The sequence below is a fragment of the Halorubrum sp. DM2 genome (assembly GCF_901686465.1).
Taxonomy (GTDB): Archaea; Halobacteriota; Halobacteria; order Halobacteriales; family Haloferacaceae; genus Halorubrum.
The window spans coordinates 705,415-929,145 of record NZ_LR594487.1 but is presented as its reverse complement, the minus strand read 5'-3'; the positions used below and the strand labels follow the sequence as shown (position 1 = coordinate 929,145).

General features: G+C 67.3%; 215 protein-coding genes, 7 tRNA genes, 3 rRNA genes and 3 pseudogenes (2 of these 228 cut by a window edge). 111 read left to right on the top strand and 117 right to left on the bottom strand.

Translation table 11 applies throughout. The annotated features are described in order from the left end of the window. Positions 1 to 4,163, bottom strand: partial view of a DUF7997 domain-containing protein gene (locus tag QOL69_RS04800; protein WP_283402229.1) — the 5' portion only. The gene continues 592 nt to the left of window position 1, outside the view; 4,163 of the gene's 4,755 nt are visible here — the first part of the coding sequence; it begins with the start codon at positions 4,161 to 4,163; its stop codon lies off the left edge, out of view. A gap of 161 nt (positions 4,164 to 4,324) precedes the next feature. On the opposite strand from QOL69_RS04800, the gene malA reads away from it, so the two are divergent. The 3 genes from malA to QOL69_RS04785 all read left to right on the top strand — a co-directional run bounded on the left by malA (position 4,325) and on the right by QOL69_RS04785 (position 9,028). Then, entirely contained in the window at positions 4,325 to 6,421 is a 2,097-nt protein-coding gene (malA, locus tag QOL69_RS04795) for an alpha-amylase MalA (RefSeq protein WP_283402228.1), read from the top strand. 84 nt (positions 6,422 to 6,505) lie between these two features. Then, positions 6,506 to 7,996, top strand: a complete 1,491-nt coding sequence (malQ, locus tag QOL69_RS04790) for a 4-alpha-glucanotransferase (RefSeq protein WP_283402227.1) — start codon at positions 6,506 to 6,508, stop codon at positions 7,994 to 7,996. Between the two features lie 3 nt (positions 7,997 to 7,999). Beyond that, a complete protein-coding gene (locus QOL69_RS04785) occupies positions 8,000 to 9,028 on the top strand; it encodes a sodium:calcium antiporter (protein WP_048076195.1) in 1,029 nt (342 codons plus the stop codon). Positions 9,029 to 9,050: 22 nt separating this feature from the next. Here the strand turns inward: QOL69_RS04785 and QOL69_RS04780 are convergent, their stop codons facing one another. Continuing rightward, positions 9,051 to 9,263 (bottom strand): PLDc N-terminal domain-containing protein, encoded by a 213-nt coding sequence (locus QOL69_RS04780; RefSeq protein WP_048076196.1) that lies wholly within the window; start codon positions 9,261 to 9,263, stop codon positions 9,051 to 9,053. A gap of 96 nt (positions 9,264 to 9,359) precedes the next feature. Here QOL69_RS04780 and QOL69_RS04775 point away from each other — a divergent pair, with 96 nt between their 5' ends. The 9 genes from QOL69_RS04775 to QOL69_RS04735 all read left to right on the top strand — a co-directional run bounded on the left by QOL69_RS04775 (position 9,360) and on the right by QOL69_RS04735 (position 16,345). Continuing rightward, entirely contained in the window at positions 9,360 to 9,692 is a 333-nt protein-coding gene (locus QOL69_RS04775; protein WP_283402226.1) for a hypothetical protein, read from the top strand. Between the two features lie 99 nt (positions 9,693 to 9,791). Next, positions 9,792 to 11,060, top strand: a complete 1,269-nt coding sequence (locus QOL69_RS04770; RefSeq protein WP_283402225.1) for a Zn-dependent hydrolase — start codon at positions 9,792 to 9,794, stop codon at positions 11,058 to 11,060. Positions 11,061 to 11,172: 112 nt separating this feature from the next. Then, entirely contained in the window at positions 11,173 to 12,129 is a 957-nt protein-coding gene (locus tag QOL69_RS04765) for a mechanosensitive ion channel family protein (protein ID WP_283402224.1), read from the top strand. 130 nt (positions 12,130 to 12,259) lie between these two features. Further along, positions 12,260 to 13,048 (top strand): SDR family oxidoreductase, encoded by a 789-nt coding sequence (locus tag QOL69_RS04760; RefSeq protein WP_283402223.1) that lies wholly within the window; start codon positions 12,260 to 12,262, stop codon positions 13,046 to 13,048. Continuing rightward, positions 13,045 to 13,395, top strand: a complete 351-nt coding sequence (locus QOL69_RS04755) for a cupin domain-containing protein (RefSeq protein WP_283402222.1) — start codon at positions 13,045 to 13,047, stop codon at positions 13,393 to 13,395. Before QOL69_RS04760 ends, QOL69_RS04755 begins: the two co-directional genes overlap by 4 nt. Before the next feature lie 27 nt (positions 13,396 to 13,422). Continuing rightward, positions 13,423 to 14,253: a fumarylacetoacetate hydrolase family protein gene (locus tag QOL69_RS04750; RefSeq protein ID WP_283402221.1), complete on the top strand. Its 831-nt coding sequence runs from the start codon at positions 13,423 to 13,425 to the stop codon at positions 14,251 to 14,253. Between the two features lie 281 nt (positions 14,254 to 14,534). Continuing rightward, on the top strand, positions 14,535 to 15,617 hold the full coding sequence (locus QOL69_RS04745) for a transcription initiation factor IIB (protein WP_048076201.1): 1,083 nt from the start codon (positions 14,535 to 14,537) through the stop codon (positions 15,615 to 15,617). A gap of 58 nt (positions 15,618 to 15,675) precedes the next feature. After that, on the top strand, positions 15,676 to 15,855 hold the full coding sequence (locus QOL69_RS04740) for a DUF7836 family putative zinc-binding protein (RefSeq protein WP_048076202.1): 180 nt from the start codon (positions 15,676 to 15,678) through the stop codon (positions 15,853 to 15,855). A 256-nt stretch (positions 15,856 to 16,111) separates the two neighbouring features. Next, positions 16,112 to 16,345 (top strand): UPF0058 family protein, encoded by a 234-nt coding sequence (locus tag QOL69_RS04735; protein ID WP_004598519.1) that lies wholly within the window; start codon positions 16,112 to 16,114, stop codon positions 16,343 to 16,345. A 93-nt stretch (positions 16,346 to 16,438) separates the two neighbouring features. Here QOL69_RS04735 and QOL69_RS04730 read toward each other — a convergent pair whose 3' ends face one another. Continuing rightward, complete coding sequence (locus tag QOL69_RS04730) at positions 16,439 to 16,819, bottom strand: DUF555 domain-containing protein (protein ID WP_048076203.1); 381 nt, start codon at positions 16,817 to 16,819, stop codon at positions 16,439 to 16,441. Positions 16,820 to 16,885: 66 nt separating this feature from the next. Then, a complete protein-coding gene (locus tag QOL69_RS04725) occupies positions 16,886 to 17,812 on the bottom strand; it encodes a DNA-3-methyladenine glycosylase family protein (protein WP_283402220.1) in 927 nt (308 codons plus the stop codon). Between the two features lie 92 nt (positions 17,813 to 17,904). On the opposite strand from QOL69_RS04725, the gene QOL69_RS04720 reads away from it, so the two are divergent. Beyond that, a complete protein-coding gene (locus QOL69_RS04720; RefSeq protein WP_283402219.1) occupies positions 17,905 to 18,405 on the top strand; it encodes an SRPBCC family protein in 501 nt (166 codons plus the stop codon). A 35-nt stretch (positions 18,406 to 18,440) separates the two neighbouring features. Here the strand turns inward: QOL69_RS04720 and QOL69_RS04715 are convergent, their stop codons facing one another. Both QOL69_RS04715 and QOL69_RS04710 read right to left on the bottom strand, forming a co-directional pair. Beyond that, positions 18,441 to 20,012 carry a sensor histidine kinase gene (locus QOL69_RS04715; protein ID WP_283402218.1) on the bottom strand — a complete coding sequence of 524 codons (1,572 nt, stop codon included), beginning with the start codon at positions 20,010 to 20,012 and terminating at the stop codon, positions 18,441 to 18,443. A gap of 60 nt (positions 20,013 to 20,072) precedes the next feature. Beyond that, complete coding sequence (locus tag QOL69_RS04710; RefSeq protein ID WP_283402217.1) at positions 20,073 to 20,960, bottom strand: DMT family transporter; 888 nt, start codon at positions 20,958 to 20,960, stop codon at positions 20,073 to 20,075. Between the two features lie 133 nt (positions 20,961 to 21,093). Here QOL69_RS04710 and QOL69_RS04705 point away from each other — a divergent pair, with 133 nt between their 5' ends. Next, positions 21,094 to 21,378: a DUF8124 family protein gene (locus tag QOL69_RS04705; RefSeq protein WP_048076208.1), complete on the top strand. Its 285-nt coding sequence runs from the start codon at positions 21,094 to 21,096 to the stop codon at positions 21,376 to 21,378. 44 nt (positions 21,379 to 21,422) lie between these two features. On the opposite strand, the gene QOL69_RS04700 is transcribed toward QOL69_RS04705, so the two are convergent. The 5 genes from QOL69_RS04700 to QOL69_RS04680 form a co-directional block, all read right to left on the bottom strand. Next, the gene (locus QOL69_RS04700) at positions 21,423 to 22,274 is read right to left on the bottom strand and encodes a hypothetical protein (RefSeq protein WP_283402216.1); all 852 of its coding nucleotides are present in this window, start codon (positions 22,272 to 22,274) and stop codon (positions 21,423 to 21,425) included. Positions 22,275 to 22,582: 308 nt separating this feature from the next. Next, positions 22,583 to 22,704: ribosomal RNA gene (gene rrf, locus QOL69_RS04695) — 5S ribosomal RNA — on the bottom strand. Positions 22,705 to 22,851: 147 nt separating this feature from the next. Beyond that, positions 22,852 to 25,770 (bottom strand): 23S ribosomal RNA (locus QOL69_RS04690). A gap of 276 nt (positions 25,771 to 26,046) precedes the next feature. After that, positions 26,047 to 26,118: transfer RNA gene (locus QOL69_RS04685), tRNA-Ala, on the bottom strand. Between the two features lie 167 nt (positions 26,119 to 26,285). Next, positions 26,286 to 27,755: ribosomal RNA gene (locus tag QOL69_RS04680) — 16S ribosomal RNA — on the bottom strand. Together the 16S, 23S and 5S rRNA genes with 1 tRNA gene alongside form the textbook arrangement of a ribosomal RNA operon. Before the next feature lie 672 nt (positions 27,756 to 28,427). Here QOL69_RS04680 and QOL69_RS04675 point away from each other — a divergent pair. Next, positions 28,428 to 28,988, top strand: a complete 561-nt coding sequence (locus QOL69_RS04675) for a TATA-box-binding protein (RefSeq protein WP_004046033.1) — start codon at positions 28,428 to 28,430, stop codon at positions 28,986 to 28,988. 92 nt (positions 28,989 to 29,080) lie between these two features. Here the strand turns inward: QOL69_RS04675 and QOL69_RS04670 are convergent, their stop codons facing one another. The 4 genes from QOL69_RS04670 to QOL69_RS04655 all read right to left on the bottom strand — a co-directional run bounded on the left by QOL69_RS04670 (position 29,081) and on the right by QOL69_RS04655 (position 35,407). Next, entirely contained in the window at positions 29,081 to 30,283 is a 1,203-nt protein-coding gene (locus tag QOL69_RS04670) for a Cdc6/Cdc18 family protein (protein ID WP_048076209.1), read from the bottom strand. A gap of 605 nt (positions 30,284 to 30,888) precedes the next feature. Further along, positions 30,889 to 31,701 carry a DUF7839 domain-containing protein gene (locus QOL69_RS04665; RefSeq protein WP_048076210.1) on the bottom strand — a complete coding sequence of 271 codons (813 nt, stop codon included), beginning with the start codon at positions 31,699 to 31,701 and terminating at the stop codon, positions 30,889 to 30,891. Positions 31,702 to 31,935: 234 nt separating this feature from the next. After that, on the bottom strand, positions 31,936 to 34,188 hold the full coding sequence (locus QOL69_RS04660; RefSeq protein WP_048076211.1) for an NADP-dependent malic enzyme: 2,253 nt from the start codon (positions 34,186 to 34,188) through the stop codon (positions 31,936 to 31,938). A 97-nt stretch (positions 34,189 to 34,285) separates the two neighbouring features. After that, positions 34,286 to 35,407: a DUF7544 domain-containing protein gene (locus QOL69_RS04655; protein ID WP_283402215.1), complete on the bottom strand. Its 1,122-nt coding sequence runs from the start codon at positions 35,405 to 35,407 to the stop codon at positions 34,286 to 34,288. A 103-nt stretch (positions 35,408 to 35,510) separates the two neighbouring features. Here QOL69_RS04655 and QOL69_RS04650 point away from each other — a divergent pair, with 103 nt between their 5' ends. Then, positions 35,511 to 36,440, top strand: a complete 930-nt coding sequence (locus tag QOL69_RS04650; RefSeq protein ID WP_283402214.1) for a DUF7117 family protein — start codon at positions 35,511 to 35,513, stop codon at positions 36,438 to 36,440. Positions 36,441 to 36,482: 42 nt separating this feature from the next. Here QOL69_RS04650 and QOL69_RS04645 read toward each other — a convergent pair whose 3' ends face one another. From QOL69_RS04645 to QOL69_RS04600, 10 genes are all read right to left on the bottom strand, one after another. After that, entirely contained in the window at positions 36,483 to 37,208 is a 726-nt protein-coding gene (locus QOL69_RS04645) for a fumarylacetoacetate hydrolase family protein (RefSeq protein WP_283402213.1), read from the bottom strand. A gap of 109 nt (positions 37,209 to 37,317) precedes the next feature. Beyond that, complete coding sequence (locus QOL69_RS04640; protein ID WP_283402212.1) at positions 37,318 to 37,743, bottom strand: DUF8048 family protein; 426 nt, start codon at positions 37,741 to 37,743, stop codon at positions 37,318 to 37,320. Then, positions 37,743 to 38,099: a MoaD-like domain-containing protein gene (locus tag QOL69_RS04635; RefSeq protein ID WP_048076215.1), complete on the bottom strand. Its 357-nt coding sequence runs from the start codon at positions 38,097 to 38,099 to the stop codon at positions 37,743 to 37,745. The genes QOL69_RS04640 and QOL69_RS04635 overlap by 1 nt, the downstream gene beginning before the upstream one ends. Next, a complete protein-coding gene (locus QOL69_RS04630) occupies positions 38,096 to 38,377 on the bottom strand; it encodes a ubiquitin-like small modifier protein 1 (protein ID WP_048076216.1) in 282 nt (93 codons plus the stop codon). Before QOL69_RS04630 ends, QOL69_RS04635 begins: the two co-directional genes overlap by 4 nt. A 114-nt stretch (positions 38,378 to 38,491) precedes the next feature. After that, positions 38,492 to 38,875 carry a DUF7971 family protein gene (locus QOL69_RS04625; protein ID WP_048076217.1) on the bottom strand — a complete coding sequence of 128 codons (384 nt, stop codon included), beginning with the start codon at positions 38,873 to 38,875 and terminating at the stop codon, positions 38,492 to 38,494. 67 nt (positions 38,876 to 38,942) lie between these two features. Then, positions 38,943 to 39,941, bottom strand: a complete 999-nt coding sequence (locus tag QOL69_RS04620) for a phosphate uptake regulator PhoU (protein WP_283402211.1) — start codon at positions 39,939 to 39,941, stop codon at positions 38,943 to 38,945. A 253-nt stretch (positions 39,942 to 40,194) separates the two neighbouring features. Beyond that, positions 40,195 to 41,142 (bottom strand): D-2-hydroxyacid dehydrogenase, encoded by a 948-nt coding sequence (locus tag QOL69_RS04615; protein ID WP_283402210.1) that lies wholly within the window; start codon positions 41,140 to 41,142, stop codon positions 40,195 to 40,197. Between the two features lie 106 nt (positions 41,143 to 41,248). Further along, positions 41,249 to 42,442: a cystathionine gamma-synthase gene (locus QOL69_RS04610; protein WP_283402209.1), complete on the bottom strand. Its 1,194-nt coding sequence runs from the start codon at positions 42,440 to 42,442 to the stop codon at positions 41,249 to 41,251. Positions 42,443 to 42,591: 149 nt separating this feature from the next. Then, positions 42,592 to 42,700: transfer RNA gene (locus tag QOL69_RS04605), tRNA-Glu, on the bottom strand. Positions 42,701 to 42,816: 116 nt separating this feature from the next. Further along, on the bottom strand, positions 42,817 to 43,383 hold the full coding sequence (locus QOL69_RS04600; protein WP_283402208.1) for a peptidylprolyl isomerase: 567 nt from the start codon (positions 43,381 to 43,383) through the stop codon (positions 42,817 to 42,819). Positions 43,384 to 43,501: 118 nt separating this feature from the next. Between QOL69_RS04600 and QOL69_RS04595 the strand changes: the two genes are divergently transcribed. From QOL69_RS04595 to truA, 3 genes and pseudogenes are all read left to right on the top strand, one after another. After that, the gene (locus QOL69_RS04595; protein ID WP_283402207.1) at positions 43,502 to 43,702 is read left to right on the top strand and encodes a XapX domain-containing protein; all 201 of its coding nucleotides are present in this window, start codon (positions 43,502 to 43,504) and stop codon (positions 43,700 to 43,702) included. A 102-nt stretch (positions 43,703 to 43,804) separates the two neighbouring features. Beyond that, on the top strand, positions 43,805 to 44,296 hold the full coding sequence (locus QOL69_RS04590) for a universal stress protein (protein WP_283402206.1): 492 nt from the start codon (positions 43,805 to 43,807) through the stop codon (positions 44,294 to 44,296). Beyond that, positions 44,293 to 45,222, top strand: a pseudogene (gene truA / locus QOL69_RS04585) (tRNA pseudouridine(38-40) synthase TruA); the annotation flags it as partial. The gene QOL69_RS04590 and the pseudogene truA, both read left to right, overlap by 4 nt. Positions 45,223 to 45,246: 24 nt before the next feature. On the opposite strand, the gene QOL69_RS04580 reads toward truA, so the two are convergent. After that, a complete protein-coding gene (locus QOL69_RS04580; protein WP_283404209.1) occupies positions 45,247 to 45,780 on the bottom strand; it encodes an Rrf2 family transcriptional regulator in 534 nt (177 codons plus the stop codon). Positions 45,781 to 46,167: 387 nt separating this feature from the next. Here QOL69_RS04580 and nadE point away from each other — a divergent pair, with 387 nt between their 5' ends. After that, positions 46,168 to 47,136: an NAD(+) synthase gene (nadE, locus tag QOL69_RS04575; protein WP_283402205.1), complete on the top strand. Its 969-nt coding sequence runs from the start codon at positions 46,168 to 46,170 to the stop codon at positions 47,134 to 47,136. A gap of 45 nt (positions 47,137 to 47,181) precedes the next feature. Here the strand turns inward: nadE and QOL69_RS04570 are convergent, their stop codons facing one another. After that, positions 47,182 to 48,645, bottom strand: a complete 1,464-nt coding sequence (locus QOL69_RS04570) for a M28 family metallopeptidase (RefSeq protein WP_283402204.1) — start codon at positions 48,643 to 48,645, stop codon at positions 47,182 to 47,184. A gap of 119 nt (positions 48,646 to 48,764) precedes the next feature. On the opposite strand from QOL69_RS04570, the gene QOL69_RS04565 reads away from it, so the two are divergent. Then, positions 48,765 to 48,835, top strand: a tRNA-Gly gene (locus tag QOL69_RS04565). A 303-nt stretch (positions 48,836 to 49,138) separates the two neighbouring features. On the opposite strand, the gene QOL69_RS04560 is transcribed toward QOL69_RS04565, so the two are convergent. After that, the gene (locus QOL69_RS04560; protein ID WP_048076219.1) at positions 49,139 to 50,173 is read right to left on the bottom strand and encodes a sensor histidine kinase; all 1,035 of its coding nucleotides are present in this window, start codon (positions 50,171 to 50,173) and stop codon (positions 49,139 to 49,141) included. A gap of 138 nt (positions 50,174 to 50,311) precedes the next feature. Between QOL69_RS04560 and QOL69_RS04555 the strand changes: the two genes are divergently transcribed. Continuing rightward, on the top strand, positions 50,312 to 50,614 hold the full coding sequence (locus QOL69_RS04555) for a hypothetical protein (protein WP_048076220.1): 303 nt from the start codon (positions 50,312 to 50,314) through the stop codon (positions 50,612 to 50,614). 307 nt (positions 50,615 to 50,921) lie between these two features. Here QOL69_RS04555 and QOL69_RS17270 read toward each other — a convergent pair whose 3' ends face one another. Together QOL69_RS17270 and QOL69_RS04545 are read right to left on the bottom strand one after the other, a co-directional pair. Beyond that, positions 50,922 to 52,922: a P-loop NTPase fold protein gene (locus QOL69_RS17270; protein ID WP_321169510.1), complete on the bottom strand. Its 2,001-nt coding sequence runs from the start codon at positions 52,920 to 52,922 to the stop codon at positions 50,922 to 50,924. Positions 52,923 to 53,008: 86 nt separating this feature from the next. Further along, positions 53,009 to 54,547 carry a KaiC domain-containing protein gene (locus QOL69_RS04545; protein ID WP_283402203.1) on the bottom strand — a complete coding sequence of 513 codons (1,539 nt, stop codon included), beginning with the start codon at positions 54,545 to 54,547 and terminating at the stop codon, positions 53,009 to 53,011. A gap of 169 nt (positions 54,548 to 54,716) precedes the next feature. Here QOL69_RS04545 and QOL69_RS04540 point away from each other — a divergent pair, with 169 nt between their 5' ends. From QOL69_RS04540 to QOL69_RS04530, 3 genes are read left to right on the top strand one after another with little or no spacing between them, the layout of a single operon-like run. Next, complete coding sequence (locus QOL69_RS04540) at positions 54,717 to 55,544, top strand: NAD(+)/NADH kinase (protein ID WP_283402202.1); 828 nt, start codon at positions 54,717 to 54,719, stop codon at positions 55,542 to 55,544. 46 nt (positions 55,545 to 55,590) lie between these two features. Continuing rightward, the gene (locus tag QOL69_RS04535; RefSeq protein ID WP_283402201.1) at positions 55,591 to 56,118 is read left to right on the top strand and encodes a hypothetical protein; all 528 of its coding nucleotides are present in this window, start codon (positions 55,591 to 55,593) and stop codon (positions 56,116 to 56,118) included. 49 nt (positions 56,119 to 56,167) lie between these two features. Beyond that, the gene (locus tag QOL69_RS04530) at positions 56,168 to 56,863 is read left to right on the top strand and encodes a VTT domain-containing protein (RefSeq protein ID WP_283402200.1); all 696 of its coding nucleotides are present in this window, start codon (positions 56,168 to 56,170) and stop codon (positions 56,861 to 56,863) included. A gap of 297 nt (positions 56,864 to 57,160) precedes the next feature. On the opposite strand, the gene QOL69_RS04525 is transcribed toward QOL69_RS04530, so the two are convergent. The 3 genes from QOL69_RS04525 to aspS form a co-directional block, all read right to left on the bottom strand. Continuing rightward, positions 57,161 to 57,913, bottom strand: a complete 753-nt coding sequence (locus tag QOL69_RS04525; protein WP_283402199.1) for a DUF4382 domain-containing protein — start codon at positions 57,911 to 57,913, stop codon at positions 57,161 to 57,163. 1 nt (position 57,914) lies between these two features. After that, a complete protein-coding gene (locus QOL69_RS04520) occupies positions 57,915 to 58,217 on the bottom strand; it encodes a hypothetical protein (protein WP_283402198.1) in 303 nt (100 codons plus the stop codon). Between the two features lie 275 nt (positions 58,218 to 58,492). Next, positions 58,493 to 59,797, bottom strand: coding sequence for an aspartate--tRNA(Asn) ligase (gene aspS / locus QOL69_RS04515; RefSeq protein ID WP_283402197.1), 1,305 nt, complete (start codon positions 59,795 to 59,797; stop codon positions 58,493 to 58,495). A 580-nt stretch (positions 59,798 to 60,377) separates the two neighbouring features. Here aspS and QOL69_RS04510 point away from each other — a divergent pair. Beyond that, the gene (locus QOL69_RS04510; RefSeq protein ID WP_283402196.1) at positions 60,378 to 60,731 is read left to right on the top strand and encodes a hypothetical protein; all 354 of its coding nucleotides are present in this window, start codon (positions 60,378 to 60,380) and stop codon (positions 60,729 to 60,731) included. A gap of 82 nt (positions 60,732 to 60,813) precedes the next feature. On the opposite strand, the gene larC is transcribed toward QOL69_RS04510, so the two are convergent. Next, entirely contained in the window at positions 60,814 to 62,184 is a 1,371-nt protein-coding gene (gene larC / locus QOL69_RS04505) for a nickel pincer cofactor biosynthesis protein LarC (protein ID WP_283402195.1), read from the bottom strand. 157 nt (positions 62,185 to 62,341) lie between these two features. Between larC and QOL69_RS04500 the strand changes: the two genes are divergently transcribed. The 4 genes from QOL69_RS04500 to QOL69_RS04485 all read left to right on the top strand — a co-directional run bounded on the left by QOL69_RS04500 (position 62,342) and on the right by QOL69_RS04485 (position 66,388). Further along, on the top strand, positions 62,342 to 63,025 hold the full coding sequence (locus QOL69_RS04500; protein WP_283402194.1) for a histidine kinase N-terminal 7TM domain-containing protein: 684 nt from the start codon (positions 62,342 to 62,344) through the stop codon (positions 63,023 to 63,025). Between the two features lie 188 nt (positions 63,026 to 63,213). Next, entirely contained in the window at positions 63,214 to 65,436 is a 2,223-nt protein-coding gene (locus QOL69_RS04495) for a CDC48 family AAA ATPase (RefSeq protein ID WP_283402193.1), read from the top strand. A gap of 86 nt (positions 65,437 to 65,522) precedes the next feature. Beyond that, on the top strand, positions 65,523 to 65,768 hold the full coding sequence (locus QOL69_RS04490; protein ID WP_283402192.1) for a hypothetical protein: 246 nt from the start codon (positions 65,523 to 65,525) through the stop codon (positions 65,766 to 65,768). Positions 65,769 to 65,854: 86 nt separating this feature from the next. Continuing rightward, complete coding sequence (locus QOL69_RS04485) at positions 65,855 to 66,388, top strand: DUF5815 family protein (protein ID WP_048076225.1); 534 nt, start codon at positions 65,855 to 65,857, stop codon at positions 66,386 to 66,388. A gap of 76 nt (positions 66,389 to 66,464) precedes the next feature. Here the strand turns inward: QOL69_RS04485 and QOL69_RS04480 are convergent, their stop codons facing one another. Continuing rightward, positions 66,465 to 67,367 carry a mechanosensitive ion channel family protein gene (locus QOL69_RS04480; protein WP_283402191.1) on the bottom strand — a complete coding sequence of 301 codons (903 nt, stop codon included), beginning with the start codon at positions 67,365 to 67,367 and terminating at the stop codon, positions 66,465 to 66,467. 444 nt (positions 67,368 to 67,811) lie between these two features. Between QOL69_RS04480 and QOL69_RS04475 the strand changes: the two genes are divergently transcribed. Beyond that, positions 67,812 to 68,036, top strand: coding sequence for a hypothetical protein (locus QOL69_RS04475; RefSeq protein ID WP_048076226.1), 225 nt, complete (start codon positions 67,812 to 67,814; stop codon positions 68,034 to 68,036). A gap of 16 nt (positions 68,037 to 68,052) precedes the next feature. Here QOL69_RS04475 and QOL69_RS04470 read toward each other — a convergent pair whose 3' ends face one another. Then, positions 68,053 to 69,063 (bottom strand): hypothetical protein, encoded by a 1,011-nt coding sequence (locus QOL69_RS04470; protein ID WP_283402190.1) that lies wholly within the window; start codon positions 69,061 to 69,063, stop codon positions 68,053 to 68,055. Positions 69,064 to 69,305: 242 nt separating this feature from the next. On the opposite strand from QOL69_RS04470, the gene carB reads away from it, so the two are divergent. Beyond that, positions 69,306 to 72,536, top strand: a complete 3,231-nt coding sequence (carB, locus tag QOL69_RS04465) for a carbamoyl-phosphate synthase large subunit (protein ID WP_283402189.1) — start codon at positions 69,306 to 69,308, stop codon at positions 72,534 to 72,536. Between the two features lie 66 nt (positions 72,537 to 72,602). Continuing rightward, positions 72,603 to 73,229 (top strand): DJ-1/PfpI family protein, encoded by a 627-nt coding sequence (locus QOL69_RS04460; protein ID WP_283402188.1) that lies wholly within the window; start codon positions 72,603 to 72,605, stop codon positions 73,227 to 73,229. Between the two features lie 32 nt (positions 73,230 to 73,261). Here the strand turns inward: QOL69_RS04460 and QOL69_RS04455 are convergent, their stop codons facing one another. The 3 genes from QOL69_RS04455 to QOL69_RS04445 form a co-directional block, all read right to left on the bottom strand. Then, positions 73,262 to 73,735, bottom strand: a complete 474-nt coding sequence (locus QOL69_RS04455; RefSeq protein ID WP_048076232.1) for a universal stress protein — start codon at positions 73,733 to 73,735, stop codon at positions 73,262 to 73,264. Positions 73,736 to 73,830: 95 nt separating this feature from the next. After that, positions 73,831 to 74,883, bottom strand: a complete 1,053-nt coding sequence (locus tag QOL69_RS04450) for an HTH-type sugar sensing transcriptional regulator TrmB (protein WP_048076233.1) — start codon at positions 74,881 to 74,883, stop codon at positions 73,831 to 73,833. A 96-nt stretch (positions 74,884 to 74,979) separates the two neighbouring features. After that, a complete protein-coding gene (locus QOL69_RS04445; RefSeq protein ID WP_283402187.1) occupies positions 74,980 to 75,729 on the bottom strand; it encodes a proteasome assembly chaperone family protein in 750 nt (249 codons plus the stop codon). Between the two features lie 158 nt (positions 75,730 to 75,887). Here QOL69_RS04445 and QOL69_RS04440 point away from each other — a divergent pair, with 158 nt between their 5' ends. The 3 genes from QOL69_RS04440 to QOL69_RS04430 all read left to right on the top strand — a co-directional run bounded on the left by QOL69_RS04440 (position 75,888) and on the right by QOL69_RS04430 (position 79,342). Then, a complete protein-coding gene (locus QOL69_RS04440; RefSeq protein WP_283402186.1) occupies positions 75,888 to 76,967 on the top strand; it encodes a mechanosensitive ion channel family protein in 1,080 nt (359 codons plus the stop codon). A 44-nt stretch (positions 76,968 to 77,011) separates the two neighbouring features. After that, positions 77,012 to 78,658, top strand: coding sequence for an MATE family efflux transporter (locus QOL69_RS04435; RefSeq protein ID WP_283402185.1), 1,647 nt, complete (start codon positions 77,012 to 77,014; stop codon positions 78,656 to 78,658). Positions 78,659 to 78,808: 150 nt separating this feature from the next. Further along, positions 78,809 to 79,342: a hypothetical protein gene (locus tag QOL69_RS04430; RefSeq protein ID WP_048076235.1), complete on the top strand. Its 534-nt coding sequence runs from the start codon at positions 78,809 to 78,811 to the stop codon at positions 79,340 to 79,342. Positions 79,343 to 79,620: 278 nt separating this feature from the next. Here QOL69_RS04430 and QOL69_RS04425 read toward each other — a convergent pair whose 3' ends face one another. The 6 genes from QOL69_RS04425 to QOL69_RS04400 form a co-directional block, all read right to left on the bottom strand. Then, entirely contained in the window at positions 79,621 to 79,848 is a 228-nt protein-coding gene (locus QOL69_RS04425; RefSeq protein ID WP_048076236.1) for a DUF7385 family protein, read from the bottom strand. A gap of 95 nt (positions 79,849 to 79,943) precedes the next feature. Then, positions 79,944 to 81,164: a DUF418 domain-containing protein gene (locus tag QOL69_RS04420; RefSeq protein WP_283402184.1), complete on the bottom strand. Its 1,221-nt coding sequence runs from the start codon at positions 81,162 to 81,164 to the stop codon at positions 79,944 to 79,946. Between the two features lie 108 nt (positions 81,165 to 81,272). After that, on the bottom strand, positions 81,273 to 82,571 hold the full coding sequence (locus QOL69_RS04415) for a BamB-related PQQ repeat family beta-propellar protein (RefSeq protein ID WP_283402183.1): 1,299 nt from the start codon (positions 82,569 to 82,571) through the stop codon (positions 81,273 to 81,275). Positions 82,572 to 82,624: 53 nt separating this feature from the next. Further along, positions 82,625 to 83,689 (bottom strand): Gfo/Idh/MocA family protein, encoded by a 1,065-nt coding sequence (locus QOL69_RS04410; protein WP_283402182.1) that lies wholly within the window; start codon positions 83,687 to 83,689, stop codon positions 82,625 to 82,627. A 94-nt stretch (positions 83,690 to 83,783) separates the two neighbouring features. Further along, a complete protein-coding gene (locus tag QOL69_RS04405) occupies positions 83,784 to 84,278 on the bottom strand; it encodes a hypothetical protein (protein WP_283402181.1) in 495 nt (164 codons plus the stop codon). A gap of 86 nt (positions 84,279 to 84,364) precedes the next feature. Further along, complete coding sequence (locus QOL69_RS04400; RefSeq protein WP_283402180.1) at positions 84,365 to 86,119, bottom strand: thiamine pyrophosphate-binding protein; 1,755 nt, start codon at positions 86,117 to 86,119, stop codon at positions 84,365 to 84,367. A gap of 75 nt (positions 86,120 to 86,194) precedes the next feature. Between QOL69_RS04400 and QOL69_RS04395 the strand changes: the two genes are divergently transcribed. Continuing rightward, on the top strand, positions 86,195 to 86,479 hold the full coding sequence (locus QOL69_RS04395) for a DUF5789 family protein (RefSeq protein WP_048076240.1): 285 nt from the start codon (positions 86,195 to 86,197) through the stop codon (positions 86,477 to 86,479). After that, positions 86,479 to 87,033, top strand: coding sequence for an adenylate kinase (locus QOL69_RS04390; protein WP_048076241.1), 555 nt, complete (start codon positions 86,479 to 86,481; stop codon positions 87,031 to 87,033). Before QOL69_RS04395 ends, QOL69_RS04390 begins: the two co-directional genes overlap by 1 nt. A 58-nt stretch (positions 87,034 to 87,091) precedes the next feature. On the opposite strand, the gene QOL69_RS04385 is transcribed toward QOL69_RS04390, so the two are convergent. Continuing rightward, complete coding sequence (locus tag QOL69_RS04385) at positions 87,092 to 89,026, bottom strand: DEAD/DEAH box helicase family protein (protein ID WP_283402179.1); 1,935 nt, start codon at positions 89,024 to 89,026, stop codon at positions 87,092 to 87,094. Between the two features lie 1,121 nt (positions 89,027 to 90,147). Then, positions 90,148 to 90,894 (bottom strand): hypothetical protein, encoded by a 747-nt coding sequence (locus tag QOL69_RS04380; RefSeq protein WP_283402178.1) that lies wholly within the window; start codon positions 90,892 to 90,894, stop codon positions 90,148 to 90,150. Between the two features lie 707 nt (positions 90,895 to 91,601). On the opposite strand from QOL69_RS04380, the gene QOL69_RS04375 reads away from it, so the two are divergent. Beyond that, the gene (locus QOL69_RS04375) at positions 91,602 to 92,168 is read left to right on the top strand and encodes a MarR family transcriptional regulator (RefSeq protein WP_283402177.1); all 567 of its coding nucleotides are present in this window, start codon (positions 91,602 to 91,604) and stop codon (positions 92,166 to 92,168) included. A gap of 5 nt (positions 92,169 to 92,173) precedes the next feature. Here QOL69_RS04375 and QOL69_RS04370 read toward each other — a convergent pair whose 3' ends face one another. Both QOL69_RS04370 and QOL69_RS04365 read right to left on the bottom strand, forming a co-directional pair. Continuing rightward, positions 92,174 to 92,437 carry a hypothetical protein gene (locus QOL69_RS04370; RefSeq protein WP_283402176.1) on the bottom strand — a complete coding sequence of 88 codons (264 nt, stop codon included), beginning with the start codon at positions 92,435 to 92,437 and terminating at the stop codon, positions 92,174 to 92,176. A 349-nt stretch (positions 92,438 to 92,786) separates the two neighbouring features. Further along, positions 92,787 to 92,860: transfer RNA gene (locus tag QOL69_RS04365), tRNA-Tyr, on the bottom strand. 161 nt (positions 92,861 to 93,021) lie between these two features. Here QOL69_RS04365 and QOL69_RS04360 point away from each other — a divergent pair. Then, entirely contained in the window at positions 93,022 to 93,903 is an 882-nt protein-coding gene (locus QOL69_RS04360; RefSeq protein ID WP_283402175.1) for a hypothetical protein, read from the top strand. On the opposite strand, the gene QOL69_RS04355 is transcribed toward QOL69_RS04360, so the two are convergent. After that, positions 93,884 to 95,569 carry a S8 family serine peptidase gene (locus QOL69_RS04355; RefSeq protein WP_283402174.1) on the bottom strand — a complete coding sequence of 562 codons (1,686 nt, stop codon included), beginning with the start codon at positions 95,567 to 95,569 and terminating at the stop codon, positions 93,884 to 93,886. The two genes, QOL69_RS04360 and QOL69_RS04355, sit on opposite strands and share 20 nt — an antisense overlap. A gap of 154 nt (positions 95,570 to 95,723) precedes the next feature. On the opposite strand from QOL69_RS04355, the gene QOL69_RS04350 reads away from it, so the two are divergent. Next, positions 95,724 to 96,314 carry an NAD(P)/FAD-dependent oxidoreductase gene (locus QOL69_RS04350; RefSeq protein WP_283402173.1) on the top strand — a complete coding sequence of 197 codons (591 nt, stop codon included), beginning with the start codon at positions 95,724 to 95,726 and terminating at the stop codon, positions 96,312 to 96,314. Between the two features lie 55 nt (positions 96,315 to 96,369). Here QOL69_RS04350 and QOL69_RS04345 read toward each other — a convergent pair whose 3' ends face one another. Both QOL69_RS04345 and QOL69_RS04340 read right to left on the bottom strand, forming a co-directional pair. Next, a complete protein-coding gene (locus tag QOL69_RS04345; RefSeq protein ID WP_283402172.1) occupies positions 96,370 to 98,031 on the bottom strand; it encodes a succinic semialdehyde dehydrogenase in 1,662 nt (553 codons plus the stop codon). 77 nt (positions 98,032 to 98,108) lie between these two features. Beyond that, complete coding sequence (locus tag QOL69_RS04340) at positions 98,109 to 99,128, bottom strand: AI-2E family transporter (protein ID WP_283402171.1); 1,020 nt, start codon at positions 99,126 to 99,128, stop codon at positions 98,109 to 98,111. Between the two features lie 138 nt (positions 99,129 to 99,266). On the opposite strand from QOL69_RS04340, the gene QOL69_RS04335 reads away from it, so the two are divergent. The 4 genes from QOL69_RS04335 to QOL69_RS04320 all read left to right on the top strand — a co-directional run bounded on the left by QOL69_RS04335 (position 99,267) and on the right by QOL69_RS04320 (position 102,021). Continuing rightward, on the top strand, positions 99,267 to 100,418 hold the full coding sequence (locus QOL69_RS04335; RefSeq protein WP_283402170.1) for an aminotransferase class I/II-fold pyridoxal phosphate-dependent enzyme: 1,152 nt from the start codon (positions 99,267 to 99,269) through the stop codon (positions 100,416 to 100,418). After that, on the top strand, positions 100,418 to 100,702 hold the full coding sequence (locus tag QOL69_RS04330) for a hypothetical protein (RefSeq protein WP_048076246.1): 285 nt from the start codon (positions 100,418 to 100,420) through the stop codon (positions 100,700 to 100,702). Before QOL69_RS04335 ends, QOL69_RS04330 begins: the two co-directional genes overlap by 1 nt. An 80-nt stretch (positions 100,703 to 100,782) precedes the next feature. After that, positions 100,783 to 101,160: a translation initiation factor IF-5A gene (locus tag QOL69_RS04325; RefSeq protein WP_048076247.1), complete on the top strand. Its 378-nt coding sequence runs from the start codon at positions 100,783 to 100,785 to the stop codon at positions 101,158 to 101,160. 6 nt (positions 101,161 to 101,166) lie between these two features. Next, positions 101,167 to 102,021: an arginase family protein gene (locus QOL69_RS04320; RefSeq protein ID WP_283402169.1), complete on the top strand. Its 855-nt coding sequence runs from the start codon at positions 101,167 to 101,169 to the stop codon at positions 102,019 to 102,021. A gap of 44 nt (positions 102,022 to 102,065) precedes the next feature. Here the strand turns inward: QOL69_RS04320 and QOL69_RS04315 are convergent, their stop codons facing one another. Together QOL69_RS04315 and QOL69_RS04310 are read right to left on the bottom strand one after the other, a co-directional pair. Then, positions 102,066 to 102,422, bottom strand: coding sequence for an ArsR/SmtB family transcription factor (locus tag QOL69_RS04315; protein ID WP_048076248.1), 357 nt, complete (start codon positions 102,420 to 102,422; stop codon positions 102,066 to 102,068). A gap of 19 nt (positions 102,423 to 102,441) precedes the next feature. Further along, a complete protein-coding gene (locus QOL69_RS04310) occupies positions 102,442 to 103,269 on the bottom strand; it encodes a CPBP family intramembrane glutamic endopeptidase (RefSeq protein ID WP_283402168.1) in 828 nt (275 codons plus the stop codon). A gap of 231 nt (positions 103,270 to 103,500) precedes the next feature. Between QOL69_RS04310 and QOL69_RS04305 the strand changes: the two genes are divergently transcribed. Further along, complete coding sequence (locus QOL69_RS04305; protein WP_048076250.1) at positions 103,501 to 103,842, top strand: winged helix-turn-helix domain-containing protein; 342 nt, start codon at positions 103,501 to 103,503, stop codon at positions 103,840 to 103,842. Positions 103,843 to 104,163: 321 nt separating this feature from the next. After that, on the top strand, positions 104,164 to 104,460 hold the full coding sequence (locus QOL69_RS04300) for a DUF7521 family protein (protein ID WP_052334905.1): 297 nt from the start codon (positions 104,164 to 104,166) through the stop codon (positions 104,458 to 104,460). A 466-nt stretch (positions 104,461 to 104,926) separates the two neighbouring features. On the opposite strand, the gene QOL69_RS04295 is transcribed toward QOL69_RS04300, so the two are convergent. Further along, positions 104,927 to 106,246, bottom strand: coding sequence for a methyl-accepting chemotaxis protein (locus QOL69_RS04295; RefSeq protein WP_048076252.1), 1,320 nt, complete (start codon positions 106,244 to 106,246; stop codon positions 104,927 to 104,929). A gap of 587 nt (positions 106,247 to 106,833) precedes the next feature. On the opposite strand from QOL69_RS04295, the gene QOL69_RS04290 reads away from it, so the two are divergent. Beyond that, positions 106,834 to 107,466 (top strand): LysE/ArgO family amino acid transporter, encoded by a 633-nt coding sequence (locus tag QOL69_RS04290; RefSeq protein WP_048076253.1) that lies wholly within the window; start codon positions 106,834 to 106,836, stop codon positions 107,464 to 107,466. Between the two features lie 243 nt (positions 107,467 to 107,709). Here the strand turns inward: QOL69_RS04290 and QOL69_RS04285 are convergent. After that, positions 107,710 to 107,868 (bottom strand): annotated as a pseudogene (locus tag QOL69_RS04285) (ornithine cyclodeaminase family protein); the annotation flags it as partial. Positions 107,869 to 108,047: 179 nt separating this feature from the next. On the opposite strand from QOL69_RS04285, the gene QOL69_RS04280 reads away from it, so the two are divergent. After that, entirely contained in the window at positions 108,048 to 108,959 is a 912-nt protein-coding gene (locus QOL69_RS04280) for an EamA family transporter (protein ID WP_283402167.1), read from the top strand. Between the two features lie 98 nt (positions 108,960 to 109,057). Here the strand turns inward: QOL69_RS04280 and QOL69_RS04275 are convergent, their stop codons facing one another. The 3 genes from QOL69_RS04275 to QOL69_RS04265 are packed head-to-tail and all read right to left on the bottom strand — an operon-like array spanning position 109,058 to position 111,929. Further along, positions 109,058 to 109,924, bottom strand: coding sequence for an ABC transporter permease (locus QOL69_RS04275; protein ID WP_048076255.1), 867 nt, complete (start codon positions 109,922 to 109,924; stop codon positions 109,058 to 109,060). 3 nt (positions 109,925 to 109,927) lie between these two features. Next, complete coding sequence (locus QOL69_RS04270) at positions 109,928 to 110,833, bottom strand: ABC transporter permease (protein ID WP_048076256.1); 906 nt, start codon at positions 110,831 to 110,833, stop codon at positions 109,928 to 109,930. A gap of 7 nt (positions 110,834 to 110,840) precedes the next feature. Continuing rightward, a complete protein-coding gene (locus QOL69_RS04265) occupies positions 110,841 to 111,929 on the bottom strand; it encodes an ABC transporter substrate-binding protein (protein ID WP_283402166.1) in 1,089 nt (362 codons plus the stop codon). A gap of 299 nt (positions 111,930 to 112,228) precedes the next feature. Here QOL69_RS04265 and QOL69_RS04260 point away from each other — a divergent pair, with 299 nt between their 5' ends. Together QOL69_RS04260 and QOL69_RS04255 are read left to right on the top strand one after the other, a co-directional pair. Further along, on the top strand, positions 112,229 to 113,296 hold the full coding sequence (locus QOL69_RS04260; protein ID WP_345782491.1) for an ABC transporter ATP-binding protein: 1,068 nt from the start codon (positions 112,229 to 112,231) through the stop codon (positions 113,294 to 113,296). A 149-nt stretch (positions 113,297 to 113,445) separates the two neighbouring features. Then, the gene (locus QOL69_RS04255; protein WP_283402164.1) at positions 113,446 to 114,447 is read left to right on the top strand and encodes a D-2-hydroxyacid dehydrogenase; all 1,002 of its coding nucleotides are present in this window, start codon (positions 113,446 to 113,448) and stop codon (positions 114,445 to 114,447) included. Positions 114,448 to 114,592: 145 nt separating this feature from the next. Here QOL69_RS04255 and QOL69_RS04250 read toward each other — a convergent pair whose 3' ends face one another. Then, positions 114,593 to 115,828 carry an aminotransferase-like domain-containing protein gene (locus tag QOL69_RS04250; protein ID WP_283402163.1) on the bottom strand — a complete coding sequence of 412 codons (1,236 nt, stop codon included), beginning with the start codon at positions 115,826 to 115,828 and terminating at the stop codon, positions 114,593 to 114,595. 208 nt (positions 115,829 to 116,036) lie between these two features. On the opposite strand from QOL69_RS04250, the gene QOL69_RS04245 reads away from it, so the two are divergent. Next, entirely contained in the window at positions 116,037 to 116,507 is a 471-nt protein-coding gene (locus tag QOL69_RS04245; RefSeq protein ID WP_283402162.1) for an FKBP-type peptidyl-prolyl cis-trans isomerase, read from the top strand. A gap of 241 nt (positions 116,508 to 116,748) precedes the next feature. Here QOL69_RS04245 and QOL69_RS04240 read toward each other — a convergent pair whose 3' ends face one another. Then, on the bottom strand, positions 116,749 to 117,006 hold the full coding sequence (locus QOL69_RS04240) for a hypothetical protein (protein WP_048076261.1): 258 nt from the start codon (positions 117,004 to 117,006) through the stop codon (positions 116,749 to 116,751). A gap of 106 nt (positions 117,007 to 117,112) precedes the next feature. Between QOL69_RS04240 and QOL69_RS04235 the strand changes: the two genes are divergently transcribed. The 3 genes from QOL69_RS04235 (at position 117,113) to QOL69_RS04225 (ending at position 119,470) form a co-directional block, all read left to right on the top strand. Beyond that, entirely contained in the window at positions 117,113 to 118,054 is a 942-nt protein-coding gene (locus tag QOL69_RS04235) for a carbohydrate kinase family protein (protein ID WP_283402161.1), read from the top strand. A gap of 236 nt (positions 118,055 to 118,290) precedes the next feature. Then, complete coding sequence (locus QOL69_RS04230; RefSeq protein WP_283402160.1) at positions 118,291 to 118,947, top strand: PH domain-containing protein; 657 nt, start codon at positions 118,291 to 118,293, stop codon at positions 118,945 to 118,947. Beyond that, positions 118,940 to 119,470, top strand: a complete 531-nt coding sequence (locus QOL69_RS04225; protein ID WP_048076264.1) for a PH domain-containing protein — start codon at positions 118,940 to 118,942, stop codon at positions 119,468 to 119,470. Before QOL69_RS04230 ends, QOL69_RS04225 begins: the two co-directional genes overlap by 8 nt. Before the next feature lie 274 nt (positions 119,471 to 119,744). Here the strand turns inward: QOL69_RS04225 and QOL69_RS04220 are convergent, their stop codons facing one another. Beyond that, positions 119,745 to 120,638, bottom strand: a complete 894-nt coding sequence (locus tag QOL69_RS04220) for a DMT family transporter (RefSeq protein WP_283402159.1) — start codon at positions 120,636 to 120,638, stop codon at positions 119,745 to 119,747. A gap of 115 nt (positions 120,639 to 120,753) precedes the next feature. Between QOL69_RS04220 and QOL69_RS04215 the strand changes: the two genes are divergently transcribed. Further along, positions 120,754 to 121,953: a threonine synthase gene (locus QOL69_RS04215; RefSeq protein WP_283402158.1), complete on the top strand. Its 1,200-nt coding sequence runs from the start codon at positions 120,754 to 120,756 to the stop codon at positions 121,951 to 121,953. Between the two features lie 156 nt (positions 121,954 to 122,109). Here the strand turns inward: QOL69_RS04215 and QOL69_RS04210 are convergent, their stop codons facing one another. From QOL69_RS04210 to QOL69_RS04200, 3 genes are all read right to left on the bottom strand, one after another. Beyond that, positions 122,110 to 122,523 carry a GlcG/HbpS family heme-binding protein gene (locus tag QOL69_RS04210; protein WP_048076267.1) on the bottom strand — a complete coding sequence of 138 codons (414 nt, stop codon included), beginning with the start codon at positions 122,521 to 122,523 and terminating at the stop codon, positions 122,110 to 122,112. Positions 122,524 to 122,850: 327 nt separating this feature from the next. Next, on the bottom strand, positions 122,851 to 123,474 hold the full coding sequence (locus QOL69_RS04205; protein ID WP_283404208.1) for a peptide-methionine (S)-S-oxide reductase MsrA: 624 nt from the start codon (positions 123,472 to 123,474) through the stop codon (positions 122,851 to 122,853). Positions 123,475 to 123,946: 472 nt separating this feature from the next. Further along, positions 123,947 to 124,021: transfer RNA gene (locus tag QOL69_RS04200), tRNA-Val, on the bottom strand. 100 nt (positions 124,022 to 124,121) lie between these two features. Here QOL69_RS04200 and QOL69_RS04195 point away from each other — a divergent pair. Then, positions 124,122 to 124,661: a hypothetical protein gene (locus tag QOL69_RS04195; RefSeq protein ID WP_283402157.1), complete on the top strand. Its 540-nt coding sequence runs from the start codon at positions 124,122 to 124,124 to the stop codon at positions 124,659 to 124,661. A gap of 8 nt (positions 124,662 to 124,669) precedes the next feature. On the opposite strand, the gene QOL69_RS04190 is transcribed toward QOL69_RS04195, so the two are convergent. Both QOL69_RS04190 and QOL69_RS04185 read right to left on the bottom strand, forming a co-directional pair. After that, positions 124,670 to 124,951 carry a DUF7553 family protein gene (locus tag QOL69_RS04190; RefSeq protein WP_283402156.1) on the bottom strand — a complete coding sequence of 94 codons (282 nt, stop codon included), beginning with the start codon at positions 124,949 to 124,951 and terminating at the stop codon, positions 124,670 to 124,672. A 143-nt stretch (positions 124,952 to 125,094) separates the two neighbouring features. Beyond that, positions 125,095 to 126,051: an alpha/beta fold hydrolase gene (locus tag QOL69_RS04185; protein WP_283402155.1), complete on the bottom strand. Its 957-nt coding sequence runs from the start codon at positions 126,049 to 126,051 to the stop codon at positions 125,095 to 125,097. 159 nt (positions 126,052 to 126,210) lie between these two features. On the opposite strand from QOL69_RS04185, the gene QOL69_RS04180 reads away from it, so the two are divergent. Further along, positions 126,211 to 127,773: a sulfatase gene (locus QOL69_RS04180; RefSeq protein WP_283402154.1), complete on the top strand. Its 1,563-nt coding sequence runs from the start codon at positions 126,211 to 126,213 to the stop codon at positions 127,771 to 127,773. Continuing rightward, complete coding sequence (locus tag QOL69_RS04175; RefSeq protein WP_048076274.1) at positions 127,773 to 128,195, top strand: GtrA family protein; 423 nt, start codon at positions 127,773 to 127,775, stop codon at positions 128,193 to 128,195. Before QOL69_RS04180 ends, QOL69_RS04175 begins: the two co-directional genes overlap by 1 nt. A 48-nt stretch (positions 128,196 to 128,243) precedes the next feature. Here QOL69_RS04175 and QOL69_RS04170 read toward each other — a convergent pair whose 3' ends face one another. The 5 genes from QOL69_RS04170 to trmY form a co-directional block, all read right to left on the bottom strand. After that, on the bottom strand, positions 128,244 to 128,945 hold the full coding sequence (locus QOL69_RS04170) for a TVP38/TMEM64 family protein (protein ID WP_048076275.1): 702 nt from the start codon (positions 128,943 to 128,945) through the stop codon (positions 128,244 to 128,246). A 46-nt stretch (positions 128,946 to 128,991) separates the two neighbouring features. After that, positions 128,992 to 129,786, bottom strand: coding sequence for a DUF429 domain-containing protein (locus QOL69_RS04165; protein ID WP_283402153.1), 795 nt, complete (start codon positions 129,784 to 129,786; stop codon positions 128,992 to 128,994). 92 nt (positions 129,787 to 129,878) lie between these two features. After that, positions 129,879 to 129,951: transfer RNA gene (locus tag QOL69_RS04160), tRNA-Pro, on the bottom strand. 585 nt (positions 129,952 to 130,536) lie between these two features. After that, positions 130,537 to 130,971, bottom strand: coding sequence for a CHY zinc finger protein (locus QOL69_RS04155; RefSeq protein WP_283402152.1), 435 nt, complete (start codon positions 130,969 to 130,971; stop codon positions 130,537 to 130,539). Continuing rightward, entirely contained in the window at positions 130,952 to 131,581 is a 630-nt protein-coding gene (trmY, locus tag QOL69_RS04150) for a tRNA (pseudouridine(54)-N(1))-methyltransferase TrmY (RefSeq protein WP_283402151.1), read from the bottom strand. The genes QOL69_RS04155 and trmY overlap by 20 nt, the downstream gene beginning before the upstream one ends. 50 nt (positions 131,582 to 131,631) lie before the next feature. On the opposite strand from trmY, the gene QOL69_RS04145 reads away from it, so the two are divergent. Continuing rightward, positions 131,632 to 131,772: a hypothetical protein gene (locus tag QOL69_RS04145; protein WP_283402150.1), complete on the top strand. Its 141-nt coding sequence runs from the start codon at positions 131,632 to 131,634 to the stop codon at positions 131,770 to 131,772. A 50-nt stretch (positions 131,773 to 131,822) separates the two neighbouring features. On the opposite strand, the gene pyrF is transcribed toward QOL69_RS04145, so the two are convergent. Further along, complete coding sequence (pyrF, locus tag QOL69_RS04140) at positions 131,823 to 132,653, bottom strand: orotidine-5'-phosphate decarboxylase (protein WP_283402149.1); 831 nt, start codon at positions 132,651 to 132,653, stop codon at positions 131,823 to 131,825. Between the two features lie 62 nt (positions 132,654 to 132,715). Then, positions 132,716 to 134,044 carry a carboxylate--amine ligase gene (locus QOL69_RS04135; protein ID WP_283402148.1) on the bottom strand — a complete coding sequence of 443 codons (1,329 nt, stop codon included), beginning with the start codon at positions 134,042 to 134,044 and terminating at the stop codon, positions 132,716 to 132,718. 135 nt (positions 134,045 to 134,179) lie between these two features. Between QOL69_RS04135 and QOL69_RS04130 the strand changes: the two genes are divergently transcribed. Together QOL69_RS04130 and QOL69_RS04125 are read left to right on the top strand one after the other, a co-directional pair. Continuing rightward, positions 134,180 to 134,710: a DUF5813 family protein gene (locus QOL69_RS04130; RefSeq protein ID WP_283402147.1), complete on the top strand. Its 531-nt coding sequence runs from the start codon at positions 134,180 to 134,182 to the stop codon at positions 134,708 to 134,710. 58 nt (positions 134,711 to 134,768) lie between these two features. Beyond that, on the top strand, positions 134,769 to 135,092 hold the full coding sequence (locus QOL69_RS04125; RefSeq protein WP_048076278.1) for a DUF7991 family protein: 324 nt from the start codon (positions 134,769 to 134,771) through the stop codon (positions 135,090 to 135,092). A gap of 19 nt (positions 135,093 to 135,111) precedes the next feature. Here QOL69_RS04125 and tmk read toward each other — a convergent pair whose 3' ends face one another. Then, positions 135,112 to 135,705 (bottom strand): dTMP kinase, encoded by a 594-nt coding sequence (gene tmk / locus QOL69_RS04120; protein WP_048076279.1) that lies wholly within the window; start codon positions 135,703 to 135,705, stop codon positions 135,112 to 135,114. Positions 135,706 to 135,873: 168 nt separating this feature from the next. Between tmk and QOL69_RS04115 the strand changes: the two genes are divergently transcribed. The 8 genes from QOL69_RS04115 to QOL69_RS04080 all read left to right on the top strand — a co-directional run bounded on the left by QOL69_RS04115 (position 135,874) and on the right by QOL69_RS04080 (position 143,848). Then, positions 135,874 to 137,244, top strand: a complete 1,371-nt coding sequence (locus tag QOL69_RS04115) for a hemolysin family protein (protein WP_283402146.1) — start codon at positions 135,874 to 135,876, stop codon at positions 137,242 to 137,244. A gap of 104 nt (positions 137,245 to 137,348) precedes the next feature. Beyond that, the gene (locus QOL69_RS04110) at positions 137,349 to 138,218 is read left to right on the top strand and encodes a universal stress protein (RefSeq protein WP_283402145.1); all 870 of its coding nucleotides are present in this window, start codon (positions 137,349 to 137,351) and stop codon (positions 138,216 to 138,218) included. 70 nt (positions 138,219 to 138,288) lie between these two features. Further along, positions 138,289 to 139,185: a complex I NDUFA9 subunit family protein gene (locus tag QOL69_RS04105; RefSeq protein WP_283402144.1), complete on the top strand. Its 897-nt coding sequence runs from the start codon at positions 138,289 to 138,291 to the stop codon at positions 139,183 to 139,185. Positions 139,186 to 139,312: 127 nt separating this feature from the next. Next, positions 139,313 to 140,491 carry a tubulin/FtsZ family protein gene (locus QOL69_RS04100; RefSeq protein ID WP_172863972.1) on the top strand — a complete coding sequence of 393 codons (1,179 nt, stop codon included), beginning with the start codon at positions 139,313 to 139,315 and terminating at the stop codon, positions 140,489 to 140,491. Positions 140,492 to 140,508: 17 nt separating this feature from the next. After that, positions 140,509 to 141,156, top strand: coding sequence for a 2-phospho-L-lactate guanylyltransferase (cofC, locus tag QOL69_RS04095; RefSeq protein ID WP_283402143.1), 648 nt, complete (start codon positions 140,509 to 140,511; stop codon positions 141,154 to 141,156). A 68-nt stretch (positions 141,157 to 141,224) separates the two neighbouring features. After that, complete coding sequence (gene cofG / locus QOL69_RS04090) at positions 141,225 to 142,388, top strand: 7,8-didemethyl-8-hydroxy-5-deazariboflavin synthase subunit CofG (protein ID WP_283402142.1); 1,164 nt, start codon at positions 141,225 to 141,227, stop codon at positions 142,386 to 142,388. 140 nt (positions 142,389 to 142,528) lie between these two features. Continuing rightward, positions 142,529 to 143,389, top strand: coding sequence for a mechanosensitive ion channel family protein (locus tag QOL69_RS04085; protein WP_283402141.1), 861 nt, complete (start codon positions 142,529 to 142,531; stop codon positions 143,387 to 143,389). Positions 143,390 to 143,563: 174 nt separating this feature from the next. Continuing rightward, complete coding sequence (locus tag QOL69_RS04080) at positions 143,564 to 143,848, top strand: hypothetical protein (protein ID WP_283402140.1); 285 nt, start codon at positions 143,564 to 143,566, stop codon at positions 143,846 to 143,848. A 104-nt stretch (positions 143,849 to 143,952) separates the two neighbouring features. Here the strand turns inward: QOL69_RS04080 and QOL69_RS04075 are convergent, their stop codons facing one another. Then, the gene (locus QOL69_RS04075; RefSeq protein WP_283402139.1) at positions 143,953 to 145,401 is read right to left on the bottom strand and encodes an MATE family efflux transporter; all 1,449 of its coding nucleotides are present in this window, start codon (positions 145,399 to 145,401) and stop codon (positions 143,953 to 143,955) included. Between the two features lie 100 nt (positions 145,402 to 145,501). Here QOL69_RS04075 and thiE point away from each other — a divergent pair, with 100 nt between their 5' ends. Then, positions 145,502 to 146,137, top strand: coding sequence for a thiamine phosphate synthase (gene thiE / locus QOL69_RS04070; RefSeq protein ID WP_283402138.1), 636 nt, complete (start codon positions 145,502 to 145,504; stop codon positions 146,135 to 146,137). Continuing rightward, entirely contained in the window at positions 146,130 to 146,993 is an 864-nt protein-coding gene (gene thiM / locus QOL69_RS04065; protein ID WP_283402137.1) for a hydroxyethylthiazole kinase, read from the top strand. Before thiE ends, thiM begins: the two co-directional genes overlap by 8 nt. A gap of 36 nt (positions 146,994 to 147,029) precedes the next feature. On the opposite strand, the gene QOL69_RS04060 is transcribed toward thiM, so the two are convergent. Then, on the bottom strand, positions 147,030 to 147,815 hold the full coding sequence (locus tag QOL69_RS04060) for an SDR family oxidoreductase (RefSeq protein WP_283402136.1): 786 nt from the start codon (positions 147,813 to 147,815) through the stop codon (positions 147,030 to 147,032). Between the two features lie 200 nt (positions 147,816 to 148,015). Here QOL69_RS04060 and crtI point away from each other — a divergent pair, with 200 nt between their 5' ends. The 7 genes from crtI (at position 148,016) to moaA (ending at position 154,524) form a co-directional block, all read left to right on the top strand. Further along, the gene (gene crtI / locus QOL69_RS04055; protein WP_283402135.1) at positions 148,016 to 149,518 is read left to right on the top strand and encodes a bifunctional phytoene desaturase/3,4-desaturase; all 1,503 of its coding nucleotides are present in this window, start codon (positions 148,016 to 148,018) and stop codon (positions 149,516 to 149,518) included. Then, on the top strand, positions 149,515 to 150,432 hold the full coding sequence (locus QOL69_RS04050; RefSeq protein WP_283402134.1) for a prenyltransferase: 918 nt from the start codon (positions 149,515 to 149,517) through the stop codon (positions 150,430 to 150,432). The genes crtI and QOL69_RS04050 overlap by 4 nt, the downstream gene beginning before the upstream one ends. After that, positions 150,429 to 151,331 (top strand): bisanhydrobacterioruberin hydratase, encoded by a 903-nt coding sequence (cruF, locus tag QOL69_RS04045; protein WP_283402133.1) that lies wholly within the window; start codon positions 150,429 to 150,431, stop codon positions 151,329 to 151,331. The genes QOL69_RS04050 and cruF overlap by 4 nt, the downstream gene beginning before the upstream one ends. A 108-nt stretch (positions 151,332 to 151,439) precedes the next feature. Continuing rightward, a complete protein-coding gene (locus QOL69_RS04040) occupies positions 151,440 to 151,997 on the top strand; it encodes a diadenylate cyclase (RefSeq protein WP_048076282.1) in 558 nt (185 codons plus the stop codon). Between the two features lie 92 nt (positions 151,998 to 152,089). Then, positions 152,090 to 152,515, top strand: coding sequence for a universal stress protein (locus tag QOL69_RS04035; RefSeq protein WP_283402132.1), 426 nt, complete (start codon positions 152,090 to 152,092; stop codon positions 152,513 to 152,515). A gap of 78 nt (positions 152,516 to 152,593) precedes the next feature. Continuing rightward, positions 152,594 to 153,361, top strand: a complete 768-nt coding sequence (locus QOL69_RS04030; protein ID WP_283402131.1) for an MBL fold metallo-hydrolase — start codon at positions 152,594 to 152,596, stop codon at positions 153,359 to 153,361. Between the two features lie 158 nt (positions 153,362 to 153,519). Next, positions 153,520 to 154,524 carry a GTP 3',8-cyclase MoaA gene (moaA, locus tag QOL69_RS04025; protein ID WP_283402130.1) on the top strand — a complete coding sequence of 335 codons (1,005 nt, stop codon included), beginning with the start codon at positions 153,520 to 153,522 and terminating at the stop codon, positions 154,522 to 154,524. A 106-nt stretch (positions 154,525 to 154,630) separates the two neighbouring features. Here moaA and QOL69_RS04020 read toward each other — a convergent pair whose 3' ends face one another. Together QOL69_RS04020 and QOL69_RS04015 are read right to left on the bottom strand one after the other, a co-directional pair. Further along, a complete protein-coding gene (locus QOL69_RS04020) occupies positions 154,631 to 155,023 on the bottom strand; it encodes a DUF1648 domain-containing protein (protein WP_283402129.1) in 393 nt (130 codons plus the stop codon). 244 nt (positions 155,024 to 155,267) lie between these two features. Continuing rightward, positions 155,268 to 155,516: a hypothetical protein gene (locus QOL69_RS04015; protein ID WP_283402128.1), complete on the bottom strand. Its 249-nt coding sequence runs from the start codon at positions 155,514 to 155,516 to the stop codon at positions 155,268 to 155,270. A 336-nt stretch (positions 155,517 to 155,852) separates the two neighbouring features. On the opposite strand from QOL69_RS04015, the gene QOL69_RS04010 reads away from it, so the two are divergent. Then, the gene (locus QOL69_RS04010; RefSeq protein ID WP_283402127.1) at positions 155,853 to 156,428 is read left to right on the top strand and encodes a hypothetical protein; all 576 of its coding nucleotides are present in this window, start codon (positions 155,853 to 155,855) and stop codon (positions 156,426 to 156,428) included. Here the strand turns inward: QOL69_RS04010 and QOL69_RS04005 are convergent. Beyond that, a complete protein-coding gene (locus QOL69_RS04005) occupies positions 156,408 to 157,109 on the bottom strand; it encodes a hypothetical protein (RefSeq protein ID WP_283402126.1) in 702 nt (233 codons plus the stop codon). The two genes, QOL69_RS04010 and QOL69_RS04005, sit on opposite strands and share 21 nt — an antisense overlap. Beyond that, positions 157,106 to 158,146: a DUF8098 family protein gene (locus QOL69_RS04000; protein WP_283402125.1), complete on the bottom strand. Its 1,041-nt coding sequence runs from the start codon at positions 158,144 to 158,146 to the stop codon at positions 157,106 to 157,108. Before QOL69_RS04000 ends, QOL69_RS04005 begins: the two co-directional genes overlap by 4 nt. Before the next feature lie 259 nt (positions 158,147 to 158,405). Here QOL69_RS04000 and QOL69_RS03995 point away from each other — a divergent pair, with 259 nt between their 5' ends. Further along, entirely contained in the window at positions 158,406 to 158,687 is a 282-nt protein-coding gene (locus QOL69_RS03995) for a hypothetical protein (protein WP_283402124.1), read from the top strand. Between the two features lie 183 nt (positions 158,688 to 158,870). On the opposite strand, the gene QOL69_RS03990 is transcribed toward QOL69_RS03995, so the two are convergent. Beyond that, positions 158,871 to 158,945 (bottom strand) — tRNA-Arg (locus tag QOL69_RS03990). A 108-nt stretch (positions 158,946 to 159,053) separates the two neighbouring features. Between QOL69_RS03990 and QOL69_RS03985 the strand changes: the two genes are divergently transcribed. Beyond that, positions 159,054 to 159,656, top strand: a complete 603-nt coding sequence (locus QOL69_RS03985) for an AAA family ATPase (RefSeq protein WP_283402123.1) — start codon at positions 159,054 to 159,056, stop codon at positions 159,654 to 159,656. After that, complete coding sequence (locus tag QOL69_RS03980; RefSeq protein ID WP_283402122.1) at positions 159,653 to 160,105, top strand: RNA-binding domain-containing protein; 453 nt, start codon at positions 159,653 to 159,655, stop codon at positions 160,103 to 160,105. Before QOL69_RS03985 ends, QOL69_RS03980 begins: the two co-directional genes overlap by 4 nt. A 37-nt stretch (positions 160,106 to 160,142) precedes the next feature. On the opposite strand, the gene QOL69_RS03975 is transcribed toward QOL69_RS03980, so the two are convergent. The 7 genes from QOL69_RS03975 to QOL69_RS03945 all read right to left on the bottom strand — a co-directional run bounded on the left by QOL69_RS03975 (position 160,143) and on the right by QOL69_RS03945 (position 166,041). Next, on the bottom strand, positions 160,143 to 160,745 hold the full coding sequence (locus tag QOL69_RS03975; RefSeq protein WP_283402121.1) for a DUF7978 family protein: 603 nt from the start codon (positions 160,743 to 160,745) through the stop codon (positions 160,143 to 160,145). A 109-nt stretch (positions 160,746 to 160,854) separates the two neighbouring features. After that, on the bottom strand, positions 160,855 to 161,448 hold the full coding sequence (locus tag QOL69_RS03970; RefSeq protein ID WP_283402120.1) for a GNAT family N-acetyltransferase: 594 nt from the start codon (positions 161,446 to 161,448) through the stop codon (positions 160,855 to 160,857). A gap of 119 nt (positions 161,449 to 161,567) precedes the next feature. Next, complete coding sequence (locus tag QOL69_RS03965) at positions 161,568 to 162,260, bottom strand: hypothetical protein (RefSeq protein ID WP_283402119.1); 693 nt, start codon at positions 162,258 to 162,260, stop codon at positions 161,568 to 161,570. Between the two features lie 121 nt (positions 162,261 to 162,381). Next, complete coding sequence (locus QOL69_RS03960) at positions 162,382 to 163,338, bottom strand: LipP1 family hormone-sensitive lipase (RefSeq protein ID WP_283402118.1); 957 nt, start codon at positions 163,336 to 163,338, stop codon at positions 162,382 to 162,384. An 81-nt stretch (positions 163,339 to 163,419) separates the two neighbouring features. After that, on the bottom strand, positions 163,420 to 164,340 hold the full coding sequence (locus QOL69_RS03955; protein ID WP_283402117.1) for a DMT family transporter: 921 nt from the start codon (positions 164,338 to 164,340) through the stop codon (positions 163,420 to 163,422). A 128-nt stretch (positions 164,341 to 164,468) separates the two neighbouring features. Further along, the gene (locus QOL69_RS03950) at positions 164,469 to 165,128 is read right to left on the bottom strand and encodes an ArsR/SmtB family transcription factor (protein WP_283402116.1); all 660 of its coding nucleotides are present in this window, start codon (positions 165,126 to 165,128) and stop codon (positions 164,469 to 164,471) included. A gap of 112 nt (positions 165,129 to 165,240) precedes the next feature. Then, on the bottom strand, positions 165,241 to 166,041 hold the full coding sequence (locus QOL69_RS03945) for an HpcH/HpaI aldolase family protein (protein ID WP_283402115.1): 801 nt from the start codon (positions 166,039 to 166,041) through the stop codon (positions 165,241 to 165,243). 165 nt (positions 166,042 to 166,206) lie between these two features. Between QOL69_RS03945 and gpmI the strand changes: the two genes are divergently transcribed. Beyond that, positions 166,207 to 167,778: a 2,3-bisphosphoglycerate-independent phosphoglycerate mutase gene (gene gpmI, locus QOL69_RS03940; RefSeq protein ID WP_283402114.1), complete on the top strand. Its 1,572-nt coding sequence runs from the start codon at positions 166,207 to 166,209 to the stop codon at positions 167,776 to 167,778. Positions 167,779 to 167,859: 81 nt separating this feature from the next. Beyond that, on the top strand, positions 167,860 to 169,002 hold the full coding sequence (locus QOL69_RS03935; protein ID WP_283402113.1) for a thiolase family protein: 1,143 nt from the start codon (positions 167,860 to 167,862) through the stop codon (positions 169,000 to 169,002). A gap of 367 nt (positions 169,003 to 169,369) precedes the next feature. On the opposite strand, the gene thiL is transcribed toward QOL69_RS03935, so the two are convergent. Then, positions 169,370 to 170,296 (bottom strand): thiamine-phosphate kinase, encoded by a 927-nt coding sequence (gene thiL / locus QOL69_RS03930; protein ID WP_283402112.1) that lies wholly within the window; start codon positions 170,294 to 170,296, stop codon positions 169,370 to 169,372. Positions 170,297 to 170,572: 276 nt separating this feature from the next. On the opposite strand from thiL, the gene QOL69_RS03925 reads away from it, so the two are divergent. Then, the gene (locus QOL69_RS03925; RefSeq protein WP_283402111.1) at positions 170,573 to 170,929 is read left to right on the top strand and encodes a hypothetical protein; all 357 of its coding nucleotides are present in this window, start codon (positions 170,573 to 170,575) and stop codon (positions 170,927 to 170,929) included. Positions 170,930 to 171,182: 253 nt separating this feature from the next. Beyond that, positions 171,183 to 172,226: an isocitrate lyase gene (aceA, locus tag QOL69_RS03920; RefSeq protein WP_283402110.1), complete on the top strand. Its 1,044-nt coding sequence runs from the start codon at positions 171,183 to 171,185 to the stop codon at positions 172,224 to 172,226. A 1,241-nt stretch (positions 172,227 to 173,467) separates the two neighbouring features. Here aceA and QOL69_RS03915 read toward each other — a convergent pair. From QOL69_RS03915 to QOL69_RS03895, 5 genes are all read right to left on the bottom strand, one after another. After that, on the bottom strand, positions 173,468 to 174,730 hold the full coding sequence (locus QOL69_RS03915; RefSeq protein ID WP_283402109.1) for a CaiB/BaiF CoA transferase family protein: 1,263 nt from the start codon (positions 174,728 to 174,730) through the stop codon (positions 173,468 to 173,470). A 98-nt stretch (positions 174,731 to 174,828) separates the two neighbouring features. Then, a complete protein-coding gene (locus tag QOL69_RS03910; protein WP_283404207.1) occupies positions 174,829 to 174,990 on the bottom strand; it encodes a PLDc N-terminal domain-containing protein in 162 nt (53 codons plus the stop codon). A 118-nt stretch (positions 174,991 to 175,108) separates the two neighbouring features. Next, positions 175,109 to 175,396, bottom strand: coding sequence for a non-histone chromosomal MC1 family protein (locus QOL69_RS03905; RefSeq protein WP_283402108.1), 288 nt, complete (start codon positions 175,394 to 175,396; stop codon positions 175,109 to 175,111). Between the two features lie 477 nt (positions 175,397 to 175,873). Beyond that, positions 175,874 to 176,038, bottom strand: a complete 165-nt coding sequence (locus tag QOL69_RS03900; protein WP_195155690.1) for a DUF7838 family putative zinc beta-ribbon protein — start codon at positions 176,036 to 176,038, stop codon at positions 175,874 to 175,876. A gap of 81 nt (positions 176,039 to 176,119) precedes the next feature. Continuing rightward, positions 176,120 to 177,103: a nucleoside recognition protein gene (locus tag QOL69_RS03895; protein ID WP_283402107.1), complete on the bottom strand. Its 984-nt coding sequence runs from the start codon at positions 177,101 to 177,103 to the stop codon at positions 176,120 to 176,122. 257 nt (positions 177,104 to 177,360) lie between these two features. On the opposite strand from QOL69_RS03895, the gene QOL69_RS03890 reads away from it, so the two are divergent. Continuing rightward, the gene (locus tag QOL69_RS03890) at positions 177,361 to 178,365 is read left to right on the top strand and encodes a M23 family metallopeptidase (protein ID WP_283402106.1); all 1,005 of its coding nucleotides are present in this window, start codon (positions 177,361 to 177,363) and stop codon (positions 178,363 to 178,365) included. A gap of 143 nt (positions 178,366 to 178,508) precedes the next feature. Beyond that, positions 178,509 to 179,390 (top strand): HVO_0234 family beta-propeller protein, encoded by an 882-nt coding sequence (locus QOL69_RS03885; protein ID WP_283402105.1) that lies wholly within the window; start codon positions 178,509 to 178,511, stop codon positions 179,388 to 179,390. Between the two features lie 508 nt (positions 179,391 to 179,898). On the opposite strand, the gene QOL69_RS03880 is transcribed toward QOL69_RS03885, so the two are convergent. After that, a complete protein-coding gene (locus tag QOL69_RS03880; RefSeq protein WP_283402104.1) occupies positions 179,899 to 180,849 on the bottom strand; it encodes an aminopeptidase in 951 nt (316 codons plus the stop codon). A 184-nt stretch (positions 180,850 to 181,033) separates the two neighbouring features. On the opposite strand from QOL69_RS03880, the gene QOL69_RS03875 reads away from it, so the two are divergent. Continuing rightward, entirely contained in the window at positions 181,034 to 182,101 is a 1,068-nt protein-coding gene (locus QOL69_RS03875; RefSeq protein WP_283402103.1) for a type II glyceraldehyde-3-phosphate dehydrogenase, read from the top strand. A 76-nt stretch (positions 182,102 to 182,177) separates the two neighbouring features. Here the strand turns inward: QOL69_RS03875 and QOL69_RS03870 are convergent, their stop codons facing one another. The 6 genes from QOL69_RS03870 to QOL69_RS03845 all read right to left on the bottom strand — a co-directional run bounded on the left by QOL69_RS03870 (position 182,178) and on the right by QOL69_RS03845 (position 188,041). Continuing rightward, positions 182,178 to 182,354 (bottom strand): hypothetical protein, encoded by a 177-nt coding sequence (locus QOL69_RS03870; RefSeq protein WP_283402102.1) that lies wholly within the window; start codon positions 182,352 to 182,354, stop codon positions 182,178 to 182,180. A 123-nt stretch (positions 182,355 to 182,477) separates the two neighbouring features. Further along, positions 182,478 to 182,777 carry a WNWW family protein gene (locus QOL69_RS03865; protein ID WP_048076293.1) on the bottom strand — a complete coding sequence of 100 codons (300 nt, stop codon included), beginning with the start codon at positions 182,775 to 182,777 and terminating at the stop codon, positions 182,478 to 182,480. Positions 182,778 to 182,846: 69 nt separating this feature from the next. Further along, complete coding sequence (locus QOL69_RS03860) at positions 182,847 to 183,869, bottom strand: hypothetical protein (RefSeq protein WP_283402101.1); 1,023 nt, start codon at positions 183,867 to 183,869, stop codon at positions 182,847 to 182,849. Between the two features lie 64 nt (positions 183,870 to 183,933). Beyond that, positions 183,934 to 186,366, bottom strand: a complete 2,433-nt coding sequence (locus QOL69_RS03855; RefSeq protein WP_283402100.1) for a heavy metal translocating P-type ATPase — start codon at positions 186,364 to 186,366, stop codon at positions 183,934 to 183,936. A gap of 605 nt (positions 186,367 to 186,971) precedes the next feature. Next, on the bottom strand, positions 186,972 to 187,445 hold the full coding sequence (locus tag QOL69_RS03850; protein ID WP_048076296.1) for a redoxin domain-containing protein: 474 nt from the start codon (positions 187,443 to 187,445) through the stop codon (positions 186,972 to 186,974). 92 nt (positions 187,446 to 187,537) lie between these two features. After that, on the bottom strand, positions 187,538 to 188,041 hold the full coding sequence (locus QOL69_RS03845; protein WP_048076297.1) for a DUF367 family protein: 504 nt from the start codon (positions 188,039 to 188,041) through the stop codon (positions 187,538 to 187,540). A 453-nt stretch (positions 188,042 to 188,494) separates the two neighbouring features. Here QOL69_RS03845 and QOL69_RS03840 point away from each other — a divergent pair, with 453 nt between their 5' ends. The 3 genes from QOL69_RS03840 (at position 188,495) to QOL69_RS03830 (ending at position 192,081) form a co-directional block, all read left to right on the top strand. Then, on the top strand, positions 188,495 to 189,250 hold the full coding sequence (locus tag QOL69_RS03840; RefSeq protein ID WP_283402099.1) for a coenzyme F420-0:L-glutamate ligase: 756 nt from the start codon (positions 188,495 to 188,497) through the stop codon (positions 189,248 to 189,250). 2 nt (positions 189,251 to 189,252) lie between these two features. Further along, complete coding sequence (locus tag QOL69_RS03835) at positions 189,253 to 190,236, top strand: 5,10-methylenetetrahydromethanopterin reductase (protein WP_283402098.1); 984 nt, start codon at positions 189,253 to 189,255, stop codon at positions 190,234 to 190,236. Between the two features lie 171 nt (positions 190,237 to 190,407). Further along, positions 190,408 to 192,081 carry a methyl-accepting chemotaxis protein gene (locus tag QOL69_RS03830; protein ID WP_283404206.1) on the top strand — a complete coding sequence of 558 codons (1,674 nt, stop codon included), beginning with the start codon at positions 190,408 to 190,410 and terminating at the stop codon, positions 192,079 to 192,081. A gap of 12 nt (positions 192,082 to 192,093) precedes the next feature. On the opposite strand, the gene QOL69_RS03825 is transcribed toward QOL69_RS03830, so the two are convergent. Next, on the bottom strand, positions 192,094 to 192,333 hold the full coding sequence (locus QOL69_RS03825; protein WP_283402097.1) for a DUF8024 family protein: 240 nt from the start codon (positions 192,331 to 192,333) through the stop codon (positions 192,094 to 192,096). Between the two features lie 63 nt (positions 192,334 to 192,396). Continuing rightward, positions 192,397 to 192,888, bottom strand: coding sequence for a DoxX family protein (locus QOL69_RS03820; RefSeq protein ID WP_283402096.1), 492 nt, complete (start codon positions 192,886 to 192,888; stop codon positions 192,397 to 192,399). Between the two features lie 113 nt (positions 192,889 to 193,001). Between QOL69_RS03820 and QOL69_RS03815 the strand changes: the two genes are divergently transcribed. The 6 genes from QOL69_RS03815 (at position 193,002) to QOL69_RS03790 (ending at position 199,469) form a co-directional block, all read left to right on the top strand. Beyond that, positions 193,002 to 194,903, top strand: a complete 1,902-nt coding sequence (locus QOL69_RS03815) for a site-2 protease family protein (RefSeq protein ID WP_283402095.1) — start codon at positions 193,002 to 193,004, stop codon at positions 194,901 to 194,903. A gap of 108 nt (positions 194,904 to 195,011) precedes the next feature. Further along, positions 195,012 to 196,337, top strand: a complete 1,326-nt coding sequence (locus QOL69_RS03810) for an ornithine cyclodeaminase, nickel-pincer nucleotide-dependent (RefSeq protein ID WP_283402094.1) — start codon at positions 195,012 to 195,014, stop codon at positions 196,335 to 196,337. Continuing rightward, a complete protein-coding gene (locus tag QOL69_RS03805) occupies positions 196,334 to 196,843 on the top strand; it encodes a GNAT family N-acetyltransferase (protein WP_283402093.1) in 510 nt (169 codons plus the stop codon). The genes QOL69_RS03810 and QOL69_RS03805 overlap by 4 nt, the downstream gene beginning before the upstream one ends. 67 nt (positions 196,844 to 196,910) lie before the next feature. Further along, entirely contained in the window at positions 196,911 to 197,903 is a 993-nt protein-coding gene (locus QOL69_RS03800; protein WP_283402092.1) for a Gfo/Idh/MocA family protein, read from the top strand. Positions 197,904 to 198,031: 128 nt separating this feature from the next. Beyond that, positions 198,032 to 198,457 carry a universal stress protein gene (locus QOL69_RS03795; RefSeq protein WP_048076302.1) on the top strand — a complete coding sequence of 142 codons (426 nt, stop codon included), beginning with the start codon at positions 198,032 to 198,034 and terminating at the stop codon, positions 198,455 to 198,457. 139 nt (positions 198,458 to 198,596) lie between these two features. Next, positions 198,597 to 199,469: a sulfurtransferase gene (locus QOL69_RS03790; protein WP_283402091.1), complete on the top strand. Its 873-nt coding sequence runs from the start codon at positions 198,597 to 198,599 to the stop codon at positions 199,467 to 199,469. A 117-nt stretch (positions 199,470 to 199,586) separates the two neighbouring features. On the opposite strand, the gene QOL69_RS03785 is transcribed toward QOL69_RS03790, so the two are convergent. Continuing rightward, positions 199,587 to 202,442 (bottom strand): GAF domain-containing protein, encoded by a 2,856-nt coding sequence (locus tag QOL69_RS03785; protein WP_283402090.1) that lies wholly within the window; start codon positions 202,440 to 202,442, stop codon positions 199,587 to 199,589. 182 nt (positions 202,443 to 202,624) lie between these two features. Here QOL69_RS03785 and QOL69_RS03780 point away from each other — a divergent pair, with 182 nt between their 5' ends. Continuing rightward, positions 202,625 to 202,837, top strand: a complete 213-nt coding sequence (locus QOL69_RS03780; protein WP_048076304.1) for a DUF6199 family natural product biosynthesis protein — start codon at positions 202,625 to 202,627, stop codon at positions 202,835 to 202,837. Positions 202,838 to 202,856: 19 nt separating this feature from the next. On the opposite strand, the pseudogene QOL69_RS03775 reads toward QOL69_RS03780, so the two are convergent. The 3 genes and pseudogenes from QOL69_RS03775 to QOL69_RS03765 all read right to left on the bottom strand — a co-directional run. Beyond that, positions 202,857 to 203,066 (bottom strand): annotated as a pseudogene (locus QOL69_RS03775) (S9 family peptidase); the annotation flags it as partial. Between the two features lie 150 nt (positions 203,067 to 203,216). Continuing rightward, positions 203,217 to 203,789, bottom strand: a complete 573-nt coding sequence (locus tag QOL69_RS03770) for a DsrE/DsrF/DrsH-like family protein (RefSeq protein ID WP_283402089.1) — start codon at positions 203,787 to 203,789, stop codon at positions 203,217 to 203,219. Positions 203,790 to 203,791: 2 nt separating this feature from the next. Continuing rightward, positions 203,792 to 204,037: a sulfurtransferase TusA family protein gene (locus QOL69_RS03765; protein ID WP_283402088.1), complete on the bottom strand. Its 246-nt coding sequence runs from the start codon at positions 204,035 to 204,037 to the stop codon at positions 203,792 to 203,794. Positions 204,038 to 204,281: 244 nt separating this feature from the next. Here QOL69_RS03765 and QOL69_RS03760 point away from each other — a divergent pair, with 244 nt between their 5' ends. The 4 genes from QOL69_RS03760 (at position 204,282) to QOL69_RS03745 (ending at position 207,824) form a co-directional block, all read left to right on the top strand. Then, positions 204,282 to 205,475 (top strand): MBL fold metallo-hydrolase, encoded by a 1,194-nt coding sequence (locus QOL69_RS03760; protein ID WP_283402087.1) that lies wholly within the window; start codon positions 204,282 to 204,284, stop codon positions 205,473 to 205,475. Between the two features lie 8 nt (positions 205,476 to 205,483). After that, positions 205,484 to 206,041, top strand: coding sequence for a YeeE/YedE family protein (locus QOL69_RS03755; protein ID WP_048076309.1), 558 nt, complete (start codon positions 205,484 to 205,486; stop codon positions 206,039 to 206,041). A gap of 130 nt (positions 206,042 to 206,171) precedes the next feature. After that, positions 206,172 to 206,633 carry a YeeE/YedE family protein gene (locus QOL69_RS03750; protein WP_048076469.1) on the top strand — a complete coding sequence of 154 codons (462 nt, stop codon included), beginning with the start codon at positions 206,172 to 206,174 and terminating at the stop codon, positions 206,631 to 206,633. 15 nt (positions 206,634 to 206,648) lie between these two features. After that, positions 206,649 to 207,824: an inorganic phosphate transporter gene (locus QOL69_RS03745; RefSeq protein WP_048076310.1), complete on the top strand. Its 1,176-nt coding sequence runs from the start codon at positions 206,649 to 206,651 to the stop codon at positions 207,822 to 207,824. A gap of 13 nt (positions 207,825 to 207,837) precedes the next feature. Here the strand turns inward: QOL69_RS03745 and QOL69_RS03740 are convergent, their stop codons facing one another. Further along, positions 207,838 to 208,680, bottom strand: coding sequence for a universal stress protein (locus QOL69_RS03740; RefSeq protein ID WP_283404205.1), 843 nt, complete (start codon positions 208,678 to 208,680; stop codon positions 207,838 to 207,840). Positions 208,681 to 208,942: 262 nt separating this feature from the next. On the opposite strand from QOL69_RS03740, the gene QOL69_RS03735 reads away from it, so the two are divergent. The 7 genes from QOL69_RS03735 to QOL69_RS03705 all read left to right on the top strand — a co-directional run bounded on the left by QOL69_RS03735 (position 208,943) and on the right by QOL69_RS03705 (position 214,842). After that, positions 208,943 to 209,107, top strand: a complete 165-nt coding sequence (locus QOL69_RS03735; protein ID WP_195155692.1) for a DUF7512 family protein — start codon at positions 208,943 to 208,945, stop codon at positions 209,105 to 209,107. Then, a complete protein-coding gene (locus QOL69_RS03730; protein WP_283402086.1) occupies positions 209,097 to 210,155 on the top strand; it encodes a sulfite exporter TauE/SafE family protein in 1,059 nt (352 codons plus the stop codon). Before QOL69_RS03735 ends, QOL69_RS03730 begins: the two co-directional genes overlap by 11 nt. Positions 210,156 to 210,326: 171 nt before the next feature. Next, the gene (locus tag QOL69_RS03725) at positions 210,327 to 210,731 is read left to right on the top strand and encodes a helix-turn-helix domain-containing protein (protein ID WP_048076311.1); all 405 of its coding nucleotides are present in this window, start codon (positions 210,327 to 210,329) and stop codon (positions 210,729 to 210,731) included. A 244-nt stretch (positions 210,732 to 210,975) separates the two neighbouring features. Beyond that, complete coding sequence (locus QOL69_RS03720; RefSeq protein ID WP_283402085.1) at positions 210,976 to 212,583, top strand: FAD-binding domain-containing protein; 1,608 nt, start codon at positions 210,976 to 210,978, stop codon at positions 212,581 to 212,583. A gap of 77 nt (positions 212,584 to 212,660) precedes the next feature. After that, a complete protein-coding gene (locus QOL69_RS03715; protein WP_048076313.1) occupies positions 212,661 to 212,894 on the top strand; it encodes a YgaP family membrane protein in 234 nt (77 codons plus the stop codon). A 178-nt stretch (positions 212,895 to 213,072) separates the two neighbouring features. Beyond that, a complete protein-coding gene (locus QOL69_RS03710; RefSeq protein ID WP_283402084.1) occupies positions 213,073 to 214,305 on the top strand; it encodes an FAD-dependent oxidoreductase in 1,233 nt (410 codons plus the stop codon). Between the two features lie 126 nt (positions 214,306 to 214,431). Beyond that, a complete protein-coding gene (locus tag QOL69_RS03705) occupies positions 214,432 to 214,842 on the top strand; it encodes a MaoC family dehydratase (RefSeq protein ID WP_283402083.1) in 411 nt (136 codons plus the stop codon). 421 nt (positions 214,843 to 215,263) lie between these two features. Here the strand turns inward: QOL69_RS03705 and QOL69_RS03700 are convergent, their stop codons facing one another. From QOL69_RS03700 to QOL69_RS03665, 8 genes are all read right to left on the bottom strand, one after another. Continuing rightward, entirely contained in the window at positions 215,264 to 216,334 is a 1,071-nt protein-coding gene (locus tag QOL69_RS03700) for a 3-oxoacyl-[acyl-carrier-protein] synthase III C-terminal domain-containing protein (RefSeq protein ID WP_283402082.1), read from the bottom strand. Between the two features lie 111 nt (positions 216,335 to 216,445). After that, entirely contained in the window at positions 216,446 to 217,804 is a 1,359-nt protein-coding gene (locus QOL69_RS03695; RefSeq protein WP_345782490.1) for a branched-chain amino acid ABC transporter permease, read from the bottom strand. Next, positions 217,800 to 218,828 (bottom strand): branched-chain amino acid ABC transporter permease, encoded by a 1,029-nt coding sequence (locus QOL69_RS03690; protein WP_283402080.1) that lies wholly within the window; start codon positions 218,826 to 218,828, stop codon positions 217,800 to 217,802. The genes QOL69_RS03695 and QOL69_RS03690 overlap by 5 nt, the downstream gene beginning before the upstream one ends. Next, complete coding sequence (locus QOL69_RS03685) at positions 218,825 to 219,523, bottom strand: ABC transporter ATP-binding protein (RefSeq protein WP_283402079.1); 699 nt, start codon at positions 219,521 to 219,523, stop codon at positions 218,825 to 218,827. The genes QOL69_RS03690 and QOL69_RS03685 overlap by 4 nt, the downstream gene beginning before the upstream one ends. Next, positions 219,520 to 220,395, bottom strand: a complete 876-nt coding sequence (locus QOL69_RS03680) for an ABC transporter ATP-binding protein (protein WP_283402078.1) — start codon at positions 220,393 to 220,395, stop codon at positions 219,520 to 219,522. Before QOL69_RS03680 ends, QOL69_RS03685 begins: the two co-directional genes overlap by 4 nt. Beyond that, positions 220,395 to 221,819 carry an ABC transporter substrate-binding protein gene (locus QOL69_RS03675; protein WP_283402077.1) on the bottom strand — a complete coding sequence of 475 codons (1,425 nt, stop codon included), beginning with the start codon at positions 221,817 to 221,819 and terminating at the stop codon, positions 220,395 to 220,397. The genes QOL69_RS03680 and QOL69_RS03675 overlap by 1 nt, the downstream gene beginning before the upstream one ends. 140 nt (positions 221,820 to 221,959) lie before the next feature. Beyond that, positions 221,960 to 222,661, bottom strand: a complete 702-nt coding sequence (locus tag QOL69_RS03670; protein ID WP_048076319.1) for a helix-turn-helix domain-containing protein — start codon at positions 222,659 to 222,661, stop codon at positions 221,960 to 221,962. A 121-nt stretch (positions 222,662 to 222,782) separates the two neighbouring features. Then, positions 222,783 to 223,731, bottom strand: the 3' portion of a protein-coding gene (locus QOL69_RS03665; RefSeq protein WP_283402076.1) for a class I adenylate-forming enzyme family protein. It continues 656 nt past the right edge of the window; 949 of the gene's 1,605 nt are visible here — the last part of the coding sequence; its start codon lies beyond the right edge, outside the window; the stop codon is at positions 222,783 to 222,785.

Here is a 223,731-nt window from a genome sequence, read left to right as displayed (position 1 = left end):
CCGCGGCCGTCGCCGGTCCCGGCCCACGGCGCGCCGGGGTCGCCGACCGCGATCTCTCCGTACGCGTCGCCGACGTATCGGTACCAGGCCGCGCCGTGCGGCGTGTCGACCCGGATCGAGTCGTCGACCACGGAGACGGAGTTTCGGATCGCCTCGTCGTCGGCGGGCTTGATCCCGAGCCGGACGAGTTCGAGGAACCCGCCGTCGACGATCTCCCGCTCGTCGTACGTCGGCCCGTCGTTGGCGATGGTTCGGGGACGCCCCGCCTCGGGGTCGCCGTCGGCCGTGATCCGGAGGTAGTACGGCGTCTCCTGGTGGCGGTCGGTCCCGGTCGCGGTCGCGCACCAGTCCTCGACGCGCGCGGTCCAGTCGTCGGCGAGCGCCAGCCACGCGAGCGCGTCGGCGCGGAGCGAGTCGGGCGACTTCGCGGTCCCCGACGCGTCCTCGTCGCCCGGGCCCGTCTCGCCGCGCCGGTCGGCCTCCGCGAGCGCGAGCGCCGCGCCGGATACCAGCCCGGCTATCTCCGCGGCGATGCTCGACGGCGAGTAGCCCGCCTCCTCTTCCCAGCGTTCCTGCGCCGTCTCGGGACCGTTCTCGGCGATGTAATCGAGCGAGCGGCCGACCTGGTCGTAGGTGTAGCCCGCCTCGTCGAGGGTCACGCCGCGCTCGTACAGCTGCCACGCCATCACCGAGGGGAACCCGATGTTGTCCATCTGCTCGCCGCCCCACCGGGTCCGCCCGTCGATGTAGGTGTTCTGCGGGAGGAAGCCGTCGTCGTCCTGCTGGGTGTTGTACAGGTACGCCAGGGCGTCGGCACCCCGTTCGAGCTCGTCCATCTCGATCAGCGCCGTGAACACCTGATAGAGGTCCCGCGACCAGACGAAGTTGTAGCCGTAGCCGCGGTTCTCCGCGGCGTACTCGGTCTCGCCCCACGGGACCGAGGGGCTGGCGATCCCCGCGCCGTCGTGGGCCTTGTCCTCGACGGCCGCCAGCGTCATCAGCGCGAAGCGGTACTGCGCCGCGAGGTCAGGGTCGTCCGCGACCGAGTCGGGGAGCTCCCGACCGTCGAGCCACGCGCGCCACGTCTCGGCGTACGCGTCCGCGGCGTCGTCGAAGCCGCGCGCGAGCGCCCCCTCGGCCTCGCCGAGGGCCGCCGCGGTGTCCGAGTCCTCGGCGAACCCGAGCGCGACCGTGTCCGCGATCGCCTCGCCGCTGCCGACCAGCCCGGCGAGGACGACGTTGCCGACCGCCTCGCTCGACTCCTCGGCGCGCTCGCCGTCGCCGAACAGCGCGTGGGCCGCCTCGCCGCCGGCCGCGAGCGCGCTCGCCCAGTCGAAGCCGTCGCCGCTCGCCAAGGCGAGCGCGGGGTCGAACGGCTCGCCCGCGTCGTCGACGAGCTTGCCCGCGTCGCGGTCGGGGTCGTCCTTCCGCGCGAGCAGGTGCGTCCCTCCCTCGCCCGCGACGCGCTCGGCGCGGTCGTCGGTGCCGACGTTGGCGATGGTCGCGTCGACGAGCGCGTACACGTCGTACTCGCGGCTCCCCTCGAAGCGGACGTCGGCGAGGATCGCGGTCCCGTCGGTGTCGACCGCGTACTCGACCGAGAGGCTCCACGTGTGCCCGTGGCCGTCGCCGGTCTCGCGGACCGTCTGGACGTACGCGAGCGCGTCGTCGGCCGCCGGCTCCGTCGTCCGCTCGACCGTCTCCGTCGCCGTGACGTGCCCCGTCTCGTTGAAGCTGCGGACCGCGTACTCGGAGTCGGGGTCCGCGACGAGGAAGTCGAACGTCCGGACGTTCATCACGTCGATCCGCGGGAACCGCGCCTCGGTGAGCGCCCCCTCGGTGAGCGTGAACCACACCGGGACGGGCTCGTCGGCGTCGTAGTCGGCCGGCGTGCCGACGCCGAACTTCCGGCCGGTCGTCCAGTGGGGGGCCGCCTCGGGACCGGTCTCGCGGTCGTGGGGGACCGGGAGTTCGCCGTGGCTCGCGAGCGTCACCGTCGCGTCGATCCGGAGCGCGTGCGACCACGCGATGGGGGTGGCGCTGTCGAGGTCCCCGTCGTCGAACGCCTGCTCCGCGAACAGCCCCGCCTCGTTGACGAAGCCGCCGTCGGGCTCGCAGAGCGCGTACAGCTCGCGCGCGTCGGCGAACAGCGGGCCGGCGGCACCGCCCCGATCTTTGACGACGCCCGCCAGCGTCGCCGCCGCCGTCGCGCCCCACAGCGTCGCGATCGACCACACCTTCGCCGCGCCCTGCTCGGCCGTGCGCCAGTCGTCGCCGGTGAACCGAACCAGCCCCTCGACGGCGGCGGTCTCGCGTCGGAGCGCGTCGATCGACCGCCGGACGTGCGTGTTGACGCGGTCGAGGAAGCGGTCGAACTCGCTCGCCTCGACCGACTCGACCGAGCCGGCACCGTCGGTGGCCGCGGAGTCGTCGGCCGCGTCCCCGCCGGACACGGAGTCGGCGTCGGAGTCGGCCGGAGATTGGTCGTCGATCAGCGCGGCGTACTCGGCGGCCGCGGTCGCGAGCGCGAAGGTGCTGGCGTCGGCGCGGGCGTCGCTCCCCTCGTCGCTCGCGCGCTGGAGGAACCGCTCCGCCTCGGGGTTCCAGCGGGCGTCGAGACCGGACAGCGCCGCGTCCGCCGCGTCCGCCGCGTCGGCGCGGAGCCCCTCGTCGACCGGCGCACGCGCCACCGCGGCGAACGCCCGCAGGTACTCGGCACCGGTGTGGGTGAACCGCCCCAAAGCGTTCTCCCAGCAGTTCTGACAGCGGCGGGGGAGCCCGTCGTCCTCGGTCGTTTCGAGGAGGAACTCGACGGCGTCGGCGATCGTCTCGTCGATCCGGTCGCGCCACTCGGCCGGGAGGTCCGCCTCGCGCCGGAGCGTCGCGAGGAAGGCGACGACCGTGGCGGGCTGGTCGAGCTGGTCGTTGGGGCCGGGCGTCCCGTTTGCGCCCTCGATCCGGGCGTTCGCCCAGCCGGGGGCGACCTTCCCGGAGTCGGCCCACACCCGGTGGGGCCACGAGCCGTCGGCGTCCTGCGTCCGGCAGAAGAAGCTCGCGGTCGCGAGCAGCTCCTCGTCGGCGTCGAGACCGAGCTCCTCGCTCGCGTCGAGCAGCGCGGTCGACACCGTCGCCTCGTCGCGGAACCACGTGTAGCCGTAGCCGCCGGAGGTGGAGTAGAACGGGTCGAACTCGGGCGCGGCGATCCGCGCGCCGGACTCGGCGGTGAGCAGGTCGAGCGCGCGGAGGTCGCTCGCGACGACCGACCGGCGCGGGGCGTCTTCGGGGACGCTCGGGCCGCGCCCGTCCGCGGCCTCGCGGAGGTCGTCGGCGTCGGGGTAGGCGGTGGCGATGTTCGAGACGGCCTCGATGCGGCGCTGGCGGTCGATCCCGTCGGTGAGCGCGTCTTTCGCGTCGTCGCCGGTGTCGCGGGCGTCGCCGCGGTCGACGACGGCGCGGCCCGCGAGCGTGACGCGCTCGGTGCGCCCGTCGCGTTCGAACGGCGCGCGGACGACGACGTCCGGGGTCAGCCGGGAGTCCTCGCGGCGGTCGATCTCGCCGCGGTGCGGGAAGCCGTCGTCGGCCTCGCCGAGGAGTTCCGGAATCGTCCGCAGCCGCTGACCGTGGGCGTTCGAGAGGCCGGTGGAGGCGGTGAGGAAGTCGTGTTCCGTGCGGTGGTACACCTCGACGACGCCGCCGTCGGCGGGACCGGCGGCCTCGTGGACCATGTTGCCGACGCGGCCCTCGACCATGTCGGGCGAGAACGCGTAGGCGGCGACGAGTTCGGCGTCAGCCGGGGGCGAGCCGCGGAGTTCGACGTGGGTGAGGTGCGTGTCGCTCACGACGAGGTCGAACTGGTGGATCGTGTAGCGGCCGGCGTCGTACTCGGTCTCGACTAAGGGCGTGTCGCCGTCGTAGTGCTGGCGCGTCGTCTCCAAGTCGTCGAACCACCGGACGCCTCGCCCGGCGGTGATCCCCATTCGGAGGCGGTCGGCACCGCCGACCCCCGACAGGGAGTACGAACAGTCGTGGACGGTCCCGTCCGGCCCGACGTGGACCAGTCGGCCGTCGTCGCCGGTGAACGCGCCGGCGGTCATCGAGTGCTCCGCCGGGTAGCGCTCCCCGCGCCGACGTTCGTGTTCCGTGAGGGCGGTACGCAGTCGCATACGCGCCCTGCGCCTGCCGGAGTAAAAGCCTTGACGACCGCGGCGGGAACCGGCGCGGGGCGGAGAGCGCTCGGCGGAACGCGACAGCGGTGCGGCGTCGACACGCCCTCGACACCGAACCAAGAGCAACACCGAAGGCCCCGGGCGTCGATGGCCGTCACATGCACCACCCCGGACCCCCGCGCTTCCTCGCGACCGGCGAGCGGATGGAGTTGGCACCGAGAGACCCGGACCCGGACGGCCGGTACGCGTGGCGCGTCGCCGACGCACCCCCGGGCAGCGAGGCGACCGTCGGCGACGCCCCCGTGACCGAGTTCACCCCGGACCTCCCGGGCCGCTACCTGCTCGGACTCGACGCCCCCGACGGCGACCACCGCCTCACGGTCCGGGCGTTCGCCGCGAGCTACGAGGGGGTCGACGTCGCCGGCGGGAGCGGCACCGCGATACGCGACCGCGACGCGGGCGACGCGCCGGTCGAGTACGCCGCTCGGGAGCGCCACGAGGGGGTCGGTCGACCGCGCGTTCGGGTGGACGCGCACGTCGAGTTCGACGGCGACGGCGCGGCCGGGGAGCGCGCCGGCGAGGCGGTGTTTACCGCGACTCCGACGCCGAATCCGGACTCGACGCTCGACGCCGCCGATCTGGCGGTGACGTTCGTCGTCGACGACCGCGACGTCGAGAGCGCGGTCACGGCGGGACGCACGAACCCCCGAGACGCGCTCGTCGGGAGCGGAGACGGGCGCGAACTCCGGGTGCCGCTCGATTCGGTGCCGGACCGACTTCGCGTCCACGCCGTCGCGGTCGCAAGGGACGCGGGCGCGGACCCGCGGGTCAGCGTCGCCGACGCGGCCGCGGTCGAGCGCGCCGGCGACCAGTCGACGGTCAGTGGCACCGGCGGCGAGGCGGGGTTGACGCCGGACGCGCCCGACTTCGAGACGCGGCGGCTCAACGATCCGCCCGAGTGGACCCGGGACGCCTCCGTCTACGAGGTGTTCGTCCGCACCTTCGCGGACGCCGACGAGGGGGAGACGTTCGACGCCATCGCCGACCGGATCCCGCAGATTGCGGACCTGGGCGTCGACACGCTGTGGCTCACGCCGGTCCTCGGCCACGACGGGAAGCCGCACGGGTACAACATCGTCGACTTCTTCGACACCGCCGACGACCTCGGGGACCGCGATGACTTCGAGGCGCTCGTCGAGACCGCCCACGACCACGGGCTGCGCGTCCTCTTCGACTTCGTTGCCAACCACACCGCGCGCGAGCACGAGTGGTTCCGCGACGCCTACCGGAACCCCGACTCGCCGTACCGCGACCGCTACGAGTGGCAGGAGTCGGGCGAGCCGGGGACCTACTTCGACTGGGAGCTGATCGCGAACCTGAACCACGCGAACCTCGAGGTGCGGCGGTTCCTGCTGGACGTGGTCGACGAGTGGGGGCCGCTGGTCGACGGGTTCCGCTGCGACATGGCGTGGGCGGTCCCCGACTCGTTCTGGCGCGAGCTGCGCGACCGCGTGAAGGACATCGACCGGGAGTTCCTCCTGATGGACGAGACCATCCCGTACATTCCGGGGTTCCACGAGGGGATGTTCGACGTACACTTCGACGCGACGCTGTATTTCCAGCTCCGGCAGGTGGGCCGGGGGGCGGAGCCGGCGGCCAGCGTCCTCGACGCGGTCGACCAGCGCGCCGAGATCGGGTTCCCCGACCACGCCGGGTTCCTCCAGTACATCGAGAACCACGACGAGACGCGCTACCGCGTCGAGTGCGGCGACGCCGCCGCCGCGGCCGCGGGCGCGGCGATCATGACCCTGCCGGGCGTGCCGATGGTGTACGCCGGACAGGAGATCGGCCAGCGTGGCCGTCGGGACGCGATCGCGTGGGACCACGCGCGCGAGGACGTGCGCGACCGCTACGAGCGCCTGCTCGCGACGCGACGGGAGTACCCGGCGCTCGGGCCGGACGGCGACCTCGCACGCGTCGACTACCACGTCGCCAGCGGCGACCTCTCGGAGCGGCCGATCGTCGCTAGCGGCGACGTCCACCCCGACGACGTGGTCGCGTTCCGCCGGCGCGACGGCGACGAGGACCTCGTCGTCGTCCTCAACTTCGCGCCCGCCGACGCGAGCGTCGCGGTCGAACTCGATCACGGCGAGCGCGACCTCGTCACGGGAGCCGAGTGCGTCGTCGCGGACGGCGACGGGACCGAGCGGATCCGCGTCGACGACGTGGCCGTGGTGGCCGTCGAGTCCGAGTGACTCTCCCGCGGGAGCGCATCCGCGCGGCCGTCGCCGGCGTGGTCGGACACAACGCTTGAGTCGGTGGGGATCGCAGGGGAGCGTATGCGATTCGACCGCTCCGACGGCGTCTTCTGTCACGTCACCTCGCTGCCGGGGGCGTACGGGATCGGCGACCTCGGCGAGGGCGCGCGCGAGTTCCTCTCGTTCCTCGGCGACGCCGGCGTCGATTACTGGCAGATCTGTCCGATCGGCCCGACGCTCTCCGTGGCCGGGGAGTCGCCGTACCAGTCGCCGTCGGCGTTCGCCGGCAACCCGCTGTTCGTCGATCCCGACGGCCTCGTCGAGGACAGCTGGCTCGACGAGGACGACCTGCGGCCGGTTCCCGAGTTCCCGACCGACCGCGTCGACTACGACGCGGTCCGGGAGTACAAGCTCCCGCTGTTGCGGACCGCCTTCGACCGGTTCGAGGAGCGGGCGACCGAGGCGGACCGCGCGGCGTTGGACGCGTTCGTCGACGACGAGCCGTGGCTCGCCGACTACGCGCTGTTCCGGGCGCTGTCGGACGCGCGCCCGGAGGACGTCTGGACCGAGTGGCCCGCGCCGCTGCGGACGCGCGACCCCGAGGCGCTCGCGGCGGTGCGCGAGGAACACGCGCGGGAGGTCCGGTTCCGCGAGTTCGTCCAGTGGACGTTCGACCGCCAGTGGCGCGACCTGCGCGCGGTCGCCGCCGAGGAGGGGGTGTCGGTCGTCGGCGACGTGCCCATCTACGTCGCGCTCGACTCCGCCGACGTGTGGGCCAGCCCGGAGGCGTTCCGCCTCGACGGCGGGAACCGCCCGACCGCGGTCGCGGGCGTGCCGCCGAACGCCGGCGATAACGGCCAGCGCTGGGGGAACCCGCTGTACGACTGGGACCGGCTCGCCGAGTCGGGGTACGACTGGTGGCTCGACCGGTTCCGCCGGCTGTTCGAGCTCGCTGACGTGGCGCGGCTCGACCACTTCCTCGGCTTCGTGAAGTACTGGGCGATACCCGCCGACAGCGACGACCCCGCGGACGGCGAGTGGCGCGACGGCCCGGGTCGGGACCTGTTCGAGACGGTCGAGCGCGAGTTGGGCGAGGCCCCGTTCATCGCCGAGGACCTCGGGTTCGAGGAGCCGGCGATGGACGAGCTGATGGCCGAGTTCGGCTTCCCGGGGATGCGCGTCCCGCAGTACGCCGACTGGTGCGCGGAGGGGAACGAGTACCAGCCGATGCACTACCCCGAGGGCGTCGTCGGCTACACGTCGACGCACGACACGGACACGTGGGTCGGCTACTTCGAGGACCTCCCCGAGCGCCAGCGCGACTGCTTCCGGTACAACGTCGGCTCCGACGCCGAGGAGCCGGCCGAGTGGGCGATCATCGACGAACTGTGGGCCTCGGAGGCGATCCTCGCCGTGACGACGGTTCAGGACCTGCTCGGGCTGGGCAGCGACGCGCGGTTCAACGAGCCGGGCACGCTGGCGGGCAACTGGGAGTGGCGCGTGACGCGCGGCGCGCTCGACGACGAGATCGCGGACCGGCTGTGGGAGCTGGCGGGCGACCACGTGCGGTGAACCGTGACGGGACTCCTCCCCGACGCGCCGGTCGTCCACGTCCTCGTGATCGTCGCCGCGACCGGATTCATCTGGCTCGGAAGCGGGTGGTTAGAGGAGGCCGCCGAGACCCTCTCCGGGTACTACGGGCTGCCCGCGGTGGTTCAGGGGTCCGTCGTCGTCGCGGTCGGGTCAAGCTTCCCAGAGCTTGTGAGCGTGCTCGTCACCGCCCTCACCGGGGTCTTCGACATGGGCGTGGGCGCGCTCGTCGGCTCGGCCATCTTCAACGTCCTCGTGATCCCCGCGGTCGCGGGCATCGGCGGCGAGGGCGAACTGGAGGCGAACCGGACGATCGTGTACAAAGAGGCGCAGTTCTACATGCTCGCGGTGTCGGCGCTGGTCGTGACGTTCGCGCTCGCGGTCATCTACTTCCCGGTCTCGTCGGACCCGATCGTCGGGACGATGCCCCGGTCGCTCGCGGTGATCCCGCTAGCGCTGTACGCGCTGTACCTCTTCATCCAGTATCAGGACGTCGGCGACGCCGCGATCGACAACGTCCGCGACGGCGTCGACGTTCGCCGCGAATGGGCGAAGCTGGCTGCCGGTCTCGGGCTCATCGTCGTCACGGTCGAGCGGCTCGTCGCGTCGGTGGAGTCGCTCGGCGTCACCTTCGGGATCCCCGAGTTCCTCGCCGGCGTCACGATCGTCGCGGCCGCGACGAGCCTCCCGGACACGCTCGTGAGCCTCCGGACCGCGCGCGAGAACCGCGGGGCGACGAGCCTCGGGAACGTCCTCGGGTCGAACACCTTCGACCTCCTCGTCGCGATCCCGCTCGGCGTGCTGATCGTCGGCGAGGTCGCCGTCAACTTCTCGACGGCGGTGCCGATGCTCGGCGTCTTAACCGTCGCGACGGTCCTGCTGTTCGTGACGCTCCGGACGGAGCTCGCGCTGGAACGGCGCGAGTCGTACGCGCTGCTCGCGGCCTACGGCCTGTTCGTCGCGTGGGTCGTCGCCGAGACGGTCGGGGCGACGAACGCGCTCAGGGGTGTGTGAGTTTCCGACGGGCCGGGACTCCTCAGTAGGAGTTCCGTCCGATGATGAAGTACAGCAGGATACCGAGCAGCGGCGCGAAGAACACGACGAGCGCCCAGAGGACGGGCGGGTGGTCGCTACGGTTCTGTGCGTCGGAGTACGTCCACGCGATCAGCACGAAGTGAGCGACTATGAAGGCGATCCCGATCAGGAGGACGATAGCGCCTTCCGCACCTTGGAGGAGCAACGGGGACATGTCGATTCAGACGAGAACGGCCGCCGACAAGTGTTTTTGGGATCGGCCGGAGCCGCTCGGCGAAACGGATAACTGTATTTAATGCGAACAGTTCACATGGTCAACGCGGTGCGCGCGGTCGGCGTCGGGGTTGAGTGTCTCGGGGCGGCGGGGCTTCTCGCGCTGTCCCGGGTCGCCGACGGCGAGGTGCGCGCCGCCCCGCTGGCGCTCGGGTTCGCGGCCGGCTACTGCTATCGACACGCGCGGACGGCCGCGGGCTGTCGGCGGTTCCGGGGCGGTCCCGGGCGGAGCCTCGGCGTGGCGATGGCGTGGGCGGCGCTCGGCGTCGCGGTCGGCCGCTCCGTCGACGAGCCGGCGGCGACCCGCTCGTTCGGAGCCGGACTCGGGCTGGGGTCGGCCGCCTACTGGCTCGCGCGACGCGGGGAGTGACCGGGCCGACGCAAGCAGCCCGAGTCCGGACCGGGGTCGCCTCCCGGACGCCCCCGCCGCAGACCGAACCGTTTTGATCCCGCGGTGCCCGGCTTCGGTATGAACCTTCCAGTCGACGCGGACCGCCTCCGCGCGGACATCGAGGCGAACGCGGCGTTCGGTCGGGTCGAGACCGACGACCCGGCGGCGCACGCGCGAACGAACCGAACCGGTACCGAGACGAACGGAGCAGCCAGAGACCGACTGGTCGAACGCCTGCGCGACGCCGGACTCGACGTCGCCGTCGACGCAGTCGGTAACATCCTCGGGACGTGGACCCCGGCGAGCGCCGACCCGGACGCGGCTCCGGTCGTCTCCGGGAGCCACCTCGACAGCGTCCCCGAGGGCGGGATCTTCGACGGGCCGCTCGGCGTGTACGCCGCGCTGGAGGCGGTGCGCGCGATGCGCGACGCCGGGTTCGAGCCGGCCCGCCCGGTCGGCGTCGTCAGCTTCACCGAGGAGGAGGGCGGCACCTTCGGGAACGGACTGCTCGGCTCGGCGGTCGCGACGGGCGAGACGGCCCTCGACGAGGCGCTCGCGCTGACGAACGACGACGGCGAGACGCTCGGGGAGGCGCTCGACCGGATCGGCTACCGCGGGAGCGAGGAGACGCTCGACCCCTCCTCGTGGGACGCCTTCTACGAGCTTCACGTCGAGCAGGACACGAAGCTGGAGGAGGCGGGCGCGGCCGCCGGCGTCGTGACAACGATCACCGGGATCACCCACTGCGAGGCGACGATCGACGGGGAGGCGAACCACGCAGGCGCGACCGCGATGGGCGACCGCACCGACGCGCTCGCGGCCGCGAGCGAGTTCGTCTTGGACGTCGAGGCGGCCGCGAACGAGGTCGTCGAGACCGCGTCGCCGTCGGCGGTCGGGACCGTCGGCTCGCTGTCGGTGGAGCCGAACGCGACGAACGTCGTCCCCGGACGCGTCGCGGCCGGCGTGGACATTCGTGACGTCGAGAGCGAGTCGATGGAGGCGATCGTCGACGCCGCGCGCGACTCCCTCGCCCGGCTGGAGCGCGAACGCGGGGTCGAGACCGAGTTCGGGCGACCCTTCGACGTGGCACCGACGCCGATGAGCGACCGCCTGCGCGAGGCCACCCACGAGGCGGCCGTCGCCGCCGACCGGAAGGCGATCGACCTCCACTCGGGGGCGGCCCACGACGCGATGCGGGTCGCGCACGTCACGGACGCGTCGCTGCTCTTCGCCCCCTCGCGCGACGGTATCTCGCACAACCCTCGGGAGTGGACCGACTGGGACGACTGCGCCGCCGCGACCGAGGTGCTCGCGGGGGCGATGGCGCGCGTCGCGGTCGACGAGTGACGGGCGAGAGTCGGAGCCGACGGCGACATCGACGGCGGCGCGGGATCGACGAGCGCGGTGCGACGCCGAGCGACGGCACAACCGTTTTGCCGGTCGGCCGCGAGCGACGAGCGTGAGACGTCCACTCGGACTCGCGTCGCTCGCGGTCGGGCTGCTGGCCGGAATCTCCGGGACCGTCGCCGGGACGACCGACGCGCTCGCCGACTGGCCGCCGATCGGCGGGTACCCTGCGGCGGCAGTCGTCGGTCGGTCGCTGCTCGTCGTCGCCGTCGCGGGCGTGGTGTACGGGAGCTACCTGCTCGCGGTCCGCGTGCTGACGCGGTCGGCGAGCAAGCGCCGGGCGCACAACGTCCGGAACCTGCTCCGGTTGGCGTTCGGGATCGTCGGGACGGTGGCGACGCTCGCGGTGGCGACGGAGAACTGGCTCGGATTGCTCTTCTCGCTCGGCGTGATCGGGTTCGCGATCACCTTCGCGCTCCAACAGCCGCTCCTGTCGCTGATCGCGTGGGTGTACATCGCGGTCAAGCAGCCGTTCGGCGTCGGCGACCGAGTCAAGATCGACGACGCGAAAGGCGACGTGATCGGGGTCGACTTCCTCGTGACGACGCTGTGGGAGATCAACGGCGAACTGGTGACGACGAACCAGCCCTCCGGGCGGGTGGTGACCGTCCCGAACAGCGTCGTCCTCTCGTCGAACGTCGTCAACTTCGGCGGTGGCGGGTCGCCGTACGTCTGGAACGAGGTGCCGGTTCAGGTCGCCTACGAGACCGATCTGGAGTTCGCACGCGAGGTGATGATAGAGGAGACGACGGAGCTGCTCGGTCGGGACATGGCCGACGGCATCGCCGCCTACCGCGAGGCGCTCGCGGAGACCCCAGTCGAGTTGGAGGTCCACGACGGGCCGACGGTCAACGTCCGCCAACAGGAGTCGTGGGTCGAACTCAGGGTTCGGTATCTCACCCATCCGCGGCGCGGCCAGCGCGTGAAGAATCGGCTGTACGAGCGGATATTAGAGCGGTTCAACGACAACCCGGACCGCGTCGCGTTCCCGGTGAGCCGGAGCCGGTGAGCCGCGATCGGAGGTGCGGCCGCGGCGGGACCGGCCCGGATCTCGCCGGCTGCGGAGCGTCTCCGAACCCCCCCGGCGGCGGATTGCCTCCGGGGAAACGCTTTCCACGGTAACCGCGCACTGCGATCGTATGGACCTTGAGATAGCGGGGAACGCGGCGCTCGTCACGGCGTCGTCGAGCGGACTCGGGAAGGCGTCGGCGACCGCGCTCGCGCGCGAGGGCGTCGACGTCGTGATCAACGGCCGCGACGAGGACCGGCTGGCCGAGGCGAAGGCGGAGATCGAGTCGGTCGCCGAGGGCGAGGTCGTCGCCCAGCCCGGCGATCTCACCGACCCGGACGACGTGACCGCGCTCGTGGAGGCGACCGTCGACAAGTTCGGCGGGCTCGACCACCTCGTCACGAGCGCGGGCGGTCCCCCCTCCGGGGCGTTCTTGGAGACCGACGACGAGGACTGGGAGGAGGCGTACGAGCTGCTCGTGATGAGCGTCGTCCGGCTCGCGCGCGAGGCCGAGCCGCACCTCCGCGAGGGCGACGGCGGCACCATCGTGAACGTCACCTCCCGGAGCGTGAAGGAGGCGCTCGACAGCCTCGTGTTGTCCAACTCGGTCCGCATGGGCGTCATCGGGTTAGAGAAGACCCTCTCGAAGGAGTTCGCGCCGGCGATCCGGGCCAACGCCGTGTTGCCCGGCCCACACGAGACGTCGCGGATCCGCGAGCTGGTGAACGACGCCGTCGATCGCGGCGAGTACGACTCCTACGAGGAGGGCCTCGCCGAGTGGGCCGGCAACCCCCTCGAACGCATCGGCGACCCGATGGAGCTAGGGAACACCGTCGCGTTCCTCTCGTCGCCGAAGTCCGGGTTCATCAACGGCACCGCGCTCCCGATCGACGGCGGCGCGACCGGCGCGAACCTATGAGAGCGGTCCGCTTCGACGAGGCCGAGACGTACGAGCCGGAGGCGGGGTGGCGTCGCGTGGCGATGGCGGGCAGCGACCGCTTCTCGTTCGAGTGGTTCGAGAAGCCGCCGGGCCACTCCTCGCCGCTCCACGACCACGAGAACGAACAGGTGTGTCTGTGCCTGGAGGGCGAACTGACGGTCGTGACCGACGACGGCGACGAGGCGACGCTCGGATCCAACGACTCCGTCCACCTCGAAGCGAACGAGCCGCACCGCGTGGAGAACACCGGCGACGAGCGGGCGGTCGGGCTCGACGTGTTCGCGCCCGGGCGCTCGTTCGACTTCTGGACCGACCGCGAGGAGTGATCCGACCGTGAACGGAGGAGTCATCGCGTGAAATACCTCGCGCGCACCGCGGCGGGGCGACCGCTGCTCGGCGACGACGAGGGGTACGTGCCGCTCGCGGCGGCGGAGCCGGCCGTCGAGACCGTTCGCGACGCGCTCCCGCTGGCCGCCGCGGGCGACCTCGCGAGCGTCGACGACGCGCCCGCCGACCGCGTTCCCGCCGCCGACCTCACGTTCGGACCGCCGCTGGAGCGGTTCGGCAAGCTCTGGGGGATCGGTCTCAACTACGCCGACCACGCCGGCGACCTCGACGAAGACCGCCCGGAGGAGCCGGCGAGCTTCACCAAACCGTCGACCGCGCTGACTGGACCGGGCGGTCCGATCCGGCTGCCGCCGAGCGAGCAGAGCGAGCGCGTGACCGCGGAGGCGGAGCTGGCGGTGGTGACCGGCCGAGAGTGTCGGTCCGTCGCGACCGCGGACGCGGCCGACGTCGTCGCCGGCTACCTCCCGGTAATCGACGTGACCGCCGAGGACGTGCTACGGCGGAACCCCCGCTTCCTCACGCGCGCGAAGAGCTACGACACGTTCCTCGTCGTCGGGCCGGCGATCGCGGTCCCCGACGGCGACATCGACCTTTCCGACGTGACAGTGACGACGCGCGTCAACGGCGAGATCGCGGCCGAAAACGAGGTCCGGAACATGCTGTTTCCGCCCGCCGAGATCGTCTCGTTCCACTCCGAGGTGATGACGCTGCGCCCCGGAGACCTGTTCAGCACCGGAACCCCGGGCGCGGAGCCGATCGAACCCGGCGACGAGGTGCGCGCGACCGTCGAGTCGATCGGCTCCGTGTCGGCGTCGGTGACCGGACACCGGTCGTGATCGGGTGCGCGCCCGGCGAGGGCTCGATCGCCTCGCGTCGTTGCAGTTCTGAGGGAGAAGTATATACGTCGTCGCGTTCCCGAACTCGCGTGGCTCCGTCGTTGCGAAGGGAGCCGGAGAGAGCTAATCACCGACGCAGACGGAGAATAAGGCCCTTTTCCTCGAATGTCTGCCCTTCGTTTACCGGCAGATTTATATATTTTCGTGACTAACTATACGTTAACAGACTGGCGATTCGCGGACCTCGCTGTATTTTCGTCGGGGGATCGTCGGAGCAACCCATGACAGAGACAGACACCTACAGCGGCGGCGGTACGGAGCGAGAACGACTCACGAACGCGAACGACGCCACGGACACGAACGGCGGGGACGAGAGCGGGGAGCGCACGCGAACCCGGGCGACGGAGTCGGCAACCGAGCGGTCGGAGAGCGCCGAGGAGACCACGAGCGAACGGGAGGGCGAGCGGACGACGACCTGCCCCGAGTGCGGCGGACGGCTCGCGAGCGACACGGAACACGGCGAGACGGTCTGCAGCGACTGCGGACTGGTCGTCGAGGAGGACTCGGTCGACCGCGGGCCGGAGTGGCGCGCGTTCAACTCCGGCGAGCGGGACAGCAAGTCACGCGTCGGTGCCCCGACGACGAACATGATGCACGACAAGGGGCTGTCGACGAACATCGGCTGGCAGGACAAAGACGCCTACGGCAAGTCGCTGTCCGGGCGACAGCGACGGCGGATGCAGCGGCTCCGCACGTGGAACGAGCGGTTCCGCACCCGCGACTCGAAAGAGCGCAACCTCAAGCAGGCGCTCGGCGAGATCGACCGCATGGCCAGCGCCCTCGGCCTCCCGGACAACGTCCGCGAGACCGCCTCGGTCATCTACCGCCGCGCGCTGAGCGAGAACCTCCTGCCCGGCCGCTCCATCGAGGGCGTCGCGACCGCAGCGCTGTACGCCGCCGCGAGGCAGGTGGGCAACCCCCGGAGCCTCGACGAGTTCACGGCTGTCTCGCGGGTGGAGAAGATGGAACTCACGCGGACGTACCGCTACGTCGTCCGCGAACTGGGGCTCCGCGTCCAGCCCGCGGACCCGACGAGCTACGTCCCGCGGTTCGTCTCGCGGCTCGACCTGTCGGACGAGACCGAACGTCGGGCCCGCGAACTGCTCGACGACGCCGCGAACGCGGGGATCACGAGCGGAAAGTCACCGGTCGGGCTCGCGGCCGCGGCCGTCTACGCCGCCGCGCTGCTGTCGAACGAGAAAGTGACGCAGAGTCAGGTCTCCGACGTGGCCGACGTCAGCGAGGTCACTATCCGGAACCGGTACAAGGAGCTGCTCGAGGCGAGCGGCGACGTGGCCGCCTGACGCGGCTCCCCCAGTTCCGCCACCCACGTTTTTACTGCGGCCCGCTGTAGGCGGGGACATGGTCGACGCGTTCGTCAGACTCGTCTGTCCGGAGTGTGGCAAGGAGTGGCAGGACAACCCCGCCGATCTTCAGGATCTCCGGTCCAACTTCAGCTGTTCGGCGTGTCACGCGACGCGACGGCTGACCGAGTTCATGCGGACGGAACGCGACCTCGAGGCCGTCCAGCAGTTCCAGTGACCGGTCGGGGCCGCGTCCCGACGGGTCCGGCAGTTCGATCCGGCGGTTCCCGTTCGGTAGTCCCGCATGTGGGACCGGCGGACCGCCCTCAACCGCAGGCAACAGATTACGACGGAGCCGTGGATATCTACAAACGATCCTGAACGATTTGACGAGAACCCACTTCTCCGCCCCGCTACTCACAAAATACGTGAAGACCATGGTAACGTGGCTCAAGATAATAATATATACCTCCAGTAGCAAAGAACTGGTACTCATGAAGAAGCAGGAACTCATCCATCTTCACGGTCTCCTCGCGGAGGTACGAAAACAGTGCGAGTTCTGGGACGACGACGTTGACCTCGAAGCGTATGAGGAACTGGGCGTCAAACCGACATCGATTCACAAATCGAAGACCGACCACAAGGCCGCCGTTTTCAAGCTGACTGAGGGAATCACCGAGCCGATGGAGTCGTCCGAATCGGAGCCGCTGGCCCCGACGGCCGACTGAGACTTACTGCGTGCTGCTCCTCGCCGACCGTTCCGCTCACCGCCCAGCGTCGCGGCCGCGTTCCGCGCGCCGATACTCCTTGTGTGTCGGCACTCAGTCGCCGGCGCTTTCGTCGTCCGCGGCGCGGTCGCTCTCCTCAGGGTCGATTTCGGTGACTGACAGCACCTTCAGCGGGATGTTTCGGAGGCGCTTTCCGATCTCCTTGCGCGCCACGCGGCTGGCGTGTTCGTCGCGATCGACGTTGAACACGTCCATCTGAAGCTCCAAGGCGACCAGCGCCTCGTCCGCCGCGACGAAGGCCGGGTCGAGCTGCTCGCCGCTCGGCGACGTCCGCGTCCCGGCGTCGATCTCGACGTAGTTGAGGTCCGGGTTGAGCATCTCGCCGGTCTTCGAGATAGCGATCCGGACCGCCTCGTCGACGGTCTCCACGTCGTACACCGGAACCGCGGCCTCGACGACGACTCGACAGTCCATCACGGGGAGATATACCACGCGAACGAGTATCAAACTTCGGCCGCGGCCGGGTTTCGGACGCCTCCCTCACTCGCCGCCGGCGCGGAGGTAGTAGAACACGTACGTCTGCGCGTAACCGGCGAACTCGTCGCCGAACCGCTCGCGGAGCGCCCGCGACGTCGCCGCGTAGCTCCCGCGGTCGCAGTCGGGGTAGTACTCCTCGATGGTGGTTCGGATCCAAGTGTCCAACGGCACCGCTTCGAGGAAGCCGAGCGAGAACAGCAGCACGCAGTCGGCGACCTTGTCCCCGACGCCGACGAACCGCGTGAGCGACTCGCGGGCCTCCTCATACGGCAGGTCGGCCGCCTCCCGGGGGTCCGCCTCGCCGCTCGCGACCATCTCGGCGGTGCGCTGGACGTACGGCGCGCGGTAGCCTAAGGAGAGGTCGCGGAGTTCGTCCTCCGTGCGCGCCGCTAACTGCTCGGGCGTCGGGAAGGCGCGATACGTCTCGTCGCCGAGCGCGACCGCGTCGCCGTAGGTCTCGCGGAGTCGACGTTGCATTCCGTGGATGCGGGCGACGCGCATCTGCGCCGAGCAGATGAACGAGATCAGGCAGGGAAAGACCGGGTCGCGGGTCAGCCGCATCCCCTCGTAGGCGTCGTACGCGCGCTCCAGAAGGGAGAGATCCGGCGTGGCGTCTAAGATCGCGTCGAGGTCGTCGTCGAGCCGGAGCAGGTGGGCCAAGAGGGGCTCGGCGTCGGTCGACGCCTCCCAGCGGAGCGTCCCGTCGTGGACGCCGCCCTCCTGTCGGACCCGGACCGCGACGCGCTCGTCGGTCACACCGGGGATCGGGTCGACGACAGTCTCGTACCACGCGTCGCCGCCGTGCGCGTGAAGCTCTCCGTAGGTGTCGCCGTCCGCGCGGTTCCAGAGGTAGCTCTGTCCGCTTTCGAGCGTCGCCTGAAGGTCGAACGGTCCGGCCAAGTCGCCAACGTCGATCGCCCCGCGTTCCATCGCGTTCGGGAAGGGGACGGGCGGACATGCGGGTTTCGGTCCCGGACCGCCGCCGAGGACGGCTTTTTGTTCGCCGGACCCGTACCGCGGGTATGCCGACGTACAGGCGGACGACTCGGGTGCCGGCTCCGATCGAAGACGTGTGGGCGTTTCACTCCACGGTCGACGGACTGCGAGAACTCACTCCCGACTGGATGCGCCTCCGGATCGGCGACGTCGAGGGGCCGGACGGCTCGCCGGACCCCGAAGTCCTCGTCGCCGGGTCGACGATCGAGATGTCGCTCAGGCCGTTCGGGATCGGGCCGCGACAGCGGTGGACCTCGCGGATCACTGAGCGTGATCCCGAGGGGACGACTCCGCCCGAGCGCTCCGCCCGGTTCGTCGACGAGATGGAGGGCGGCCCGTTCCGGCGCTGGGAACACACGCACGCGTTCTACGCCGACGGCGACGAGACCCTCCTCGTCGACGCGGTCGCGTATCGGCTGCCGCTCGGACCGCTCGGGGACGCCGCCGGGCCGCCGGCGAAGATCGGCTTCGAGGGGATGTTCCGCGACCGGCACCGCCGGACGATCGAGCGGTTCTCGGAGTACTGAACGCCGTCGCAGACCGGAACTGCGGACCGAACCGCCTACAGCGACGCGGCCCGCGTCGCGTCCGCACCGAAGGTGAGTTCGAAGACGGCACCGTCGTCGTTCCGCGCCTCGATGTCCCACTCGTGCGCCTCGACGATGCGGTCGACGATCGCTAAGCCGATCCCGGAGCTGTCGGCCGACGAGACGCCCGAATCGAAGACCGTGTCGACCAGTTCGATCGGGATCCCGGGACCGTCGTCCGCGACGTACAGTCCCCTGTCGCCGCCCGCAGCGAGCGGTCCGATCTCTATCGTGACATCCCGACCGCCGTGGTCGATCGCGTTCCGGAAGAGGTTCTCGAATGCCTGCCGGAGCCGGCTCGGATCGGCCTCGACGCGGCCGATCTCGTCGGCGATCGTGAGGGTCGCGTCGGGCGCACGCACCGACTGCCACGCCTCCTCCGCGATGGCCTCGATCGGAACCGGCTCCGTGTCACCGATCGCCTCGCCGCGCCGGGCGAGCATGAGAAGGTCGTCGATCAGCGTCTCCATGCGGTCGACCGCACCGTTCATGGCCTCGTAGCGCGTCGGTGAGAGCTCCTCCTCTGAGAGGGAGAGGTATCCCGAAATCACGTTGAGCGGGTTCCTGAGGTCGTGTGACACGACGGCGCTGAACTGTTCGAGCTGTTCGGCCTGCCGTCGGAGCGCAACCCGGCGATCGTTGCGTGCGATCGTGTGCGCGACCAAATCACCGAGCGTGCGGTACAGGTCGACCTCGTCGTCCGTCCAGACGCGACAGTCGTCGGACTCGAACGCGACGATCCCGCTCAGTTCCCAGTCGACGACGAGCGGTACATGAACCGTCGCCGGCGGTCGTTCGCCCGTCTCAGCGCTCCCGTCGCCGGAAAACGCCGGTGCGGCAGACGAACGCGCGACGTTGGTGAACGTCGATAGCTGGTCTGGGTTGGGGAAGTCCTCGAACGCCCTCGGTTCCGGTTCGGATCCGTCAGGACACCAGCTGTACGCGGGCACGAATCGGCCGTCGTCCTCCCGATAGCAGACGATCCGATCGAGTTCGGCGTGTTCGCCGACGTTCTCCATCGTCCACTCGATCTTCGTGTCGACCTCGTCGGTCCGCGTACTCATCAGCGTCGTTCCGGCGTCGAGCAACACGTCCGCGAGCCGGGCGACGTCGTCGTCGCCGAGTTGAACGCGATCGGGATCCGCTCGGTTCGCAAAACACTCGACGAGCCGAGCGACATCATCGGGTCCGTCAGCGGTCGAGTCTCGCCCGCCCACCTCCACCACGTCGTCCACGTCGGCCGACAACAGGGCGCGGATCGTCGCCGTCGTCGCGTCCTCGACGAGCGCGATCACTGGTACGTTCGACGGAAGTCGCTTGAGGCGGTCCCGTACCGCCCCGTCGGTCGTGGCCGCGGCGGTGACGACTACCACACAGGTCGCGTTTAGCGGTCCCTCACCCTCGCGGTCCGCGTCGAGGTCGGCGGGGGCAAGCGCGCGAAACGTCGGGCCGTCGGTCCCCTCCCAAGCGGCGTCCACTGCGCGGGACACGCGTTCGCCAGCGCTCGCGTCGTCGCCCACGAACGCGACGACTGTTCGCCGGTCCATACCCCGTTCAATCGGTCTGCGGGCTTCAACGTTTATCCCAAAATATCGAGGGTGAAAACGCTACTCAGGATCGGCGGCCGCCGTGACGTAGATCCCGAAGAGGACGATACAGCCGCCGGAAACGGTGGCCGGCGTCGGGGCCTCTGACAGCAACGCGAACGCGAGCAGCGTCGCACCGACCGGTTCGCCGAGCAGCGAGACGGAGACGACGCTCGATTCGAGGTGTGCGAGCGCCCAGTTGAGGACGGTGTGACCGAGCAGTCCCGGTCCCACCGCCAGCCCGACGAACAGCAGCCACTCCCTGAGCGGGTAGCCGGTGAGCGGACGCCCGGCGGCGAGGACGAACGCGAGCAGCACGACCACGCAGACGCCGTACACGACCGTGACGTAGGGGATCAGCGAGATTCGCTGGCGCAGCGAACGCCCCGCCAGCACGTAGCCCGCGGCGGCGACCGCACCGGACAGCGCGAGCGCGTTCCCGTACAGGGGACGGGGACCGATCGCCACGCCGCCGAGGAGGTCGCCGAGGGACATCGACACCATCCCGACCACGGCGACCGCGATGCCCGCGGCCATGCGACGCGTGACGCGTTCGCGCAACAGCAGCCACGCGCCGAGCGCGACGAACACCGGTTGGGCCTGAACCAGCGTCACGCTCGCCGCGACGCTCGTCCACCGGAGGCTTTCGAACCACGCCGCGAAGTGGACGGCGAGCGCGACCCCGGACAGAGCCGCGAACGCGAGGTCCCGAGACCGGATCCGCGCGAACTCCCCGCGGTACCGCCACGCGGCGACAGAGGCCAGCGGCAGCGTCGTGAACAGCACCCGGTAGAACGCGGCGACGGAGCTCGGCGCGTCGCTCAGGCGCACGAGGGTCGCCCCCGCGCTCACGGCAGCGACCGCGACCGCCAGTCCCGCACTCGGTGACACCGCCGGCTTCGAGTCCATCGGGTCTCGCGGTCGTTCGAGCGGCGGGTGCTTACGGGTTTCGAGTGACAGTTGATTCGGTCGAAAGGGGCCGCCTCCGTCGTCCGACGGACGCAGCGACGGAGACTTGACTCCTCGGCTCGAACCGCGGGCCATGTGTGCGGACACGTTCGGAGTCGGCATTCGCGTCACCGAGACGGAGCTCCGGGTCGTCGTCGGCGTCCCCTCCGACATCGACTCCGGGTGGACCGACCCCGAAACGTTCCAGTCGCTCGTGGCGGAGACGGTGTGGGAGCGCCTCGATCAACGCCGGACGTTGGAGGCCGTCGCCGCGCGATACGAGACCGGCGAGACGGCACCCCTCGGAAGCGTGACCATCGAGCCGGACGGGACGGTCATGGAGACAGACCTCGAACGCGTCGGTGCGGCGGACGACTGAAGCGATTACCGAGGCGGTGGAGCGACCGTGACGCGAGCTGCGGTTCAGTCGTCGGACGCGCCCGTCTCAACCGCGGCACCAATGGCCCACGCTCGATCCGGACGGTACGCGGTGAGATCGTATCGGGTCGGTCCCACGGTCTCGCTCCACGTGTCCAGCGCGCCGAGCGTCACCAGCCCTGATAGCGTCGCTCCGAGCGTTCGCGGCGTCGTCTCGGGATCCGTCAGCGCGGCGTGGACCTGTTTCGACTGCGGGTAGTTACGGTCGCACGCTTCAATCCCCCGTTTGGCCTCCGCCCAATGCCGGCGGACGTACCCGAAGGTCGTCGGATCCTCGCGGGAGAGCCGTTCGACCGCGGCCGTCTCCGCGTCGGTACCGACGAGCGAATCGACGCGGTTACCCATCCGAGACACAACCTCCGCGGGGCCCCCGCGGGCGTATCCGATCGCGATCCGGTTCGCCCGCTCCGCGAACCGTGCTACGAACCGGTCCGTGAACGCGACTGCGGAGTCGGGACCGTCGCGCGCGGCGACGGGCGCGAGGTCGTCGATTACCAGATCGACCGTCCCCGGAGGAGCGCCGTCGAGGTGGGACGCCAGGGCGTCGAGAACCCGTTCGTTCCCGGCTTCACGACCGAGTATCGTGTACGCGAGCCCCCCGTTCGCCATGACCTGCGTCGACGAGGCGGCCCCGCTTCGGGTGACATCACTCGCGTCTACCACCGCCTCCCGACTCGGCGGCCCCGCGGCCGTTCGCTGCCAACCGGTCCGCCACGCCTCGACATCGGTCCCGAACAATACCGACACCACCCGCTCTGCGGTGATTCCGTCGCGAACCGACGGACGATCCCCACAGGCCAGTCGCACCGTGGCGTCGGCGTCGTTCGGTCCGTCCATGATACGTTAGCTTCACCGACAAAACTCATAAACTTACGGATGATGCTATCAGTACTGATATGATTATCGGCGCGGCGACGGCCCGCCCGTTGCTCGCGGGCCGGTGACCGAGTACGCCGCCGCTACTCGCGGGAACGAGGCCAACACGCACTGAGTCCGGCCGCTCTCACCTGTACGTGCGACTATCGATCAGTCGTAGACGGTCGCGTGCGAGACCGCGAGTGCGCGGGCTCGCAACACATGAAAACAGCCCACGGGCAGTGTGCCCGTGGGCTGGTAGATGAGAGCAGAATGCTCTCGTATGAATAGGGAGGCGGCGACTCGTGGTTTCCAGAGGATCGCTCACTCCAGTACTTCACGATACGCTGGTGGGCTTAACTTCCGTGTTCGGAATGGGTACGGGTGTCTCCCCACCGCTTTGGCCGCCTTCATGCCGACTCTCGGATTCGAACCGAGACTCTCTCTGTCCGTCGAGACGTTAAGAGACGCCTGTGTCGGTCGTGGTTCGGTATCAACCGTGTATATCGTGCGATCCAGGTACCGCCTGAACTCATGCGAGTCGTGGCGCGTCAGCGCCAATGAATGTGGCTCGGTCTGTTAGTTCTCGTGGGCTTAACACCTCGTTGCCTCGGTGCGTACACCCCGAGTCTATCGAACTCGTCTTCTACGAGTGACCTCTGTGGTACCTCTTTTCCATGTGGGTTTCGAGCTTAGATGCGTTCAGCTCTTACCCCGTGTCGCGTGGCTACTCGGCAGCTGCCCTTCCGGACAACCGATACACCAGTGGCGACCAAACGTAGTTCCTCTCGTACTATACGTTCGTTCACGTCAGGTACCTCACACCCCCAATAGATAGCAGCCGACCTGTCTCACGACGGTCTAAACCCAGCTCACGACCTCCTTTAATAGGCGAACAACCTCACCCTTGCCCGCTTCTGCACGGGCAGGATGGAGGGAACCGACATCGAGGTAGCAAGCCACTCGGTCGATATGTGCTCTTGCGAGTGACGACTCTGTTATCCCTAAGGTAGCTTTTCTGTCATCTACGGGTCCCATTCCGGAACCTCGTAGGTTCGCTAGACCACGCTTTCGCGTCAGCGTTCCTCGTTGGGAAGAACACTGTCAGACCATCTTGTGCTCTTGCGCTCTTCGCCGGATTCCCGACCCGGCTGAGATGATCTTCGGGCGCGCTCGATATCTTTTCGAGCGCGTACCGCCCCAGTCAAACTGCCCGGCTACCGGTGTACTCCTCCCGGAGTGAGAGTCGCAGTCACCGACGGGTAGTATTTCAATGCTGTCTGGGTGGCGCGCTAGCGCGCGTACCTCTGTAACGACTCCTACCTATGCTGCACATCGGCGACCACGTCTCAGCGACAGCCTGCAGTAAAGCTCTATAGGGTCTTCGCTTCCCCTTGGGGGTCTCCAGACTCCGCACTGGAACGTACAGTTCACCGGGTCCAACGTTGGGACAGTGGCGCTCTCGTTTATCCATTCATGCAAGCCGCTACTGAAGCGGCAAGGTACTACGCTACCTTAAGAGGGTCATAGTTACCCCCGCCGTTGACGGGTCCTTCGTCCTCTTGTACGAGGTGTTCAGATACCCGCACTGGGCAGGATTCAGTGACCGTACGAGTCCTTACGGATTTGCGGTCACCTGTGTTGTTACTAGACAGTCGGAGCGCCCGAGTCACTGCGACCTGCCTCGTCGGAGGCAGGCATCCCTTCTTCCGAAGGTACGGGACTAACTTGCCGAATTCCCTAACGTCGGTTCTCCCGACAGGCCTTGCCTTGCGCTGGCAGAGCACCTGTGTCGGATCTCGGTACGGACACTATGCTTGCCTTTTCACGGGCCCTATGTACGGCTGACTTTCGCTGTTTCGCGTTTCGCTCGCTTCGTACCGTGACGGTGTCCACGAGTTTCCACGATTCGACCGGGCGAGTGCCCGGCTCAGCGTTCCACACGGCGTCGGCGTTTACTGCATAGCGGCGCTGGAATATTAACCAGCTTCCCGTCGGTGTAGTCAAGTTGTGGTACACCTTAGGACCGGCTAACCCTCGGCTGAACGGCAGTGCCGAGGAACCCTTGCTCTTCAGGCCGTCGAGGGTCTCACCCGACTATCGCTGCTACTGTGACCAGGATTGTCGTTACTGGACGGTCCACACGAGCTCTCGCCCGGGCTTCCGTCCGACCAGTACGCCAACCTACACGGTTGCCTTGTGACAGGCACGGCCAGGTCTCGGTGGTAGATTTGAGCCCCGATCATTTTGGGCGCCTCAAACCTCGGCCGGTAAGCTGTTACGCTTTTCTTAGCGGGTAGCTGCTTCTAAGCTCACCTCCCGGCTGTTTAGGGCTTGAGACCACCTTCGAATCGCACTTAATCTACACTTTGGGACCTTAACCCGGCTCTGGGTTGTTCCCCTCACGGTACACAGGCTTACCCCGCGCACCGGACTCCCTTCGTCTACAGCGCCTGCGGGTTTGGAGTTCGACAGGATGGCCGACTCCTCTCGGAGGCGGGTCATCCAATCGGTAGCTCTACCCCGCGGGCTACCTCGGATGAGGTCATGCTTCGACATGTTTCGGTTGGAACCAGCTGTTGCCAGGCTCGATGGGCCTTTCACCCCTACACACGAGTCACGAGAGGGTATTGTAGAACACCAACTCTAACAGGCCTCCACGTGGCTTTCGCCACGCTTCACCTTGCTCGCGCGTAGATCGCCTGGTTTCGGGTCGCACCCGATTGACTCCCCGCGCTTGAACACGGTGGCCCTCGCACGAATGTGCTGCGGCCGTATCGGTTTCCCTGCGCCTTCCCCGGTTCACGGGTTAGACTCGCCAATCAAGTGCACTCCCTGGGTCGTTTTTCAAAACGCACGACACGACGCCGGCTCGTCTCTCTTCCTACTAGAGAATCGCTTCTCGGTCGTTTTGAGAGACGCCTTGTACGCCCTGTCGCTCGATCGCCAGCTGATTTCAGGCCCTATTGCACCGCCCTTTTCGGGGTGCTTTTCAGCGTTCGCTCACGCTACTTGTTCGCTATCGGTCTCGAGGAGTGTTTAGCCTTCTCAGGGGATGCCTGAGGTGTTCACAGAGGATATCCGACCCCTGCTACTCTGGATTTGACGCCATCTGTACTGACTCATCTTACGGGGTTGTCACCCTGTTTCACGCTCCGTTCCAGGAGACTTCAGATGAGTTGTCGAGATTTGGTTGTCAACCCGAACACCACATTGGTCCGAAGACCTTCGGTTTGGGCTGTGTCGCGTTTACTCGCGGTTACTGACGACATCGCGTTTGCGTTCTTTTCCTGCCCTTACTGAGATGTTTCAATTCAGGGCGTTCCCTATTGCGCGTGGCAATTGTTGAACGGATTCCGATTGGGAGATCTCGTGTTCTTTCCCTCCATGCGGGTCCCACGAGCTTTTCGCAGCTTGGCACGTCCGTCGTCGGCTCTCGAGCCGAGCCATTCACCAGCTGGCACAGTAGCCAGTAGTGTGCCAGCCAACTCTCAGAAGAGAGTGCTGACGGTGTCAGAAATACTCGTCAGAGTATTCCGACTGTATATGGTTCACTGACGTTCCACGAACTCGGATGAGTTCAGTGGACGTCTGGATCGCACGTATACACGGTTGTCATTGAATCGCCCCGGGTGTGTGCGGGGCGTTCGTCGAACCCTTCCCATCCGCGGTTTCCCGGGATGGTGCATCGGTCGTCGTGTTCAGTCCGAATCGCGTCTCCCACTTAAGGGGACGGATTTGGACTGAACGGACATGGACTCACTGGGATTCGAACCCAGGGCATCCTCCTTGCAAGGGAGGCACTCTACCGCTGAGCTATGAGCCCACCTTCCCTGTGGGGAAGGTCTGTCTCGCGTGTTGTGTGGGCCGTGGTCGTTCTAGGGTGTCCAAGCCGGTGGGTGGACGGACGTACACAGACTAGTGCGAATGAGTAGTGACCGTTCTGGTGAACGGTCGTAAGGTGAGCCTCCCGTGTGGGAGGTCTCAGGTCGGTGGAGGTGATCCAGCCGCAGATTCCCCTACGGCTACCTTGTTACGACTTAAGCCCCCTTGCGAAGCCCAGATTCGACGTACGTGGTACGCCTCATCCGGACCTCACTCGGGTGCTTTGACGGGCGGTGTGTGCAAGGAGCAGGGACGTATTCACCGCGCGCTTGTGACACGCGATTACTACCGAATCCAGCTTCATGTGGGCGAGTTGCAGCCCACAATCCGAACTACGATCGAGTTTCTGAGATTACCGTCTCCTTTCGGAGTTGGAACCCTTTGTCTCGACCATTGTAGCCCGCGTGTTGCCCAGCACATTCGGGGCATACTGACCTACCGTTGCCCGTTCCTTCCTCCGTGTTAGCCACGGCGGTCTCCCTACTGTCCCCAGCTACCTCGCGGTACTGCTGGCAAGTAAGGATGCGGGTCTCGCTCGTTGCCTGACTTAACAGGACGCCTCACGGTACGAGCTGACGGCGGCCATGCACCTCCTCTCTGAAGCTCGGATAAGGTCATCAACCTGATCGTCATTACTACAGTCGATGCTGGTGAGATGTCCGGCGTTGAGTCCAATTAAACCGCAGGCTCCTCCGGTTGTAGTGCTCCCCCGCCAATTCCTTTAAGTTTCATCCTTGCGGACGTACTTCCCAGGCGGCCTGCTTAGCGGCTTCCCTACGGCACAGCACCCACTCGTAGTGGGAGCCACACCTAGCAGGCATTGTTTACGGCCAGGACTACCCGGGTATCTAATCCGGTTCGAGACCCTGGCTTTCGTCCCTCACTGTCGGATCCGTTCTCGCGACGTGCTTTCGCCATCGGCGGTCCGTCCAGGATTACGGGATTTCACTCCTACCCCGGACGTACCCGTCGCGCCTTCCGGTCCCAAGCCACGCAGTTTCTACCGGGCGTCCACCTGTTGGGCAGGTGGATTTCCCGATGGACTTGCGTGGCCAGCTACGGACGCTTTAGGCCCAATAAGATCGGCCATCACTTGGGCTGCCGGTATTACCGCGGCGGCTGGCACCGGTCTTGCCCAGCCCTTATTCTGGTACCGCCTTAGGGTACCGAAAAGCACAGGCGCTATGCCTGTGCACTTGGGATCCCCCTATCGCACTGTCGTGCAGTGTAAAGGTTTCGCGCCTGCTGCGCCCCGTAGGGCCCGGAATCTTGTCTCAGATTCCGTCTCTGGGTTCTCACTCTCATGACCCATACCGATTATTGGCACGGTGGGCCGTTACCCCACCGTCTACCTAATCGGCCGCAGCCACATCCTTCGGCGCCGGAGCGTTTGGCATACCACTCATTCCAGTGGTGGTATGGTATGTACTATTAGCCTCAGTTTCCCGAGGGTATTGTACTCCGAAGGGTAGTTTGGCCACGTGTTACTGAGCTATTCGCCACGAGTATGAACTCGTACGACTAGCATGGCTAAATCGGATCCCAATAGCAATGGCCTCCGGCAGGATCAACCGGAATGAGTATCCTTCGAGCCTGATTCCCGGCTCGAAGGGGGTGTTGGCGGGTGTCAATCTCGTTGGAGACGAGAGTCGACACACCATTGCATTGGTCTGTGTGGTGTCCGGTTCCAGCCAGCGGCTTGGATGGCACCGAACGACCACGGCTCACATCAGATCGCCGCTTACGCCGGAGCGCAGGGGGCGCGATCCTCATCGGGTGAGTCGGACAAGCCGACTCTGCGAAACCGGGCCGAATTGAACGGCCCGAGTCCGCGGTGCGTTCTTCGCGTATTGACCGAACGGGCTTATACACTTAAGCACGTCGGAACGCTTTCGGCCGGCCGCGTCTGCGGCCGACCGGTGCCCCCACGTCGGGGGCTCCTCGCATTTCTTCGAATGCCCGGGTTGTATTTAACCCCGTCGAACTATATGCGCCACGTCATGCGATTTCATGGAACGGTTCGCGGGAGACCGATCGGTCGAGACGCGATAGTATCGAGGTGAAACTATGTCAGTCGGGAGGTCACGTGAACGAGAGTCAGGGGTATATTTCTCTAAAATTTGTCATATATTCGAGACAGGATTTCTGGCTCGTCACGCGAGTCTGCGATCGAACATCGTATCCCAGTGATAGCCGGTCGTTTATACCACGGGCGTTTATAAGGGAGGGGGCCACATATAAAAGCGAACGATGACGAACCCTGCAGACTCGATCGAGATTCAAAACGTTGTTGCATCGACGGGTATCGGTCAGGAGCTCGATTTGGAGGCGCTCGCGGAGGACCTCCCGGGCGCGGATTTCAACCCCGACAACTTCCCCGGCCTCGTGTACCGGACCCAAGAGCCGAAGGCGGCCGCACTCATCTTCCGTTCGGGCAAGATCGTCTGCACGGGCGCGAAGAGCATCGACGACGTCCACGAGGCGCTCGGCATTATCTTCGAGAAGCTCCGGGGGCTCCAGATCCCCGTCGAAGACGATCCGGAGATCACCGTTCAGAACATCGTGTCGAGCGCGGATCTCGGGCACAACCTCAACCTCAACGCCCTCGCGATTGGTCTCGGTCTCGAGGACGTGGAGTACGAGCCGGAGCAGTTCCCCGGACTCGTCTACCGGATGGACGAGCCCGAGGTAGTCATTCTCCTCTTCGGGAGCGGAAAGATCGTCATCACGGGCGGCAAACGCACCGATGACGCGGAGGAGGCGGTCGAAGAGATCGTCGAACGTATCGAAGGACTCGGGCTGCTCGGCTGACGCGGTCCCGCATCGATCGGTCTGTTCGGAAGCCCTTGTTTCAATAAGGCCGACGGAGCGTTGGGGGGCTGAATCCGGGTTGTACGGCCCGATTACGCGTCCGCGTCTTCGGTGAGTACCTCTTTCACGACGCTCGGATCCTCCAGAAGCTGGTGTTTCGTGTAGCTGCCCTCGGCGCTGCCGCCGCTGTGTTTCGACTGTTCGATGATGTCTAGGAACGCGTGTTCCTTCAAGAGGTCGCGGACACGCCGGAGCGAGAGGCTGTCAGAACCCTCCTGTCGACAGATGTTCTCGTATATCTCGTACACCCGGCTCGTTCGGAACCCGTCCTGCCGGCCGTTCGAGAGCGACAACAGCGCAAGCGCCTGGAGGACGTACCGTGAGTGCGGCGTGGATCCGCGGATGAGCTCTCGGAACCGGTCGGTCTCCGCTCGCTCGCGCGCCTGCGTGACGAACTCCTCGCGGACCGTGGGTTCACCGTTCGCCTGAGCGATCTCGCCAGCGTACCGGAGGATGTCGATCGCCTTCCGGGCGTCGCCGTGTTCGCGTGCGGCGAGCGCAGCGGCACGGGGGATCGTCGACGGTTCGAGGACATCGTCGTGGAAGGCGTCCGCGCGCGCTTGCATGATTTCCCGGAGTTGATTCGCGTCGTACGGCGGGAAGACGAACTCGCGTTCACACAGGCTCGATTTGACCCGTTCGTCCATCCGGTCTTTGTACTGGATCTTGTTGCTGATCCCGACGACACCGAGCTTACAGTCGGTGATCTTTCCGGCCTCGCCGGCGCGGGACAGCTGCATCAGGATGGCGTCGTCGTCGAGTTTATCGATCTCGTCGAGGAGGATCAAGACCACGTCGTATCGCTGATCGAGGATTCGCCAGAGGCGCTTGTAGTACGTGGACGTCGAGAGCCCTTTGTCGGGAACGTTGATACCGGTTTCCTCGGGGTCGTTGACACCCTCGGCGATGGTCTGGACCGCCTGCGTCTCCGTAGTGTCTTGGGCGCAATCGACGTAGGCGAACGTCGCCGTGACGCCCTCCTCGCTGGCTGTCGAAACGAGCCGCTTCGAGACGTACTTCGCACACAGCGATTTGCCGGTGCCCGTCTTCCCGTAGATGAGCACGTTGCTCGGACTCTGCCCGAAGATGGCCGGGTTGACCGCCGTCGCCAGGTCGGCTATCTCGTCATCTCGACCGACGATACGCCCCTCGCCCGGGAGGTGGCTGATCTCGAGGAGTTCCTTGTTCGCGAAGATGGGGTCCTCTCTCGTGAAGAGGTCGTCCGCTGCGTCCATGAGGGAGACACCGCGTTTCCGGTGAAATGCGTTCCGTTTTCGTCACCGCGCGGAGAGAGTAGTCCAAGCGTTGATTGGTGTTTGAGACACACACCGTGTTTCCGGTGAAATGGAGGATAGGGGTGTGGGTCGGGGATAGGGGTGTGGGTCGGGATAGAAGCGTGGACGAGGAATCGTGAGGATCAGTTTCAACATAGATAAAAATCTACAGTCGCAATCGGAGAGTAGAGAAAACAGCGGTCAGAGGAGGGAAAAACAGCAATCAGAGAGCGAGATGAGCATCAATCGGAGGATCGAAACGGCAGTAGCGTGAGAGCGTCAACCCGTCGTATTTCACCGGAAATGAGGTGTACGACGAGGGCGTCCCGTTCCATCGGGGGGAGACCGCGTTTCCAGTGAAATACCGGACCGACTTCTAGTGAGCCGTTGACGACTCCACTTGACGAGCGCTACTCCGGATTAGGTAATAAATCCTGTTGTTCTGTATTAGACACAAAGGGATCTCAGCGTCATACCGACATCCTACTCACACCCATCTGACCCCCAATTTCACCGGAAACACGGTGTGTCTCTCCGAGCAAAAACGAGCTCGACCGTTGCGCAAACTACCGTTCGAGGGAGTCTCGGACCTCGTACCGCACGCCGTCTTCGCGGAGTCGCGTCGTATGTCGGGAGAGTTCGTCGGTCGATACGAGCAACAGCACGTTCAGCCCGCGGAGGGCGGCCTGCGAGACGCCCGTTGCCGACCCGAACCGGACATCCGGCCGGAGGCCGGTCCGGGTCGCGAGCGCGTACGCCTCCGTCCCGCCGACCGCAATCAAGTCCGCCGCCGCGGCGCGGTCCGTAATGACGTCGGAGGACGGGGGATCCCCTTCTGTCACCGCCGGGACCGGAACGACCGTCACCACGCCCGGGTCGTACTCCACGACGCCCTCGAACTCGGTGACGCCAACCGCCTCCCCCGCCTCGCCACCGGTGACGACGACGGCGGTCGCCGACCCGCCCTCGGGAACGGCGTGTAACACGCCGTCGCGCATCACGAGGCCGACCTCGTCGCCCTCCTCGACCGCGTCGGCCGCGACGGCAGCGTCGACGTCGACGCTTCCCAAGACGTCGTCAGACACCCGAGAGACGAACTCCGAGAGGGCATCGGTCCGCGTGATGATCCAGTCGACACCCTCCTTCGTCACCTCGTACCGACCCCGACCGCGCTTCTCCACGTACCCGCCGTCGACTAAGTCCCTGACGTAGTCGCTCACGGCCTGTGAGGTCACGCCGATGACGTCCGCGATCTCCTCTTGGCTCACGGCGGGTTGTCGCGCCGCGATCTCGACGAGAACTCGGTATCGAGTCGCATCGCGCCGGTTGTCGAGCACTCGCGGTGCGGTCGCCTCGCCCGGATCCTCGCTCGGTTCCATACCAATATTGTCGTAGTTGGAAACAAGTAAATTTGGTGTACGGCCACCCCGTGACGAAACGAGACCGCGAGTCTCGAACCTCCGTTCCGGTTGTGAGTGAAAACGAAGAAACTCGAAACGGAATCGGCCGCAGCCACTCACGTGTCCCGCAGACACATGCGATTCCGGTGCGGACGCGACGTGGCTACTCTCGCACGGACGCGATACCCCTACTCTCACACGGACGCGACGCCGCTACTCCTGTGCGTCCACGACGGCGACGCTGGCGAGGTTGACGATGTCTTTCACCTCGTCGCCGCGCTGGAGCACGTGGACCGGCTGGTCCATGCCGACGAGCATCGGTCCGATGGCCTCGGCACCGCCGAGGCGCTGAAGCAGTTTGTACCCGATGTTCCCGGCTTCGAGGTTCGGGAACACGAGGACGTTCGCCGCGTCGTCGAGTTCGGAAAACTCGTAGGTCCCGTTGAGGATGTCGTCGACGACCGCGGTGTCGGCCTGCATCTCGCCGTCGACGGGGAAGTTGACGCCATCATCCGACTGGAGGATGTTCACCGCGTCCCGCGGCTTCCGCGTCCCCTCGTTGTCGACGCTGCCGAAGTTGGAGTACGACAGCATCGCCGCGCGCGGTTCGACGTTGAACCGTCGCGCGAGGTCGGCGGTGTGGCGCGTCACCTCCGCCAGCGTCTCTGCGTCCGGGTCCTGGTTGACCGTCGTGTCGGCACAGAAGATGACCCGGTTCTTGAACGTCAACATGTAGACGCCGGCGACAGTATCCGTGTCCTCGGCCGATCCGACGATCTGAAGCGGTGGGCGAAGCGCCGACGGGTAGTGGTGCGTGAGTCCGGTGAGCATCGCGTCGACGTCGCCGGTCTCCACCATGACGCTGCCGAGGTAGTTGGTGTCCCGCTCGACCAGATCGTCCGCCTCGCGTTTCGTGATCCCCTTGCGCTTGCGGAGTTCGTACAGCCGCTCGCCGTACCCGGAGACGTCTCGGTTGTCGGGGTCGACGACCTCGGGCTGGAACGAGAGACCGAGCTCGGCCGCGGTCCGCGAGATGGTGTCGGCGTCGCCGAGCAACACCGGCTCCGCGATCCCCTGCTCGGAGAGCTGATAGGCCGCGCGGATCATCTTCTCGTCGGTGCCCTCGGCGAGCGCGATCCGCTTCGGATCGCTCTTCGCTTTGTTCAACACGACCCGCATCATTTCCCGAGACTTCCCTAAGCGGGCTTCGAGCCGCTCGCGGTACTGCTCCAGATCGATCTCGGTCCGTGCCGACCCGGACTCCATCGCGGCCTCCGCGACGCGCGGGGCCAACTCGAACAGCACCCGGGGGTCGAGCGGCTTCGGAATGACGTAGTCGGGACCGAACTGGAGCGGGTCGTCACCGTACGCCTTCACGACCGCGTCCGGGACGTCCTTGCGCGCGAGGTCGGCGAGCGCCTCCGCGGCGGCCGCCTTCATCTCCTCGTTGATCTCCGTCGCGCGCACGTCGAGCGCGCCGCGGAACAAGAAGGGGAACCCGAGGACGTTGTTCACCATGTTCGGGTAGTCCGAGCGCCCCGTCGCCATGATCACCGTGTCGTCGCGGGCGTCCTTCGCGTCCTCGTAGGTGATCTCCGGGTCGGGGTTCGCCATCGCGAAGATGATCGGGTCGGCGGCCATCGAGCGGACCATCTCCTGCGAGACGATTCCGCCGACGGAGAGACCGACGAACACGTCGGCACCCTCCATGGCGTCGGCGAGGTCGCCGCCCTCGACCGGACTGGCGAACTGGCTCTTGTACTCGTTGACGTCGCCCGCCTCGACGCGCTCCTCGGTGATGATGCCGGAGGAGTCACACATCGTGATGTTCTCCTCGCGCGCGCCGAGCGAGACGTAGAACCGGGCCGTCGCGATGGCGGACGCGCCGGCACCGGAGAAGACGATGTCGAGCTCGGAGAGCTCCTTGTCGGAGATATCGACCGCGTTCATCAGCGCCGCGCCGGAGATGATCGCGGTGCCGTGCTGGTCGTCGTGGAACACCGGCACGTCCATCTCCTCCCGGAGCCGCTCCTCGATTTTGAAGCACTCAGGGGCCTTGATGTCCTCTAAGTTGATCCCGCCGAACGTTGGCTCCATCGCCTTCACCGCCTCGCAGAACGGATCGACGGAGTCGATGTCGAGTTCGATGTCGAACACGTCGATGTCGGCGAAGCGCTTGAACAGCACGCCTTTCCCCTCCATGACGGGCTTCGACGCGGACGCGCCGATGTCCCCGAGCCCGAGGACGGCGGACCCGTTGGACACGACGGCGACGAGGTTCCCCTTCGCCGTGTACTCGAAGACCGACTCGGGGTCGGCCGCGATGTCGCGGCACGGGGCCGCGACTCCCGGCGAGTAGGCTAACGAGAGGTCTCGCTGCGTGTTCGTGGGTTTCGTCGTCTCGATCGCGATCTTTCCGGGCGGGTCCTGTCGGTGGTACTCCCGCGCGTCATCATCCAGTCCCATATCTCCCTCCATTCATGAACGGAGTAAAAAGGTATCCGATGGTGTCGAATATACGATTCGACGTTCGACGATACGATCAACCCCCAACGCCCGGCTCTCACTCCTCACTCGCCGCCGATTCCGGGGGCAGCGGTGCCGACCCCGGGTCAATGCCGGCGAGCGTCGAGACCTCGAAGGCGATCAGGTACGTCCGCGCCACCAGTCGGACCGGAAGCGCGAGGGCCACCGTGGCGGCGACCGCACAGACCAGCACCGCGACGAGGACGACCCCACCCGCGGTCGTCCCGACCAGTGCCCCGAGTCCACCGAGCGGAACCGCTGCGAACACCAGCGCGACGAGGGCGACCACGCCGACGACACCGCCCGCAAAGGCGATCGCGACGGCCTGAACGAATCCGACGCCGGCCGCGACGACCGCGTGGACCGCGAGGTAGGCGACAACGTCGAGCGGCGATCCGCGGACCGACGACCACACCCGACGCCACCCGGCGAGGACGCCCGTCTCGCGGGCGACCATCGTCGGCGAGACGAGTTCGAACGTGAGACGGCTCCCGAGGACGCAGACCGCCGCGAACACGACGCAGAACGCGCCGAGCGCCGCGGTCCCGACCGTCGACAGGCCGGAGAGACCGCCCGTCGAAACGCCGAACAGCCGGGTCGGCTCGGAGTCGGCGGCGACAGCGAACGCGACGGCGGGGACCGCGGCCGCGGTCGCGAGCGTCGCCGTGACGCCGAGGACCCCCAGCGCCTGCCGGAACCGAGCGCGGAACGGTCGACGGAGCGCGACCTCATTCGTCGCGAGCGCGTCGTAGAAGACGAGCCGAAGCGCGACCGAACACGCGGCGAGAGCGACCGCGACGATCAGCGCTCCGACGACGATCGCGACCACCAGCGCGTCGTCGAGGCCCGCGACGCGCTCGGCGGCCCGACCGAGGGTGCCCTCGACACCGATCGGTATCGACCCCGATCCCGCCGGTTCCGCCCCCGGCAGGATCGGAACCGAATCGGTCCCTGCGGGAGAGATCTCGGTCCACAGACCGATTCCGGCGGCCGAAACGCCGACGCCCGACGAGCCGACTCGCGACGCGCCGGCCGTCCCGCCGGCCATCACGAGAGCGAGGAACGCGAGTTTCGCCCACCGTACCGCCGCGAAGGGAAAGAGGAACCGCCGCGTCGCGTCGACGGCGCGGTCGAGCGCGTCGACGGCGTGCCAAGTCATACCGACCGTTCGACGAAGAGCGTCAAATAGGCTGGCACCTGCGCCGTTGAAGATCGCCTTCCGACCCGCAGCCGTTTAGGGGGGACACGACGAATCGACCTCCATGAAGGTCCGCGGCGAACGCGAGTGCCAGTCCTGCGGCACGCGGTGGTCGTACTACGAGACCGGCTCCGTCGCGTGTCCGAACTGCGGCGACTTGCGCAGCGTCGGCGTCGATGCCCGCACCGCGCACACCGACGCGACCGTCACGCTCGACCTCTCCGCGCACCGGGAGCGGTTCGGCGAGGCGTCCGAAACCCTCCCCCGCTCCGGGGTCGACGACCTCCAGACGGACCTCCGAGAGTACTGTCGACGGCGCGGGTTCATCGACGGCGGACGGCTCGCACCCCTCGACGACACCTACCTCGCGGCCCGCGAACTGCTGGAGGCCGTCGACTGTTTCCAACGGCTCCGGGACCCGACCGACGCCGACCGCGAGTACCTCCTCCGGCTGCTCGCCGGTGCCGACGACGGCGAGCGACCGCCGGCTGACGAGATCCCGGCCGCGCTCCGGGAGGCGAAGGGGATGGCGGCCGTGCGCGCGGTCGAGGCGTACCGGAGCGACGCCCTCGACTTCCTCGACGAGCTCGAAGCCGGCACCGAGCTGGATGGTGCCGACGACGGCGACGCCACCGACGATACCGACGGAACCGGGGCGGACGACACCGACGGAACCGGGGCGGACGACGCCGACGGAACCGGGGCGAACGACGCCGACGGCAGCGACGACGACGGTCCGACGGTCACCGTCGAGGGGGATCGACCCGAAGTCAGGATCGGCCCGGCCCGAGACGCCTTCGAGCGCCTCCGCGACCGCGTCGCGCGCGTCGACGCGCTCGGAGGCGACGTGCCGCCCGCGGCCGCGGACGCCCTCGTCGGGGCCGCCGACGCGATCGGGGAGTACGTGCGGACCGGTGATGAGAAAGCGCTGACGCGCGCCAACGATCGCATCGACGACGCGACCGGCGACGACCTCGATCCGACGGGGACGTGAGGAGAGGGGCGGTCCCGCGCCGTCCGTCCGCCCGCGAACGGCTCACTCCGCGCCGGGATCGACCACCGTGTTCGAGAGGGTTCCGACCCCCTCGTAAGTGATCTCGACGCGCTCGCCGGGTTCGACGAGACCGGGGTTTGCGGGGCTGCCGAAGGGGATACAGTCGCCCGGTTCGAAGGTGAATCGCTTCGAAAGGTACGAGACGATCTCGTGTGGTCCGAACAGCATCAGCTCCGTGTTGGCGTCCTGACGCGTCTCGCCGCCGACGGTGGTCTCGATGTCGAGGTCCGTCGGATCCACGTCGGTCTCGATCCACGGTCCGAGCGGTGCCGACCCGTCGAACGCCTTGCGCGCGGTCCGGCCCTGTTGGTCGAGCGCGTCGACGTCGTTCATGACCGTGTAGCCGCGCACGACCTCTGGAACCTCGTCGGGTTCGAGGTCGCGGCAGCGCTCGCCGATCACCGCCACCAGTTCGCCGGCGTAGGTCAGTTCGTCGGTCCACTCGGGATACCGGATCGCCTCCCCGTGCGCGAGCAGGCTCGTCGGCGGCTTGATGAAGAAGTCCGGCTCCTCGGGCCGCTCGTAGTCCATCTGGTCGAGCGTCTCCGCGTAGTTACGGCCGACGCAGTACAGCGCACTCGGGTCGCACGGGGGGAGCAGCCGCCCGTCGCGACCGACCTCGTAGCGGCCGTCGTCGGCGACGATCGTGCCGTCGACGTAGCGGCCGGCCACGGGACCGTCGGGCGTGAGCAGTCGAGCGAGTCGCATGCGGACACGTGCGTGCCGCGGCTTGAAAAGGACCGGTGACCGGCGGCGCGCGGTGACCACGTCAACCGCAGGGCTCTCGGCGATCCCGCGGCGACGACGGGGACCGGAATCAGCCGCCGCCGGTGTCGTCGGCGTCGTCGCCGTCGGAATCGACCCCGATCACGACGCCGGACCGGATCTCCAGTGCGGTGTCGAACTCATCTCGTCGACCGCTTCCGGAGCCGATCCGTTCGACGGCCGCCTCGTGGGCCCGGACCACGGCGTCGCGCTCGCGCTCGGAGAGTCCGAGCCGCTCGCCGACCGCCTCCCAGTGGTCGGGTTCGACGAGGAACGTCTCGCGGTCCGGCTCGGCCGCGATCCGCTCGTAGCGTCGTCGATACGAGTCGATTCTAGGGCCGAGGTCGGCCTGAACGCGCGCGAGCAGCTCCGGGACGCTGGCGGCCGGCACGCTCGCGAGCGCGGCCGTCTTCACCAGCGCGGTCCCCTCGATCGGGTACGGGCCGCGGTCCCGAGCCGACTCGTCGTCGTCGGACATCACCCGCCGGCGCGCATCGCTTTCTGCCGGTACTTCGGGAGGAGATCGGCGAGCGCGTCGGGATCGCCGGCGAACTCGGCGGTCACCTCCGTGATTTTGATGGCGGCCGCGGCGGTCACCTTCTCGGCGCTGAGGGCCACCCGCCACCCGTCGCCGTCCACGCGGGTCGCCTCCGCGGGGTCGTCGGTCCCCACCAGTTCGCCGCCGAGGTTCCTGAGGTAGTGGGCCGCGAGCCGGCGAGAGATGCCGCGGTACGCCACCGTCTCGCGTTCCCATCCCTCCTCGGCCGGGGGGAGACCGGGCGCGCTCGCGTCGCCGTCGGCCTCCTCGACCGACGCGGATCCGTCGTCGCTCATGCGCCCCCCGCGACCGGCGGGAAGACGGAGAGGCGGTCGCCGTCCGCCATCGGCGTGTCGAGGCCGTCGAGGTGGAGTACCTCGCGACCGTTCTTCAGGACGTTTATCTGCGGCGCGAGCTCGCCGTCGACGATCAGGCGGCCCGCCATCCCCTCGTACTCCGACTCCAGCTCTCGAAGAACGTCGCCGACGGTCGATCCGTCGGCGAACTCCGCGTCGACGGTCTTCCCGCCGGCGGCCTCGCGAAACGTTGCGAAGAACCGCAGTTCCAGTTCCATAGGCGTATGTCGTGTCGCGGCGGCTTAAAAGCGGCCGGCCGCGGAAGCGATCGCGGGTCGAAAGAGCCGACCGCGGAAGCGGCTACAGCTCGAAACAGTCAGGTGCGGAAGCGGCTACAGGTCGGAGAGCCGGATCCCGTCTTCGACCAGCCGGAAGTTGCGCTCGCGGTCGAGATCGTCGGCGAGCCACTCGTGGTCGTACAGCTGGCCGATGAGTTCGAGGTAGAGGTTCCGCCACGCGATCGCGTAGATGGGCGACTGCCCCCACGCGCGCAGTTCCGGGACGAACTCGTGGTAGGTACTTGCCTGCGACTCCATGCGTTCGACCGCGTCGGCGACGACTTCGGCCGCCTCGTCGGGGTCCGCCTCCGCGAGGGCGTCGTTCAGTCGCGACTGGATCCCCGCGATGGCGCGTCGCATGTCGCGTTCGGCGGTCCCTTCCTCCTCCGGGAGCGACTCGACGACGCCCTTCGGCACGCCGAGTTCGATCTCTGGCATGCGATCAGTTCGGGGGAGCGTGCTCAAAAAACCCGTCCACCCGGCTCCGATCACTTCTGCGATCGACTCACGGTGTCGGCGCGGCCTTCTGGAGCGCGGTCTCGGCGATGTTTCCGCCGTAGTCGGCCGACCGGAGGACGGAGTCGACGACCAGCCCGAGCAGTTGCGCGCGCGTCGGATCGAGTTCGCGGAGGAGTTCGTCGATGGCCCGGACGCGCTCGTCGATCGCCCTGACGCCGGTTCGGGCCTCGTTCGCCCGGCGCGTCGCCGCCTCGGTGTCGTCGTCGAACAGCGCGTCCATCGCCGCGTCGATCACGTCGACGGCGTCGCCGTGGAGGTCGCTCACCGCCTCGACGACCTCGTCCGGGAGCGGGTCGTCGATGTTCAGCGTCAGGTGCGCGATCTTCGTCGCGTGGTCGCCGATCCGCTCCAACTGGCGGGCGCTGGAGTGGTAGTCGAAACACTCCTCGCGCGGGAGACCGAGCTCCTCGGCGGCCTTCGGCGTTCGCAGCGTGGCGCGGAAGATCCGCGAGACGACGAGCCACAGCCGGTCGAGGTCGTCGTCGCGACCGATGACGTCGCGCGCGAGGTCGTGGTCGCGCTCCGCGAGCGCGGCGATCGCGTCTTCGAGCATCGACAGGGAGATCAGCCGCATCCGCGTGACCGCGTTGTGGATGGAGAGCTCCGAGGAGTCGAGTAAGTCCTGAACGACGACGCGGTCGCGCGTCTCCTCTAACACCTCCAGCCCGACGAGGCTCTGGACCGCGTCGCGGATCGTCGAACGCTGCTCGGTGCTGATCTCGGCCGCCTCCAGTTCGATGACGTCGAAGCCGCTGACGTACATCGTCGTCACCGCGCGGCGGAGCGCCTGCCCGGACAGGTCCGTGATGTCGAGCGTCCCCCGCGTCCGCTCCACCTCCGAGCGCGGCGTGAGAAACAGCGAGTCGCCGTCCGGGTGGAACTCGATCTCCGTCCCGGCCTCGACGTCGTTGGCCGTCGCCCACGTCTTCGGAATCGAAACGGTGTACGTCGATCCGCCGGTGACCTGGACCTTCCGCGTTTCCATACTCTACCCTCGGGAGCGAATCACCTTAATTTTGATCAAAATATATACCTCGGTGCTCCCCCGATACTCACGGTCGAATTTGGGAGTAAAAGACTCAGTGACTGGTGGATTCGAAGTTGGAGAATGAGAAATAGGCCGATTAGGTCAATATTATATAGAAATATATAGCCACGCGATTCCGCGGTCTCACAGAGGCACGAGGCGGAATCCCATGACTTCAGTCGTGGGAGGAAGCCGACAGAATGCTACACAGTCAAACCACGCGGTTACGCAGGTCCTCGCCGGCGTCGAGTCGCGCGACGTTGTCGGCGAGGATGTCAGCGACGCGCTCGTAGTACTCGGGGGTGTGGCCGGCGTTGTGCGGCGTGATCGTCGCGTTCGACAGCCCCCAGAGCGGGTGGTCCTCCGGGAGCGGCTCCGGGTCGGTGACGTCGAGCGCCGCGCCGCGGATGCGGTTGTTCCGCAGTTCCGTCACCAAGGCGTCGGTGTCGACGACCGGACCGCGGGCGATGTTGACCAAGACGGCGTCGGGCCGCATCGTTCGGAGCGCGTCGGCGTCGACCAACCCCCGCGTCGCCTCGGTGAGCGGACACGCCAGCACGACGTACTCCGCGTCGGCGACGGCCTCGTGGAACTCGTCGAAGCCGTATACCTCGTCGGTCGGACCGCCCTTCTCGGGGGAGTAGCGGACGCCGACCGTCTCGACGTCGAACGACTCCAGCCGGTCGACGACCGCCTGTCCGATGGCCCCGAGTCCGACCACCGCGACCGTCGAGCCGTACACCTCTGTCGTCTCGTAGGTGCGCCACTCGCGCCGGGACTGCTGGCGGTACGCGCGGTGGAACTGACGCGCGTGCGCGATCATCGACCCGACGACGTGTTCGGCGATGTTCGGCCCGTGGACGCCGGACGCGTTCGTCACGGCGACCCCGTGGTCGGCCAGCGCCTCCCGCGGGAGGTGGCCCGTGCCCGCGAACACGCAGGCGAACAGCTCCAGCTCCTCGGCGGCGGCGAGCAGTTCCTCGTCGATGTTGAGACCGACGGCGATCCGCGCGGTCCGAATGAGCTCGCGCTCCTCGGCCGGGGTCCGCGCCCGCGCCACCGTCGCGTCCGGGAGCCGCTCCCGCAGCGACGCCGTCAGCTCTTCGGGTCCGAGTCCGTGGATCGTCTGTCGAAGCACCAGAACGTCTGGATCGCTCATGGCGGAGAGACTCGGCGCGGCCGTGATAAAATATGGCCGTAGGGAAATGCGATCACTCCACGTGATCGGAAGCGACCAGCGAGCGCGAGGAGCGGATCCGTGTCCCCTACGATAGCGCCGCGTCGAACGCCGCCTGGAGGTCGGATTTCATGTCGTCGACGTGTTCGATTCCCACAGAGACCCGGATGAGACCGTCGGTGAGTCCGGCGGCGAGCCGTTCCTTGCGCGGGATGGCCGCGTGGGTCATCGCGGCCGGCTGCTCGATGAGGCTCTCGACGCCGCCGAGCGACTCCGCGAGGGTGAACACCTCGGTCTCGCTCACGACGGTGGAGGCCTCCTCCAAGGTGCCGTCGAGTTCGAAGGAGAGCATGCCGCCGAAGTCGTCCATCTGTTCGGCCGCCAGCTCGTGGTCCGGGTGCGACTCCAGTCCGGGGTAGTAGACGCGCTCGACCGCGTCGTGTCCCTCCAGCCACTCGGCGAGCGCCATCGCGTTCTCGCAGTGGCGGTCCATCCGAACGGGGAGCGTCTTCGTCCCCCGGAGGACGAGGAAGGCGTCGAACGGTCCCGGCGTCGCGCCGACGGAGTTCTGATAGAAGCCGAGCCGCTCGTCAAGCTCCGCGTCATCGACGATGAGGGCACCGCCGATGGTGTCCGAGTGGCCGCCGAGGTACTTCGTCAGCGACTGGGAGACGATGTCTGCGCCGTGTTCGAGCGGGCGCTGGAGGTACGGCGTCGCGAAGGTGTTGTCGACCGCACAGAGCGCGTCGGCCTCGTGGGCGATGTCGGCCAACGCGGCGATGTCGTTGACATTCATTAGGGGGTTCGTCGGCGTCTCGACCCACACGAGCTCCGTCTCCTCGCGCATGGCCTCCCGGACCGCGTCGTGGTCTCGGGTGTCGACGAACGTGGTCTCGATGTCGTACTCGTCGTACACCTGCGTCAAGATTCGGTGGGTCCCGCCGTACACGTCGTCGCCCGCGACGACGTGGTCGCCCGCGGACAGCAGGTTCAGGACCGTGTTGATCGCGCCCATCCCCGAGGAGAAACAGCGGGCGTGGCTGCCCGACTCCAGCGAGGCGAGGTTCGCTTCGAGGTCGGTGCGCGTCGGGTTCCCCGTCCGACTGTACTCGTAACCGCGGTGGTCGCCCGGCGCGTCCTGCTCGTACGTCGAGTTCGCGTGGATCGGGGTCATCAGTGCCCCCGTCTCCGGGTCCGGTTCCTGTCCGGCGTGGATCGCGCGAGTCTCGAAGCGGCGGTCGTCGGCGCTGTCGCCGTCGCCGTCGTCGGATCGGTCGCTCATGGGTGAGCCACGTCGCCGAGGGAGGTGATTCTTCCCCTTTGGATCGTCCACGGAGGGGCACGCGTCGCTCGCGGCACGGGAGATGCCGCTCGGAGAGCGAGAGCGGTCACCCGTAAACCGAGACGCGTCGCTCGCGGTGTGAGAGTGGATGCTCGGTCAGGGATTTGAACCCTGGTCGTCGGCTGACTTCCGAACCGGCGCTGACGCGCCGCGTCCGCCGAAAGGCCAACATGATTGGCCGGACTACACCAACCGAGCGTAAACCACGCTTACGTCGGGGACGATTTAACTCTTCTCAACTCCCCGCAGCGTGAGAGGGGAACGCACGCGACCGCGACGCGGTCGTCGTCGCGCGCGAACCGCGATTCGGGGCGTTACTCGTCGACGTCGACTTTCTCGATCTCGACGGCCTCGCGGGGGTCGTCGTTGCGGCCGGTCGGCACGCCGCCGATCTCCTCGACGACGTCCATCCCGTCGATGACCTGCCCGAAGACGGCGTGTTTGCCGTCGAGGTGCGGGGTGGCGTCGAGCGTGATGAAGAACTGCGAGCCGTTCGTGTTCGGGCCGGAGTTCGCCATCGAGAGAATGCCGGGACCGTCGTGGGTGAGGTCGTCGTGGAACTCGTCGTCGAACTGGTAGCCGGGGCCGCCGCGGCCGTTCTCCATCGGGTCGCCGCCCTGGATCATGAAGTCGTCGATGACGCGGTGGAAGACGATGCCCTCGTACAGCGAGTCGCCGCGGACCTCGCCCGTCTTGGGGTCTTCCCACGTGTTCGTGTCGCGCGCCGGCTCCGCGTCGGCGGCGGGGTCGTGGCGGGCCAGACCGAGGAAGTTCTCGACCGTCTTCGGCGCGCGGTCGGCGAACAGCTCGACGACGATGTCGCCGTGGTTGGTCTGGAGCGTCACCTGCGGGTTGTCGGGGTTGGAAACCTCTCGTGCCATGTTCTTGAGGAGGGACGCGCGCCGGAAAACCCTGCCCATCCGCGCAGTGCCAATCCGCGCGGGCGAGTCGCCGACCGCGAACACCGCGTTTATGAACGAACGCCGCCGACGCGACGGCATGAGTTCGACCCCAGTCTTGACCGTCGCCGCGCTCCTCGTCGGCGTGACGGTCGGCGCGCTGTTCGCGTTCCTCCGCGTCCCGATCCCCGCGCCGCCGGAGCTGCCTGGCGTGATGGCGATCGTCGGGATCTACCTCGGATTCAAGCTGGTCGGCTACGCCGGTGTCGGCTTCGACCTGCTCGACGCGATCGGACTGTGACGCTCGCCGATCCGGTGTCCCGATCTCGGCGCTGACCGCCCCGCTCGGCTGACCGCTCTGCCGGCCGATATCGTTTTCCGCCGGCCGTGAGCAGTATCGCGTATGTACGACGAGATTCTCCTGCCCGTCGCGCCCGTCGGCGAGGCGAACGACGCGATCACGCACGCGGTCGGCCTCGCCGAGCGCTACGACGCGACGGTCCACGTCGTCTCCGCCGCCGACACCGCGGTCGACACGCTCGCGGGGCCCCGAACGGGGGCGTTCTCCGAGCGGCTGGTCGACGCGGCCGAGGAGCGCGTGGAGGCGGTGACCGACGAACTGGAGGCCGCCGGGGTGGAAACCGTCGGGAGCGTCGCCCGCGGCGACCCGCTCGAAGTGATCGAGAACGCGATCGAGGACGGCGCTGACATCGTGGTCATGCCGAGCCACACCCGCCGGGGGATCCGCCGACTGCTCCTCGGGAGCGTGACCGAGAAGGTCATCCGCGTCGCGTCCGTGCCCGTGGTGACGGTTCCGATGGCCGAATCGGAGGCGGAGGGGGAGAGAAGCGACGCGGCTGTTGACGACGTGGGCGGCGCGTCGGGGAGTCGGTGACGAGCGACTCGTCCGCGCGGGAGACCGTCACCCGCGCGTTCCGCGTCGCGTACGACGGCCGGGAGTACGCCGGCTTCCAGCGCCAGCCGCACGCGCACACGGTCTCGGACGCGCTCCTCGACGCGCTCGCCGAACACGGAGTCGTCGAGCGCGGCGACGGACCGACCCACGCCACGCCGCCCGGCTACGCCGCCGCCGGTCGGACCGACGCGGGGGTCTCAGCGGTGGCACAGACCGTCGCGTTCGAAGCACCGACGTGGCTCACGCCGCGCGCGTTCAACGGACACCTGCCGGGGTCGGTCCGCGTGTGGGCCGCCGCCGACGTCGGGGAGGGCTTTCACGCGACCCACGACGCGGTCCGGCGGACGTACCGGTATCACCTCTACGCACCCGCCGCCGGCAACGGTGACGACGACAGCGACGCTGACGGAGACGGCTCCGACGCGACGCACGAGCGCCCGCGGGACCCCGAACACGCGGTCGACGACGACCGGTTCCGCGACGCGCTCGCGCGGTTCGACGGGGAACACGACTTCCACAACCTGACGACCGACGAGACGGGGACCGTGCGCGACCTCGACGCGCAAGCGACCCGAGACGGGGACGTGATCGTCGTCGAACTCGCAGCGGGCGGGTTCCCGCGGTCGCTTGTGCGCCGGGTCGTCGCCGCGGTCAGGGCGGTGAGCCGGGGGACGGCGGACCTCGCGTGGATCGACCGGCTGCTCGCCGACGAGCCGGTCGCCGGCGGACGGGGTGTCGGGCCGGCACCCGCCGAGCCGCTCGTGTTGTGGGACGTGACGTACCCGGAGGCGGAGTTCACGGTCGACCGCGAGGCGCTCGAAAGCGCGTGCGTCGCCTTTGGCGAGCGACACCGAGACGCGCGCCACGCCGCGGCCGCCACCGGCGCGGTCCGCGAGCGACTGGCTACGGTCGGCGAGAGAGAGAGTAGCTCAGGCCGCGGAGCCGCCCGTCGGCGTCTCCATCCCGTCGACGCGGACCAGGAGGGAGTTGCCGTCGACGTTCGTCGCGTCCACCACGCCCGAGAGCCGCAGCCCGGTCGCGGGCGTCGGCCCGACGGTGACGTGATCGCCCGCGTCGAAGGGACCGACCGGACCGCGGATCACGAGTTCGGCGCGGCACAGTTCGGGGTTCGCGACGCTCGACAGGTCGATCTCCGCGACCGTGACGTCCTCGACGGGGGCTCCCTCGCGCTCGACGGGGGTCGTCGCGGCGTCCTCCAGCCGCTCGATGCCGAGTACGTCGTACGCGCTGTCGGTCGGGACGTAGCCGCCGTCGGGACCGGCGACCCCCTCGACGAGACCGAGCGTTCGGAGGCTTCCCATCCGGTTGCGAACCGTCCCCGCGTTGCGGTCGATGGCGTCGGCTATCTCGCGTCCCTGTACCGGCGCGTCCCGCCCCTCGGAGAGGTTCACGAGCGCGGTGAGCACGCGATTCTGGCTGGAACTCAACTCAATGTTCGACATGGATATATCGACCGCAGTTTAGACAATAAATGTTTGTATATAACGACATTATATGCTTGATACTGGCGTATATCCGGCTCGAAGTTGAATATATAGATTCCTATGGTTCCGAAGTGAGTAATCGTGAGGGCAGCCACCCAAACGGGGATGAATTCCGTGAGTATAGAAGTTATATGGAGAATAATCCATGTACGTGTACAAATTTATGCTAATATCTACGGGTAGCGGGTGAAGAGTCTCAATTCCTTATATTATCTACACCGCAGGTATTTACCGGGGCGAACGGAAGCCGCGGACAACCGATGACGATTCGGATCGACGAACGGAGCGGAGTCGGCGGGCGGCTCGTTCGAGCCGGAGTACCGACGGGCCAGGAGGGAGAGATCGATGGCTGACCGCGAGTCCGCGTTCGGTCCCGACGGGTCCGCCTCGTCGGAGTCGAGCAGCAGCGTTGCGGCCGACGACGGGCCCGTCACTGACCGCGATCGGTCGCCCTACCGGTCGCTGCTCCCGGACCGCGATCCGACGGTCGAGCGCGACCGGATCCGGTCGTTCGTCGTGGAGCGGGTCGACGCCGCGGGTGCCGACGGGGCGGTCGTGAACATGAGCGGCGGCCTCGACTCGACGGTGACAGCCGCACTCGCCGTCGAGGCCCTCGGTGCCGACCGGGTGTACGGGCTGGTACTGCCGTGTAACAAGATCGGCGCGCCGCACGCCCGCGACGCAGAGGCGCTCGCGGAGGCGCTGGGGATCGAACACGACACCGTTCACCTCCAGCCGCTGTTCGCGCAGTTCGGCGCGGTCGTCCCCGACCGGTTCGACCTCCACGACGAGCCGGTCCGGTCCGGAAACGCGGTCGCGCGCCTCCGCATGGCCGTCGCGTACCTCGCCGCCAACGCGACGAACCGCCTGGTCTGTGGCACCGCCAACCGGAGCGAACTGCTCTCGGGCTACCTGACGAAACACGGCGACGGCGCGGCCGACCTGTTCCCGCTCGGCCACCTCTACAAGACACACGTCCGGTCGCTTGCGGCCGAACTCAACGTCCCGGAGTTCGTCGTCGAGAAGCCACCGTCCGCCGGGTTCCTGCCGGGGCAGCGCGACGCGGACGATCTGGGCGCTCCCTACGAGGTGATCGATCCCGTCCTCCACCTCGGCGTCGACCGCGGGCTGGACCCAGACGCGGTCGTCAAACGGATCGCGGCGGCGGTCGCTGACGCCAACGTGACTGGCGGCGAGCGCGCCGGCGAGTTCGCGCCCGTCGACCGCGAGCTCGTCACGGACCTCCTCGGTCGGCACTGCGCGACGGCACACAAGCGCCTGCCGCCGCCGACGCCGGACGCCGACGTCGAGTGACGGCGGCTCGTCCCGCCGGGCCGGCTCGCCCGTCCCGTGCGCGACTCAGTCCCAGTCGGCCGGCCAGAGGTCGGCGGCGCGCATCCCGGTCTCGAAGTCGGCCTCGCGGAACGCGGCGGCGAGTTCGTCACGGTCGAGCCGCGGGAGGCCGCGCTCGTCGGCCGCGAACTCGGCGACGATCAGGGCGATCAGCATCGCGTGTTCGCGGACGTTCCGGTCGTCGACCTTGTCCCGGGTGTCCGCGTGGGTGTGACCCCATCCCCGGCCGCGGTCGCCGGAGTCGCTGTGGAGCTGGAGCGCCGGCACGCCGCGGCGTACAAACGGCCACTGGTCGGAGAACGGGTGCGGCTCCGCGTCAACCTCGATCGGCTGGCGCGTCGCCGTCGAGACCGCCTCCGCGACCGACGCGGTCGCCGTGGATGCGTGCGCGAGCGCGACGAGGTCCCGGAACCGCCCCGCGCCGTCGACGTTGACCACCCCCTTCACCCGGTCGCGGTCGACGCGCTCGGCGAGGTGTTCCGCGCCGAGCAGCCCGACCTCCTCGGCACCGACCGCGACGACGTCGACGCCGAGCGGGAGGTCCGCGTCCGACAGGATCCCCGCCGCGGTCGCGACCGTCGCGATCCCGCAGCCGTTGTCGAGCGCGCCCTCCGCGATGTCGTGTGCGTCGTAGTGGGCGAGCAGGAGGACGCGCTCGTCGGTGTCCGGTCCGGCGCGCCCGATCACGTTGCGGCTCTCGCCCGGCGTCGTCGACGCCTCGACGGAGAGTTCGGCCCGCCCGACCGGCCCCGACCCGGCGGCCGCCCCGTCGTCAGCGCCGGCTCCGCCCGTTCTCCCGCTCCCGACCGCGTACTCGCGGAGCCACGCGCCGGTCTCCTTCGAGACGCCGACGGCGACCGCCTCGGCCTCCTTCCCGAACGTGAGCGACCCGGTGGGAGGGAGCTGGCCGTCGACGTGGTTGACGAACACGAACCCGACCGCGCCCGAATCGATCGCGTAGCCGAACTTTTCCATCCGGTGGACGAACCGGCCGCCCGAGGGCGTCGTCGTCGAGGCGACCGCGATCCGGCCCTCCACGTCGCGCTCGTCGATCTCCGCCGGGGTGCCGTAGCCGACGTCGACGAGTTCGCCGGCGATGTCTCCGGCGGGCGAGTACGGGAGCGCCAGCGTCTCGAACGAGCGCGTCGCCGGCTCGCCGTCCCGGCCCGGGACGGTCACGTCGAGCGACGCTGACCCGCGCTCCCACGCCGGGAGGTCGAACGGCTCCGTCCGTACGTCCGCGAGTCCCGCGCACTCGAAGGCGTCCGCGACGAGTCCGGCGGCCCGCCGCTCCCCCTCGCTGCCGGCCATGCGGCTCCCAATCGCGGTGAGATCGGTGAGGAAGGCCCACGGTTCGTCGTCGGTCCACGTCGCGCCGAGCGCGGGCGCGAGGTCCGTCGCTCGCTCGCGCACGCGCTCGACCGCGGCAGCCCCGTCCGACCGGGTCGCGTCCGCTGTGTCGTCGGTCATGGACACGAGACCGTCGGCCGCGGCTTAAGCGTGTGGCTCGCGGCATTCGGGGGCCGGCGTGTGGCCCGCGCCCACCGAAACGCTACGTTCAAGTGGGACGGTCGGGTACGTCAGTCCGCGCACCGTTGGTCCAGTGGTAGGACATTAGCTTCCCAAGCTAATAGCCCGGGTTCAATTCCCGGACGGTGCATACCTGCGGCGAGCAACTCGCGAGCCGCAGGTATCCCACGGAATTGAACCCTGGAAGCCGCAGCCCGGAACGGCCGAGCGAAGCGAGGCCGCATGCCCGGACCGTCTTCCTCCGGTTCAATTCCCGGACGGTGCACTTCACTTCGTTCGTGCCCCGTCCGTTGTCCCGTTCGCTTCACTCACGGGACTCCCGGACGGTGCATACCTGCGGCGAGCAACTCGCGAGCCGCAGGTATCCCACGGAATTGAGCCCTATTAATCGCGCGCAGCGAACGACTCCGAGCGAGTCGACTCGTGGCCCGAATCAGTCGTCGACCGTCCCGACGCCAGTGAACTCGAACCGCGCACCTCCGGTCTTGCTTTCGGTCACGGTCACGTCCCAGCCGTGCGCCTGTGACACCTGTGCGACGATGGAGAGACCGAGACCGACGCCGTCCGCGGACGTGGAGAACCCGTCTTCGAGGACTGCTCCGCGGAGTTCTTCGGGAATTCCGGCCCCGTCGTCTTCGACGAAGAACCCGTCGGGGAGATCGCCGACGGTGACGGTGACTCCGTCGCCGCCGTGCTGAACAGCGTTTCGGAACAGGTTTTCGAATATCTGTTTGATTCGGTTGCCGTCGGCGCGCACCGTACGGTTCGTGTCGACGGAGACCGACGCGTCCCGGGTCGCGACGAGATCCCAGCAGCCCTCGCTGACGGCCCCGAGATCGACCGGCTCGAACGACCGGATCTGATCGCCCGCCTTCGCCAGCGAGACGAGGTCGGTGATGAGTTCGTCCATGCGGTCGAGCGCCCTCCCGGCCGATCTGAGGTGTTCGCTGTCGCGCTCGTCCCGTGCCAGTTCGAGGCGTCCCTGAGCGACGTTCACGGGGTTCCGAAGGTCGTGGCTCGCCACGTCCACGAACTCGTCCATCTGGTCGTTCCTCGCCTTGAGCCGTCGGTTCGTCTCCCGGAGGCGCTCGTTCGCGTCGTGTAGCTGTGTCGCGTAGCTCCCGACGAGGGTTCCGAACGCGGACCCGATACTCAACGAGGCGACGATCGACAGCCGGATCGACGTGTCCGGGCGCGCGCTTATCAGGCCGAACCACGCGCCGACGACGAGGAACGCACCGAGACCGAGGGCGGTCCCCGTCAGGACTGTCCGGGGTTTCAGGTCGACCTCTCGGGTGCGGAGGAACGCGCCGTAGCCGACGAGACCGATCCCGACGGCGAGCGGGACGGACGACTGGAGGAGGACGGTTCGCGTCGACACGTCGGCGACTACGCCCGTGACCGCGGTCGCGACGACGATCGAGACACCGACGAGACCGACGGCGTTCGGGCGAGAGAGAGACGACATCACCTTCGGTCGACGTGTCGGCATGGAGGTACATATCGCCTTCCGTTCCAGCGCGTTTCGGTCGTTCTCTGACGGGAGGGATTCGTGACACAGCGATGTCCCGTCGGGCGAGCGCCAGATTCAGCTCCGAAGCCGGTGGTGCGAAGCGCGGTCACAGACAGCGCGGTAAAGCCCGCGACCCACGCCGCGACGACTAGCGCGATCACGAAGGTGCCGACGCCGATCAGCTTCTCGACCGTCCGTTCGAGGGTCGGAGCGAGGGCTCGGCGGTCGAACACCCAACTGACGAGCGGCCTGACGACGTACCGCCCGGGGAGGTACAGCGCGGCGGCGACGACGAGGAACTCGGCGATCTGTGCGGGGAGGCCGACGTACTTCGAAGCCAGTCCGGTGGTGACCTACGGCGCAGTCATACCCGACACACCGGTGGGCGAGAAATGAAGCTTGTCGTGTGTCGCGGGGGTTCCGTCGCCTTCGGCGTCGGCCCCGCCGGTCAGAAGATGTTCGCCTGATCGTACACGGAGATACCGGTGTCGGTGATGTCGTACGGCTTCGTCTCGCGGGAGTTATCTGTGTAGACGGCCATGATTTTTGACAAAATGACAAAATCGAATCGGACGGTCCACGTCATATTCAGCAAATGAAACTTGTCTCACTCTGCTTAATCTAGGTTATACATCCCCGACAAATCCAATTAACCCATTATATGAATGTTGTAAGACAGAGTTGAGAGTTAGTCAGCAGCAGATCACGAGTTTAAACGCTTCGCAAATCCCCTCTGTATTAGCGGAATTGCGTCCGGAACCGGAAGTGTCAGAACATCATTCCGTTCAACACGATACTCTTGCCCATCAATTCCGAATATTTTCTCTGGATAGTTCTCAATCATTTCGATAGTAACTCGTACTTGTTCATCCGCAGGACCTGAGGATATATTTGGTTTTGACTCCTCCAAATCCTCCACATTTACCGAGATGTCTGACGGTTGCTCTTGATCGAATTTGGGTATTTCTGCTGCACCACGCTCAACAAGCGGTATTGCGTTCGTAGCGGGTAGGGAGACCATCTGAGATTTTCGCAACTTGTACACCCGTTCATCTGTTCCAAATATTTCACCGACTGGTTCTAATATTCTGACCGTAACCCTTCGTTCGTCTGGAAGGGTGAGATCTGACTCGGGTGAGATCTGGAGCAGGAACTCAACATTTGCGTTCTCAAAACTATACGGATCTGGTGTCAAACCATCACATCCGATGTTCAGTAGAGAGATTAGTTCCTGATCGTGTTTCCAGTCTCTTGTCGAATCTGATAATTTTTCACCAAGATCTTGGTTATCAGAATCATCGAGTGCGTATTCCTGTAGGTAATTCAGATCTTTGGGTCTGTGAGATAGATCGGACACAAACTGTGGCTTCTGTAGACTCAATGCGACAAACTTCCCAAGTTGCTCGACAGTTATTCCAACACCGACTCCTCTATTCCGATCGATGATACCGCGTTCTTTGGCGAGAAGCGTTTGAAAACGATAGGTGTTCACAAATTTTTTGATATCTCTCGGGTTATAATCTAGTCTTTTTGATAATAAACTTGACATTTCAGTTAGTTTATCATGAAAATTATTGAGCGCCTCCGTATTTTTATGCCAGTCTACAGTTTCACTTTTGGTTTGGGAAGATTCTGTATGAACAAGGGACTCAACGAAATCTTCCACGTTCTGTTTTGAAGGACTGGGGACCTGAAACGAAATTTGTATAAACTTTTGTAAATATTTGTTCCCATACGTGATATCTGGATTTTGCTGATCTGTTTTATTGTCAACTATATTTCTTTCACTTTCTACTGGGTCCTGATGCTTTTTAGCTACACTAGCCGCAACTTTATCTCTATCCATTGCTACAATAAAGAAGATAGACGTTTCCACAGAGACCAGCGCATTTATACCTTCCATCAATTCAGCTGCTTTCTGATTCTCACAACGGTCTAAGTCATCTATAAATACGAAAACAGGTTTATCTCCAGAATAGGCATTAACGATGTTCTCGAAATCGTCATGAAAGCTCTCAACAAATGGGATTCGGTTTGAGTAATCGGGTGAATTAACGTGTTGTGAGATTCCTCTCCGTATCCCTGCGCCCAGTTCGTTCCTGATGCGGATCCAGATAGAAGTTATACCGGTTAAAAATAACAGAACACTTCCGGAGTATACAACCCCTTTAAATACATCTGCTAAGTTAGAATCTCTAATAATGTTCAGAGATTCTGATAGTTCTAACCCCAACACAACAACCAGTAGCGGGACAGCAATTGTTACAATGAAAGCAAGGAGACCGAGTAGAACATTTTGGATTATGGAGATCCAGCTGCTGTTCCAGTCTGTACGTCTAAGGTACAGTTTAATATGACCTTTCCAACGCTGTGTGGCAGATAGTTGTTGGGTTAGCTGATCAAAAAACTGAATGGCAAACACCGCCCACAGCTGCTCTTCTTTGTCGTGTTGCCATGGATTAAATTGTACCGTATGGTGGTCTTTCTCCCGGAGCGCATCTTCTAGTTGGAGCAGGAACGATGACTTCCCTGATCCCCAATCGCCTTCAACAGAGATAGTGAGGGGTGGTTCGGTGTCGTCATGAGTGAGAAATTTCATCACAGCATTCACATATGATCTGAATCCGAGGTCATCTTCGGTAGTAGGTAGATCCGGACTTCCATAGTACTCGTCGCGTCTACTTGTTCCCCCAGATTCGCTCATGCTTGTGGAGAGTACAAACAGATAACAAAAAATTCTATTCCCTGCGAACGGTGCGATTCTCGGACGGGTATATTGATCGTGCCGCGTCAGAAGATGTTCGCCTGGTCGTACACCGAGATGCCGGTGTCGGTGATGTCGTACGGCTTCGTCTCGCGGGAGTGGTTCGCGTCGCGGATCTTCTGGATCTCGACGGCCAGCCGCGTCTCGCGGAAGTCCGATCCGCGGATGTACTGGAGGACGAAGACGGCGTCCGTGAGGTACTCGACGATTCCGTGACGGGAGGCGTACGGGTTCTGTTCGCTCGCCTCGGAGGTGAGAAGCGTCGTCACGCCCGCCTCCTTCAGCGAGCGCGTGAACCCGAACACCTCGGAGCGGCGCTTCGCGGGGTGATCGTACATCATTTCGAGTAGGGAGACGGAGTCGAGTACCAGCCGGTCCGCGTCGAACTCGGCGATGAGCCGGACGAGGTCGTTGCGGATCGACGACAGCGAGTTGGCCATCTCGATGGGGTCGATGGCGACGACCGCGAGGCGGTCCTCGTCCGCGTGTTCGCGGAACGACCACCCCTTCTCGTCGGCCGTGTCGTATATCGACTCGCGGGTCTGTTCGAGGGTGATGTAGATCCCCTTGTCCCCCGTTTCGAGGGCGTGGTTCAGGAACTGGAGCGCGAACGTCGTCTTCCCGGTCCCGGCACCGCCGATGACCGACAACAGCGACCGGCTGGGGACCCCGCCGAGGATCATGTCGTCGAGCCCCTCGATCCCGATGTCGGTCCGGTCGATCCCCGACTCGAACTCGTCGGGATCGACGTCGAAGCCGGTCGCCTCCCCCGGTCCGGCGTCGCCCCCGCCGAAGTCGTCGAACCCGAACTCGTCGTTGCCCCGGGCCGCGGACCCGCGATAGCCGCCGAAGGGGTCGCTACCGGCGTCAGCGCCGCCACCGCCCGGCGACTCTCCGCCGCCTGCGCCGCCCGATCCGCTGTCGGACCTGCCGGCTCGGCTCCCGCCGAAGGGGTCGTCCTCGCCGAACGGGTCCGTGTCGACGCCCCCACCGCTTTCGCCGCCCGCACCGCTCTCCGCGTCGACACCGGCGTCACCGCCGCCGAAGGGATCGTCGCCACCGAATGAGTCGTCGCCGCCGAAGGAGTCGAACTGACCTTCGTCGGCGTCGGCGTCCACGTCGCCGAACGCCCCCGCGGGAACGCCGCCGTCCGCAGGGTCGTCAGCCGCGGGATCGAGCGGGGGCTCGGATCCCGCGTCGTCGCCGTCGGGGGGATCGCTTTCGAGTGACTCGTTGCCGCCGAAGATATCGGTCCCCTCCGCGTCGGAGCCACCGAACGGATCATCGTCGCTCGCATCGCCCTCACCGAACGGGTCGCCGTCGCCCTCGTCGTCGCTTCCGATCCCGATCTCTCTCGCCGGATCGTCGGGGACGCTCTCGGCGTCGGGTCCGTGTTCCGCGACGCCGTCGTCGGTCTCCGCGCTATCGGCACCATCTACTGGAGCGTCCGACTCCGGCTCCTCCTCGTCGCCGTCGTCGGTCTCCGGGCCACCCACCGGCCGCTCGTCGGACTCCTCGTCGGTCTCGCGCAGCGCGCGCTCGAACCAGTCGTCCTCCTCGCTCATCGTTTCCGCCGCCCGTGGGGAGTCGACATGCGCCGAGCAACGCGACCGAGCGGCTTGAAACTTTCCGGCGAGGTTTCACGTTTTGAGAACTCCGCGCGGCCGGCTGCCGCGCTCGGTTCGGCTCGCCGATGTCCGCACGCTTTTATCCGGGCGAGGGGATGGACTCCCCATGGAAGTGGGCATCGTGGCGCGAAAGGGCAGCGAGCGGGCGGCGTCGCTCGCGGCGACGCTCAGAGACGTCGTCGTCGACGCGGGCGAGGCAGTCTGGCTCGACGAGGAGACCGCCGCGGCGCTCGACGCCGGCGACGACGCCCGTCCGGTCGACGCGTTCGACGACTGCGACCTGGTCGTCGCCGTCGGCGGCGACGGGACGTTCCTGTTCGTCGCCCGGAACGCCGGCGATACGCCGATAGTCGGGGTGAACCTCGGGGAGGTCGGCTTCCTCAACGCCGTCTCGCCGACCGACGCCGCCGGAGCGCTCCGCGCCGAGATCCGGTCGTTCCGCGACGACGGGTTGGACGTCCGCGAGGCCCCGCGGCTCGCCGCCAGCGCGGGCGACTGGACCTCGACGCCGGCCGCGAACGAGGTGGTCGTCCAAGGAGACCGCCGCGGGCCCGGCGGCGGGATCGAGTACGAGGTGCGGGTCGACGGGTCGCGGTACGCCGGCGGGCACGCCGACGGCGTCCTCGTCGCCACGCCGACGGGATCGACCGCGTACAACCTCTCCGAGCGCGGACCGCTGATTCACCCCGAGGTGGACGGGATCGTCGTCAACGAGATGGCCGCCGAGGAGGGGATGCCCCCGCTCGTGGTGGACACGGAGGCGACCGTCACCGTCTCGGTCCCCGACGAGGCGGGCGCGACCGTCGTCAGCGACGGCCGCGACACCGCCTCGCTCGACGGCCCGGTCGAGGTGACCGTCGAGCGGACCGCGCCGCCGATACGGATCGCGGGCCCCCCCTCGGACTTCTTCGAGGCGCTCGGGAAACTGTCGTGACCCGGACGCGCAAGCTTCAATCCCCGGCCGGCCGGAGACCCCGTCGATGAACGTTCCGCTGGGGCTGGCACCGTTCGCCGGACAGTCGCGGACCGAACACGCGCTCGTCCTCGTCGGGGGCGCGCTCGCGTGCCTGGTCGGCTACGTCGGCGCGGCCGCGGCGTTCTTCGGACTGGCGGCGCTGGGCCACGGGGAGCCGGTCGGTCCCCAGCGGGTCGCCGGGGCGTTCGCCTCGCTGGCCTGCTGGGGCTTTTACGCGCTCGTGTTCGTCCGCGGGAAGGGCGGTCCGGTGACGGACGTCCTCGCGTATCCGCTCGCGACGGTGACGGTGGTCCCCTTCGCGTTCCGCTGGACCGCCTTCGGCCCGGCGTGGGACGCGCTCGCCGACCGGGTCGGCTTCTTTCTCCTCCGTCCGGCGCTGTTCGTCGACGCCGCCGTCCACGTCGTCCCCGGCGTCGTCCTGTGTGCCGGAGTCCTGACCGCGTGGGCGAGCCTGCTGGGCGAGGAGGCCGTCGCGGCGTGGCAGCGCGAACACCTCTCGGAGCCGTTCCGGGCGGCGTTCGTCGAGGAGTGACGCGACCGCACCCACAAAGCGTTTACCGGACGCCCGCCGACGCCGGAGCGTGAATCGCCGGTCGACGGTCGGGCGGTACGCGGTCGCGGGCGTCGTCGTCGCCGGGCTGGCGGCGGTCGCGCTCGCGGTCTCCCCCGAGACCGCGCTCTCGCGGCTCCGCTGGCTCGCGGACGACCCGGTCCGGTTCGGCGTGGCCGTCGTCGCGCTCGCGGCCGTCAGACCCCTTCTCGCGTGGCCGACGACCCTCCTCGCCGTCGCCGTCGGCTTCGGGTACGGATGGGTCGGGATTCCCTTCGCGCTCGCGGCCGTCGTCGCCACCTCGCTCCCGCCGTACGCGCTCGCCCGGGCGGGACGACTCCGGTTCCGTGATCCGTCGGACGGCCGCGAGGAGTCCGGACTCGCAGATCGGTTCTGTCGCGCGGGCGAGCGGTTCGCGGCGGAGTCGGGAAGCGTGCGCGCCGTGACCGGGACCCGGCTGCTGCCGCTCCCCTCCGACGCGGTGACTGTCGGGGCCGCGGCCGCCGGCGTCGAGGCCCGGCCGTTCCTGATCGGCACCGCGCTCGGCGAACTGCCGTGGATCCTCTGCGGGGTCGCGGTCGGCATTTCGCTCGACCGCCTCGCCGCGACCGGCGGGTCGCTCGTCGACCCGACTGCGATCCTCGGCATGGCCGCGGTCGGGGCGCTGGTGCTCGCCGGACCGCTCTACCGGACTTTCGTCGCACCCGACGCGGCGGCCTCGGCCTGACCAGCTTCGACGAGCGGTTCGATGGGTAGACGACGAGCGGCCGCGACGAGAAGCCACGACGAGAAACGAATCGGGAGAAAACGCATCGACACAGGCCGGAAGAACGGAGACCGCCCGTGCGCGTCGTCGCGCGGGCGATCGTGCGGGTCGTGTGCCTCTGACCCTCGACGCGGGGACCAACCGTGACGCAACGCACATTCCCCCGGTCCCCGAACCCCGGGAACCGAAACCCAGCCCTAACCCCGGAGCCGCGATCGCACCGCGGCTCCAACGGGGGACCGGGGGAACGCGCGGCCGTCAGGCGTCGGAGGTGTTGCCGCCGCTCGATTCGGCGTCGTCCGAGCTGTCGGAGTTGTCAGATTCGTCGGCGTCCTCGGCGTCGCCGTACGCGACTTCGATCCCGCTCGGTACCGGGCGGAGGAGGTATCGACCGTTCCCCCGCTCCACCGGCGCGAAGTCCGCGGTGAAAGTCGTCTGCGTGTTCTCGCGGATCTCGAACGGCGCGTTGAACTTCAGCGGCGCGTTACCCGGGAGGTCGACGGTGGCCTCGCTCCCGTCGGTGAGCGTCCCGTCGGCCGCGGACACGTCGAGTTGGAGGTACGGGTACTCGCCGGTCTCCAGATCGCGCTCGTCGATTAGCTGGGTCTCCCCGTTCTGGAGTTCGACGAGGTCGGCCTCCTGCGGCTCGTCGAACTCGTGATACTCGCGGCCGGGAACATCCCCCTCGTCGTCGGTATCGTTGTCGCCGTCAGTCTCGTTGCCGCTATCGGTCTCGTTGCCGTCGGCGTCGTCACTTCCGTCGTCCGTCTCGTTGCCGTCGTCGTCCGACTCCGTCCGGGCACCCTCCGGTCCGAGCCAGAACCCCTCGACGGTGACGACGAGCGACTCGAAGTCACCGATGTCGGCGGGCTGGTCCGTTACCTGCGTCGCGAGCGTGCCGGTCGCGCGACTGACGCAGCCGGCGAGTCCGACGGAGCCGAGCGCGGCGACGCCGGTCGCCCGCAGGTACGTCCGCCGGTCGATGCCGAGGTCGGGCGTTCGGTCCGTCACGTTACGCCCCCTCCTCGTCCGCGTCGTCCCCGCCGGACGCGTCGCCGTCGGCGGCACCGTTACCGGCGAGGTCGCTCACGGTCTCACCGAGGTCGTCGACGCCGCCGGAGAGGAACTCGTTCACGCTACTCAGCAGGTCGCCGACGAACTCCGGAACCTGATCCGGGAGGTCGCTCGGCGGTCCCGCGTCGCCGGGTGCGTCGCCCGGGCCGGGGGTCGCCGCGACGGCACCGGCGGCCGTGCCGGTCCCGATCAGTACCACCGCGGCGATGGCCGCGATCAGCGTGGTTCGAATGGCGTTCATTGCGATTTCCGCTCGGGTCCAGACACACTTGAATGCCGCAAGCCGTTCAGCCCATTTTTGCCCGATTTTACCCGGTTTAACCGAACGGAGACGGTTCAACGACCGCGATCGAGGGTCGGAACGCTGAGCGACGCGTTCGCTTATAAATGAACCGGCGAAACGACCGCGGTCGACGGCGAGCCGCGGACCGCGTCAGAAATGGAGTTTCGTCGCGCGTGCTGCGGTCGGCGGCTTGGTCCGATCGAAGACTCGACCCGACGGACGGGTCGCCGCGATCAGGGCTCCAGCCGGTTCGGGTCGCGCGGGAACATGATCGCCTCCTTGATGTTGTCGAGGTCGGCGACCTTCTGGACGAGGCGGTCGATCCCCAGCCCGTAGCCGCCGTGCGGGGGGGTGCCGAAGCTGAGCGCCTCGATGTAGAACTCGAAGTTGCTCGTCTCGACGCCCTCTTCCTCCATGACCTCGACCATGCGCTCGACGTCGTGTTCGCGCTGGCCGCCCGAGGAGAGCTCCTGACCCTTGTAGATCAGGTCGAACTTCCGGGAGGCGATGTCGTCGCCCTCGACCTCTTGCATGTAGTAGAACTTCTCGTCGGGGTAGCCGACGACGAAGAACGCGGGGTGACCCTGCTCCTCAAAGTGCTCGCCGAGCAGCTTCTCGCCTTTCGTATCGAGGTCGGTCGGGTCGTCCGGGAAGTGCCCGTACTCGGTCTCCAAGATGTCGAGCGCCTCGTCGAAGGTGATCCGCGGGAAGTCGTCTTCGGGCACGTCGAGGTCGACGTCGAGCAGGTCGAGTTCGCGCTCGGCGTTCTCGGCGACCCGACGGAGCGCGTATCGCAGCGACTCCTCTTGCACGTCCATCACGTCGTCGTGGTCGTCGATGTACGCCAGCTCCACGTCGAACATCGAAATCTCGGAGACGTGGCGGGAGGTCGCGAAGTCCTCGGCGCGGAACGCGGTCCCGGTCTCGTAGACCGCCTCGTAGCCGGAGGCCATCAGCATCTGCTTGTAGAGCTGCGGGCTCTGCGAGAGGAAGGCGTCCTGGTTGTAGTAGAGGATCGGGAACAGCTCTGCGCCGCCCTCCGCGCCGCCCTTCGAGATCAGGGGCGTCTTGATGTCGACGAACCCCTCGTCGTCGAACCACTCCTCCATCGCGGTGATCAGCTCGGAGCGCAGCGTGAACACCGCGAGCGTCTCCGGCTTCCGGAGGTCGAGCGCACGGTTGTCGAGGCGGGTCGACAGATCGACCTCGATGTCCTTCGAGATCTCTAAGGGAAGCGGGGAGTCCGCCTCGTCGATGACCTCGTACTCCGTGGGCGCGATCTCGACGCCCCCGGGGGCCTGGTCGCTCTCCAGCGGCTCGCCCACGACGCGGACGACGTCCTCGGCCCCGACGTCCTGAACGGCCTCGAACAGCTCCGGCTCGCGCTCCTCTTTGAAGACGATCTGGATGAGCCCCTCGCGGTCGCGCACGATGAGGAAGACCAGCCCACCGAGGTCGCGGATCTCGTGGACGTGGCCGGCGATGGCGACCTCGTCCGCGTCCGGTTCGACGTCCGACGTGTGAATTCGCTCGATCATGGAGACGGGTGTTACGGCAAACTGGTCGGGCGGCCGGCATAGGTTTGTCGTCTCGGCGTCGGCGGAACCCGACCGCTGTGGCCGTCTCGAACGCGTTCTCCGCCGAGACCGCGACCGCGACGGATTCCGGATCTGCTCGCGAGAACTCGTCGTGACATGTGGTAGCATAGCCAGCATAATTTTAATACGAAACCCGTCCACGGTGTCGTCAACGGCGCGGTACGCGCCGCCGGAGACCCAAATGACCCGTTCCACCCGCTCGACGCTCGTTCGATCCGCGAGCGTCGCGTTCCTCGGGTGGACGGGTATCGGCTACGGGACTCCGAACCCACGGTCCGTCCGCCCGACCGCGTGACGCGCGTCGGCTGGGGAGGTTTCCCCGCGGGACGGACCAGATCCCCGTTCTCTCCAGCCTGCGCTGTCGTCTCGCGCGTCGAGCCGCGACCGTGTCCCTCGCGGGCGTCAGCGGCGATCCACGTCGCCCGGGGCCCGGGGACGCGGACCCGCGGGTCCGATCGGTCTCGCCGACCGGTCGCCCCGCGACGCCGTCCGCGCCGCGTTCGACTCGCGGCGAGGGAGTATGGCAGCAGCCGACCACACGCCGTCCGTCGAGGCGACGGTCTCCGTCCGCGTCTCGGAGGCGGCGACCGGCGACCTCGTCGCCGGCGCGAGAGCACAGATCGAGCGAATCGACGGTATCAGCGTCGAAAAGCTGGAAATTGCCGGATTACAGCCCGGCCTGAACGACACCACGGTCGAGGCCGTCGCGACCCTCGCGGTCGACGAGGAGGCCCGCGCAACCGAGCCTCCCGGCCGCGACGCGAGCGATTCGGCGGGCACGGACCCACCAGCGCCGGCCGCGGTCGCCGACCGACTCGCCGACGGGTTCGGCGTCGACCCCGAGCGCGTCGAGCGGGTCGATCCGCCCGACTGACGGGGCGGTCGTCTCCCCTCCTCGCTCCCGCTCCGCTACTTCTCGCTCCTGTCCGCCACTTCTCCCTCTCGATTCCGCTCCGCTACTCGTCGCCCAGCCGCTCCCGAACGACGCTCTCGGCCCGCCGAAGCACTTCTCGGATGGGGAGGCCGGTCGCCTCCGCGACCGCGACCGCGTCGTCGTACTCCCCGCTGACGTCGTACACGTCGCCCTCAGTCGTCGAGGCGACCTTGACGGCCACCTCGTGGGCCGCGCCGTCGACGCGGAGCGTCGCCGTCTCGAACTCGCGCTCGGCGATCCAGCGGTGGCTCGCGCCGGACTGGCGCACCCCGAGCGTCCCGGTCTCGCGGGCGAGGCGCTCGGCGACCGCCGCCGCGTCGTCGGGCTTACAGATCACCTTCACGAGGTGCCCGGGCCGCGACTTCTTCATCGTCGTCGGAACGATCGTCACGTCTCGCGCGCCGGCGCGCGAGAGGGTCTCCTGAAGCCCGCCGAGGACCTCGGGTGCGGCGTCGTCGAGGTTCGTCTCCAGAACGGCGATGTCGTCGTGGACGAGTTTCCCCTCCGCGGAGTCCGCACGGTCCGCCTCGCTTCCGTCTCCCGCTCTGCCGCCGTCGCCGACGAGCGCGCGGAGGACGTTCGGATGGCGCTCGAAGTCGGCGTCGCCGGCCCCGTAGCCCGCGTGTTCGACCGAAATATCCGGCACCGCGTCGACGCCATCGGCGACCGCGCCGAGGATCGCCGCACCGGTCGGCGTCAGCAGTTCGCGGTCGATCGGACCGCCGACGATCCGGAAGCCGGCACGGGTCGCGATCTCCGTCGTCGCGGGTGCCGGGACGGGGTACGTCCCGTGGCTCATCTCGACCGTGCCGCCGCCGGCGGCGACCGGGGTCGTGACCACGCGCTCCGGGTCGAGGTCGGCGAGCAGCAGCGCCGCGCCGACCACGTCTGCGATCGCGTCGTCCGCGCCCACCTCGTGGAAGTGCGTCTCGTCGAGGTCGGTGCCGTGGACCGACGCCTCCGCGCGGCCGAGCAGTTCGAAGGCGTCGAGCGCGGTCGACTCGACCGCGGCGGGGAGGTCCATCGACTCGACGAGGTCGACCACCTCCAAGTAGCTCCGGCGGACGCCGGCCCCTTCGGCGTGTGTGTGATCGGCGTCGGCGTGGTCGTGGGAGTGGTCGTGGGGGTGACCGTCAGTGTCGCCGTGGGAGTGGTCGTCAGCGTGGTCGTGAGAGTACTCGCCAGTGTCGCCGTGGGAGTGGTCGTCGTCGACGAACACGTCGACGGTGGTCGCCCGGATCCCGTTTTTTGTCGTCTCTCCGACCTCGTACCGGACCGGGAGCCGATCGGTCACAGGGGCGAGGGCGTCGGGGTCGGCTCCGGCCGCGATCAGCGCGGCGCAGATCATGTCGCCGGCGGCACCGGTCCGACCGTCGAAGACGAGCGTTCGCATGGCCTATCGGAGGCCAGCTGGGGACAAATACTCCCTGATCGGCGGGTTCCGAGCCCGTCCCGACGGCGGGTCCGTCGAGCGGCGGTCAGTCGAAGCTGTCGGTCGAACTTGTCGGCCGTATGAAAAACCCTAATACGGCAGATTGACACCGGTCGGTATGTCTCCCTCCACGGTCGGGACGGTCTGGGCCGCCCTCGGGGCGGTCGCCTCGCTCGTCGCCGTCGGTCCCGGCCTCCGAACCGCGATCGCACACCGCGAGAGCGACAACGGCCTCTCGTTCGGCGTCCTCGCCATCGGGGTCGCCATCTGGGGCGGAACGGCGGCGTTCCGTCCGTTCTCCCCGGAACCGATGACGCAGGCGTACTTCTACCTCCTGTCGCTGGTCGGGGCGTCCGTGGCCGGTCTGGGGTGGTTCCTGTTCGCCAGCACGGCCCACAGCACGCCGGCGACGCTCAGCCACCCCGCGGTGTACGCGGGCGTCGCGCTCGTCGTCGGTGCGAACGTCGGACTGGTCGTCACGACGCCGATCCACGGGGTGTACTGGGACGGGATCGCCGAGACCGCGACCGCCTTCGGTACCAACGCCGTCGTCCCCACGACCGCCTACTGGGCGCACACGCTGCTCGTCGCGGGGCTGTTCGCGGCGGGCGTGTGGCTGTTCGCACGGTCGCGCGGCTCCCGCCGTGACCGTCGGTTCGCGCGGGCGTACGCCGGCTGCGCCGCCGCCGTGGCCCTCGGCGTCGTCGGGAGCAACGTCGCGGTGCCCGGGTCGGGGGCGGCGACGCCCGTCGTCGCGTCCGGCCTCCTCGTCGTCGGCGTCGTTCAGGCCCGGTCGTCGTGAGCGTCCCCAAGCGAAACGGCGAAAACACACAGTTACGACGGGGTTTTAAGAGCGGAATCCGTACCGTGCTATATGATCACACAGCCTTTCGCGGCCGCCGATCCCGCGGGTCGGATCGATGGCCCCCACACGGGCAACAGGCTTATTCCCGGACCGGATCCAGATACGACCATCCCCCGCGAGGAACCATGAACGAAGTCCAACTCGAAGTGGCGAAGGCGTACCCGAACGACTCGGGCCGCGGCATCGCCCGACTCGACCCCGACACGCTGTTGCACCTGAAGCTCTCGCCCGGCGACATCATCGAGATCGAGGGCGCGGAGACCACCGCCGCGAAGGTCTGGCGCGCGGACCGTCAGGACTGGAACACCGACACCGTGCGGGTGGACGGGTTCACCCGGCAGAACGCGGACGTCGGCATCGGCGAGCGCGTCACCATCCGGAAGGCGGAGGCCGAGAAGGCCGACAAGCTCGTCCTCGCCCCGCCGGAGGAGGCGTCCGTCCAGTTCGGCTCCGACGCCGCCGGGATGGTGAAACGCCAGATCCTCAAGCGGCCGGTCGTCGAGCGCGACATCGTCCCCGTGATGTCGTCGACGAACCACCCGTTCATGCGGTCGCCCGGGCAGGCGATCCCGCTGATCGCGGTCGAGACGGAGCCGGACGGCGTCTGTCTCATCACCGAGGACACGGAGGTCGAGCTGCGCGAGGAGCCGATCTCCGGGTTCGAGAAGACCGGCGGCGGGATCACCTACGAGGACATCGGCGGGCTCCAGTCGGAGATCCAGCGCGTCCGCGAGATGGTGGAGCTGCCGATGAAACACCCGCAGATCTTCTCGAAGCTCGGCATCGAGCCGCCGCAGGGCGTCCTGCTTCACGGCCCGCCGGGAACCGGGAAGACCCTCCTGGCGAAGGCGGTCGCCAACGAGACCTCGGCGTCGTTCTTCTCGATCGCCGGCCCGGAGATCATCTCGAAGTACTACGGCGAGTCCGAACAGCAGCTCAGAGAGATCTTCGAGGACGCCAAAGAGGAGAGCCCGAGCATCATCTTCATCGACGAGCTGGACTCGATCGCGCCGAAACGCGAGGACGTCACCGGCGAGGTCGAGCGCCGCGTCGTCGCCCAGCTGCTGACGATGATGGACGGGTTAGAGACGCGCGGGCAGGTGATCGTCATCGGCGCGACGAACCGCGTCGACAGCGTCGACCCCGCGCTCCGCCGCCCCGGGCGGTTCGACCGCGAGATCGAGATCGGCGTCCCCGACGAGGTGGGCCGCAAGGAGATCCTCCAGATCCACACCCGCGGGATGCCGCTCTCGGACGACGTGAGCTTAGACCACCTCGCCGACGAGACGCACGGGTTCGTCGGCGCGGACATCGAGAGCCTCACCAAGGAGGCCGCGATGAAGGCGCTGCGCCGGTACCTCCCGGAGATCGATCTCGACGAGGAGGAGGTTCCCCCCAGCCTCATCGACCGGATGATCGTCAAGCGCAACGACTTCTCGGGCGCGCTGAACGAGGTGGAGCCGTCGGCGATGCGCGAGGTGCTCGTCGAGCTACCGAAGATCTCGTGGGACGACGTGGGCGGCCTCAGCGAGGCCCAACAGCAGGTCCAGGAGTCGGTCGAGTGGCCGCTCACCTCGCCGGAGAAGTTCGACCGGATGGGCGTCAACGCCCCGAAGGGGGTGTTGCTGTACGGCCCGCCGGGCACCGGGAAGACGCTGATGGCGAAGGCGGTCGCCAACGAGACGAACGCGAACTTCATCTCGGTGCGAGGCCCGCAGCTGCTCTCGAAGTGGGTCGGCGAGTCGGAGAAGGCGATCAGACAGACCTTCCGGAAGGCCCGGCAGGTGAGCCCGACGATCATCTTCTTCGACGAGCTCGACAGCCTCGCGCCCGCACGCGGGCAGGAGGCCGGAAACAACGTCTCAGAGCGCGTCGTCAACCAGCTGCTCACCGAGCTGGACGGGTTAGAGGACATGGGCGACGTGATGGTCATCGGCGCGACCAACCGGCCGGACATGATCGACCCCGCGCTGCTGCGCTCGGGGCGGTTCGACCGGCTCGTGATGATCGGCCAGCCCGACCAGGAGGGCCGCGAGCAGATCCTCGACATCCACACGCAGAACACCCCGCTCGCGCCCGACGTGAGCCTCCGCGAGATCGCCGAGATCACCGACGGTTACGTCGGCTCCGACCTCGAAGGGATCGCCCGCGAGGCCGCCATCGAGGCGCTGCGCGACGACGACGACGCCCAGGAGGTAGAGATGAAACACTTCCGGCGGGCGATGGAGTCGGTGCGGCCGACGATAAACGAAGACATCCTCGCGTACTACGACGAGGTCGAAGAGCAGTTCAAGGGCGGCAAGGGAGAGGCGCTCCGCGACACCGGCGGTCGCGTCGGGTTCCAGTAAGCGGCGGAGCCGCCCGGACGGCCGGGACGTCCCGACCTCGCGCTGCCGACCGTTTTTGCGTACACGTCCCGTATCGAGAGCCGAGCATGTCAGATGATGTTACCGTCGACGTGGAAGTCGAAGTGGAGGTCGACCGCGACGAACTGGAGATCGAGCGCGACGACGCCGAACTGATCGAGGCGACCTACGAGGCGAACGGGATCGAGATCGAGGTCGAAGCCGAGGTCGAGACGTACGGGTCACCGGACGGCGGCAGCGATAGCGACACCGACGGCGGCAGCGATAGCGACACCGACGGCGACGACGAGGGGGGCTACGAGGACTTCGAGTAGCGCGACGGGCCGGGGACAGTCATGCCCCGCGGTGACGCAGCGACGCGTTCCGCGCCTTTTAACCCCGCGAACGGCCAAAGGCAGGTATGTCTCAGCCCCGCGTCCCCGGCGGCGACGAGAACGCGCTGGAGCTGCCCTGCGGGGAGGCGATCGGCGTCGACGAACTGGACCTCGGGATGCGCGAGTACGAGTGCGCCTGCGGTGAGACCCACGCGGTCGTGATGGACGTCCACCCCCCCGAGCGGTTCCTCCCGGACTTTTTGGTCGATGTCCTGCGCGAAGCGATCGAGACGACCAGCGAGGAGATGCCGGAGTTCGACACGCCGCACCTGCTCGGCGTCGTCTTAGAGGAGTTCCCGGAGGCCGTCGTCGCGCACGACGCCAGCGAGAACGCGGACGTCGGGTACGCGATGGCATGGGTGACGGAGTTCGACTCCCGGCGGCTCCACGAGGTCGTCGTCGAACTCGTCGTCGAACTGATGGAACACGCCGTGAGCCACGCCGAAGACGACGAGGCGCTGTCGGCGTTCGAACAGGAGATGGTCGAGTTCGACGTGAGCGAGTTCGTCGAACAGTACCGGGCGGAGCGCGACCTCGAAGCAGAGGACCCGTACGCCTGAGCGCGACGATCGGACGTTCCGAGCCGGACGAGACGGACCACCCGATGCGCTGGTGCCGTGCGGTGTCTCCGGTCGCTCATTCTCGTTCGGAGGGATCGCTAAGGCGAATCCGGCCGGAGAGTTCGCGTTCGGCCGGCGGGCTGACGTTGATCCCCTCGGCTTCGAGCCGGTCTTTGGCGGCCCGCGCGTACGCGGACCTGACCGCGAAGACATCGCGTCGAGTCGGGTCGGTGATCCAGTAGTGGACCCGGACCGAAACCGCGTCGTCACCGAGCTCGTCGACGTACGCGGCCGGAGGCGGGTCGGTGAGAATCCCCTCCGTCTCACCGGCCACCTCGATGAGCTGGCACAGTACGTCGTCGAGGTCGCTCTCGTAACCGACGCGGAGTTCCTGTACGATCCGATGATTCCCTCGGCCGTACGGCCGAGTGATCTCGTGTGCGGTCAGTATGGTGTTCGGGATGGTCACGAGCTCGCCGGCGGCGGTCTCGACGCGAGTGATTCGGAGGGCGATCGACTGTACGGTCCCCTCCCCGCCGTTCCACTTGATATGGTCGCCGACGTTGAACTCCGGGTCGAGAACCAGTGCGACCCCGCTGACGAGCGATCCGATCACCTCGCGTGCGGCGATCCCCACCGCCAGCGCGACCGCGCTGATGACGAGCGCGGAGTCACCGAGGAGTTCCCCGTAGCCGGCGAGCGCGACCCCGACCAGCGTCCCCACCAGCACCACGAGGAGGCGGAAGTACAGGACGACGGCGGCTTGGAGGGTCGGGTTGTTGCGGTTCCGTCGCCGGACGGCTCGTCTGAGAACCGGTTGTACGACCAGCCACCCGATCAGGACGACCGCCGAGAAGCCGGCGAGAAACCAGCCGAGTTGAACCAGAAGCGGCCAGAACACGGTCAGCTCTTCGGGCCCGGGATCCGGCTCAGAGGCCTGTCGGAGCACCGTCGCCGCCGTGATGATTCCCGTCGTCATCGATTCCCCGATCGGTCGCGTGAGTTCTTCGGAACGACCCCGTACGCGGGAGACCACCGAACGCTCCCCGGGAGGTTCCCGTTATCGGCCCGAGCTACCCGATCACCCGTCGGACTCTCCCGCTGGGCCTCGAACTCCATAGCCGGGGTACGCACTCGTACGAATTAAGTAAACACGACATATCGGGGCACAGTCACCGAATTCCCTTCCGTCGAGACTCCATACGGGCCGTTCGAACCGACGGAACGAGGTCGCGGACTCAGACCGAACCCCGAGTGGTATCTACCTGTTCGCTGAAACCGGATCGAGGTCCGCGATGATGAGTACCGCACCCCGATCGACGGGTCGGGTCCACGAGAACGGCCGCTACACCCCTTCTGTCAGACGGTTGTCCGACTCCTGTCTCACTGAACCCTATATGTTCGGAGACCGTACGTAAGACGTATGAGTGCCGGCGAATACGACCGGTACGAGCGGATCCGCGGCGTGCTCGCCGAGGCCGACGAGCCGCTGACGGCGCGGGAGATCCTCGCCCTCGTCGAGGAGTGCGACGATTGCGAGGAGATCGACAGCCCGCACCGCGTCGCCACGGTGCTCGGGCGGCGGGCCGAGCGCGGCGAGATAGAGGTTATCGCGGGTCAGCCGTACCAGTACCGGCTCGAAACCTGAGCGCCGCTCCGGTCGGCTACGGCGTCACGATCAGATCGAACCGATAGACACCGTCCCGGTAGTCGACGACGACGTTCCGGAAGTCGACCCGGTCGTCGTACTCCCCTATCGGTCGGAGGTCGGCGGCGATGCCGAGCGCGTCGAGGGCGTCGACGAGCGCGTCCGAGGGCGGATCTCCCTCCTCGTACCGACGCGGCTCCTCCGCGATTGCGTCGTCTAACACATCCTGAGCGGCGTCCGAGAGTCCGGCGTCGTCGAGGTCACGTCCGACGATCGCCTCGCGCGCGTGCTCCTCGAACCGGCTCCGCTCGTCCGCGATCTCGCTGACGGCGTACGTCCACTCGGGAACGACGACCGTCCGCCGCTCCGCGACCGGCCGGAAGTACTCGCCCTCGTACTCGACGAACGCGAACGGCGGCGAGGGGACGAGCGCGCTGGCCGCCGCGTCGAGTTCGTGATGGTACTCGACGGTCTGTAGCTCGTCGAACTCGGGGGTGCCGAGGAAGCCGTCGTTGCTCGCGTACACGGCCTCGAGCGCCGCGTCGAGGACGCGCTCGTCCTGCGCCGAGAGGTCGAACGGCGGCCGCGCGACCGTCGCGTCGTCGGGCGGCGTCTCGTCGACCCGTTCGACCGCGAAGTGCCACCGCTCCAGTTCGAGGATCCGCTCCTCGGAAATGCGGACCTCGTAGAAGGTCCCGTCTCGCCGGAGGAACGTCGGTCGCGGCCGCGTCTCGGTCCCCCACGCGTCGCGTCCGACGAGCGGCCACTGTCTGACGGTCACGCTGCCGGTCTCGGACAGTTCCGAGAGCCACGCCGCCTTCGTCTCGGTCGCGAAGTCGACGCGGGTCACGGCGTCAATTTCGGTCGGGTCCGGCCACAGGTACGGCCGACCGATCGACGAGAGGTCCTCCTCGTCGCCGAGGAGCGCGTACGAACTGAGACCGCCGGGGTTCAGACACCCAGCGGTCACAGCGGTCGCGGCGGTCGCGCCGAGCAGTTGGAGGGCACGGCGGCGGGAACATGTCATATCCGCCTCGGAATCGCCGAGTTCCCGATAAATTCCTTGTGGTAGACGGCTCACCCCGTCGATTCGTCGCGGACGGGTCGTTCGCGGGCCGGGAACGATCGGATTCTCGATGAGGGTGTCGCGTATCGTGGTGTATGGCACCTATCACCGTGGTACACTACCACTTGCGAAAATCGCAAACTCGTTGCGAGATTCGTACTCTACCGTCGACCTTATTACGATGAGCGTATTCCGTCCGCGTAATGAGCGAGGACCGGACGATTCTACTCATCGGCAGCGGACCGATACAGATCGGACAGGCGGCCGAGTTCGACTACTCCGGCGCGCAGGCGTGTCGCGCCCTCCAGGAGGAGGGCGCTCGCGTCGTCCTGGTGAACTCGAATCCGGCGACGATCATGACCGACCCGGAGACGGCCGACCGGGTGTACATCGAGCCGATCACGCCCGAGGCGATCGCGGAAGTCATCCGGATCGAGGAGCCGGACGGCGTCATCGCGGGGCTGGGCGGTCAGACCGGTCTCAACGTCACCGCGGAGCTCGCGGAGGAGGGGATCTTAGAGGAGCACGACGTCGAGGTGATGGGCACGCCGCTGGACACCATCTACGCGACGGAGGACCGCGACCTGTTCCGCCAGCGCATGGAGGGGCTCGGCCAGCCCGTCCCGAAGTCGACCACCATCTCCTTAGACGAGGACGAGTCCGTCACCGACTTCGACGAGGCGGCGTTCCGCGAGCGCGTCCAGTCGGCCGTCGACGACGTGGGCGGACTCCCCGTCATCGCGCGGACGACGTACACGCTCGGCGGCTCCGGCTCCGGCGTCGTCGACGAGTTCGAGGAGCTGGTCGAGCGGGTCCGCAAGGGGCTCCGGCTCTCGCGGAACAGCGAGGTGCTGATCACCGAGTCCATCGCCGGCTGGGTCGAGCTGGAGTACGAGGTGATGCGGGACGCCGACGACTCCTGTATCATCATCTGTAACATGGAGAACATCGACCCGATGGGGATCCACACCGGCGAGTCCACCGTCGTCACCCCCTCGCAGGTAATCCCCGACGACGGCCACCAGGAGATGCGTGACGCGGCGCTCGAAGTGATCCGCGACCTGGGCATTCAGGGCGGCTGTAACATCCAGTTCGCGTGGCACGACGACGGCACCCCGGGCGGCGAGTACCGCGTCGTCGAGGTGAACCCCCGTGTCTCCCGCTCCTCGGCGCTCGCCTCGAAGGCGACCGGCTACCCGATCGCCCGCGTCACCGCGAAGGTCGCCTTGGGCAAGCGGCTCCACGAGATCGACAACGAGATCACCGGCGAGACGACCGCCGCCTTCGAGCCGGCCATCGACTACGTGGTGACGAAGGTGCCGCGGTGGCCCATCGACAAGTTCGACGACGTCGACTTCGAGCTGGGCACGGCGATGAAATCGACCGGCGAGGCGATGTCGATCGGCCGGACGTTCGAGGAGAGCATGGTGAAGGCGCTCCGCTCCTCCGAGTACGACCCCGCCGTCGACTTCGAGGAAGTTTCGGACGCGGAGCTGGAGTCGGAGTACCTCGAACGCGCGAGCCCGGACCGCCCGTACGCGATGTTCGAGGCGTTCGACCGCGGCTACGCGGTCGACGACGTGATCGATCTCACCGGCATCCACCGCTGGTACGTCGAGCGCTTCGAGAAGATCGCCGACGGGACCGCCGCGGCCGCCGAGGGCGACTTCACCGGGGCGGCGATGGTCGGCCGCACCGACGCGGAGATCGCGGCGACCGCGACCGCCGGCGGGGTCGACGCCGACGTGGGACAGGTCGAGAGCGCGGTGCCGGACCGCACCTACAAGCAGGTCGACACCTGCGCGGGCGAGTTCGAGGCCTCGACGCCGTACTACTACTCCGCGCGCCTGCCGGAGTTCCTTCAGGGGGCCGACACCGCGGGCGCGGCGAACGAGGTCCGCGTCGACCCCGACGTCGAGAGCGTCGTGGTCGTCGGCGGCGGCCCGATCCGGATCGGTCAGGGCGTCGAGTTCGACTACTGCGCGGTCCACGCGGTGCGCGCGCTCCGCGAACTCGGCATCGACGCGCACGTGATCAACAACAACCCGGAGACGGTCTCGACCGACTACGACACCTCCGACGGGCTGTTCTTCGAGCCCATCTCGGCCGAGGAGGTCGCCGACGTGATCGAGACGACCGGCGCGGACGGGGTGATGGTCCAGTTCGGCGGGCAGACCTCGGTCAACGTGGGCGAACCGCTCCAAGCCGAGATCGAGCGCCGCGGACTCGACTGCGAGATTCTGGGCACGAGCGTCCAGGCGATGGATCTGGCGGAGGACCGCGACCGGTTCAACGTCCTGATGGACGAGCTGGGCGTCACCCAGCCCGACGGCGGCACCGCGACGAGCGAGGCCGAGGCGCTGGAACTCGCCCACGAGATCGGCTACCCCGTCTTAGTGCGCCCCTCGTACGTGCTGGGCGGCCGCGCGATGCGCGTCGTCAAGGACGACGCGGAGTTAGAGGAGTACATCGAGGAGGCGGTCCGGGTCTCGCCGGACAAGCCCATCCTCGTCGACCAGTTCCTCGACGACGCGGTCGAACTGGACGTCGACGCCGTCGCGGACGGCGAGGACGTGCTGTTAGGCGGCGTGATGGAACACGTCGAGAGCGCGGGCGTCCACTCGGGCGACTCGGCGTGTATGATCCCGCCGCGCTCGCTCGGTGACGAGACGCTCGGCCGGGTGCGCGAGGTCACCGAGGACATCGCCCGTGCGCTCGACACGGTCGGCCTGCTCAACGTCCAGCTCGCGGTGACCGGGGTCGACGACCCCGACGCGGAAAGCGAGGTGCACGTGTTGGAGGCGAACCCGCGCTCCTCGCGGACCGTCCCCTTCGTCTCGAAGGCGACGGGCGTCCCCATCGCGAAGCTCGCGGCGAAGGTGATGACCGACGACCTCACGCTCGCCGACCTCGACGTCGACGAGCAGATCCCGGAACACCGCTCCGTGAAGGAGGTCGTCCTGCCGTTCGACCGGCTGCCGGGCTCCGACCCGCGGCTCGGCCCGGAGATGAAGTCGACGGGCGAGGTGATGGGTACCGCGACCTCCTTCGGCAAGGCGTACGACAAGGCGCAGGACGCGACAGGCAAGCCGATTCCGGAGTCCGGCACCGCCGTCGTCGACCTCTCCGCCGAGGAGTTCCCGGACCCGGACACCGAGGCGGGCGAGGCGCTCGTCGCCGGGTACGCGGAGCACTTCGAACTCAGCGAGGCGACGGACCTGATCGAGGCCGCCAAGCGCGGCGAACTCGATCTCATCGTCTCGCGCCAGCGCGACCTCCTCGAGGTGGCGGTCGAAGAGGAGATCACCTACTTCTCGACGCACGCCTCCGCGACGGCGGCGCTGGAGGCGCTCGACCACGCGGGCGACGACCTCGACGTGATGGCGGTCTCCGACCGCCCGAAGCGCGTCGCGGACTGGGGCGCGGGCGAATAGAGGGCGGTGCGAGAGGGCGGCCCGCGGAGGGGAACGCACAAGCGGTCCGCCCCCCTCGGTTGGCGCATGAACGTCGATATTCTGCTGTACGACGGCTTCGACGAACTGGACGGGATCGGCCCGTACGAGGTGTTCGACTACGCGCTCGACTACGCCGCCGAGGACGACGAGCGCGCCGGCCGCGTCCGGTACGTCACGCTCGCCGACCGCGAGGAGGTGACCGCGAGCCACGGGACCCGGGTCGGGGTGGACGGGACGCTCCCCGGTCCGGAGACCGACGACGCCCCGGACCTGCTGGTCGTTCCGGGCGGCGGGTGGAGCGCGCGCGACGAGGCGGCGAGCGCGTGGGCGGAGGCGCAGAAGGGCGACGTGCCGCGCGCGCTCGCCGCGCACCACGCGGCGGGCACCCGGATCGCCTCGGTGTGTACCGGGTCGATGCTGCTCGCCGAGGCGGGCGTCACCGACGGCCGCCGCGCCGTCACGCACGCCTCCGCGGTCGAGGAACTGCGCGACTCCGGCGCGGAGGTCGTCGACGCGCGCGTCGTCGACGACGGCGACCTGCTCACCGCGGGCGGCGTCACCTCCGGGCTCGACCTAGCGCTCTACGTCGTCGAGCGGGAGTTCGGGGAGGCGGTCGCCGACCGCGTCGCGACCGTCATCGAGTACGAGCGGCGGTACGCGGTCGCGGAGTAGGTCGCCGGAGCCGGAGTGGGTCGCCGGGGCGGTCAGTCGTCGCCCGCGTCGTCCGGGAGCGGCGCGGCGTCGTCTGTACTCGTCTCGCTCGTCGTGGTCTCGCCGTCGGCGTCGACGGTGATCACGGTACAGTCCAGCTCGCCGCGGAGGAACGAGTCGATGTCGGGGTCCGAGAGGAGCTTCTGGACCATCCGCCGCCAGCGACCGGCCTGTTTCGAGCCGATGACGACGACGTCGGCCCCCTCGGCGACGACCTCCTCTAAGATCGTCTCCTCGACGAGGAAGCCGCGGCGGACGACGTAGCGCGCGCGGTCGAGCCGGCCGATCCGCTCTTCGACGGCGCGCTTGAGGTCGCTGCGCGAGACGCCGCCCGAGCGCTGGTACAGGTCCACGTGGAGGATCGTGAGGTCGGCGTCGCGCTCTTGGGCGACGCGAGCAGCCTCTCGGAGCGTCGCCGCCGAGTGCGACGACGGGGGGAACCGGACCGGAACCACGACGAGCGTCATGTCAGACAGGTGGGCTCCGGGACGTAAATACGCTGTCGATGCGGGCGTCGCGGGTGTCGCCTTCCGGCCTCACTGGCAGCGCGTCTCGGGCCGCCTCAAAGCGCCGGCGGCTCGCCGCGGCCGATCACGATCTCTTGTCCCTCGACATCTTCGAGGGCGGCGACGCGGCCGCCGATCTCGACGCGGCCGTTCTCGGTGTCGACGACCAGCGACGCGACCTCCTCGGTGTCGACGAACGCGACGTCGACGACCTTCCCGCGGACCGTCACCTCCTCGCCGGTCTCGATGTCGCGGCCCTCGACGGTCGCGTAGAACTCCTCGCCGTCGAACTCGCGGACGTCCTTGACGGCGCGCCGGATGGAGGCGTAGCGGCGCGGGAAGGGTCGTTCCTCCCCGTCGGCGGCGAGCGTCTCCGCGGTCGTCCACAGGACGGTCCCGAAGAAGCCGGAGACGAGGAAGCCGAGCGCGGAGCGGTTGAAGATGACCCCGTAGCGCTCGCGGTCGTCGCGCAGGGCGTCTTGGGTGGCGTACACGGAGTACTCGCCGTCGCCGACCGCGAGGACGGGCGTGGTGATCCCCCGGCGCGCGCGGGCGATGGTCGCGACCTCCAGGTAGTCGAACTCGGTCGGGTCGGGGGCGTTCGACGCGGGCGTGACGAGCAGCTCGACGCTGACCCCCGCGGCGACCTTTGCGGCGAGCTCGTCGCGGAACCGCCTGAGGAGGCCGGGCGTGAGCGACACCGCCAGCTCGTACTCCGCGTTCGCGATCACCTCTTCGAGGTACCGGAGGATCGTCGACCGCGACTTCACGAGCGACACCGCCTCCGTCTCGCGGGTCGGCGCAGTGTAACGCGCCTCCAGTTCGTCCACCATCTCCGCGAACGACGAACGCAGGTCGCCGAAGGCGTCCTCGGGGTCGACGGCGACGATCTTCATCGGCCGCGACTCGCGGAGTTCGACGAGCCCGCGGTCCGAGAGGCTCCGAACGGTGTCGTACACCCGCGGCTGCGGGATGTCGGTGCGGTCGGCGATGTCGCTGGCGGTGAGTTCGCCGTGTTCCAACACCGCGAGGTACGCGTCGATCTCGTACTCGCCGAGGTTGAACCGGTCCCCGACGCGGTCGAGGGTGTCCCGAAGGTCGTCCGTCATGTGACGAGAGACGGGGGCGGGGATTATAGCTTTTTACTATGAGCCGAGTTGTACGCGTTTTCGGAGCGGCCTCCCTACGTGCCCCGGTAGGGGTCGTTACATATACATCCGGTCGTAGCTCCCCTCCGGCTCCCGCTCCTCGATCCGCTCGGCGAGGTCCTCGTAGTGGCGGCGGATCTCCTCGGCGAACGCCTCCAGCGGGGCCGCGTCGACGCCGAGGTCGTACACCGCGTTCGCCGTGTCGACGAGCCGCACCGCGGCGTCGACGTCGGGGGCCTGCGCGTGGACCGGCGTGACGAACACGCCGACGCCGAGCGGGGAGTCGATCCCGCGTTCGAGCAGTCCGGCGTTCGCCCCGTCGAGGAAGCCGGACTCCATCGCGGGCACGTCGGTCCCCTCCCCGAGGCGCGCGGCGCGGTAGTCCTCGGTGGCGACGTGGAAGGTCCGGTGGGCGTCGGGACCGTGCGCCACCGGGACGCCCGCCAGCACCGCGATCTCGGAGACGCCGTTCGCCGCCGTCCAGTCGAGGAGCGCGTCGGCGAGCAGCCCGCCGGGCATGGGGGGAACGAACTGCTCGGCGACCAGCAGGGTGATGTCGAGGTCCGGGGCGGAGTACAGCCGGATCGGATGCCGGGGCGTCCCCTTGGTGAACGGCGTGATCGACGGGAGGCCGTCGATCCGGACGTGACCCGTCTCTTCGAGGTCGAGATTATCGACGAGATAGTCGACGGCGGTCAGGCCGGCGAGCCCGAACGACGAGAATCCGGCGATCAGCGTGCTTCCCGGCTGCGAGTCGTGTTCGACGCTGAACCTCGGTATCGTCGGATCCGCGGGCGGTCGCGACATACCGGCCCTTCGCTCAGCGACGTGTTAGTGGTTGCCCCCGGCGGTCGCGCCCGCCGGTTCCCGCTCGCGGTCTCGCACTCGCAGTCGTCTTACTCGCGCTCACCGCGCCGACGCCCGCGGGGAGAAACGCTTTTTCGGATGGCCGACGCGAATCCGCTATGGCCCTTCCCGAGCCGACGCCGGTCCCGGGACTCGTCTCGCGGCTCGACCGGCTCGGCACTCGGCTCGCGGACCTCCCGGGGGCCGACCTCCTGACGGTCGTCGCGGCCGTCGCGGTCGGCGTCGTCGTCGCCAACTTCGTCGTGCGGCTGATCGGCCGCCCCGTGGCGCGCCGCGTGTCGCGACAGAGCGTCGCGCAGACGATCGTCCGCGGCGTTCGGGTGGCGACGATCGGGGCCGCGCTGTTCGTCGGACTCGACGCCATCGACTTCCCGTTCGGGAACCTCCTCTTAGGGACCGCGGTGTTCACCGCCGCCATCGGTATCATTCTCGCGCCGCTGGTGGGGAACTTCATCAACGGCGTGTTCATCCTCGCGGACCAGCCGTTCGAGATCGGCGACATGATCGAGTTAGAGGACGGGACGACCGGGTTCGTCGAGGACATCACGATCCGATACACGAAGATATTCACCCTCGATAACACCTTCCTCGTCGTGCCGAACGGGACGATGCGCGAGCGCGACGTGACCAACTTCTCCGCGGAGGACGAGCGCACCCGGCGGGCGATCGACGTGCTCGTCACCTACGAGAGCGACGTCCCGGAGGCCCGCCGTCGCATCGAGCGCGCGGCGCGCGACTGCGAGGCCGTCATCGACGGCGGCCCCGACATCCGCATCGGCGTGGCCCGGTACATGGCGGGTCCCGACTGCCGGCTCCACGAGTTCGGCGACAACGGGATCTTACTCCGGCTCCGGTACTGGGTGAAAAAGCCGTACAAGCTGGCGAAGGTCCAGTCGGACGTGAACACCGAGATCCGCGAGCGGCTCGGGGATCCGGAGGCGGATGTCACGATGGCGTACCCGCACCGCCACCTCGTCTTCGACGACACCTCGGGCGTCGCGCGCGTCGACGCCGCCGCCGACTCGGCCGCGGTCCGTGCGTCGGATCCGTCCACGGTCCGCGAGTCAGACTCTCCCGGCGACGCGTCCTCCGTCCCGGACGCCGCTGGCGACGTTCCGGATTCCGCCGGCTCCGCGTTTGAACGCGACGAACGGCCCGCAGACGACTCGGGACGGTAACCGAATCGGAAGTCTGATAGAGCGCGCCCGGCGTTTATCAGGCAGTGAGCGACGAGCCTCCGGTCGATCCGGGCGACCCCTCCGACGCGCCGGACGACCCCGCTACCGCCCCGGATGAACACGCCGACGCCGACGAGTCCGACCAGCCCGATGAGCGCGGCGACGACTCGCCGGACGGGTCGGACGCTCCCCTCGACGACGACTCGATCACCGAGGGGAGTCTCCTCCGCCCGCTGTTCCGGCTAGCGTGGCCGATCGTCGTCATCCAACTGTTACAGGTGACGTACAACATCGTCGACACCCTCTACCTCGGCCGGCTCTCGGCGGAGGCCGTCGGCGCGATTAGCCTCGCGTTCCCCCTCATCTTCCTTCTGATCGCGGTCGCCGGCGGGTTCACGACCGCGGGCGCGATCCTCGTCGCGCAGTACACCGGTGCCGACGGCGACGGCTCGGCGGGACTCGTCGCGGGACAGACCATCTTCACCGTCATGGTACTGTCCGTGTTCATCGGTATCGGCGGCTACTTCTACACTCGCCCGGCCCTCGAACTCCTCCCGAGCGACGCGGACACCGCGGCGACGGTGATCCCGCTCGCGGCCGACTACATGGAGGTGATCTTCGCCGGCATTCCGCTGATGTTCGGCTTCTTCGTCTTCTCGGCGCTGATGCGCGGCTACGGCGACACCCGGACGCCGATGGCGGTCATGTTCATTTCCGTCCTCCTGAACGTCCTCCTCGACCCGTTCTTCATCTTCGGCTTCGACGGGAATCCGCTGTTCGGGTTGCTCGCGGGCGTCCCCGGTCTCGCCGCGCTCGACCCGATCGGGCTGGAGGCGACCCTGCTCTCGGCGACGGGGATCACCGGACTCGGGATCAGGGGCGCTGCGCTCGCGACGATCCTCTCTCGCGGCGTCGCGACCGCCATCGGGCTCTGGGTCCTGTTCGGGACCGACTACGGGCCCGACGTGACGCTCGGCCACCTCGCGCCCGACCTCGATTTCATCCGCGACATCTTCCGGCTCGGGCTCCCCTCCAGCGTCGAGCAGACGACGAGCGCGCTCGCGATGATCACGCTCACGGCGATGATCGTCACGTTCTCGCCGCCCGTCGTCGCCGCCTACGGGCTGGGCAACCGCCTCATCTCGCTCGTGTTCCTGCCCGCGATGGGACTGGGGCGCGCAATCGACACGATGGTCGGACAGAACCTCGGCGCGAACCGCGCCGACCGCGCGGCCAAGGCGGTGAAGTTCGCCGCGACGACCGGCGCGGGCGTGATGTTCCTCGTCGCGGTCGTCGCCGTCGCGTTCACCGAACCGATCGTCGGGGCGTTCCTCGGCGACGTACCGGACGCGCCCGCGACGATCGAGTACGCGGTCGAGTACGTCCGGATCCGCTCGGTCGAGTTCGCCTTCATCGGCGTCTCACAGGTGATCCTCGGCGCGTTCCGCGGCGCGGGCAACACGAAGACCGCGATGATCATTTCGATCCTCACCCTCTGGGTGGGCCGGGTCGCCAGCGTGGCGTACCTCGTCTTCGTGGCCGGATGGGGCGAGACCGGCGTTTGGGTCGGCATGGCGCTCGGGAACGTCCTCGGCGCGGTCGTCGGCGTCGCATGGTTCGCGCGGGGCACGTGGACCGAGCGGTACATCGACGACCCCGACCCCGGCGTCGACCCCGTGGGCGACGACTGACGCCCGGATTCGTCGAGATCAGCGGTAAGTGGTGTATTTCGGCTCGATCGCACTCAGGACAGTGTACGGAAAGAAGGAACTGGTGGGTGGCCGACACAACAAATAAATTCACGTCCACACTAATTTTAATCAGAAATTGAGAATCGAGAAATGACTACGGAAGCCTCACTTCGGGAACGTCTCTTCGGTTGTGCCGTCGGTGTCGAATACTCGTGGCGACAGCGGTATCTAGATACTACATTTGAGGCCTTCGACAACCGTATTATCGAACGAATAGAAGAACGCGAATCAGTACGAGTCGGAGAGTACACGAACACGTTAATAGAACTGTGCGAGAACGCGATAGAGGCGAATTTTAGGCTCACAATTGAAAAAGAGAGTGCAGAGATACTGGAGGAACGAGATGTATTCGACCAGTATATCCCGTTCAGCGAGGTCAATGACGACACACATACACGAGAACAGGCAATGATAATGAAGGCACTCGACGAATGTGAACCAGTCTACTCCTGGCTTCTGAAAATTGAGACAGACCCACACCTCAGGTATCGGTGGGGACGCTACCGGACCATGGTAAACCTCTGCCAGTATCTCACCAGCATAGTTGAAGAGTGGTGTTTCGACGAGCTAGATCGGAGTGGCCGCAGAACCTCGGGATCAGTTTTGCTGTTCGGACCTATCTGATCGTAGGTCTGGTCTCTTTCAGGTTTACATCAGTGGCCTAATTTCCAACGTGCTACTACCTCGTGTGTAATCCCCGCTGAGACATTCATTTTCATATTCTGCTGAAACCCTCTCCTTCTGATCAATTCTTGTTTGGCCTGCTGAAATCCTTCGTATATTATGTGTTCTGGCTTGGTGCCAGTCACGACGTACCCTAGCCGGCCAACCGTTTCGACGAGAGGGAGTCTGAAGGAGGGAATTCACGGACTCGACGTACCGTAGCCCGATCACCTGTGTGCTCAGTGCCTGAACAGGTACACCGCGTCGCCGCCGCGCAGCAGACAGAACCGCGCGCCGTCGTTCTCAGGGAACGTCGTTCCCGGCTGCTCGGTGACGAACAGCCGCGAGAAGGCGTCATCGCACACCGGACAGTCCATCTCCTCGCGATTCTCCCAGAGGCTCGTCGCGCCCGCGTCGCGGAGCTGTTTCAGCTCGTGGCGGTGGTCGTGAACGTCGAACTCGGTCATGGACGAGCGTTCGGCGGGAGGGTGTTGAACGTGTCCTCGCGAGTCTCAGTTCGGAGAACGGGCCTCGGCCGAGACCGCCGAGAGAGCGAGCGCGGTCACCCGTCGAGCCGCATCGGCTGCGCCTCCCCGTAGGTGAGGGTCCGCCAGACCCACTCGACGGGACCGAACCGGAAGTACCGCAGCCACAGCACCGACAGCGGTATCTGGACCGCCCAGATCGCGGCGACGATCCCGTACTGCTCGACGCGGGTGACGGAGCCGAACAGGCCGAGGCCGTGGCCGTAGAAGATCGTGGTGGCGATCAGGGTCTGGAGCAGGTAGTTGGTGAACGCGGTCCGACCGACGGCGGCGAGCGCGCGGGTGACGATCCCCTCGCCGCGCCACCTGACGAACAGGGTGACGGCCCCGACGTAGCCCCCGGCGACGAGCAGACTCCCGACGTAGTTGAACTGCCGCCAGAACAGCGCCGCGCCGGCGCTCCAGTCGTTGGCCTCGATGTACGCGACGCCCGCGACGACGATGCCGACGCCGACGACGCCGCCCGCGACGAGCCGGCGGTAGAACGCAGTCGAGCGCTCGCCGGTCAGCACGCCCCACCGGTACAGCGCCATCCCGAGCAGCATGATGCCGCCGACCCGCCAGAAGTTCTGGCCGATGAACCCGGTGGTCTGTCGCTGGAACGACGAGCCGACGCGGTGGCTCATCTGGTCGAGCCAGCCGCCGCGGTAGGTCGCCACCTGCTGGCGCAGCGCGGCCTCGGAGGGCAGCCACTGGCCGGCGATCGCGTCGCCCCCGATCGACACCGCGGCGAACAGTTCGACCGCCGGGAGGAAAAGCAGGAACACCCCACTCAGTCCGGCGAGCTGTCGGGCGTCGAGGTCGCGGACGAAAAGCAGGAAGATCCCGGTGAGCCCGTACGCGACGAGGATGTCGCCGTACCACAGCAGGTACGCGTGGAGCAGGCCGACCGCGATCAGCACCGCGGTCCGGCGGAGGTGGAGGCGGACGGCGTCTTGCCCCTTCTCCTCTTTGCTCTCGATGAACAGCAGAACCCCCGCGCCGAACAGCGCCGAGAATATCGTGATGAACTTCGACTGCGCAAACACGTGTCCGGCGAACCACGCCCAGTAGTTCGCCCCGGAGAGGTCACCGTAGACGGCGGCGTCGGCGTACACGTTGGGGTTCAGCAGCGTCTGCTCGGGCATCGAGAACACCCAGACGTTGATGAGGAGGATGCCGAGCAGCGCGAACCCCCGGAGCGCGTCGAGGCTGGTGATCCGTTCGGAGGGCGGCGTCGGGCCTGGATCGCGAGTCACGAGTTGGCTGTCAGATTCGTTCCCAGCACCGAATAGGTTCCCATCGCGGACGGGACGGGCCGAGACGCCCCCCGGAAGGCGACGCCGCGGCCGGGGCGGCTCCGCGCCTCAGAAGAGTCCAGACTCCTCGGACTGCGGGACGTCTCCGAGCGCACCGACGGCGTCGATGGTGTTGGCGGTGACGTACACCGCGCCGTCGACGAGCACAGGCGGCGTCGTGAACGTCACGTCGAACCCGTCGATGTGATAATACCAGCGCACGTCCCCGGTGTCGCGGTCGAACGCGGCGACCGTGGGCCAAGCGACCTCCAGGTCGAACTTCTCGTACTTGACCGGAGCGACGACGGTCTCCTGACCGACGCAGAGCCCCTCCTGACAGCCCTCGGCGTCGAGACGCCACTCTTCGGTCCCGTCCGCAACTGCGACCGCGGAGAGGTGCTCGTCGGTCAGCCAGTACGCGGTCCCGTCGGCGACCGCGACGCCGTGGGCCTCGCCGCCGTACTCGTCGAGTACTCGGATTCGGTCTCCGGTGTCGGGGTCCCGGACCGCGAGGTCGCCGTCGGCGGCGACGAGGAGTCCCGCGGCGGTCGCGCTGGGCCCGAGCGCGACGCTCCCGACGCTCCGACGCCACACTTCGCTTCCGTCCGCGATATCGAGCCGGTACAGCGCCGAGTCAGTGGCGACGAACACCCCTTCCCCCCGGACCGCGGGCGGGTCGATGACGGGGTCCGCGAGCGGTTCGGCCCACCGCTTTTCCCCGGTCGCTGCGTCGAGCGCGGTGAGACCGCCCTCCGTCCCGGACCTGCGAGGGACCAAGACGAGCGACGCCGCGGGGACGGCGGTTAACTCGGTGCGGGAGACGGTCCCGGTCACCGTCGCGCTCCACTCTCGATCGCCGGACTCGCGGTCGAGGGCGACGACTCGGTCCCCGAACGCGGCGACGAGGTACTCCCCGACGACGGCGGAAGTGTAGTGGCTCGCCTCCTCGATGTCGACGCGCCAGCGCTCGGAGCCGTCCGTCGCATCGAGCGCGACGATTTTCGGACCGGGGTTCGGGTCGACGTTCCCGATGTACACCTCGTCGTCGACCGCGACGGGCGGCCACCGCGTGAACGCGTCCGAGGTCCACGCGAGGTTCCCGCGCGACGGGGCGGTCGCCGCCGTCGCCGCCGTGTTCGCCCCGTCGCGCATGTGCTGCGGCCACGACCCGGAGGGCGTCGACGGGAGCGACCGGTCACCGTCGCCGAGACAACCGCTGAGTCCGGTGAACACGCCGGCGGCACCGGCCGCCAGGACCGATCGCCGCCTCACGCCCGCCGCGTGTCCTGCCGTCTCCGCCACGTTCCGTGCCGTCTCCGTCCCCTGCGAGTCACCGGACGCCGCCGCGCCGCTGCTGGAGGGCTTCATGGCCGTCTGTTTCTCCGATAGCTCCCCTAAGTGTATCGCTCTCACCGTGCCGGTCAGTCCAGCCGGACGGCCTCGCCCCGCTCCGCGGAGCGGTAGACGGCGTCGATGACGCGCTGGACTCGCACCGCCTCCTCGACGGTGTTGATCGCGGGGGCCTCGCCCGCGGCGACGGCTTCGAGGAACGTCGCCTGTTCGGCGGCGTGGGCGTCTCCCTCGCGCGTCTCCACCTCGGTGTCCGAGAGGTGGGGGCCGCCGCCGACCGCCGCCTCGTGGATCGTCAGGTCGTCGCTCCCGCGGTCGAACGTCGCGCCCGCCTCGGTGCCGCGGACCACGAACTCCTCGGTGGGGGGTCGGTTCGTCGCCCACGCGACCTCCAGCGAGACGGTGCTGCCGTCGGCGGTACGGAGGAACGCCGACGCCGAGTCGTCCACGTCGAACCCCTCGGGACCCGAGTCGTCGCCCCACATGTTGACGTACGCGTAGTCGTCGCGGCCGCCGAACTCGGAGCGGGTCTGTCCGGTGACCTCGACGACCTCGGGGTGATCGAGGAAGTAGAGGGCTAAGTCGATCGCGTGGACGCCGATGTCGATGAGCGCGCCGCCGCCGGCGACCTCCGCTGACGTGAACCACGAGCCCCGCCCGGGGACGCCGCGCCGGCGCACGTAGTTCGCCTCGACGTGGGTGGTCTCGCCGAACCGCCCCTCGTCTTGGTAGTGTTTGACGACCTGGACCGGCTCCGCGAACCGGTTGTTGAACCCGACGGTACAGAACCCGTCGGCGTCGCGGGCGGCGTCGGCGACCCGCTCGGCGCTTTCGAGCGAGTGCGCCAGCGGCTTCTCGACGAGCACGTCGAGTCCGGCCGCGAGCGCCGCGGTCGCGTACTCCTCGTGGAAGCGGTTCGGCGTGGTGACGAACACGGCGTCGCAGTCATCGAAGAGGTCGGTCTCGTCCTCGTAGGCGGGAACGCCGAACTCCTCGTGGAAGCGCGCTCGGGCCTCCGCGTCGACGTCCATTCCGCCGACGAGGGTCGCGCCGCGCTCGGTCAGCTTCGTCGCGTGGTGGGACCCGATGCCGCCGAGCCCGACGACCCCGACGGCGACGTCGTTCGGATGCGTCATGGGCGCGGTTCTCGACGACGGCTGTTAAGGCTCCCGTCCGGTCGACTCCGGGAACGCGGAACTGCGGTTCCTCGGCCGGCCGACGTCCGCGGCCTCACGCGACCGGAAGGGCGACGAGCGCGGCCGCCACGCCGTCGATGATTACGGCCGTCGCCCCGTCGATCGTCGCGGGCGTCATCGAGTCGACGGCGTCGAGGAGGTCGCCAAGTGCGCCCGCGTTCCCGGCGAGACTGTCGCGGGCGTCGAGCAGCGCTTGGAACTGCTCCGGCTCGCGGACGACGACGAACCGCCCGACCGACGCGCCCGTGACGAGGAGAGCGAGGAGCGCGAGCATCCGCGAGATCGCGAGCAGCTTCAACAGGATCGGGATCGACAGCGCGAGCGCGAGCGCGGCGACGACCCCGGTGACGACCTCGCCGAACGAGCCACCGTCGGCGAGATCGACGACGCCAGCGCCGGACAGGAGGACGAACCCGCCGACCCCGAGGACCAGCGATCCCCAAATGAACGCCGCCAACAGACGCACCGGACCGTCGTAGCCCGCTCCGGCGTTGTCGGGAACGTCGTCGTGAACCCACGGGTTTCGCATACGCGCACTCGGGGGTGGGGACCCATATAGATCGCTTCAGATCTCGGAAACGCAAGGCGTGAAACCGAGCGAACGCGGGCCGGCCGTCACTGGCCGGGACGCGGCCCGGTCATCCACTCGCTCGCCTGCGGCTCGGCCGGATCGGTGACGACCTCGACGAGCGCCGGGCCGTCCCGGGTGCGAGCGCGCTCGACGGCGTCCCCGACCGCGTCGCGCTCGCGGACGCGCTCCGCCGGCAGGCCCATCCCCGACGCGACCGCGACGAGATCGAGGCCGGTCTCCCCCCAGCCGTAGCTCCCCTCGGGGAAGTCGTACGAGCGCGACGCCTCCTCGCTGATGATCGCGTAGTCGTCGTTGTTGAGCGCGACGACGGTGACGTCTATCCCCTCGCTCGCCAGCGTGTGAAGCTCGTGAACGCACATCATGAGTCCGCCGTCTCCGGTGAGCGCGACGACGTCGCGGTCGGGGTTCGCCAGCTTCGCACCGATCGCCGACGGGAGCCCGGTGCCCATCGTCGCCCACGAGCCGGGGTTGACGTACGACCGCGGCCCGAAGGCCGGGAACGAGACGAGCGTCCACAGCCGGAACCCGCCCGCGTCGGCGGTGACGACCGCCTCCTCGGGGACCGTGTCGCGCACGGCGGAGAGCACCTCGACGGAGCGGAGGGGACGGTCCTCGGGGGCGTCGCCGCCGCCCGGCTCCGACAGCGCCGCGAACCGCTCGCGGTCGGCGGCGCGGACGGACTCCGCGCGCTCCGCGCCGGAGCGATCCGGTGACGGGTCTCGGTCTCCCAGTCGTTCGTCGAGCGCGCGAAGGAAGCGGTCGGCGTCTGCGACGACGCCGCGGTCGGTCTCGTAGCCGAACCCCACGTCGTCGCCGTCGAGGGTGACGTGGACCAGCGTCTCCGGCATCGAGACGGACCACGAGGCGGTCGCGACCGCGTCGAGGTCGGAGCCGACGACGAGACCGAGGTCGGCGTCCGCGAGGAGGTCGCGGAGGTCCGCGCTCGCGCCGCCACAGAGGACCCCGGCGGACAGTGGGTGCGTCTCCGGGAGCGTCCCCTTCCCCTTATACGTCGTCACGACCGGCGCGTCCAGTCGCTCGGCGACCGCGCGGAGGGCGTCGCTCGCGCCCGAGCGCCTGACGCCGCCGCCGGCGAGGACGACGGGCGACGACGCATCGGCGAGCAGGTCCGCGGTCTCGCGCACCGCGTCGGCGGGCGGCGTCGGCGGGGGCGACGGGTCGCGGTCGCCGACCGCCGGCTGGGGCGTCCGGCTCGCGAGGACGTCCTTCGGGATCCCGACGCGGACCGGTCCCTGCGGGTGTTCCCGGGCGGCGCGGATCGCCTCGGCGACGGCCGGCACCGCGCCCGACGGCGAGTCGACGGTGACGTTCTCCTTGACGACGGTGTCGTACGTCTCCGGCGGCGTCTCGTGGATCCCGTCGCCGCCGCGCACCGAGCGCTCCGTTTCGACGGCGAGGTGGAGCAGCGGGACGCAGTCGTTCAGGGCGTTCTTCAGCCCGTTCATCGCGTTCGTGTCGCCCGGTCCGGGGACGACGCAGGTGGCCGCCATCCCGCCCTGCTCGCTCGTCTCGGCGTACCCCCACGCCTGATGGGGGACGGCGGTCTCGTGGCGGGCGACGACGAACCGCGCGTCGCGGTCGGCAAGCGCCCGGTTCAGCGGGAGGGTCTGTTTCCCGGGGATACCGAAGACGGTGTCCACGCCGCGGTCGAGCATGGCGTCGACGACCGCCTCGGCGACGGTCGGATCGTCGTCGGCGGGTTCGTCGCGATCGCTGTCGACCTCGTCGTCGCGGTTGGCGGGGTCGTCCGCGTCCATACCGCGAACTCGACCGAACAGGTGTTGAATACTTCGGCCTGTAGTTATTTCATCTGACGGTTCCATGTGATATGTATGCGTTTACCAGAGACGCGCGATCTGTTCGCGAGGGAACTCGATTTTCCGGCGTCACGGGTCACCGTGTTAGAGCGGGTGGGGAACACGGAACTGTCGCCGCCGGACGGTGAGAGCACGACGATACGGGAGATCGTCGAGCGGTCCGAGGTGACGGAGTTCGACTCGGCCGACGACCTCTACGACACGCTGATGTCGCTGGTCGGGCCGCAGTTCGTCGGCCGCAGGTACTACGACGACCGCGGTGGCATGCCGGGGGACGAGGAAAACGAGGTGAGTTTCTGATGTCCGTCACGCTCGTTTCGGGGGTCAACGGCGTCGGTCTCTCCAGCGTCTGTCAGGCGGTCAGGCGCGGACTCGGGGACGGGTACAAGCTGATCAACTTCGGCGACGCGATGCTCGAACAGGCGGCGGCGATGGGGATCACGACCGAGCGGGCCCAACTCGGCACGCTCTCGCAGACCGAAACCCGCCGCCTCCAGCGTCGCGCGGGCGAGTTCGTCGCCAGAGAGGCGGCGACGACGAACGTTATCCTCTCGACGCACCTCGCGGTCGAAACCCTAGACGGCTACGTCCAAGGGCTCCCCGTCGAAGTGCTCCACGACGTCTCGCCGGACGCGTTCGTCCTCGTCGAGGCGGAGCCGGAGACGATTCTCGAACGCCGGCGCGAGAGCGACCGCGACCTCGACGGAGTCACGGAACGGAAGATCGACTTCGAACAGGATCTCAACCGGTCGGCGGCGCTCCAGTATGCGAGAGACCAGAACGCGCCCGTTCAGTTCATCGAGAACGAGGGCGAGCTCGAAGATGCGGCCGAGCGGTTGGCGGACGCGCTCTGACGCCCTCCGCCCCGGTTCGGCTAGAACACGGAGCGATGGGAGGGCCCCGCCCCGCGGCCTACTCCGCGACGTTCGTCTCGCGGACGCGGACGCCCTTCCGGCCGAGGTGGCGCATCTGCCGCTGCGCGAACTCCTCCTCGCTCGACCCGCGCGTCGCGAGGACGTAGACGAGCGCGGAGCCGGTCGGCCGCATCGTCCGGCCCGCGCGCTGTGACCCCTGCCGGCGGGAGCCGCCGAGCCCGCTCGCGACGACCGCGAGTTCGGCGTTCGGGAGGTCGATCCCCTCGTCGCCGACCCGGGAGACGACGAGGACGTCGAGCGACTCGTCGTCGGTCTCGTCCCCGCGAGAACCGCCCGCCTCGCCGTCGGCCCGGAACCGCCGGAACAGTTCGGCGCGCTCGTGATGAGGCGTCTCACCGCTGATGAACGGCGCGCCGAGCGCGTCCGCGATGGCGTCGCCGTGGTCGAGATACTCGACGAAGACGAGCGCCTTCTTGTCCCGGTGGGCGGCGAGCAGGTAGCGGATCTCCTCGATCTTCGCGGGGTTCTCGGCCGCGACGCGTCTGCGCTCCCGGCCGTCAGCGGCCGCATACTCGCTTTGCGCCAGCTCGTCTCGCCACGGGACGTACCGGATCTCCACCTCCGGCTCCTGGACAAAGCCGGCCTCGAACAGCGAGTCCCAGTCGGCCCCGATCGGTCCGCCGATCAGGGTGTAGATCTCCTCTTCGCTGCCGGTCTCGCTGACCGGCGTCGCCGAGAGGCCGAGCCGGTGTTTGCTCTGTAGCTCGGCGGTGCGGGAGTAGACAGGGGCGGTGATGTGGTGCGCCTCGTCGAAGCAGATCAGCCCCCACTCGCGGGAGTCGAAGAGGCTCCGGTGGCGGTCCATCCCGGCGATCTGGTAGGTGGCGATCGTGACGGGTCGGATCTCCTTCGTTCCGCCGTGGTACAGTCCGATGTCGGCGGGGTCGACCGTGGAGTGCTCCAAGAGCTCATCGCGCCACTGGCCGGCGAGCTCGCGGGAGGGGACCAGTATCAGCGTCTCGCCGCCGACCGCGGCGATCGTTGCGATCGCGGCGACGGTCTTCCCGGATCCGGGCGGCCCGACGTACACGCCGGACTTGCGGTCGAGGAACGTCTCCACCCACGTCTGCTGGTAGTCGCGGAGGTCGGTCGTGAGGTCGATCTCCACGGGGTCGCCGGTCTCCAGGTCGCGGTCGTCCTCGACCGGGTAGCCGGCGTCGTAGAGCGCGCGCTTGACCGCGGCGACCGCGCCCTCGTTGACCCACGCCTCGGTGTCGGAGATGGGCGCGCGGAGGTGGTCGTCGTCGAGGTGTTGGTCGGCGACGTTCCCCATCAGGTTCTCGGAGGCGGCTTCGAGGACGACGTAGCCGTCCGCGTGGGTGTACAGCCGGAAGCGGTGCGCGCGCCGCCACTGGTCGCGGACCCACTCTTCGAGGTGCTCGAACCGACGCGGCAGCACCGACCGCAGCGCGCCCACGAGCGCGTCGGCGTCGTCGAACGGCGCGGCCCACACGTCCTCCTGTCTAATCTGATAGAGGTAGCCGCGGGTCCCCGGCTCGGTGCCGGTGGTGTCGACGAGGTTCGCGAACTGCGAGAGCCGCGCGCGAGTGTACTGGGTCGGCCGGTCGACGACGATCTCGCGGCGCTTCGGAAACACGACGACGCGCTCGCGGCTCGCCAGCGCGCCCCAGTCGCGCGGGTAGAAGACGACCGGGTCGCTTTCGACGTCGAGACGGTCCACGTCGCCGCGGTCGACGAGCGCGCCGAGCGCGTCGCGGGTCGCCGCCTGCGTGGTCCCGAGCCGCCGCGCCACCTCGCTCGCGGTCGCGACCGGACGCTCCTCGGCTTCGAGCGCCTCGTGGAAGCGGTCGAGCGAGAGGTCCGCGGGCGCGTCGTCGGAGTTGTCGGGGTCGTCGGCGTCGGCCGAGACCTCGTCGTCGGATCCGGCGGGATCGCCGGTGTCGTCGGTCATTACCCTCGATTCGATCGCGACGCGGAAATGGGTAGCGTCCGCGGCTCATCGCTCATAAACAGTGACCACACGCCGAGAATATGCTTATAAGGCTCTGTTGAAATCTTATTCTTCAGACATAAAGTGATATGAAACAGCCGGTCGACGGGAGCTGCGAAACTGAACGCCGTCAGTGTCTGCGGGCGCGCCTACGTACTATTATTGCTCCAAGCAACCCGAAAATGGTCGTTCCCCCAGCAATCACACTTAGCAAAAATGAATTATAAAGAACCGAGAGCACAGCGGCGGTAATGCCTACTAATGTGATCTCGATTGCGAATAGCATCTCTCTCAGATCGCTCATAGCAGTTTCTGAGTAGAATAACTATAATAACTTGCCATATTTATCGTATCCTTCTTCGATCTTACATCCTTCGTCTGTATTGATCGCAATCGGATTGGAATATATCACTTTCTGAGGATTTCAACAAAGCCGCTTATAAATAGACAGCGGTGGCGCGTGCCTGCGAGCGGTCGCCCTCGGCGACCGCGAGACAGCACCGCGCGAGGTCGCCGGCGGCGGAGCCGCCGGCTGCCAGAGAATCTTCGATTCTCGCTGGAGTCAGTCGCCGGAGCGTAGCGGAGGCGACTGACGAGGCTGGGGAGGCATGAGGCTGCGGTTGCGGTGCGGGGCGGGACTCGAAGGGGCAGCCGTGAGGCGGGCGGAGGCGTTCACGAGAGCGAAGCTCTCGTGAGCCAATCAGAACGCGAAGCGTTCTGATGACGACGTAAGCACCGCAGCGAGCAACGCGAGCGAGGAGCGTGGTTCGAGAGAGCAGAGCTCTCTCGTCATCCCGAAAATCGGAGATTTTCGGGCGACAGCGAGCGTCCACCCGCCTCACGGCTGGGGCTTCGGCGGCCTTGATCGTGACGAGGGTAGTCACGTATCGCCGAGCGGCTGGGGCTTCGGCGATCTCGGTCGTGACGAGACTAGTCGCGTATGGCCGAGCGGCCGGGGCTTCGAAGGTCTCGGCTACGGAGTCAGCCACTTCGTCTCGATCGGCTGGGGCTTCAGCCGTATTTCCCACGTCGACGGCGATCCAGTACCCAGCCAGCCGGGATCAGCTAAAAACGTACTCGATCTAGTCCGAGGATCGGTTCCGACACCGCCGTGAGGTGATCGCTTCCTTGGAGCGGAACCGGCAGCCGCAGACGGTACAGCGCACGAACGGGTCACCGGGCGCGGTCTCCAACCGGTGGTCGCCCACCTCGAACGGGCGCGTCACGGTCCGGGGCCGGATCCGGTCCGGGATCGGCGTCGAGGCCGACTCGGAGAGCGCCGCGCGCACCGCGATGGTGTCGACGTCGACGCCGTCCCACCGCGAGGCGTCCAGCGCGGCCTCGCGGTCCGCGACCTCAGTCCACCCCGTGACGACGACCGGCGAGTTCGTCTCCGTGTCGCTCACGACCACGACGAAGCGGATCCCGCCCTCGACGAGGGCGAACCGCCAGCCGTCGGTGCTGTTCCACCGGAGCTGGCCGCTCCGGATCGCGTCGCTCACGGTGCGCGTCGACACGTACCGACCGGGCTGTTCCAGCCGCTCGCGGAAGTGGTCGGTCAGCGCGTAGAGACCGGGGTCGCGCACCGGCGGGTCCGCCGGCGTTCGGGCGGCGGACGCGCCGCCGCGGGGCGAATCGACCGATCGATAGTCCGCGGACCGGTCGGTTCGGCCGGCCCGAGCGCGGCGGCGCGCCGGCGACTCCGGCGGGGACCGGGGCCGCGCGGCCGCGTCTCGGTTCGCGGCGGCGGTCGTGGAACCGGTCCGACGCTCCGTCGATCCGGGCCCGAGGGGCTCCGTGTCCCCCGACCCGCCCTGTCGGGATGCCACTGGGTACCCGTATCGAGCGCGCTCTTAAGTGTGTTACGGCGACACAGGGGGGATTGGTGTTGATCGCCGATCTTGGCGATTGCGGTGTGTTTCGTCTTGGAGAGCGTGAATTGAGAGAGAGAGAGAGGGATCGATAGGCCGGACAAGATGACTGAATTGAACGGCGAAGCGCTACGCAGGATAATGGTCGATCAAAAGGTGTTGCGAAGGTTGTTGGTGAGCATACCGAGGGGCGGACACAGGCGTTTGTATAGCTCGCTATACGATTACTCCAAAAATACTCGGTGGAAGACTTAGTCCAAACCGAGTACTGCCGCAGCTATCGCTGAGACCAGCAATATCGCAATTAGAGCAGCGTATAAATCCGTGAATGCCGGAGTGGAGGCTAATGCTGATTGTATATCGACTGCCACCACTACTAGTGGCCCTGCGAGAATCAGCAGTACGCCACCTCCCAGAATCATGCGTGGATCAATCTGTGCCCGATTACCATTTCTATACCCCCGGTTTCCGGCTTTCGGCTTCGGCTGTGTAGCCGGAGTGTCTTGTCTTTCTGACATCGCAAATGACAGAAAGGTAGCCATAGGTAAAAATCAAAAACATCTTTTATAGACCTTCTAACCCCGGTTTATGGTCATAAGTGGGGGTGTTGACGATGATAAACACCGACTCAATGATTTTTATTCCTGGTTATCTTATACTATCTCATGAGAACACTTCCAAAGGAATTCCACGATGAGTTTGAGCAGAAGGGAGATACTTTCTTTAAAATCGCAGAACTGCTATATCGCAATCCTGATCGACCATTTACACAAGAAGAACTGGCCGAAAGAATGGATTGTTCAACTACAACGGTCAGTAACCATATTACCAAGATGGAAGACTCAGAATGGCTTAACCGTCGCAAAAACCAGACGGTCTTTGCTTGGAATAAAGATGTACACAATCCTGCCAGTACGGAAGGAACAACTGCGCTTAGAAACTTCTACGCTGATGTGTGGGGTATTGTGAAAAAGCACTCTGAGACGGTACCTGGAACCTTTGCGCTGATCGGAGCTACGATGATTCTCGCCGCGTTGGTTGTCTTCGCCTTCTACATTGGATTCTCATTGAGCATCACTCAAGAGTCAGAAATTCCAGCGATAATTTATGCTACAATCGCACTGGGTTCATTTCTGACAGGACTTCTTGTCTCCTTCTTATCGCCTATACAGGCCAAAATAAACAGTCTTGTATGGCGGTACCTGCCAGTCGAAAAATTACAAAGGGATTAGTTCGTCTACGTGGCTTCAATACGGCTGACAATCGAGTATATAACCCGTTTCCACACTTGGTCTAGCGGCGTAGCGTACGTCGTCATGTGCTCGATCACGTCGTCGAGTGCGACCAATAGGCCGATGAACGCGAAGCCTGCCCCTGTCGCGGGGTAGTAGGGCCACACCTGCGCGGACCCGAAAAGCGCCATCGCGACGCCGACATAGAAGTCGTGCGGTGCGAGCGCGTCCCCGTCCGGTTCCTCATCTGGGTCAAAGATCTCACCCATCGCTGGCTTCCTCCATCGCGGTCTCCTCGTCCATACCTGGCGGCGGACGGTACGGAAGCTTCGCCAGCACAAGCCGCCCGAACCCACGGAACCGTTCCTGCGCGAAATAGGCCGGGTACATGGCCCCCGCGGTGAATGCGACAAACTCAGCGTGAGCGTCCAGACGTTTCACCTACCTGTCGCTCACGAGTATAAAAGCAAGTTCACCCTCCCCGAATTGAACTCGCCGAGACGGTCCTGCTCGTTCGCTTCGCTCACTGCGCGGGCTGCGACTCGTCTGCTCAATTCGGGTCGGTTGTCCCGCACAGTTAGCACCCGTTCGCTGTCGCTCGCGAGTGTTGAAGTTCAGTCCGCCCTCCCCGAATTGAACGGGGGACAAGTCGATCTACAGTCGACTGCTCTACCAAGCTGAGCTAAGGGCGGTTACCGAAACGTAGCCGTTGGATCGGACTTAAGGGTTCCCTTTCAGAACCGGTGTGATCCGCCGTACCGCAGTCCCGCGAGGCCGAAGCGATCCCCAGAAATCGACTCACGAGACGCCGGCAGCGCGCGGCTGTTAAGTCGCTCGCGGCGGGAGCGAGCCCATGGCCGACGGCGACGACAGACAGGCGACGTTCGGGTCGGACGGGAGCCTCGAAACCGAGACGACGCCGGACGCGACGGGCGAGAACGACTTCGGCGAGGCGAAGGAGCCGAACGAGACCGACGGCGGCTACAGCCGCTACGTCGTCTCCAGTCTCCTCCAGAAGGCGGTCCGCCGCTCCGACGAGGAGGTCGCCGCGTGGGCGGCGTGGGAGCTGGCCCGCTCCGGCTACGCGTGGAACCTCTGGGACCGCCTCAACCTCTACGTCGTCGAGGATCTCCGCGCGGGCAGCGACGCCGCGCTCACGATCGAACGCTACGAGGAACTCGCCACCGAGCGCTGGGAGCCCGCCGAGTGGAAGGGCCGCCTCTGTGCGATCCACGCCGCGCTGGCGGCCGCCCGCGCGCGCTCGACCCGGGAGGCGTCGAACGCGGACGCCTACTTCTCCGCCGTCGCCGAGGTCAGGGCCGAGGCCCGCGAGCGCGGCGAGGAGCCGGCACACGACTTCCCCGTGGGCGACCTCGAACCGGAGGGCAAATTCGACGCCGTCTTCGACGGCCACACCGGCGAGGGGTCGAGACTGGACCGCGGCACGAGGTTCTTCAAGACCCACGGGGCGCGCGTCGGCCCGGAGGGCGAAGACGAGCAGAGCGCGCGCTGGCAGCGGCTCGCGATGCTGCTCGACGAGGACGTGGAGTACGACGCCGCGGAACTCGACCGCGCCGTCGAGCCGGTCGACCCCGAGAATCCATGGCGCGACCCGGGGGACGGGCAGAAGGAATCGGACGGCGAGCAGGACGCGGAAGGCGAAGGCAATCGGGAGGCGGACGCCGACGGCGACAGCGACGACCGCTCCGGCTCGCTCACCGATTTCGGCGAGTAGGGCGTCCCGCGAGCGCGACGGCGACGACCGCGACGAGCGCGGGAACCGCCCCGAATCCGGGCGCTCGCCCGTCGGTGTCCCCGTCGCCCGCGTCCGTTCCGTTCTCACTTCCCTCGACCGTCTCGTTCGAATCGGTCGGCTCCACCGGCGGCGGCGTCGCCTCAACGGCGGCTTCCACGGCGGCGGGCGCGTCGACGACGCCGTGCCCGTAGCGGGCGTCGGGAGCCGTCGCGTTCGTCGGGTGGACCGCGGTGTCGGCGAGTGCGGCCTCGACCGTCGGGGCGGCGACCCGGCCGTCGGTGGCGGCGACGGCGAGCGCCGCGACCCCGCTCACGTGCGGTGCGGCCATGCTCGTCCCCTGCCGGAAGACGTAGCCGTTCCGGGTGCCCGCCGCGGCGCTCGCGACGCGGACGCCGGGCGCGCTCACGTCGGGCACGACGTACGACGCCGGCCAGTCGTCCGGGGGCGCGGAGAACGCGGCCGTCGAGTCGATCCGCCCGCCGCCGGAAAACGGCGGGACGTTCCGGTCGGCGTCGACCGCGCCCACGGCGACCGCGTCGTACGCGTTGGCGGGCGACGAGGAGGCGTTCGCACCCTCGTTGCCGACCGCGGCGACGACGACCGTGCCCGTCGCCCGGGCGTTTCTGACCGGCCCGACGAACCCGGGGAACGTGCCGTTCGCGCCGAGGCTCAACTGGAGTACGTCGGCGTCGGCCGTCGTCGTCGCGTGTTCCATCGCGGCGACGACCGCCGCGAACGTCGCGCTCCCGTTCTCGTCGAACGCGTCGACCCCGTAGAGGGTCGCCGCGGGCGCGACACCGATGTGCGTCCCCGAGGCGTTCCCGCCGGTCACCGTCCCCGCGACGTGGGTCCCGTGGCCGTCGGGGTCGCTCGCGTCCGCGATGTCGTCGCTCACCAGCGTCCCGTTTCCGTCGAAAGACGCCCATCCAGCGAGGTCGACGTCCCGATGGGCCGGATCGACGCCGGTGTCGACGACCGCGACGGTCGCGCCCGCGCCCCGCGTGTCGAACCGATCCCACGCGGTCGGCGCGCCGATCTGCCGCAGTCCGGACGTGGCCCGACCGTCCGGGTCCGCGTCGATCTGGGCGGAACCGCTCGACTTGATCGGCTCGACGGCGACGTTCTCGTGGATCCGCGTCACGTTCTCGACCGCGCGCAGGTCGGCCGCCGTCACCCGGTCCGCGTCGACGGAGACGAGCAGCGCGTTCGCTAGCCAGAACTCGCGCTCGACGCTGATTCCGGGCCGGGAGGCGGCGAACGACTCGAACGCCGCCCGCTCGGCCGCGGCGTGGTCGCGGAGGTCCGCGACGGTCGCGCTGGCGTTCGCGCCCGCCGCCGGAATCCCGTCCGTCGCGCCGAGCGCCGCGGGGTCGTCGACCGGGTCGAACCGCACCACGAGTTCGACCGTCCCGTTCGCTCCGTCGAGCGGGGACTCGGTCTGCCCGACCGTCGCCGCGTCCGGCGCGTGGCCGGCGGCCGCGACCCCGCCGGGGCCCGCCGCGAGCGCGACGAAGACGACGCCGACCGCCAGCGCGAGACCGACCGCGAACGGGACGCCGAGCCGGACCGATCGATCGCGGGACCGCGGTCTCTCGGCGTCGGCCGACCCCCGAACCGGCCCGTCCCGCGGCTGCCCGTCAGTCATGGACGGATCTCCGCGGCTCGGCGCAAATACCTTCTGTTCGGGCGCGTCGCCGGCCGCGGCCCGGCGACCGCGCTCGCGCGGTTCCGGTCTCGATCGGCCGTCGCCGCTCTCCGCTTCCGCCAACCCTTATGTCCCGGGCCGCGTTGGCGCGACCATGACAAACGTCGCAATCGTCGGCGGTGGACCCGCCGGGCTGAGCGCCGGACTGTTCGCGAGCAAGAACGGACTCGACACCGTCCTCTTCGACACGGACGGGACGTGGATGCACAAGGCACACCTGTTCAACTACCTCGGCGTCGGCTCGGTCGGCGGCAGCGAGTTCATGGCGACCGCCCGCCAGCAGGTCGACGACTTCGGCGTCGACCGCCACCAGGGCGAGAAGGTCACCGGCGTCGAGGACGCCGGCGACGGCTTCACCGTGACGACCGAGGAGGGCGAGTACGACGCCGACTACGTCGTCCTCGCGACGGGCGCGAACCGCGACCTCGCCGAGTCGCTCGGCTGCGAGTTCGACGACGACGACACCGTCAGCGCCGACCTCTCGACGGAGACCAGCGTCGACGGCGTCTACGCGACCGGCGCGATGGCCCGCGCCGAGGAGTGGCAGGCGGTCATCTCGGCGGGCGACGGTGCCGCGGCCGCGCTCGACATCCTCTCGAACGAGAAGGGCGAGCACTACCACGACTTCGACGTCCCGGACACCGCGGCCTCCGTGTTCGGCGACCTGATCGACGACGGCGAGTAACGCCGCGCTCCGGTCACGGCTTTACAGCTTTTTTGCGACCACCGCAGACCGCCGCTCAGCGACGCGACAAGCGCCGCCGGAGCGCGTCGACGCCCCGGCGCGCTCCGCGAGCGACCCGCATCCCGGCGAACGCGCCGCGCACGAACCAGTCGGTCGGGATCCGGTCCGGGAACGTCAAGGATCCGACCCGGGAGACGCCGACCGTCCGCGTCTCGGTGTACCGTCGGATCCCCTCCGGCCCGTGTCGGCGGCCGAGCCCGGAGTCGCCGAACCCGCCCATCGGCGCGTCGACCGCGCCCCACGTCGCGAGGAACGCGTCGTTGACGTTCACCGTGCCGCAGTCGATCTCGCGGGCGAGCTCGGCACCGCGCTCCCGATCCCCGGTCCAGACGCTCGCGTTCAGGCCGTACGGCGAGTCGTTGGCGGCCGCGACCGCGGCCTCGGCGTCCGGGACCGGCGTCACGACCGCGACGGGGCCGAACGTCTCCTCGCAGGCGACGGTCGCGTCCGAGTCGACGCCGGTCAGTATCGTCGGCTCGTAGCAGTACGGGGCGACGTCGGGTCGGGCGCGCCCGCCGGTCTCGACGGTCGCGCCGCGCTCCCGGGCGTCGCCGACGTGCGACTCGACGCGGGCCAGCTGGTCGGCGTCGACGAGCGAGCCGAGGTCGGCGTCGTAGTCGTAGCCGGTCCCGAGCGTCAGCGCCTCGGCCTCGCGGACGAACGCGTCGAGGAAGGCGTCGTACGCGGACTCGACGACGTAGATCCGCTCGGCGGAGAGACAGAGCTGCCCCGCGTTCGAGAAGCAGGCCTGGACCGCGCCGCGCGCGACCTCGTCGATGTCGGCGTCCCCGAGCACGACGAGGGGGTTGTTGCCGCCGAGCTCCAGCGAGCAGCCGATCAGGTTTCGGCCCGCGCGCTCTGCGATGACCCGGCCGGTCGCCGTGCTGCCGGTGAACGCGACGTAGTCGACGGCATCGATCAGCGGCGGGCCGACGGTCGGTCCCTCGCCGGTGACGACCTGAAAGAGGTCGTCGGGCAGGCCGGCGACTTCGAGCAGTTCGGAGAGAAGCAACGCGCCGTACGGCGTCTTCTCGTCCGGCTTGAGCACGACGGCGTTGCCCGCGGCCAGCGCGGGGATCGCGTCCGCCATCGACAGCGTGAGCGGGTAGTTCCACGGCGAGATCACGCCGACGACGCCGACCGGCTCGCGGGTGACCGTCGCGGTCGTGATCCCGGGCGCGACCCCGCGGCGGCGCTCCTCGGCGAGCGCGTCGGGCGCTTCGCGCGCGACGTACGAGCAGCCGGTCGGCACGTCGAACAGCTCCTCGACCGCGGTGCGCCGCGACTTCCCGGTCTCGACCTGAAGCACGTCGAGCAGCTCCTCGCGGCGGTCGACGACGAGGTCGCCGAACCGGTCGACGATCCGGGCGCGCTCCGTCGCCGGGGTCTCGGCCCACTCGGCCTGTGCCTCGCGAGCGCGCTCAACCGCGCTCTCGACGTCGGCGGCGTCGCAGGCCGGAACGCGCCCGATCCGCTCGGTCGTTGCCGGGGCGAACACGTCGAGCGCGTCGCGGTCGCCGTCGGCGTCGCTGCCGTCGGCTTCGTCGCCGTCGTCCGCGGGCCGGGAACGCGCCACGCGGTCGCCGAGGACGTCGAGCCGTCGCGCCGTGAGGGTCGGGGCGTCGCCGACCGCGGTTGGGGGGTCCGTCGAGGACATCGGATACCGAACGAACGACCGGCGAAGGGAAAGCGGTACCGGCGGTGGCGGCCGAAGGGGAACCGTCCCGGGGGCCGTCAGTCGGGCGAGTCCGCCCGTTCTTCGATCGATGACCCCGGCGCGTCGTGTTCGGAGAGCATGTCGATCACTTCGAGCAGCAGCGACACGACGAGCGGGCCGACGATGAGTCCGACCGCGCCGAGCGTGAGGACCCCGCCGACGAATCCGACAAAGTACAACCCCGGCGAGATCCGGCCGGTCCGGCCGGCGAGCTGCGTCCGGATCACCGCGTCGGGGACGAAGGAGACGACGACGAGCCCCAGTACCAACACGGCGACCGCCCGCGCGGTCTCGCCGACCACGAGGTCGCCCGCGGCCAACCCGACGACGAGCACGCTCGGACCCACGACGGGGACGAACTGGAGGACGCCGGCGATGACCGCCAACAGGACCGGAGAGCCGTAGCCGAGGATCCGAAACACGCCGAGCGCGAGGACGAAGGTCCCGGCCGCCGTCGCGGCCTGAAGGACGTAGATCGAGTACAGCGTCTCCCGCGTCCGTTCGTGGAGCCGGGTCGGGACGTCGTGGTACTCGTCCGGGACGACGCCGAAGACGGCCGTGGCAACCGCTGCCGGGCGATAGAGGATGCCGTAGACGAGGAACGTGAAGACGACGAGCTCCAATACGAGCACCGGCGCGGCGGCCGCGACCGCGATCGCGACCCCCCGAACCCACGCCTCGGCGGCCGCGACGAACGGCGCGATCTCGACGACCGTCTCGAACCCGCCGACGCTGATCGGGACGACATCGGGAATCTGTCCGAGGATCTCGATCAGCTCTGACCGCCGCCGGTACAGCGCGTACAGCAGCGGCGCGACGAGGAGCGTGGCACCCGCGAAGGCGACGGCGGTGGCGACGACGCACGCGATCCGACGCGAGAGTCCGCGGCGGACGAGCTGTTGACGGAGGGGATACAGGACGTACGCGACGGTGACCGCGAAGACGACCGTCCGCAGCACTTCCGCGAGCACGACCGCCGCGAGCGCGGCCACGGCGAGCAGCAGCGCGCCCAACAGCCGCTGCCGGTTGAGAATCATGACGGCGAGTCGCGATCCCCAAAAAAAGTCGTTGCGGTGGCCGCGGTCCGCCCCGGGCCGCCGTGAACGATGGCGAGCCGGCGGGCGACCGCCGCGAGGGACCGCAGCACCTAACGTCGCGGCCGCCCGAACGACGGTATGCGCATCGACCCGTTCGGCCTCGAACGCTGGTTCGCGGAGTATGAACACGAGGCCGACATCATGCTGGCGGAAAGCGGCATCCGGTCGCTCGACGCGAGCCGGTTCGACCTCGACCCGGGGAAGCTCGGCTACGTCATCCCGACGAACGGCGACCCCGACTTCCGGGAGTCGGTCGGCGACCGCTACGACCGGTCAGCCGACGAAGTGCTCTTCACCTGCGGCACGCAGGAGGCGAACTTCCTGACGTTCCTCTCGCTGCTCGGTGACGAGTCCGGCCTCGGCGAGGAGGAGGTCGGCTCCGGCACGCACGCCGTCGTCGTCACGCCGACGTATCAGGCGCTCCACGCCGTGCCGGACGCGTTCGGCGACGTGACCCGCGTCGAACTGGAGCCGCCCGAGTGGAAACTGGACCCCGAGGCGATCGCCGACGCGGCCCGCGACGACACCGCGGTGATCGTCGTCAACAACCCCAACAATCCGACCGGACAGTACCACGACGAGGCCGCGATGCGGGCGGTCTACGACGTCGCGGTCGAGCGCGACGCATACCTGCTCTGTGACGAGGTGTACCGCCTGCTCGCCGAGGAGCCGCAGCCGCCGGTCGCGAGCTACGGCGCGCACGGCATCTCGACGACCAGCCTCACGAAGGCGTACGGGCTCGCCGGTCTCCGGTTCGGCTGGATCGCCGGTCCCGAGCCGGTCGTCGAGCGCGCGTGGCGCTGGAAGGACTACACCACCATCTCGCCGAGCCTCTTCGGCCAACACGTCGCGAAGCAGGCGCTCGGCCGGCGCGAGGACCGGATCCTCTCGGAGAACCGCGAGCTGGCGGCCGCCCACCGCGACCGTGTCGCGGACTGGGTCGACGACCACGACCTCGACTGGCTCGACCCCGTCGGCGTCAACGCGTTCGTGACGGTCCCGGACGGCTTCGACAACGCCGAGGCGTTCTGTCGGACGGTCGTCGAGGAGGCGAGCGTCGTCCTCGCGCCCGGTCACCTGTTCGGCTTCCCGGACCGGTTCCGGATCGGGTTCGGCCTCCCGACCGACGAACTGGAGGAGGGACTCGACCGGGTGAGCAGCGTGATCGAGTCCGCCGGCGGGGCGTCCGCCGAGGGCGACGCGGTGACCCGGGGCGGGGGTGACGACTGATGGGGCTGGTCGGCGACCTCAAAGACGACGTGGTCGGCCTCGTGCGCGACCCGACCGACGAGCAGAAGATACTGGTGATCGCGTTCATCGCCATGGCGGCCGCCGACCGCTACATGTACTTCAACGACATTCCGTTCGTCGTCCGGACGACGGCGGCGGTCGGCGTCGGGTTCATCGTCATGTTCGTCGTCAGCTACCTGCTTACGGGACAGTTCGTCCCGCCGGACGGAAACGTCGACGACGACGAGGAGCAAGCAGAGTACGTCGACGAACTCGACCCCTGACCGGCGCGGCCGCCGACCCCCGAGCGCCCGCCCGACAGCGTTCCAAACCGTTTATACACGCGCCTCCGGAAATACGGCGTATGCCGCGAGAGCAGAAGCAGGTTCGCGAACTCCAGGAGGGCAGCTACGTGATGATGGACGACGCGCCCTGTAAGATCAACCATTACAGCACCGCCAAACCCGGCAAACACGGCAGCGCCAAGGCCCGCGTCGAGGGCAAGGGCGTCTTCGACGACAAGAAGCGCTCACTCTCGCAGCCGGTCGACGCGAAAGTGTGGGTGCCGATCATCGAGCGCAAGCAGGGGCAGGTCGTCAACGTCAGCGGCGACGAGGTCCAGGTGATGGACTTAGACACCTACGACACGTTCACGATGCGCATCCCCGAGGGCGAGGACTTCACCTCGGACGACAACATCGAGTACCTCGATTACGAGGGCCAACGGAAGATCCTCGGGTAATCGGGTATGTTCCCCGGAGCGACGACGGACCGCGAAACTGCTTCCTACGTGGTCGTCGGCGCTCCGCTCGACGCCACGACCACTTTTCAGCCGGGCACCCGGTTCGGACCGGACCGGGTCCGGCGATTCGCCGAGACGTACGACGACTATGACCGCCGCACCGAGAGCCGCTTCTCCGCGCTCGGCGTCGCCGACGCGGGCGACGTGCGCCCGTGGGACGACGTGCCGGCGTACCTCGACCACCTCGCCGCCGAACTGCGTAGCGTCGGCTACGACGACGCCGTCCCCCTGCTCGTCGGCGGTGAACACACCGTCACCTACGCGGGCGTCGACGCCGTCGACCCCGACACCCTCGTCGTCTGCGACGCCCACCTCGACCTCCGGAGCGACTACGACGGGACCCCGTGGAACCACGCCTGCGTCACGCGCCGGTGTCTCGACGACCTCGGCGTCGACCGCGCCGTGATCGTCGGCGCGCGGACCGGCTCCGAGGCGGAGTGGGACCGCGCGGCCGACGCCGACGTCGAGGTCGTCTCGCCCGAGGATGCGAGGGCGTGGATCGACGCGCTCGACGGGGACGGATCGGGAGACGGACACGGAGGACCGTTCGACGCCGACGGCTCCGTCTACTGCTCGGTCGATATCGACGCCCTCGACCCTGCCTACGCCCCCGGAACCGGAACGATGGAGCCGTTCGGCCTGGACCCCCGCGAGGTCCGCGACCTCGTCCGAGCGGTCGCGCCCCGCGCGGACGGGTTCGACATCGTCGAGGTCAACGACCGGGACGACGGGCAGGCGGCGGCGCTGGGCGGAAAGCTGCTCCGGGAGTTCGTCTTCTCGCACGCGGACACGACGCGCTGACCGTCGACTGCGGGTGTCTCGGAGTGGTCTCTGCGGCGTTGTTTTCACGGTTGCGTTTCTGAGATAGAGCCTCCTAACTGAACGACTATCTCTTCAACGGAGAGTGCGTAGACCGTCATCTCTGTCCCTTTTCTGGAGTACCACGTATCGACGGGCTCGACGATGTTAGCTTCACAGAGGTGCTCTATATGATACTTAGCGTTCTGGATGGACGTGTCGACAGCTTCAGCGATGTCTGATGTTGTTGCTGGTTCGCCGTCAAGCGTCGCCAGTATCTGCTGTGCAGTGTCCGAGGAGACCGTCTGGAGTATATCACTCGGTTGATCATCGTCAACGACGACGTTCGTCCGTTCATGCGGCGTGTGATCGACAGGAGTGCGGTACGGGAATGCAGTTGGCATTGGTATTGAGTCGAGTAAGTTACTGTCCAACGTAGCTGGTTACGCGATCGTCCAGTTGGAGTGACCCGTCGCGCCAGTAGATATACGCCATCAGTACGAGGCCGCCGAGAACGGCGAAGCCGACAAAGACGAGTCCCTCCTCTCCGATCCAGCGCGATGGGCCGACGATGTCGACGGCGAAAAGCTCCGGCGTCTGCTGTGAATGTCCCAGTCCGAATATCGCGCTTTGAGTGAAATTGTAGAACACGTGAAAGCCGATGCTGAGTGCGAGTTCTCCGGTTAGCACGTATACGCCACTTATTACTAATCCTGCAATTAGGTAGTACCCGTAGTGGCTGGGATTCGTTATTTTCCCGCCGTGTAGAAACGCAAACACAAGCGTGCTGAGAGTCACTGCGAGGCCAACGGCTATCCACTGGGAGACGAACCCGTTCGATCCCTCGGCAAGGTTCTTCAACATCGCACCACGAAAGATGAACTCTTCCCACGTGGCCGCGAGCGCGAGATACGCGAACACGACCATCATCGCAGGTACGAACGGAAGATCGCCGGAACCGCGCATCACACCCACGAACGTAGCCCAACCAGCACCGAGAGACACTACGAGTGCCCCACCGTTGATTGCGGTGGCGACGAGCCCACCAACAACGAATGAGTGCCACCACTCTCGGTCAAGCGAGAGTCCGAACTCACTCACCGGGCGTCGATCAATGACTCGTGCACTGAGAAGAATTGCACCGATGAGAATGACGCCAATACCAGTCAATTCAAGCAGTTCTCGGACGGGATGCTCGAACCTAGCTCGGATCGCAGTCTGAAGGATTCCGAGGAGAATGAAGGTTAGCACGGTCGGCAGTAGCGCACGAAGTGGTGCACGTAGTCGGCGTTGCTCAGTGTTCCAGACCGGCCAGAGGAGTTGGAAGACCCTCTGACGGAGGGCGGTCGGAAGGATGCGATCAATCGTCGATCGTAACGACATGTACGACTCAAGAGGACGGGTACAAGTAGCACCATAGGCACGGCTTCCGACCCAGAAGCTGTGACGGGTTTTTTACCCATACCCGTGTCTGGCACGTATATGGACGAGGACGAGGATACCGTCTTGGCGATACTCGACGACGAGTACGCCCGAGCGATCCTCGCTCACCTCACAATTGAACCGATGTCAGTCGATGAACTCTGTACGGCCTGTGAGATGTCCGACGCGACGGCGTACCGCCGTCTCAGTCGGTTACAGGACGCAGACCTCGTGACCGAACAACAGGAGATCGACCCCGACGGCCATCACTATAAACGGTATGTAGCGACGGTCGAGACTGTCACCGTCACGTTCGGTGATGGAGGCTACGAAGTAGCAGTGACGCGCTCGAAAACCGATCCTGCCGACCGCTTCACAGATCTGTTCGAGGGGTTGTCCTGAGATGCTTCTCTTACAGTTGGATGCGACTGGGACAGACCCGTTCCTCGCACTCGGGGTGCTCGTCCTTTCCGTGGTCTCAGTGGTACTCTCGGTGACTATCGCCGTAGTTCTGGTTCGCGGATACCGTCAAGGACCTGCTCACCGTGGAACGCTTTGGCTCGCAGTCGGTCTCATCTTCTTGATAACGGTACCCGAGTTGCTTCGGGTCGGGTTACCGACGGTGACCGACATCGGGGCCGTCGGTCGGTCGATACTCGTCAGTGCCTGTGAACTATTCGGGTTGGGGACGATCCTGTGGGTGGTGTACGGAGGTGGGATGCGATGATAGTAGAGAGTTTGCTGGCGCTGGAACCGCTCAGTATGGTTTCGGTAGCTCGCGGCGTGACTGCCGTCGTTGGGCTGTTTGTCGCTACGCTAGCTTATCGCGGATACCGACGGAACGGCTCTGCGAAGATGCGGGCACTCGCCATCGGTATCGCTCTGCTGACAGCAGGCGTTTTTGTGGCGGTTATGTTTGCTGATCTGACCGGCGCGGGAAACGGTGTCGTCTTACTCGTACGGGGTCTCGTGACAGTTATCGGCCTCTGTGTCGTGTTGTACGCCATTACCACGGCATAGCCGTTTCTGTCGGGGGGGACCGTACAAATATCTTGAACGGCAAAGAGCCAGATAATCGCTCCTTCAGCTGTTGTGATCCGCTTGCCGCCATCGGATTCAACAGAGCAGACTGACGACGAAATCTACTAGGGATGAAAATCCTCAGAAAAGGACAGCGATACTGTAGATTCTCGTGACGGCAAGTTTGACATCCTCCCCGCGCTGAAGCGCGAGGTTTTCTCCTTGTACTCCCGTAAAAGTCGTTGGCTCGTCGATATCACGAAAAAATTTAGGACTTGATACTGTTCCCTGAGTCCGGGGGTTCACTTTAACGAAATAAGCGTCTGCTGTTGTGTTGATTACGCTTACTCTACTGAGTGACTAAGGGTGTAAAACTATCAACTGCGGAGGATTTCAAAAAGCCACTCGCGCAGGCGACAGCGATGACACAGTATCTCCCGGGATGTTGACTGCGGCGCTGAGGACGTCAGACTGACCGGCTCATCACGTTCGCGAGCTGCCGGTCGATGTCTTCGACCTCCCGAGTGAGACGGGTCACCATCTCGGTCTGGCTCTCGTTTTCGTCCGCGATCTCTTCGATCTCGTCGCTGACAACGTGTGCCCGGTCGGAGACGTCGTCGACGGCGCTCGAAATCTCTTCGGCCACGCTCGCCTGTTCGTCCGTTGCGGCTGCGATCTCGCTGATCCCGCTTTCGGTCTGTTCGACCGCCTTCAGAATTTGCTTCTGGTTTTCGAGGACGCCCTGGATGTCGTCTCTTGCGGACTGGATCTCGTCGTTGGCCGCCTCTACCTCGTCGGTTGTTCGGGTCGCCTTCGCTTTGATCCTCGTGACGATCTCTTCAATCTCGTCGGCTTGGTCTTGCGACCGATTCGCTAAGTTCTTCACCTCGTCCGCGACGACGGCGAAGCCGTCGCTGTCGTTGCGTGCCGCCTCGATGTTGGCGTTCAACGCGAGCATGTTCGTCTGCTCGGCGATATCGTTGATCACGCCGACGAGCTCTTCGACCTGTTCGATCTCGCCTTTCAGTTCCGCGACGTCGTCCGCAACCGTTGCCGACTTCTCAGCCGTGTCGTCGACCTGATCGATGACCTCGTCGGCGGTCTCGACGGAGTCTTCCGCGAGTTCCCTTGATTCGGCGCTTTGGGTGCTGACCTCCTCGGCGCTGGAGGCGATCTCTTCGACGGTTGCGCTGAACCCGGAGACGTCGCTTTGGGTGCTTTCGAGTTCGGCCGCTTGTTCGGAGACAAGCTGGGTGATCTCGTTCGATCGATCCGCGACTTCGGAGGTCGACTCGCCCAGCTGCGCCATCGATGTCTCCACGTTGTCCGAGAGCTCTTCTTGCAGGTCCGACAGCGTCTCTCGCTGTTCGACGACGGTGGTGACGTCAAAGAGCAGCTCGACTGCCCCGACGACTTCTCCGGTTGGCGTCTGGATGGGCGTTCCGATGGCGCGGGCATGCGCTTGCGTCCCGTCAGGCCGCTCTGCGGATCGGAACTCGTCTTCGCGGATGGCGGTGCCGGTACGGACGACTTCCTCGGCGAGCGTCTCGTCTTTGCCCTCGGTACCGAACACGTCGTACGCGTTCATACCGACGGCCTCGCTTGCGGGAAGCCCGAGGAGCTCGGCCGTTGTCTCGTTCCATTGGGTGATGTCGCCGGCGGCGTCGACGACGAACGCTGCTTCGGGAAGCTCTGCGATGAACTGTTCGAAGGTATGTCGCCAGAAATCCCCGTCTGACGCCGTCTCCGCGGCTTGGAGCTGGTCGTTCTGTGTAACTGCGGCCATACCGGGAAGCATCAGTTGGGGTTGATGTCGCTTTCGTCGAGATTATTCGTGTTGATATATCCGCCAAGGGTAGTGAACGAGAGACATGCTAACGAGCCGATCATGCCATCTCAATAGGTGAATCAGAAGGCGCAGCCTACGCCAGTGTAATCCCGGCACCGACGTGACACACGTCAGCGTGAGAGCGGCGAGCGCGATGTTGTCCGCCCGCGGTATCCGTCGTCGTCGTTCCGAGTCGACCCCACGGAAGCCATCAGCACACCGACCGCAACTGCGGAGAGGCCGCCAGCGACACGGTGTCGAGAACGGTGTTCTGAGCTCTGCTTCAGCGTCGACTTCGGCCTCGTCTTGTAGTTCCGTGCGACGGATCTTTCCAGTGACCGTTTCGGTAGTTCCGTGCGGAACTCCAGTTTGCGAGGATACTCGTGAATCGTTTGGATACCCTCGGGCGATCGGCATCGGGATATACCGACCGTCTCGTCCGTCTGAACCGACCAAAACCGGTGCCGAGACGCGGGAAGCCCGGCCGTCTTGCCAGTATCCGGCCACCCTAGTTCCTCCCGATAGACGATCAATACAGTTCCCAGATGGTTACGACAGCGTTCGTCCACGGACTCACGCTCTCCGTGGGACTGATCGCCGCCGTCGGGCCACAGAACGTGTTCGTGTTCCAGCAGGGCGCGACCCAGCCCCGACTTCGCCGCTCGCTGCCGACCGTCCTCACCGCCGGGGTGGCAGACACCGTCCTCATTCTGGGTGGAGTTCTCGGCGTCTCCGCCGTGGTGATCGAGTTCGCGTGGCTTCAGACGGTCCTCCTCGGCAGCGGGGTGGTGTTTCTGATCTACGTCGGGTGGACGCTCCTTTCGGCCCCTGCCACGGCTCTCGACTCGCAAGACGAGACGCGTCTGGGCGTTCGTGAACAGGTCGGGTTCACCGCGTCCGTGTCGTTGCTCAATCCGCACGCGATTCTGGACACGATCGGGGTGATCGGAACGAACGCGCTGGCGTACGCGTCGCCCGGCCGGTGGGCGTTCACCGCGGCGTGTCTCCTCGTCTCGTGGGCGTGGTTTCTCGGACTGGCGGCCGGTGGTCGACTCCTCGGGAGTTCCGTTCTGTCCGACGACCGACTTCGGTATCTCAACGTGATTTCAGCGGGGGTGATCTGGATCGTGGCGCTCTACATGGCGTGGCGGCTTCTCGCACTCGTCGGCGTCCGGTGACTCGGTCGCGGCTCTCCCGTGACCGTGTTACCGGTGTGGCCCTCCGACTGGCGATACAGCCGAGTATGGATGACGGAACCCCCCTTCGGTCAGCGCCGGATTCCGCCGACAGGAATCAGTTCGTTCAGTGTGCTGCCTGTGAATCTGCTCTTCGGTCACCGGGAAGGGGAAGTCTCTCGTTTCTGCTGCTCGACCAACTAACGATCCCGCTCGTCGGGTGTGACGACCACCTCGAAGAGTTCCGGTCTCTCTGTGGGCTTGCGCCCCCGCGCCGATCACGCCGAGCGTGGCCGCCTCGGGTGCGAGTTCACGGATTGCGAGCGCGCCGAGACAGTCCGTGCGGGCGTTCGTGATGGTCGTGCCGGCCATGTACGCCTCCGGGCGGCCGGTCCGGGCGTCGGTATCTCAAACGTTGAGACAACACGCGATCATGGCATATGTTATATGGAACCATATCTCGCTGGCTTTTATCAATATTGTATGATTAAGACGGATATATTGATCATGGGTCGCGAATCAGGTTTTTTCACCATACATTTACAAAGAACGTCTTGACTACGTTTTCTCATGTAGTTCCCAAAATGACAATACCATCACTCGGTTCTCTGGTTGGACTCACGCTAGCAATCGTTGCTGCCGTTTTATTGGCAGTACAGAACCTCTGTATACGGATCGGAACAGATTCGGGCAATACTAGCGACGCAGTCATCGTCGTGATGAGCGTTAACCTCGGTCTCATCGGGCCCTTAACTGCTGTTCTCTACTATCCGGACTACGGACTCTCGGCGGTCGCAGTCGGAGCGTTCGCCACGGCGGGAATCGTTGGCCTCGTGTTAGGACGCGTTTGTATGTTTGCGGGAATTAACCGGATCGGCGCAAGTCGAACGACTCCGATCGTGTCGGCCTCAACGCTCGTATCCACTGTGCTGGCGGTTCGGTTGTTTGATGAAACGCTGACACTGCCTCACCTTGCTGGTATCTTTTGTATCGTCGGTGGGGTCGCCGGCATTGTATGGCTGACTGCCTCTACCGATCGACCCCAAGACTCGCTGCGGGAGGTGGGGGCGTTACTACTGCTGCCGGTGAGTGCTGCGGTGTTCACTGGCGTCGAGCCATTACTCCTTAGGGTCGGGCTTGATACGGGGACACCGATTCTCGTCGGACTCAGTGTCATGATGCTCACGGCATTTATCGGATACACTGGCTATCGAACGCTACACGAGAATGCTCTGCCGAGGCTGTTTGAGAATCCGCAGATGAGGTGGTACGCCGGTGCCGGACTGGCAAGCACGATCGGATTACTTGCGTACTTCGGAGCAATCGCTTCCGCCCCGGTGGTAGTCGCGATCCCGATCATCCATACCGCTCCGCTGATCGTCATCGCGTTATCCATCGTCCTTCTTCCACAACACCTTGAGCAAATCACCTGGCGACTTGTCTTGGCCGCGGTGTTCGTCGTGACGGGTGCCTCCCTTGTCACGTTTTCAGGGTGACCGTTCCGCTCCGTTGAATCCACAGGAGGCGGCTTAAGAACGGCCCAAATCCAAGCAGTGGGAGAAACACCACAGCGAGGAAGTCGTCGCTGTGGCGTCTACACGTACTCGAGAATGTCCCGGAAGTTGATCGCGACGGCGAGCGCAATGCTGACAATAAGCACAATAATCGTCGCCATCGGGTCCATCGCCTCGGTGCCTTGAGAGTACACCACCATCCCGTACATCTCTTTAGTCAGCGCATCCATGGTCCCGCCGACGAAGAAGACGCGAATGAAGTCCTCGAACGAACGGAGCCATGCGAAGATGAAGCCGGCCGCGATCGCGGGCGAGATGATCGGGAGAGTGACGTCTGTCAGCACGCTTCGACTGCCCGCACCGAGGTCGCGCGCCCCCTCCTCAAGTTTGCGGTCAAAAACCGCAAGTCTGGCGATTACGGGCAAGACGATAAACGGGAGCCCGTACACGGAGTGAGTAAGCACGGTCGCAAAGAATCCGGACGGCAGCCCGGCGACGCGGAACAGAATGAGGATCGAGATCCCCATGATGATCCCCGGCATCAACAGCGGGACGATAACGAGCCCCCTGAGTATCGACCTACCGCGGAAGGTGTGCCGTGTAATCGCGAACCCCATTGGGACGCCGATCAGCGCTGCGATTGACGCCGATACAGTCGCCACGAACGCGCTCTGTCTGGCTGCCATCAGGAGCCCCTCGTTAGTGAACAGGCTGACGTAGTTCTGGAGGGTAACCCCCCCGAGGGGGAACAGTACGGAGTTCTCCGTGAACGAGAGCACGATGATCTGCGAGAGCGGGAGCCAGAGGAACACGATGACCCCGATCGTCAACACCCACATACCGTACGATGCGACTGCGGAAACGATCCGGTCTACGGAAACGCTCTCCGTGAGCCCGGGTTCGCCGACGATCTGCGACAGCCAACTGTATTTTTCACGGTCTGACATCGTTCACCCCATCGCCTCCAGGCTGGTGGTACGCATCACGATAGCGAACGCGATTATGGTCGGGATGATCAGGAACAACGACCCGGCCGCGCCGTAGTTGATCGCGTACAGTTCGTTTATTCTCGACGTAAGCACCTCGGCGATCATAGTGAACTTCCCGCGTGCGAGGAACTGCGGCGTGATGAACGTCCCAAGCGCGGGGACGAAGACGAAAACACAGCCGGTGATAAGTCCCTGCGCTGACAGCGGTATCACGATGTCTTTCGCAATCTCCAGTCGCGTTGCCCCGAGGTCCCGCGACGCCTCGATGACGCCGTAATCGATCCCTTCGAGACTCGAGTACAGCGTCAGCAGCATGTACGGGAAGAACGCGTGGGTGAGTGAGATAATCACCGCCACGACCCCGTACTCGAAGACCCCGAGCGGCTCGGAGACGAGGGGAGTCGCAAGCAGTGCCGAGTTGATCAGTCCTTGGCTGCCGAACAGGGAGAGCCACGAGTAGATCCGGACGATGAAGATGGTGAAGAACGGGACTAGGACCGCGAACAGTACTATCTTGAACCGGCGTCCGGACAGCCGCGTGAGCAGGTACGCAACGGGGTACGCGAGAACGACCGTCAGAAACGTGGTTGCCCCTGCGATGCGCAACGAAAGGAAAAACGAGTCGACAAACGGCGTGGTAAACCACCCGCTTTCCCCGACGAATAGTTCTCGGTAGTTCGACACCGAGAAGGACCACACCACGTCGTAGGATTGGTTGACCTCCGCGAAGCTCACCATCACGAGGAACGCAGTCGGAATCAGTATCAGCGTGAGCAGCCATCCGACTCCGGGTCCCACCATGAGCGCGAGCTTCGCCCGTTCGCCTCGCCGTTCGAACGCGTCTCCGAGTTTCTGGATGGTGCCCATCTTTCGCTCACGCGTTCTTGATCCGTTCGAACATCTCGATCCACTCCTCGTCCTGCTCCGCGGGCTTGAAGGGGATCATCCCGTCGAGCACGCCCGGCTCGATCTGGAGCGCCTCCGAGTCGATGTTGCCCATCGCGTCTTGAGAAGTGTTCATGATGTTACGGTTCTCCGACAGCGCTGCGCCGGTCTCGGGACTGATGTACTCGTTCAAGACACGGAAGGAAGCTTCCTTGTTCGAGGAGCCGGCTGTGACGATGGCACCCTCGAACCAAGTGAGTTCCTCTTCGGCCGGCTGAGAGAACCTCACGCTCTCGACGTCGTTCATGATTCCTACGTGGGTGCTCCGGTTCGCGAATGACGCGACGATGTTCCCGTTCTGGTAATCTTGCGTGAGCGTCTCTTCGTCGTGGACGAACCCGAGGAGGTTTGGTTTGAAATCGGTTAGCGTCTCCTCGATAGTCGTGAGCTGTTCGTCGGTGAACGACACCGTGTCGCCCTCGAACGCCTCGGTGTAGCCGAGGGAGAGTCCCGTCGCCATGATCGTCTTGTAGTAGCCGTCATACAGCGTGATGCCCCCCGTGAGATCGACTCCCTCGTACTCCTCGCTGAAGAGGACATCGTAGGAGTGTTCGTGATCCTCCGAGAGGACCGAGCTATCGTATCCGTACGCGTACCACCCGAACTGGACGGGAAGGCCGTAGACGTCGCCGTCACTGGCGAATTGCGTTTCGGCGGCGTCTTGGAACGTCGGATACAGTGCGTCGAAGTTGGTCATGATGTCCATGTCCACCGGCGCGGCCAGATCGGCGTCGATGAACCGGGGCACATACTCGTTGTTCGGTATGACGATGTCGTACTGCTCTCCCCCGCCAGCGTTCACGGTGGAGAACATATTCGCGGAACCGTCGGCTATCGAGATCTCAAGCTCGACGCCGTCGAGCGTCTCCTCAATTTGGTCGTTGACCGCGTCATAGCCGGTCCAGGTGAGGATCGACACAGTCGTTCCGCTACTACCGCCCATACATCCAGACAGGCCCGCGATGCCGGTGACACCGGCCGCGCCTGCCGCTTTGATGAACTGTCGTCTGTCTTCCATGCGTGAGACGAGAGTTCGTCAATACGCAATAAATCTACCGTAGCATAACTAGAACAGTGGATTAATTTCCTTAAATTCATTTGAGTATGGCCTATTTTCGAATATTGTAAATCATATGTCTAATTTTGACTACCAGTTCTAGCAGAGTTCTTCCCAGAGAATTATTTTTTGACTATAAATATTATATCCCAAAATACGTTAGTATCTCTGGTATATACATGATAAAACCGCATATACAATTAGATATTCTCATTTTTGCTGGACAAAGCTTAAATATGATACATGTGTTCTGGACCCATATGACGACACCAACGACGGCAGTACAGCTTGATGGCGTTCGGAAAGATTTCGGCGACACGACCGCTGTAGACGGGATCGACATCGACCTCCGGCACGGCGAGTTCTTCTCGTTGCTCGGTCCGTCGGGTTGCGGAAAAACGACCACGCTACGGATGATCAGCGGGTTCGAGACACCGACCGACGGCTCGATCCGCATCGAAGGCGAAGACGTCGTCCACCGGCCGCCGAACAAGCGGAACACGAACCTCGTGTTTCAGGGACTCTCGCTTTTCCCGCACATGACCGTCGCCGAAAACGTCGGATATGGACTGAAAAAGAACGCCGTTGAGGCCGACGAACGCGACCGGCTCGTCGAGAAGTATCTCGACATCGTTGACCTCTCCGGGTACGGTGACCGGAAGCCACAGGACCTCTCCGGTGGACAACAGCAGCGCGTGGCGATCGCACGTGCGCTGGTGAACGAACCGGATATTCTGCTTCTGGACGAGCCCCTTTCGAGCCTCGACCGGAAGCTGCGCCAGCAGATGCAAGTCGAGCTTCAGGAGATCCACGATCGTGTAGAGAGCACGTTCTTCTACGTAACACACGACCAAGACGTGGCGATGAGCATGTCCGATCGACTCGCCGTAATGAACAACGGGCAGATCGAACAGATCGGGACGCCCAAGGAGATCTACCGCGAACCCGAAACCGCGTTCGTCGCCGATTTTATCGGAGATACGAACCTCCTCGACGGCGTCGTCGAGAACACGACGCACCCGCCGCGACTCGAACTCGACGCCGAGGTCGACGTCACCGTCGAGCTCGGTGAGCCTTCGACCAAAGGCGAGGTGATCGCGTCTATCCGGCCTGAAGAAGTCGAAGTCACGGAGGCCGGGGGCGGCGCCATCGACGGTACCATTGTCGATCAGTATTTCCACGGAGAGCGAACCAATTTAGTGATCGAACCCCACGACGATTCGCTTCCGGAACTCGATGTCGCCGTCCAGGGACGAACGGACGTTCCCGATTCCGGAGAGGTCTCAGTCGACCTCAACGCCGACGCGATGAGCGTGTATGCGAAGTAGCTCCTCGGTCCGGCTGTCGATTCTCGATCCGACTGTCGAAGTGGCCGGTCGGCGATCAGTGGCGCATCACTCGATGACTCGCTGTGATTCAACCCGCCGAATGTGACCGTGTACACACTTGTTGATTTGAACGACAGCAGCGGAGATATATGAACGAACGCACCGACGCAGCCACTGACACCGAAGCGACGACCGTGTTGCTCCACCATAGCGTTTCGGCCGTCTTCGGCGGCGATTTTGTCGACGGAGTGCGTTCCCAGCTAGATGCCGTACTCCCGTCAACGGGCCGGATCGAGACGGCGACGACCGCCGAGGAATCCGGCACGGTAATCAGTGACGCGGACGTTATTTTGACGATCCGCCCGGTTAACGACGAACTCCCTACCGGGACGGCTCCCGACTGGATACAGACCCTCAACTCCGGGGTCGACTCTTATGACCTCGAATCGCTCGGAGAGCGAGGAATCGCGGTGACGAACGCCGCTGGCGTCGCTGCTAATCCGATCGCTGAGCAGGTACTCGGTTACCTGCTCGTCTTCGAACGCCGGATTCACAAGGGAATTCGGCAGCAGGAGCGTGACGGTATCTGGCAGCGATACTCTGCGGGGGAACTCCGCGGAAAGACACTCGGTATCGTCGGAGTCGGCGCTATCGGTACGCGCGTTGCGGAGTTGGCATCAGGGTTTGATATGAAAGTGCTCGGTACAAAACGCACGCCAGAGACGGCCCCGGATGTCGTTGATGAGGCGTACCCGCCGGACGGGCTTCCCAAACTCCTCGCGCGCTCCGACTACCTCGTTCTCGCTTGCCCACTGGTTGAGTCGACACGGGAATTGATCGGTACGGACGAACTCATGTCCATGCGGTCGGACGCGGTGCTGGTGAACATCGCACGCGGTGAGGTGGTAGACCAAGCAGCGCTCGCGACCGCTCTCCAGCAGAACCGGATTCGCGGGGCCGCACTCGACGTGTTCGACGAAGAGCCGCTCCCGCCAGCGTCGCCACTGTGGGACCTTCCGAACGCGGTCGTTACCCCGCACATGGCAGGTTCAACACCGAAGTACGCCGACCGGATCGGAACGCTGTTCGAAGAGAACTACCGGCGGTACGACGACGACGAACTCGAAGAGCTTCGTAACCGAGTCGTGTGAACTACCGCAATCACGGAGGCTCAGGGCTTAGTCGTGGGGTGAATCGGACTGCTGAGAGAGCAACCACTCGGGAGACCATCTCTGGACGTTCTCTCGGTTCGTTCCGTTCACTCCTTCGTCGTCGGTGATCCTACAACCGACCGGTTCAGTCATCCGCCTCGGCTCGGGAAATCTCGGCCCGGACCGTGGCCGCGAGTGCTGCGATCCCCTCGTCGATCTCGGCGGGCGAAGCGTGGCTGAACGAGAGCCGAGCGTTGCGCGTACCCGTATCGGTCGTGTAAAAGAACGATCCCGGAAGATACGTCACGCCCTCGTCGATGGCCCCGGAGAGCATCCGTTCGGCGTCGACTCCATCTGGAAACTCCACCCAAACAAAGAACCCGCCGTTGGGCTCACTCCACGTCGTTCCCGGGGGCATTCGCTCCTCTAAGCTTTCCAACATCCGATCCCGCCGCTTCCGATAGCCTGCCGACAGCTCCTCTATCGCTCGATCAAGCCGTCCATCTTCCGCGTAGCGGGTGATGAGCCCCCGTGTGAAGCTAGGTTCTCCGCCTGCGTTGATACGATCAAACTGTTTAACAAACGACTCCTCGGCGACGATCCAGCCGGTCCTGACGCCCGGGGCAATCGTTTTCGAGAAGGTGTTGACCCGGATTGTTCTGCCCGTCTCGTCGAGTGCCCGGATCGGCAGTGGTTCGGCACCGTCGTATCGGAGTTGGCCGTACGGGTCGTCTGCAAGAATCAGGAAATCGTATCGCACTGCCAGTTCGATCAGGCGCTCGCGTCGCTCTTCTGTGAGAGTCACTCCTGTCGGGTTGTGGAAGTTGGGGATCGTGTACAAAAGCTTCGGGAGGGGGTCGCCGGCCGCTTCGCGCACAGCAAGGTCAGCGGCCAGCGCCTCGATGTCGAGCCCCGCCTCGTCCATCTCCACATCGTCAATATCGACTCCGTAGTTGCGAAAGAGTCGGAGCGCACCCATGAACGTAGGCGCCTCGACAATCACCGTATCACCGGGATCAAGGAACGTCTGGCACACCGTGTCAATCGCATTCGTTGCGCCGTTCGTTAGATGGATCTCATCGGTCGTACAGTCCATCCCGCGGTCGCGGGCCTGATCGACGATCAACTCCGGAAGGGCGTCGGCATACTCGCCGCCTGCGTACTGGAGCGCTCGATCACCTTCAATCTCGAAGAGTGAGTCGGCCGCCGAGACCAATTTGTCATTCGGGAACGAGTCCGGGTACGGGAAACCGAAAGCTAACGGGACGGCACCGGAGTCACGGATACCTCGCCATGCCCCATAGACGGAGCTATCCATCGTCTCTTGGACGGTCTCGGTGAACAAGTGACTGAGGTCGTTTGACTGATCGCGTTCGCTCATTCGAGTTCGTCCGTTGACAGCACCTTCAATGACATAAGTTTATTGGCGTAAAACACAATTAACCAAGCACAGTTATGCGACATAGCTGTCTGTATTTAATCCTATATCATTTTTGTCTGCGCAAATCTGAATTTTCTTGATTGTTTAAAACCAACGGCTCTGTTCGCTCGATACAACAGACTTTCCGTGTGGCGCTTCTCGTGTTCGTATGACGATAGCTACTGGCGATTCTGTGACCCTCGAGTACACGGGACGGCTTGACAATGACACAGTGTTCGACACCTCCCGAGAATCCGTCGCCGAGGAGACTGGCCTCGCCGAGGCGCAGCCTGATCGAGAATACGCCCCGCTGACAGTCGAAATCGGTGACGAGCAGGTCATCGAAGGGATGGAAGAGGGACTGATCGGCCTCGAAGCTGGGGAGACAGAAACGCTGACGATCCCGCCGGAGAAGGCCTACGGCGAGCCCAGTGACGACCAGATTCAGGAGTTCGAAACTGAGGAGCTCACAGAGATGCTCGGCGGGCAGACGCCCGAGGAGGGCACCTATCTCGAAGCCCAGAACGGCAGCCAAGGCGAAGTCGTCCACGTCGATGAGGAGGTCGTCCGAGTGGACTTCAACCCGCGCCTCGCCGGCGAAACGCTGACGTTCGACGTCGAAATCATCGATGTCAACTGAGACCGAACGGCAGCGGTGGTGTCAGCGATCGGTGGTTTCTGTCGGGACGAACACTCGGTTCATCCTGTAACTTACCCGCGTGGCCCTCCGACTGGCGATACAGCCGAGTATGGATGACGGAACCTCCCTTCAGTCAGCGGCGGATTCCGCCGACGGGAATCAGTTCGTCCAGTGTGCTGCCTGCGAATCCGCCCTCCGATCACCGGGAAGAGGGGCCCTCTCGTTTCTGCTGCTCGACCAACTAACGATCCCGCTCGTCGGGTGTGACGACCACCTCGAAGAGTTCCGGTCTCTCTGTGGGCTTGCGACCGAAAGCCGCGCCGAACTGCTCGATCACCACCCGGCCGGCGGGGTCAACTGCCCGAGTTGCCGTCACGCACCGCACCAGCCACAACGGGTCATTCCGGTTGGGAACGGCGGGCTGGCGGTACTCGCATGCGAGACCCATCAGTCCGACATCCTCTCTCGGTTCAGCACAGGTCTCCAGGTACGACAGCATCTCACTTCCTCACTTGACGGAACGTCCACTGACCCGTGACGGACCAGATACAGACACCCCGAGATGGGTTCGCGGATGATCTCGAAGACCTACCGCCGGAGGAACGATGAGCGATAATCAACGAGGCGTGTTGGTCGTCGGCGATACGACCATCGACCTCTATCCGGTTGACGGGACGTCGATCACACCCGGCAGCCGGTTCGCGTGGCACGTCGGTGGGACGGCGACGAACGTCGCACGATGGGCGGCCTCGCTCGGGAGTGAGACCAGCCTCGTGACGAATATCGGGACTGATGTCATGGGAGAGCTGGCCGCCCAACACCTCGCGGACGGCCCGGTGGACGCGACACACGTGACCCGGGTCGACGCGCCGTCACCGCTCACCCTGTACGTCCCGACGGAAGCTGGCGACCGGTGGAACGCTTGGGTGGCCGGGAGTTGCTACGGCTTCACGCCGCCTGCCGATCCGGCCTCACTCGTGGTCCCGTACGAGTGGGTCCACTTGGAAGGTGTCACGTTACCGACCGAGGTGAACCAGAGTGCGGTTCGGCGGCTCGCCGAGGCGGCCGCGGAACACGGGGCGCACGTCTCGTTCGATCTGAACGGACGCACGAACCAGTGGGCCACTTCCGACGCCTATCAACAGGCGCTCCGCGACGTGTTACGGCACTGTGACCTGATCTTCGCCGGAACGGACGACCTCGCGGTGGCGGACATCGATCGGATGCCGGCGGGCGTCCTCGAACTACTGCCCCCGAATCACTCGGCGACGGTGTTCATCACGGACGGGCCGGGGGAGACGACCGCGGTGACCGTAGAAGACGGTGAGATTACCGAGCGGGTGACTGCGACGCCGCCACCGGCGACGGTCGCGACCACGGCCGGGGCTGGTGACGCGTTCGCTGGCGCAGTCCTCGCCGCACGGGACGACGGCGTCTCGGATCTCAGGGAGTTAGCGACGATCGGGAACACGGCCGGCGCGGCCGCGGTGGCGACGATCGGCCCGTTTGACGCTGACGGCTCTGATCTGACGGGCGAGCTGTTCTGATCCGACGTTGTTCGCGGATTCCAACAGATCCAGCACAGAAGTCGGATGGTCGTCCCCTATTGACTGTGCTCGGGTCAGCGAACGACACTTGCTGCGGGTTTCAACGGAGCCGACGAACGCGGGTTCCGTGACTCGTTCGTGATTTCGACCCCAAATGAGCCGCTGGTGAAGCCTAGCGGAGCGATGGCTATTTCACTTCCCGACGAAATCGCCTCCGTAGGTGACACCCTCGACACATGTCCGATTCAGCCCTCCAAGACGAGCCAACGACGAGTTCGGAAAACACGGCCGGATTAGATCTCGACTGGCTGTCCTTAGAGGACGGCGAAGAGATCCGCTGGGCGAGCACTCCGCACAAATACAGCATCGTTCCGGCGCTCGTCGTCGGACTCCCGCTCTCGGTAGTTCTCATCGGCATCCCGCTGATTGCGGCCAGCTACCTCCAGTACACCAACACCAACTACGTCGTCACGAACAAGGGCCTCTACAGCAAACGCGGAATCCTGTCGCGAGACGTCCAGCAGATCGGCTTTGATAAGGTACAGAACATCTCGTACTCCCAGTCGGCGATCGGGTCGTCGCTGGGATACGGCTCCGTCGACGTCAGCACGGCCGGCGGCTCCGGCGTCGAACTCCAGTTCCGCAGTATTCCGAACCCGGCAGCCGTCCAAGAGCTAATCTCGAAAGAGATCGACAAGCGTCAGCAGCGCGATTCGGCCGGCACGGCCGAGACCGACGACGTGCTCGACCAGATTCTCGTCGAACTCCGTGCGATCCGCTCGGCAGTGGCCGATGACGAGGAACAGGTGACCAATGGATCGTCGAGTTCGGCCGACGCCGAGGCGAGTCCGAACCGGCCTTCAGACGGAACGGTAGACCACCCCGATGAGTGACTCGTGGCTGTTCCTTCGTGACGGAGAGACGGTCGTGTGGGAGGGGACGCCGCGGCTGTCGGCCGCCGTCGGCGGCATCGCCGTCGGGACCGTCATCGTCGGGCTCTGTCTCGCGGCAGCGGCGACGATCGATCCGCGCCTGGCGGCCGCGAGTCTCGTCGGTATCGGCGTCGCCGCGTGGCAGGTTCTGCGGATACGCCGCACCAGGTACGTCGTCACGACCCGTGCCGTTTGGCTCAAACGGGGCGTCCTCGGGAGGACGGTCCGCCGCATCGGGCTGTCACAGGTACAGAACACGGCCTACAGCCAGTCGGTGACCGGTTCGCTGTTCGGGTACGGCACCGTCACCGTGGAGGTCGCCGGTGGCCCCGATCTGGCCTTTCGCCGGATCGACGACCCTGAGGCGGTCCGGCGGACCATCACCGGTCGAATCGGTAGCGACGGCGCGGACGTCCCCGGGACCGTCGATCAGTGGCGCGAAGTGCTCGCGATCGTCCGGGACCTCAAGCGCGCGGTCGAGTAGGAGCCACGAGCCGGATTCTTAGACGAGGATCGTCGAGACCGGATGCGAGATCGCTGTTCGCCTCGAAGCGACACAGCGATCGATGGGAGACCCGCGAACTTGGCCGTCACAACTCGTCCACTCTCGAACCCACGGGGATGAGTGCTCCGTGTCGGGTCCTTCTCCGTCGATTGCACGTACCGATTCGCGCGCGCGACTCGCAGGCCAGTCGATTGACGCCTGCTGGAACGCGTAACCGCTGATGGTCTGCCCCTCGATTCTCCGGCCTCGCGCGTCAGGACAGCCCGCGCAGCGCCCGCCACTTCGCGGCGACGAACCCCGCAAGGATGAACGCGAACCCGGCGACGGTCGCGGGCGTCACGTTCTGCCCGAGCACGAGCCAGCCCGCGATGGCGGCGAAGACGGGAATCACGTACTCGATGAAGCTCATCTCGATAGGACCGAGGTCGTTCAGCAGCGTGAAGTACAGCAGGAAGCCGCCGATGCCGGCGACCGCGGAGAGGTACGCGAGCGCGCCGAGCGCGGCCGGCGTCCACGTGGCGGCCGCGAACGATTGGCCGGGGAGCGCGAGCACCGCGGCGTGGAGGACGACGGCACCGATAGCCATCATCCACGCCTGCGTGGAGAGGAACGGCATCGACGGCGAGCGGCTGTGCGTGACCACCGCGGCGACGGCGAAGGCGAGCGCGGACGCGAGCACGAGCGACACGCCGAGGACGCTGTCCGCGACGTTCGCGGGGTCGGGATCGGCGATGACGACGACGCCGGCGAACCCGAGCGCGACGCCGAGCGCGGTGGCGGCGGTGAACTCCTCGTCGGTCGCAACGAGCCGCGTGAGCGCGGGCGTCACCACGGGAACGAGCCCCAACAGCACGGCGGCGACGCCGCCCGTGACGTACCGCTGACCGGCGAAGAGGAACGCGTGGTGGGCTCCGATGATGAGCGCGCCGCCGACGAGCACGTAGACGTAGTCGTCCCGGGTCCGGGGGCGGACGTCGACGCCGGAGGCGAACACGGCGGCGAACAGTAGCCCGGCGGCCACGTCGAAGCGCACGGCCGCGAACGGCACCGCGGGGAGGTCGGCCAAGCCGACGTCCGTCGCCATGAACGCCGTTCCCCAGACGGCACACAGAAGCAGGTACCGGCCGGCCGTTCCGTAGCGACGCATTCACGCGGAGGTCGCCGCCGCCGGCGAAGTATGCGTCGAACCGCCTCGACGCTCCGAGCGTCCGGACCCGGCAGCCACCGGGTACGACTTAGTGTAGTGCCTCCGTATCGCCGGTATGGATCGGCTGGTCTGCTACAATTGTGGGGCGTCCTATTCGTTCGGGACTGCCGCTCGCTGTACCTGCGGAGAGCCGCTTTGGTTCGAAACCGACGACGAGGCCGTCTCATGGCCCGGCGCGGATCCGGGATCTACCGACGCCGTCTCGTACGGTCACGACAGTCTTTGGCGGTACGAGTCGGTGCTCCCCGCTGTGGCACCCGTAGGACTGGCCGCGGCCGCCGGCGGAACGCCGCTCTTGCGAACGCCGTCGATCGAAACTGCCGACGGACCACGAGTCCACCTCAAACTGGAGGGGACAAATCCGACGGGGAGCTTCAAAGATCGGGGGACCGCCGTCGGTATCGGCCGCGTCGACGGCCCCGTTGGAACCGTTTCGCACGGAAATATGGCGTTGAGCGTCGCTGCTCACGCCGCCGCGACCGACCGTGAGGCGGTCATTCTCGTCGCCGAGGACACGCCGGACTCTCGTCTCGCGATGATCGCCCAGCACGACCCCCACCTGTTCCGTGTTCGCGGCGACTACGGACGACTCTACTACGATACGCTCGACGGCGATCTCGGCGTCACGTTCCTCAACTCCGACAGTCCGCTCCGAGTCGCCGGTCAGAAGACCGTCGCGTACGAGATCTGCGAGGCGTTTCGCCCGGAGGTGCCCGACGCGATCGTCTTACCGGTCAGCAGCGGTGGGCAAGCGAGCGGCGTCTGGAAAGCCCTCCGGGAGCTGAGGTCGGCAGGACTCATCGCCGATCTGCCGCGGATCTATCTCGCACAGGCGGCACGCTGTGATCCGATCGCGCAAGCGTACCGGCGTGGCGCGTCACGGGTTGATCCCGTGACCGACGAACCGACGGCGGCCGTCTCCATCAACAACGCCGACCCACCCAGTGGGAACCGGGCGTTGGCAGCCGTTCACGACACTAATGGGGCCGTGCTGTCTATCGCTGAAGAGACCCTGTTGGCCGAGACGAAGCGCCTCGCCGCCGAGGCTGGCATCGCCGTCGAGCCGTCGTGTGCCGTGGCCACGGCGGCGGTTCAGGAACTGTCCGAGTCTACCGAACTCGGCTCGGACGAGGACGTCGCCGTGATCGTGACCGGATCCGGGTACAAGTACGAGTCACCCGAGACCGAATCCACGGCTGTCCGTGAAATCGATCGAGGTGACGTTCCAGCGGCGGTTCGCGACCTCGCGTCTTGACATCCTCCCCGCGCTAAAGCACGGGGCTTTCTCCTTGTATCTCGGTAGCCGGCGTTCCTCGATAGCGGTGGCCCAGTCGCCAAGATCTACGTGTCCATCGTCGATCTCTCTCGCATCGAATTCTTTTTATGAACCCTTCCGTGATCAGCAGCGTCCTCAGAGCTCCTCGAATCGCTCCACCCCTGCCCGCGCAACCGTCATGTCTTCATCGACGCTGCCGCCGGAGACACCGACGCCGCCGACGACGGTTCCGTCGTCGTTCTCCAGCGGGAACCCGCCACCGAAGGTGACGATTCGACCGCCGTTCGTGTTCCCGATCCCATACAGTGACTCGCCCGGCTGCGACGCCTCGTGGATCGCCTCGGTGTCCAACTTCAGCGACACCGAGGAGTACGCTTTGTTCTGGGCGATGTCGACGCTCCCGAGCAGCGCACCGTCCATCCGGTGGAACGCCACGAGATTCGCACCGCCGTCCATTACCGCGACGCACATCGGCACGTCAATCGCTGCGGCCTCTTCCTCTGCGGCTGTAATTATTTGCTTAGCGACGTCTAATGTTACCGTTGTCATACTGGGTGTACTCCGTCTACCTGTTGTCACGGAAATATAATAAACTAATATGTAGATATCCGTAATGACGAGCAGACGACGAGAGCGAGCAGCGAACGATCGGAGAGTAAGAGGAGGCGACCCGACCGACAGCAGCGACACCAATCTCTAATGAGGCAGTTTTCCCGAACCAGAGGAGGGCGCGTTGCGGATATGTGTTGAAATACTACGGCCACTCACAGCGTTCGGGATGTCAACGTGTTGATCAGGTCGCTGCCTGAAAGCCTTGTCCTCTCTGTGAGCAGTCCTTGTCGACGGCGAACACTGCCGTCGACAAACCGGCGATGTCTATACTCTCCCGCGATCGGGTGTCGACAGGCCCTCGGCAACAGCAACGTCGTGTCCGGCGGCGTACCCGTTCAACTTGGCAGCGATCGGCGACTCGCGCAGCTCCTTATCGCCGTATCCGGCCGCCTCGAATGCATCCATGAACGAGGAGACCGACCGGAGCTTGTACTTCTGGTGGTAGTCCTCAGCGGGGTAGAAACGCGAGAGCTGTTCGACGCGTGTTCCGATCCCTTCGGCAGTGAGTCCCCGCGTCGTGAGGAATTCGTCGAGGACTGCTCGTTGGTCTTCGGTCGCAGCGAACACGATGTTCTGATACTGCGTCTTTCTGGTCTGGTGCTGCGGGTCGTGCGAGTGGAACACCTGACTCAGGAGATCTCGGTACGGTATCGTGTCAGAGTCGAACTCGACTTGGAACACCTCCGTGTGGTCGCCTAGGGAGTGATACGTCGGATCGACCTTCGTTCCGCCGGCGTACCCGACCCGGGTGCGAACCACGCCGTCCATCGCGCCGAACCGGGCATCCGGTCCCCAGAAACACCCGATCCCGAACGTCGCCGTGGCAGTCTCCGCACTCTTCATCGCCCGACTGTCGTACTCGCGTATCTGCGTTTCTGTAATCGTCATTGGAGTCACCAGCCTGGAGAATCGCCGAAGCGCGGGTCGTGGATCCCACCGCATCTACCACCGGTCAGGCTCGCAGTCGTATATATTACGTGTCGATGTCCGTGCGCAGTCGGCAGCGGAACCGACACCACCGCTTGACGATGTGATGGAGAACATCCGACCTGAACTGATTCGGCGGGTGGCGGCGAGAGACCGCGATTCGACCCGAGACATTATCCTACTTCAGCGTAGTCTTCACCGACTCGTGGCGTAACTGGGCCTGTGTCGCGGCAAGGTCGTGCTGTTTATCCTGATGGTGTCGTGCGTGAAAAATATACCCAATACTTTTACGATCGCGGCAGTTCTCTTTTATTGTAACTAGCAGAAGGCGACGATGTAGATGCGCCGACCGCAGGCGACTTGAAAAAGATCGACTCCAAAATCGCTGGACGTGATAGGGGGTCGTTTCCTTCAGAAAAACACAGGAAGCGTATGGGTTGGGGCGGATTCGAACCGCCGGCCTGCTCCGTGTGAAGGAGCCGTCATAACCTGACTAGACCACCAACCCGCGCACTCCGAGGTATCCGACCTCCAGACTTAAGCGTTACCTTACGGCGAAGCTTCATCCCGAACCCGACCCGATCCCGAACCCGACCCGATCCCCCGGCATGACTCACGAACTCCGCTTCCTCGAACGTCTTCGGCAGCGCGTCGCTAGCCTGCTCCACGCGCCGCTGTCGCTCGTCGGCCTCTACGCCGAGCGCGAGACGCCCCGCGAGCAGTACGCGTTCACGCTCCACAAGCCGTCCCCGGTCGTCGAGGCGCAGCTCCACCGGCTCAGCTTCGTCCGCAACCTCGTCTCCTCGCTCAAGTACCGGGCGTACGCGACGCCGCCGGAGACGACCGTCGCCAGCTGGGTCCGCTACCCCGAAGGTGCGCTCGCCAGCGACACCCAACTCCACCTCGCGCTGTACACCGGGACGGACCGCTCGACGACGGACGTGTACGCCCACTGGGAGCCGTCGTGGATCCGCCACCCGATCCGGCACTACCGCGCGACCGACGTCGACGCGCAGGCAGGAATCGAGCGCGCGCGATCGCTGTTCGAGAACGCAGGTATCGAGTACGCGGTCGTGCCCGCAGAAGAGCGGATCGGCGTCGACGCGGACGCGACCGTCCCGGACGACCGATCGCCGCCGGTCCGGTAGTCGACGGTCTACTCCGCGGCGGCGGCGTCTTTGCCCCGGTACTCGGCGACGCGCTCGCGGGCAGACGCGACCGCCTCGCGGGCCTCGCCCTCGGCGCGCTCCTCGATCCGTTTCAGGTCCGCTTGGAGCTTGTCCAGCCGCGACGGTTCCGGCTCCGGCTCCTCGTCCTCTCGGCCGACGAGCTCCTTCACGCGCGTTTCGACCGGCTCCAACTCCTCTGCGACGCCCGCCTTCGCGTGTTCCGTCGCTCGACCGAGGTAGTACCGTGCGTCTTCGAAGTGTTTACTCATATCTGTCCTTTGGTCGAGGGCAGATATAACCTTTGTGGCGATGAGACGAGGACAGTATTCGACGCAATGGCTGCCGAGTCACTGCTACGATCGGAGAATACGGTGTTTTAGAGCCGATACGAGCCGAATACAGTTCTCCGTTCTCACTCGCGCGCGCCCGGCGGCAGCGGGTCGGCGTGGTCGGCAATCGCCTCCGCGACGCGGTGCGGGTGTTCGTGGACGACCCAGTGGGTCGCCTCGTCGATCACGAGCAGGCGGCCGTCCTCGCAGCGTTCGACGCTCTTGTTGGCCAGTCGCCGCGCGAGGAACTGGTCTTGCGCGCCCCAGATCACGAGTGTCGGGACGCTCACCTCCGTTTTGGCCGGCTCCGGGCGGTCGCGGACGATCGCGCGGTACCAGTTCACCATCGCCTCGAAGGCCCCGTGGCGGTTCCACGCTCGGCGGTACCGGCGCAGGTCCTCGTCGGAGAACGTGCCGGGCGCGCTCGTGTCCCGCAGCGCGTTCGTCGCCAGCCGCCAGTTCCCCGCGCTGGCGACCGCCTCGGGGAGCTTCGGCAGCTGGAACGCAAGCATGTACCAGCTCTTGAGCCGCTGGTCCCACGACCCTCGCAGCGCCCGCTCGAAGACGCTCGGGTGCGGGACGTTGACCGCGACCAGCTCCGAGAGCCGGGACTCGTGACCGAGCGCGAGCCACCACGCCACCGCCGCGCCCCAGTCGTGGCCGGCGACGGCGGCCGTCTCGCGGTCGTAGGCGTCGATCAGGCCGACGATGTCGAGCGCGAGTTCGTCGATGTGATAGTCGCTCACGGCCGGCGGCTTCTCCGAGCAGTTGTAGCCGCGCTGGTCGGGGACGACGACGCGGTAGCCCGCGTTCGCGAGCGGCGCGATCGCCTCGTGCCACCCGTACCAGAACTCCGGAAAGCCGTGGAGCAACACGAGCAGTTTCCCGTCTTCGGGGCCGGCCTCGACGACGTGGAGCGTCACGCCGTTCGTCTCGATCGCGCGGGAGCGACCCGGGACCGCGTCCGGGATCTCGTCGGCGGCGATCGGTTCCGGGAGGCGTCCCTCGTCGACCGGCCGGCCCGTCGGCGTGTCACGCATACGACCCCCGTGGGTCGGTGCCGACAAATAGCTACCTCGCCGTCCGACATCGGTGATCGAAATCCTCAAGCCGCTGGCAGGCGCCACTCCAAATATATCCGCAATTTCTCGCGCACCGCACGCCGAGCGTGCGGTACGCGGGAATTCACCTTACACCCTATGACATCCGACTCGTCGACCGCTTCAGCCGTGGACGCGCCGGACGGGGACGCGACCGTCTCGAACGTCGTCCTCGTTACGGTCGACTCGCTGCGCGCGGACGCCGTCTCCCCGTACGACGCCGAGCGCCACTCGCCGGTGATAGACGGGCTCGCGGACGGCGGGACCGTGTTCGACCGCGCGTTCGCGACGGGCAACTGGACGCCGTTCTCGTTCCCCTCGATCCTCGCGTCCGAGCCGGTGTTCGCCCGGTCGGGCGGCATCGGCGTCGACGAGTCGGACACCCTCGCGGAAGTGCTCTCCAAGGCGGGCGTCGCGACCGGCGGCTTCAACGCCGCAAACGGCTTCCTCACCGACCACTGGGGGTATCCGGACGGGTTCGACGAGTTCGAGCCGTTCGTCACGAGCGTCGGCTCCAGCCGGTACAGCCGCTATCTCGCCGCGCACCCGACCGTCGAGGCGTGGATCCAGCTCGCGACCTCGCCGGTCCGTCGGCTCGGCTCGAAGCTCCGCGGCGACGCCGACGACCGCCCGTTCCTCGACGCCTCGCGCATGTTCGACGTCGAGGACGCCGCGACCAAGTTCGTCGACGACACCGACGAGCCGTTCTTCCTGTGGGTCCACTACATGGACACCCACACCCCGTACGTTCCCGCGCCGCGGTACATCCGCGAGGTGTCGGACGGCATCCTCGGGACCCACCAGATGCTTCACGCGCACGCCCGGACGAGCCTCGGGCTCGAAGTGGGCGAGCGGACCCTCCGCGAACTGCGGACGCTGTATCAGGCGACGGTACGACAGGTCGACGCCAGCGTCGGCCGGCTGCTCGACAGCCTGGACGCTGCGGGCGTCGCCGACGACACCGCGGTGTTGCTCGCGGGCGACCACGGCGAGGAGTTCCAGGACCACGGCCACCTCGCCCACTATCCGAAACTGTACGACGAGCTGATCCACGTCCCGCTCGTGGCGGACGTGCCCGGCCTCGACGGCGGGCGCGTCGACGGCCACGTGGGACTCGACGCCATCCCGCCCACCGTCGCCGACCTGCTGGGCGTCGAGCCGTCCGCGAAGTGGCACGGCGAGTCGCTCCTCCCGGCGCTCCGCGGCGACGCGGCGTCCCCCGAGGACCCGGCGGACGATTCTGCCGACGAGCCGGCAGCCGAACCGACAGCCGAAACGGCCGCCGAGCCGACCGACGATCCCGTCGTCTCGGTGACCGTCCGCGGCGAGGAGGTGACCCAGCAGCCGATTCCCCGATCGCTGGCCGACGGCGACCTGCTCGTCAGCGCACGCGACGACGACTGGACGTACATCGAGAACGTCGACGCCGGCGACGTCGAGCTGTACCACCGCCCCTCGGACCCGACCCAACAGGAGAACCTCGCGGTCGACCCCGACGAGCGAGCACAGGCGGTTATCGACCGGTTGAAGCCGGTCGTCGACGACCACGCGGAGCTGCTCCGCGAGCGCGGCGCGGCAGCGGCCGCCGAGCGTGGCGAGGACGGCGACGACGAGGTCGACGAGGATCTTGAAGCCCGTCTCGAAGCGCTCGGGTACAAGTGATGATCCGCGCGACGTTACGCAGCTTCGCGAGCGGCCCGCTCGCGGTCCAGATGCGTCGGTTCATCGTCGTCGGCGCGTTCACCGCGGGGATCCAGATGTGCCTGTTGTGGCTGTTCGATAGCGTCGCCGGGCTGAACTATCTCCTCGCCGCGACGATCGCCATCGAGATCACGATCCTCCTCTCGTACGTGTTCAACAACGCGTGGACGTTCCGGGCGCGCCAGAACACGGGCGTCTCCGAGTACTTCCGCGGCATGCTCAAGACGAACCTCGTTCGCGGGACCGCGTGGCCGATCCAGATCGGCGTCCTCTACGCGCTCGTCGAGTGGGGCGGGATGGTCGCGCTCGTCGCGAACGTGCCCGCGATCCTCATCAGCGGGTTGTACCGGTTCGTCCTCGACTACCAGTGGACGTGGGGGTGAGCCGGGAAGCGGCCCGGTGGCGGACCGGTAGCCGCCCGGGCCCGCCGCTCAAAAGGGCAGCCGCGGTTCGATGCGCTCGACGAGGTCGCGGACCGCCTCTTGCTTGTAGTAGCCGACCGCCGACGCGACCACGATGAGCGCGAGGAGCGCTATCGCCGAGAGGAACTGCCCGTTCGCGATCTCGCCACCGGCGTGGACGGCCAACACGTACGCCGGGAGTCGACCGACGGCGATGACGCCGATGAAGGTGGGGAGCGACCACTTCGTGAGCCCGCTCAGAAAGCAGATCGCGTCGTCGGGGAGCCCGGGGACGACGACGAACGCGAACAACCCGGGGATGCCCACGGTGTCGACGAAGCCGTCGAATCGGGCGACGACGTCTTCGTGGAGGACGCTCTCGACGAAGGAGCGACCGAACCGCTTCGAGAGCGAGAACGCGACCGCGCTGCCGATGAGGACGCCGGTGAGGCTGTACACGGTGCCCCAGAACGAGCCGAAGAGGTACCCCGCGACCACGGCGACCACCTGTCCCGGAATCGGGGCGACGATGACTTGGAGGGCCTGAATGCCGATGAAGACGATCGGCGCGAAGACTCCGAACCCGTCGAGCCACGTGCGGAGGGCCTGCCGGTCGGTGAGAAAGCCGGCGTAGCGGCTCACGAGGACGTAGAGCCCGACCGCGAGGACCGCGACACCGACCGCGGCCGCGATCCCCCGCCGGCGATCCGCCCGCGAGGAGAAGAGTTTCATTCGTGTCGTAGCGGGCGACAGAGCGACTTGAAGGTTACCGATAGCGTCACGCCAGCGGGTCGTCGCTCCAGTAGGCCATCCGCATCGGGATCCCCTCGGCGTCTCGGTAGGTCGCGTCGCCCGGGAGGAACCGGAGGTCGTCGACCGCGTGCCGGGCGACCACCGCCAGCCCGAGCGCGTCCACCGCGTCGTCGACGGTGGGGTCGGCGGCCGCCGACTCGCTCGGGGCGTCGTCGTCGGTCCCGGATTCGGCGTCGACCAGCTCTCGGCAGATCCGTCCGAGCGTTGCGCCCGGCTCGTCGAGGTGGCCGTCGAGGGCGGCGAGGCGCTCGCCGACGCCCGGCGCGGTGGTCTTCGAGCGGTCGAGGCGGCGGCCGTTCAGCCCGCGGAAACACACTTCTGGGTGTGCCTCCATGACGTGTTTCCGCGCCGTCTCGTCTTCCTGGAGGAACGCGTCGACCGCGCCGACCGCCGGCGCGATGTGGTAGGACTGCCGGCTGAGCCCCTTGTCGAGGTCCGCACGGTTCTGCTCGCTCACCGTCTCGTAGTCCGCGCCGTCGCACGCCAGTTCGCACGCCCCGCGCGAGGGCACGGGAAAGACGCTGCTCGGGCGCTCGGCGGCCGACCGCGCGGCCGAGTCGACGGTCTCGCGGTTTGCGAGGGTCTCCGGACCGTCCGGGAGGCCGATCGGCACGTCAACGAGGATTCGGTCGACGCCGTCGTTCCAGAGGGTTTCGAGGTCCGCTTCGAGGCGGCACTGCGGTTCGTCCTCGCCATCGAACACGACTGCGATCCACGCGCCGCCCGCCCAGTCGACGCCCGCGACGGTCTCGGTTGGCATCGATCGATCGTTTTCGCTCCGGCTATTCAATCGGTTCGGTGAATCGAAGATCGAGTGCTATCGCTCATCACTTGAAACGGATGCGGGAGAAGTGGGCCGGCACGAATTTGAATCGTGGTTACGGCCACCCGAAGGCCGAAGGATACCAAGCTACCCCACCGGCCCGCACCTGAACGAAAGCCGTTCGTTCTTTTAATCCTTCCGAAAGGGGGGCGATACGCGGTCGCCGGATACCGTCCCGGCCGGACCGACACCGCCGCTGTCCCGGAAACAGTACGTGACGCGTGGTGGTTCGGTTCCGGTGAGAACGCTCTCGAAACCCCTGTCGATCGCTACGACGCAGTTGCTTCTGTGGACACGACCACCGAAGCCCCAGCCGCGAGGACCTCCGAAAGACGGTCGCCTCGCTTCGCTCGGCGCTGCGTCTTTCGTGGTCCCGCTCGCTTTCGCTCGCGGGACTCGCGCGACTCGCTGCGCTCCTCGCTCAGTCACTACGTTCCTTCGCTGTGGTGTCGCCGGCGGCGGAGCCGCCGGCTGCCCGTGGCGCGTAGCGCCACGCTGCTTGCGTCGTCGTGCTTCGTCCTCGCGGCTGCCCCTTCGAGTCCCGCCCCCGCACAGCAACAGCACCTCACGCCTCCCCAGCCTCGTCGACCGGTCTCCGCGTTGCTCCGACCGGTCGACTCCCTCGCGCGTGCTGTCTCGCGCCCTCCGGGCGCTCGCAGGCACGCGCCACCGCACCGCATGCTCCGTTTATAAGCTCTCGTCGCCGTTCCCGGATTCTACGGCGTCTTCGGTCTCGAAGTACCGGTCGCGGTGTTTCCGGCACCCCGGATTGAACGCGGCCCCGCACGCGGGACAGGCGTCGTCGCCGCTATCGAGGTACTCCCGAGCGGTGAGGGTCGTCCGACAGACCCCGCACAGGACCGCCGGCTCGTCGAAGCGCTCGCGGGGCCACGGGACCGCCTCGTGGTCGGCGGCCGCGTCGTGACAGGCGTCGCAGGGGTAGTACGCCTCACAGCAGCCGAACCGGAGCGCGATCACGTCGACGGGGTCGTCCCAGTGCGCACAGCGCGTCTCGGGGTCGACCGCGACGCCGCGCAGCGGGACCGCGAACCGCGGGTCGGTGTCGGGCGCGGTCGTCGTCTCGCGGTCCGCGCCCGAGCCGTCAGTAGCTGGTGTAGCCATCGGTGTCGAGCCAGTTGTGGACGACGGTGACGGTGTGGTCCGCGTGGAGCAGTTCGGGCCCGACGCGCAGCCGGCGCTCGGCGCGCTCGGCGATCGATTCCGCCTCCGAATCCGCGAAGTCGTGGTGGTCCGAGAGGACGAACACGGGGTCGCTCGGCGGCGCGGCGTCGACGAGTGGGTCACCCTCCTCGTGGAGCTGGACGAGCGTGCCGTCGGGACCGCGGCCGCCGGAGTCGCCCTCCCCGTCGCCGACGAGTCGGTCGAGCGTCGCGTCGAGTCCCATCCGGCGGAGTTCGACGCCCGGCGAGACGTCCGCGGGCATGTGGCCGATGGCGTCGTCCTGCGCGGCGAGCGCGTCGCGGACTCGCGCGGCGACGTTGCGCTCGTCCGGGTGGAGGTGCCGGAGCGTGTCGGCGTCGAAGGTGACCGTGAACGCGTCGTCGATCACGAGGTGGACCCGGACCGACTCGCGGATGCCGTGCGAGAGGAAGACGCCGGCGCTCACGCACCGACAGAGCAGGTCGAGCCGGCCGGCTCCCGGAATGTCGGACAGCGAGACCGCGTCGGGGTCGGTCGGCGCGTCGCGGCCGATGACGACGAACTGGCGCATGTCTCCGCGTCGCCCCCGACCGTCATAAGGCGTGCGACCCAACCGCCGACGTGAGCCTCTCTGGACTCTGTCAGGTCTGCGAGGCGGCGGCCGCGACCCGCACCTGCGACCGCTGCGGCCGCGCCGTCTGCGACGACCACTGGGACGAGACGGCCCGCGCCTGTGCCGGCTGCGCCGCCGGACGTGGATAGGAGGCGGCCGCGGGTAGCGCGGTCGCTCTCCGCCCGGCTGCGAGCGCGGCCTACCGGTGTCGGTTCAGCCGCTTTTTGAGCCGCTTGGCCGCGTCGCCCGCAGCGCCGAAGTACGTCGCCTCGTCGTCGGGACGGCTCGACTCCTCGCCGGCGAAGATGATCCCGCGCGAGGAGTTCACGAGCCCCACGTCGACCGGGAGGTCCGGCCGCGAGGCGAGCCCGTGTTCGACCGCGGCCTCCGCGTCGCCGCCCTGCGCGCCGACCCCGGGGACGAGAAACGGGATCTCGGGGACGATCTCGCGGACCGTCTCCAGCTCCTCGGGCGCGGTCGCGCCGACGACCAGCCCGACGTTGTCGTTCGCGTTCCACACGTCCGCGAGCGCGGCGACGCGCTCGTAGAGCGGCTCGCCGGAGGCGAGTTCGAGGTCCTGGAGGTCCGCGCCGCCCGCGTTCGAGGTGCGACAGAGCGCAAACACGCCCTTGTCCGCGCGGTCGAGGAACGGCTGGAGCGAGTCGCGGCCGAGGTACGGGTTCACCGTGACCGCGTCGACCCAGTCGAGCGCCTCGGCGTACCGCCGCGCGGTGTTGCCGATGTCGCCGCGCTTGGCGTCCAACAGGACGGGGACGCCCTTCCCCTCGGCGTACGCCGCGGTCTCGCGGAGCGCGCGCCAGCCGTCGGGGTCCTCGTAGAAGGCGGCGTTCGGCTTGTAGCAGGCGGCGTGTTCGTGGGTCGCGTCGATGATCCGGCGGTTGAACGCCCACCGCGGGAGGTCGGCGTCGACCACGTGTTCGGGGAGCCGGCTCGGGTCGGGGTCGAGCCCGACCGAGACGACGCTGTCGACCGCGCCGATCCGGTCCGCGAGCGTCTCGAAGAAGTCCATACGCGCCCTGCGTCGGCCGGTACACTAACGGTTTTGTTCCGCGAGCGACGCCCCCGCCCGCCTCAACAGGAGCAGTAGTACTCGCGGTCGACGAACTCCGTCTCGAACAGCTTCGCGGCCGGGCCCGGGTCGGAGGGCCGGTACACGCCGGTCGTCAGGTCGCCCTCGCGCTCGAACGCGCCGGAGACGAGCCGCCGCCAGTCGGCGGCCGACAGCTGGTCCCAGAACGCGTCGTCGCCGGCGAGAAGCGAGAGGTAGTCGCGGAGGTACACCCACCGCGTCGGCTCGACGCCGTCGGACTCGTAGCTCGCGTCGGTGACCGCGGCGTACGCCGCCATCGGGAGGTTCGCGCCCGCGGCGACGGGCATCGAGATCCACTTCCACGGTCGGGTGTTGACGTCGAGCAGCAGGAACTCCTCGCGGGCCTCGTCGTAGACGAACTCCGCCTCGCTGATCCCGTGGTAGCCCGCGTCGTCGAGGACGGCGAGCGCGCGCTCCTCGATGGCCGGCTCGTCGGCCGTCTCGACGAGACAGGAGGTGCCGAAGTTCAGGGGGTACCGCACCGCGGCGTTGCCGACGACCGCGAGCGCGTCGTCGGCTCCCGAGGGGGGCACGTAGGAGGCCAGCGAGTGGTCCTTCCCGGTCGCGATATCGACGCGCTTCTGGGCCATTACCGCGATCCCCGCGTCGCTCGCGGCCGCGACGACGTCCTCGAACTCCTCGCGGTCAGCGACCTCGATCACGTTGGTACCGAACGCCTCCTCGAAGTCGCGCTTGAGTTCGGGCTTCACCACGAGCGGGAAGCCGAGTTCGGCCGCGGCCTCGTCGACGGTCGCGTCCGCCTCCCGCGTGCCGGCCGCGTCGGTCTCCGCGAGGCGGTACGTCTCGGGGTAGGGGACGCCGAGCGCCTCGCAGGTCGCGTACAGCTCCGACTTGTTCAACACGTCGTCGAGCGTGTCGCTGCCGGCGAACGGGAGCCGGACGCCGTCGGGGTCGGCCTCCGCGTACGACAGCGCCCACTCGTCCATACAGCCGAACGCGACCGCCTCGGTCCCAGCGGCGTCGACGATCGCCTCCACGTCCTCGCGGAACCCGTCGAGGTCGTCGAGCGGGTACGTCACCGCCCCGGCGAAGTCGACCGCGTCGGACGGCGGCGCGAGCCCGTCGTGGCTGACGGTGCCGGCCGCGCCTCCGTCGGCGTCGCCGCCCGCGTCGCCGCCGTTGCCGCCCGCGCGGTCGAGCGCGATCACGGGCACGTCGTGGGCGTCGAGCGCCCGGGCGACGCCGAGCCCGGTGATGTGCGCGTTGCTGACGAGCGCGGGCGGTCGGTCGAACGTCGCGTCCGCGAGCGCGTCGATGAGTCCCTCCGTCGAGCGAAACCGGTCTGCCATACCCCCGTCTCGTCGGTCGACGCACAAAAGGGCCCCACGTACCGGCCCGGAGTGCCCGTATCGACGACGCGTCGCGGCCGCTCTCCGAGCGGACGACGCGAGCGGCTTTTCAGGCCGCGTCGCCTCCGGATCGGTATGACCGAAACCGAGGACGACGGCGACGCCGACTCGGCCGACGACCTCCCCGACCGACTCCGCCGGGCGTTCGCGGACCACGGCTCCTTCGAGCGCGAGGGCGACGCGTGGGTCTCGTCGACGACCGCGTTCGACGGGCGCGTCCGCGCAGAATCGGCGGAGGAGGGACGGATCCGACTCTCCGTCACGGTCCGCGTCCCGACGCTCGCCGCCGTCACCGCCGACGAGGTCGCCGACGTGGTCGAGGACGGCTGGGCCGACACGTTCGAGCGCCGCGTCGTCGACGTCGGCGGCGTCACTCGCCGCGAGCGCGAGTTCGACCCCGTCGTCGAGACCGACGGCGACGAGATCGCGGTCACCTACGCGCTCACGGACGGCAACGAGCGGCGCGGCGTCGACGACGCGGGCGCGCTGATCGACTTCGTCGAGGGGACGTACGTCCAGGGCGTGATCCCCGGCTACGAGTACACGGGGCCGGTCTCGGAGTTGCTCTCGGCCGCGCGACGGCACGGGAACGACGGCGCGGTCTGACGCGACCCGACTCCTCCGTGGTCGATAGGGGGAAGTGTCGGCGGCCCGTACGACGCCCATGCTCGCGCTGTTCGGGTTCGGCAGCCTCCTCGCTCTGGTCGCGTTCCACACGTTCCTCGCCGGGGTCGCCACCCGATTCTTCCGGCTCCAGCTGTCGACGTCGTGGGGCTCGGTCGTGTACACGATCGTCTTGACCCCCCTGCTGTTGCTCGTCTCGACGCTCGTGTTCACCGGCGCGCTCGGCGTCGGGACCGGGATCGATATCGGAAGCTCGACGATCCTGCTGGCGCTGCTCATCGCGCTCCCGCTCGCGCTGGGCGTCGCGATCGACTACCTCTACGTGCCGTCGCCCGAGGAGTACGAACTGCCGGACACGCGCTGACGTGGCGGATCTCGCCGAATCAGCGCTCAAGAAGGTCGGCGACGATCGACTCCACCCGCGCGATGACGTCCTCCGGCGGTCGCGTCGCGTCGACGCGGTGGAACCGCCCGGGGTCGGCCTCCAGCAGGCGCTCGTAGTTCTCGCCGACGGCCGCGAGGTAGCCGTCCCGCTCGAACTTGTCCGTCCGGCCGGCGCGCTCGGCCGCGGTCTCCGGGTCGAGATCGAGGTAAACCGTCGCGTCCGGCTCGCGCGAGAACGCCGCGTGGACGCCCTGAACGTACTCCATCGGTCGCTGGATGCCGACGTCGGCGCGCGCGAGCGCCGCCCCCTGGTAGGCGAACCGCGAGTCCGAGTAGCGGTCGGAGATCACTAGATCCCCGTCGGCGAGCGCCGGGCGTATCGTCTCGGAGAGGTGGTTGGCGTGGTCGGCGGTGTACAAGAACAGCTCCGCGAGCGGGTCGGCGTCGACGTCCGCCATCGACTGCGCCACCGCGTCGCCGTACCAGCTGTCCGTCGGTTCGCAGGTGAACGTCGCGTCGGGGTACACGTCGTGGAGCGCCTCCCAGACCGTCGTCTTGCCGCTGCCGTCGAGCCCCTCCAGCGTGATCAGCATGGTGGCGTTCCGCCGCGGCGAGGAATAAACGGCCCGGGTCGCGGCGGCGTCGGACCGCGCGCGATCCGAACGCGCGACCCGCGCTCGGCAGCCCTTTTTAGTGACCGCTCCGCGAACGCCCGCCATGACAGTCGATCCGCCAATCGCTCGCGCGCCCGGAGGGACCGAATGGTAGCGATCGCCGTCTCGCTGTCGCGCGTGGCGGCCGCGCTGGTGTTAGTCGTCCTCAACGGCTTCTTCGTCGCCTCCGAGTTCGCGTTCGTCCGGATCCGTGCCACCTCGGTCGAGGAGATGGTTGAGGACGGGAAGGCGGGCGCGGAGACGCTCCAAGAGGTGATGACCAACCTCGACGACTACCTCGCGGCGACGCAGCTCGGGATCACGCTCGCGTCGCTCGGACTGGGGTGGATCGGCGAGCCCGCGGTCGCGGCGCTGCTCGAACCGGTCCTCGGGCCGCTGCTCCCCGAGAATCTCGTCCATCTCGTCGCGTTCGCGGTCGGCTTCTCGTTCATCACGTTCCTCCACGTCGTCTTCGGCGAGCTCGCGCCGAAGACCATCGCCATCGCGCAGGCGGAGCGGATCTCGCTGTTGCTCGCGCCGCCGATGCGGGTCTCGTACCTGATCTTCGCGCCCGGCATCGCGGTGTTCAACGGGACCGCGAACGCCTTCACGAGCCTGATCGGCGTCCCGCCGGCCTCCGAGAGCGACGAGACGCTCGAAGAGCGCGAGATCCGCCGCGTGCTGGCCCGCGCCGGCGATGCGGGTCACGTCGACGAGTCCGAGGTCGCGATGATCGAGGGGGTCTTCGAGCTCGACGACACCGCGGCCCGCGAGCTGATGGTCCCCCGGCCCGACGTGGTCTCGCTGTCCGCGGACGCGTCGCTGGCGGCGGTCCGCGCGACGGTCCTCGACGCCGGCCACACCCGCTACCCGGTCGTCGCCCGCGACGACGCCGACCGCGTCGTCGGCTTCGTGGACGTGAAAGACGTGCTGCGCGCGACCGAGGAGGGCGACGACGACGCCACCGCGAGCGACCTCGCCCGGGAGATACTCGTCGTCCCGGAGACGACGAGCGCGAGCGATCTCCTCGTCCAGTTCCGCGACGAGCGCCGACAGATGGCGGCAGTCATCGACGAGTGGGGCGCGTTCGAAGGGATCGCGACCGTCGAGGACGTCGCCGAGGCGCTCGTCGGCGACCTCCGCGACGAGTTCGACACTCCCGAGCGCAACCACACCATCCGCCGGACCGCCGAGCGCACCCACGAGGCCGACGGCTCCGTCCCGCTCACCGCCGTCAACGACGCGCTCGGCACCGATCTCGACGGCGACGGCTACGAGACGCTCGGCGGGTTCGTCCTCGACAGGATCGGTCGCTCGCCGGAGGTCGGCGACGTCGCCGAGACGGACGCGTTCGCCTTCGAGGTCACCGCGGTCGACGGCGCGCGCATCTCGACGGTGCGCGTCACGCGGCGCGAGGGGGCCGACGCGGCCGACGACGGCACGCACCCGGACGACGGCCCCGCCGACGCGACCGAGTAACGCTCGGACTCCGTCGCGGCCGCCGCCGATTCCTCCCGGCCGACCCCGCCCGGTCGACGCCGACGACGCGAGCGTTTTTCACCCGCGACCGTGACCGATGACCCATGCTCGACCGGATCTGCGTCCCCACCGACGGCAGCGACGCGGCCGCGGCGGCCCTCGACCACGTCCTCGCCGTCGCCGCCGACCACGGCGCGACGGTCCACCTCCTCCACGTGGCGGACACGACCCGCGACAGCGTGACGCGGATCGGCGGCGACGTGGTGGACGTGCTCGAACGCGAGGGCGAGTCGATCGTCACGGACGCGGCCGCCCGCGCCGCCGACCGCGGCGTCGACGCGGAGACGGCGGTCCGGCAGGGCGGCGTTCCGGAGACGGTCGCCGCGTACGCCGCGGAGGTCGACGCCGACCTCGTCGCCGTGTCGACGCGCGGCCGCCAGGGCGTCGAGCGCCTCGTCGGTAGCACGACCGAGCGCGTCGTCCGGCAGTCCTCGGTGCCGGTGTTGGCCCTCCGCCCGGACGACGATGAGACAACGTACCCGTACGAGGACGTGGTGGTCCCGACCGACGGCAGCCCGGCGGCGACCGCCGCGCTCGACCGGGCGATCCCGATCGCGGAGCGTGCGGGCGCGACGATCCACGTCCTCTCGGTCGTCGCCACGGGCGGGATCGGCGTCGGCGACTACGTCGACGCGGACGTCCTCTCCGAGTACGCCGACGACGAGGTCGCCGCGGGCGTCGAGCGGGTCGAGGCGGCCGGCGTCGCGGCGGTCGGCTCCGTCGAGGTCGCCCCCTCGGCCCCGCGCGGGATCCGCGCGTACGTCGAGGACCACGGCGTCGACCTCGTGGCGATGGGGACCCACGGCCGGACCGGCGTGAGCCGGTACCTACTGGGGAGCGTCGCCGAGCGCACCTTACGGACTGCCGCCGTCCCGGTGTTGACGGTCCCGACGCCCGAGACCGACGAGGAGTGACCGACCGCACCGTCGCCGGAGCGTCTGACGGCGCGGTAGGTTTACGGGCCTTCCACGCGATGCGGATTGTATGAAAGTGTTGGTAGCCGGCGGGACCGGATTTATCGGATCGTATCTCTGTCGCGCGCTCGCCGAGGACGGCCACGCGGTGACCGCGCTCTCCCGCTCGCCCGAAGAGACGCCGGAGGGAGTGACGGGCGTCAGCGGGGACGTGACCGACTACGACTCCATCGAGTCGGCCGTCGACGGCCACGGCGCGGTCGTGAACCTGGTCGCGCTCTCGCCGCTGTTCGAACCGGAGGGCGGCAACCGCATGCACGACCGGATCCACCGCGGCGGGACCGAGAACCTCGTCCGCGCGGCCGCGGACGGCGGCGTCGAGCGGTTCGTCCAGCTGAGCGCGCTCGGCGCGGACCCGAACGGCGACACCGCCTACATCCGCTCGAAGGGCGCGGCGGAGGGGATCGTCCGCGAGAGCGACCTCGACTGGACGATCTTCCGTCCGTCGGTCGTCTTCGGCGAGGGCGGCGAGTTCGTCTCGTTCACCAAGCGGTTGAAGGGGATGTTCGCGCCGGGCGTCCCGCTGTACCCGCTCCCCGGCGGCGGCAAGACCCGGTTCCAGCCAATTCACGTCGAGGATCTGGTGCCGATGATCGCGGCCGCGGTGGCCGACGAGGAACACGCCGGCGAAACCTACGAGATCGGCGGCCCGGAGGTACTCACGCTCCGGCAGGTGACGGATCTGGTCTACGAGGCCGAAAAGAAGGGGATCACCATCCTCCCGCTGCCCATGCCGCTCGCGAAGATCGGTCTCTCCGTGCTGGGCGCGGTCCCCGGCTTCCCGATGGGACCGGACCAGTACCGGTCGCTAAAGTTCGACAACACGACCGCCGACAACGACGTCGCGGCGTTCGGCGTCGACGCGGCCGAACTGACGACGCTCGGTGAGCACTTGGGGATCCGATGACCGCGGCGACTGCGGCGGGAGGCGCGGCGAACGTGTCAACCGCTCGAATCTCACGACTGGTAACGGCAACCGAAGGCTTATATACGAGATCACGTTCTGTTCACGTCAAACGCGGAGGGAGCACACGATGAAACTCGCAATGATCGGATTCGGACAGGCGGGGGGCAAAGTTGTCGACAAGTTCTTGGAGTACGACAAGCGGACCGGCTCCGAGATAGTTCGGGCCGCGGCGGCCGTCAACACGGCGAAGGCGGACCTCATGGGGCTGGAACACATCGCCGAGGACCAGCGCGTCCTCATCGGCCAGTCCCGGGTGAAGGGCCACGGCGTGGGCGCGGACAACGAACTGGGCGCGGAGATCGCGGAGGAGGACATCGACGAGGTCCAGGGCGCGATCGACTCGATCCCCGTCCACGAGGTCGACGCGTTCCTCGTCGTCGCCGGGCTCGGCGGCGGGACCGGCTCCGGCGGCGCGCCGGTGCTGGCGAAACACCTCAAGCGGATCTACACCGAACCGGTGTACGGGCTGGGCATCCTGCCGGGCAGCGACGAGGGGGGTATCTACACCCTCAACGCGGCCCGCTCGTTCCAGACGTTCGTCCGCGAGGTGGACAACCTGATGGTGTTCGACAACGACGCCTGGCGGAAGACGGGCGAGTCCGTTCAGGGCGGCTACGAGGAGATCAACGAGGAGATCGTCCGGCGGTTCGGCATCCTGTTCGGCGCGGGCGAGATCCAGCAGGGTCAGGAGGTCGCCGAGAGCGTCGTCGACTCCTCGGAGATCATCAACACCCTCTCCGGCGGCGGCGTCTCCACGGTCGGCTACGCCGAGGAGGAGGTCGAGGAGCGCTCCTCGGGCGGGCTGCTCTCGCGGCTCCGCGACGACGGCAACGACGAGGAGCTGGACAGCGCCCACACCACGAACCGGATCACCAGCCTCGTGCGCAAGGCGGCGCTGGGGCGGCTCACGCTCCCCTGTGAGATCGAGGGCGCGGAGCGCGCGCTGCTCGTGCTCGCCGGCCCGCCGGAGTACCTCAACCGGAAGGGTATCGAGCGCGGCCGCAAGTGGCTCGAAGAGCAGACCGGCTCGATGGAGGTCCGCGGCGGGGACTACCCGTACCGCGGCGCTGGCTTCGTCGCGACCGTCATCCTGCTCGCGGGCGTCACGAACGTCCCGCGGATCAAGGAGCTCCAGCAGGTCGCCATCGAGGCGCAGGACAACTTAGACGAGATCCGCGAGGAGAGCGACGAGAACCTCGACGAGCTCGTCAGCGACGACAGCGACGAGCTGGAATCCCTGTTCTAAGGGCCCCGTCGCTCGCGATGGAGGTCATCGTCCCCTTTTCGACCGACCGGCCGAAGTCGCGACTCTCAGACGTGCTCTCGCCCGATGAGCGACACGCGTTCGCGCGGGCGATGCTGGAGGACGTGCTAGACGCCGTCGTCGCCGCCGGCGGCGACCCGCGGGTCCTCGCGACCGACGCGGTCGACGTCGATCGTCCGGTCACCGTCGACGACCGCCCGCTGACCGACGCGGTGAACGCGGCGCTCGACGCGCGGTTGGGCGGAGAAGACGGAACCGAGTCGTCAGGGGGACCCGTCGCCGTCGTGATGGCGGACCTCGCCTTGGCGACCCCGGAAACGATCGACCGCCTCTTCGAGGCCGGTCGCGACGCGGATGTCGCGGTCGCCCCAGGGCGCGGCGGCGGCACGAACGCGTTCGTCGCCTCACACCCGGAGTTCCGGGTGGACTACCACGGCGCGTCGTACCTCGACCACCGCGAGATCGCGGCCGAGGTCGGCGCGGCATTCGTCGCGGTCGACTCCCACCGGCTCGCGACCGACGTCGACGAGCCGGACGACCTCGCGGAGGTGCTGATCCACGGCGAGGGACGGGCGGCGACGTGGCTCCGCGAGGCCGGCGTCGCGCTCGACGCGTCCGGCGGTCGGGTGACGGTCGCCCGAGAGTAACTATATTCGGTGTCGCCGGGGGATCCGCAACCGCGATCCTTTTTGAACGCCGCCCGCGAGTGACGGCCGTGTTCGCCGGGGCCGACGAGTACGGGGTCGACATCGCGGTCGCCGAGCCGGAGGTCGAGCGACTGCTCTCGGTCGGCCCGGCCGACGTCGACACCGCCGATCGGCTCACGTTCGCGCGCAACGTCTTCGTCCCGCTGACCACGGCGTGTCGCTACACCTGTACGTACTGTACCTACTACGACGTGCCGGGCGAGGCGTCGCTGCTGTCGCCCGAGGAGGTGCGCGAGCGGTGTCGGGTCGGGGCCGACGCGGGCTGTACGGAGGCGCTTTTCACCTTCGGCGACGACCCCGACGAGCGGTACACCGCGATCCACGAGACGCTCGCCGAGTGGGGGTTCGACTCGGTCCACGACTACCTCTACCGGGCCTGCGAAATTGCCTTGGAGGAGGGGCTGCTCCCGCACTCGAACCCGGGCGATCTGACGGAGTCGCAGTTCGCGGCCCTCCGCGAGGTGAACGCGTCGATGGGCGTCATGCTGGAGACGACGGCCGACGTGGACGCGCACTCGGGCGGCCGTCGGAAGACGCCCGGCCAGCGGCTCAACACGATCCGGGCGGCGGGCCGGCAGGGCGTCCCGTTCACCACCGGAGTCCTCGTCGGGATCGGCGAGGACTGGCGCGACCGCGCCGAGAGCCTGCTCGCGATCCGGGACCTCCACGAGCGACACGGCCACGTTCAGGAGGTGATCGTCCAGAACGTCGTCCCGAACGAGCGCTCCGACTTCCCGAAGCCCGACCTCGCGACGATGCGCCGAGTCGTGGCGATGGCGCGCGCCGCGCTCCCGCCCGAGGTGTCCGTTCAGGTGCCGCCGAACCTCTCGCCGGCGGCGGAGCTGTTCGACTGCGGCATCGACGACCTCGGCGGGGTCTCGCCGGTGACGGACGACTACATCAACCCCGCCTACGAGTGGCCGGACCTCCGCGAACTCGAAGCCGTGGCGGACGCCGGCGGCGTGCCGCTCCGCGAGCGGCTCCCGACGTACGCCCGGTACCTCCACGACGAGATCCGACCCCCGGACGTTGACCCCGCTCCCGACCCCGAAGACCGGAAGTCGTGGATCCCCGCGGCGGTCCGCGAGCGGATCGCCGCGGACGACGTCCACGGACGGCGGCTCCGCGCGGTCGCCCGCGGCGACGGCCCGCTCGCGGTTCGGAGCGACTGAAGCGGCCGCGAGCGTCGAACTGGCCGACGGGATCGCGGACCGGCTGACGGGACCGCGAACCGGCCGACAGGACCGCGGACCGGGCGTAAACAACCGCGCTGCCAGTAGCTTCTTTATATAGTCTCCCGAAAGAGCGGGTGATGTATCTCTTACAGGTCGACGCGATCACGAACGCGGTCGACGTGGCGGCGATCGCGACGACGGCGCTCAGGTTCGTCGCCGGCTTCGTGGCCGTGCTGCTGCTCGGCAAGTACGTACTGATTCCGGGGCTCCGGCGGATCGTCAGGTCGCGCGGGTTCGACGAGGCGGTGTTGAGCCTCGGGACGAACGTGCTCAACGCCGTCGTCTGGGTGGCCGCGATCGCGATCGGGTTCGCCGTGGCCGGCTACGGCGCGTTCCTCTCGGCGTTCGCCGTCTTCGGCGGCGCTATCGCGCTCGCGGTCGGCTTCGCCGCGCAGGACCTCCTCGGCAACTTCGTCGCCGGCGTGTTCATCCTGAAGGACAAGCCGTTCGAGGTCGGCGACTGGATCGAGTGGGACGGTAACTCCGGTCGCGTCGAGGAGATCGACCTGCGCGTCTCCCGCGTCCGGACGTTCGACAACGAGCTGGTCACCGTGCCGAACGGCGACCTCGCGAACAACGTGGTGACGAACCCCGTCGCGTACGACACGCTTCGCCAGAAGTTCGTCTTCGGGATCGGCTACGACGACGACATCGGCGAGGCGACCGACATCATCGTCGAGAAGGCCGAGGAACACGAGGAGATCCTCGACGACCCGGGCGTGTCCGTCCGCGTCACCGAACTCGGTGACTCCGCGGTCGGGCTCCAGTCGCGCTGGTGGATCGACGACCCCGACCGCGGCGACTTCGTCCGGGTGCGCTCCGAGTACGTCACCGCGGTGAAGGAGGCGTTCGACGACGCCGGCATCGACATGCCGTACGTCCACCGGCAGCTCACCGGGAGCGTCGAGGTCCTCGAATCGGTCGCGGACGACGAGTGACGGCGGCGTCGGTCGACGTCGTTCGGCGTCCGACCGTCTCGGGGCCGCCGCCGGGTCACCTTCGAATCCCGGTTTTCAGGAGCGGTATCGGACAAGTCGGGGAGCCGATGAGAACCGCCCGTCGCGTCGACGGCATCACTATCCTTTTGAGACTCGCGTTAGGTATCCGAACTGATGCCCTCCAACGACGCGATAGCCGCGGCCCCGATAGCGGCCGGCGTCCTCCTCGCCGGGACGGCCGCACGGGAAGTAGGACAGCACGGACTCGAGATCTGGACGGTGCTGGCGCTCTCCGGTGGACTCTCCGCGGTTGCGGTCGGTTTCGGCGTTCTGACCGGCTTCAGCGGCTTCGGCTCAGGTGACGACGGTCCCAGCGGACAACGTGGAAAAACGACGGTCGCCCTCGCCGGCCTCGCGCTGACGAGCGCCGCCGTCGGTGCCGGGATCGCGCTGCTGTAGCCGATTCCGACTGACTCCCACTAGCGGCGCGTTCGACGACCGCTTAGCCCGTCGCACGCGGAATCGATTGAACGTGTCTCCCGCGGACGAGTCCGACGGAACCGCTAGACCTCTTCCTCGGCGTCGCCCGCGCCCGGTCTGTACTGCCGGCTGACGGCCTGCCAGCGGTTCGACCGGAACCGGTAGCCGTTCAGTCCGGCGGGGACGAGCTTCTCGGTCACCAGCGCGACGTAGAGGCCGCCGACGCCGAGCGGCGTCGCGAGCCCGACCAGCGCGGCCGGGAGCGCGACGGCGTACAGCCCGATCATGGAGGCGACGAACGGCCAGCGCGTGTCGCCCGCGCCCCGGAGCGAGCCGGTGATCGAGCCGTCGATCCCGAGCGGGACCGCCGACACCGCGGCCGCGATGACGAACGCCGCGGTGGCGCTCACCGCGGCCGGGTCGTCGACGAAGACCCCGGCGATCGGGCCGGCGGCGGCGATCACCGCGGCCGACGCGAGGACGTAGACGACCGCCGATAAGGCGATCACGTCGCGGCCGTAGGCGGTCGCGAGCGACTCCTCGCCGGAGCCGAGCCGCTGGCCGACGAGCGTGCTCGCGGCGATCGAAAATCCCCAGCTGAAGCTGCCGAGCAGGGCTCGCACCCGGCGGCCGACCTCCAAGGCGGCGACGATCGCCTCGCCGAACGACGAGGCGATCCACAGGAGCGGGAAGACGACGACCCCCTCCGCGACGCGCCGGGCGATCAGGGGTGCGGACACCCGGAGGAGCTGCCGCGAGAGGCCGACGTCGAGCCACGGCCCGGAGCGTCCGACCGGGACCGGCGACGCGCCGCGGCCGAAGTACGAGCGCCCGGTCATCCCCCACGCGAGGACGAGCCCGACGGCGGCGATGGAGAGCGCGGTGCCGAGCCCGGCACCGAACACGCCCAGCCCGGCCCCGAGGACGAGCCAGCCGGTGAGGACGACGTTCAACAGCGCGCCGCCGGCGCGGGCGACCATCGGCGTTCGGGTGTCGCCGACGCCGGCGTACGTCCGGCTCGCGATCATGTTGAAGAACTCGAAGGCGAGCGCGGGGGCCGTGACGACGAGGTAGGTCGTCCCCGCCGACAGCGCCGCCTCCTCCCCGCCCACGAGGGCGATCAGCCGCTCCGCCCCGAGGACGTACCCGGCGACGATCGGCGCGACGAGCAGCCCGGCCACGATCAGCGACTGCTTGACCACCAGCCCCGCGCGGCCGCGCTCGTCGCCGCCGTAGTTCTGCGAGACGAGCGAGACGGTGCCGCCGGCGAGGCCGATGGAGACGAACTTCGCGAGCTGCCAGAACGCGAACGCGTACCCGAGTCCGGCGACCGCGGAGACCCCCACCGCGTGGCCGATCACCGCGAGGTCCACGGTGTTTTTCGACATGATCGCGAACCCGGTGACGATCCGGGGCCACGCCAGCCCCATCGTCTCGTCGAGACGCGACCGGTCGATGACGCCGGCGCGGTGGAGCGCGCCCGCGACCGCCTCGGCGACGCGGGCGACGCCGCGTCGGAGTCGGGATAGCATTGGACTGGGGTAGGCGTCGGGTCGGCTTGTGTCTGTCCGTCCGGGGCGCGACCGACCAGTAGCGCAACCGTTTTCATGCCGCCGGAGCCCTGTACCACACGTGAATACCAACGAGTGGCAGACATACCTCGTCACGGCGGCGAGCCGGTCCGCGGGGCGGACGACTCCCGAGGTCGTCGCGGCCGCGATCGACGGCGGGATCGACGCCGTCCAGCTCCGGGATAAGGGGACCTCCGCGCGGGAGCGGTACGAGACCGGGCTCCGGCTCCGCGAACTGACGGCCGAGGCCGGCGTGCCGCTGATCGTCAACGACCGGGTCGACCTCGCGGCCGCGGTCGACGCCGACGGCGTCCACCTCGGCCAGTCGGACCTCCCGGTCTCCGTCGCCCGCGAGCGACTGGGCGGGGAGGCGGTCGTCGGCGTCTCCGCGTCGACGGTCGACGAGGCGCGCGAGGCCGAGGCGGCGGGCGCGGACTACCTCGGCGTCGGAGCCGTCTACGGGACGGACTCGAAGGACGTGCCCGACGAGCAGAACGGGATCGGCACCGGGCGGGTCGCCGCCGTCGCCGACGCGGTCGAGATTCCGGTGATCGGGATCGGCGGCATCGACGCGAGCAACGCGGGACCAGTCGTCGACGCGGGCGCGACCGGCGTGGCGGCGCTGTCGGCGATCACGGCCGCGGTGGACCCGACGGAAGCGACCGCGGCGCTCGGGGAGGCGGTCGCGGATGTCTGAGGCGCGCGACCCGCTCGCCGACTTCGACGCCGAGCGCCTCGGCCGGGCGCTGTCCGCGGTCGGCGAGACCAAGCCGCTCGTCCACCACCTCACGAACGCCGTGACGACGAGCGAGACGGCGAACGTCACGCTCCACTGGGGTGGGCTCCCGGTGATGGCCGACGCGCCGGCCGAGGCGGGCGACATGGCGGCCGGGGCCGACGCCGTCGTAATAAACACCGGCACGGCGAGCCGACCCGACATCGACGCCATGGTCGACGCCGGACAGCGGGCGAACGAGGCCGACGTGCCCGTCGTCCTCGATCCGGTCGGATACGGCGCGACGCCGCACCGCGTGGCGTCGGTCGGCCGGCTCCTCGATTCGGTCGCGTTCGACGCGATCAAGGGTAACGCCGGCGAGATCCGTGGCCTCGCGGGCGAGGAGGCGACGGTCAGGGGCGTCGAGTCCGTGGGCGAGGAGTCCGGCGTCGCGGCCGCCGCCGAGGCGCTGGCGACCGAGACCGGTGCCGTCGTCGTCGCGTCGGGCGTCGAGGACGTCGTCGCCGACGCGGAGCGGGGGACGTACGGACTCGCCGTCGGCCACGAGCGAATGGGGTCGTTCGTCGGCTCCGGCTGTATGCTCGCGAGCACGCTCGGAACCGTGACCGCGCTCGCCGGGCGGGCGGACGCCCCGATCGCGACGCCGACCGAGGCGGCTCTCGTCGCCACGGCGGCGTACGGACTGGCCGGCGAGCGCGCGGCCGCGACGGAGCCGGCGGGTCCGGCGAGCTACCGGACCGCGTTCATGGACGCGGTGGCTGCGACGGCGACCGACCCGCCCGAGACGGGCGTCGCCGACCGCGCCTCCGAGATCTGATCGCCGACGACGCGACCCGACGCCGAACGGGCCGCGCTACCGCGTCGCCGTCTTCCACTCCCGCAGGCCGATCCGCCCGCCGTTGAGGTCCTCGGCGGGTGCGTCCGTGGCGGCCCAGACGAACAGCGGCGCGACGCTCTCGGGGTCGCGGGCGCGCTCCTTCCCGGTGAGGTCGGTGGCGACGAGTCCGGGGTCGACGACCCCGACGGTCGCGTCGAGGTCGGCGGCGAAGCCGCGCGCGACCGCCTCGGCGGCCGCCTTCGAGACCGCGTACGCGCCCATCCCCGGCTTCGACTCGGCCGCGACCGCGCCCGACGGGACGAGGACGCGCGCGTCGTCGGCGAGGTGGGGGACCGCCTCCGTTATCGTCGCGAACACGCCGCGCGCGTTCGTCCGCATCGTGTCGTCGTAGTCGGCGTACGTCAGGTCGGTCGTCGGGCTGTCGCCCGGCGCGCCGTGGAACACGCCGGCGTTCGCGAACACGACGTCGACCGGCCCGGCCTCGCGGGCGACGCGCTCGAAAAAGCGTTCGAGGTCGAACTCGTCGCGCACGTCGACGCGGTCGCCCCACGCGGTGCCGCGCTCGGCGGCGGCGTCGGCCCCCTCGCTCGCGGTCTCGTCGCCGGCTTCTGGGTCGTCGCCGGTACTCCCGTCGCCGACTTCCGGCTCGTCCCCGTCGCCGTTCAGCGCCGCGACGGTCCGATCGACGGCCGCGCCGTCGCGCCCGGAGACGGCGACGAACGCCCCCTCGTCGACGAACGCCTCGGCGACGGCCCGCCCGATCCCGCTCGTTGCCCCGGTGATCGCGACCGTCAGATCCATGTGACACGAGCTACGTGCGTCGGCGACTTAGTGGTATCCACTCGGCTCGGGGCGCTCGTTCAGTACTGCTGGCTCGCGGTTCTCGCGCCGCGCTGCGGGTCGTTTCGCCCGCCGTCGCGATCGGGCGTCCCGAACGTGTCGGGGACGCTCCCGCGCCGCGTCTGACCGGATTTATACCGCCGCCGCCCGTACGTTCGAACATGGACGTGGTCCCGGACATCGACGGAGTCGCCGGCGAGTCGGTCGTCGTTATCGGCGGTGGATTCGGCGGCCTCTCGACGGCCTGTTACCTCGCGGACGCCGGCGCGGACGTCACCCTGTTGGAGAAAAACGAGCAGCTCGGCGGCCGCGCCAGCCGGCTCGAAGTCGACGGTTTCCGGTTCGACATGGGGCCGTCGTGGTACCTGATGCCGGACGTCTTCGAGCGGTTCTTCGGGCACTTCGGCCGGACGCCCGACGAGTTCTACGAGCTGGAGCGGCTCGACCCCCACTACCGGGTGTTCTGGAAGGACGGCGATCAGGTCGACGTGCTGCCGGACCGCGAGAAAAACAGGGAGATCTTCGAGGCGTACGAGCCGGGCGCGGGCGAGGCGTTCGACGCGTACCTCGAGGAGTCCCAGCGCACCTACGAGATCGGGATGGAACACTTCGTGTACGAGGACCGTCCCCGGCTGCGCGACTACGTCGACCGCGACGTGTTGCGCTACTCGTGGGGCCTCTCGCTGCTCGGCAAGATGCAGGGACACGTCGAGGACTACTTCGACCACCCGAAGCTCCAGCAGCTGATGCAGTACACGCTCGTGTTCCTCGGCGGCTCGCCCACGAACACGCCGGCGCTGTACAACCTGATGAGCCACGTCGACTACAACATGGGCGTCTACTACCCCGAGGGCGGGATCGGCGCGGTCGTCGACGGCATCGTCGAACTCGCGGAGGACCTCGGCGTCGAGTTCGTCACCGACGCCGAGGTGACCGGCATCGAGGGACGCTACGGCGCGTTCGCGGTCGACACGGTCGGCGGCGAGCGCTACCTCGCGGACCGCGTCGTCTCCGACGCCGACTACGCGCACACCGAACAGGAACTGCTCCCGGAGCGGAAGCGGCAGTACACCGAGGAGTACTGGGAGTCGCGGACGTACGCCCCCTCCGCGTTCCTGCTGTACCTCGGCGTCGAGGGTGACGTGCCGAACCTCGAACACCACACGCTCGTCCTCCCGACCGACTGGGACGAGCACTTCGCGCAGATCTTCGACGACCCCGAGTGGCCCGACGACCCCGCCTACTACCTCTGTGTCCCCTCGAAGACCGACGACACGGTCGCGCCGGAGGGCCACAGCAACCTCTTCGCGCTGGTGCCGATCGCGCCCGGACTCGCCGACACCCCGGAGATCCGCAACCGCTACCGCGACCTCGTGATCGACGACATCGCGGCGAACACCGACACCGACCTCCGGGGCCGGATCGTCGTCGAGGAGACGTTCTCGGTCGACGACTTCGCGGACCGGTACAACAGCTACGCGGGCAGCGCGCTCGGACTGGCGCACACGCTCACCCAGACCTCGCTTTTGCGCCCGCCGCACGTCTCCGACGCGCTCGACGGGCTCTACTTCACGGGGTCGACGACGACGCCGGGAATCGGCGTCCCGATGTGTCTCATCAGCGGGGGGATAACCGCGGAAGCGATGGCCGACGACGACGTGTGAGCGAGGCCGTGAGCGACCAACACCGATCCACCACGGACGACCGAGCGGGGGCCGCCGGGAGCGGCGGCGAGGGGCTCCGCTACCTGCTGGTGTTGTCGCGGCCGCGCTTCTGGCTGTACCTCGCCGGGCCGGTCGCGGTCGGCGTCACCTACGGCATCGGCGACGTGAGCGGGCTGTTCACGCCCGTCACGGTCGCGCTCGCGGCGTACTTCCTCGTCCCCGCGAACGTGTTCCTCTACGGCGTCAACGACGTGTTCGACGCCGACATCGACGAGCTGAACCCGAAGAAGGAGGGTCGAGAGGCCCGCTGGCGGGGGAGCCGGCTCGTCGTCGCCGCGGTCGCCGCGTCGGGCGCGCTGGGGCTCGCGACGCTCGCGATCACGCCCCGGGTCGCGTGGCCGTACCTGCTCGGGTTCCTCGTTCTGGCGGTCGGGTACAGCGCGCCGCCCGCGCGCTTCAAGACGACGCCGTTCCTCGACTCGCTGTCGAACGGGCTGTACGCGCTCCCCGGCGCGGCGGCGTACGCGACGGTCGCGGGCGCGCACCCGCCGCTCGCGGCGCTCGCCGGCGCGTGGCTCTGGACGATGGGGATGCACACGTTCTCCGCGATCCCGGACATCGAGCCGGACCGGGCGGCGGGGATCGACACGACCGCGACGCTGCTCGGCGAGGGGCGCACGTACGCCTACTGCTTCGCGGCGTGGACCGCCGCGGCCGCCGCGTTCTGGCTCGTCGACGCCCGGCTCGGCGCGCTGCTCGGCGTCTACCCGATGTTCGTCGCGTGGGTCGCGCGCTCGTCGGTCTCGGTCGACCGGGCGTACTGGTGGTTCCCGGCGCTGAACACCGTCGTCGGCACGCTGCTGTCGATGGGCGGTCTCTGGCGGGTGTACCCGCTCTGGGAGGCGCTGCCGTGACCGACGGTGACGGCTCCGCCGGCGTCTCTTCCGCGGCGACTCCCTCGTCGCGGCTCGACCGGCTCCGCGAGCGCGCGCCCGACACCCGCCGCGAGGCCGAGACGCTTCTCGACCGGATCGTCCGCGAGAACCGCTTCACCATCGCGGTCGTCTTCCCGCTCGTCGGCGCTATCGCGCTCGTCGCCAGCGCCGAGGGGGTGGTACCGGAGCCGTTCGCCTTCCACCCGTGGTTCGTGCTGTTCGGCGTGATCGTGATGCGGTCGCCGCTCGTCGTCGGGGTGCTGCCGACCGTCGACCGCCGCGCAGTCGGCTGGATCGGCGTCCTGACCGCGTACACGTACCTCATCGAGTCGGTCGGCGTCGCGACCGGCTGGCCGTACGGGGAGTTCGCGTACACGGTCGATCTCGGCCCGATGCTCGCGGGCGTGCCGGTCGCGCTCCCCGTCTTCTTCATCCCGCTCGTGATGAACGCCTACCTGCTGTGCCTGCTGCTGCTCGGGCCGCGCGCCGACAGCGTGTGGGTCCGGTTAGCGACGGTGATCCCGGTCGTGGTCGCGATGGACGTGGTGTTAGACCCCGGGGCGGTGTCGCTCGGCTTCTGGGACTTCGGCGGCGGCGCGTTCTACGGGGTCCCGCCCTCGAACTACGCCGGCTGGGTCCTCTCCGCCGTCGTCGCGGTCGTCACGCTCGACCGAGCGTTCTCGGCGGCGGGGATCCGCGAGCGGCTCCGCGACTGCGAGTTCATGCTCGACGACATGGTGAGCTTCGTGATCCTCTGGGGGGGAATCAACCTCTGGTTCGGGAACCTCCTGCCCGCGGCGGTCGCGGCCGCGTTCGGCGTCGGGTTGGTCCGCGCCGACCGGTTCGACGCGCGACTGTTCACCGAGTGGCGGCGATAGGGACGGGTCGCGCTACTCGGCTGCCCTTATATACCGGGGGCTCGTCTTTCCGGTCGTGACTGACGGCGGCAATCGCACGGGACGGCGGAACCGGGAGGACGGACGGCGATGAGTGGTCTCGCCATCGAGTACGGCGACCACGAGCGCGTGTGCGAGGTCGTCGACCGGTTGACCTACTGCGCCGAGGGCGTCAGCGTCTCCTTCGACGGGTACGACGAGGCGCACGTGAAGGGACCGGGGCTGTACTTCGCCGTCATCGGCGACAGCGACTACGGCGCGTACGCGGACCCGATGGGGGAGAACCGCTGGCCGCGCGACGACTGCTCGTCCGTCTTCGACGAGGACGCGTTCGCGGCCGCCGCGGAGTCGGTGAGCGTCGCGCAGGACGGCGGCGTCGTCGTCGCGGTCGACGGCGAGATCGAGTCCCAGATGGTCCGGTTCCGCGATCTGGGCACCCGCGACGCGGAGACCGATCTCGTCGACGACGTGAGCTACGAGCCGTGGATGGGGTCGCGCCACATGAGCGCGATCGAGACCTCGGTCCGCCCGGAGGTCGTCGCGACGGTGACGCTGAGCGAGGAGACCGGCCGCGTCAGCGTCTTCCGCGACGGCGAGGCGGACAGCACGGGGCGCGAGGAGATAGGCGGCCGGTGGCGCGTCGAGTAACGCTCTCGGTGGTCCGCGGCGCGTCGCGTAGCGCTCCCGACGTTCGGAATCGAGGCCCCACGGTTAAGCCGCGGCCGGGCGAACGACGACGTATGTACGACAACATCTTGGTGCCGACCGACGGGAGCGAGGCGGTCGACCGCGCGCTCGACCACGCGATCCGGCTGGCGACGGACCACGACGCGACTGTCCACGCGCTGTACGTCGTCGACCAGCGGATCGCGGCCGCCAACTCCGGTGACCTCCACGACGAGGTCGTCGCGGACCTCGAAGCGCAGGGCGAGGCAGCGGTCGACGCGGTCGCGGAGGCGGCCGCCGAGGCCGGTCTCGACGCCGAGACCCACGTCGCGCACGGGACGCCCGACACCGAGATCGTCGCGTACGCCGACGAGACCGGTATCGACGTGATCGTGATGAGTCCCGAGGGGAAGTCGCCGCGCGAGCGGATCCGGTCGCTCGGCAGCGTCTCCGACCGCGTCGCGGACGACGCCTCGGTTCCCGTGTTCCTCATCAAGTAGGAGACGGTCCGGCCGTCGAGTCCGGGAACCGTCCCCTCGTCCGAGCCAATTAGGTGGGTGCGGACGCGACGCGTCCCCATGGAACTCACCGTGCTCGGGTCCGGCAGCGCGATGCCGGTCCCCGACCGCGCGCAGGCCGGGTACCTCCTCGACGACGGCGACCGGTCGCTGCTCGTCGACTGCGGCAGCGGCGTCCTCGGGCGGCTCGCCGGGACTGACACCGGCTACGAGGGCGTCTCGACGGTCCTGTTGACCCACCACCACCTCGACCACGTCGCGGCGCTCTTACCGCTCCTGAAGGCCCGCTGGCTCGCCGGCGAGGAACACCTGGAGGTCGTCGGTCCCGCGGGCACGAAGGCGCTCGTCGACGGCCTGCTCGACGTCCACGACTATCTCGACGGGCGGATCGATCTGGCGATACGGGAGGTGTCCGCGTCGCGTCCGTTCGCCGCGGCCGGCTTCGACGTGACCGCCCGGGAGACGCGCCACTCGATGGACGGGTTCGCGTACCGGTTCTCGCCGCCGAGTTCGGACGCGCCGCCCGGGGACGGCCCGCTCGCGCTCTCGGGCGACACCGAGGCGTTCGCGGGGATGGCGCGGTTCGCGGACGGCGTCGACTGCCTGGTCCACGACTGCTCGTTCCCGGACGACGTCGACGTGTCGAACCACCCGCGGCCGACGAGCCTCGGCGAGTCGCTCGCGGGCGCGGAGATCGGCACCCTCCTGCTGTCGCACCTCTACCCGCACACCGGCGGCCGCGAGCGCGAGATGGAGCAGCAGGTCCGCGAGGCGGGGTTCGACGGCGAGGTGCGAGCCGCGGAGGACGGGCTCCGCGTGTCGCTGTGACCGGCGGCGACGGGATTTCGCTGCCGTCATCGTCGCGTCGAGCTGTCGGAAGTGTAATTGGTCGTCCGCCGTGAGTCGACCGGAACGTAACCGATGGCTGTTACGCACCCGCACGATCGACCCGTCTACTTAAGCGCCCGTAGTCGCTCCTGTCGGGTATGGCCGGCCCACTCGCGGACGACTTCGGACGGGAGGTGACGGGAGTCCGGATTTCGCTCACCGACCGGTGTAACTTCGACTGCGTCTACTGTCACAACGAGGGGTTAGGCGACACGCGCGGGCCGATGGAGCCGAGCGACGAGGAGATGAGCGCCGACGACGTGGTCCGCTTCCTGGAGGTCGTCGAGGGCTACGGCGTCGACGCGGTGAAGTTCACCGGCGGCGAGCCGATGCTCCGACAGGATCTCGAAGAGATCATCGAGCGCACGCCCGACTCGATGGAGGTCTCGATGACGACGAACGGCACCTTCCTCCCCGGTCGCGCCGCGGACCTGAAGGCCGCCGGCCTCGACCGCGTCAACGTCTCGCAGGACGCGCTCGACCCGGACGACTTCGCGGAGGTGACGAAGTCGGGCGCGTACGAGAAGGTGTTGGAGGGCGTGAAGGCCGCCGTCGACGCCGGACTCGACCCCGTGAAGCTCAACATGGTCGTGTTCACGCACACCGCGGGCTACGTCGAGGAGATGGTCGAGCACGTCGCCGAAAACGAGGGGCTCCAGCTCCAGCTCATCCAGTACATGCCGGAGCTGACCGGCAAGCCCGAGTGGAACGTCGACATCGGGCGCGTCCACGACTGGCTCGCGGAGGAGGCCGACCGGGTCGAACACCGCGAGATGCACGACCGGAAGCGCTACTTCGTCGGCGAGGAGAGCGACGACGCGACCGGCGGGATGGTCGAGATCGTCGACCCCGTCGAGAACGAGGAGTTCTGCGCGAACTGCGGCCGCGTCCGCGTCACCCACGAGGGCTACCTGAAGGGGTGTCTCAACCGCAACGACGACCTCCGGTCGATGGGCGAGATGACGCGCGAGGAGATCGCGGAGACGTTCGAGGAAGTGGTGGCCAACCGCGTGCCCTACTACGGCGAGTACCTCGTCGAGGGCGACGACGGCGAGTACGAACTCAACGAGAAGTACCTCGGGACGCCGCCGGCGGCGGACTGATCGGAGCCCCGGAGGTCCGGACGCCGGACCGGCGGCTCGGTCGGAACCCATTCTCTCGCGGCGGCCGTCGTGAGCCGGAATTTCACCCGTCACGCTCTCGCCGACCCTACCGCGTCTCGAAGTACACGGCCACGGCCACCATCCCGCCGGCCAGCGCCAGCGCGATCGGAACGATCGGCACGTCGTACCCGAGGTTCGCCCCGAACACCATCACCTGGACGACGAGCAGCAGGAGCATCGCCAGCGAGCCGACGATCCGGTCGCCGGCGTCGCCCCCAGTGACCTCGAACAGCACGCTCATGAACACGACGATGACGGGCATCGCGAGGATCGCGACCGGTTTGCTGACGACGTTATCCGGCTCACCGGCGGCGTTCCAGTGGATCGCCATCTGGTCGGGGAGGGCCCCGTAGAGCGCGAGTCCGAGGGCCAACAGCGTGAGGGTGACGAGGGCGGCGACCGTCTTCTGGCGGGCGAGGAAGCGGGCTGGAGGGTTCATGCCGGGCGAATACGCAACGAGCCGATAAATACGTTCGTCGTGGTGTGGGCGGTGGTGTTCGGGGATGACGAGCGCGGTGGGATCCTTGGATCGCAGAGCCAATTGTGGATTCTCTCCTCGAAAATCCCGCCGAATTAGGTGAGTTCGGTGAATACAAACACGGCCGACAGGTGATGCGGAAACGTCCGGAGGTGAGTGTAGTCCAAGAAGGGATCACCCATCGATTTCGAGTAGGATGACGCCATCAGTCACTACCCGGGAACGCGACCATCGTCGGGTTGTAGTCGTGCGTCGAGCCGTCGTCGCGTTTGAGCGTCACCTTGTCGGTATCCATCGCGACCCAGATCTGTCCGCCCACCTCAATGCTGTCGGCCGCAGCTGCGCGCTTGACCTCGTTTTTCGCGAAATACCGCACGACTCCGCGACTCTCGTCTTTTACCTTGAGCCTGTACCAAGGCCCGTACTCTCCCTCTCCTCCGGTGAGATCGAGCACAAGCCCTTCAAGCATATCACTAGGACCGAGCTTAACGGTCGGCACGTCGCTGTCGGGATCGTTGCTTTCGAACTATTCGTAACCGTCAGGTGGTGTCGGTCTTTCAGTCGACATTACAATAAATACTTCCATTATTTTGTAGTTAAACACAAATACATAGAATTATGAATGTAGTCAGACGACAATAGGATATATTCTGACTATTTGTTTATGTGGAATTAATATTATAGAACCTATCAATTAGATATAATATAGGTATGTTCAATTATAATATAATGAGGTGTCCTCTGACTGAGTCCCAGCAATACTAAACCAGATAAGTTTCAATGCGTTCTTATGACTAACCCAAATTTGCTAACAATTGGACTTTCGGCTGCCCTGTCGAGTTTCCTATCTCTTGTAATTTCTATATGGAAAATCGGTGAAGTCAGAGATCAACAACGGTCAGATGCAGCTGAGGAATGGTTTAGCCAGACAGTAACTCTTACATCCTTGATTAAGTGGGAATTACGCCGATTAGATGGAGATATAAATATTGAATCCAGACGTGGAACAACATCATTTTCTGATTTATCATTTAATAATGCTGATCAAGAACATTCCCTTGAATTTCTTGATGAACTGGTATATGATCTGTATCGTCATGCTGGAAGAGCACCATATGAGATTCAGCCGATATCTGAGGGAGTAACTGAAAATTCACCTGTAGATGACATTCGTGACTTCACATCAATATATCTCCAACCAGAACCTGATCCAACAAATATGAACCCTCAACTTGAGGACTTTAGGAATGACTGGATGGAGAATATCTCGGAGATTCGTTCAGATGCACTAGAAAGATTAGAAGAAATTGACCCTAGTACTACACGAGCACGTGACCGAATTCCGTTATTGCGTCACTTCTTGTAACTCTAACTTTATTAGATCGACTCCTCTTGGTGATCCGCCTCTTTCTCCGAAGTACTCATTGATAATATCAAGGTTAGACTCTATTTCAGATTTCTGACCGACTGTTAAACGAACTGAATGAGGACGTGGCGTCCACCAACCTGCCGCATCCGCACATGTACAAGCTACTATATCGGAATCAATTCGTTCTTTGAGAGCAGTACGGATTCCATCTACTTCTCCCGGATTAACCTCACGTACCCTTTCTTCCAAATAATCTACTACGTCTGTATTCCTACTTCTAATATTTCTTCGTATATTAGACACAATTTCAAAGGGGTCGTTGTCCATGTTCTCTATGAGTACATTTTCAAGTTCCTCCAGCCCACCTCCAAGTCCCGGAGGGAGAGGATCTGTAATTTCTCTACGGATCGTTGATATTGATACAACATCTCTAATAGTGGATTCTATACTGTCCTCATCATCTAGGTCATATTCTGCGCTTGAAAACTCTGAACAAAGTATACGATACACTCTATCGCGCATCTCCAGCAATGAACGACCTATTTCTTTGACTTTTTCTGTGATAACTTTATCATTCTCTCTATTTCTCAAATATTCAATAGATGCTGATTGAAATCCTTCTCCATTATCGAACCTTGCAGCATCCGTTATTAGTGATATACAGAGAAATTCTGTCATTCGTGGGTTTGGATCGAGGAAGTATCCCCTAGGATCGCATCGTCTATCTGTGCTACAGCTCCGCTACTAATTTCTAGTGGCGTCCGGGTTGAACTCGCTTTCAGCACCCCAGTTTCTCGAAGTTTTATTCGGAGACCCTGAATTTCATCCTGCCACCCAGACTTTTGATCGGTTATTTCTGAGTCCAAATATCGCCGGAATTCAGCTGCAGCTGGTTTATTCACATCACTAGTATTATGTGAAATCCAATTTGCTGGCCACGGCCAAGCATGTTTCTGATATTTGTACCACAAATCATTAATCGGGGTTTGTTGGGTTCGAGATACGAAATCAACCTCTTTGAATGATTCTAGAACATCCTCTATTAAGTACAAGAAGTCAATTATGTGATCTTCTGCATCTTCTGGTATCTCCTCTATCTCGTAAAGTGAACGCTCGAACCGAGGTTTTATAGATTCAAACTTACTGAAATACTCCTCTACGCGGTTCTCCGTCATCGGTGTAGCATCTGTTATTTTCTTAATGTCAGCCAATAACTGTTGGATTTTGATATTGTTCTTGTATAAATCTCTGTACGGGGCAGGTGCACTCTCGTAGAGCTCTAGAAGATATTCTGATAGGGACTGTTCGGGGGAGAAGAAATCATCACCCCTAATCAAGTCTCTGAAGAATTCAAAGAATTCATAGATGGAATGGCTTGAACCACTCCTTGAATCTTGTAAGTTCCCGACATATTCACCTAATGTACTTGGAACAAGGTTATCAGTATGAAAGATATGTATCGGCACTGATGGCCCGTACCGGAACCACGAGTACAGGACTGGAAGCTCCCCCGATCTTGGGATCTCATTAATAGCACGATAGACGGCTTTATTCACCCAAAGAAGATCCGGACTAACACCGACAACAGCATCTTCGCGATTACTATTTGACAGCTCAACTTCCTCCTCACCCAGAGCAAGTTGGAGTCCGTCCCGCATATCCTTTGCCACATGAATTGTGGACTCGTCTGCGGACTCAAAGTAGGAGAACGACATCTGTTTCTCACTGATACATGATTCAGCCAATATTATAAAATCTAGGATCGACGTATCTGATCTACCGATCTTCAGGACAGTTCACACATGGTCGAGGCTTATTACGGCCCATGGCGGGGTTCAGGATGTGATAATCATCAACAACGAGGAGCCGATCGGCGACTTCGGGCTGCGTAATTCCCTCTTCGATGAACCGACTAGCAATTACTTTCGGATCGTGACTCGCTACCCCTAAACGACTGTCACGGAAAATCTCTCCTTGAACGAGATCATTCGCGAGCCGGGTGTTCTCGACGATGTTCCGGACCGGAAGATTCAGGTGTACCATGTCGACGCCGCCGCCTCCAGACTGGTGTTCGTTCCCGTCGCGGTTGACGATTGCCTTCAGCTCGTATCCGAACATCGGTTCTGCCGGGCGTCGGTCAACCGCCTCGGAGTCGGGTTGGTCTTCTCCGTTCAGTATCTCCCGACGAACCCCTTGTGCGCCGGGTCGATGTTGAGACGCGCCAGCATCGCGGGCAGGGATACGTCGCGCCCGTGAACATCGAGGTAGGCCTGGACTCGTTCGCGGATGAGGGCCTTCCGTGGCGATTCTCCGTAGGACCACGCGCTGTCGGCACTCGGCTACCGATCTTTTGAGTTGTTCGAGAACCCCGCTCGTGATGCCCTCTAGTACTAATTAGCCCGTGTTTCAGAAACGAGCAAAGAACCGAAGGTTTGGGGACGGGCACAGTGGGATTCGAACCCACGACCGTCGGATTAGAAGTCCGACGCTCTATCCGGGCTGAGCTATGTGCCCTCATTCGCTTCTAATCCGCCGGGTCTAAAAAACGCCCGCGGTTCGCGGTGGCCCGCTCGGGGCCGCCCAACAGCAGACCTAAGTCCGCGAGCGGAGTAGCCGCCGGTAATGAACGTCATCGGAACCGTCGGTCTCCCCGGCAGCGGGAAGGGGGAGGCGGCGAACGTGGCCGAGGCGGCCGGCATCCCGGTCGTCGTGATGGGCGACGTGATCCGCGCCGAGTGTCGCCGCCGCGGGCTGGACCCGGCCGAACACCACGGGCGGATGGCCGGCACGCTGCGCGAGGAGGAGGGCGACGACGCCATCGCCGCGCGGACGCTCCCCCGGATCCGAGAGGCGGCCGCCGAGAGCGACCGCGGCGACACCGTCCTCGTCGACGGCCTCCGCTCGACGGTCGAACTCGACCGCTTCCGCGAGGCGTTCGGCGACGACTTCACGCTCGTCGCGATCCGCGCGCCGTTCGAGCTGCGCGCCGAGCGACTGGGCGAGCGCGGCCGCGACGACTCCGACTCCGACCTCGAAGCGCTCCGCGAGCGCGACGACCGCGAGATCGAACTCGGGCTGGGCGAGACCCTCGAACGGGCCGACGTCGAGATCGACAACACCGACAGCCTCGCGGCGTTCCGCGAGCGGGTCCGCGAGGTGTTGGGTGTCGAACGCGAAGCGGGCGACCCCGCCGAGACGCCGAACGCGGGGGGTGACGGCGCGTGATCTACAGCGTCGACGTCCGGATCGAGACCCCGGTTCACGACACGGAAGTGACCGACCGCGTCGCCGACGCCGTCGAGAACGTCTTCCCGGACGCCGAACCGGTCCACGAGGACGGGCGACTCGTCTCCGAGACGCACAGCCTCGACGCCTTCTCCGACGTGCTCCACGAACAGGAGATCCTCGACACCGCCCGCCGCGTCTTCCGACAGAACCGCACCGACGAGGGGTTCGCCTTCTCGCTGAAAAAGCAGGCGGCGCTCGAAGGCGTCGTCAACTTCGCGGTCGGCGAGCCGGACGAACTGGGCGAGATCGACGTCGAGGTGCGCGTCCGCCAGCCGGACGTCGAGTCGTTCATCGACTACGTCGCGCCCGAGACGGACGAGGGCCAGCCGGTCGACCCCGTCCGCGAGTACGGCGACCGGTTCGACCCCGAAGACGAGGCGTACTGAGCCCGTCGTCGCCGAAAAAATCTTTTTCGCTCTCGACTCAGTCGCTCAGCAGCGACGAGGCCGCTCCGCCGATCGCGCCGAAGGCGGCGGGGTAGACGGCCCCGGCGAGGAAGACGGCCGTGACGATGTCAGGGGCCACGCTCCCGTCGCCGACCGCGTACCGGAACAGGAAGGTCCCGATCAGCGCGAGCGGGAGGTATCCGGCGAGGACGAACGCCCCGGCCCGTGCCCCGCCGGCGGGGGAGTCAGCGCCGGCGACCCGCCCGGCGACGACGCCGGCGACGAGCAGCAGGACCGGCGGGACGACGAACAGGAACGACGCGCCCTCGGCCTGCGAGATGAGGTTCTGCGACTGCGTGCCGCCGAACACCGTGGGAATGACGGTGTCGACGAAGTGGGCGTTGTAGAACATCCAGCCCGACACCTGCCACGACGAGATGGGATCGCCGCCGAACAGTTCGGCGAGGAAGTTGAGTCCCGACAGCCCCTCCTCGATCCGGCCGCTCTGCGTGAGGTAGACGGTCAGGTAGCCGAGGAGGTAGGCGGCGGCACCCGCCACCGCACCGGTGATCGCGTCTCTGGCAACGCTCTGGTTCGAGCCTGTCGTCGCGGTCGCTCCGCCGGTCGGTGACGAGGACATGCGGCCGGTATCGTTTCGGACGCGGTAAGTGTCTGTCGGGTCAGTATTCTCGCCTTACTTCGGCAGTAACGGAGTTCCAAACCCGCTTTCTGCGAAATCGGTGTACGGATCATGCGGTCGCCGCTCGCCACTCCGCCTGCGAGATCGTGTACCGGACCTCGTCGTGGACGCTCCCGTCGGCGAACTCGAGGGTGTTCCGGAGCCGTCCCTCTCGCCGTCCGCCCAGACGGTCGACGTACGTCTCTATCGCCCGCCGCGACGCCTCGTTGTCGGGGTGGTGGCTCACGGCGACGACCTCCAAGTCGAGGTCGTCGAACGCGACTTCCGCGAGCGCCGCGGCCCGCTCGCCGGAGTACTCCCGGCCCCAGAACCGCTTTCGGAGCCACACGCCGAGGTTCGCGGTGCGCCGGTCCCACTCGACGTCGAACCCGCCGAAGCCGGCGATCTCGCCCGCGCCGTCCTCGCCCTCGCGCGGCCGGATCACGTACGTCGCCGCCTCGCCGTCCTCGAAGCGCTCGCGGCCGCGTTCGAGGAACTCCAGCGTCTCCTTTTTCGTCTCGTGGGGGTCCCACGTGACGTACTCGGTCACCTCGTCGATGCCGGGATCCGACGAGCAGATCCGGTAGCACTCGTCGATATCGACCGTCTCGGGGCCCCTCGCTTCCAGCCGCAGTCGGTCCGTTTCGATGGTCTCGGGGAACACGTCGCACGAGTCGCGGGGGCTCCGAAAAACGCTACCGGCGGCCCGAGACTCGGTCACACGCCCGACACGGGGGTGCGCACCTTTGTTGAAATCCTCAGAGAGTTACACTCATATATTTCTTATTTGATGCTAAAATCGTCTGTCTGAGGGTCTAAACTCCCTATCCACGCCCTAATCGCCCCCATCGGAACTAAATAGAGCAACCACACGGCCCGTGAATCCAGATCGGTACCCGTCCCGATAATCACAAAGCTGACGGGAGCAACCGCAAAGACCAACATCAGAAACAACTCAAAGACGGGCCTGAACGCGAAGGCCAACGCGTCTGCCGGTGATTTGTTTCGATATGACCGGTTGACGATGAAATAGCGCCAGACGCGCGATAGCTGAAAGAAAACGGTGCCAGCAATTGCGAGCCCAACTGAGAGGGAAAGTCCTGAATCCAAATCATAGCCGGGAACGACAGGTCTCATGATTACTGCAAGAATGAAAGCTGAGATAATCGCCTTTCGCAAAACGTAGTTGATATTCCGCCGGTATACCGGCGGTATTAGGGCAATCGGTTGAATTGGAGTGGGCTCCTCATCCCAAGAATCCCCATCGAGATCATCCACGGACTGTGGCGTGAACAACGCGACAGAAAAGAACAGGAGGTTGATGACCGCTATCTCGATGAGATAGATGACAGCGATTTCAACGAGACTCCACTCAAATACAACCACTCCAAGAATGAGTGCAGAGTTCAGAATACACGCAAAAACGAAATCGCGGGACTCTCTGAGCATTCCGAGTATTGTTTTGCTACCCTCCATCTGCCTACTCTTTCCCATCTATCTACACATTTCTTCGGTAGCTGTTTAGTTTGAGCGTCGAGTTGACTGTCTCAGATTGACTCCGTTGCCCGTGGCACAGAGCCGGGTGCCCAGAATGGGGTCACGCGTCGAGCGCGTCGCCGAGGTCGTCGCCGACGCTCGCGATCGCCTCCCGGGCGCGGTCGACGTCCTGCATCGTCATGAACCCGTGAACCATCGTCGGGTAGTTCTCGTACCTGGTGGCGACCCCGTCCGCGACCAGTCGCTCGGCGTACGCCTTCCCGCCGTCTCGGAGCGGGTCGAACCCGGCGGTGACGACTGTCGCGGGCGCGACGCCGGAGAGGTCGCCGGCGTTGATCGGGTCGGCGTACGGGTTCCGGCGGTGGATCTCGTTGCGGTAGTACGACTCGGAGAACCATTCGATGTCCGCCCGCGAGAGGACGATCCCGGCGTGTTCCCGGACCGACCCCTGTTCGGGGTCGACGCCGATACCGGGGTAGAGGAGGGCCTGACGTGCGATCTCGGGCCCGTCCTTCTCGGCGGCCATCAGCGCGGTCACGGCGGCGAGGGTGCCGCCGGCGGAGTCGCCCGCGACCGCGACCTCGCCGGTTCCGCGGAGCCGGTCCGTCGCGTCCGCGGCCCACTCGACGGCGGCGTACGCGTCCTCGACCGCGGCCGGGAACGGGCTCTCGGGCGCGAGGCGGTACTCGACGGAGAGGACCGCGCAGCGGCTCTCTCGGGTCAGGTGCCGGCAGAGCCAGTCGTGGGTCTCGACGCTCCCGAGGACGAACCCGCCGCCGTGGAAGAAGACGACGGTCGGGAACGGGGGATCGCCCGCGGGGAGATAGAGGCGCGCGTCGAGGTCGTCGGGCGTCTCCCGACTGCCCGCGTCGTCGGGACCGGGAACGGTCACTGACTCGGTCGCGCCGACGCTCGGCGGGTTTCGGTTCTGGAGCCGCGTCAGCGGCCGGGTTAGGAGTCGAAGCAGTTTCAGCCGGTAGCGTCCGTGCGGCAGCGGAATCCGCGACTGTCGGGCCGCCGCGCGCTTCGCTTGGGGGTCGATCTGGTCGGCGCTCACGCCGCGAGAGTCGTCGCCCCGCCGACAAGACGGTTGCGGCGGACCGGATGAACGAGGGGACGGCGGGTTCTCGGCCGCGACTCAACCCGTCACGCCGACGCCCCGAAGCTCCTCGCGGATCGCGTCGCGTTTCACCAGCCCGAAGCCGACGCAGATGATCAGGAAGCCGGCGACCGTCGTGAGGGTGATCCCCTCGTCGAGGACGAGCCAGCCGACGACGGCCGCGAACACGGGCGCGACGTAGGAGACGAGGTTGATCTCGATCGGACCGAGCCGGTCGAGCAGATCGAAGTAGATGAGGAAGCCGATCCCGCTGGCGACGATAGAGAGGTAGCCCAAGGCGAGCAGCGACTCCGTCGTCCAGACCGCGTCGGCGACGGACTCGCCGAGCGCGAGCGCGAGCAGGTGCGTGAGTCCGGCTCCGAGGAGCATCGACCACGCCTCCATCGTCTCGATGGCGATGTCGGCCTCGGAGGCCCGGGAGAGGACGGAGCCGAGCGCGAACGAGGCGGCCGCGGCCAACACGAGCAGCTTCGAGACGGTGCCGCCGCCGGTCAGGTTCGCGGGGTCGGGGTTCGCGAGGACCACCGCCCCGACGAGCCCGATCCCGAGTCCGAGCGCGCCGACCGCCGTCAGTCGCTCCGCGGGCAGGAAAGCCCGCGCGAACACCGTGGTCAACAGCGGCGAGAGGCTGACGATGACGGCCGCGACGGCGCTTGTCACCGCAGGGTCGCTCTCGCCGACGAACAGGAACGCGTGGTAGGCCGCGATGATGAACACGGCCCCGGAGACGACCTCCAGCCACGCGTCGCGGCCGCGGGGGACCGGGTCGTCGACCGCGTACGCCGCGTAGGCTAACATCGCGACGCCGGCCACGTCGAACCGGAACGCCGCGAACAGCACCGGCGGGAAGTACGCCAGCCCCGCGTTGATCGCGACGAACGCGGACCCCCACGCGGCGGCGAGGACGAGGAACAGCGCGAGGTTTCTGAGACGGCTCACGTCCGCCCTCTCCCGGCGGCGGTCCAAAAGGTTCCGAAAACGGTCAGGTTCGCTGGGTCCGCTCGATGGCGGGCGCGGGACGCGTCCGGGCTCAGAGGGGGCGACCGCTCGTCAGCGCACCCGACCCGTCAGCGCACCTGATACCCGTCCGCGTCGCGGGCGACGACGCCGACGTCGGAGAGCCGCCGGAGGGCGTCGGCGACCGTCGACTCCCGCGCGCCGACCTCGTCGGCAACCGCCGCGGGCGTGCCGTCGGTCTCGATCACCGCGGCGATGACCGTCGCGAAGAATCGGCTGTCGGCCTGCCCCCCCAGTCGCTCGTCGATCTCGGCGAGGGCGTCCTCGACGCGGCCCTGAACCCACCGCTGCGCGAGCGAGAGTTCGCGGTCGAGGTCCTGGAGCCGCGCGAACTCCTCCGCGAGTTCGGCGAGGTCGCCGGTCGCGCCCGAGCCGTCCGGGGCCTCGATCGAGAGGTGGGGACACCGTCCCGACATGTCGAGGCTGTTCTTCGCCGGATACGCGCTCTTCGCGCCGAAGCCGTACGGCGAGACGCTCACCTCCAGCCGGAGGCTGCGCGCGATACGGAAGTACTTGCGTCGCTGGTCGTCCGTCGTCGACTCGACGAGACCGGCCTCCTCCAGCTTCCGCAGGTGGTCGATCACCGCCTTCGGGCTCACGTCGAGGTACTCCGAGATCTCCGTGACGTAGCACGGCTTGGTGGAGAGAAGCCGGAGGATGCGCCGCCGGTTCTCGTTACCCAGGAGATCGAGCAGTACCGCGGAGTCCATTAACGTGTGGTTAGCGTCGAAAACGTATAAGGGTGACTTCCGCGGTCGACCGCGTCACCGATCGTCCCCTCGCCGTCCCGGAACTTCGGTCACGGCTCGTCGTCGGGGTCGGTCACGGCTCGTCGTCGGGGTCGTCGGACGCGTCGAGCCACTCCGTCACGGTCTGTCGGAGCGCGCCGGTCGTGCTGCCGAGATTGAGAATCTGGTAGCCGTCGGCCGCCTTCTCCGCGGCGTCGTCGGTCCCGAAGGAGAGACCGCCGACCGGAACCCCGGCCTCGACCGCCTTCGACCGCACGGTCTCGACCGCCTCTCTGACCTCGGGGTGGTCGATCTCTCCGGGGTGTCCGAGCGAGACGGACAGGTCGAACGGCCCGATGAACACGAAGCCGAGCTCCGGGACGTCGAGTATCTCGTCGACGTTCTCGACGGCGGCCGCGGTCTCGATCGTCGTCCCGACCGTCGTCTCGGCGTCCTCGGTCGCCACGTAGTCGTCGACCAGCCCCCAGCGCCGGGCTCGCGGCGCGGCGAGGCCCCGGTCGCCCGCCCCGTCCTCGTACCGGAACCGGGCGGAGGCGACCGCCTCCCGAACCTCGGCCGCGTCCTTCACACGCGGGAGGAAGACGTTTCTGACCCCCAGATCGAGCGCCTTCCGCACGAGCGCCGGGTCGGTGTCGGGAAGTCGGACGAGCAGTTCGACGCCGGTCCGCTCGGCGGCCCGGAGCAGGTTCTCGACCGTCCCCGCGTCCCACGGGTCCGGACCGCCGTGCTCGAAGTCCAGCCAGACGAAGTCGACGCCGAGTTCGCCGTACAGCTCCACGAGCGTCGGGCTGTACGCGTTATCGAGCACGCCGAGCGCGACCTCGTCGTTCGCCAGCGTCGCCGCGAATCCGTTCGTCCGCGAGTGATCTGCCATGTCGCCTCGCCGTTCGGTCCCCGCGGGCAAACCGTTGTGGGAGGCCGGGTGACAGGAGCGGAGTGGGGGCCGGGCGACGAGGGCGGAGTGGGAGCCGGGCGACGAGGGCTGAGACCGCGCGCACCGAGCCGAAGGGTAGTTACCGAGCGCGGAGAGACGGGGGGTATGGAGACGGCACTCATCGTTCTCGACGGCTGGGGACTCGGAAGCGGCCCGGGAGGCGGGGATCGGGCGGACGGCGAGACGGTCGACCCCTCAGGGCGACCGGCGGGCCGCGACGCGGTCGCGGCCGCCGACACGCCGACGTTCGACGACGCGACCGCCCGCGGGGCCGACGGACGGCTCGTCGTTCACGGTCGCCGCGTCGGGCTTCCCGAGGGGCAGATGGGCAACTCGGAGGTCGGCCACCTGAACATCGGCGCGGGCCGGGTCGTCAAACAGGCGTACACCCGGATCACGGACGCGCTCGCGGCGGGGTCGCTGTCGGACAACGACGCGATCGCGGCCGCGCTCGACCACGCCGCCGAGACGGGCGGCCGCGTCCACTTCATGGGCCTCGTCTCCGACGGCGGCGTCCACTCCGACGTCGAACACCTGCTCGCGCTGATCGACGCCGCCGCCGACGCGGGCGTGCCGGCTACCTCCCACGCGTTCACCGACGGCCGCGACACGGCCCCGGAGATCGCCGACGGGTTCCTCGCCGAGGTGACCGCGAAGGCGGACGAGCGCGGGACGGGCCACGTCGCCACCGTGACGGGCCGGTACCACGCGATGGACCGCGACGAGAACTGGGAGCGGACGAGGAAGGCGTACGACGCGATCGTCGAGCGCGAGGCCCCGCACGAGGCCGAGACGGCCGTCGAGGCCGCCCGCGAGGCCCACGCCCGGGGCGAGACGGACGAGTTCGTCGAGCCGACGCTCGTCGACGACGAGCCCGCGCTCGCCGACGGCGACGCCGTGATCTTCTTCAACTTCCGCGCGGACCGCGCCCGACAGCTGGTCCGGATGCTGACCGGCACCCGCCCCGAGTGGGCGTTCGACCTCGACGGGCCTGATATTCGAATGACGACGATGACCGAGTACGACGAGACGTTCGAGTTCCCGGTCGCGTTCCCGCCGCAGGTCCCCGAGAACACGATCGGCGAGGTCGTCGCGGACGCCGACGGCACCCAGCTCCGGATCGCCGAGTCGGAGAAATACCCCCACGTGACCTACTTCCTCAACGGCGGCCGCGAGGTGGCGTTCCCCGGCGAGCTACGCGAGATCGTGGAGAGCCCGGACGTCTCCACGTACGACCGGCAGCCGGAGATGTCGGCACCGGAACTCACCGACGAGGCGGTCGGGATCATCGACGAGGCGGACCCGGACCTGATGGTGCTCAACTACGCGAATCCGGACATGGTGGGTCACACCGGCGACTTCGACGCGGCGGTCGAGGCCGTCGAGGCCGTCGACGCGCAGCTCTCCCGCCTCCTCGACGCCGTCGCCGAGGCGGGCGGCCACGCGGTCGTCACCGCCGACCACGGCAACGCCGACGACATGGGGACCCCCGAGGACCCCCACACCGCCCACACGTTCAACCCGGTCCCGTTCGTCTACCTGACGCCCGACGGCGACGGCGGGGACCGCGAGGTCCGCGAGGACGGGTCGCTGTGCGACATCGCCCCGACCCTGCTGGACCTGATGGACCGCGACCGGCCCGCCGAGATGACCGGCGAGAGCCTGCTCGTCGAGTGACGGGAGAATAAACGATAAACTCGGGATCGATTCTCGCCCGTTCCACGGCCTTTTAAGGTCGCCACCGTCGTGTGATCGACCATGACAGACGACACGACGCCCGTGATCGCGGCCGCCTACCGAACACCGCAGGGACGCGAGGGCGGCGTCTACGAGGACGTTCGCAGCGAGGACCTCTCGACGACGCTCATCGACCACGCGCTTGACGAGACCGGGCTGACGAGCGACCACGTCGACGACCTGATGTGGGGCGTCGCCCAGCAGCGCACCGAACAGGACAACAACGTTGCGCGCGTCATCGCCCTCCTCTCCGAGCTAGGCGAGTCGGTGCCCGCGACCTCGATCAACCGCTGGTGCGCCTCCTCGATGCAGGCGGTCATCTCGGCGTCGGACGCGATCGCCGCCGGCAACCGCGACTGTATCATCGCGGGCGGCGTCGAGAACATGAGCCGCGTGCCGATGGACGGCGACTCCTACGAACACCTCCACCCAGAGCTGTCGGAGCGGTACAACATCTTCCAGCTCCAGATGGGGATGACCGCCGAGAAGGTCGCCGAGGAGTACGACGTGAGCCGCGAGGCGCAAGACGAGTACGCCGCCCGGAGCCACCAGCGCGCCGCCGAGGCGACCGAGTCGGGCCGGTTCGACGACGAGATCGTCCCCGTCGAGACCGACGAGGGCCTCGTCGAGGAAGACGAGGGGATCCGCCCGGACACGACCGCCGAGAAGCTCGCCGGCCTGTCGCCCGCGTTCACGGGCGACGGGACGGTGACCGCCGGAAACTCCTCACAGATATCGGACGGTGCGTCGCTGACGGTCGTGACGAGCAAGGCGTTCGCCGACGAGCACGGCCTCGACGTGCTCGCCGAGGTCGGCACGAACAACGTCGCCGGCGTCGACCCCACCGTGATGGGAATCGGGCCGGTCCCGGCGACTCGGGGCCTCCTCGACCGCGCCGGCACCGACATCGACGACTACGACCTGGTCGAACTGAACGAGGCGTTCGCCTCCCAGTGCGAGTACGCCCGCCGAGAACTCGGCATCGACGAGGACGTCTACAACGTCAACGGCGGTGCCATCGCGCTCGGCCACCCGCTGGGCGCGTCCGGCGCGCGCCTCCCCGTCACGCTCCTCCACGAGATGGAGAAGCGCGACGCCGAGCGCGGCCTCGCGACGCTCTGTGTCGGCTTCGGGCAGGGCGCTGCGATCGAGTTCCTGCGGTAACGAACTACCCGACTCTTTTCGTCTGCGGTGGCGCGCGCCTGCGAGCGGTCGCCCGTGGCGACCGCGAGACAGCGCCGCGCGAGGGAGTCGCTGGCGGTCGAGCGAAGCGACAACCGCCAGCGACGAGGCTGGGGAGGTGTGAGGCTGTGCGGTGTGGGGCGGGACTCGAAGGGGCAGTCGCGAGGCGGGCAGAGGCGACGTAAGCACCGCAGGGAGCGAGCAATGCGAGCGGCCGAGGAGCGCAACGAGCGTCTGCCCGCCTCGCGGCTGGGGCTTCGGCGGTCTTGCCCACGAAGTCGATCCCAATGAAGTCCGTCACGCACATCCGAGCGGGCGAGACTCCGGAAACCCGGGCGACGCCCTCTGCTTACTCGTCGCCGTGTGTATAGCCGCGGTCGGGTAACGGCTCGCCGTCGCCCGTTACGCGCGGCCCCGCCTCCCCTCCACCCGCCTCGACCACCCTCCCGATTCGCGTCAGACCGGCCGGACATGCCTCCTCAACCGCCGCCACCTCGGACTCCGGGACCGCACACAACAGCTCGAAGTCCTCGCCGAAGTGCGCCGCCATCTCGAACCGTTCGTCTGCCCCGGCGGCCACCTCCTCGACCGCGGGATGAACCGGAACCGCCTCCCGGTCCAGTTCGATCCCGACGCCGCTCGCCTCGACCAACTGGTGACACGACCGCGCGAGCCCGTCGGAGGAGTCCATCATCGCGGTCGCGGTCGCCGAAAGCGCCAGCCCGTCGGCCACGCGCGGCGTGAACCGGAACAGCTCGTTGGCGCGCTCGACCGCCCCGTCGTCGTCCCCTGCGTTTCCACGTTCGAACAGCCGCAGCGCGGCCGCCGACCGCCCCCACTCGCCGGTGACGCAGAGCGCGTCGCCCGGTTCGGCTCCGGCCCGGGTGACCGGTCCCGCGCCGGTGACTGCTCCGATCGCGGTGGTCGCGGTCGTGAACTCGGTGTGTTCGTCGAGGTCGCCGCCGACGTACTCGGCGTCGACCGCCTGGCAGACGTCGACCGCGCCGGCGACGAACCGCTCCAGTTCCGCGCGGTCGAACGCCTCATCGGCGTAGACGGCGACCGCCGCGCTCGCGCTCGCGCCCGTCGCGGCGACGTCCGACAGCGACGCGCCGACCGCGCGCCAGCCCGCGGTGTACCGCGTCGTTCCCGGCGGGAAGTCCGTCCGCTCGTGGAGCATGTCCGTCGTGATGACCGTCCCGTCGACGACGGCGGCGTCGTCGCCCGCGTGCGGGAGGTCGGCCGCGAGGGCCCGGAGGGCGTCGCGCTCGTTCACTGTTCCACGCTCCGCGCGTGGGAGCAATAAGCGATCGGTCCCGGACCGGCGTCACCCGAGGGATCTGTCCCGATCCGCCGCTATCATGGCTCGTGTTGTCATGGAACATTTAATCGAATAAAACAACATAACGAATATTATCATTATCAATCATTATGTTTATTACCATCCTCCGAATCTTCCCGGTCGCAATGGCAGTATCCGTATCCGGACACGCAGGGACCCGACGCACAGACCCGATCACCGAACGACCGCCGCAACCGCCCACACGACCCGATGACGACACCTAACGACACGCCCGACGACACGACCCGACGCACAGACACCACGACGACTCGTTCGACGGACTCGACGTCGACCGACCGAACTGACCCGACTACTTCTCCGCGGACCGTCCCCGGCCGCACTCCGCTCACCGAAGCGGCGGGTGCGCCGCTGGTCCCGACGATGCCGACCCGCCGGGCGCGCCCCCGGTCGCCGGACTCGACGCCGCAGACCGCCGACGAGCGCGACGCGCCGCGGACCGAAGCCACTACTCCCACGCGTCCGCCGACCGACGGCGAGCGCGACGCGCCGCTCGTCCCCGACTTGCGTCCCGCCTCGCGGACGCAGACGGACGGGGGTTCGCGATGAGCGCCGACGCCGGCGACCGAACGCGTCCGACCCGCTCGACGCACAGACCGGTTCCGATGGCCGGGACCGGCGACGGCCCCCGACCCGATTCCACGACGTTCGCGCCCGCGACCCCGTCCGACGGGGGACGCGCCGCGACGCGGACCGACGGAGGCTCGCGATGAGCGCCGCCGCCGCCCGCGACCGAACGCCGAACCGACCCAGCGACCGAACGCCGAACCGACCCAGCGACCACGCCACCACACAGTAACCGATGAATCCCAACGAACTCGACGACGACGTCTTCGACAGAGATATCGACAACCCGGCCGGCCGAAAGCTCCGCGAGCTGTTCGACGAGCAGGAGTACACGTTCGCGCCCGGGATCTACCACGCGCTCGACGCCCGCCTCGCGGAGATGGCGGGCCTCGACGCGGCCTACATGAGCGGCTACTCCACCGTCCTCGGCCAGTTCGGCTTCCCCGACCTGGAGATGGTCACGATGACCGAGATGGTCGAGAACGCGAAGCGCATGGTCGAGGCGACGAACCTCCCGGTCATCGCCGACTGCGACACCGGCTACGGCGGGATCCACAACGTCCGGCGCGCGGTCCGCGAGTACGAGAAGGCCGGCGTCGCCGCCGTCCACATCGAGGACCAGACCTCGCCGAAGCGCTGCGGCCACATCGCCGGCAAGCAGATCGTCTCCCGCGAGGAGGCGCGCTCGCGCTTCGAGGCGGCCGTCGACGCCAAGCAGAGCGAGGACACCGTCATCATCGCCCGCACCGACGCGTACGGCTCCGCCAACGGCGACTGGGAGGAACACCTCGAACGCGGGCGGATCTACGCCGACGCCGGCGTCGACCTCGTCTGGCCGGAGATGCCCGACCCGTCCCGCGAGGACGCGGTCGAGTACGCCGAGACGATCCACGAGACCCACCCCGACCTGGATCTCGCCTTCAACTACTCCTCGTCGTTCGAGTGGGGCGCGGAGGAGGACCCGCTCACCTTCGAGGAGCTGGGCGAGTTAGGCTACCAGTACATCTTCATCACGCTGTACGGGCTTCACTCGGGCGCGCACGCCGTCTACGAGGACCTCTCGAACATTGCCGAGAACGACGAGCAGGCGCAGTTCGACCTCGAAGAGCGCTACATCGGCCACGAGACGGAGAGCCACCACGAGCTCTCCTTCGTCCCGCGGTATCAGGACATCGAGGCCGAGTTCGACCCCGAGGCGCGCAAGCGGCAGGAGGAGTCGGCCGGCTTCACCGAGGAGGAGAACGACCCGATCACGGCCTCCGAGGGCGGCGACGACTGAGACGGAGACTCGGGGGCACGACCCGCCTCCCGCGTCGATCGATCTTTTCGCCGGAACCGTCTCACACTCACTACGTCGACCCCGTTGAAACACTGTTCTTCAGACGCTTTCTCGCCCGAACGGCCGGTCGTTGAAGGGTGCGTATCGACGGACCGTTCCGCCCGTTACTCTGAATAAAGAAACTAGAAAATTTATCTAACCAGTAACCCGACCAGCATAGATGAGACCGCAGTTAGAATCGCTTCTTCTAGGGAAGTCTTTGAAACGATCGCTTCGGTATCTCGGGTACTCGGTCATTCTTATGGGCTTATTCTTCGGCCAACTCTACCTTACTGGGAATTTCGATGTGGGAACATCATCTAGTTTACTTATGAGTCCACTCGGAGCCACAGTATCAGCGAGTATCCTCGCAGGGATACATACATATCGAAATGACGGAATACTAGTGAGTATTGCTGCCGCCGTCATCACCATCATCGGCTATACTCTGTATGGTGTCGTCTCGCTTAATCATCCCCAACCGGACTATGGACTGTTAACCGGTGTGGGGACAGCAATTCTGTATGGTGTACCAGTAGGGATTACAACATCCACTATTGCGTATGTGTTACGTCGATATGTCCCGAGCCGATCTTCAGTAGCATTTGAGGAAAAATAGGGCACTGTGGCTCTGTTGAACTCTGATCTTTCAGATACATTCTCGCCTGAAATAGTCGGCTGATGAGAGTTGCTTATAAGACAGGTATTTCGTGAGTCCTGTCGGTGATGAGAACAAAGTCGTTGCTAGCGTGGTGAACACCTCCGAAGTCCCAGCAGCTCGCTACGACGACGCGCTTACCAAGGACACGACCACCGAAGCCCCAGCCGCGAGGACTCCCGCGGCTCGTTGCGCTCCTCGCTCGCGTTGCTCGCTACGGTGCTTACGTCGTCATCAGAACGCTTCGCGTTCTGATTGGCTCACGAGAGCTTCGCTCTCGTGAACGCCGAGGAGCGTCCTCGCGGCTGCCCCTTCGAATCCCACCCCGCACCGCTCCGCACCGCAGCCTCGCGCCTCCCCAGCCTCGTCGGCTAGCCTCCGCTTCGCTCCGGCTAGCCGACTCCCTCGCGCGGTGCTCCTCGCGGTCGCCAGAGGCGACCGCTCGGAGGCACGCGCCACCGCACTGGGGATTCGTCGGTTACTTCGCCGCACTGAGCGAATACGATGTGAAAACCATCAGCCGTTGAGAGTTTCAACGGTGCCGCTATTCCGAAATCGCCCCGCGCTCTCGGAGTTCGTCTATGTCGCCGTCGCCGTAGCCGTACTCGCGCAACACCGACTCCGTGTGTTCCCCGAGCGCGGGCGGATGGCGGCGGACGGTCGTCGGCGTCCGCGAGAAGTGCATCGGGGAACCGGGGAACGTCACGGTCCCGGCGGTCGGGTGGTCCGCCTCGGCGAGCATGCCGCGCGCCTCGATCTGCGGGTCGTCGAACACCTCGCTCACGTCGCGGACGCGGCTCGCGGGCACGTCGTGCGCTTCGAGCGCCGCGACCGCCTCCGCAGTCGTCAGCGCCGCGAACGTCTCCTCCAGTTCGCGGTCGAGGACCTCGCGGTTGCGGACGCGCCCCTCGTTCGTCTCGAACCGCTCGTCGGCGAGCAGGTCGGGGCGGTTGAGCGCCTCGCACAGCGGCGGCCAGAACCGATCCGACGAGCAGGCGACGACGACGTAGTCGTCCGCCGTCTCGAACGCCCGGTACGGGACGATGTTCGGGTGTTTGCTCCCCATCCGGCCGGGCGGCTCGCCGCCCGCGAAGTAGTTCGTCGCCATGTAGCTGGTCCAGGCGGCTTGCCCGTCGAGGAGGCTCACGTCGATCTTCTGCCCGCGGCCGTCGCCGAGCTCGCGTTCGAGGAGGGCTGCGAGGATCGCCTGCGTCGCGTACATCCCGGCACCGACGTCGGCGAGCGCGACCCCGATCCGGACCGGCGGGCCGCCCTCGACGCCGGTGAAGGACATGAAGCCGCCGCGGGCCTGCATCGTGATGTCGTAGGCCGGCTCGTCGCGGTCCGGTCCCCACTCGCCGAACCCGGAGATGGCGCAGTAGACGAGGCCGGGGTTCTCGTCGACGAGGTCGCCGTAGTCGAGGTCCCACTCCGCGGTCTTGCCGACCCGGAAGTTCTCGACGAGCACGTCGGCCTCGCGCGCGATGTCGCGCACGACCGCGCGGCCCGCCTCGGTCGTCAGATCCAGCTGGACCGACCGCTTGTTGCGGTTGACGCTGACGTAGTAGGCGCTTTCGGCTCCCTCGCCCTCGCCGCGCCCGTCTCCGTCGCGCCTGCTGAACGCCGGCGGGACCCACGTTCGGGTCTGGTCGCCGTCGCCGGGGCGTTCGACCTTGATCACCTCCGCGCCGAGATCGCCCAGTTGTATGGTACAGAACGGGCCGACGAGGACGCGCGAGAGGTCCAACACGGTGAGTCCGTCGAGCGGTCCGGTGTCGCCCTCGGGGTCGCGCGCCTCACCGACCACGCGGTCTCGCCTCCGCGGACCGCCGCCGTGTCCGGTTCATGCGACACGGCTCGCCCGCGAGGGTACTGAGCCTTGCGGCGCGGTCGACCGACGGCCTCCTAGTTTCGGCCGATGACGAAGTACAGGATGATCCCCAAGATAGGCGCGATAAAGACGACGAGCGCCCAGAGAATAGCCGGATGGCCGCTGTTCTTTTGAGCGTCGAAGTACGTCCAGATGGCCGCCAAGAGGAAGACTATCCACAGGGATGGGACAGTCAGTCCGAGGCCACCTAAGAGAGGAATCGACTCGATCACAGCGGCGATCCGTAATGTGGATGTATAACAGTTCTCATAGCTGAATTGGCTGTATAGGGCGCAGTCGGTACAGTGGACGACGTTACCCGTCCATGTGACGGACTCCTTGCTTGGAGACGTTGGCCTCGGTGATCTGTTCGGGCATCCAGTCCGGGGCGTCCGCCGGTGCGTCTTCTTCCCACGTCCACGCGTCGTAGATGTACACCTTGTCGGTGCCTTTCTCTCGGATTCGGATTTCGGTCGTTTGCTCCTTCGCGCGCTCGTGACTGCTGGACGGATCCACCCGTCGGGCGGCCTTCAGCGCGGCCTGCCGGGGCACTTGCCCGGAGAAGACGCTCTCTTCTCCGCCGTCCTGATCACACCGGTACAAGGCCGGAAGCCCACGACTTCTGTCGTGGGAGGAAGGCTGACGCGGTACCGAGACAACAGATTGATACTTCGAACCCTCAAAAGTAATTGTAGTCCCTGACAGCCAAATGTGTTGGCAGGGACGGGCTGTCCGTCAGCCAGCCCCGACATCGGGGGCGCACTTGGCCCACCGATAATTAAATTGGCGCTGGCCGTGCGGTGCGAGGCTATCCAAGCCTACGACTTCAGTCGTGGGTAGCTGACGCAGCGCGAAGTTTCGCTGGCCATCTTCCCGTGTCATTAGATAACACGCGTCTACCTTCCGGGGATATGTTTATTAAATACAACGACAGTCTCGGGGAAATGAGAATTCGTCTGGGTCGTGGCCGAACGATCGGTGCGAAGAACTCCCAGCGTGTCAGCGCCGTCGATTCAGGCCAAGAGAGGGGAGTAGTACCTGTCGGTTCAGGACGGGAGGTCGGAAAAGAGACTCGTCGATTCAGGCCGGGAGCGTGTCGATGCCGTTGATCTCGACGTAGCCGTAGCCGCAGTCGGGACAGCGCCACTTCGTCTTCTCACCGAGGTGGAGCGTCATCGCCGCGGTCCGGTAGAACGAACGGGTCTCGCTACACGCGGGACAGTCCACGTCCTTTTCGAGCGCCATGCGCGCCGATCGGTCGGGGACGGTGTTGAACCTACTGGTCCGGGCGTCGCGGTCCGCGGTCGGCTGCTCCGAACCCCGCCCTCACCACACCGGCGCGAGCAGCAGCGCGACCGTCGCGGAGATGAAGACGAGCTTCAGTCCGGTGTTGACGACGATCACCTTCGTCCCGAACGACGCGCCCCAGATCCCGTACTGGAACGGGATCGACCGCCGGAACGTGGAGACGGCAAAAGAGAGGATGCTCCCGATGAGCAGCGACGCGACCGCGGTGCGCGTGGTGAACACCCCGGCCTCGGTCCCCGCGAGCGTTACCGCCCCCGCGGTCGTGTCGAGCGTGAACACCGCGATGACGGGGACGGCGGCACCCGGAAGCCCCAACACGCCGGTTATCGGCTCCGCGACGCTCGTCAGCGCCGCCACGTCGTACGTGGAGACGAGCCAGATCACGAGGGTGTACACGACCGCGAGCCGCGGGACGATCCGGCGGAGCGTGCCCCACGACTTCCCCGCGGCGTCGCGGACGCGCTCGCGGGCGTCGCGCTCGTCGGCGTCGGGACCGGTCGCGTCGACGTCGGCGAGCGCGGACCGGTCGACGTTCGACTCCGAGAGGAGCAGTCCGCCCGCGAGGACGCCGGTGACGGTGATGAGCAGCGCGATGCCGGCCCGCGCGCCGACGTAGACGGCACCGGTGGTGACCCCGAGGATCGGGATCAACACCGGGACGTAGTAGGTGAACACGTGCTGGACGAACCCGAAGAAGGTGTTCATCACCACGGCGACGAGCGTCGCCCGGTCGTCGAGGAAGCCGGACTCGCGGTACTCCGCGAGCGTGGCGTAGCCCGCGGTCGTCGACGCCGCGGTCGTGAGGATCGCCGTACCGACCTCGTCCGGGAGGTTCGCGGGCCGCGTGAGCCACCCGGCGACCCCCGCGACGTAGCGGACCAGCCCGAACGCGACGGCGACGTTAGCGGCGAAGACCCCGCCCGCGATGAACGCCGTGATCCGGGCCAGCCGAGGGATCACGTCCGCGAGCAGCGTCGAGAGGTCGGCGACGACCGATTGCACGCGCTGCGGTAGGTCGGGGGCGACCAAATGGCCGTCGGAACGGTTCGGGGTATCGGAACGGCGCGGGGCGTCGGAACGGCGCGGGGCGTCGGAACGATTCGGGGCATCGAAACGGCGCGGGGGGTCGGTCGGCTCACTCCGGTCGCTCCGTCGAATCGCCGTTCCTCACACACGTCTCGACCCAAACGGGCGGGCGACGAAGCGTTGAGAGCCCCCCGAACCCAAACGACTATCGCGTTCGTGAATCACCGGACGGTATGACCGAACACGCCCGCTCCCTGCCCCGGCGTGTGCTCGACCGTCTCGCCGGCGTCAACATGTGGCTCGTCGTGGCCGCCGGCTTCGCGCTCGGGTTCACCGTGAGCCACTTCGACGGGCCGTGGTGGCTGGCCTTCCTCTGTTACCTAGGCGGAGGATTCCTCCCCGTTTTGCTCTCGACGGTGCCGAGCGACGAGAACGGCTTCGAGTACGAGATGACGAACCGGGAGCGGGCGGTCTACCTCCTCGGGGTGCTCCGCTGGGCGTTCACGCCGTGGGGGATCTTCACACAGCTCCTCCAGCTCGCCGGACAGGGAGTCGCGTACGTCCGATACCGAGGGGATCTACCGAGTACGGAGCGACGGGCTCCCGAGACGGAGCTGCGTCTCCCCGTCGAGGGCGAGTGGACCGTGGTCAACGGGGGCGTTACGCCCGACACCTCCCACTCGTGGGGGATCTTCTCACAGCGCTACGCCTACGACTTCCTGCGAACCGACGGCGACGGAACGACCCACGCCGGATCGGGAACCGAGCTTGCGGACTACTACGCCTACGGCGAGCCGGTCGTCGCGCCCGCCGCCGGGACGGTCGTCGACGTGAGCGACCGCCGCCGGGACTACCCGGGCGTCGGAACGGCGCTCGTCGAGTGGCGCACTTGGGACATCGCGGGCAACCACGTCACCATCGAACACGCCGACGGCGAGTACTCCTTCCTCGCACACCTTCAGGCCGGGAGCACGACGGTTTCTGAGGGCCAAGAAGTCGCGGCGGGGGACCTTCTCGGTCGGTGTGGCAACTCCGGGCACTCCAGCGAACCGCACCTCCACTACCAGCTTCAAGACACGGCCGACTTCTGGACCGCGGCGGGCCTCGCGCCGCGCTTCCACGGCGTCGATGTCGAGCGCGACGACCGGAAGGCGGACGAGCGCCCGGTCTACGCCGACCGGGAGGGCGGAGACGGGGTGTACCTCTGGGCCGGTGACCGCGTCCGACAGCGCGGGTGAGTTCGGGACGATCGGTGGCGAGAGGCGATCACAGGCGGGGGTCGGTTTCCGACGGAGCGCCCCGAACACGTCAGTCGGACTGCCCCGTTCACTCCGGTCGAGCCGCGCGAGACTTTTCATCCCGGCCGGTGAATCCCTGCCCGATGGCACCCGCCGAGGACGACATCTCGATCGACGAAAAGCGCGTGTACGCGGGCAGCGCCGGCCGGACCGACGCCTACGTCGCGACCGGGGCCGGGGTCGTCCGCGTGTCGCTGTCGGCCGACAAGATCGGCGCGTTCGACATGATCGCCCGGGATCCCGCCCGCGACGTCGCCGTCCTCGCGCGCGACGAGCCGACGGACCTCGTCGCCGCGGCCACGCCCGACGGCCTCGCGGTCGCCGCGGTCGGCGAGGATCCGGAGCTCGCATCGGTCGACGACGACCCGGCGGTCGCGGTGGGGCCGGCGAGCGGCGGCGGTTCACTCCTCGTCGCGCGCGAGGGCGGCGCGATCGAGCGCGTTGCGTTCGCGGACGGCGGGACGGCGGTCGCGTCGACGACGCGGCTCGGCTCCGTCGCGGATCCACGGGCGGTCGACGGCGCGCTCGTCGCGGCCGTCGACGGGGTGTACCGCGTCGCGGGCGGCGGGATCGAAGACGGCGGGCTCGACGACGCCCGCGACGTGGCCGGCTCCGGGATGCCGCTGGCGGCGACCGGCACGGGACTTTACTGGCTCGGCAACGGCTGGATGACGGTTCGCGAGGAGGCGACAGACGCGGTCGCGGCCGACGGCGACGGCCACGCGATGGCGGTCGTCGAGGGGGAGTTGTTGGTCCACGCGGGCGCGGGAGAGTGGGGGGACGAGGCGTGGGAGCCGACCGACCTGCCGGTCGACGAGGAGCCGGTCGCGCTCAGCTACGGTCCCGGCGTCTCGGTCGTCGTCACCGCGGCGGGAACGCTCTGCGTGGACGCGGGTGACGGCTGGCGTCATCAGGTGGTCGGCGTTCGAGATGTCGCTGGCGTCGCGCTCGCCGTCGTCGAATGATTCGATGAAACGGAGATTGAACCGATAGCGAGCGGTGCTACCGTCCCAACCGCTTGCTACGGAGTAGCCCACTCTGTGACCGAGACCGCTAAATTACGGGCTGCTCGGCCGTACGGGACGAATCTCATTGGGAGCGACTCTGCGACCGAGACCGCCGAAGCCCCAGCCGGGAGGACGGCACAGGTGACGTAAGCACCGCAGCGAGGGAGCGAGTGAAACGAGCGACTGAGTGAGGAGCGCAACGAGCGTGTGCCACCCTCCCGACTGCCCCTTCGAGTCCCGCCCCGCACCGCACAGCAACCGCACCTCACGCCTCCCCAGCCTCGTCGCGGTCGCCGGGGGCGACCACGACTCCCTCGCGCGTGCTGTCGCCGGCGGCTGCGCCGCCGGCTATCAGAGAGACCTTCGGTCTCTCCCTACTCGCGGCCGCCGGGGGCGGCCGCTCGCAGGCACGCGCCACCGCTGTTCCACTTCTCAGTGATCGACTTCGTTCTCGCTTTCGACCCTCCTACGCGCTCGGCAGGTCAATCTCTTTGCCGTCGGCGTAGACGGTCGGATTCCGGATGATCCCGTCGAGGTGGAGCGGCGCGTCGGTCTCGCCGCCGATTCCGGCGTTGTCGCCGATCGCGACGTGAACGGTGCCGCCCGCCTTCTCGTCTAAGAGGACCGAGCCGACCAGTTCGTCGACGCCGACGTTCGTCCCAATTCCAAGCTCCGCGAGGTTGTACGCGGCGTCGCCCACCTCCTCGGCGGCGGCCTCCACGTCGGCGCGGATCTCGTCGTCCGAGATGGAGGTGACGAACCCGTCTTCGACCTCGAACCGGAGCTGTTGGTCCTCGTCGAGCAGGCCGTGGGGCATCATCGTCCCGTCGACGACGTAGGTGCCGGTCGCGGTCTCGGGCGCGACGAACACCTCGCCCGCGGGCAGGTTCGAGAAGTCGCCCGGATCGCGGACCATCCCGGTGTCGGCCAGCCACTCGCGGTCGCCGATCCCGAACGTGACGTCGGTGCCGGCGGGCGCGGTGACCCGGATCTCGTCGGCGTCGCCGATCTGTCCCAGCACGTCGTCGCAGGCGGCCTCGATGGCGGCGTAGTCGGCGTCGAGGCCGGTCGTGAACACGTCCTCGGTGATTCCCGGGAGCGTCGCGCCGCGCGCGCCGGCGTCGCAGGCCGCGCCGCGGGCGCGGGTGTGACTCAGGCTCTTCGTGGTGGGCGCGAGGAAGACGTCGGCCTCGGCCATCGCGGCCGCGACCGGTGCCGGCGGCTCCGCCCCGTGCTGGTCGGCCGGCGGGTATCGCAGGATCGTCGCGTCGCCCGTGACGGCGTTCGCGGCCGCGTAGAGCGCCTCGCCGATCGGCTCGCGCTCGTCGTCGGTGACGACGACGACCGACTCGTCGGAAGCGACGTTCAGGCACTGTTCGATCGCGGTCTCGGCACCGTCGGAGAGATCGGCTGTCATACCGCCACCTCTGAACGGCCGGGCGTTAGGCCTTGTCATCGACGGTTTTACTCTATTCCGTAATCGAATTATTTACGTCCGGTCCCGATTTCCGTCGAATTAACCGACTGCTTACTCGTGGGGTAGTTAATTTCATTTTGCTCCCCTCGAAAACATTATGTCGATGCCCGAGTGACGGACGGATATGACACGCGTGGGCGTCAACGGCTACGGCACGATCGGGAAACGGGTCGCGGACGCCGTGGCGGCCCAGCCCGACATGGAACTCGTCGGCGTGACGAAGGCGTCGCCCGACTACGGCGTCGAGGCCGCAGTCCGTCGCGGCTACGACCTGTACGCGGCGGTCGACGACCGCGTCGACGAGTTCGCGGCCGCCGGCGTGGACTTGGCCGGATCGCTCGACGACCTGCTCGACGCCGTCGACGTGATCGTCGACTGCGCGCCCTCCGGCGTCGGCGAGCGCAACGCCCCCGTCTACGAGGCCCACGACACGCCGGCGGTGTTCCAGGGCGGCGAGGACGCCGCCGTCGCCGAGGCCTCGTTCAACGCTCGCGGGCGCTTCGAGGCCGCCCGCGACGCCGACACCGTCCGCGTCGTCTCCTGTAACACGACCGCGCTCTCGCGGCTGCTCGCGCCGCTCGACGAGGCGTACGGGATCGGGAAAGCGCGCGTCACCCTCGTGCGCCGCGGCGGCGACCCGAGCGAGACCGACCGCGGCCCGATAAACGACATCGTTCCCGACCCGGCGACCGTCCCGTCTCACCACGGACCCGACGTGAACGAAATTCTCCCCGACGTCGCGGTCGACACCGCGGCGCTGAAGGCACCGGTCACGGGGATGCACACCCACAGCGTCAACGTCACGCTGGAGACCGAACCGGACGAGAACGACGTCCGCGACCTGCTCGCCGGCGAGGACCGGATCTTCCTCGTACCCGCGGCCGCGGGCATCGACGGTGCCGGCGCGTTGAAGGAGTACGCGGCCGACGCGGGACGTCCCCGGGGAGACCTCTGGGAGAACTGCGTCTGGGAGGAGTCGATAAGCGTCACGGGCCGGGACCTCTACCTCTTCCAGAACGTCCACCAGGAGGCCGACGTCGTCCCCGAGAACGTCGACGCGATCCGCGCGATGGCGACCGACGTCGGCCGAGCCGAATCGATGGCGCGCACGAACGAGACGCTGGGCGTGGGTCTCGACAGCCGACTGGGGGACGGCGAACTGGCGCGCGCGGAACTCGCGGCCGACGACTGACGGGTTCGCTCGATTTTCTCACTATCAGTCGGGCCGCGGTCGGTCCGCTTCGCCCGCTACCGGGCGGAGACAGTACTCACTCGGTCGGTCGGGTCACGAGGAACGTCCGCCCGCCGCGGCGTTCGAGGTGGACCTCGCTGCCGTCGACGCGGTTCGCACGGGCCCGGTCCGGGAGGCGGTCGGTTCGACACTCGGTGACGTCCACGCGCGTCGGCGTCACGTACTGCGGTCGGTCGGCGGTGACTACGCTCATACCTCCCGATCGGGAGGGAACGCTCCTATAACCGAGCCGTCCGCGGAGTGAAAGTGAAAGTGGACGCCTCGGCGTCGGTGCCGGCGAATCCGAGATCGGATCGCGGTCGAACTCCGATCCGGCCTATCGGCGGAGACCGGCCGCTTCGTCGCCGTCGACGAACCGCACCGTGAAGTAGTCGTAGCCGCCGTAGGCGGCGTCGAGCGCGCCCATCCACCAGTTCCACCGCTCGACCAGCGAGGAGCCGTCCGGGGCGTCCTCCATGTGTCCGACCGCCCCGCTTACCGTCAGTCCGTGGCCGCGGTCCTCGGAGGGCCGACCGGAGTCGACGAGGTCGCGGGCCGCTCGCGAGACGGCGCGCCGCTCCGCCTCGGTCCCGCCGAACTCGTCTTCGAGCGCGCGTTCCAGACGCTGTCTGTCCATGTCCGTGTTACGGGACGCGGGTATATGAGTCGCGTGGTAGGGGGTCGCACATCCGGTGCCGTAGCCGGCTCACAGTCGGGCGGCGAGCGCGAGGAAGAGGATTGAGAACGGAGCGGTGAGCAGCGCCAGCGCGATCCCGCCCGCGCCCTCGCCGCCCGCGACGGCCATCAGGAGGCCGACGACGAGCGAGAAGGAGCCGAGAACGGCGAGCGTGACTCGCTCCGGAACGCTCGCGCGGTCCGGCCCGTCGCTCGCCGCCAGCACCGCGTCGAGTGTCGACTCCACCGCGTCCGCCTTCTCGGACGGCACGAACAGCCACGGCGTCGACCGATACCACGCGTTCCCGCGGTAGGCGAGCAGGAACACCGTCGTCCACGGGAAGTCGATCCGGCGGGTCCGCACCACAGAGTCGAGGTCGTCAGTCCGAGTTCGGTCGTGCGTGTGGTCCGTCCGCTCGACGACGCGTTCCGCCGGACTGAGCCGGATCGACGTTCCCTTCGAGCCGGCGAAGATCGGTAGGAACCAGATCAGCGGGAACAGGTAGAACAGTCCGATATCGGTCGGCGACGGTCCCCACACCCAGAGCGTGGCGAGCGGGACGATACCCGCGAGCACCCAGCGGGGACGGATCGATCCCACCGAGAGCGAGTAGTCGCCGAACGTCGACCGGAGCTCCTCGCGGGCCCCCTCCGTCGATCGGTCGTAGGCGATCAGGAGGTATACGAGCGAGAACGGACCGCCGACGAGCAGCAGCACGCCGAGTACCCACAGCTCGGCGTCGCCGACCGTTCCGCCGCCGGTCGCGGCGGCCCACGCCGCCTCCGCCACGGCGACGGCGACGACCCCGATCACCGCGAGGAGCCCGACCGCGACGACGAGACTCACGCCGAACGCGACCGATCGGAGCCGGTCGTGTCGGACCGGCCCCCACTCGATCGGACCCAGTCCGGGAGTCTCGTCGGAGCCGGGCGACTCGTCCGACTCCCCCGTCGCGGACTCGGCGGGCGCGACGCGTTCGGCGTCGTCGTCGGATCCCCGACGGTCGGCGGCGTCGGCGGTGTCGGTGGTGGCGGTTCCGCTCTCGGAGGGCATACGAGCCGAGTTACCGCCCGTCAGACAAAAAGAGTGAGGTCGGTCTCCGTCGCGCTCCGAGCGATTACGCGCCCGGTTCGACCGACCGCGCGTCAGAATCGGCGGACTCCGCGCTCGACGCCGGCGGCTCGGCCGGTTCCACGTTCCCGAGCCGGAGCGCGTTGCCGGTGACCCCGAGGCTCATCCCCATGTCGCCGACGACCACGGCCATCGCCACGCTCACGTAGCCGAGCGGGGCCCCTGCGGCGAGGACGGCCTTCACCGCGAGCGTGGCTCCGATGTTCCGGCGGATCGTGTCGCTCGCCCGCGCCGAGAGGTCGATCACGTACGGGAGCCGCGTCAGGTCGTCGGCCATCAGCGCCACGTCGGCGGTCTCGATGGCGGTGTCGGTGCCGGCGGCTCCCATCGCGATCCCGACGTCGGCGGCCGCGAGCGCCGGCGCGTCGTTGATCCCGTCGCCGACCATCGCCACGCCGCCCTCGGTCTCGGCGGCAAGTTCGCGAACCGCCGCGACCTTCTCGTCCGGCAGCAGCTCCGCGCGCACCTCGTCGACGCCGACGCGGTCGCCGATCGCCCGCGCGGTCCGCTCGTTGTCGCCGGTGAGCATCGCGACGCGGTCGACCCCGAGGTCGTGGAGTCGGTCGACGACCCACGCCGCCTCCGGGCGGACGGTGTCCGCGACCGCGATGACGCCCTCAAGCTCCGTCTCGGTCCCCACGAGGACGACCGTCTTCCCCTCGGCCTGTAGCCGCGGGATCGTCTCGCTCGCCAGATCGAGGTACTTCCCGTGGTCGCAGGGTTCGGGGTCGGGCGTCTCCGGGGCGTCCTCGGCCGACTCGTGGCGCTCCGCGCCCCGGACCACGCCGCCGTCGGACCGGACGTGCGCGTGGCTCAGGTCGAAGCCGAGGTCCGCGAACAGCGAGGGCTTGCCGGCGTAGTGGGTCTTGCCGTCGAGGTCGGCGCGGACGCCCTCGCCGGTCAGGGCCTCGAAGCCGGTGACATCGGTCGAATCCGCGTCGGCGCGGACCTCCGTCTCCTCGCCTCGGCTCACGATCGCCTCCGCGACCGGGTGTTCGCTCCGTCGCTCGATGGCGGTCGCGCACGCGAGCACGTCGGCGGCGTCGCGGCCGCCGAGCGGGACGACGTCGGTCACCGACAGCTCGCCCCGCGTGAGCGTCCCGGTCTTGTCGAGCGCGACGGCGTCGACGTCGCCCGCGGCCTCCAGGTGTTCGCCGCCCTTGATCAGGACGCCGTTGCGGGCCGCGGCGGTGACGCCGGAGACGACGCTGACGGGCGTCGAGATGACGAACGCGCAGGGGCACGCGACCACGAGCAGGGTGAGCCCGCGGACGAACCACGTCTCCGCGCCGCCGCCGACGAGAACCGGGCCGAGCGCGGCGGTGAGGATCGCCCCGACCACGACGACCGGAGTGTAGACGCCCGCGAAGCGGTCGACGAACCGCTCGGCGCGCGTCTCCTCGCCGTTGGCGGCCTCGACGAGTTCGACGACCTTCGCGATGGTCGACTCCGACGCGGGGGCCGTCGCCTCGATTTCGAGGTAGCCGGCCTCGTTGATCGAGCCGGCGTACACCTCGTCGCCGGAGGCCTTCTCCGCGGGGACGGACTCGCCGGTGATCGGCGACTCGTCGACCGCGCCGGACCCCTCGCGGACGACGCCGTCGAGGGGGACGCGCTCGCCGGGGCGCACCGCCAACCGTTCGCCCGTCGCCACGCTCTCGACGGGCACGGTCTCCTCGTCGCCGTCGCGGATCACGACCGCCTCGTCGGGGGACAGCTCCATCAGCTCGCGCAGGGAGGTGCGCGCCCGGTCGATGGAGTAGCGTTCGAGGAGTTCGGCGACCGAGAACAGCACCGCGAGCGTCGCCGCCTCGAACGGGAGGTCGACGAGCAGCGCCGCGACGACTCCCACGCTCATCAGCAGGTCGATGTCGAGGCTCAACCCCCGCAGCGAGTAGAACCCGTTCCGGAGGATCGGCGGGCCGGCGACCGCGACCGCCAGCAGGTACGCGACGGACGCCCCGGTGACGACGTACGGGCCGAGGAAGCCAATCCCACCCAGCGTCACCAAGGTCGGGTCGAGTCCGGGGAGCAGCCACTCCAAGACGAGCCCAACCGCGAGGAGGCCGCCGCCGATCGCGGTGGCGATCGCTCGGGGGCTGGTGAACAGGTCGTCCGCGACGCCGTCTGACTCCGCGTCGGCGACCGCGTAGCCGGCGCGCTCGACGGCCGCCGTCAGCGCCTCGACGTCCGTGCGCTCCGGGTCGTACGTGAGGACGACGACGCCCGTCGTCGGTCGCGTGTCGACCGAGAGGACGCCCTCGCGGTCGAGCGCGCCCTCGACTTTCCCCGCGCACGACGAGCAGTCCATGTCCGGCACTGAGAGCCGGAGTTCCGTCCCGTCGGGGCGGTCGGACCCCCCGCCGGACGGTTCGGTCGGCCCGTCATCGGGACCGGTCGGTTCGCGTGAGTCGCTCATTACCCGATCGTACCCGGCGGAGCGTTATTAATCCGACTGCCATCTCCGAGACCCTATTTATAAATAGTTATTAAAAATTAAACTGAGAGTAGCAATTTTCAGCGAGTATTTATACACGGCATTCTCGGCCACTACTCACCCGTTTTCCGGTCGGCGCGCGCCTCCGAGCGCCCTTTTAGGGGCGCGAGTAGCGAGGGACCGAAGGTCCCTCGGACAGCCGGCGGCGAAGCCGCCGGCGAGAGCGCCGCGCGAGGGAGTCGGGCGGCCGGAGCGAAGCGGAGGCCGGCCGACGAGGCTGGGGAGGCGTGAGGCTGTGCGGGGCGGGGTGAGGCGGGACTCGAAGGGGCAGCCGGGAGGCGGGCAGAGGCGACGCAAGCACCGCAACGAGGGAGCGAAGCGACCGAGCGAGGAGCACAGCGAGCGTCTGTCCGCCTCCCGGCTGGGGCTTCGGTGGTCTCGGTCACGGAGTCGCTCTCACCGAAGGAAGTCACGTACAGTCGAGCGGCCGGGGCTTCGGTAGTCGTGTCGATCGACGATGCGTCAGCAGCAGTGAAAAACAGAAATTCGGGTGTCGCTGGACCGTGATCGGCCAGCACGTCGCTGTCCTAAGCGCTCTCGACCGCGTCCAGCACAGCCTCGTAGTCCGGCTCGTTCGTGGGGTCGTCGGCGACCCAGTCGTAGACGATCTCGCCGTCGTCGTCGATCACGAACACTGCCCGGTTGGCGATCCCGTGAAGCCCCAGGTCGGCGATATCGATTTCGAGGCCGTACGCCCGGATGGCGTCGCCGGCCATGTCGCTCACGAGGTCGAACTCGATCCCGTGCTCCTCGCGGAACGCGCCCTGCGAGAACGGCGAGTCGGCACTGATCCCGAACAGCGTCGCGCCCGCGTCCGCGAACGCGTCGGCGCGCTCCTGGAACGCGATCATCTCGTTCGTACACGGCGGCGTGAACGCGCCGGGGAAGAAGGCCAGGACGACCGGCCCGTCGCCGATCTCCTCGTCGAGGTCGAACGGTTCGTGGTCGCTCGTGCCGACCGTCGCGGTGAACGTGGGTGCGGCGTCGCCTGTGGATACCATCGACCGATCGTACGTCCGATTCGGGCAAAAGGCTTGTCTCACCCCCGCTCGGTTCTGGTGTCGACTGTGAACCGAGCTCGCCCGTTCCCGGGCTACTCCCGGTCGAGGTACTCCTGTTGGACCGCGACGATCTCCGCGGAGTCCTCGCAGTCGGCGTACCGACGGAGCGGTTCGTCGTTGAGTTCGAGGAACGTCTCGCCCCACGTGAACTTCGAGAGGATCCGCTCGGCGTGGTCGCGCTCGCCGAGGAGTATCAGCGCGGCCGCGAACGCCTCGACGGTCGTGAGCTTCATCGGCCGCCCGAAGTTCACGGGGTTGGCGGCGACGAGGTACGGCAGCGCGCGGTGTTCGCCCGGCAGCGAGAACATCTTCTCGCCCGCCGACTCCCACGAGCAGTCGAGCGCGACGAGGGCGTTCTCGCGGGCGCGCTCGGCGTCCGCCGGCGAGAGCGCGCGCTCGGCGTGGGGGTTTAACACGACGCCGTACGGCGTGGCGCGGTCCGAGCGATGAAGCTCCGCGAGGTCGAAGCGCGCGAGCTTCCGCGCCGTACACTTGTCGGGGTCGTCGTCGCCCTCGTACCGGACGTGTAAGTCCACGGTACGCCATTGGCCGAGCCGGTTATAAGGCGTACGAACGGAGCCAGCGGAAGCCGACGAAAAAACGGGCGGAGCCGCCGTCCGCGCCCGATCACGGGGCGCGCGTCTGCGTCACGATACGGTCGCGTTCGTCGTCTTCCGAGGGGACGCGCGTTCGCGTCTCGATCAGGTCCGATTCCTCTTCGGTCGGTGTGTCACTCATCGCGGGCGTCAGTCGGTCGTCGCCACGGAAAACAGCTTGGCTAAAACAATTAGTGTTCGCCTTATATTCTATTACTTGACCAAAATAATGCGGATTACACAAGTGAATGTACACCGATTACCCAGTTCTACTGCTGAAAAACGGATTCAACTGATGGCAGTCAGTCCCGATCGGTCTGGATCACACCCCCGATACCGTCAAACCGGCCCGGTACCGGCGGGGTTTTTCATCGTCGCGGCGCAGGTGATCGCATGGAGCTGTTCGCGGTTCCGGACCTCCCAGAGATCCGGGAGGGAGACGACCTGGCGGCCATGATCGACGAGCGCGTCGACCTCCGCGCGGACGACGTGGTCGTCGTCGCGAGTACGGTCGTCTCGAAGGCCGAGGGGCGCGTCTTCGACCTCGACGACTTCCCGGCCGGGTCGCGCGCGAACGAGGTCGCCGACCGCCTCGCGGAGGTCTCCGGCGAGGAGAAGGACCCCCGGTTCGCGCAGGCCGTCATCGAGGAGTCGACGGAGCTGATCATGGAGGCCCCGTTCCTCCTCACCGCGACGCGGTTCGGCCACATCGGCGTCAACGCCGGAATCGACCGGTCGAACGTTCCCGACGGCGACCTGCTTCTGCTCCCAGACCGCCCCTCCGAGAGCGCCGACCGGATCCGGGAGGGGCTCGCGGCCGACCGCGTCGTCGTCAGCGACACCTGCGGGCGGCCCTTCCGCCACGGCCAGCGCGGGGTCGCGATCGGGTGGGCCGGCCTGCCCGCCAGCCGCGACTGGCGCGGCGAGCGCGACCGCGACGGCCGCGAGATGGGCGTCACCGTCCAGAACGTGATCGACGAACTCGCCGCCGCCGCCAACCTCGTCGCCGGCGAGGGCGACGGGGGAACCCCGGTCGTCGTCGTCCGCGACTGGAGTTTCGGCGACCACGAGGGATCGGACAACCACTTCCGCGAGGTCGACGGCGACTTCGTCCGCCAGGCCCTGCGAGAGTGGCGCTTCGAGGAATAACCATGCTCGGCATCGAACTCACCCCAGAACACGAGCTGCACCGCCTCGTCGACCTCGGCGTCCGCGCCGAGGAGGCCGGCTACGACGCCGTCTACTCGACGTGTCACTACAACAACCGCGACCCGTGGGCGTTCCTCTCGCGGCTCGCGGCCGCCACGGACTCGGTCCGGCTCGGCCCGGGCGTCGCCAACCCCTACGAGACCCACCCCGTGACGCTCGCCTCGAAGGTCGCCACCCTCGACGAGGCCTCGGCGGGCCGGGCCGTCTTCGGACTCGGCCCCGGCGACCCCTCGACGCTCGCGAACCTCGGACTCGAAGACGAACGCGGCCTCCGCCCCGTGCTGGAGGCGTTCAAGACCGCCCAGAAGCTGTGGGCCGGCGAACGCGTCGACCACGAGGGGACCTTCGACGCCGCCGACGCGGGCCTCAACTACGAGCCGCCGCAGGGCGCGGATATTCCAGTCCACGTCGGCGGCGAGGGCCCCCACATGTGCCGGATGGCCGCGAAACACGCGGACGGACTCCTCTACAACGGATCGCACCCGAAGGACCTGGCGTGGGCCCGCGAGCAGGTCGACGACGGGCTCGACGACCGCCCCGACGGCCGGGGCGAGTTCGACCTGATCGCCTACGCCGCGGTGTCGGTCGCGGAAGAGGAGAACGCCGCCCGCGAGGCCGCCCGACCGCCGGTCGCGTTCATCGCCGCGGGCGCGGCCCCGCCCGTCCTGAAGCGACACGGGATCGACCCGGACGCGGCGAGCGCGATCGGCGAGTCGGTCTCCGCCGGGGAGTTCTCCGCGGCGTTCGAGCGCGTGACCCCCGCGATGATCGACGCGTTCTGTATGGCGGGCACGCCCGAGACCGTCCGCGAGCGCGCCGCCGCCGTCGCCGACCACGCCGACGGGCTCGTCGTCGGCTCGCCGCTCGGGCCCGACCTCGAATCGGCCGTCGACCTCGCGGCCGAAGCGGTCGGCGACCACTTTTAATCCGACCGGACTCCGGCCGACCGGATTCCCGGTCGGTGACAATCGAGAATCGCTCGTGATAACGCCGCCGGGAGGTTCATAACCCGTTCTCATCGAGGTCCGAATATGTCCACGACACGACAGCGCCGCCCGGGGATCCGCGGGCGGTACGAGGCCCTCCTGTGGCGGACCATGGACGCGCTCGGCGTCACGGAGTCCATAGAGCGGAAAGTCGTCACGGCCGTCGGCATCCAGTTCCTCGTCACCGTCGGCATCTTCCTCACGCAGTTCCTCGTCGACGGGACCGCCGCATACGTGATCTCCGGGGTCCTGTTCGCCGGGGCCGTCGTCGCTATCTACAACACCCTCCTCATCGTCCGCCGCGACTTCGCCGGGCCGATCCGGGCGCTGGAGCGCGAGGCTGAGGCGATCGCCGCCGGCGACCTGAGCGGGGCCGGCGGGACCGACGACGCGGCGCTCGACCCGAGCCAGCCCGACGAGATCGGGAGCCTTGTCGGCGCGTTCGACGAGGTTCGCGGCTACCTCACCACCGTCTCCGCGCAGGCGGAGGCGATCGCGGCACAGGAGTTCGATGATCCGGCGCTCGACGAGGAGGTCCCCGGCTCCTTCGGCGAGTCGCTCGACGAGATGGCCGACAACCTCGCCGCGTACACCACCGAGATGGAGGCGCTCGTCGACGCGTTCGGCGACGCCGCGGAGCGGGCGCAGGCCGGCGACCTGACCGCGACGATCGACGGGGCCGCGCTGGCGACCGACGGGCAGCGGTACGACGAACTGGTCGACAACTACAACCGGCTCGTCGCGACGCTCGGCGAGACGCTCGGCGACGTGGGCGCGTTCACGGCGGACGTGGCCGGGACCGCGGACGACGTGCGCGCGAGCATGGACGAGGTCGACGACGCGAGCGGCGACGTCGCCGGCTCGGTCCAGGAGATCTCGGACGGCGCGGCCGAACAGACCGACGAGCTGGAGGCGATCGCCGGCGAGATGAACACGCTGTCGGCGACGGTCGAAGAGATCGCGGCGAGCGCGGACGACGCCGCCGAAACGGCCCGCGACGCCGCCGAACGCGGTCGGTCGGGACGAGAGGAGGCCGCCGAGGCGATCGCGGAACTGGAGACGCTGGAGACGCGGATCGGCGAGACGGCCGCCGCGGTCACCGACCTCGCGGAGCGGGTCGGCGAGATCGACGAGATCGCGGCCGTGATCGACGAGATCGCCGAGGAGACCAACCTGCTCGCGCTGAACGCCTCGATCGAGGCGGCGCGCGCCGACGGCTCGGGCGACGGGTTCGCGGTCGTCGCCGACGAGGTGAAGTCGCTCGCGGAGGAGACCCGCGAGTCCGCCGCGGAGATCTCCGGGCGGATCGAGGCGGTTCAGGAGGCGTCGGCCGAGACCGCCGCCGACGCAGAGGCGATGGAGACGCAGGTCGCGGAGGGCGTCGAGACGATCGAGTCCACGCTGCGGGAGTTCGAGGGGGTCGTCGAGGACGTGACGACCGTCGACGAGACCGTCCAAGAGATCAGCGACGCGACGGACGACCAGGCGCGCACGACGCAGGAGGTCGTCGACATGGTCGACGGGGTCGCCTCCGTGAGCAAGCAGACCGCCACCGAAGCCGAGACCGTCGCGGCCGCGGCAGAGGAACAGACCGCGACCGTCTCCGAGGTGACGGGGCGGGTTCACACCCTCTCGGACCAGTCCGACGAGCTACTGGCGCGGCTGACGGAGTTCGAGGTGCCGGACGGGGACGCTGGGACCGGAAACGCGGTCCGCGGCCCGGGAGCGTCGGGCCCGCCGGGAGACGCCGGAGCGCGCTCGGCGACGACCGGCGACGACGACTGAGGAAGGGAGCCGCTATTCCGAGCGACCGCGGCCGCCGAGCGCCGGGAGGTCAACGCCGATCTCGCCCAGAAGCGCGCCGACCGCCGCGTAGCCCAGCACGGCCACCGCACTGACGAGCAGGACCTGTCCGACGACGACGAGGAGCGCCGACAGCGGGTCGCCCGCGCCGAGGATCAGGTCGTTCAGGAAGATGTCGACGAACCGGCCGACGTCGCCGACCAGCCGCGAGACGAAGTCGATGAGCGCGATCATGGGCCACGGTTGGACCGGGGGGTACTTGGGTGTTGAGTTCGCGGCGGCGTCTCGCCTGCCGGGCTACGCCCGGTCCGGCTCCGCCTCGGACATCGACGGGTCCGGTTCCGCCTCGGACATCGACGTTTCCTCCGAGCGCGCGTACCGGAGCGCCCAGCCGATCAGGACCGCCTGAAACGGGAGGCGGACCCACGCCGCCAGCCGCGCGATATCCGCGAACCGCTCCGGGACGAGGTCGTTCAGCACGTCGCTCCGAGCGAGGTGGACGTTGGCCGGGAACACGGCGACGAGGAGGGCGACGATCCCCCACGCAGACGGGCGTCGCGTCCGCCGCAGCGCGACGCCGGCTCCGAGGACGACTTCGGCGATTCCGGAGAGGTACACGAGCCCGACCGGCCGCGGGAACGACGGCGGGATCGCCGCGGCGAACCGCTTCGGCGCGAGGAAGTGAGCTATTCCGGCGGCGACGTACGTCGCGCCCATCAGCGGCGCGAGCGATCGGTCGGGGTCGTCGGAGTCAGCTTCGGGGTCAGAGTCGGTCTCGTCGTCGGTCATACCTCGCCACACGGGCGGGAGGGGTATCAGTCCTCGGCGGCGGGTTCCCGGAACCCTCGCCCGGGTCCCCGGAACCGAACCCCTTAGGGACGGTCGAACCCAATGCGTCGGTAATGAACACGTTGTTCTGGGTGCTGACGGGCGTCCTCGCGTACTCCGCGGTCGCGATGTGGCTGCGGAACAGGGGGATCCTCCCGGACGCGGTCCGCGTCTCCGGTCCGGTGTTGACCCTCCGGACCCTCCGCGGCCGCGCCTTCCTCGGACGGCTCGCGACGCCGAAGCGGTTCTGGCGCGCGGTCGCCAACCTCGGGCTGGGCGGGGCCTTGGTGGCGATGGTGGCGTCGTTCGCGCTCATCCTCTCGTCGGCGATGTCGGCGTTCACGAACGCGCAGCCCTCGGCGATCCAGCAGCCGCAGAACTTCCTCATCATCCCGGGCGTCAACGACTTCCTCCCCCTCTCCGTCGCGCCCGAGATCGTCGCCGGCCTCGCGGTGGCGATGGTGATCCACGAGGGGGCACACGGGCTCCTCTGTCGGGTCGAGGGCATCGACATCGACTCGATGGGGCTCGTCTTCTTCGCGCTGCTCCCCGTCGGCGCGTTCGTCGAACCCGACGAGGAGGCGACGCAGGCGGCCTCCCGCGGTGCCCGCGCCCGGATGTTCGCGGCGGGCGTCACCGCGAACACGGTGCTGACGGTCGTCGTCTTCGCGCTCCTCTTTGGTCCCGTCGTGGGGGCCATCTCGCCCGCGGCGGGCTACGCGGTCGGCGAGGTGAACCCCGGCTCCCCGGCGGCCGCGGCGGACATCTCGCAGGGCGACCGGATCGTCGAGGTCGCGGGGACCCCGATCGAGACGAGCGGCGAGTTCGAGTCGGCGATCGCCGACGCGGGCGACTCGGTCGCGCTCACCGTCGACGACGGCGAGCGGAGAGAAACGGTGACGGTCGACCGCGAGCTACAGGTCGTCGGCTCCGCCGGCGGCAACCCGCTCAACGTGACGATCGGGGAATCGCCCGTGACGGTCGCGGCCGTGAACGGCGAGCGCGTCGCGATCGAGTCGGACTTCTTCGCCGCGGTCGGCGACGACGAGCGCGCGACGCTCACCGTGACCGGCAACGCGAGCGTCCTCGACCCGGTCCGCGACGCCCCCGGGGCCGAGGACGCCTCGACCGTCGAGACCGCGGACGGCGAGGTCGCCGTCACCGTCCCGGACGTACCGATCGGCGCGTACGTCGTCGGCGTTCAGGAGGGCGGCCCGATCCACGACGAGGGGGCGGCCCTCGGCGAGCCGCTGACGATCGTCTCGATCGACGGCGAGCGCGTCGTCGACAACGAGGCGCTCTCCGCGGTCCTCGGCGACCGCGACGCGGGCGAGACCGTCCCCGTCACGGTGTACGATTCCGACGGCGAGCGCGAGACCTACGACGTGGAACTCGACCCGCACCCGAACCGCGACGGCGGGTTCATCGGGGTCAGCGTCTTCCCCGGCACGAGCGGCCTCGCGCTTGACGACGTGGGCGTCACCGAGTACCCCGCGGGCGCGTACCTCGAACTGCTCGGCGGCGAGGGCGGTGAAGGCGCGGGCGACGGGCTCGCGCTCGGCGGGGTCACCGACTCGCCGCTCGGCTTGGTGTTCGTCGCGCTGATCCTCCCGCTCGGCAGCCTGTTCGGGCTCCCGTTCAACTTCGCGGGCTTTACCGGCGACCTGACCAACTTCTTCGTCGTCGAGGGGCCGCTCGCGGCGCTGGGCGGCGGCGTCTTCCTGCTGGCGAACCTCCTCTTCTGGTCGGGGTGGATCAACATCCAGCTGGCGCTTTTTAACTGCCTGCCGGCGTTCCCGCTCGACGGTGGCCGAATCCTGCGGATGGTCGCCGAGGCGGTGGTCAGCCGGGTCCCGATCAGCGATCGCCACGCGGCGGTGCGGACCATCACGGTCTCGTCCGGGCTGGTGATGCTGGCCGGGCTGATCGCGATGATCTTCGGCAACCAGATCCTCACCGCGCTCGGGCTGATCTGAGGCGGGTCACCGACTTCCGGGCCGTGAAAACGCTTCTCTCCGGCGGTTGCGAAAAACTGCCTCCCGCTTGAGGGAAACGCGTTTCCCCGGCGGGCGCGACGGACCCGTATGACCCGCTCGCGGACCGTCGAACTCGAGGGACACATCATCGACAGCGGTACGATGCAGCGCTGCTTCGGTGCGGTGATGGACCTCGGCGGATCGTTCGACGTCGAGCAGTTCGACGTCGGGAAACACGAGACGGAGGAGTCGTACTGCCGGCTGACCGTCTCCGCCGACGACACCGAGACGCTGCGGGCGATCCTCCACGAACTCCACCAGAACGGGGCGGTGCTGGAGGACCCCTCGGAGGTGAACCTCGTCGCCGCGCCCGCGGACAAGGTGGTCCCGCCGAACTTCTACTCCACCACGAACCACCCGACTGAGGTGCTGTACGGCGGCGAGTGGATCGCGGTCGAGCGGATCGAGATGGACTGCGCGCTGGTGGTCGAACCCGAGCCGGCAGCGGACGCCGGCGAGGGGAACCGAGCGGACGCCTCGGGCGACGACGAGACCGACGGCGGTCCGCGCGCGTACACCAAGACGCTCAACGCGGTCGAGGAGGGGGACCTCGTCGCGACCGACGAGTCCGGGATCCGGGTGAACCCGCCGGAGCGCCCGCGGAGCGGCGGCGGCGCGTTCGGCTTCATGCAGGGCGGCGTCTCCGCCGAGCGCCCCTCCGAGTCGACGATCCGCGAGGTCGCCGCGGAACTGCGCGCGGTGAAAGAAGACGGGGGCAACGTGATGGTCGTCGCCGGCCCCGCGGTGATCCACTCGGGGGCTGGCAACGCGCTCGCCGACTTGGTCGCAGCGGGCTACGTGGACGCGCTCTCGGCGGGCAACGGGTTCGCCACCCACGACCTCGAACGCTCCATCTACGGCACGTCGCTCGGGATGGACGTGGAGACGCTCGAACACCCCCGGAAGGGCCACAAACACCACATCTGGACCATCTCGGAGATTATCCGGGCGGGCGGGATCGAGGCCGCCGTCGAGGAGGGGATCGTCACGGAGGGAGTGATGTACGAGTGCGTTGAAAACGACGTAGACACCGTCCTCGCGGGGTCGATCCGCGACGACGGGCCGCTCCCGGACACGATCACCGACGCGGTGGAAGCGCAGAACGCGATCCGCGAGCAGGCCCACGAGGCCGACCTCGTGATCATGCTCGCCACGCTGCTCCACTCGGTCGCGGTCGGGAACTGCCTCCCGTCGACGACGAAGACCGTCTGCGTCGACATCAACCCCGCCACCGTCACCCAACTGCTCGACCGCGGCTCCGCGCAGGCGATCGGGATGGTCACCGACATCGGGACGTTCGTTCCGACGCTCGCGGAGTTCGTGCTGGAGGAGGCGGGGAGTGCGGAGGGCCACGCGGAAGGAGGTGACGCGTGACCGTCGACATCCGTCCCTACGACCGCGAGCGCGACGCGGAGGGGCTGTACGAGTCGAAGGTCGCCTTCGAGCGCGGCCTCGGCGAGAACACCGGCGGCGACGAGAAGGCGGCCGCCTACGAGGGCAAACTCACGGACGCGTACCGCGAGCGCTGGCTCGACTGGGTCGACCGCTGCGTCGAGGACGACCCCCGGTGCGTGACGGTCGCGGTCGACTCCCGGACCCGAGCGGTGGTCGGCTACGTCTTCGTCCTCCCCGAGCGACTGGCGATGGTCTGGGACGCCGCGGTCCTGAACGAGCTGTACGTCGCGCCCGAACACCGCGGGACCGGCGTCGCGGACGACCTGATCGACGCGGCGCTCGCGCTCGCGGCCGACCAAGACCTCCCGCTCGACCGGCTGGTCCTCGACGTCGACCCCGCGAACGAGCGCGCGAAGGGGTTCTACGACCGCCACGGCCTCGAGTCGTGGGGCGAGATGGTCGCGCGACCGCTGGACGACGCCTGACGACGCCCGACGCGCCGACCCGTCCGACTTCCGAAGCTACAAGCGCGTCCGACCGCTCTCGACGGGCGTGATCCAGATCGGGATCGTCGGCTGCGGCGTGATCGGGAACCGACTCGCCGACGCGATAGCCGACCACGACCGGTACGAACTGGCGGCGGCCTGCGACCTCGACGCGGACCGCGCCGAGGAGCTCGCGGCCGACCACGGTACCGACCGCACCGCGACGACGACCGACCACGAGACGCTCGTCGGTATCGACGAGCTCGACGCCGTCTACGTCGGGGTCCCGCCGCTCGCCCACCGGGAGGTGGTCGCCGACGCGCTCGCGGCCGACAGGCACGTGATCTGCGAGAAGCCGATCGCGGCCGACGCGGAGACGGGCCGCGAGCTGGCGGCGCTCGAAGCGGAGACGGACCGCGTCACGGCCGTGAACCTCCCGTTCCGCTACACGCCGGGGTTCGTCCGGCTGCGGGAGCTGGTCGCGGCGGGCGAAATCGGCGACCCGCGCCGGGTCGAACTCCGGTTCCGGTTCCCCGAGTGGCCCCGCGAGTGGCAGGACGTGGCGTGGCTGGAGTCGCGCGCGCAGGGCGGCCCGCTGCGCGAGGTCGGGACGCATTTCCTTTTCGGGGTTCAGGAGCTGTTCGGTCCGATCGAGACCGTCTCCGCGGATGTCGGCTACTCGGGGCCGGACACGTACGAGGACGACGTGGTCGGCACGTTCCGAGCCGACGGCGTCCGCGGGACGATCGACCTGCTCTGCGACCACGAGGGCGACGAGGAGAACGCGATCACCGTCGTCGGCGACGAGGCGTCGCTGTCGCTGACGGAGTGGTACCGGCTCGTGCGCGACCGCGGCCGGGAGGGCGAGACGACGCTCGTCGACGAGCGCGGCGACACGGTCGCGGACCTCCTGACCGAGTTCGCGAGCGCGGTCGACGGCGACGGCGGCGACCTCGTTTCGTTCGCGGAGGCGACGCGCGTTCAGGAGGCACTGGACGCGGTCCACGCCTCCGAGGGCGACCGGGTTCGGCCCGGGGCGGACGGTGGTGGCGCACCGTAGCCGGAATCGAGAGCTGACGGCGACGGCGGAATATAGCCCGGAATCGGGTGCCACCGGGCGGCGGCCGCGGACTCGCGAGACGGGAACGCCCGACAGGAATTATACGTCTCTCGGACCCATCTCCGCGTATGAGCTACCTCGTTGCGACCGACGGGTCGACGGAGAGCGACGAAGCCGTCCGATACGCGGCGCGGCAGGCGGTCGCGTTCTACGAGACGCTCGAGATCGCCCACGTGCTGACCCCGGACTCGGAGCTGGTCGACGGGACGATCATCCTCCCGGGCGAGGAGGCCGCGGTCGAGGCGGGACAGGGGGTCTTGGAGAACGCCCGCGCCGTCGCCGAGGAGGCCGTCGGCGACGAGTCGATCGACGTGGAGACCCAGCTCCTCACCGGTCGCCCCGCCGACGCGATCACGGAGTACGCGGCCGACGGGGCCGTCGACGCGATCTACGTCGGCCACCGGGGGCTGAGCGAGGAGCGCGAGCAGGTGGTCGGCAGCGTCGCGAAGAGCGTCGTCGACAAGGCCGACGTGCCCGTGACGGTGATCCGGTAGTTATCAACCAAAGAAAACTACTGAGGGGCCGCGAGACCGCCGATTTCCTCGATTTTCCGTGCCGATCCGGCTGTCACAGGCCCCGGAAAGAACCGCCATTATCGGACGTTCAAAACGGCGTTGGGCACTACACGAATTGATGCCCGAAGACGTACTCGTCACGGCGGACTGGGTCGAAGAGCGCCTCGACGAATTCCAAGACGACGATTCCGACCACCGGCTCGTCGAGATCAACAACCCGACCGTCACCGACGAGTCGGAGTACACCCCCTACGAGGAGGGGCACATTCCCGGCGCGCTCAACTTCGAGTGGGACGCGGTGTTCACCGACGAGACGGAGCGCGACATCGTCTCGAAGGAGAACTTCGCGGCGCGAAACGGCGAGGGCGGCGTCGACGCCGACACGACGGTCGTCGTGTACGGCGGCGGCCGCGTCCCGAACTGGTTCGCGCTGTTCGGCTACTGGATCTACAAGTACTACGGTCACGACGACATCCGCGTGATCGACGGCGGGAAGGGCTACTGGGTCGCCAACGACTACCCGCTCTCGACCGAGGAGCCGGACTTCACGCCGCGCGAGTACGAGGCCCGCGGTCCCTTCGAGAGCGTCCGCGCCTACAAGGACGACATCGACAAGGCGATCGAGGAGGGGATCCCGATGGTCGACGTGCGCTCCCCCGAGGAGTTCTCCGGCGAGGTCATCGCCCCCGAAGGGCTCAACGAGACGGCCCAGCGCGGCGGTCACATCCCCGGAGCGAGCAACGTCCCGATCGGGACCACGCTGAACGAGGACGGCACGTTCAAGAGCGCCGACGAGCTCCGCGAGCTGTACGGCGACGCCGGCGTCGACGGCGACGAGTCGACGATCACCTACTGCCGTGTCGGCGAGCGCTCGTCGATCGAGTGGTTCCTCCTGCACGAGCTGCTCGGCTACGACGACGTCCGCAACTACGACGGCTCGTGGACCGAGTGGGGCAACCTCGTCGGCGCGCCGATCGAGACGGGCGAGTAGGACCCCGGACGAGCGAGTAGACGACGCCCTGCGCGACGACGCGCGCAACGCTCCCCGAAGACACCGCGTTTCCGATATTTTTCGACACAGAAAGAATCGAACCGCGGGAACGCGACGCTACTCGACCGGCTCGAACCCCGTGACTTCGAAGCGCGCACCGCCGGCCTCGCTCTCGGTGACTCGGACGTCACAGCCGTGCGCCTCGGCGACCTCCTCGACGATAGCGAGCCCGAACCCGGTCCCGTCGTCGCGCGTCGAGTACCCGGCGTCGAAGATCCGCTCGCGCTCGTCCTCGGGGATTCCGGGACCGTCGTCCGCCACGTAGAATCCGGTCTCCAAGTCGCCGACCGTGACTGTCAGGTCGTCGCCGCCGTGTTCTACACTATCGTCGGGCCCTGCCCGACTGCTCGTGGAACCGCGTTCCACGCTGTCGCCGGACGGAGTCCGGCTGCCCGTCGAGCTATGCTCGACGCTGTTCCGGATCAGGTTCTCGAACAGCTGTGCGAGCCGGCTCCGATCCGCGATGACGGCGGAGTCGACATCGATCGCGAGCGTCGCCCCGCCGGTGTCGACGTTCTCCCAGCAGTCCCCGACGAGATCGGCCAACTCGACGGGTTCGGACTCGGTCACCGCCGCGCCCTCGCGCGCGAGCGTCAGGATATCGTCGACGAGCGACCCGATCCGGCCGTGCGCCCTCGCGACCGCGTCGAAGTGTTCGTCGTCGCGCTCCGACCGGGCCAGGTCGAGGTGTCCCTCGGCCGCGTTCAGGGGGTTCCGCAGGTCGTGGGAGACGATACTGGCGAACTCGTCTAACCGCGCGTTCTGGCGCTCGAGTTCCCGTTCGCGCTCGATGCGGTCGAGCGCGGTCGTCGTGTGCGCCGCGACGGTCTCCGCGAGCGACACGTCGACGTCGTCGAACGCGTCGCGTTCGGTCGACCCGATCAGGAGCACGCCGTGGTCGTCGAGCGGGAGGATGATCTCGCTCCGGATCGGCGTGTCCGGGTTGAACGGCTCCGAAACCTCCGAGAGGTCGCCGTAGATCACCGGCTCCCCCGACTCGAACGCCCTGCCTGCGAGCCCCTCACCGAGTTCGAACACCGGCGGTTCGCCGACGAGTTCCTCGGTCAGGTCCGTCCACGCGACCGGGACTAACGCGCGGTCGCCCTCGTCGTAGAGGTGGACGGCGCACGCCGGCATATCGAGGACGTCGTTGACGGTGTCGACGGCGATTTCGGCGGCCCGATCGGCCGTCTCGGCCCGCATTACCGACCGCGCGGTCCCGTGTAACGCGTTGATGGCCCGCTTGTGTTCCTCCTGTCTGGTAATGTCGGTCACGAACCCCTCTAACGCCCCCACGTCGCCGTCGGCGGAATACACCCCCTGACCGCGTTCCCAGACCCACTTCGTCTCCCCGGCCTCGGTGCGGATCCGGTAGGTGATCTCGAACGGCTCGCGCTCGTCGACCGCGTCCTGTATCGACTCCCACACCGCCTCTCGGTCGTCGGGATGGACGACCCGGTCGCCGTACACGCCCGCGTGGCCCTCCAAGTCGGAGGGATGATACCCCGTCAGCTCCGTCACCTCTCCCCTGACGTCCTCCATGGGCCACCCGGGCTCGTTCGCACATCGATAGACCATCCCCGGCAGGTTGTCGACGAGCCGCGCCAACCGTCGCTCGCGCCGTTTGCGCTCCGTGAGATCTCGGCCGATTCCGATGAGTCCGATCAGATCGCCGTCGCGGTCGGTCAGTCGCGATCCGGTGAACTCGTAAGGGATGCGTTCGCCGTCCGCCGTCAGCAGCGCGGATTCGTCGGTCGTTCCGCTCGTCTCGAACACGTCCTCTATCGCAGCGGAGATCCGGTCCCGATTCTCCTCTGGGAAGAGGTCGGTCGCCCGTATCTCCCCGAGTTCCTCGTCCATGTAGCCGGTGGTCTCCGCGAGGTGGTCGTTCCACCGACGGAACGTCCCGTCGGCGTCGATGACGTAGAAGATGTCGTTGAGTGCGTCGAGTGCCTGTTCGATGAAGTCGCGCTCCTCGCGGAGGCTCTCTCGGACCTCGAACGAGTGGATGACGTGAGCGATGTCGTCGCCGAGTTCGTCGAGCAGGTCGCGTTCGGTCGCGTCGAAGGCGTTCGGGCGGTCGGCGTAGACGGCGAGCGCGCCGTACAGCGTGTCCTGATACTCAAGCGGAAGTGCGGCCACCGACCGAAACCCCCGTTCGACCGCCGCTGACTGCCACGGTTCGAAGTCGGGATCCTCGGCGACGTCCTGCGAGACGGCGACCCGCCGTTCGCGTATCGCCGTGCCGGCGGGTCCCCGTCCGGTCGGGCGCTCGTCGGTCGTGATCGTGATCCCGTCTAGGTAGCCGCGCTCGACGCCCGCGGACACGTGGGGTTCGACTCGGTTCGTTTCGGCGTCGACCTCGCCGATCCACGCGAAGCGGTAGGGGTCGGAGTCGCTGATGATCTCGCAGACGCGGCGCTCGACCGCGGCCCGCGAGTCGGCGCGCACGATCGCCTTGTTGATCTCGCTGGCGAGCGTGCGGATCCGGTCGAGTTCGGCGGCCCGCTGGCCCGTCCGGTACTGTTCGACCGCGTTCGTGACCCGGTTCGCGAGGACGGCGTACTGCCCGGTCCCGCTCTCCTTCTGGAGGTAGTCCGTGACCCCGGACGCGATCGCGTCGCTGGCGACCTCCTCGCTGCCCTTGCCCGTGTAGAGGATGAAGGGGAGCTCCGGTCGTTCCTCGCGGACGGTTTCGAGGAACTCGATTCCGTTCCGACCGGGCATGTTGTAGTCGGAGACCACGCAGTCGACATCGCCGTCGGCGACGCGGTCGAGACCCTCGGTCGCGTCCGTCGCGGTCTCGACGTCGATCCGGTCGTCCTCGCGTTCGAGGTAGGTCGCGGCGAGCTCCGCGAGGTCCGGATCGTCGTCGACGTGGAGAACGCGGATCGCGTCTGGGTGTGGACTCATGTGCCGCGTATCCATCGAATTCGGAGCCACGGTAAATAAGATAGGGGGCGAGCGCTCCGATTCGCCGCACACGGCGGCCGCGCCGGATCCGGTTCGGGCACGGACGACTCTCTCCTTCGGTGGAACCTCATTCTCCGAGCCCGGGCAGAAAACCTATTTCTACCCCGAACCGAAGCGCCGACGTGTACCTCGGTCTCGCCCTCCTCCTGCTCGCGGTCGGGATCCCGCACGCCATCTGGCCGTACGAGTTCGCGCGGTTCGAAGAACGGATCGACTCGATCGGGAGCAAGCGGTCGTGGTCGGAAGTCGAACCCGCCGAGTGGAAGGTCGACCTTACGCGCGTTGTCGGGATCGGGATGGTGTTTCTGGGCCTGATCGAACTCCTCACCGGCTGACGGGGTCCGCGCCGTCCGCTCAGTCGTCCAGCGAGGCGACGGCGGTCCGCTCCGCGCCGATCCGGCGGTCGAGGAAGTCGTCGAGGAGCTCCAGCGACGGGATCTTCTGGTCGATGTCGCCGGAGCCGTGCCCCTCCTCACCCAGCTCCTCGTACTCGTAGTCGACGCCCTCCTCGAAGCCGGCGTCATCGAGCGCGCCGCGGGAGATGCGCGTCCGCGAGACGGGCACCGCGAATCGCAGCTCCTGCCGCCAATGGTCGCCGATAGCGTTCTATATCTTCGATTCCAGGCTGTACAATTGTACTGTGTGGACTGTGTAGCATTTTGTCGGCTTCCTCCCACGACTGAAGTCGTGGGCTTCCGCCTCGTGCCTCTGTGATTAGACCAAGAGCTGGATGTCGGCGTCGGCCATGTCTTGGAGGGCTGTCGCCGCGCCGACGCCCGTGGTGACGCCGTCGTAGAATTCGCTTTCGTCGTAATCCATCAGGTCGATGGTCATCTGACAGGCCTGGAACTCCACGCCCATGTCGAGGCTCGTCTCGATGAGCTCCTCGATGGTGGCAGTGTCGTTATCCGCGATTTTCCTCTCCATCATCTTCGTCGTCACGCGGTCCATGCCCGGGAGCGCCGCGACGGCGTTCGGCACGGGCATGTTGGGGTTGCCGACAGAGCTGAGCTTGAGGTTCTTCGAGCGCTCCTCGTGGAGGATCTCCAGCCCCCAGAACGTGTGGAAGACGGTCACCTCGTAGCCGAAGGCGGCGGCGGTGCTGGCGAGGATGAGTGGGGGATACGCCATGTCCAGCGTCCCCTTCGTCGCGATGATGCTCATCTTCTTGCCGTCGTCGTCACTGGTGGCTTCTGCGAGCGCGTCCTCCAGTTCGTCGACGCGGGCGGCCAGCTCCGCACGCGAGGGCGCGTCATCGGCCGACGCGTCGGGTGTGTCCGTGCTCATCGTTACTCCGTCTTGCGCACGTAGTGTTTGTACACGTCGTCGCCCTCTTCCTGATCAACGAGCTCGACGCCCTCAGTGCCGGCCGCCCAGCCGTCGATGTCGCTCATGCTGCCCGGATCGGTGGCCAACACTTTGAGGACCTCGCCGGCCGCGAGGTCGTCGATAGCGCCTTTCGTCTTCACCACAGGCATCGGGCACGATGCGCCTTTCACGTCGAGCGTCTCCGCGATGTCGTATTCAGCACTCATTGGTTATCTGCTCCGTCTGTATTGGAGCTATCGCACAATACCTCCCGCCCGACTAAAAGATTGTTGATTATTGTGTCTGCTACAAACTACTAATTGGGGACGAGAATCTTAGAAATGGCTTCATTAACCCATATACGGCTTAATTAGAGATTTTTGGTTTTCCTTCCTCAGGTAGTATTGTTTAGCTAGGGGAATACTATGAGAATCCTTTTGTGTATCCGGCCGGTAGGAGCGACTGTACAACATGAACGCTGACGACTTCCCGACTCCTGACGTCGAAGTCGCGTCGGTCGAGCCGGAAACGCTGAAAGACCGCATCGACGCTGGCGAGGATATGACGCTCCTCGACGCCCGCATGCGATCCGATTACGAGGAGTGGCGTATCGACGGCGAGAACGTCACGTCGATCAACGTCCCGTACTTCGAGTTCCTCGACGACGAGATCGACGACGACGTCCTCGACCAGATCCCCGACGATCGCGAAGTGACTGTCCTGTGTGCGAAGGGCGGAGCCAGCGAGTACGTCGCGGGCACGCTCGCGGAGCGGGGCTACGACATCGACCACCTCGAAGACGGGATGAACGGCTGGGCGAGCATCTACGAGACCGTCGAAGTCACCGACTACGACGGCGCGGGCACGCTCCTCCAGTACCAGCGCCCCTCCTCGGGCTGTCTCGGCTACCTTCTCTACGACGACGGCGAAGCCGCGATCATCGACCCGCTGCGCGCGTTCACCGACCGCTACCTGGACGATGCTGAAGACCTCGGTGTCGACCTCCAGTACGCGCTGGACACCCACGTCCACGCCGACCACATCTCGGGCGTGCGTGCCCTCGACGACGAGGGTGTCGAGGGCGTCATCCCCGAGGCGGCCGTCGACCGCGGCGTCACGTACGCGGACGAGCTGACCGCGGCCGAGGACGGTGACACCTTCCGGGTCGGCGACGCCACAATCGAGGCCGTCTCCACGCCCGGCCACACCACCGGGATGACCTCGTATCTCGTCGACGGCAGCCTGCTCGCGACCGGTGACGGGCTGTTCGTCGAGAGCGTCGCTCGCCCCGACCTCGAAGAGGGCGACGACGGCGCGCCGGATGCGGCCCGCATACTCTATGAGTCCCTCCAAGAGCGCGTGCTGACGCTGCCCGACGACACGCTGATCGGGGGCGCACACTTCAGCGACGCCGCCGAGCCAGCCGCGGACGGGACCTACACGGCCCCTATCGGCGACCTCGTCGAGGAGATGGACGCGCTCACGATGGACGAACAGGAGTTCGTCGACCTGATCCTCTCGGACATGCCGCCGCGGCCGGCCAACTACGAGGACATCATCGCGACGAACCTCGGGCAGAACGCCGTCGACGACGAGGAAGCGTTCACGCTCGAACTCGGCCCCAACAACTGCGCGGCGAGCCAGGAGTCGCTCGCGGGTGACTAACGACGCCAATGGTGATTGATCCAGTCCCGCTCCAACTCATCGCCGAGCTGTTCCCCAACGGGATCAGCCGGTACGCCGTCGGTGGGCTACTCGTCGGGCTCGGCACCGTCGTCATCTACCTCGGAACGGGCATCCCCGCCGGGGCGAGCACGTTCCTCGAGTCGACGCTGTCGTACGTCTCCGGTCAGTCGCGGTTCCAGCAGTACGTCGCCTCGCGGGACTGGCGGCTCGTATTCACGGCCGGCATCATCCTCGGCGGGCTGGCCTTCGCCGCGACGTTCCAGTCCGGAGCGGTCACGAGCTCCCTGTACGAACCCGGGACCACCGGACAGTTGTACGAGGTCGCCGGCGTCACGCTCTGGACGACGGACGTCCAGCCGTGGCGGCTGTTCCTCGGCGGCATCCTCGTCGGGGTCGGGACCCGCGTCGGCAAGGGCTGTACGTCCGGTCACGGAGTCTGTGGCGTCGGCTCGGCGTCGAAGACCTCCCTCGTCGGCGTCCTGACGTTCCTGACGGTGGCGATCGGGACGGCACAAGTCGTCGGCGCACTGGGGGTGAGCCCGTGATGTGCGAGACGCGAGCGGAGCGGGGTGCGAACGAAGTGAGCGCCTCGAAACGCGAACGGGGAACGAACGTGACCCGTGAGCGGGGAGCGTCTCGGAACGCGCGAACGGGAGCGACCGGAGGGAGCGACGCGTGAGCGAGGACCGACATCCGCTGTTCAAGCCGCTGATCTTCATTGGCGGCCTGATCTTCGGGTTCGGACTCGGGTTCAGCCACATGGCGCGCCCGGAGGTCGTGCTGAACTTCCTCCAGTTCGACGACCTTGGCCTGCCGTTCGTGATGTTCGGTGCCGCTATCGTCTCCGGGGTCGCGTTCGCGCTGCTCCCCCGGATTCGAGATGCCGCGCCGCTCACCGGTAACCCCTACGAGCGGCGGCTGAAGCCGTTCGACCGGAACGTCCTCGTCGGCGGAGCCATCTTCGGCGTTGGCTGGGGACTCTCCGGAATCTGTCCCGGGGCAGCGTACGCGAGCCTCGGCGTCGGCAACGTCACTATCCTCTGGGCGCTCGCCGGGATGTTCCTCGGCGCGTACGCTCAGGGCTACTGGCGCAGCCATGGTCAGGCACGTGACACCGCCCCAGCGGGCGGCGACTAACTTCTTCCCCTCTCAATGGACCCCGCTCTCATCGCCCTCTTCATCGGGGCAGCGCTCGCCAGTCTGTTCATGGCGTGGGTCATCGGCGCTGGATCGAGCGGTGCAACCCCGTTCGCCCCCGCCGTCGGGGCAAACGCCATCGGGACGATGCGAGCCGCGCTACTGGTCGGAGTTTTCGGGTTCGCCGGCGCTGTCACGCAGGGCGGAAACGTCTCGGAAGCTGTCGGAAATGGACTCGTCGGTGGGATGAGCATGCCCGTTGCTGGCGTTATCCTCGTGTTAGTGCTGGGGGCTGGCCTGATGGCCGTCGGCATCATCACCGGGTACCCGATTGCGACCGCATTCACCGTGACCGGTGCCGTCATCGGCGTCGGCCTCGCTCTCGGCGGGACGCCGGTCTGGGCGAAGTATCAGCAGATCGCGGTCGTCTGGGTGCTGACGCCGTTCGTGGGTGGCGGGATCGCGTACGCAATTGCGAGTCTGCTCCCGCGGCCTGACGTCCCTGAACGATACAGTATCCCCGTTCTCGTCGGGCTCGTCACCGCTGTTCTCGTGAACATCGAGTTCAGCTTCCTCGGTGGGGAGAATTCCACAGGAACCCTTCGGGAAGCCGGACAGCAGATACTGGCAGTCGACGGCCGTGCGTCGGCGCTCGTCGTGACTGGTGGTGTCGCCGTGGCTGTCGCTGCCGTCGTCTGGTGGGACGTCGGTCGCGACCAACATGGAGGGCTAGAGCGCGTGCTGCTCACTCTCGGCTCACTCGTTGCGTTCTCCGCGGGCGGCAGTCAGGTCGGACTCGCAGTCGGGCCCCTGATCCCACTCCTAGGGGGGATTGAGATGGTGTCGACAGTCGTGGTGCTGGTCGGTGGTGGCTTGGGGATGCTTGCGGGTTCGTGGACGGGCGCTCCCCGGATGATCAAGTCGCTCGCGCAGGACTACTCGTCGCTCGGGCCGCGACGCGCTATCTCCGCGCTCGTCCCGTCGTTTCTGATCGCACAGCTGGCCGTCCTGTTGGGTGTGCCAGTCTCGTTTAACGAAATCGTCGTCAGTGCGATCATCGGAAGCGGCGCGGCCGTCGGCGGGTGGAACGCCGTCGACGGTCGGAAAATACTCTTGACTGTAGGAGCGTGGGTGGGGTCGTTCGTGATCTCTTTCGGTGTCGCGTACGCCGCTAGCCTTCTGCTGTTGTAGTCGCCTGTTTTTCTCAGACTGCTCGGGGCGGCGGGACGAGGAAGACGTTTCCCGTCGCCCGTGCGACGATCTCTTCAGAGACACTACCCAACAGGAGCCGGCGAATACGACTTCGCCCCTTCGACCCGACGAGGATCGTCGACGGCGTTACCTCCGCTTCGACGGAAAGGATTTCAGCAGCTGGGTCTCCTTGTCGGACCTCGATCCGTGTCTCGATATCCCAGTTTTCGAGTGTACTCGCGTGATCGGCCAACTGTTCTCGTGGATTGACATCGTCGACGCCCTCGTCTTTCGGCGACCGAACGTGAACGAGCGTTGCTTCCTCGGTCGCGTGACGGAGGTATGAGAAGGCGTCGAACGCTCGGTCGGCGTTCTCCGAGAAGTCCGTCGCGAAGAGAATCCGCTGAAAGAGATGTTCCCGGAGGACATCGGGCTCGTCTGTTGCCCGCTCGACGCGATTGACCAATAACGGCACGACGGTCGTCCGTGCGAGGTTCCGTGCGGTCGAACCGATAATGCGGTTCTTCAGTGGACTCTGCCCTCTCGATCCGACGACAGACAGGTCGGCGTGTACGGTTTCGGCGATGCCATTGATTCGTCGATAGGGAGTTCCGCGAACGACGTGCGTCTCGACGTCGAACCCTGCGGCTTCGATCACCTGGCGATATTGGTCCAGTCCTTGTCGACGCCGCTCCTCGAAGTTCACGCCGGGCATCCCGGAGTGGACGTTCGCCGGGACGACTGTCACGAGATGGATCGTGTCGACACCAATACGGGCCAGGCACGTGAGACAGGTCTCGTTCTCTATCGCAGCCTCGCTCGCGGCCGAAAGATCAGTCGCGCATAGGGCCCTCATGTCGACACCTTCGCTGAGCAGGGACAACACCGTTTTGGGGAACCTGAGGTGGTAGTCTACTCTCGAGACGTACACCGCTCAATTTCGGACCTGCCGGAGAGTCATACGTTTTCTGTAAGTTATCAGTACTCCAACCGAGGTTACCGGAATATAGTATTGTATAGTAACCCCAAAACCATTATAGGCACGAAGGAGGTAGGAGGAATTGAGCAGAAATGTGCCAACAGCGAATTACCGTATTGGGAAGTCGGAGGGAGGATCGATGGCTGGACTAGAGATTCCCACGTGGGACCCGGAGACGGCCTTGCTAATCGGCACGATTCTACTGGAAGCGATCGTGCTGTACGTCGGCTACGGTGGTCTCGAACGGCTCTTCGGTCCGTATCTCATGAAACTCTTGGTCGGAGGTGAAGCGAGTGCTCAGTAGCCTACTTGACGGGCTCGGGATCTTGGGGACCAGCCCCGAGATGCTGGCACTGTTCGTCGGGTTCGGCCTCGTCGTCGGAGTCCTGTTCGGGTTCTTCGGCATGGGCGGGTCCTTCCTCGTCACCCCTGCCTTGCTGATGCTGGACTATCCGGCTCCCGTCGCGGTCGGCAGCGGGATGGCGTTCGTCTTCGGGACGGCCGTCATCGCGACCCTCAAACACCACGACCTCGGCCAGGTCGACTACAAACTCGGCGCGATCATGATCACGGGGACGACGATCGGCATCGAAGTTGGTCGCGCGAGCGTCTACTACCTCGAATCTCTTGGGCTCGCTGGCGGAATCATCAGTGTCGCCTACGTCGTTCTGCTCGGCGGTGTCGGCGCGATGGTGACCCGCGATGCGTTGAACGGTGATGGCGGGAGTGGGACCGACCACGAGGCGGCCGATCAGGACCTCAGCGAGTACGAGATTCCCGAAGTCGCCAAGACGATTCAGCAGACCGTCCGAGTTCCGCCGATGGTGACGCTTCGCGGTGACGTCCGCGTCTCCGCGTGGGTCATCACCGCCGTCGCCTTCGCGACCGGCCTCCTATCGGGCTTCCTCGGCGTCGGTGGCGGGTTCATCCGGATGCCGGCGATGATCTACGCGATCGGCGTCCCGGTGCCCGTCGCCGTCGGCACCGACCTCTTCGAGATCGTCTTCTCCGGTGGCCTCGGGAGTTACCTCTACGGACAGGGCGGCGGCGTGAACCTCGGTATCGTCGCTCCGCTGCTGTTCGGCAGCGCGCTCGGGGCGCGTATCGGGTCCGCCGCGACTGCCGTCGTCGACGCTGACGGCATCAAGATTTACTTCGGCGGGATGCTGTTGATCGGTGCCGTCGCGGTGGGTATCGGCGAGGTCGGGTCCTACCTCGGTAACTCGACGCTCGAACTGGTCGGACTGGTGCTCGTCATCGGCGCGGCAGTCGTCGTCGCCTTCGCGATCCTCTACACGACGGTTGCCTCACTCCGTACAACCCGTCGTCAGGCGACTACAGCCGCAGACTAATCTGTTACGCGTCAATCCGCTATTCGATCGGTTCGTCGATTTACTCCATACTCTCAGTGGACCGAATGCGGTCCTCGTACTGTTCTCTCGCACTTACTAGGTTTGCCACAAAATTGTACAATCTGTACAAAAATCTTTTAACGCCTGCGGACTTACGTAGGATCGATTACAATGCCAGATTCGATGGCTGAACAGCTCCGTCAGGACATGGCGTGTGAGGGGCTGTTGGAGTGCTTCCACGGGCTCAAGGATCTCGACAGAGAGTGCTACCAGGTGCTCGTCGAGTCAGGGGAACCGCTGACCGTTGATGAACTCGCCGAGCGCGTGGATCGAGAGCGCTCGACCGCGTATCGGGCTGTCCAGCGCCTACTCCAGACGGGGTTCATCGAGAAGGAGCAGATCAACTACGATCAGGGCGGTTACTACCACGTCTACTCGCCGACGGACCCGTCGAAGATCACCGACGAGATGCAGCGGATGCTCAACGACTGGTACGCCAAGATGGGCCAGCTCATCCAGGAGTTCGAGACCAAGTACGAGCAGGCCGAGACTTCGGCTCCCGCTACAGAAAGCTAACCTCGTCCTTCTCACCCGTACGAGTCGACGCAGCAGCATTGATGCGGCACGACACGCTTGTTTCGCCTCTGCTGTCTGGACCGTTTTTCGACCAACTGAGCCCAGCGTCAAGAGTCTCAGCTAGGTTCGGCGACTACGTGAATCGGGCGTCGGGACCGTGTTGAACGTTTCCCGGAGAACCGTCGAGGGCGGTCCGACGACCGCCGACAGACCCTTTGTCGGACGCGCCGAAGGCCACGACGAGATGGGTTCGCCGGACAACGCTCCGCTCCCGACCACGCCGGACCGGGAAGCGGTCGCGGCAGCCGCGACCGAGTCGGAGTCGCCGGGGACCGTCGTCTGGCACCGCAAGGACCTGCGGATCGCGGACAACCCGGCGGTGGCGGCGGCCGCGGCGGAGTCCGACCGCCTGCTGCCGCTTTTCGTCTTCGACCCGGGCTTCTACGACGAGCGGGGGATCGCCTGTGACGCCCGGATCGAGTTCCTCCACGACTGCCTGCGCGACCTCGACCGCCAGTACCGCGACGTCGGCGGCGCGGGGCTGACGTACGCCCACGGCGACCTGCTCGACGTCCTCGCCCGGTTCGTCGACGCCGGGTGGGACGTCGTCGCGGCCGCGAGTCCGACCGGCCGGTACGGTCGGCGACGCGACGCGCGAGCGCGCGAGGAACTCGGCGTCCGATTCGTCGCGGGCGACGGCCTCGTCCGGGACGCCGACCGCCCCCGAGACGGGTGGAGCGATCGCGTCGAATCGTGGCTCGCGGACGACCCGTTCGACTGGGACCCCCGGTCGGTCGCGGTCGACGGACTCGACACCGGGGTCGACCCCGAGCGCGTGAGCGAGGCGTACTGCGTCGCGTCCGCGAAGACCCGCGTCCCGACCGGCGGTCGCGGTCCGGCGCGGGAGAAGCTCCGCGCGTTCACCGAGCGCATCGCCGACTACCCGGGATCGATCTCCTCGCCGGTCGACGCCCGCGAGGGGACGAGCGGCCTCTCGCCGTACCTGCGGTTCGGCTGTCTCTCGGTCCGCGAGGTCCACCGGCACGTCGACGAGCGCGCGCCGGACGGGCGCGGGAAGTCGATGTTCGTCTCCCGGCTGTTCTGGAACCGCCACTACACCCAGAAGCTGCTGGACTGGCCGGGGTGGCTCGACGAGGCCGTCAATCCCGTCTACCGCGGGTTCAACCGCGATCGGCACGACCCCGACCTCGTCGCGGCGTGGAAGCGCGGCGAGACGGGGTTCCCGATGGTCGACGCCAGCATGCGCTGCCTGCGCGAGACGGGGTGGCTCAACTTCCGGATGCGGGCGCTGTGCGCGAGCTGCTACTTCCAGATACTCCAGCAGCCGTGGCGGATCGGGGCGGACCACTTCTACCGACACCTGATCGACGGCGACCCCGCGATCAACTACACCCAGTGGCAGTCGCAGTGCGGGTTGGTCGGTCGCCCCGGCCTGCGGCTGTACGATCCCCGCAAGCAGGTCCGCGATCAGGACCCCGACGGCGAGTTCGTCACGCGGTGGGTCCCCGAACTCGACCCGCTCCCCGCGGCGCACCTCGACGCCCCCGAGAAGACCCCCCTCTCCGTCCAGCGCGAGGTCGGCGTCCGGATCGGGGAGGAGTACCCGTACCCCGTCGTCGACTACGAGGCGGCCAGAAGCGAGTTCCGCGACCGGTACGGGGCAGTCCACGGCGCGGCCGCGGCCCGCCTCGCCGACGAGGCGATCGCGCGCCGAGCGTCGCTGTCGGGCGGACTGGGGGCCGCTCGCTCGATCGCGGCCGACCACGGCGATCTGCCGGGATCGAGCGCGAGCGCCGAGTCAGTACAGGCCGACCTCGGCGATTTCGAGTGAGCCGGCGAACCCGGATGGCGCGGACGGGTTCGGCTGGGGTGGAAAGGTTCATACGGTTGTGCGTCGTATTGTGTTGTATGTACCAGAACGTCGGTGCGACGGACAAGCGGGTCAGAACCGGTATCGGTGCCGTCGCCGGTGTCGCCTCGATAGCGACCCTCGCGAGCGTCGGCCCTCTTCCCGCCCTCGCGGCCCCGGTGCTGGGCGTCGTCGCGCTCATGATGCTCGCGACCGCCGCGACCGGGACCTGCGGCATGTACAGCCTGCTCGGCGTCGACACCTGCCCGGCCGACGCGGGCGACTCGCGCTGAGCGGGGCGTCAAAAGCGACGAATTGCGGCCGCAGGACGCTCTTGAGTACGTATCCTTGGTTAATCCGACGACGCCCTCAAGTGGCCGGAGCGCGTATCAATCGCATGTTCTATAGCGACCCGAACCGACAGCGTTCCGCGGCGGACCGACCCGCCGATTCGACCGGGGTGACGGGCGCGTGAGCGACGGTCCGACGGTCCTCGTGATCGGCGGCGGCGCGACCGGGACGGGGATTGCGAGGGACCTCGCGATCCGCGGCGTCGACGTGACGCTCGTCGACCGCGGCGGGCTGGGGAGCGGCACCTCGGGGCGCTCACACGGGCTGCTCCACAGCGGGGCCCGGTACGCCGAGGCGGACCCCGAGGGCGCTCGCGAGTGTCTCGAGGAGAACCGCACGCTCCGCGCTATCGCCGGCGGCTGCGTCCGCGACACCGGCGGCCTGTTTGTCCGGCTCGACGGCGACGACCCCGAGTACTTCGCGGAGAAGATCGCCGCCTGTGAGGAGGTCGGGATCGAGACGGAGCGGCTCGACGAGGCGGCGGTGCGCGAACGCGTGCCGGGGCTCGCGGACGAGGTCGCGGAGGCGTTCGCCGTCCCCGACGGCGTGATCTACCCGTCGCGGCTGGTCGCCGCCAACGCGGCCGACGCCGAGCGACACGGGGCCGCCGTCCACCCGCACGCGCCCGTCGAGGACGTGACCGTCACCGACGGCGCGGTCGACGCCGTGCGCGTCGGCGGCGCGGTGGACGCGACGCTGACGCCGGAGGTCGTCGTCAACGCCACCGGCGCGTGGGCGGACGCGATCGGCGAGATGGCCGGCGTCGAGATCGGGATGGCACCGAGCCGCGGCGTGATGGTCTCGGTCGCGTACGACGGGCTGGAGCCGGTGTTGAACCGGTGTCGGGACCCCGACGACGGCGACATCGTCGTGCCGCACGACGGCGAGGTCGTGCTGGGGACGACGAGCGTCCCCGTCTCCGACCCCGACGACTACGAGACCGCCGACTGGGAGGTAGAGCGGTCGGTCGAGGAGTGCGCCGCGATGTTCCCCGCGGTCGCCGACGCGCCCGAGGTCCGGCGGTGGTGGGGGGTCCGCCCGCTGTACGCGCCGGACGAGGCGGGGCAGAACCGCCGCGGGATCTCCCGGGGCTTCACCCTGCTCGACCACGAACGCGACGGCGCGACCGGACTGTACAGCGTCGTGGGCGGAAAGCTGACCACGTACCGCCGGATGGCCGAGGCGACAGTCGACGAGGTGTGCGAGCGGCTGGGGGTCGAGGCCGCCTGCGAGACCGCCGCCGAGCCGCTCGCGCACGCCGACGACCCGGAACGACTGGACGAGCTCGTCGCGGCGTACGGCGGCCCGAACCCGACGGACAGCGACGTGGTCGGCGCGCCCGCCGACGACTGAGCGGCCGGCAACGGCCGCCCCGCCGCCGTGAGACCGCTCGACTGCGACCGCGCCGCCACCGCGAGGTTCTTCCGGGGTTCGAGGCTGAACCACGGGGTTGAGACCCCGGCGGCGCGACCGATCGGTATGCCAGTCGCGACGGTCGGCGAGACGGCGACCCACGCGGTATCGATCACCGACGAGACGATAGAGACGTTCGCCGCGCTCTCCGGCGACGAGAACCCGATCCACGTGGACGACGAGTACGCCACCGAGACGATGTTCGGCGGCCGCGTCGCGCACGGGATCCTCTCGGCCGCGGTCGTCTCCGGGGCGCTCGCACGGCTCTCGGGCGACATCGTCTACCTCTCGCAGGACCTCTCGTTCGAGAACCCCGTCTTTCCGGGCGAGACGGTCGAGGCGACCGTCCGCGTCACGGACGACCTCGGCGGCGACCGGCTCGCCGTCGAGACGACCGCGACCGTCCCCGAGCGCGACGAGCGGGTCCTTTCCGGGGAGGCGACGGTGTTGTCGGTCCCGCACGGAGGCGGTGACTGACCGACCGCCGAAGGCGACCGGCCGGCCGACAGAGGATATAAACGCACGACAGTTAGCGGTGGCGCGCGCCTCCGAGCGCCCGACAGGGCGCGAGGAGCGCCGTGCGAGGGAGTCAGTCGCCGGAGCGGAGCGACGGCGACTGACGAGGCTGGGGAGGCGTGAGGTGCGGGGCTGTGCGGTCGGGGTCGGGTGGGACTCGAAGGGGCAGCCGCGAGGACGAAGCACGGCGAAGCAAGGACCGCAAGGAGCGAGCACCGCGAGCGACTGAGGACCGCAGCGAGTCGCGCGAGTCCTCGCGGCTGGGGCTTCGGAGTGGTTCGCGTCGATAACTGATTTATAAGCAATCACAGCATCGTACAGCCGAGCGGCTGGGGCTTCAGAGTGGTTCGCCGTCGATCGCTCATCGGCTATTCATAAACGGTCAGCCGAGCCAGCGGAGCACGGTGGCGGACCAGGTGTAGCCGGTTCCGGCCGCGAGCAGGCAGACGAGGTCGCCGGCTTCGAGGCGGTCGGTCTCGACGCCGCGCGCCAGCGCGAGCGCCTGATCGACGCTCTGGACGTGGCCGAACTCGTCGAGGTAGTAGCCGTCGCTCGCGGGGTCGAGTCCGAGTTCGTCGAGGACGCGCTCGTGGAACGAGCGCTTCATGTGGGTGAGCGCGACGTAGTCGAGGTCGTCGCGGTCGAACCCGGAGCGGTCCAGCGCCTCGTCGGCGACCGAGAGGTACGCCGGCAGCGAGACGGGCGCGAGCCGCTCTTTCATCCCGTCGGGGTCGGGGACGTCGAGCGTGTGGAGCCCCTCGCGCACCGTCTCCGCGCTCGGCGGGCGCTTCGACCCGCCCGCGGGCATCACCACGTCGTCGGCGAACGAGCCGTCGGTCTCGGCCGCGCTCGCCTCGACGATCGCCCGGGATCGGCCCTCAAAGGGGTCCGCGGCGGTCCCCTCGCCGTCGTCCGGGTCGGCCGGATCGCCGTCCGCCGCCTCGACGACGAACGCGCTCGCGCCGCTGCCGAAGTTGAACATGAACGAGCTGTCCTCGTTCGCGTAGTCGACGAGGTCCTCCTCGCGGCTGGCGGCGACGAGCAGCGCGGTCTCGATCGGTTCGGTCTCCAACTGCGCGCGCGCCTGCCGCAATGCGATCGGCGCGCCCGCACACAGCGTGTAGCTCTCGGTCGCGTACGCGTTCGTCGCGCCGAGCCGGTCTGCGATCGCCGCGGCCGCCGACCAGACGACGTGGTCTTTGTACTCCGAGCCGTGGTAGACAATCAGGTCGAGATCGGCCGGCTCGACGCCCGCGTCCGCGAGCGCGGCCTCCGCCGCCTCGACCGACATGTCGGTCGCGTGGTCGCCGTCGGGCGGACAGACGTGTTTCTCCCGGACGCCCATCTTCTCGACGACGACCTCCTCCGGGATCCCGCTCTCGGCCGCGATGGCCTCGCCGCTAACTGTCTCGCCCGGGACGTACGTCCCCATCCCCGTGATCCCGACGGTCATCGGTTCGCTCCGGCGCGGTTCTCGCTCGCTCGGGCGGTTCGGTTCGGTCCGTCTCGTCGCGTGGCGCGTGTCATGTGTTGGTGAGTCGCTGATCGCCGCGGGCCCGCGACGCTACCGGAGGTAGCGCCGCAGGTGGTCCGGGAGCCGCTTCCCGACGGTGCCGCCGAGCCGGTCGCGCAGCGTCCCGAGGATGCCGTTCGGGACGAACAGCACGAACAGCACAAAGACGATCCCGAGGTACAGCGGGGCGCGTCCGTCGACCGCGGTGTTGACGAACAGCTCCACGCTGACCCCGAAGAGTTCGGCTTCGAGGACGCCCGCGGGCAGTCCCTCGCGCAGCAGCGTCGCGATCCCGCCGCTCTCGGTGGAGAGCACGTCTTCGAGCCCCTGGTTGAACAGGGTCCCGTACACCGGTCCCGCGAGGGTGCCGAACCCGCCGACGATCGTCGTGATCAGCGCGTCGGCGGTGACGAGGAAGTAGAACGTGCTGTCGGGCGCGACCGACCGCGAGTAGGCGGCGAAGATCCCGCCCGCGATCGCCCCGAAGAACCCGCTGATGGCGAACGCGGCCAGCTTGAACCGGTAGGTCGCGTAGCCGACGGCGCGGGCCCGCTCCTCGTTTTCGCGGATCGCGATCATCACGCGCCCGAACGGCGAGTGGACGATCCGCTGCATCGCGAAGTAGCAGACCACGACGACGATCCCGAGCGCGTAGTACGAGACCACCGTCGCGGACAGGTCGATCCCGAGTCCGAGCAGGTTCTCGACGCTCTCGCCCGTGAGCCGTCCCACGTCGAGGCTGAGCCGATCGACGTAGGGGACGCCGATCGCGAGCGCGTCGCCGCTGACGGTCGCGCCCTCGGTCGGGTTCGTCGATACGTACCCCCACGAGCGGATCAGCTCGTAGATCACCTGCGCGAACCCGAGCGTGATCATCGCGAAGTAGACGCCGGTGAGCCGGAACGACACGGACCCGATGACGAGTGCGAGCAGGCCCGCCAACACCGCGCCCAGAAGCAGGGTTATCATGAACGGCGTCCCACCGGGGACCCCCGGCACCTGTCCGTTCGCGGCGAGGACGACGAAGTAGCCGCCGGTCCCGAAGAACGCCGCGTGACCGAACGAGAGGTAACCGGTGTACCCGCTGACGAAGTCGAAGCTCATCGCGAACAGCCCCATGTACAACACCACGACCATGAACGTGATCGCCGGGAGGAACGTCTCCGCGAACGGCGCGGCCGGGGTCGCGAGCAGCGCCTCGTAGACGAGCGGGTACAGCAGGAAGCCGACGATTACGGCCGCGTGAACGACGTGATCCCGGAGGTACTCGCGGAGGCCGCGGTCGCCGCGGGCCGCGAGGTCAGTGCTGGCTCCGGAATCTGCGTTCTCCTCGGCATCGACGCTCGTCTCGCCGTCGGGGTTCGCCTCGGCATCGTCGCTCGCCTCGGCGGGGGTGTCGGGGTCGCTAATGGCCCCCCACCTCCTCGACGCCGTAGAGCCCCTGCGGGCGGATGATCAGCATCACCACGAGCAGGAGGAAGATGGTCACCTCGGAGAGGCCGGGGAAGGTGACGATTCCGGTGGTGAACAGCCACGTCGTCACCGAGTCGACGACCCCGACGATGCCCGCCGCGGCGAGCGTCCCGGTGAAGCTCCCCAGCCCGCCGATGATGACGACGACGAACGCGTACAACAGGACGTCGATGCTCAACAGGACGCTCGGTCCCCAGATCGGGTCCCACATCAGCAGGACGCCGCCGACCGCCGCGAGGCCGGTCCCGACGCCGAACACGACGGTGAACGCCCGCCGCACGTCGACGCCGAGCGCCTGAACCATCTCGGTGTCCTCGCTGCCGGCGCGGATGTACAGGCCGTACAGCGTCTTCGTCAGGAAGGCCCAGACCGCGACCGCGACGAGCGCGCCGATCGCTATCTCGAAGAGGTAGAGCCGCCTGACCCCGATCCCGAGCAGTTCGGTCCGACCCAACAGCACGTCCGGGGCGGTGGCCATCGGTGCCTGCCACTGCGGGTCCGGCTGGATCCCGCGGAGCGTCAGGACGATGCGGGCGATCTCCTCGATGACCAGCGAGACGCCGAAGGTCAAGAGGATCTGGTAGGTCGGCGTCCGGTCGTAGATCGGTCGGATGAGCGTCACCTCCATCGCGCTGCCGGCGGCGGTGGTGACCGCGAACACCACCGCCAGCGCGACGAAGAAGACGAGTATCGTCGCGAGCGAGCCGGTGTTCGCGCCGACGACGAGGACCAAGACGAGGCCGCCGAGGTACGCGCCGACCATCGCGACCGCGCCGTGCGCGAAGTTGAGCACGCCCATCAGCCCGAAGACGAGCGTCAGCCCGACGGCGATGGTGAAGTACACCGCGCCCTTGCCGATCCCCTCGGCGAGCACGCGGGCGGCCGTCCGAAGCCCGTCGACCGCGCCGCCCGTCGCGAGCAGCGTGCTCGGGTCGACGGCGGCGAGCGCTCCGAGGCTCATGCGGTGAGGTACCTCCGGATGCGCTCGTCGTCGCTCGTGACGCCGGCGGTGTCGCCCTCCTCGACGACGGCCCCGTGGTCGACGAGGTAGAACCGGTCGGCGAGATCCATCGCCAGCCGGAAGTTCTGTTCGACCAGCACCATCGTCGTGTCCGCGGAGGCCGCCCGCAGCGCCTCGACGACGTCCTCGACGATCTGCGGCGCGAGCCCCTCGCTCGGCTCGTCGACGAGCAGCAGGTCGTTGTCGCCGGCCATGCCGCGGGCGATGGCGAGCATCTGCTGTTGCCCGCCGCTCAGGTCGCCCGCCTCCTTGTCGCTGAAGCGGTCGAGCGCCGGGAACAGCTCGTACGCCTCCGCGACCCGCGCGTCCGGATCGGCCGCGGAGTGCGCGGCGACGCGGAGATTCTCCTCGACCGTGAGGTGCGAGAACACGCGCCGCTCCTCGGGAACCCATCCCATCCCGCGGGCGGCGATCGCGTGCGGCTCCATCCCCGTCACGTCCGTCCCGTGGAACCGGACCGTCCCCTCGCGCGGCGGCGTCAGCCCGAGCGCGGTGCGGAGCGTCGTCGTCTTCCCGACGCCGTTCCGCCCGACTAAGGCGACGATCTCTCCCTCCTCGACCGACAGGGACAGCCCCTGGAGGATGTGGCTCTCGCCGTAGTAGGTGTGGACGCCGTCCAGTTCGAGGATCGTCACCGCGGTTCACCCCCGGCGCGGACGCGACGGCCGCCGTCGGCGGCGGCGTCCCCGTCGTCGGTCGCGGTCTCGCTCTCGGCGAATCCGTCTTCGGACCCCTCGCGGCCGTAGCCGCCGAGGTACGCCTCCTGAACGACCTCGTCTCCGCGCACGTCTTCGGGCGGTCCGTCGGCGATCAGCTCCCCGCGGTGGAGGACCGCGATCCGGTCGGAGATGTCCATCACCACCTCCATGTTGTGTTCGATGAGCATCACCGAGTGGTCCGCGGCCACGTCCTCGATCAGCGCGACGACCTCCTCGACGCCCTCGCTCGACACGCCGGCCGTCGGCTCGTCGAGCAGGAGGAGGTCCGGGTCCCCCGCGAGCGCGACGCCGATCTCGAGGCTGCGCTTCTCGCCGTGGCTCAGGTTCTCCGTGACGGTCTCGGCCTCGCCCGCCAGCCCGATCCGTTCGAGGATTCGGGTCGCCTCGGCGTAGTGGTCCTCGAACTCGGCCACGTTGCGCCACAGCTTCCAGGAGTCGTTCCCGCGGCTCGCCTGCGCCGCGACGCGGACGTTCTCCAGCACCGACAGCGTCGGAAAGAGGTTCGTGATCTGGTACGACCGGTGGATCCCCGCGAGCGCCGTCTCGTCCGGCGAGGCCGCCGTGATGTCGACCGACGCGTCGCCGTCGGCGCGGCCGGGCGGGTCGAACCGGATGCGTCCGTCGGACGGCTCCAACACGCCCGTGAGCAGGTTGAAGAACGTCGTCTTCCCCGCGCCGTTCGGGCCGATGATCGAGCAGAGCTCGCCGGCCTCTAAGTCGAAGTCGACGCCGTCGACGGCGGTGATGCCGCCGAACCGCTTCGTGAGCCCCTCGGTCTCTAACAGCATTACAGCGAGCAGCTCGCGTCCTCTTCGGGGACCATCACGTCCTCGGCGTCGAGCCGCTGTTCCGGTTCGCCGGGCATGATCGGCGCGTCCCACGTGTCGGCGTACTCGTCGCTGGTCGGGACGGGCCACGCGACGGTCATCTGCGAGGCGGCCTGGTTGTTGTGTTCCTGGAACGTGTACCCGTCCGCCCCCTTCGGCGTGTCCGCGACCGTCATCCCGCGCAGCGCGTCGGCGACGTCGGCACCGTCCGTCGAGCCGGCCTCCGAGACCGCCTGCGAGAGCGCCGACGCGGCCGTGAACGTCCCGGAGCTGAACAGGTCGGGGACGATCCCGTACGCGTCGATGTGCATCTGCCGGAACTCCTCGTTGATGGGGTTCTCGTACTGGTTCCAGTGGTATCGACTGGTGAACGGCCCGAGACCGGCGTCTTTGATGTCCTGGGCGGTGAAGTCCTCGCCCAACTCCGACTGGATGGTGCCGCCGATGAGCTGCGTAGTCAGGAGCGCCGCGAACCCGCCGAACACCTGGACGTCGTACGAGATCGCCGACGTGAGGAACTGGGGCAGCGTCGACGCCGTGAAGCCGCCGACGACGCCCGACGCGCCGTCGGAGACGGCCTGTTCGAAGAGCCCGTCGAACTCGGAGTAGCCGACCTCGACGAACCGCGGTTCGAGGACGTCGACGCCGTTGGCCTCCAACACCTCGGCGTAGTTGCTCGCGACGCTCTGTCCGAACGCGTTGTCGGACGCGAAGATCGCCACCGTGTCGATGTCGAAGTTCTCGGCGACGTACGTCCCGCCGGCGCGGGCGTCCATCGCGGTGTGTTCGCTCGCGCGGAACGCCAGCGGATGACAGAACTCGTCGCTGACCGTGATGCCGGCGTCGGCGGCCGGCCCGATCAGGTAGGGAACGTCCGTCTCGTCGACGACCGTGTCGATCACGCGGCGCGCGCTGTCGGAGGACGTGCCGCCGAACAGCACGTCGACCTCGTCGTCGACCACGAGGTCGGTCGCGACGCTCTGGGCCGTGTCCGGGCTGAAACCGGTGTCCTCGACGATGATCTCGTAGGTCGGTCCCCCGTCCGGTTCGACCGTGTACGTCCCCGGCGTCGCCTCTTGGATTGGGTCGAGGTCGTGTTTGTACGCCAGCCCGGAGTAGAACCCGCGCAGGCTGATCTGTCCGTAGTACTGGAGGTCGCCGGAGGTCGGCTGGAGCGCGCCGATCCGGATCGTCTCGCCGGAGAGGTCGCCGTCGCCGCCATCCCCGCCGTCTCCCCCGTCCATCCCGTCTCCCCCGTCGGAGCCGTCCGAGCCGTCCGAGCCGTCTCCGCCGCCGGAACAGCCGGCGAGCCCGGTGAGTCCGGCTGCGCCGACCGCGGCGCTGGTTCGTCGCAGGTACGATCGCCGTGTGTGGTCGTCTCGCATACACGATCCGAGAACGGACACCACAATGAAGGGCCGAGTTAAGATGTTAACAGCCCACGTGAAATCTCCGGATTACCCTCACTTTCGGCGCTGAAGCGCCGAATATCGGTTCCGCGACCGTGGGGTCTCTCGCGTCGGGGCTACTCCAGTCGGTCGAGCGCCTCGACGACGCTGCGGAGGAGCTTCTTTTCACCGCGGCGCATGTTCTTCGAGACGGCGGCCGTCGAGACATCGAACTCGTCGGCCAGCGTCGACAGCGTCGCCTCGCGCGGCGACTCGAAGTACCCCTCGTCCGCGGCCGTCTCGATGGTCTCCCGCTCGACATCGGTCAGGTCGCGGCACGCCCCCAGCATCGTCGAGGCCGCGTTCGCGTTCCGCATCGTGTCGAACAGCGCCTCCATCGACAGCTCGGAGCGGTCCTCGACGACGAACTCGTTGCCCTTCTCCAGGTCGTGGAGCGCGTCCTCCGTCGTCGCCTCGTCGTCGAACCCGACCTGCCAGCGCTCGGAGCCGTCGGCGATGCGGAACGGGCCGGTGATGTAGCCGCCGTGGTCGGTTATCGTTGACATGGCATTCGTCTCCTCGATGACGGTGCGGATGATGGCGGTCCCGTCCTGCTTCGAGAACAGGCGGTACTCGGCCATGTTCTCGTGGTCGCGGAGCGCCGAGAGCCCCTCGCCCAGCTCGTACCGGTCCGGCGACTCCACGAGCAGCCGCGTCTCCAGCTGCTCGGCGGCCGTGTCGAGCTGCCAGTGCATCGCGGAGAAGGCGACGTCGTGGTCGGCGGAGGTGTCGATGAACGGGCAGTCGAACTGCTCCATATCCATCGTGACGTCGAGCATGCTCCGTCCTTATCCCGTACATACATAATGGTTGTTCCTGTAGAATTATGGCCAGCGCGGCCGGTCACGGACGGTCTCGGCGGCCGTCGCGGAGAGACGAACGCGACCCGACCGCTCCGCCCTACCCGCCGAACCGCTCTTTCAGCGCCGCGCGGTCGATCTTCGAGGGCCCCGAGGTCGGCATCTCGTCGACGAACGCGAGTTCCTTCGGGACCGCGTAGCGGGCGACCCGCGAGGCGAGGTGCGACTCGACGTCGTCGAGGGTCAGCGACTCGTCGCCGACGAGGACCGCCTTCCCGACCGTCCCCCACCGCTCGCTCGGGACGCCGATCACGACCGCCTCCTCGATCCCGGGGAGATCGGTGAGCGCGTCCTCGACGCGGGGCGGATACACGTTCTCGCCGCCGGAGACGAACATGTTCTTCTTCCGCCCCTCGATGTGGTAGTAGCCGTCCTCGTCGACGCGCGCGAGGTCGCCGGTCGACACCCAGTCGCCGAACGTCTCCGCGGTCTCTTCCGGTTCGTTCCGATAGCCGTCGGCCGCGGCCGGCCCGGCGAGTTCGAGTTCGCCGACGGTGCCGTCGGGAACCGGGCCGTCGTCGTCGACGACGCGCGCGTCGACCGCGAGCGCCGGGACGCCGACGCTTCCGGTCTTCTCCGGCGGGAAGCCGTCGGGCATCGCGAAGTTGTTCGGTCCGCACTCGGTGAGCCCGTACCCCTGCGATATCTCCACGCCGCGGTCGCGCCAGGCGTCGATGACGCCCTCGCGGCAGGGACCGCCGCCGCTCTTCACGAACCGCAGCGAGGAGAGGTCGGCGTCGTCCCAGTCGTCGTGGCGAGTCATCATGCGCAACACCGCGGGGACCGCGACGAGCGTCGTCGCGGACTCGCGCTCGACGTCACGCAGGACGCGGCCGGGGTCGACCTCGGGACTCAACAGGATGCGCCCGCCCATCTGGAAGAACGGGACCGTGAGGACGTTCCACCCGCCGGTGTGGAACATCGGGAACACCATCGGCGTCACGTCGTCCTCCCGGAGCCCCCACGCGGTGATCGTGTTGAACGCGTTC

What these genes read in the sequence shown, in the direction of transcription:
- QOL69_RS04115 (WP_283402146.1), top strand. Translation starts at nt 135,874, where the DNA reads ATGGTAGCGATCGCCGTCTCGCTGTCGCGCGTGGCGGCCGCGCTGGTG.
- QOL69_RS04375 (WP_283402177.1), top strand. Translation starts at nt 91,602, where the DNA reads ATGAGAACACTTCCAAAGGAATTCCACGATGAGTTTGAGCAGAAGGGA.
- QOL69_RS04255 (WP_283402164.1), top strand. Translation starts at nt 113,446, where the DNA reads ATGAACGAACGCACCGACGCAGCCACTGACACCGAAGCGACGACCGTG.
- QOL69_RS04480 (WP_283402191.1), bottom strand. Translation starts at nt 67,367, where the DNA reads ATGACGACGGGAATCATCACGGCGGCGACGGTGCTCCGACAGGCCTCT.
- QOL69_RS04500 (WP_283402194.1), top strand. Translation starts at nt 62,342, where the DNA reads ATGTCTCCCTCCACGGTCGGGACGGTCTGGGCCGCCCTCGGGGCGGTC.
- tmk (WP_048076279.1), bottom strand. Translation starts at nt 135,705, where the DNA reads ATGCTGATCACGCTGGAGGGGCTCGACGGCAGCGGCAAGACGACGGTC.
- QOL69_RS04600 (WP_283402208.1), bottom strand. Translation starts at nt 43,383, where the DNA reads ATGGCACGAGAGGTTTCCAACCCCGACAACCCGCAGGTGACGCTCCAG.
- QOL69_RS04655 (WP_283402215.1), bottom strand. Translation starts at nt 35,407, where the DNA reads ATGACTTGGCACGCCGTCGACGCGCTCGACCGCGCCGTCGACGCGACG.
- QOL69_RS04395 (WP_048076240.1), top strand. Translation starts at nt 86,195, where the DNA reads ATGCGTTTACCAGAGACGCGCGATCTGTTCGCGAGGGAACTCGATTTT.
- QOL69_RS04305 (WP_048076250.1), top strand. Translation starts at nt 103,501, where the DNA reads ATGGACGAGGACGAGGATACCGTCTTGGCGATACTCGACGACGAGTAC.
- QOL69_RS03855 (WP_283402100.1), bottom strand. Translation starts at nt 186,366, where the DNA reads ATGAGCGACTCACGCGAACCGACCGGTCCCGATGACGGGCCGACCGAA.
- QOL69_RS04390 (WP_048076241.1), top strand. Translation starts at nt 86,479, where the DNA reads ATGTCCGTCACGCTCGTTTCGGGGGTCAACGGCGTCGGTCTCTCCAGC.
- QOL69_RS04535 (WP_283402201.1), top strand. Translation starts at nt 55,591, where the DNA reads ATGAACGTTCCGCTGGGGCTGGCACCGTTCGCCGGACAGTCGCGGACC.
- QOL69_RS04280 (WP_283402167.1), top strand. Translation starts at nt 108,048, where the DNA reads ATGACAATACCATCACTCGGTTCTCTGGTTGGACTCACGCTAGCAATC.
- QOL69_RS04410 (WP_283402182.1), bottom strand. Translation starts at nt 83,689, where the DNA reads ATGACGCATCCGAACGACGTCGCCGTCGGGGTCGTCGGGCTCGGCGGC.
- QOL69_RS04315 (WP_048076248.1), bottom strand. Translation starts at nt 102,422, where the DNA reads ATGCCAACTGCATTCCCGTACCGCACTCCTGTCGATCACACGCCGCAT.
- QOL69_RS04220 (WP_283402159.1), bottom strand. Translation starts at nt 120,638, where the DNA reads ATGCGTCGCTACGGAACGGCCGGCCGGTACCTGCTTCTGTGTGCCGTC.
- QOL69_RS03870 (WP_283402102.1), bottom strand. Translation starts at nt 182,354, where the DNA reads ATGAGCGTAGTCACCGCCGACCGACCGCAGTACGTGACGCCGACGCGC.
- QOL69_RS03810 (WP_283402094.1), top strand. Translation starts at nt 195,012, where the DNA reads ATGACCCGCTCGCGGACCGTCGAACTCGAGGGACACATCATCGACAGC.
- QOL69_RS03950 (WP_283402116.1), bottom strand. Translation starts at nt 165,128, where the DNA reads ATGGACTCCGCGGTACTGCTCGATCTCCTGGGTAACGAGAACCGGCGG.
- QOL69_RS04125 (WP_048076278.1), top strand. Translation starts at nt 134,769, where the DNA reads ATGCTCGCGCTGTTCGGGTTCGGCAGCCTCCTCGCTCTGGTCGCGTTC.
- QOL69_RS04580 (WP_283404209.1), bottom strand. Translation starts at nt 45,780, where the DNA reads ATGTCGAACATTGAGTTGAGTTCCAGCCAGAATCGCGTGCTCACCGCG.
- QOL69_RS17270 (WP_321169510.1), bottom strand. Translation starts at nt 52,922, where the DNA reads ATGAGCGAATCTGGGGGAACAAGTAGACGCGACGAGTACTATGGAAGT.
- QOL69_RS03735 (WP_195155692.1), top strand. Translation starts at nt 208,943, where the DNA reads ATGGCTGGACTAGAGATTCCCACGTGGGACCCGGAGACGGCCTTGCTA.
- QOL69_RS03850 (WP_048076296.1), bottom strand. Translation starts at nt 187,445, where the DNA reads ATGGTATCCACAGGCGACGCCGCACCCACGTTCACCGCGACGGTCGGC.
- QOL69_RS04075 (WP_283402139.1), bottom strand. Translation starts at nt 145,401, where the DNA reads ATGCTATCCCGACTCCGACGCGGCGTCGCCCGCGTCGCCGAGGCGGTC.
- QOL69_RS04610 (WP_283402209.1), bottom strand. Translation starts at nt 42,442, where the DNA reads ATGAGCGACCGATCCGACGACGGCGACGGCGACAGCGCCGACGACCGC.
- cofC (WP_283402143.1), top strand. Translation starts at nt 140,509, where the DNA reads ATGGAGGTCATCGTCCCCTTTTCGACCGACCGGCCGAAGTCGCGACTC.
- QOL69_RS04645 (WP_283402213.1), bottom strand. Translation starts at nt 37,208, where the DNA reads ATGCGACTCGCTCGACTGCTCACGCCCGACGGTCCCGTGGCCGGCCGC.
- QOL69_RS04725 (WP_283402220.1), bottom strand. Translation starts at nt 17,812, where the DNA reads ATGGAACGCGGGGCGATCGACGTTGGCGACTTGGCCGGACCGTTCGAC.
- QOL69_RS04245 (WP_283402162.1), top strand. Translation starts at nt 116,037, where the DNA reads ATGACGATAGCTACTGGCGATTCTGTGACCCTCGAGTACACGGGACGG.
- QOL69_RS04175 (WP_048076274.1), top strand. Translation starts at nt 127,773, where the DNA reads ATGATCCGCGCGACGTTACGCAGCTTCGCGAGCGGCCCGCTCGCGGTC.
- QOL69_RS04415 (WP_283402183.1), bottom strand. Translation starts at nt 82,571, where the DNA reads ATGAAGCCCTCCAGCAGCGGCGCGGCGGCGTCCGGTGACTCGCAGGGG.
- QOL69_RS04105 (WP_283402144.1), top strand. Translation starts at nt 138,289, where the DNA reads ATGAAAGTGTTGGTAGCCGGCGGGACCGGATTTATCGGATCGTATCTC.
- QOL69_RS04425 (WP_048076236.1), bottom strand. Translation starts at nt 79,848, where the DNA reads ATGACCGAGTTCGACGTTCACGACCACCGCCACGAGCTGAAACAGCTC.
- nadE (WP_283402205.1), top strand. Translation starts at nt 46,168, where the DNA reads ATGGCTGACCGCGAGTCCGCGTTCGGTCCCGACGGGTCCGCCTCGTCG.
- QOL69_RS04060 (WP_283402136.1), bottom strand. Translation starts at nt 147,815, where the DNA reads ATGGATCTGACGGTCGCGATCACCGGGGCAACGAGCGGGATCGGGCGG.
- QOL69_RS04470 (WP_283402190.1), bottom strand. Translation starts at nt 69,063, where the DNA reads ATGACATGTTCCCGCCGCCGTGCCCTCCAACTGCTCGGCGCGACCGCC.
- malQ (WP_283402227.1), top strand. Translation starts at nt 6,506, where the DNA reads ATGCGATTCGACCGCTCCGACGGCGTCTTCTGTCACGTCACCTCGCTG.
- QOL69_RS04595 (WP_283402207.1), top strand. Translation starts at nt 43,502, where the DNA reads ATGAGTTCGACCCCAGTCTTGACCGTCGCCGCGCTCCTCGTCGGCGTG.
- QOL69_RS03890 (WP_283402106.1), top strand. Translation starts at nt 177,361, where the DNA reads ATGACCGAACACGCCCGCTCCCTGCCCCGGCGTGTGCTCGACCGTCTC.
- QOL69_RS04670 (WP_048076209.1), bottom strand. Translation starts at nt 30,283, where the DNA reads ATGGACGCAGCGGACGACCTCTTCACGAGAGAGGACCCCATCTTCGCG.
- QOL69_RS04295 (WP_048076252.1), bottom strand. Translation starts at nt 106,246, where the DNA reads ATGGCCGCAGTTACACAGAACGACCAGCTCCAAGCCGCGGAGACGGCG.
- QOL69_RS04035 (WP_283402132.1), top strand. Translation starts at nt 152,090, where the DNA reads ATGTACGACAACATCTTGGTGCCGACCGACGGGAGCGAGGCGGTCGAC.
- QOL69_RS04265 (WP_283402166.1), bottom strand. Translation starts at nt 111,929, where the DNA reads ATGGAAGACAGACGACAGTTCATCAAAGCGGCAGGCGCGGCCGGTGTC.
- QOL69_RS04430 (WP_048076235.1), top strand. Translation starts at nt 78,809, where the DNA reads ATGACTACGGAAGCCTCACTTCGGGAACGTCTCTTCGGTTGTGCCGTC.
- QOL69_RS03745 (WP_048076310.1), top strand. Translation starts at nt 206,649, where the DNA reads ATGGACCCCGCTCTCATCGCCCTCTTCATCGGGGCAGCGCTCGCCAGT.
- QOL69_RS04345 (WP_283402172.1), bottom strand. Translation starts at nt 98,031, where the DNA reads ATGTCCTCGACGGACCCCCCAACCGCGGTCGGCGACGCCCCGACCCTC.
- QOL69_RS03985 (WP_283402123.1), top strand. Translation starts at nt 159,054, where the DNA reads ATGAACGTCATCGGAACCGTCGGTCTCCCCGGCAGCGGGAAGGGGGAG.
- QOL69_RS04450 (WP_048076233.1), bottom strand. Translation starts at nt 74,883, where the DNA reads ATGACGGACGACCTTCGGGACACCCTCGACCGCGTCGGGGACCGGTTC.
- QOL69_RS04540 (WP_283402202.1), top strand. Translation starts at nt 54,717, where the DNA reads ATGGAAGTGGGCATCGTGGCGCGAAAGGGCAGCGAGCGGGCGGCGTCG.
- QOL69_RS04360 (WP_283402175.1), top strand. Translation starts at nt 93,022, where the DNA reads ATGGCCGACGGCGACGACAGACAGGCGACGTTCGGGTCGGACGGGAGC.
- QOL69_RS03835 (WP_283402098.1), top strand. Translation starts at nt 189,253, where the DNA reads ATGCTCGGCATCGAACTCACCCCAGAACACGAGCTGCACCGCCTCGTC.
- QOL69_RS04650 (WP_283402214.1), top strand. Translation starts at nt 35,511, where the DNA reads ATGAAGGTCCGCGGCGAACGCGAGTGCCAGTCCTGCGGCACGCGGTGG.
- moaA (WP_283402130.1), top strand. Translation starts at nt 153,520, where the DNA reads ATGGCCGGCCCACTCGCGGACGACTTCGGACGGGAGGTGACGGGAGTC.
- QOL69_RS03975 (WP_283402121.1), bottom strand. Translation starts at nt 160,745, where the DNA reads ATGTCCTCGTCACCGACCGGCGGAGCGACCGCGACGACAGGCTCGAAC.
- QOL69_RS03680 (WP_283402078.1), bottom strand. Translation starts at nt 220,395, where the DNA reads ATGCTGTTAGAGACCGAGGGGCTCACGAAGCGGTTCGGCGGCATCACC.
- QOL69_RS03925 (WP_283402111.1), top strand. Translation starts at nt 170,573, where the DNA reads ATGACGACACCTAACGACACGCCCGACGACACGACCCGACGCACAGAC.
- carB (WP_283402189.1), top strand. Translation starts at nt 69,306, where the DNA reads ATGAGCGAGGACCGGACGATTCTACTCATCGGCAGCGGACCGATACAG.
- QOL69_RS04710 (WP_283402217.1), bottom strand. Translation starts at nt 20,960, where the DNA reads ATGGACTCGAAGCCGGCGGTGTCACCGAGTGCGGGACTGGCGGTCGCG.
- QOL69_RS04040 (WP_048076282.1), top strand. Translation starts at nt 151,440, where the DNA reads ATGAGTGGTCTCGCCATCGAGTACGGCGACCACGAGCGCGTGTGCGAG.
- QOL69_RS03700 (WP_283402082.1), bottom strand. Translation starts at nt 216,334, where the DNA reads ATGACCGTCGGGATCACGGGGATGGGGACGTACGTCCCGGGCGAGACA.
- QOL69_RS03755 (WP_048076309.1), top strand. Translation starts at nt 205,484, where the DNA reads ATGGTGATTGATCCAGTCCCGCTCCAACTCATCGCCGAGCTGTTCCCC.
- QOL69_RS03760 (WP_283402087.1), top strand. Translation starts at nt 204,282, where the DNA reads ATGAACGCTGACGACTTCCCGACTCCTGACGTCGAAGTCGCGTCGGTC.
- QOL69_RS04625 (WP_048076217.1), bottom strand. Translation starts at nt 38,875, where the DNA reads ATGCCAGAGATCGAACTCGGCGTGCCGAAGGGCGTCGTCGAGTCGCTC.
- QOL69_RS04290 (WP_048076253.1), top strand. Translation starts at nt 106,834, where the DNA reads ATGGTTACGACAGCGTTCGTCCACGGACTCACGCTCTCCGTGGGACTG.
- QOL69_RS04740 (WP_048076202.1), top strand. Translation starts at nt 15,676, where the DNA reads ATGGTCGACGCGTTCGTCAGACTCGTCTGTCCGGAGTGTGGCAAGGAG.
- QOL69_RS04110 (WP_283402145.1), top strand. Translation starts at nt 137,349, where the DNA reads ATGCTCGACCGGATCTGCGTCCCCACCGACGGCAGCGACGCGGCCGCG.
- QOL69_RS04570 (WP_283402204.1), bottom strand. Translation starts at nt 48,645, where the DNA reads ATGACCGACGACACAGCGGACGCGACCCGGTCGGACGGGGCTGCCGCG.
- QOL69_RS04660 (WP_048076211.1), bottom strand. Translation starts at nt 34,188, where the DNA reads ATGGGACTGGATGATGACGCGCGGGAGTACCACCGACAGGACCCGCCC.
- gpmI (WP_283402114.1), top strand. Translation starts at nt 166,207, where the DNA reads ATGGAGACGGCACTCATCGTTCTCGACGGCTGGGGACTCGGAAGCGGC.
- QOL69_RS03900 (WP_195155690.1), bottom strand. Translation starts at nt 176,038, where the DNA reads ATGGCGCTCGAAAAGGACGTGGACTGTCCCGCGTGTAGCGAGACCCGT.
- QOL69_RS04230 (WP_283402160.1), top strand. Translation starts at nt 118,291, where the DNA reads ATGTCCGATTCAGCCCTCCAAGACGAGCCAACGACGAGTTCGGAAAAC.
- aspS (WP_283402197.1), bottom strand. Translation starts at nt 59,797, where the DNA reads ATGATCGAGCGAATTCACACGTCGGACGTCGAACCGGACGCGGACGAG.
- QOL69_RS03945 (WP_283402115.1), bottom strand. Translation starts at nt 166,041, where the DNA reads ATGGCAGATCACTCGCGGACGAACGGATTCGCGGCGACGCTGGCGAAC.
- QOL69_RS04560 (WP_048076219.1), bottom strand. Translation starts at nt 50,173, where the DNA reads ATGTCGTCTCTCTCTCGCCCGAACGCCGTCGGTCTCGTCGGTGTCTCG.
- QOL69_RS03690 (WP_283402080.1), bottom strand. Translation starts at nt 218,828, where the DNA reads ATGAGCCTCGGAGCGCTCGCCGCCGTCGACCCGAGCACGCTGCTCGCG.
- QOL69_RS04000 (WP_283402125.1), bottom strand. Translation starts at nt 158,146, where the DNA reads ATGTCGTTCTCCTACTTTGAGTCCGCAGACGAGTCCACAATTCATGTG.
- QOL69_RS04225 (WP_048076264.1), top strand. Translation starts at nt 118,940, where the DNA reads ATGAGTGACTCGTGGCTGTTCCTTCGTGACGGAGAGACGGTCGTGTGG.
- QOL69_RS04330 (WP_048076246.1), top strand. Translation starts at nt 100,418, where the DNA reads ATGGGGCTGGTCGGCGACCTCAAAGACGACGTGGTCGGCCTCGTGCGC.
- QOL69_RS04085 (WP_283402141.1), top strand. Translation starts at nt 142,529, where the DNA reads ATGTATCTCTTACAGGTCGACGCGATCACGAACGCGGTCGACGTGGCG.
- QOL69_RS04545 (WP_283402203.1), bottom strand. Translation starts at nt 54,547, where the DNA reads ATGAGCGAGGAGGACGACTGGTTCGAGCGCGCGCTGCGCGAGACCGAC.
- QOL69_RS04400 (WP_283402180.1), bottom strand. Translation starts at nt 86,119, where the DNA reads ATGGACGCGGACGACCCCGCCAACCGCGACGACGAGGTCGACAGCGAT.
- QOL69_RS04705 (WP_048076208.1), top strand. Translation starts at nt 21,094, where the DNA reads ATGTGTGCGGACACGTTCGGAGTCGGCATTCGCGTCACCGAGACGGAG.
- malA (WP_283402228.1), top strand. Translation starts at nt 4,325, where the DNA reads ATGCACCACCCCGGACCCCCGCGCTTCCTCGCGACCGGCGAGCGGATG.
- QOL69_RS03840 (WP_283402099.1), top strand. Translation starts at nt 188,495, where the DNA reads ATGGAGCTGTTCGCGGTTCCGGACCTCCCAGAGATCCGGGAGGGAGAC.
- QOL69_RS03705 (WP_283402083.1), top strand. Translation starts at nt 214,432, where the DNA reads ATGCCAGTCGCGACGGTCGGCGAGACGGCGACCCACGCGGTATCGATC.
- QOL69_RS03720 (WP_283402085.1), top strand. Translation starts at nt 210,976, where the DNA reads ATGGGTTCGCCGGACAACGCTCCGCTCCCGACCACGCCGGACCGGGAA.
- QOL69_RS04165 (WP_283402153.1), bottom strand. Translation starts at nt 129,786, where the DNA reads ATGCCAACCGAGACCGTCGCGGGCGTCGACTGGGCGGGCGGCGCGTGG.
- QOL69_RS04195 (WP_283402157.1), top strand. Translation starts at nt 124,122, where the DNA reads ATGACTCACGAACTCCGCTTCCTCGAACGTCTTCGGCAGCGCGTCGCT.
- QOL69_RS04485 (WP_048076225.1), top strand. Translation starts at nt 65,855, where the DNA reads ATGTCTCAGCCCCGCGTCCCCGGCGGCGACGAGAACGCGCTGGAGCTG.
- QOL69_RS04615 (WP_283402210.1), bottom strand. Translation starts at nt 41,142, where the DNA reads ATGAGCGATCCAGACGTTCTGGTGCTTCGACAGACGATCCACGGACTC.
- QOL69_RS04675 (WP_004046033.1), top strand. Translation starts at nt 28,428, where the DNA reads ATGACGAACCCTGCAGACTCGATCGAGATTCAAAACGTTGTTGCATCG.
- QOL69_RS04665 (WP_048076210.1), bottom strand. Translation starts at nt 31,701, where the DNA reads ATGGAACCGAGCGAGGATCCGGGCGAGGCGACCGCACCGCGAGTGCTC.
- QOL69_RS04735 (WP_004598519.1), top strand. Translation starts at nt 16,112, where the DNA reads ATGAAGAAGCAGGAACTCATCCATCTTCACGGTCTCCTCGCGGAGGTA.
- QOL69_RS04350 (WP_283402173.1), top strand. Translation starts at nt 95,724, where the DNA reads ATGACAAACGTCGCAATCGTCGGCGGTGGACCCGCCGGGCTGAGCGCC.
- QOL69_RS04260 (WP_345782491.1), top strand. Translation starts at nt 112,229, where the DNA reads ATGACGACACCAACGACGGCAGTACAGCTTGATGGCGTTCGGAAAGAT.
- QOL69_RS04320 (WP_283402169.1), top strand. Translation starts at nt 101,167, where the DNA reads ATGTTCCCCGGAGCGACGACGGACCGCGAAACTGCTTCCTACGTGGTC.
- QOL69_RS04300 (WP_052334905.1), top strand. Translation starts at nt 104,164, where the DNA reads ATGATAGTAGAGAGTTTGCTGGCGCTGGAACCGCTCAGTATGGTTTCG.
- QOL69_RS04185 (WP_283402155.1), bottom strand. Translation starts at nt 126,051, where the DNA reads ATGCGTGACACGCCGACGGGCCGGCCGGTCGACGAGGGACGCCTCCCG.
- QOL69_RS04775 (WP_283402226.1), top strand. Translation starts at nt 9,360, where the DNA reads ATGGTCAACGCGGTGCGCGCGGTCGGCGTCGGGGTTGAGTGTCTCGGG.
- QOL69_RS04385 (WP_283402179.1), bottom strand. Translation starts at nt 89,026, where the DNA reads ATGACCGACGACACCGGCGATCCCGCCGGATCCGACGACGAGGTCTCG.
- QOL69_RS03935 (WP_283402113.1), top strand. Translation starts at nt 167,860, where the DNA reads ATGACAGACGACACGACGCCCGTGATCGCGGCCGCCTACCGAACACCG.
- QOL69_RS04205 (WP_283404208.1), bottom strand. Translation starts at nt 123,474, where the DNA reads ATGACGATTACAGAAACGCAGATACGCGAGTACGACAGTCGGGCGATG.
- QOL69_RS03725 (WP_048076311.1), top strand. Translation starts at nt 210,327, where the DNA reads ATGCCAGATTCGATGGCTGAACAGCTCCGTCAGGACATGGCGTGTGAG.
- QOL69_RS04030 (WP_283402131.1), top strand. Translation starts at nt 152,594, where the DNA reads ATGGAACTCACCGTGCTCGGGTCCGGCAGCGCGATGCCGGTCCCCGAC.
- QOL69_RS04010 (WP_283402127.1), top strand. Translation starts at nt 155,853, where the DNA reads ATGACTAACCCAAATTTGCTAACAATTGGACTTTCGGCTGCCCTGTCG.
- QOL69_RS04440 (WP_283402186.1), top strand. Translation starts at nt 75,888, where the DNA reads ATGGCCCTTCCCGAGCCGACGCCGGTCCCGGGACTCGTCTCGCGGCTC.
- larC (WP_283402195.1), bottom strand. Translation starts at nt 62,184, where the DNA reads ATGCGAACGCTCGTCTTCGACGGTCGGACCGGTGCCGCCGGCGACATG.
- QOL69_RS04455 (WP_048076232.1), bottom strand. Translation starts at nt 73,735, where the DNA reads ATGACGCTCGTCGTGGTTCCGGTCCGGTTCCCCCCGTCGTCGCACTCG.
- QOL69_RS04370 (WP_283402176.1), bottom strand. Translation starts at nt 92,437, where the DNA reads ATGGGTGAGATCTTTGACCCAGATGAGGAACCGGACGGGGACGCGCTC.
- QOL69_RS03740 (WP_283404205.1), bottom strand. Translation starts at nt 208,680, where the DNA reads ATGAGGGCCCTATGCGCGACTGATCTTTCGGCCGCGAGCGAGGCTGCG.
- QOL69_RS03715 (WP_048076313.1), top strand. Translation starts at nt 212,661, where the DNA reads ATGTACCAGAACGTCGGTGCGACGGACAAGCGGGTCAGAACCGGTATC.
- QOL69_RS04755 (WP_283402222.1), top strand. Translation starts at nt 13,045, where the DNA reads ATGAGAGCGGTCCGCTTCGACGAGGCCGAGACGTACGAGCCGGAGGCG.
- QOL69_RS04270 (WP_048076256.1), bottom strand. Translation starts at nt 110,833, where the DNA reads ATGGGCACCATCCAGAAACTCGGAGACGCGTTCGAACGGCGAGGCGAA.
- QOL69_RS04130 (WP_283402147.1), top strand. Translation starts at nt 134,180, where the DNA reads ATGACCGAAACCGAGGACGACGGCGACGCCGACTCGGCCGACGACCTC.
- QOL69_RS04620 (WP_283402211.1), bottom strand. Translation starts at nt 39,941, where the DNA reads ATGGAAACGCGGAAGGTCCAGGTCACCGGCGGATCGACGTACACCGTT.
- QOL69_RS04715 (WP_283402218.1), bottom strand. Translation starts at nt 20,012, where the DNA reads ATGGACCGGCGAACAGTCGTCGCGTTCGTGGGCGACGACGCGAGCGCT.
- QOL69_RS04460 (WP_283402188.1), top strand. Translation starts at nt 72,603, where the DNA reads ATGAACGTCGATATTCTGCTGTACGACGGCTTCGACGAACTGGACGGG.
- QOL69_RS04180 (WP_283402154.1), top strand. Translation starts at nt 126,211, where the DNA reads ATGACATCCGACTCGTCGACCGCTTCAGCCGTGGACGCGCCGGACGGG.
- thiM (WP_283402137.1), top strand. Translation starts at nt 146,130, where the DNA reads ATGTCTGAGGCGCGCGACCCGCTCGCCGACTTCGACGCCGAGCGCCTC.
- QOL69_RS03790 (WP_283402091.1), top strand. Translation starts at nt 198,597, where the DNA reads ATGCCCGAAGACGTACTCGTCACGGCGGACTGGGTCGAAGAGCGCCTC.
- QOL69_RS03965 (WP_283402119.1), bottom strand. Translation starts at nt 162,260, where the DNA reads ATGGAGGGTAGCAAAACAATACTCGGAATGCTCAGAGAGTCCCGCGAT.
- QOL69_RS03770 (WP_283402089.1), bottom strand. Translation starts at nt 203,789, where the DNA reads ATGAGCACGGACACACCCGACGCGTCGGCCGATGACGCGCCCTCGCGT.
- QOL69_RS03875 (WP_283402103.1), top strand. Translation starts at nt 181,034, where the DNA reads ATGACACGCGTGGGCGTCAACGGCTACGGCACGATCGGGAAACGGGTC.
- QOL69_RS03830 (WP_283404206.1), top strand. Translation starts at nt 190,408, where the DNA reads ATGGACGCGCTCGGCGTCACGGAGTCCATAGAGCGGAAAGTCGTCACG.
- QOL69_RS04020 (WP_283402129.1), bottom strand. Translation starts at nt 155,023, where the DNA reads ATGAACCCTCCAGCCCGCTTCCTCGCCCGCCAGAAGACGGTCGCCGCC.
- QOL69_RS04635 (WP_048076215.1), bottom strand. Translation starts at nt 38,099, where the DNA reads ATGAGCGACGACGGATCCGCGTCGGTCGAGGAGGCCGACGGCGACGCG.
- QOL69_RS03815 (WP_283402095.1), top strand. Translation starts at nt 193,002, where the DNA reads ATGAACACGTTGTTCTGGGTGCTGACGGGCGTCCTCGCGTACTCCGCG.
- QOL69_RS04640 (WP_283402212.1), bottom strand. Translation starts at nt 37,743, where the DNA reads ATGTCCGACGACGACGAGTCGGCTCGGGACCGCGGCCCGTACCCGATC.
- QOL69_RS03675 (WP_283402077.1), bottom strand. Translation starts at nt 221,819, where the DNA reads ATGCGAGACGACCACACACGGCGATCGTACCTGCGACGAACCAGCGCC.
- pyrF (WP_283402149.1), bottom strand. Translation starts at nt 132,653, where the DNA reads ATGGACTTCTTCGAGACGCTCGCGGACCGGATCGGCGCGGTCGACAGC.
- QOL69_RS04240 (WP_048076261.1), bottom strand. Translation starts at nt 117,006, where the DNA reads ATGCTGTCGTACCTGGAGACCTGTGCTGAACCGAGAGAGGATGTCGGA.
- QOL69_RS03860 (WP_283402101.1), bottom strand. Translation starts at nt 183,869, where the DNA reads ATGCCCTCCGAGAGCGGAACCGCCACCACCGACACCGCCGACGCCGCC.
- QOL69_RS04490 (WP_283402192.1), top strand. Translation starts at nt 65,523, where the DNA reads ATGTCAGATGATGTTACCGTCGACGTGGAAGTCGAAGTGGAGGTCGAC.
- aceA (WP_283402110.1), top strand. Translation starts at nt 171,183, where the DNA reads ATGAATCCCAACGAACTCGACGACGACGTCTTCGACAGAGATATCGAC.
- QOL69_RS04135 (WP_283402148.1), bottom strand. Translation starts at nt 134,044, where the DNA reads ATGGCAGACCGGTTTCGCTCGACGGAGGGACTCATCGACGCGCTCGCG.
- QOL69_RS04100 (WP_172863972.1), top strand. Translation starts at nt 139,313, where the DNA reads ATGAAACTCGCAATGATCGGATTCGGACAGGCGGGGGGCAAAGTTGTC.
- QOL69_RS04215 (WP_283402158.1), top strand. Translation starts at nt 120,754, where the DNA reads ATGGATCGGCTGGTCTGCTACAATTGTGGGGCGTCCTATTCGTTCGGG.
- QOL69_RS04495 (WP_283402193.1), top strand. Translation starts at nt 63,214, where the DNA reads ATGAACGAAGTCCAACTCGAAGTGGCGAAGGCGTACCCGAACGACTCG.
- QOL69_RS04190 (WP_283402156.1), bottom strand. Translation starts at nt 124,951, where the DNA reads ATGAGTAAACACTTCGAAGACGCACGGTACTACCTCGGTCGAGCGACG.
- QOL69_RS04210 (WP_048076267.1), bottom strand. Translation starts at nt 122,523, where the DNA reads ATGACAACGGTAACATTAGACGTCGCTAAGCAAATAATTACAGCCGCA.
- QOL69_RS03785 (WP_283402090.1), bottom strand. Translation starts at nt 202,442, where the DNA reads ATGAGTCCACACCCAGACGCGATCCGCGTTCTCCACGTCGACGACGAT.
- QOL69_RS04590 (WP_283402206.1), top strand. Translation starts at nt 43,805, where the DNA reads ATGTACGACGAGATTCTCCTGCCCGTCGCGCCCGTCGGCGAGGCGAAC.
- QOL69_RS04340 (WP_283402171.1), bottom strand. Translation starts at nt 99,128, where the DNA reads ATGATTCTCAACCGGCAGCGGCTGTTGGGCGCGCTGCTGCTCGCCGTG.
- crtI (WP_283402135.1), top strand. Translation starts at nt 148,016, where the DNA reads ATGGACGTGGTCCCGGACATCGACGGAGTCGCCGGCGAGTCGGTCGTC.
- QOL69_RS04235 (WP_283402161.1), top strand. Translation starts at nt 117,113, where the DNA reads ATGAGCGATAATCAACGAGGCGTGTTGGTCGTCGGCGATACGACCATC.
- QOL69_RS03820 (WP_283402096.1), bottom strand. Translation starts at nt 192,888, where the DNA reads ATGACCGACGACGAGACCGACTCTGACCCCGAAGCTGACTCCGACGAC.
- QOL69_RS04445 (WP_283402187.1), bottom strand. Translation starts at nt 75,729, where the DNA reads ATGTCGCGACCGCCCGCGGATCCGACGATACCGAGGTTCAGCGTCGAA.
- QOL69_RS03885 (WP_283402105.1), top strand. Translation starts at nt 178,509, where the DNA reads ATGGCACCCGCCGAGGACGACATCTCGATCGACGAAAAGCGCGTGTAC.
- QOL69_RS04405 (WP_283402181.1), bottom strand. Translation starts at nt 84,278, where the DNA reads ATGCGAAACCCGTGGGTTCACGACGACGTTCCCGACAACGCCGGAGCG.
- QOL69_RS04325 (WP_048076247.1), top strand. Translation starts at nt 100,783, where the DNA reads ATGCCGCGAGAGCAGAAGCAGGTTCGCGAACTCCAGGAGGGCAGCTAC.
- QOL69_RS03880 (WP_283402104.1), bottom strand. Translation starts at nt 180,849, where the DNA reads ATGACAGCCGATCTCTCCGACGGTGCCGAGACCGCGATCGAACAGTGC.
- QOL69_RS04720 (WP_283402219.1), top strand. Translation starts at nt 17,905, where the DNA reads ATGCCGACGTACAGGCGGACGACTCGGGTGCCGGCTCCGATCGAAGAC.
- QOL69_RS04005 (WP_283402126.1), bottom strand. Translation starts at nt 157,109, where the DNA reads ATGACAGAATTTCTCTGTATATCACTAATAACGGATGCTGCAAGGTTC.
- QOL69_RS04510 (WP_283402196.1), top strand. Translation starts at nt 60,378, where the DNA reads ATGGCAGCAGCCGACCACACGCCGTCCGTCGAGGCGACGGTCTCCGTC.
- QOL69_RS04475 (WP_048076226.1), top strand. Translation starts at nt 67,812, where the DNA reads ATGAGTGCCGGCGAATACGACCGGTACGAGCGGATCCGCGGCGTGCTC.
- QOL69_RS03670 (WP_048076319.1), bottom strand. Translation starts at nt 222,661, where the DNA reads ATGCTCGACGTCACGATGGATATGGAGCAGTTCGACTGCCCGTTCATC.
- trmY (WP_283402151.1), bottom strand. Translation starts at nt 131,581, where the DNA reads ATGCGCCAGTTCGTCGTCATCGGCCGCGACGCGCCGACCGACCCCGAC.
- QOL69_RS04780 (WP_048076196.1), bottom strand. Translation starts at nt 9,263, where the DNA reads ATGTCCCCGTTGCTCCTCCAAGGTGCGGAAGGCGCTATCGTCCTCCTG.
- QOL69_RS03865 (WP_048076293.1), bottom strand. Translation starts at nt 182,777, where the DNA reads ATGGACAGACAGCGTCTGGAACGCGCGCTCGAAGACGAGTTCGGCGGG.
- QOL69_RS04355 (WP_283402174.1), bottom strand. Translation starts at nt 95,569, where the DNA reads ATGACTGACGGGCAGCCGCGGGACGGGCCGGTTCGGGGGTCGGCCGAC.
- QOL69_RS04630 (WP_048076216.1), bottom strand. Translation starts at nt 38,377, where the DNA reads ATGGAACTGGAACTGCGGTTCTTCGCAACGTTTCGCGAGGCCGCCGGC.
- QOL69_RS04250 (WP_283402163.1), bottom strand. Translation starts at nt 115,828, where the DNA reads ATGAGCGAACGCGATCAGTCAAACGACCTCAGTCACTTGTTCACCGAG.
- QOL69_RS04760 (WP_283402223.1), top strand. Translation starts at nt 12,260, where the DNA reads ATGGACCTTGAGATAGCGGGGAACGCGGCGCTCGTCACGGCGTCGTCG.
- QOL69_RS04155 (WP_283402152.1), bottom strand. Translation starts at nt 130,971, where the DNA reads ATGGCTACACCAGCTACTGACGGCTCGGGCGCGGACCGCGAGACGACG.
- QOL69_RS04275 (WP_048076255.1), bottom strand. Translation starts at nt 109,924, where the DNA reads ATGTCAGACCGTGAAAAATACAGTTGGCTGTCGCAGATCGTCGGCGAA.
- QOL69_RS03825 (WP_283402097.1), bottom strand. Translation starts at nt 192,333, where the DNA reads ATGATCGCGCTCATCGACTTCGTCTCGCGGCTGGTCGGCGACGTCGGC.
- QOL69_RS04700 (WP_283402216.1), bottom strand. Translation starts at nt 22,274, where the DNA reads ATGGACGGACCGAACGACGCCGACGCCACGGTGCGACTGGCCTGTGGG.
- QOL69_RS04520 (WP_283402198.1), bottom strand. Translation starts at nt 58,217, where the DNA reads ATGAACGCCATTCGAACCACGCTGATCGCGGCCATCGCCGCGGTGGTA.
- QOL69_RS03795 (WP_048076302.1), top strand. Translation starts at nt 198,032, where the DNA reads ATGAGCTACCTCGTTGCGACCGACGGGTCGACGGAGAGCGACGAAGCC.
- QOL69_RS04745 (WP_048076201.1), top strand. Translation starts at nt 14,535, where the DNA reads ATGACAGAGACAGACACCTACAGCGGCGGCGGTACGGAGCGAGAACGA.
- QOL69_RS03765 (WP_283402088.1), bottom strand. Translation starts at nt 204,037, where the DNA reads ATGAGTGCTGAATACGACATCGCGGAGACGCTCGACGTGAAAGGCGCA.
- QOL69_RS04730 (WP_048076203.1), bottom strand. Translation starts at nt 16,819, where the DNA reads ATGGACTGTCGAGTCGTCGTCGAGGCCGCGGTTCCGGTGTACGACGTG.
- QOL69_RS04770 (WP_283402225.1), top strand. Translation starts at nt 9,792, where the DNA reads ATGAACCTTCCAGTCGACGCGGACCGCCTCCGCGCGGACATCGAGGCG.
- QOL69_RS04170 (WP_048076275.1), bottom strand. Translation starts at nt 128,945, where the DNA reads ATGAAACTCTTCTCCTCGCGGGCGGATCGCCGGCGGGGGATCGCGGCC.
- QOL69_RS04080 (WP_283402140.1), top strand. Translation starts at nt 143,564, where the DNA reads ATGCCCTCCAACGACGCGATAGCCGCGGCCCCGATAGCGGCCGGCGTC.
- QOL69_RS04335 (WP_283402170.1), top strand. Translation starts at nt 99,267, where the DNA reads ATGCGCATCGACCCGTTCGGCCTCGAACGCTGGTTCGCGGAGTATGAA.